The organism is Nocardia macrotermitis (genome assembly GCF_009604405.1).
Taxonomy (GTDB): Bacteria; Actinomycetota; Actinomycetes; order Mycobacteriales; family Mycobacteriaceae; genus Nocardia; species Nocardia macrotermitis.
The window spans coordinates 1-225,431 of record NZ_WEGK01000012.1 but is presented as its reverse complement, the minus strand read 5'-3'; the positions used below and the strand labels follow the sequence as shown (position 1 = coordinate 225,431).

Below are 225,431 nucleotides of genomic sequence, written 5' to 3'. Positions count from 1 at the left end.
CGAACAACAGCATGCAGCCGGTCATGCTGTTCTACAACAAGGAGCTGTTCGACCGGATCGGCGCGCAACCGCCCACGACCTGGGACGAATTGATGGCCCTGGTGCCGCGGTTCAACCAGGCCGGGATCGCCCCGCTCTCACTCGGCGGGCAGAGCAAGTGGCCGCAGCTGATGTGGGAGGAGTACCTCGTCGACCGCATCGGCGGGCCCGCGGTGTTCGATGCGATCGCCGCACAGCAGCCCGGCGCCTGGTCCGATCCTGCTGTGCTGCAGGCGAACCGGATGATCCAGCAACTCGTGAACGCGGGCGGATTCGTCAAGGGCTTCGATTCCATCGCCACCGACTCCAATGCCGACACCGCGCTGCTCTACACCGGCAAGGCCGCGATGTATCTGATGGGCTCCTGGGCCTTCCCGACGATCAAACAGGCCGATCCGGATTTCGCCGCGACCAAGCTGGGGTACACGACATTTCCGGCGGTTACCGGCGGCAAGGGCGACCCCGCCGACGTGGTCGGCAACCCGGCGAACTTCTGGTCGGTGTCGGCCACGGCGAGCAAGGCCCAGCAGCAGGCGGCCGTCAAGTATCTGCGCGACGGCGACATGAACGACGCGTATGTCCAGAACCTGCTCGCCGGTGGCTCGGTGCCCCCGGTCACGGGCATCGAGGCGAAGGTGGCCAAAGCTCAGGACCCGCGGTATCTCTCGTTCGTGTACGGCCTGGCGAGCCACGCACCCAGCTTCCAATTGTCCTGGGACCAGGCGATTTCGCCGGGACAGGCGGATGCGCTGCTCACCGCGCTGGATCAGCTGTTCGGTCGGCAGATCACGCCGGAACAGTTCTCCACGACCATGAATGCCACCATCGGCAAGTGACGGAGACGCTCATGGTCACCCCGCGCACTCGGGTACCCGCACGGACCGGCCCGCACCCGCTCATGGCCGTGCCCGCGCTGGCGTTCTTCACCGTGTTCGCGCTGCTGCCGATGGTGGGCGTGGTCGCGCTGAGCCTGCTGCGATGGGACGGCGTCGCCGCACCCGGCTGGGCGGGCCTGACGAATTGGACTACCGCACTGCATGATCCGGTCACCTACCATGCGATCTGGTTGTCGGTGCAGGTGATGGCGCTGAGCTGGCTGTTCCAGACGCCGGTCTCGCTGCTGCTCGGGGTACTGATCGCGGGCCGCGGCAGGTACCGGTCGATGCTCGGGGTGATGTATTTCGTTCCACTGCTGCTGTCCTCGGCGGCGATCGCGATCGCCTTCAAGGCGCTGCTGGACCCGAATTTCGGCATGAGCCGGGCGTTCGGTCTGGGCATGCTGTCCCAGGACTGGCTCGGCGATCCACACCTGGCGCTGTACGTGGTGATCTTCGTGATCGGCTGGCAGTTCGTACCGTTCCACACGCTGCTGTATCAGGCGGGCGTGCGGCAGATCCCGGCGCAGCTGTACGAGGCCGCGCGGCTCGACGGCGCCGGGCGGGTGCGGCAGTTCGCCCACATCACGCTGCCGCAACTGCGCTATACGATCCTGACCTCGTCCACGCTGATGCTGGTGGGCTCGCTGACCTACTTCGACCTGGTGTTCGTGCTCACCGGCGGCGGACCGGGCAACGGGACCCGGATCCTGGCGTTGGACATGTACCTGCAGGGCTTCTCCAACAACGACATGGGACGCGCGAGCACCGTGGCGGTACTGCTCGTGGTCGCGGGCCTGGCCCTGTCGCTGGGCCTGGCCCGGCTGGCCCGGTTCTCGCGCGGCAGCCAGCTGGACGGTGCGTGACCATGGCCTCGAAGACATTGCGGCACAGCAACATTCCCGGCGGCCTGGCCGGCCTCGTCTGGCTGGTGATCGTGCTGGTTCCGGTGTACTACATCGTCGTGACCAGCCTGCGCGAGCAGCGCGGATTCTATGACGCCAATCCGCTGTCCGCACCCATCCATCCGACCCTGAACAACTATGTGCTGGTGCTGCGCAACGACTTTCCGCGCTACCTCGGCAACAGCGCGCTGGTCACGCTCGGCACGGTGGTCATCACGGTCGCGGTATCGCTGATGGCGGCGTATTTCGTGGTGCGCGGCCGGACCCGGTTCGCCGCGCTCACCTATCGGGCGTTCCTGCTGGGGCTGGCAATACCGTTGCAGGCCACGATCATTCCGGTCTATTACCTGATCACCCGGATCCACCTGTACGACACGCTGCTCGCGGTGATCCTGCCGTCGGTGGCGTTCGCGATCCCGCTGACGGTGGTGATCCTGGCCAACTTCCTGCGCGACGTGCCGAACGAACTGTTCGAATCGATGCGCGTCGACGGCGCCGGACACTGGCGAATCCTGTGGAGCCTGGTCCTGCCGCTGGTCCGCCCGGCCGTGCTGACCGTGGCGGTGTACGACGGGCTGACCGTCTGGAACGGCTTCCTGTTCCCGCTGATCCTGACACAGAGCTCGGATCAGCGGGTCCTGCCCATGGCGCTGTGGGCATTCCAGGGGCAGTTCCGGGTGAACATCCCCGCGGTGCTGGCCGCCGTCGTACTGTCCACACTGCCCGTCCTGGCCCTGTACATCCTCGGCCGCCGCTATCTGGTCGCCGGGCTCACCGCCGGATTCGGCCGGTAATCGGACCCGCGCCCTATGTCACGGCTTCCGGGGGTGTGCCGGAGACCCCCGACTCGGTGGCTCAGACTGTCAGCTGAGCATTACCCGCGACGATCTCGTGCGCGGTGTCCACCCGGATGTTCACCCGTCCGGCGCCCGGATTGAAATAGATCGCCGTCGGCGCTCCGGGCCCGTCGAATCCGGACAGCGAGAACGGCTGTGACCCGGTGGCCCCGGTGTCGAGGTTCTGCCAGGTCAGCGTGCCCTGGATGAAGCACTGTGGCCCCGACCCCACGAAATAGCTGGACAGCAGCACAGCCACCGGGCCCGGCGTCTGCCCTGGATACACCGACCCCTTGCCCGCCAGGTACCCGCCGCAGGTCACCGTATCGGAGCCCATCAGCGTCCCCAGTGTCACCGTGGGGGAGAACCCCACCGAACTGGCGGCGGTATCCGCCCCCGCGACCCCCGCTCCGGCAACGACCGCCCCGATCACCGCCGCGACACCCACCAACCGACCGACAACCGTCCGCACGAGAGTCTCCTTCCGAGATTCCTTCCAGCACTACGCTTTCCGCTATTTTGTCGTGCTTCGGGCCTTCGCTGTTACGGCCCCGTCGCACTCCCAGGGATACGATCACCGATTTGGGTGGCCCGATCCCGCCCCACCCGGTGGGGGGAGCGGGTCACGCCACCGTAGCTCAGGGGACGCCGCCGCAGCACGACCATCGACGACGTGCGCGGGTCGGACGCTGTCCGGCGATTCGGACCGAGGCGACGTGCGAGCCGGTGACACACTCACCGCTGGTGCTCGAAGCACGTGCCTGGACACCCGTTCGCTGGGCGGTGCCGGCTCGCGAAACCAACTGCGGTGGGCGGCATGTCGCCAGATCCGGCGGACTTGGACCCCACGGGCCGTCACCGATAGCAGATCTGGTTTGCGACCTGAGTGGGAACACCGGTGCATATTTGCCCGGTGCCGATCGCGACGGCCTCCCATGTGTTGTTGGTGTAGTGGTAGAGAATCTTGGTGCGCTCCCGGGTGCCGCCGTGCGTTCCGTTGTGGGCCATGGCCCAGCCGCCCGCGCAACCGATCTGATCCTCGAGTTCGATCGGTTGGTAGAGGCGCGATTCGTACACGCTGTTGCGCAAGGCTTGCCCCAGCACGTTCTTCCCCACAGGACAGCCGTCCGCCGGTCCGCTGGCGGCAGATGTGTCCGCCGACGTGGTCGGCGTGGTGCTCTCTTTCTGTGCGGGCGCTGGCGGGGTCTGTGTGATGGGTGCTGACTGATCGTCCGCGCTGGTGGTCACCGCCGCCGGCGGTCCGGAGCCCGCCGTCGTGGACGGGATGCTGGTTGTCGTGGGCAGGGTGCTGGTCGTCGTCCTCGAGGACACCGGCATCGAACTACACCCCGACACCGCGACCAGCCCCACCGCGATCACACCCCAAACTCGAATACTCCCACCCTGCATGAGCGTCTCCTTTCACACCGTTCAATCGGTGTCGGGCCGGATTCGTTTCAGCACTCGACCGACTGAACCCGGTGGGCCAGTGGGAATCGGATCTGCATGCCTCTCACGGGACTCGACGAGAAGGACATACTGTCGGTATGACTCACACCGTGTTGTATGACGACGGCCTGGTTGAGCTCGATCAAGAGGGCATCACGCTGCGCCGGTACTACTTTCCCTGGGCGGGCAGCAAGCGTATCCCGTACACGGATATTCAGAAGGCCGAAGACCATGTGATGGGAGCGTGGACCGGCAAAGGCCGGCTGTGGGGCAGCGGGGACCTACGCCACTGGGCACCGCTGGACCTGCACCGCCCCAGGAAGGACACCGCCATAATTCTCGATCTCGGCAAGTTCGTACGGCCGGTCTTCTCTCCCGACGACCCCGCACGCGTACTGGCACTGCTGCGCCAGTACGCGAACCGGTGACAGTTCGGGTGCCGCCGATGACGCTCTCGGTGCCAGGAAGTGGTAGCGATCGGTACAGATCCATGCCGGCGACGGCGATCGACGCCACCCGGCGGGATCACCGAGACTTCGGGTCAGGAGGCAGTGTCCGGGTTTCTGCGCGTCAGGAATGATTTCGATTCGTCGATCGGAGTGTTCTGCGCTGCGGCGAGCCACCAGTTTCCATCGCGCTCGACCAATACATACAGTGCGACCTCGGAGAAGGCGTCGGGATCGAGGGCCTGTCTGCGGATCTGGGTGACGATCACGCCCGGGGCGGGGCTGGTCGCGACGACGACCTCGAAACGGGAGGCCGGTGCGACGAGCTTGCCCGGTCGCATCATTCGGCGGTGGATGGCGTTGAGCTGGCTGTGGCCGATGACCAGTGCGCCGAAGGGCGTGCCCCACAACACGTCCGCGGCGAAGGAGTTGTCGTAGCGGTCGGCGTCGGTGGTCTCGCCGGCCTTCTGTAATTCGGCGGCGAGACCGGCGGCCACGGCCTGCGTGGTCGCGTCGGCGGTCGGGTCGTTCAGTGTCGGTCGAGTATCCATGTGTGCCTCCGTTTTTCGGTACTGACCACAGCCTGCAATCTCAACCAACGTTGAGGTCAAGTTCGCTGCGAGCGAAGCCGCATCCGCATGACGACACCGCTCACGGATCGGGCGAAGGTCGGCGGGATCGCCGCAGTCGTCGCGATCCCGATCGCCGTCGTTCTTGTCGCCGTCGCGCAGTGCGCAACGAGTTCGAACAGTTCACTGGGGGTGGCGAGTTCGCCTATCTCAGCGGCGAATTCCGGTTCGGCACACGGTCCCACCCAAACCGGCGATCCGCTGGGGAGCCGACGCGGGCCTGGGGGAGGGGCGTTCAAACTGGTGAGTCTTCGGGGCGGGCGGTTCACCAGGGCAAGGGTGTGGGGCGAACCGGGGAAGGGTTCTCGGCGTGGCGCGTTCACGTCTTTCGGATCGCGACTGCAAGTCGCTCTGCGGCATATTGCGCAGGTCGGCGTGGACGCTCGACTGGTCGTCGAGCCGACTGTCGCATGACCTTGCTGCGGGCCGCGGGGTGGTGACCGAGTGCCTCTGCGGACGCAGGTGGTACACGTAAGGGCGGTCTCAGCGTCGGCTGGGTCCGCCCTTACGTTGTGTTCAAGGATGTGAAGCCGCTGAATGTGGTCGAAAGGCTTTGTGGCGCAAGGGAAGGCCGCCGCGTGAGCGGGGCTATGAGTGCTGTGGGGCGGGCTGGATCAGTTCGATGAGGTTTCCTTCGGGGTCCTTGACGTAGGCGAACCGGGCTCCGGGGTGGACCGCGTCGGCCGGTGGCCAGATGGCTTCGGCTCCGTTGTCGGTGAGTCGGGTGTAGGTGGTGTTCAGGTCGTCGACTTCCAGCGCCCAGTGTCCGCAGCCCTGGCCGCGGAGGGTGTCCAGCGGGTCGCCGAAAGTTGTTGTGCGCGTTGATCCGGCACGTTCGATCAGTTCGATTCGCGTGCCGTCGGCGGCTTGGAGTATCACGGTGCGGACGGGAGGTTCCGCGATCTCGAATTGCTCGATCACCTCGGTGAATCCGAGTGCGTGGGCGTACCAGTGCTGCTGCGCGGTGAGGTCGGCGACCGATCGGTCGACACCGTCGTGGCCGGAACCATCCGCACTCTGGTGCACGGGCTGTCCTGAAGGCTGCACGATGATGGACACAGCCGCGGCCATGCGCGCGGAAAGACTGCTCGTAGGGCCGGATACGAACTCGGAGATCTCATGTCATTTCGTTGGGGCATCGTCGGAACCGGCACCATCGCACGGGCATTCGCTGCCGCGCTGACCCGCGTGCCGGACGCGCGGTTGGTCGCGGTCGCCTCCCGGAGCCGCAAGAATGCCGAGGCGTTCGGTGCCGAGCACGGCGTCGCGGCCGCCCGGTGCTACCCGGCCTACGAGAAGTTGGCGGCCGATGACGACATCGACGTCGTCTACGTGGCGACGCCGCATTCCGAGCATCACCAGAACACGTTGCTGCTGTTGAACGCCGGGCGAAACGTGCTGTGCGAGAAGCCATTCGCGCTGGATGCCGCACAGGCCGCGGAGATGGTGGCCGCGGCCCGGCGGAACAATCGATTTCTGATGGAGGCGATGTGGAGTCGCTTCCTGCCCGCGTATGTCACGCTCCGCGAGTTGATCGGTGCCGGTGCCATCGGGACGGTGCTGTGCGTCGAGGCGGACTTCGGCTTCGTTGCCCCACCGGATCCCGCGCACCGGCTGTTCGATCCCACGCTGGGCGGCGGCTCCCTGCTGGACCTGGGGGTGTATCCGATCTCGCTGGCGAGCATGGTGCTCGGTGAGCCGGACCGGGTCACCGCGTCGGGCAGGATCGGCCCGGCCGGCGTGGATGAACAGGTCGCGGTCCTGAGCGGTTACGACAGTGGCGCGATCGCGATCGGCAAGTCGTCGATACGGTCGGTGCTGGCCTGTACCGGCCGCATCACCGGCTCGGACGGGCATATCGAATTGCCTGCGCCCATGTACTGTCCGGATGAACTCGTCGTGTGGTCGCGAGGTGTCACCGAACGCCTGAGTTTGCCCGCCGCCCGTGACGGCGAGGGCGACGAGGCCGCTGGTGGCGGACTGCACCATCAGGTTCTGCACGTACACGAACGGTTGCGGGCCGGGCATCTGGAAAGTGACGTCATGTCACTGGACGAATCGGTCGCGGTGATGCGCACTCTGGACGCTGCTCGCCGACAGATCGGTCTCACGTTCCCCGGCCGCTGAATCCCTGCTCCATACGATGGGCTTTCGAACCGGTCGGCCGAGCTCTTCGAAGAGGCGCATGAAAGCCGTTCGGCAACAGGAACATTCGTCTCGACGATGACGTATCGACCAACAAACCGTCCGCAGAGGCCGGGGCGGCCGCGCGGGCTCAGTCGGAACACACCTTGAAAACGGCTGCCGCCGTGGCGTTTTCGGGGCCTCTGCCGGTGCTGGTGAGGGATGGTCGGCCCCGTGGCGAAGCATGCCGTCAGTATGAACGGTCCCCCCGTTCGGGATCGGGTACGAGCGCGTAGATGCTCGCCGGTGAGCCCGAGCCGTGTTCGCTGACGAATCCGCCGACCACGACGGTGAAATCGCGTGGTGGGAGATCGCCGAGGGCAGTGAGGATTTCGAGGCTGAGGCGGTGTTCACGGTAGAGGAGTTTGGAGACCGCGAAGGTGTCGTCGGCGCCGATGTCGGGGCTGAACGTGTCGGTGCCCAGCGCGCCTCGGTGCGCGAGGACGCCGTGTTCGAGGAGCCAGTGCACCGCGTCGGTGGAGAAGCCGGGGTGGTGCATGTGGCCGTCGGGGCCGTGGTTGGCGAAATCGTCCGTGCCCCAGCGGGCGTCCCATCCGGTGTGCAGCAGGACCGCGGCTTCGGGCGGGAAGGGGCCGTGCCGGTCCTGCCAGGTGAGCAGGTCGGTGACGGTGACCGCGTAGTCGTGATCGAGTGCGGCGCGGTCGGCGATGTCGAGTGTGACTCCGGGCAGGACGAAATCCTCGGGGAGGAGTTCGTGCGCGGCCGCGGCGCCGGCGGTGAAGTGCGCGGGGGCTCCCCAATGGGTGCCGGTGTGTTCGCCGACGGTGACCGTGCGCAGGTAGTAGCCGTCCTCGGACAGGGTGCACACGGTGTCCAGGCGGGGTGGTGGATCGCCGGGGAACACCGAGATCGTCGTGGTCGACAGTGGGTGCGACAGGTTGTGCACCGAGCCCATATCGCCTGCCTTTCGGGTGCGGACACCGCGGTCGGGGATCTTTCGGCGGTCATCATCGCGTATCACCGCGCCGAACGGCTCCGGCCGATGTCGGGAAGCGTTCCGGGGTTTGCGCCGAGCGCGTCGGTTGAGGTATTTCGCCGGGTGTCGTGCCGGGGACCATCCGGCGGCCGGATCAGACGGTGTGTGCTGTGCAGAGCGTCAGCTGTGCCGGGCGAGAAAGCGTACGCCGACGTGGCCGGTGGCGCGACGGTCGAAATGGCTGGCGCAGCATGGAATTGATGAGGGCGATGTGCCGGATCTTTCGCACACCGTGTGTGAAGCCGCACCGGTTGGGAATACGTTGACGTGGTATTTGTCGCGATTACGGGTGCGGGAATCGGGCCCGACTACCCATCCGCGCGCCCATCGCATACCTTCGGACACCGTGAGTGATGTAACACCGGCCCGACCGGGCGTCCCACCGGACGCGACTGCCGCCGCCCCGCCCACCCGGGGAGGTGTGGGTGCCGCGCGCAGATATCTGTCGCTACGGCGGGTGCGTTCGCGCGATGTGCGTCAGGTGCTGGGCTCGATGGTGATGGCGTTGCTCACCGCCACGATCACCCTGGCTTTCGCGCCGGCGATGCACGCGTCGGCGTCGGTGAACAATCCGGGTTCGGAGAATCGGGCCGCGCGCGCGGCGGTGACCGATCTGATCGGCGCGCATCCGTGGGATGTGCGGTTGCCCGCGGATTTCGCGGCCGGAGCGGGGTACACGCCGGTGGTGGAGAATCATCTGCTGGTGGATCCGGGTGGGGCGTGCTCCTCGCCGATCCAGTTGCCCGCGGAGTTCAAGTCCGCGTGCCGTGCCCATGATCTGGGGTATGACGTGTTGCGTTATGCCGAGCGGCGGCATCAGCCGTTGGGGGCGTGGGGCCGCCAGGCCATCGACGCGGTGTTCCAGCAGCGTATTCACGCCGCGTGCGCGGCGCGGGCGGACAGTATGTCCGAGACGGGGTGCGAGTTGATGGCGACTGTCGCCACGACCGGGGTGGATCTGAATTCCCGGCGTCAGAATTACGCGACGCCCGAGCCGGAGTATCTGTTCGGTACCCAGTTGTCGGGTAAGAGTTTCGATCATCAGCTCTGGCGGATGGGTGGTCCGGCGGTGTCGGCGGTGATCGGTGCGCTGGTGGTGCTGGCGGGTGCGGGGATCGGATATCGGCGCTGGAGCCGGAGGGTTGCGCGATGAGGGCGTTGCCGGTGTTGCGGCGGCTGCGTCCCCGGGTGGGGACCGTGGTGGCGGTGACGATCGCCGCGGTGGTGTCGTTGCTGCCGGAGGTGTTGCCCCGGACCTCGGCGACGCAGGCGGTGCTGACCGGTGTGCTGGCTGCGGTCGCGATCGGGATCGCGGGGCTCGGGCGGATCGTGTTGCGGGGGCGCGGTATCGATGTGGAGGCCCGCTGGGGTCAGCATCGGGTGCCGGTGTGGCTGGTGTGCGGGTTCGCGGTGATCGCGGCGACGGTGAACGCGTCGCATTGGCAGAGTGGTTTGCGCGCGGATATGGGGATGGCTCCGGTCGGCCCGGAGTACTGGTTGCGCGCGGCGGTGGGTACCGCGGTGCTGGGGGCGATTCTGGTGGGGTTGTCGCGGGGGCTGCGGTGGGTCGTGCGCAAGGCCAGCGGCGGCGGTGGGCAGTTGCCCGCGCAGTTGCCGTCTCCGGCGCTGCCGGAAGCGGCTCCGGCGCGCGAGGGGGACGGTGATGACGAGCAGGCCGAGCCCGAACCCGCGGTGTCGGGGCGAGCGGTGAGGTAGTCCGGTGGGTGAGCCGAAGGTCGTGTTGGTGACCGGTGCCGGGAGCGGTCTGGGCCGGGCGGTGGGTTTCGCGGCGAGCGCGGCGGGACATCGGGTCGTGGCCGCGGGGCGCACGGCCGCGAGGTTGGCTGAAACCGTGTCCGCCGCACCGGGTCCCGGGCCGGTGGAGGCCGTGGTCGCCGATGTGACCGATGCCGAGTCGGTGCGGGCGTTGTTCGAGCACATCGAACGGCGGTGGTCGCGGCTGGACGTGCTGTTCAACAATGCCGGGGTGTTCGGGCCGGTGCTGCCGGTGGAGCAGGTCCGGGACGAGCAGTGGCGGCAGGTGATCGATACGAATCTGACCGGGTCGTTCCTGTGCGCGCAGGCGGCGTTCGCGCTGATGCGGCGGCAGGATCCCGGTGGCGGGCGGATCATCAACAACGGTTCGATCTCCGCGCATGTGCCGCGCCCGTACGCGGTGGCCTACACCGCGAGCAAGCACGCGGTCACGGGTCTGACCAAGGCGTTGGCGCTCGAGGGCCGGGCGCACGATATCGCGGTGGGTCAGATCGATATCGGTAACGCGGCCACCGAGTTGACCGCGGGGATCGCCGCGGGTGCTCTGCAGGCCGATGGCAGCGTGCGGCCCGAGCCGACGATCGACGCGGCCGAGGTGGCCCGGTTGATCGTGCAGACGATCGATCTCCCGCTGAACACCTCGGTGCCGTTCCTGACGGTGATGGCCACCGCGATGCCGTATCTCGGACGCGGCTGAGCCCTGCCCGCTCAGCCGAGGAGCGAAGCCGAGCAAGCAACGTTCAGAGCAGCCCGGCCAACGCGGACAGCGGCCCCGGCAGCCCGGCGAGGTGCGTGCGCACCCCGGTGGTGACCGGATCGGGCATGCGCTCGCGCAGCCGGTCGAGTTCGGCCTGCATGACCGCCAGGGTGTGTTCGTAGCAGCGGTCGACGGTCGCGGGGTCGGTGTGGTCGCCGGGTTCGGTGGACCAGTGCAGCGGCGGCAGGAAGCTGACCTGCACCGAGGCCGGGAGCGGCAGTTGCGGCAGGACCGGGGCCAGGCCGAAGGGGACCCCGAGGGTGTAGGGAAAGACCTTGGCGCGCAACAGTTTGTCGAGTCCGAGCAGGCGTGCGGTGCGTTCGCCGCGGCTCAGGACGAAGATCGCGTCGTGGCCGCCGTTGGCGACCGCGGGGATGACCGGGATGCCCAGTTCCAGGGCCAGGCGGATGAAGCCGCGGCGTCCGGCGAAGTCGACCCTGCCGCGTTCGGTCCACGGGCGGCACGCCTCCCAGTCCCCGCCGGGGTAGACCAGGACCGCGCCGCCGTCCTTGACCGCGGTGGTGGCCGCTTCCCGGCAGGCGGGCAGTACGCCGATGGCGCGCAGGTTGTCCCCGAGTATCGGGGTGCGCAGCAGGATGTCGTGCGCGACACCGAAACTGGGTTCGTCGCGGCGGTGGTCGAGCATGGTCAGGAAGGTGATCCACACTTCCGGGGCCCAGTAGATCGAGGAGTGGTTGCCGATGATCAGGGCCGGTCCCGAGGTGGGCAGGTGTTCGAGCCCGGTGACACTCGGGGTGAAGTACCGGGCGTATGCCCGCGCGACGGGGATCAGCGGGTGGTCGGGGTCCGGGAGTGTGGTGGGGATGTGCATGGGCCTTCCTGTCTGTCGGGTCGGCAGGACAGAACGGCCGCCGGGCATGGCTGCCCTCGGTCACATCCCCGTTGATAGTCCCTGATGGGCCGCGAAGATCCGCGGTCCGGTTCGCCGCGCGCGTGATCGTCGTCGATCCCCGCGGCCGTCCTCCTGCACCCGCGACGGTAGCAGCCAAGCACTTGCTTGGTGGCGAATGTGCGCTATCCCACTACAGCCCTGCCCACCTGCGGCTCAGCGTTCCGGGCACACCAATCGGTGCTGGTGGGCGTACACCACGGCGTGGATCCGGTCGCGCACACCGAGTTTGGCCAGCACCCGGGAGACGTGCGTTTTGACCGTCTCCTCCCCGACGTGCAGTGCCGCGGCGATCTCGCTGTTGCTGCGGGCGTCGGCCAGCAGCAACAGCACCTGTTTCTCGCGGGCGGTGAGGGTGGCGACCTCGGGTGGTTCGGTGTGAGCGGTGAGCGTTCCGGCGAACTGTCCGGCCAGCCGCCGGGTCATGGACGGGTCGATGACCGCGTCCCCGCGCGCGGCGATGCGCACCGCGGCGATCAGTTCCTCCGGTGGCAGTGTCTTGAGCAGGAATCCGCTGGCCCCGGCCCGCAACGCGCGCGCCAGGCTCGCCTCGCTGTCGTAGGTGGTCAGCACCAGTACGCGGGTGCCGCCCGCGGCGACGATGGCCTCGGTGGCGGCCAGGCCGTCGAGTTTGGGCATGCGCACGTCCAGGATCGCCACGTCGGGGCGCAGCCGGGCGACCTCGGCGACCGCGGAACGTCCGTCGCCGACGTCGGCGACGCATTCGGTCTCGGGATGCGCCTGCACGACCGCGCGCAGCCCGGAGCGGAACATCGCGTGGTCGTCGGCGATCAGGACGCGGATCGGGTCGTTCATGTGCCTCCCAGCGGTAGCGAAACCGTGATGCGCCAACGGTTCTCGCGCTCGACACCGTAATCGACGGTGCCGCCGAACAATTCGGCGCGGCGGCGGATCCCGTCCAGGCCGCGGTGCAGCGAGTGGGTGGTATCGGGTTGTGCGGCAAGGGGATTGGTTTCGGTGATCAGGACCCGGTCGTGGTGTTCGCGCACGGTGAGTTCGGCGCGGCCGTCGCCGTGGCGCAGCGCGTTGGTGAGCATCTCCTGCACGATCCGGTAGACGGTGACGTCCAGGGATTCGGGCAGCGGGGTGCCCGGGCCGGTGGTGTGCAGGGTCAGGTCCAGGCCGGTGTCGCGGACGTGGGTGGCGAGTTCCTCGATGTCGGCGAGTCCGGGTTGCCGTCGTCCGGCTTCGTCGCGGCCGTGCAGCAGATCGAGTTGGCGGCGCAGGTCGACCATGGCCGCGCGGCTGCTGGCCTCCACCGCCGCCAGGGATCTGGTCGCGGCCTCCTCGTGCGGTGGCGGGCCGGTGGTCAGGGCCATGCGGGCGGCTCCGGCGTGGATGCCGATGGCGCTGACGTGGTGGGAGATCACGTCGTGCAGGTCGCGGGCGATGGCCTCGCGTTCGTCGGACAGGGCGCGGTCCAGGGCGGCGCGTTGTTCCTGTTGCCGGAGGCGTTCGCGCTGTTCGAGTTCGGCGATGTAGGCGCCGCGCGCGGTGGTGTAGCGCCCGACCAGCCACGGCAGCACCCCGGTCGAGACCGCGGTGACCGCCAGGCGCCGCCAGTCCGAGCAGTCGGGGGCATCGGCGATCATCGCGCTGCGACACGCGCCCGAGCCCAGCAGCGGGGTGATCAGCGCGCTGCCGCACGCGCCCGCGCCCAGCAGGGGCACGATGATCAGTGAGGCGCGTCCGGACAGCCAGGCCCCGGCGCGGTATCCGGCGATGAGGAATCCGACGTCGCCCACGCGCACCGGCAGCCCGTGCCCGTGCAGGACCACCGCCCCGGCCAGGCGCAGCACCACCTGCGCGACGGCCACGATGCCGGCGGTGCGGGGTGCGGCGGCGAACGCGAGGTCCGCGGCGGCGATCGCGGCGGTGACCGCGATCGCGGGTCCCGGTGCGACGGTGAAGATTCCGGACAGCGCCAGGATGACGGTGTCCAGGATGGCGGTCGCGACGGCCACCAGCATCGATTGGCGGGCCAGCGAGCGCAGCACCCCGGCCAGGTCACCGCCCTCGGCGGAGCCGACATCGCGGGCGGAGGCGAACAGGCGCGGCAGCCGCGCGCGCTGGCGATATCCGGATCCGCTGACCACCTCAGGCACGATACCCGCAGGCCACGGCGTGATCGTCCCGCGCGAGAGGGATATCGGGTCCCCCACGGGGGCCAGGGGCGCGATTACGCGCGGGCTGCGGGCAAAGCGTGGGTGCGGGCCGGGTCGGTGGTAGGAAAGGGGGCGTGTCCGCAACTGGTGAAGATATGCGATCGGAATCGACCTCCCGCGCGGTATCGGAGGTGGTGGATCTGGTCAGTACGCTGATCCGGTTCGACACGTCCAATACCGGGGATCTGGCCACCACGCGGGGGGAGCGCGAATGCGCCGAATGGGTGGCCGAGCAGTTGCAGCAGGCCGGGTACACCACCGAGTACGTGGAGTCGGGTGCGCCGGGCCGGGGGAACGTGTTCGCGCGGTTGCCGGGCGCGGATCCGAGCCGGGGCGCGTTGATGATCCACGGGCATCTGGATGTGGTGCCCGCGCAGGCCGCGGATTGGAGTGTGCATCCGTTCTCCGGCGCGGTGCGCGACGGGTACGTGTGGGGCCGGGGCGCGATCGATATGAAGGACATGGTCGGTATGACGCTGGCGGTGGCGCGCCAGTTCAAGCTCGAGGGCACGGTGCCGCCGCGGGATCTGGTGTTCGCGTTCCTGGCCGATGAGGAGAACGGCGGCCGGTGGGGTTCGCAGTGGCTGGCGGACAATCGCCCGGATCTGTTCGCCGGGGTCACCGACGCGGTCGGTGAGGTGGGCGGGTTCTCGTTGACGGTGCCGCGCCCGGACGGGACCGAGCGGCGGCTGTATCTGGTGGAGACCGCGGAGAAGGGTCTGGGCTGGATGCGGTTGCGCGCCAAGGCGCGTGCCGGGCACGGGTCGTTCCTGCACGAGGACAACGCGGTCACGATCCTGGCCCAGGCCGTGGCGCGGCTGGGCACGCACACCTTCCCGCTGGTGCTCTCGGATTCGGTCGCGGAATTCCTGGCCGCGGTGTCGCAGGAGTCGGGGCTGGCGTTCGATCCGGACGGCCCCGATATCGAGGGGCAGCTGGCGAAGCTGGGTACGATCTCGCGGATCATCGGCGCGACCCTGCGCGATACCGCGAATCCGACGATGTTGCAGGCCGGATACAAGGCCAATGTCATTCCCCAGACCGCCGAGGCGGTGGTGGACTGCCGGTGGGTGCCGGGCCGGCGCGCGGAGTTCGAACGGGAGGTCGACGAGTTGATCGGCCCGGATGTGGAGCGGGAGTGGATCACCGAGCTGGGCTCGTACGAGACCACGTTCGACGGGCATCTGGTCGAGGCGATGAATGCCGCGATCCTCGCGCACGACCCGAACGGGCGCACGGTGCCGTATATGCTCTCCGGCGGTACCGATGCGAAGGCGTTCGCGCGCTTGGGAATTCGCTGTTTCGGTTTCGCGCCGTTGCGGTTGCCGCCCGAGCTGGACTTCTCGGCGCTGTTCCACGGCGTGGACGAGCGGGTTCCGGTGTCCGCGCTGGAGTTCGGCACCAAGGTTTTGGAACACTTCCTGTTGCACAGCTGAGGATTTCGACCGTGTGCCGGGCCGTGTGGTCCGGTGTGGATCTCGACGATGAAAGGACGGCCTCGTGCCCGACTATTCCTACAACCCGTACGCGTCGCTGCCGCAGCTGCCGGGGTTCGAGCTGACCTCGACCGAGGTGAGCGACGGTGGCGCGTTCGCGATCGCGCAGGCCAGTGGCGCGTTCGGGGTGCCCGGCGGCAAGGATGTGTCCCCGCAGCTGTCGTGGTCGGGTTTCCCGGCCGGGACCGAGAGTTTCGCGGTGACCGTGTTCGATCCCGACGCTCCGACCGCGTCGGGTTTCTGGCATTGGGCCGTGGCCGATATCCCGGCGACGGTGACCTCGCTGGAGTCCGGTGCGGGCAGTTCGGGTGGGGTGCTGCCCGCGGGTGCGGTGCAGTTGCGCAACGACGGTGGTTTCCCGGGATTCGTGGGCGCCGCGCCGCCGGCCGGGCACGGCTATCACCGGTATTTCATCACCGTGCACGCGGTGGATGTGCCGAATCTGGGGGTGGGCGCGGACGCGAGTTCGGCGTTCCTTGGGTTCAACCTGTTCTCCCACGCGATCGGGCGCGCGCAGATCGTCGCGACCTACGAGATCAAGGGCTGAGCACCGCGAGGATCGGGGGCCGATGCGGCCCCGAGGTTGTGGCCCCGGACGGGATGTCCGGGGCCACAACACATTTGAGCCTCAGGAGTGTTCGGGTGCCCAGGGCGCGTTGTCGGTGGGGATCCAGTGGCGGCGGTGGCGGCGTTTGGCGTCGAGGTAGTCGCTGGCGCGTTCGCTCAGGGCGGTGGTGCGCAGCGGCACGACGGTGACCGCGAGTCCGGTGCGGGTGACCGCGGCGGCTTTGGCCGGGTTGTTGGTCAGCAACTGGATCGCGCTGATGCCCAGGTCGGCCAGGAGTTTGTGCAGGCTTTCCGCGGCGCCGGTGTAGTCGCGGGCATCGGCGGGGTAGCCCAGGGCCTCGTAGCTGGTGAAGGTGTCGGCGCCGGATTGTTCGCTGTGCCGGTAGCCCCGCGCCTTGGCCAGCAGGCCCGCGCCGCGGCCTTCCTGTTCGAGGTAGACCACGATCCCGGCGCCGGCGTCCTGGATCAGGTCCAGGGTCTTGTCCAGTTCGGGGCCGCAGTCGCAGTCGTCCGAGCGCAGCGATTCCCCGTACAGGCAGCGGGAGTGGATGCGCACCAGGCAGTGCTCGGTGGGGTGGCCGAAGACCAGCAGGTGGCCGTGGTCGGGGGCGCCGGTGATCTCGTGCACCTGTAACGGCAGTGCGCGGCCCCCGCGGCTGAAGGTGTGCTCGGTGTCCGCGGGGGACTCGAGTGACGGGGGCAGGACTGTGGTCAACGTTCCTCCGCGGCGAGTTTCACGATGTGGTCGATCCGGTCGGCCGCGGGCATGGCGCTGGGCACGTCGTCGAGCGACTGCGTTGCCACCATCGCGGCTGTCGCCCACGTGAAGTCGCCCCGATCGGCGGGGCGCCGCGACCGTAGCAGACGATACGCCAGCGCCGCGGAGAACGCCGCGTGAGCACCGGGCGAGCCGGTCAGCAATGTGGGGAACGGCGGTATCTCGACATCGAGGTGGTCCGAGCGCACCGAGCAGCCGAAGTCCTCGAGGGTGCACACGGTGCGCACCCCGTGCATGCGCAGTTGCCAGGCCGCGGCGTCGGCTCCGGTGAGGCGGCGCAACTCCTCGCCGCTGCCGATGAGGTAGTCGACCACGCGCAGGTGCGGGTAGAGCCGTTCGGGGCGGGTGACCGGTGGCGCGGCGTGCACGATGAGGGTGGGTGGGTGTTCGAGGGCGCCGAGGGTGGCCAGGACGTGTTCCAGGATCGGGACGGGTTGTTCGAAGCTCATCAGGACCGCGTCGGCCTCGGCCAGGGCGCGGTGCGCGGCGGGACCGGCCAGATCCTCGGCGGTGAGCACCGCGGGGTCGGCCTTGCAGGCGATGATGGTCTGTTCGCCGGTGGGGGCGACGATGACGGCGGTGACCGGTGTCGGGGTGCTGGGCACGATCTTGACCAGGTCGGTGCGCACGTGTTGCTCGCGCAGGAATTCCAGGATCCGGCGGCCCGCGTCGTCGTCGCCGACCGCGGCCATCAGGTGCACCTCGAGACCGAGGCGGGCGAGCGCGACCGCGCGGGACAGGCCCTTGCCGCCGGGGTGGGCGATGAAGCTGCCGGTGACGGTGCTGTGCGCGCGGGGGATGGTCTCGACGCGGTAGAGGTGATCGATCACCGCGTCGCCCACGACGGTCACGCGGCCGTGCACCTGGTCCGTGGCCGGGTCGGTGGGGGCCGGATGGGTGGCGAGGGGGTGCGAGCCGTAGGGGGTGCCCTCCACCAGCAGGCGGGCCAGTTCGGTGAACGCGTGGTGCTCGGGGGTGCGGCGCAACTGGCTCAGGGTGGGCGCGGGCGGGACGGTGTCGGCGTGGACCGCCTCGTGCAGTGCGCGCCAGTGCAGGCACAGGTATTCGCGGCGGGCCCCGAGGTCCTCGGCGTAGAGGTGCGCGGGGGCCGGGTGGTCGGTGCCGGTGTCCTCGAGCAGGCCCAGGGCCAGTTCGGTGTCGGCGATGAGGCGGTCGGTGGGCGCCAGGCGCCGGACCATGTCGCGGATGACCGGGACCACCGCGTCCTGGCGGCGCACCCCGAGGTGGTCCGCGTGCTGGGCGATGACGCGCAGGTCCAGCAGTGCCGCGGCGTCGATCTCGGTGCTGTCCAGGCGATCCGAGCGCAGGCCGCGGCGTTTGCGCAGCCGGGACAGCACATTGCGTACGGCCTCGATCGCCGCGTCGTTTCCGGCCATGGGGCCGAGTACCTCCATCCGATCCGCGTCGTGCTCCACCGGTGCGGATCGGTGGGGGAAACCCGCGACGAACCGGCGATTGCCGGTTTATCGACGGTCGATTCCGGCAATTCCCAACCTATCGCGACATTTGCCGCCATGGAACGGCAAGTGCCATACTGTAATCGGCGATCTCGAGCGCACAGGCTCCGGGGAGGTCATCATGCCGGAAGTGATCAGGCGCAGGCGGCGCGGTCGCGCTGCCCCGGCGGCACACGAGAGGAGAACCTCGTGACCATCGAGACGACCGACTGGGCGATGAGCAGCGATCGCACCCCCGAGCACGCGTGGCGGGTGGCCGCCGCGGGGGTGGCGGTGTGGCGGCTGAGCTGGCTGCCCGATCACCGGCTCACCTTCGACCAGGCCCGCGCCGGTATGGAACTGGACGAATTGCTCAGCGATCCGGCGATCGTGCACGATCTGGCCGCGCACCGGCGGGTCTCGGAACATTCGGCCACCCTCGGGGTGCGATACGAGCACGCGGTGGTGTTGCTCGCGCGCCGGATGCTCGAGCGGCTGCGGCGGCACTCGGGCGGGCGCACCCCGCGCGAGGCCGAACCGGTGTTGTCGGGGCGGATGATCCCGAATTCGTGAACGCGCGGCCGGTGAGCGGCGCTGCTCACCCGCACCGGGTCAGGACCGCGGGGTGTGGCCCGCGCCGACCGCGTCGGCCAGGGCGGTGTAACCGTCCGCGCGCAGCCGGGCGGCCAGGCCGCGATGCAGGTGACGGGTCCACAGCGGGCCGCCGTAGATGAACCCGGTGAATCCCTGCAGCAGCGTGGCGCCGGCCAGGATGCGTTCGTAGGCTTGATCGGCGGTCTCGATCCCGCCCACGGAGACCAGCACCAGCCGGTCCCCGACCCGCGCGTACAACCGGCGCAGCACCTCGAGGGCGCGCGCGGCCACCGGCGGACCCGAGAGCCCGCCCGCGCCCATCGCCGCGACCTGGTCGGCGGGGGTGCGCAACTGTTCGCGGCCGACGGTGGTGTTGGCCGCCACGATCCCGGCCAGGCCCAGTTCCACGGCCAGATCCGCGACCGCGTCGATGTCCTCGTCGGACAGGTCCGGGGCGATCTTCACCAGCACCGGCACCCGGCGGGTGTCCCGGCCTTCGGCGAGGCAGTCCAGCACCGCGGTCAGCAGCGGGCGCAGTGATTCGACCGCTTGCAGATCACGCAGGCCCGGGGTGTTGGGGGAGCTGACGTTGACCACGACGAAATCCGCGAGCGGACCCAGCAGCCGGGCGCTGGTGACATAGTCCTCGGCGGCGTGTTCGGCGGGCACGATCTTGGTCTTGCCGATGTTGGCGCCGATCGGCACCCCGCCGGGCTTGCGGGTGCGCAGCCGGCCCGCGGCCGCGGCCGCGCCCTGATTGTTGAACCCCATCCGGTTGATCAGCGCGCGGTCCGCGGGCAACCGGAACAGCCGCGGCGCGGGATTGCCCGGCTGCGCCTGCCCGGTGACCGTGCCGACCTCGGCGAACCCGAAACCCAGTGGGCCCCAGGCATCCACGCCCTCGGCGTTCTTGTCGAACCCCGCGGCCAGACCGACCGGCGCGGGGAACCGCACCCCGAACGCGGTGGTCTCGAGGATCGGATCACCGGTGACCGCCAGGCGCGCCAGGATCGCGCGCACGGGCGCGATCCGGGTCGCCAGGCGCATCGCCACGAACGCCCAGTGGTGGATCGTCTCGGGGGGCAGCAGGAACATCAGGCGCAGCAGCAGCGAATACATCCCGCTCACATCCCCGGTTCCGGCACCGGGAGGGAGGTCTTGCGCCGCCGCAGCAGCACGCGGCGGCTGCCGTCGGTGTAGGCGCGGACCCGCGAGAGTTCCCAGCCGCCGAACTCGGCCTGGATGGACAGCCGGATCGAGGCGGTCACCCGCGTGACCTCCGGGGGTAATCGCAGCGGGACGTATTCCCATTCCCCGTCCTCGGCCATCTCCTCCCAGCTCGCCGGGATCGATCGTCTGCCGTGTGCACGGTGCGCAGAGGCACGAGCCATCACTGCCCTCTCTTCCTCTCGTCCGCGCCGATCCGTTGCAGACCGTCGCCGGTCGCGGACCCCACGAACAGGTCCCCGGTGCGGGAGTCGACCGTCACCGAATTCGGCTGGCGCACTGTCGGGTAGCGACCCACCTCCACCGGTATACCCGTCGACAGGTCGAATCCGGCGACCTGATTGCTGCCGGTGAGGGTCACCCACACGGTGTCGGACCGCTGATCATAGGCCAGCGCGTACGGCGCGGACCCCAGCGGGAACATCTGATGCATCGAGAGCGGATCGGCGGTGTACACCAGCAGCGCGCCCTGGACGGTGTCGGTGACCAGGATCCGCCCGTAGTGATCGGTGACCAGGTTGCTCGCGCCCTGCCCGGCGCGCAGGGCCAGGCCCGCGCGCGCACGGGCCAGGTCGATCTGGGTCAGGGTGGTCCGGTCGCGGTCCAGGACCACGATCGCCGAACCGGGGGCGGCGATCTGATCGCCGGGGGTCATCCCGGTGATGGTCTGCCGCACGTGCCCGTCGGCGTCCAGGATCAGCACCCGCCCGTCGGCCAGGGCGGCGGCCTCGGTGCCGTCGGGGCGCTGGGCCACCGCGCGGACCTGCGCGTCGAGCTGGATCGGGTGCACGGTGGCCGTGGCCAGGTCGATGTGCAGGATCTGGTGTGCGGCTGCGGCCAGGACCTGACCGGGCGGGCCCGGGACCAGGGCGGTGGTGCGCGCGGGCAGGGTCACGGTGCGTTCGGGGGCCGCACCGGTGGGGTCCAGGACGCGCACGGTGACACCGTCGGCGCCCAGCAGCGCCAGCAGCCCGGTGCCCGGTTCGGCCAGGACCGCGGCCAGCGGCCCGGACGCGGTGACCGTTCCGGCGGGGGTGGTGTGGGAGATCGGCGCGGTCGCGGCGGTGGCCGGTGCGCCCGCGGCAGAGGTGCCGCCGCCGCCGGAATGCCGGGCGCAGCCGCTGAGCAGCGTCGCGGCCACGACCGCCACCGCGGCCGCCGCGCACACCGACCGGTGCACTCCGTGAGCGCGCATACTCCGAACTCCTTCTCACCTGCCGGGCGGTGCGCTGTGGCCGCACCGCCGCGGGACCGTGCGCGGTGTGTTGTGGTTCCCGCTCCCGGCCCCGGCCCGCTCATGCGGGCTTTCTTATCTGACCATGATCGCGGACCGGACCGGCTCGCCGGGGTGGTTCCGGGCCGGTGGGCGCGTCGCGGACACCGTGGCAACGCGCGGACGCGAGGTGCGGCGGTGCGGGAACCGGCGTCGCGCGGCGTTACGGTGGACCCGCGCACACGGCCCGATCAGGAGATTCGGTTGAGCACAGACCCAGCGCGCGGATTTTCCGTGCAGGACATCACCGTCGGCGCGTTCGCGCACGGGTTCGGCACCACCGAGGACGGGCGCTCGTTCGCGTTCCGCACCGTGCGCGCCACCTTGATGCTCGAGATCTATCGCACAACTGCCGATACGCAGGTCCCGGGCCCGGAGGATGTGATCGCCGTCGCGCGGGCCCGGGTCACCGACATCGATGTGGACGACGAGCGCAGCGTGATCGCACTGGTGCGTGATCTGATCCCCGCCGCGGTACCCGTGCCCGCCGAGAACCGCGGCGCGCGCCGCGAATTCACCACGGTGCGGGCGCTGCTGCTGCGCCTGAGCGCGGTCATCGACGGCACATCGGCGTGACGGACTGGTGGCACAGTGAGAAGTACGGTTAACTTCGAGGCCGTGAGGATGGCGATGGCAGTGCGAGCAACGGCCCGGGGCGTACGGATCGGCGGTGCGCTGGGCGTACTGGCGGCGGTGATGGTGAGCACCGCGTGCAGCAGCGACCCGGACGAGGCGTCGGTGGCCGCGGCCCGCTCCTCGGCGTACGCGGCGCTGACCTCCTCCTCCCAGGCCGCCGCCGCGAGTTCGGCCACCCGCCCGCCGATCCCGACCGCCGCGCAACTGGACTCCCAGCTCAAACGCGCCCTGGATCCCGCGCTGCCCGACAGCGACCGCACCAACCTGATCCAGGACGGCGCGGCGTTCGAGTCCGCGATCCCGGACATGTACAAGGCGCTGCACGAACACCCGAACGCGGTCTACGGGGTGGTGGATCCGGTGTTCGACAACCACGACGGCACCCTGACCGCGACCCTGCGCCTGGACAAGGACGGCAGCGGGGAGAACGTGCGCACCACCGTCATGCACTTCGTCGATGTCGACGGCACCTGGAAGATCTCGCGCACCGACCTGTGCGGCATCCTGCGTTCGGCGGACTACCAGACCGCGGCCTGCGGCTGAACCGGGACCGGACGGGAAATCAGTTGAGCCGCACCGTGATCGAAGAACCCGATACCGATTCCGCCCCGGCCGGGCACGGCTGGTTCCGGGAGCTGTCGCTGCGGTGGGGCCGGTTCGTGCACCGCCACCGCTACCCGGTGCTGGCGGTGTTCGTGCTGCTGGTCGCCGCTTCGGGGATCTACGGCCACGATCTGGGACCGCGCCTGACCCAGGGCGGCTGGTTCGACGACCACAGCGAATCGGTGATCGCCTCCCAGCTGGCCGATGAGACATTCGGGCGCGACACCGACGCCGACGTGATCGTCCTGTACACCGCCCCACCCGGACACACCGTCGACGATCCGGGCGTGCACACCGCGATCGCGACCGCCCTGGAGAACCTGCAAACCCGCAACCGGGACCGGATCAAGAAGATCGACAGCTACTTCGACGGCCCGATGATGGGCAAGTTCGCCGACGCCGCACGCACCCACGCGTTCGCCAGCATCGGTCTGCGCGGGCAGGACACCGCGACGGTGAACAACTATCTGGCGATCGAGGACCAACTCGGCGCCGGAACGCCCGGCACCGGACCCGGCGGCACGACGGTGCAGCTGGCCGGGCTGCAACCGGTGGTCGAGGGCATCAACCTGGGGATGCAGCACGATATCCGGCGCGCGGAGCTGATCGCGTTGCCGCTGGTGGCGATCCTGCTGTTCTTCGTGTTCGGCGGGGTGGTCGGGGCGCTGCTGCCGGTGCTGATCGGCGCGATGACCGTACTGGGCACCCAGGGCATCATCCGGATGCTGACCGGCCTGATCGATGTGAACGTGTTCGCCAGCGCGGTGGTCACCCTGGTGAGCCTGGGGCTGGCGATCGACTACGGACTGTTCGCGGTCACCCGATTCCGGGAAGAACTCGCCGCGGGGTGCAGCGTGGAGGAGGCCACCGCGCGCACCGTGGCCACCGCGGGACGTACCGTGCTGTTCTCCGCGGCGATCATCGCGGTGAGTCTGGGCGCGTTGTTCATCTACCCGCACCAGGTGCTGCGATCGGTGCCCTACGGCGGGATCAGCGCGGTGCTGCTGGCCGCGGTGCTGTCGGTGACCGCGCTGCCGGCGTTGCTGAGCATCGTGGGGCCGCGGATCGACCTGTGGGGCTGGCATCGGCTGGGCAGTGTGCGCAACGCGGAGCCGGTGGCGATCTCGACCACACTGCGCGAGGAACGCGGGCAGGGGTTCTTCTCGGATCTGGCGTTGTTCGCGATGCGCCGCCCCGTGCGGGTGATCGTGCCGGTGGTGCTGGGGCTGCTGGTGTTGCTGATTCCGTTCCGGCACATCGAATTCGGCGGATTGAGCGAACGATATCTGGCCGCGGACAATCCCGCGCGCGTGGCGCAGGAGGATTTCGACCGGCTGTTCCCGGACTTCCGCACCCAGCCGCTGAAACTGGTGGTGGTGGGCGCGAATCCGGCGCAACTCTCCGACATCCGGTTCCAGGCCGATTTCGCGCCCGGACTGACCGGCCCGTTCGAACCCGCCGCGCCGACCACCGACGGCATCAACGTGCTCTCTGCCGGGCTGATCGATCAGCAGCATCCCGACGCCACGATCGACACCCTGCGCGCGATCCCGCATCCACCCGGGGTGAAGGTGATGGTCGCGGGCGTTCCGGCCCTGGAACGGGACAGTATCCGCGGGCTCATCGACGGGCTGCCGCTGCTGGCGGGGATCCTGATCCTCGCCGCGCTCGCGCTGATGTACGTGGCGTTCCGGTCGCTGATCCTGGCGGTGAAGGCGGTGGTGATGAGCGCGCTGAGCCTGGGCGCGACGTTGGGGGTGCTGACCTGGATCTTCGTCGACGGACACGGGTCCGGGCTGTTCGATTTCACGCCGGGGCCGTTGATGTTCGCGGTGCTGGTGCTGATCGTGACGGTGCTGTTCGGATTGTCCACCGACTACGAGGTGTTCCTGCAATCACGGATGACCGAGGCGCGCGCGGGGGGCGCACCGCCGCGTGAGGCGATCCGCTACGGCATCGCGCACACCGGCGGGGTGATCACCTCGGCCGCGGCGATCCTGATCGTGGTCACCGGCGCGTTCGGGTTCTCGGATCTGGTGCTGATGAAATACATCGCCTACGGGATGATCGCCGCACTGGTCCTGGATGCCACGGTGATCCGGTTGCTGCTGACTCCGGCGGTGCTGAAACTGGTGTGGCGCTGAGCATTTCAGCCGGGTGTCAGCGGCGTAGCGGCAGGACCAGTTGCGCGCCGGTGACCGGATGGTCGATGACCTCGACCGGATGCTGGTACACCTCGGTGAGCAACTCGGTGGTCAGGACCTCGCGTGGCGCTCCGGCCGCGGCGAGCTGTCCGCGTCGCAGCACCGCGACGGTGTCGGCGTAGGCCGCGGCGATCCCCAGATCGTGCAGGACCACCACCACCGCGGCTCCGGCGGCGGCGCGGTCGCGGGCCAGGTGCAGGACCGCTTCCTGATGCCCGAGATCCAGTGCGGCGGTGGGTTCGTCCAGCAGCAGGGTGGTGGTGTGCTGGGCCAGCACCCGGGCCAGGGCGACGCGGGCGCGTTCACCGCCGGACAGCGCCGGGAACGGGCGCTGGGCCAGATGGGTGACATCGGTGGCGGCCATCGCGGCCGACACGGCGGCCGGATCGTGGTCCCGGCGCGGGGTGCGGGCCCACGGTGCGCGGCCCATGGTGACCACTTCGTGCGCGGTGAACGGGAATCCGACATCGTGGGTCTGCGGCAGCACCGCGCGGCGGCGCGCCATGTCGACCACCGCCCAGTGCCCGAGGGTGCGGCCGTCGAGTTCGACTGTGCCGGTGGCGAGTTCGAGTTCCCCGGCCAGGGCCGCGAGCAGCGTGGACTTGCCCGCGCCGTTCGGCCCGACCAACGCCAGGATCCGCCCCGCGACCACCTCCAGGTCCACCCGGTCCAGGACCCGGCGACCGCCACGGTCCACGCTGACCTGCCGGGCCCGCATCGTGACCGTGCCCGGCGGCGGATCCTCGGGCAGCGCGTGCGGGCGCGCGAACGCCCGCGTCAGGGTCCGGGACATTCCGCTCATCGATGGTCCTTCCACACACTCGGCCCGGTCCTGTCGCCCCCCGCGCTCACGCCCACCCTCCCGAACGGGCGCGGGTGCGGCGCAGCAGCCAGAAGAAGAACGGGCCACCGACCAGGGAGGTGAGCATCCCCAACGGCAGATCCGCGTTGGTGACCAGATCCCGGGCCCCGATATCGGCGGCCAGCAGCACCACCGCGCCCAGGATCGCCGAGAGCGGGATCAGCACCCGATGCGCGGGACCGACCAGCATCCGCACCACGTGCGGCACGATCAGCCCGACGAACAGGATGATCCCGGTGAACGCCACCCCCGCGGTGGCCAGCACCGCCACCACCAGCACGACGTTGCGCCGCAACCGTTCCACATCCACACCCAGATGCCGGGCCGCGGCCTCCCCGAGCGCGAGCAGATCCAGCCGCGGGGCCATCAGGATCGCCGCGATCACCCCGGCCGCGGTCAGCGGCGCGACCACGGCCACCGACTGCCACGTCGCGCCGTTGAGGCTGCCCAACTGCCAGAACACGATCTGATCGCGCGCCGCGTCCGATGCGGTGAACAGCAGGAACGACATCAGGCCACCGGCGAACGCGTTGACCGCGACCCCGGTCAACACCAGCGTCACGGTCTCGGTGCGCCCACCCGAGCGCGAGAGCAGATACACCAGCAGCGTCGTGCCCAACCCGGCCACGAACGCCCCCGCCGCCACCGACCACGCCGCGGCGAACGCGCCACCGACCACGATCACCACCCCCGCACCGACCGCCGCCCCCGCCGACACCCCGATCACCCCGGGCTCGGCCAGCGGATTGGCGAACACCCCCTGCAACAACGCACCCGCTGTCGCCAACGCCGCCCCCACCAGCAACGCCAACACCACCCGCGGGAACCGCACCTGCAACAACGTCACCTGACCGGCCGGATGCCGCGGCAACGGCCCCCAATCCAGCCCGATCCGATGCAACACCGTCCCGACCACCTCCAGCGGCGACGTAGGCACCTGCCCGATCCCCGCGGACACCAACGCCAACCCCACCAGCAACGCGATCGACACCACGAACACGACCGTCACCCGCGACCGCCGCCGGGAACCACCACCCCCTACGGCGTCCGCCGACTCCCGCGTGTGCCCGGCACCAGGTGACTCTGCCGATCCGCCCGCGACGGATTCCGTTGTGGCCGTACCACTTCCGGCCACGCTGTGCTGCGGCACCGGATCCTCGCCGCGCGCCCCGGTCGAGCGCGAACCGCTACCGACCACACTGCTCGAAGCGGGTGCGGATCCTGTCGTGGCCGTATCGCTTCCGACGGTGGTCTGCTGTGGTGCCCGATCGTCCGCACATGATCGTGTCGGGCGCGACCGCCGCCTGGAACCACCATCGCCCCCTACGGCGTCCACCACGTCCGGCTCGGTGTCGGTCGCATCGGTCGGCACCGGGTCGGCCGGGCCGTGAGATGTGGGGGAATCCGGTGTGCGGGAGCGGGATTGGTTGCCCGGGGTGCTGGTGTGCGCTGGTTGCGGGTTTGCATCGACTGCCGAAGCGCGGGGGTCGGCCTCGGGGGTGGGGTCGTTCATGCGGGGGTGTTGTAGAGGGCGTGGGACAGGGCGGTCAGGATGCGGCCGGTGTTGGGGCCGAAGCTGAGCAGCACCGCGTCGGCCATGTCGATGACGCGCTGGTTCCTACCGGCGTCGGTCTGGGCGACGCCGGGGATCTTGGCCAGGCCCGCGACGCCGCCGACCGATGCCAGGCCGTCGGACATGACCAGGAACACGTCGGGATTCGCGCTGATCATCGACTCGCTGGTGATCGCGGTGAACGGTTCGGTGATGCCGGCGGCCTGCCCGGCGTCGGTGCCGCCCAGGGCGGTGATCAGCGCGTGGGAACCGAAACTCGGTCCGGCCATCATGGTGATGGCGGTGCTGCGCAGGTACAGGAACGCGATCTTGGGGGCCGGACTCTGTTTGGGCACCGCGGCGATGGCGGAGTCGATCTCGTGCTGGGTGCGCTGGGCCAGCGCGGTCCCGGCCCGCGGCACACCCAGCGCGGCGGCCACGGCCTGGATCTGCGGGCCGACACCGGCCAGGGTGCGCGCGGGATCGAAGTAGACCACGGTGATACCGAGCGCTCCGAGCTGATCGCGCAGGGTCGGTGTGGCGCTGACGGTGTCGGTGAGGAACACCGAGGGCCGTTGCGCGGCAACGGCTTCGATGTTGATGCTGCCGCTGCCGCCCGCGACGCTGGGCACATCCTTCGCGGCCGGGAACGCCGCGGAGGTGGAGCGCCCGACCAGGTTCGCGCCCAGCCCCAGCGCCCACACCGTCTGGGCCAGGGTGCCGTATTGGTCGACCGCGACGATGCGGCTGGCGTCGGTGACCGTCACCGCGGACCCGTCGAAGGAGTGCACGGTCACCGGCAGCACCGGATGCGGCGCGGACCCGATCGGCACCGGGTTCGTATCGGCCAGGGTCGCGGTGGCCGGACCGTGCTGGGTGCTGCTGGTGGTCCCGCCGGAGGATCCGCACGCGGCGACCGCCGCGACCAGGACGACGGCACAGACCGTCTGGGTGAGGCGGCGCAGCGGCCGCGCGGACGCGGTGCGCGAGGATCGGACCAGGCAGCTCATGAAGGCAAGCCTAAGTGGTGCCCGCGGGTGCTGGACGGCGGCCCGGCGGAGGCGTGCCGGGCACCACACCGCGCCGGTGCGCGGGCCGCGGTCGCGACGGCTCGCGGCCGACCGGGACGTTCGAGCCGCGGCTCAGATACTGCTGACGTCGTCCAACGCCGCGGCGATCGCGTGCGGCAGTTCCAGGGTTTCCGCGGCCAGCACACCGGTGAGCTGCCCCATATCGCGTGCCCCCACGATCAGCGAGGCCACCGCGGGCCGGTCCCGCACCCAGGCCAGCGCCACGGCCAGCGGGGAGGTGCCCAGGCCGTCGGCGGCGGTGATCAGCGCGTCGACCACGCGGTCGGAGTGCTCGTCGAGGCGGTCGCGGATCTGCCCGCCGCCGATGTCGTCCGCGCCACGCGAATCCGCGGGCACCCCGTCCCGGTATTTGCCGGTCAGGATGCCCCACGCCAGCGGTGTGGTCGCGATGAGCCCGAGGCCGTGATGTTGCGCGGCGGGCACGATGTCGTGTTCCACACCGCGCGCGAGCAGCGAATACGGGGTCTGCGCGACGGTGATCGGCGCGGCGCACGCCATGGTGGCCAGCTGCCAGGCGTCCAGTCCGCGCACGCCGCCGTAGCGGACCTTGCCCGACTGCACCGCGTCCTGCACCGTGGCGGTGATCTCGTCCAACGGGGTGTGCGGATCCCACGCGGCCACACTCCAGATGTCGAGGTGGTCGGTGTCCAGTTCGGTGAGGGTCTGGTCGAGTTGACGCAGCAGGGTGCGCCGCGAGGCGTCCACCCGCCAGCGCGGTTCGGCCGCGGGCGCCCCGTCCGGATCGGTCACCGGGACCGGAGTGATGCCGGCGCAGCCGCTGAGCACCAGATCGTGGCGGGGGACCAGTTCGCCGATCAGCTCGCCCAGGATGCGCTGGGCCGCGCCGCCCCCGTAGGCGGGGGAGGTGTCCAGCAGTGTGCCGCCCGCCTCCACGAACGCCACCAGTTGCACCGCCGCGTCGTCCGGGTCGGTTTCCCGGCCCCAGGTGTGGGTGGCCAGGCCGATTCGGGAGACCCGCAGGCCACTGCGCCCGACCACCCGCTGTTCCATCACCGTGCGCATACTTCCGTCACATCCAAGAGCCTAGGGCCACAACCCGTTCGGATACCGGCAAGGCACGGCGAACCGCCGCGGGCGCCGGGTTCGGTGCGCTTCGCAACGATGCGTTCGCACTCGATTCGCTCCCGGTGGACCGGTGCGCCGGATCGTTATCGGCGCGCGCGCACCGTGCGAGCAGCGAAATCCTCGATGCCGGAACCGGATTCGCCCTGGGCGTAATCACCGATCGGGTGCGTCGGTCGTTCGTGACGTGGCCGCGACGGCGAGATCGCCTAGGCTGGGGGCATGACGGTGATCCTGCTCCGGCACGGGGTGTCGACCTCGAACACGGCCCACACGCTGTCCGGGCGCACCCCCGGAGTGGAACTCACCGATCGTGGTCTCGAGCAGGCCCGCGCGCTGGCGGAACGCTTGGCTCCCTTGCCGATCGAGCACATCGTGATCTCCCCGCTGCTGCGGTGCGCGCGCACCGTGGCCCCGCTGGCGGACAAGCTGGCCCTCGAGCCGGTGGTCGAGGAGCGGCTGGTGGAGGTCGACTACGGCGACTGGACCGGCCGCAAACTGGCCGAGCTGGTGAAGGAACCGCTGTGGTCGGTGGTGCAGCGGCACGCCTCGGGCGCGGTGTTCCCCGGCGGTGAGGGCTTGGCCGATGTGCAGTACCGGGCGGTGGCCGCGATCCGCGCCCACGAGCGGGCGTTCAGCGAACTGCACGGGCGTGATTCGCTGTGGGTGGCGTGCACGCACGGCGATGTGATCAAATCGGTGCTCGCCGACGCCCTGGGCATCCATCTGGACGGATTCCAGCGTCTGATGGTGGAGCCGGCCTCGATCAGCGTGGTGCGGTACACCCCGGCCGGTCCGGCGGTGTGGCGCTGCAACGACACCGGCACCGATCTGTCAGCGCTGGCGACCCCGCCCGAGCAGCGCTCACGCGAACCCGCGGGCCCGGTCCCCGGTGGCGAGGTCGGTGGCAAATAGTGCAGTGTGGTTTCAGGAGGTGCAGATGAGCCGAGCAATTCACGTGTTTCGCACCCCCGATCGTTTCGTCGCCGGGACCGTCGGTGAACCGGGCGATCGCTCCTTCTATCTCCAGGCCGTGGAGCAACCGCGGGTGGTCAGCGTGCTGTTGGAGAAGCAGCAGGTCAAGGTGCTGGCCGATCGGATGGGTCTGCTGCTGGACGAGGTGGCCCGGCGTTTCGGCGCCAGCGTGCCGCCCCAGGCCGACGACGTGAACGACACCGGGCCGTTGCAGACCCCGATCGACGCGGAGTTCCGGGTGGGCACGATGGGCCTGGGCTGGGACGCGGACGCCAACGCGGTGGTGGTGGAGTTGCTGGCGATCACCGAGACCGAGGTCGACGAGTCGGTGGTGCTCGACGACACCGAGGAGGGCCCCGACGCGGTGCGGGTGTTCCTGACCCCTTCGCAGGCACGGGAATTCGCGTTGCGCTCGGCGCGGGTGATCGCCGCGGGGCGGCCGCCGTGCCCGCTGTGCGGGGAGCCGCTCTCGACGAAGGGGCATATGTGTGTGCGCACCAATGGGTACAAGCGCGGCGGGATCTTCGGTCCGGCCGATCTCGAGGACTGAGCGGTGAGCGTGTCGCGCCCGTGTGATCCGTTCTACGCCGGTGATCTGGCCGTGGTCGGGCGGGTCAGCACGGCCAGCAACCTGACCCTGGTGTGCGAGATCGCACCCGATGGCACGGTCCGCGAAACCGCGCCCGCCGCACCGGAATCGGCATCGGACGCGGGTGTGCGCGTGGTGTACAAACCGGTGCGCGGGGAACGCCCGCTGTGGGATTTCCCCGACGGCACGCTCGCGGGCCGCGAGGTCGCCTCCTATCTGGTGTGCCAGGCGTTGGGGTGGACGGTGATCCCGGAGACGATCCTGCGGGAGGGCCCGCTCGGGCCGGGCATGGTGCAACGCTGGGTCGAGTCGGTGGACAACCACACCGAGCGCGGCGACCGCCTGGACCTGGTGGATCTGGTGCCCGCCGGGACGGTGCCCGAGGGTTTCCGTGAGGTGCTGCGCGCGGTCGACGGCGCGGGCGCGGAGGTCTCGCTCGTGCACGCGGACGACCCGCGCCTGCAACGCATGGCCGTGCTGGATGTGCTGCTGAACAACGCCGACCGCAAGGGCGGACACGCGCTCGAGGGGTTGGACGGCACGGTGTACGGGGTCGACCACGGGATCTGCCTGCACACCGAACCCAAATTGCGCACGGTGCTGTGGGGGTGGGCCGGTGAACCGGTGCAGCAGGAGCTGATCACCGACATCACCGCGTTCGTGCGGGCCCTGCCGGGGCAGATCGGTGATTCGCTGGCCGAGCACATCACCGACGAGGAGATCGAGGCGCTGCTCACCCGGGGCCGGCGGTTGCGCGATGATCCGGTGATGCCGCTGCCCCGCACCTCACGCCCGATTCCCTGGCCCGCGTTCTGAGCCCGGCCCGGGGCGGCCGGGCCGATGTTCGGTCCTGCGAGATTGCAATGGTTGCGGTTCGGCGCCGGGTGTCCCGGCGCAGGTGAACACCAGTGCCCGCGGGTGCGATACCGCACCGGCAGGCGGGGGTGGCGCTCACCGGCGCCGCTGAAACCTCTACTCTCGAATCATGCAGTCCTGGTCCGATATCGCTGTCCCGACCGTCCCCGGATCCGGACCGCCGTTGCGGTTGTTCGACACCGCCGACGCGCAGGTGCGCCCGGTCACCCCCGGCCCGACGGCCACCATGTACGTGTGCGGCATCACCCCGTACGACGCGACCCACCTCGGGCACGCGGCCACCTACCTGACCTTCGATCTGGTCAACCGGGTGCTGCGCGACAGCGGGCACGAGGTGCACTACGTGCAGAACGTCACCGATGTCGACGACCCGCTGTTCGAACGCGCCGAACGCGACGGGGTCGACTGGCGGGATCTGGGTAGCCGTGAGATCGCCCTGTTCCGTGAGGACATGACCGAACTGCGGGTGCTGCCGCCGCGCGAGTACGTCGGCGCGATCGAATCGGTCGGCGAGGTGGTCGAACTGGTCGACAAACTGCTCGCCTCCGGCGCGGCGTACGTGGTCCCGGACGCCGAATTCCCCGACGTGTACTTCCGCCACGACGCCACCGAACAGTTCGGCTACGAGTCCGGCTACGACCGCGCCACGATGGACCGGCTGTTCGCTGAACGCGGCGGCGACCCCACCCGCGCGGGCAAACACGATCCGATCGACGCGCTGCTGTGGCGTGCTGCGCGCCCGGGGGAGCCGTCGTGGCCCTCCCCGTTCGGTCCGGGCCGCCCGGGCTGGCATGTCGAGTGCGCGGCAATCGCTCTGAACCGGGTCGGCCCCGAATTCGACATCCAGGGCGGCGGGAGTGACTTGATCTACCCGCATCACGAGTACTCCGCCGCGCACGCCGAGGCACTGGTGGCCGGACGACGTTTCGCCCGCCACTACGTGCACGCGGGCCTGATCGCGCTGGACGGGGAGAAGATGTCCAAATCACGCGGCAACCTGGTGTTCGTCTCCCGGCTGCGCCGCACCGGCGTGGACCCGTCCGCGATCCGGCTGGGCCTGTTCTCCGGACACTACCGCCACGACCGCGAATGGTCCGATCCGGTTCTCGCGCAAGCCCTCTCACGCCTGGACACCTGGAAACAAGCCGCCGCCCTGCACTCCGGTCCCGCCGCCACCGACACCATCGCCCGAGTTCGCCAGCACCTGGCCGACGACCTGGACACCCCCAAAGCCCTTGCCGCACTCGACAACTGGGCCCAGGAAGCACTCCGGTACGGCGGCCCGGACACCACCGCCCCGGCCGCGATCGCCACCGCGGTCGACGCGCTACTGGGCATCGGCCTCTGAACCACCCGCACCCCCGGTGATGCCCGAAGGTAACCGGGGCACGCGCGCGCGGACACCGTCGCATAGTCTCGTACTCGCTCGAGGAGATAGGACGGTGTGAGCTGTGTCCGGTGTCGATCGAATCCGTTCGGTGCGTAAACAACTGCGCGCGGGCGGAGAATTGGCCGCGGTGGTCCGCAAGAACCCACGCATCGCCCGCGACCTGGTCGCGGGAATGGTCGCCAGCAGGAAGGCAGCGGCCACCCCACCGGCCCCGCCCACCCCGCCGGACGCGACCGCATCCCCCTCCGCGGAGGAACGACGCGAACGCCTGGCCCCGGCGGGTCTGAACGAATTCGCCAAGACCGCGCACGCGGACCAGGTCGTGGACGCCCCCGTCGAGACCGTCGCGGCATACCTGCGGGATCTGAACCGGCTCGGGGACTGGTTCGTGCTGCACGGCGGCTGGCGCGGCGACCCGCCCGGCACGGTCCGCGAGGGCGCGCAGTTCACCCAGCAGGCACAGATCATGGGACTGCCGGTCGACATCGCCTGGACCGTCGTCACGGCCGGGGACCGCGGTTTCGAACTGCGCGGCCAAGCCCCGCAACAGGTGCGACTCGGCTACTGGATCACCATCTCCGGCAGCGGCCAGCACGCGGTGGTCGACTTCGACGCCGGCGCGGCCGGACCACCCGTGGAAGGCCCGCTGGGCGGATCGGTGATCCGCAGCCTCGGCGAGGCCATGCGCGAATCCCTGGACCGGCTGCCCGCCGCGATCGCCGCGGCCGGCCCACTCCAGCTCACCCCAACGCGAAAGCCCGTGCTGCACACCGCCTCCGGCATCGAACTCGACCCCACCACCCCGGTCCTGGTCGGAGTCGGCCAGGTCGTGCAACGCACCCCCGACCCGCAGTACCGCGACCCGGCCGCACTCGCGGTCCAGGCCCTGCGCCAGGCCGCGCGCGACACCGGCGCGGGCGAAGGACTGCTGCGCCAGACCGACGCGGTGTTCGCGGTGGCGTGCGCGTCCTGGCAGTACCGCGACCTGGGCGCGGTCGTGGCCGAACGCCTCGGCGCCGGCACCGTGGACACCGTGCAGTCCAGCACCTTCGGCGGCGACGGCGGACAACTGGTCATCAACGAGGCCGCCGCCGCCATCGCGGCGGGGGAGTACGACATCGTCCTGGTCACCGGCACCGAAGCCGGCGCCACCCAGGCCGCGGCCCAACGCGCCGGAATCGACCCGGGCTGGCCCGCCCAGCCCAGCTCGACCACCCCGACCCGCACCGTCGGCATCGACGAAGCCGCCAACAACGCCGCGGAAACCGCCGCCGGACTGATCGCGCCGATCAACATGTACGCGCTGATGGAATCGGCCAACCGGCACCGCCTGGGCCGCACCCCCGCCGAACACGCCGCCGCGATCGCCCGGCTGTGGTCCGGATTCTCCACGATCGGCGCGAGCAACGAATACGCCTGGCAGCAGCAGGAATTCACCGCCGACCAGATCGCCACCCCCACCGCGGACAACCGCGTCATCTCCACCCCCTACACCAAACTCGAATGCGCCAACCTGCAGGTCGACATGGCCAGCGGCATCATCCTGACCAGCGCCGCGGCCGCGGCCGAGGCCGGTATCGCCCAGGACAAATGGGTGTTCCTGCACGCGGGCGCCTCCGGCCACGACGAATGGTTCACCAGCGAACGCGCCGACCTGGCCGCCTCCCCGGCCATCCGCACCCTCGGCAACGCCGCCCTCGCACACGCCGGGATCGGCGTGGACGACCTGGCGCACGTGGACCTGTACGCGTGCTTCCCGGTCGCGGTGCAGATCGCCGCCCGCGAACTCGGCCTGCCCCTGGACGACCCGAAACGCCCCCTGTCGGTGACCGGCGGCCTCACCTTCGGCGGCGGCCCCGGCAACAACTACGGCGGCCACGCGGTCGCCTCCCTGGTCGGCGCGTTGCGCGCGGACCCGCAGTCCTACGGCCTGTCCACCTCCCTGGGCTGGTACGTCACCAAACACGCGCTGGGCATCTACTCCGCGACCCCGCCCCGCACCGCCTACCGGCACCTGAAACCGGTCATCGACAACCCGCCCGCGCGCCCGGCCCGCAGCGACCACCAGGGCCCCGCGGTGATCGAGGCCTACACGGTGCCCTTCGGCCGCGACGGCGAACCCGAAGCCGCGGTACTGAGTCTGCTGACCCCCGACGGCACGCGAATCCTGCTGCGCAGCACCCGATCCGAACTGATCGACGAACTACTGAACGATGACCTGCTCGGCCTGCCGGTAACGGTCACCGACGGGCAGATCACCGTCGAAGCCCGCGAACGCGTCGAGCTGCCCCCGCCGCCCCCGGCGCCGGTACTGGTCGAACGCAGCGGACCGGTCACCATCATCACCCTCAACCGCCCCCACGTCCGCAACGCGGTCAACCTGGCGACCGCGCTGGCCATCGAACGCGCCCTGGACGCGTTCGACGCCGACCCCGCCGCCCAGGTCGCCATCATCACCGGCGCGGGCGGATACTTCAGCGCCGGAATGGATCTCAAGGCCGCCGCCACCGGCGAGGTCCCCATGACCCAGGGCCGCGGCCCGCTGGGCATCACCGCCGAACCACCGGCCAAACCACTCATCGCCGCGGTCGAGGGACCCGCGCTGGCCGGGGGCTGCGAGCTGGCGCTGTCCGCGGATCTGGTTGTCGCGGCACAGGATTCGACCTTCGGCATCCCGGAGGTCAAACGCGGCCTGGTCGCGGTCGGCGGCGGAGTGCTGCGCCTGGCCCAGCGGCTGCCACGCGCCATCGCGATGGAACTGGCCCTGACCGGCGACCCCATCACCGCCACGCGCGCCGCGGAACTGGGCCTGGTCAACGAACTCGCCGAACCCGGCCACGCCCTGGACGCCGCACTGGCCCTGGCCGAACGCATCGCGGTCAACGCCCCACTGAGCATCCAGGCCAGCAAACGCATCATCGACGAATCCGCCGACTGGACCACCGACGAGGCATTCACCCGCCAGGGCGAACTCGCCGCCCCCGCACTGTCCTCCCGCGACGCGGGCGAAGGCGTCCTGGCCTTCGCCCAGAAACGCACCCCGGTGTGGGAAGGCCGCTGACCCCCGCTGCATGATCGCGGCCTCGAACCCGCATCGCAAGGTTCGAGGCCGCAATCGAATTCAGTTCCGGCTCAACAGGTTCGGCCGATCACATCACACCCGCGGAGGCTGTGGGCACTCACCGAGACCCGCATCCGCATCAGCTGTCCACGTGCACATGCGGACGCTGATGCGGATCCGGCACCGCGCGCCGCAGAATCTCCCGCGTCACCGGAGCCACCTCACCCTCACCGACGAACAGGAACTTCAGCAGGTTCATGATCGGATTGCCCTCGGTCCATTCGAAATACACGTGCGGGTTCAACCCCGTGCGGTCCCGGATGGCCAACAGGATCGCCGCGACCGAGTTCGGAATCGCCGCCGCCTCCACCGACAGGATCTTGTAACAGTCCAACTCCACCGCCCGCACATGCAGATCGGTGGAGAACTCCGAGGCATCACGCACGACCACCTCGAGGAACAGGATCGGCGCCTGCGCGGGAATGTGACTCTCGAGCCGCTGCTCGGCCTCCTTCTGCCGATACTCACCCGGCTCCCGATCCTCCACACCCTCCAGATCGTGGGTGACGATGCGGATCGTGCCACTCGCGGCGATCTTATCGATCAACCACGCCGCCTTGTCGTCGAAATCGACCTCGATCGCCCGCAACTCGAACGCCCGCCGCGCCCGCGAGATGAACGACACCACGATGATCGCGACGATGAACAGCGACGCCAATTGCACACCCTCGGGCTTCTCGAAGACGTTCAGAATCGTGGTGTACACGAACACCGCCGAAACCACCCCGAACCCGATCGCCTTACCGACCTCACGCTTGCGCGCCGCCGACAGCGTCACCGCGACCGCCGCGGAGGTGATCAGCATCAACACACCCGTCGCGTACGCGCCGCCCTGGGCATCGACATCGGCATCGAAATACCAGGTGATCCCGAACGCGATCACCGCGAACACCAGCACCAGCGGCCGCGTGGTCCGCGCCCACTCCGGCGCCATCCCGTAGCGCGGCAGATACCGCGGCACCAGATTCAGCAACCCGGCCATCGCCGAGGCCCCCGCGAACCACAGGATCGCGATCGTGGAGATGTCGTACACCGTGCCGAACGCATCACCCAGGTAATGGTGCGCCAGATACGCCAGCGCCCGGCCGTTGGCCGAACCACCACTGCGGAACTCCTTCTCCGGAATCAACACCACGGTGATGAAACTGGTGACCATCAGGAACGCGCTCATGATCAACGCCGCGGTGGTGAGCAGCTTGCGCGTCCCGGCGATCCGGGTGCGCGGATCATCCTGCGGCTCAGCGGGATCGCCTTTGATCTGCGGCATCACCGCGACACCGGTCTCGAAACCCGACAACCCCAACGCCAGCTTCGGGAACACCAGCAGCGACACCCCGATCATCGCGAAAACGCTGCCGTGCTGGGCAGTCAACGCGTGCGACCAGTCCACCACCAGCCCCGAGGCGGTGAACACATGCCACAACCCCACCACCGCGACCACCACGTTCAACGCCAGATACATCCCGACCAGCCCGACCGCGATACCGATCGCCTCGGCGAACCCCTTGAGGAAGATCGCCGCCAGCAACGCCAGCAACACCAGCGTGATCAGCATCGCGTGCCCGCTCAGCCAGTGCGGCACCAGCGGATTCTCCACGATGTGCGCGGCGCCGTCGGCCGCGGACAACGTCATCGTGATCACGAAATCCGTCGCCGCGAACCCCAGCAGCACCAGAATGAACACCTTGCCGGTCCAGCGCGGCAACACATCGGCGAACATCGCCAACGACCCACCGCCGTGCGGGCTCTCGCGCGCCACCCGCCGATACACCGGCAGCGCGCCCAGCAACGTCAACACCACCAGCACCAGCGTCGCCATCGGGGACAGCACCCCCGCCGCGACGGCCGCGATCCCCGGCTGATAGCCGAGCGTGGAGAAGTAGTCGACACCGGTCAGGCACATCACCTTCCACCACGACCGCTGATGGGCCTCCTCGGTCTGCTTGACCATCGGGCCGGGATGGCGCGAGTACTGATCCTCGTTCGCCCCTTCGAGCAACCAGGTCCGGAATCGAGATCGCGGCCGTTGTTCGGTCGTGGTCACGTCGTGGTCCCCCTAGGGAGCGGTTCATCCGGGAAATCCGGAAACTCGGCATCGTCGGGGTCAATCTACGCGGCGTGGCGCGGCGTGTCGTGAGTGGCCGCCGACGTGTCCGTCACCCGAGTCGGCCGCGCGCGGGGGAGTGTGACCGACTGTCCGTCAGCGACCACTCCTAGCCAATCACGCCAGAATCAGCAAGTGTGACGACCATCACAAAACTGGGTATAGTCACTGGTCGTCCCGTGTGTATCGACACCTTCTCGGAGGATCCCTCCGTTTGCCGCTGTTTCGAACCGGGTAAACGTGGCATTCGTTGCCATTCTGTAACCCGCATGGCGACATCGAAATTCCGCACTGCGACATCGCGGTGCCCTCAACACCACGGGGAGAGGAGCTCGCGCGTGACAAACCGCGACCCGCAACCACAACAACGACGATCCGTCGCCGCCGCGGCCATGGGCAACGCCACCGAGTGGTACGACTACGGCGTCTACGCCGCCACCGCCACCTACCTCACCCACGCCTTCTTCCCCGGCTCCCTCGGCACCATCGGCACCCTGCTCGGCTTCGCCATCTCCTTCGTCCTACGCCCCGTCGGCGGCATGTGGTGGGGCCCCCTCGGCGACCGCATCGGACGCAAAGCCGTCCTGGCCGTCACCATCCTGCTCATGGCCACGGTCACCGGACTCATCGGCATCATCCCCAGCCACGACAGCATCGGCATCGCCGCCCCCATCCTGCTGATCGTCCTGCGCGTCATCCAGGGCTTCTCCACCGGCGGCGAATACGGCGGCGCCGCAACCTATCTCGCCGAATCCGTCGACGACAAACGCCGCGGCTTCCTGGGCAGCTTCCTGGAATTCGGCACCCTGAGCGGCTTCATCGGCGGCTCCGCGGTCGTACTGCTCATGCAGGTCATGCTCGACGACACCCAGATGCAACAGTGGGGCTGGCGCATCCCGTTCCTCATCGCCATCCCCCTGGGCCTCGTCGGCTGGTACCTGCGCAGCAAACTCGACGAATCCCCGGTCTTCACCGAAGTCGCCGAACAGGACCACCCCAAGGGCGGCCTGCTCAAACTCCTCACCGACTACCGCCGCGAACTGCTCACCCTCGCCGGCCTGGTCATCGCCCTGAACGTCGTCAACTACACCCTGCTCGCCTACATGCCCACCTACCTGCACGGCACCATCGGCGTCAGCGACACCCAGACCACCGCCATGGTCCTGATCGGCCAACTCGTCATGGCCCTGGTCCTACCACTGGCCGGCGGACTGTCCGACCGCATCGGCCGCAAACCCATGTGGCTGATCTCCCTCATCGGACTCGGGCTGCTGTCCATACCCATGTACTGGCTCATGGGCAAGGGAATCGGCTGGGCCATCACCGGATTCATCGTCCTGGGCCTGCTGTACGTGCCACAGCTGTCCACCATCTCCGCGACCTTCCCGGCGATCTTCCCCACCCACGTGCGCTACGCCGGATTCGCCCTGTCCTACAACGTGTCCACCGCGCTGTTCGGCGGCACCGCACCCCTGATCAGCCAATGGGTCATCGACGCCACCCACTGGGACCTGTTCCCCGCCTACTTCATGGTCGGCTCGTGTGTCCTGGGCCTGATCGCGTGGGTGTTCCTGCGCGAAACCGTCGGAGCGTCCCTGCGCGGCACCAGCGTCCCGGAAAGCGGCGAGATCCCCATCGTGGAGAAACAGGACGCCGTCTGACGGCATCCACCCCGGCCGTGTTCCGTGAGCTCGCGGAACACGGCCGAACCAGGGGAGCGGGACCCGCTCGGGCCGTAATGGCATGCGGGACAGCCGAACCCTCGGCACCACGGCTCTCGCGGACCATCGCACGCGGCACAACCGGGCAGGTCCAGGACTTTCGCCGACATTGTGCTCGACCCCGGAATCCACGTGCCGCCGTTGGCAATTCTCCACGAATCGGACAATCGACACCCGAGTTGTCCAGCGCGAGCGCGGATTCCAGCACCGAACCTGAACGAACAACTGGATTGCCGAGCGATTGCTGGGGTACTCTACGGCCGGAATACATCAGTTCGGATGTCGGGAGTGTGGTGTGAATCGTTTGATGCGAATACTGGTCCTGTTGTTGATACCGGTGGTGGTCCTGGTCGGCGGGTGCAAGAGCTCGTCATCCTCCAGCGCCGCCAGCAGCGGTGCGGAACAATCCATTCCGGCGGACCCCACCGGCACCGCCGCCGACGCGCAGGCCGAGGACACCAGCTGTCCGACCTCCAACACCAAAGCCTTCGCCAAGACCCGGTTCGTCGCCCACACCGGCCTGGCATTCGGCACCTTCCACCGCTGGATGTACAAGCCGATGAAGGCGGGCACCTTCAAGAAGGGCGCCAAGGGCCGCATCACCGCCTTCGTCAAGGGCGGCTTGGCCGCACTGTTCATCAAGCGTGAGGTCCGCCTGGCACTGGAAGACGCCAAGGCGAATCCCACACTGTGCAAGACGATCTCGGCCCCGCTGGGCAAACTCGGCGACACCGTGCAATCGGCCTTCGACAAACTCAAGAGCGGCGACAGCTCCGGCGTAGACGGCCTCAACACCCTGATCAGCCAAACCGAGGACACCTCCAAGAAGGACGGCGTCACGATCACCGAAGACGAGAACGGCGACCTGACCAAGTCCCCGAGCTGACCCTCGTCTCACCAGTGCGGGCGGACCCATCCGGGCCCGCCCGCACTGGTGTCCGGACAACCCGCCGCCGAGCAACTTGATCCCATAGTTACGTCACAGTGACGAATCGAGACGAGATTCCCATGAGGGGGAGTTGGGGCCGTCCGGTCGACTCGCCGGACCGAGCCGCCCAGCCGCGATCGGAAAAATTCCGTTTCAAGATCGAATATACGAAAAATACTGTTGCACACAGGATTTCGATCACATCGGGCCGGAGCGGACGCGCCGCACACCCGCATCCAACGCCAACGCTCGAAGCCAGCAGTCCGGACGCCACAGACTCGAACATGCCGAACCCGTTGCGTAACACCATAATTCCCAGCTCGCACCACCCACATCATTGCGCCGATAATTGACATTATGTCAAGTAAGGACATCGAACCGCAGATTCCGCGAACTCGAACCCGTCAAGCACACTCCCCCCAGCTGGACCGGCTCTCGCCATGCCGAGTCGTCAAGTCCCGGTGGGTGGCGCACTGCCGAACTCCGGCCACTCGTCTCACATCAGCGAGACCGCCTCAGCCTCGACGAGACAGGACATCTACCGTGCAGCCCCTGTTCGCATCCTGGCTGCTGCGACGACAAGCTTGGGCCCGAGAGTATTTCGAACGCCCTCAGCGGTGCGGAGTCAGCGTGATGGCGCCGACGACGACCGCACCGAAATACGCCGGACCGGTGTATCCGCCATGCCCGTCGCTGTTCAGTACGACTCGATGGCCGGGAAACAGGTCCACGTAACCGCCGTCGGGTGTCGGATGGATCGGGTAACGGCCGATGAGTACCAGGTCCTGGCCCTCGACATGCGCGTCGCGCTGTAGCAGCACGACACCGGACGACAAGGTCGTGGATGTGTAGGTGCCCGGCGCGACATCGGCAGAGGCCGGCCCGGTAGCGCCGAAGAACGCGGCACCGACCGCAACACCGACCGCGGCGGTCCGGACCACGACTGAATGGGCAGGTCTGGGCATGATCAATCCTCTCGGCTCAGCCTGTTCACCATAGACCGATGGATGTTGTCCGACGATCGCTTCCACCGCTACGAGGTGACCCCCGGGCCGGACAGGACCCGGTCGGATCGAGGACGTTGCCAGGCGTCACGAATTTCGGTGAGTTGGGCGGTGGCCGCTCCCCCCGCCTGATGCTCACCGCTGAACCTCAACCCGACTCGGCCTGCGCCGTCGTGAATCCTCCGTTCGGACAGGGCGATACCTACGATCCTGAGGTGACGCCACAGTCCGCTTCGGTGGAGTGGGTGCGGAAGGCGTTGTTCGGTGGCCGCCAGTCCGGATGCTTTGTGGCGAGATCCCTTGCCGCTGGCGCGAATTCGGCTCCGCGAGGTGGACTACAGGCGGATCTGGATGGTGCCGCCGGGGCGGGTGTGTGGGTGTCGGGAGTTGTAGTGGGCGGCGCTGTTGTCGTAGACCTGGGATTCGGTCATCCAGGTGGATTGGTAGTCGCATTCGCCGCAGATTGCGCGGAATCTGTTGTTCGCCTTGTGGTTCGACTCGGATCTGTAGATGAGTAAGGCGATGACGCCTATGACTACCAGGAGGCATGCGAGTCCGCCGTCCATGGTTCCCACTCCCCTCGACTTCGCTGCTCGGGATCCGTCGTAGTCCGAAAGCTAGGTGGGTGGGTGGTGCGGGGACAGTCGGTCGGGGTCGATTCGGGTGGTTGTGCCTGGTCGGGGGTTCGGCGGCGGTTTTCCGGACCGGAATCGGGTGCGGCGATCGGTGTGGGTGGCGGTGGCTGCCGAGTATTCACCTGCGGTCCGCCGATATGCCGGACGAAGAGGTTTCCAGCCGGTAATCTCGGCGGCATTGATCTTGAGACGCGCGTCACAGGCGGGTGGGTCGGATTTCTGTGAATTTCCGCGAACCCCTCCCCTTCTAGACTTGAATGAGTCATAATTATGAACGTGTCCAGTACAGCCGAGTTCGAGCGCATGCTGCGCGGTGCCGCCCTGCGGGTGACCGCGCCGCGGATCGCGGTTCTGTCCGCGGTGCACGAGCGGCCGCATTCCGATACGGACTCGATCCTGAGCCGGGTGCGCGAGACGCTCGGGACGGTCTCCCATCAGGCCGTGTACGACGTGTTGCGCGCGCTGACGGCCGCGGGTCTGTTGCGGCGCATCCAGCCCATGGGGTCGGTGGCGCGCTACGAGACGCGGGTCGGGGACAACCATCATCACGTGGTGTGCCGCTCGTGCGGCGTCATCGCCGATGTCGATTGCGCGGTCGGCGAGGCGCCGTGCCTGACCGCGTCGGACACCAATGGTTTCGTCCTGGACGAGGCCGAGGTCGTGTATTGGGGTCTGTGCCCCGAATGCCTTGCAGCCCAGCACAGTTCACAATCTCGAATCTGAGTACAGCCCGAATCACCCCACTCCCGAAAGGAATATCGTGGCTGAGGAAAACGCCCCTGTTGGACTCCCCATCGCCGAGGCGAACACCGAACCCGCCGTGGGCGGTTGCCCGGTGGTGCACGGTCGCCTGAAGTACCCCTCCGAGGGCGGCAGCAACCGTGACTGGTGGCCGGACCAGCTGAATCTGAAGATCCTGCAGAAGAACCCGGCGGTGGCGAATCCGCTGGGTGCGGACTTCGATTACGCTGCGGCGTTCAAGACGCTGGATCTGGGCGCGGTGAAGCAGGACATCGTCGAGGTCATGCACACCTCGCAGGACTGGTGGCCCGCGGACTTCGGGCACTACGGCCCGCTGTTCATCCGGATGGCCTGGCACGCGGCGGGTACCTATCGGGTGCACGACGGTCGTGGTGGCGCGGGTGCGGGTATGCAGCGTTTCGCGCCGTTGAACAGCTGGCCGGACAACGCGAGCCTGGACAAGGCGCGCCGGCTGCTGTGGCCGGTGAAGAAGAAGTACGGCAAGAACCTGTCGTGGGCGGACCTGATCGTGTTCGCGGGCAATGTCGCGCTCGAGGACATGGGTTTCGAGACGTTCGGTTTCGGTGGCGGTCGTGAGGATCGCTGGGAGCCGGAGGAGGACGTGTACTGGGGTCCGGAGCAGATCTGGCTCGGCGACGAGCGGTACACCGGTGAGCGGAATCTGGAGAACCCGCTCGCCGCGGTGCAGATGGGTCTGATCTATGTGAATCCCGAAGGCCCGAACGGTAATCCGGATCCGCAGAAGGCCGCGATCGACATTCGTGAGACGTTCGCGCGGATGGCGATGAACGATGTGGAGACCGCGGCGTTGATCGTGGGTGGTCACACGTTCGGTAAGACGCACGGTAACGGCAACGCGGATCTGGTGGGTCCGGAGCCGGAGGCCGCTCCGCTCGAGGAGATGGGTCTGGGCTGGAAGAACGGTAACGGTACCGGTGTCGGTAAGGACGCGGTGACCTCGGGTCTGGAGGGTATCTGGACCACGACGCCGACGCAGTGGGACAACACGTTCCTGGAGATCCTGTACGGGTACGAGTGGGAGTTGGAGAAGTCTCCCGCCGGTGCGTGGCAGTGGATTCCGGTCGACGGCGGCGGTGCGGGTACGGTCGCGGACGCGCATGTCGAGGGTAAGACGCATGCGCCGACGATGTTGACCACGGATCTGGCGTTGCGGTTCGATCCGATCTACGAGCAGATCACGCGCCGGTGGCTGGAGAATCCGCAGGAGTTGGCGGATGATTTCGCGAAGGCCTGGTACAAGCTGACGCACCGTGACATGGGTCCGGTGGTGCGGTATCTGGGTGCGCAGGTGCCGAGTGAGGAGCTGCTGTGGCAGGATCCGGTGCCCGCGGTGGATCACGAGTTGGTGGACGCGGCGGATGTGGCGGCGTTGAAGGCCACGGTGCTGGCGTCGGATCTGACTGTGGCGCAGCTGGTTTCGACCGCGTGGGCGGCGGCGTCGTCGTTCCGTGGCAGTGACAAGCGTGGTGGCGCGAACGGTGGGCGGATTCGTCTGCAACCGCAGGCTGGTTGGGAGGTGAACGAGCCGGACGAGTTGGCGCAGGTGGTGCGGGTGCTGGAGGGTATCCAGGGTTCGTTCAACGCCGCGCAGTCGGGTGGGAAGAAGATCTCGTTCGCGGATCTGGTGGTGTTGGCGGGTTCGGCGGCGGTGGAGAAGGCCGCGAAGGATGCCGGGTTCGAGGTGCAGGTGCCGTTCGCGGCGGGTCGTACCGATGCCACGCAGGAGCAGACCGATGTGGAGTCGTTCGCGGCGCTGGAGCGGTCGGCGGATGGTTTCCGGAACTATCTGGGTAAGGGGAATCGTTCGGCGGCGGAGTATCTGCTGATCGACAAGGCGAATCTGCTGACGTTGAGTGCGCCGGAGTTGACGGTGCTGGTGGGTGGTCTGCGGGTGCTGGGTGCGAACTACCAGAATTCGGCGCACGGTGTGTTCACCGACAGGCCGGGTGTGTTGTCGACGGATTTCTTCGTGAATCTGACCGATATGGGCACCAAGTGGGAGCCCTCCCCCGCGGATGACGGCACGTATCTGGGTAAGGATCGTGCGACGAGCGAGTTGAAGTGGACCGGTACCCGGGTGGATCTGGTGTTCGGTTCGAATTCGCAGTTGCGGGCGTTGGCGGAGGTGTATGCCGAGGATGATTCCAAGGGCAAGTTCGTGGATGATTTCGTGGCGGCGTGGGTGAAGGTGATGAACCTGGATCGGTTCGATCTGGTCTGATCCCGGTGTGGGTGGTGCCCCCGGACCGTTGCGGTCCGGGGGCACTGTCGTGTGTGCTGCTGCTCTCCTGCGGTGTGTCGGATCATGGTGTGGCGGTGGGGTTTTCGGGGTGTTGGGGCAGGGCGCAGGTGAGGCCGTCGGCCATGCCGGTGGGGCGGACGCCCAGGGCTTTGTTGAGGCGGGCGCGTTGGTTTTCCCAGGCGATGGTGGCGGTGAGTTCGGCGTATTGGGTTTCGGTGAGGGTGGCCAGCAGGCGGGTGCGCAGGTCGGGCAGGTCCGGTGGGGTGGGGGTGCTGGTCATGGCTTCGGCGAGGTCCAGGACGAGTTTTTCCAGGTCGGTGTAGGCGTCGCTGGTGGTGTGTTTCGGCAGGTCGGTGAGTTGGCGTTCGGTGAGGCCGCTCGAGTGTGCCAGGGCCGAGCCGATGTCGAGGCAGAATTCGCAGCCGATGAGGCCGGCGGTTTTGAGTTCGGCGAGTTCTTTGAGGCGGGGGTCGAGCCGGTTGCTGAGCAGGAGTGCGGTTTCGTAGGTTCCGGTGCCGATCAGGAGCCAGGGGCGGCGGGTGAGCCAGCGCAGCAGGTCGGTGCGGTGGCGGCGGGCGTCTCGGAGGGCTCGCAGGTAGTGGCGGGTTCGGGTGATTGCTCGCATGTGGTGCTCTCCCCTGTGGTGTGCGCGTGTGATGGTTTCACCGTAGCGCGGTTCCACTACATTCTGTAGTAGGTCGTGTGGGTGGGCGCGCACACCGGGCGGGGCGATCAGGGGGTGCCGAACCAGCGGGTCAGTGCCTCGCGCAATCCGGTGACGCCCTCGGGCGCGGCCCAGGCGACGATGCCGTCGGGGCGTACCAGCATGCCCGAGAGTTCGTGCGGTGCAACGGGTTTGGCGGTGACGACCAGTATGTCGCGTTGCCAGGGTGCGGCGATCTCGCGCAGGGCGGGGGTGTCGGCCAGATCCAGCAGCACCGCCCCGCCGCGGGTGCAGTGTTCGGCCAGGCGGGTGCCGTCGGCCAGCGCGATATCGGGTGCGGACCGGCCCACCAGGCGATGAGTGTCCCCCAGGTCGTAGCGGTGCGCGATGCCGGAGATCCGCTTCACGATGCCGGTCGCGCCGTCGCGGGTGGCCAGGAGTTGTTCGGTGACCGCGCGCATGGCGCGGCTGTGCGGGTCGGTGCGCATGATGGCGACCTGCGCGCGGGACCATTCGAGCACCCACTGCCCGATCGGATGCCGTTCGGTGGTGTAGGTGTCCAGCAACTCGGCCGGGGCGCGTCCGGTGCTGACGGCGGCGAGTTTCCAGCCGAGGTTGACCGCGTCGCCGACGCCCAGGTTCAGGCCCTGCCCGCCGAATGGTGAGTGCACGTGCGCGGCGTCCCCGGCCAGCAGGACGCGGCCGGTGCGGTAGTCGGTGCTCTGGCGGGTGTTGTCGGTGAAGCGGGTGGCCGAACGGACCGCCGTGACCTGCACTCGCACACCCGACACCGCGTGCAGGGCGTCCTCGAGTTCGGTGGCGGTGACCGGGGTGGTGCGGTCGGCGGGTGGCCCGTCGAACTGGACGGTCAGGATCCGACCGGGCATCGGTCCGTGCACGTAGATGCCGGTGTCGGTGCAGTTCCAGCCGCCCCGCAGCGCTTCGCCGCCGCGCATCTCGACCATCGCCTGATGTCCGGTGATCAGGGGGTCCACGCCGGGGAAGTCGAATCCGGCGAGTCCGACCGGTCCTGCTCCGGCGACGAGGACGTCGAATGTTTCGCTCATGGATGCCACGGTGCGCGGGTGTGGTTGCGGCCCTCTCGCGTGCGGCTTGCGCGAGCCCTGGCATGCGTTCGGCGCCGGCGATATCGGTCGGTGCGCGCGCGGTGCGATGTGCGAATAGTATTGCGGGCGAACAGATTGTGGCATGTCGAGCAGACCGTCCGGCTGGTTTCCGGGGGGTCGTCGAGCCGCTGCCGGTGCCGGAAATACGTTCGGGGTCAAGGGGTTCACCGTTCCGGTGCGGTACCGCGGCGTGGGTTTCGCGGACTTCGGGGAAAGGCGGGCACGATGACCGGGCCGTACCGCTCTGGTGAGCTGGACGTTTCGCGGGGGTCCCTGGCCGATCGGTACGGCGGCGGGGAGCCGGTGCGGTGGCAGGGCCAAGAGGTGGAACCGATGTATTGCCAAGCGCTGGGCGCGGATCCGACGATGCTGGGTCTGCGGTTGCGGCGCGCGGCTCCCCCGGCCGGGGTGATCGGGGTGGGGATCGCGGTGTCGGTGTTGAGCGGGTACGTGGCGTTGGCGGGGCGGCGGTTGCGCGGGGTGGATGTGTGGACCGAGGCGATGGCCGAGGGGGTGGAGATCGAATTGTGCGGTGCGGGACCGGATTCGAGGTTCACGCTGACGCCGGTGTGGTTGACCGGATGCGGTGGGCCGGTGTCGTGGCAGGGCAACTACGGGGTGCTGGTGGACCGCTCGGAGCGCACGCCGGTGTTGCGGTGCAGTACCGGGGTGGGTGCGCCGGATTTCGAGGATCTGGTGGTGGGGATCCAGGTTCGGACCGTCGCGACCGACGAGTCGCGGCATCGGGGGGCGCTGTACGAGTTGGGGGTGGCGATGCACGTGCAGGGTGAGACCGCGCAGGCATGCACGCTGTGGACCCAGGCGGCGAAGCTGGGGCATGTGGGGGCCGCGTACGACCTGGGTGCGGTGCGTTTCGGGCACGGTGAGCTCGCCGAGGCCGAACGGTGGTGGCGGATGGCCGCGGAACACGGGGACGTGCGGGCGATGACCGGGCTGGCCGAGGTGCTCGATCGGCACGGCAGCGCGGGGGAAGCGCGACGCTGGCGCGAGTACGCCGGGCAGGGATCGCGGCCCTGACCCGGCTGGTGCTCAGGTGAACGGCCAGGGCGTCAGCAGCAGGCGGCCACCGCCGACGAGGCAGGCCAGTGACGCCGCGGCGAACACCAGCACCCAGACGACGGCCGGGATGCGGGTGAGGCGGGCGAGTTGATCGGCGTCGGATCCGTCGCCGCGCACGTGCACGCGCTGGAGTTCGGCGACCGCGCGCAGGCCGCCGAACAGCAGGAACCAGGCCACCGCGTAGCCGAACACGCCTTGCACGATCACGTCGCCGTACCAGGACACCCCGAACACCGCCGCGCCCGCGACGATCACCGCCAGCAGCCCGAACATGTTGCGGATCAACAGCAACAGGATCAGCAGGGCCGCCACCACCAGCCACAGCATCAGGGTCAACCGGCCGATGCCCAGCATCGCCGCGCACCCGAGCCCCAGCAGCGACGGGGCGGGGTATCCGGCCATGGTGGTCAGGATCATGCCGGGGCCGTAGGGTTTTCCGCGCGAGACGGTGACCCCGGAGGTGTCCGAATGCAGTCGCACACCGCGCAGGGTGCGTCCGGTCAGTACCGCGACCAGGGCGTGTCCGCCCTCGTGGGCGATGGTGACCGCGGTGCGCAGGATCCGCCACACCGGCGCGTACAGCACCAGCGCCAGCGCGACCGCGGCGGTGGCGGCGATGACCCACAGCGGTGGGTGCGCGGAGACCAGCCACAGCCGATCCGATACCGAGGACACCGATATCGGTGCGGCGATGTGCGAGCAATTCACCGCCGTAGGGTAGCGGTACGTCACCGGGCGTGCAGTGCGCGCACGCCCTAAGCTGTCGGTCGGGATCGCCGGGGTCGGCTCGGCGTGCAGCAGAGGAGAGCACGATGCGGTCGCTGCGATGGGCGTGCGCCGGTGTGAGTGTGATCGGTGTCGCCGCAACACTTCTGAGCGGATGCGGTGATGTGCAGAAGGCGTTGAACAAGGGCGGGGACACCGCGTGCAGCGATTACGTGAAGCAGGATCAGGACACCCAGCGGGTGACGATCACCAAGTTCGTCAAGCAGCAGACCGGTAGTGAGCACGAGCCCGCGGGCACCGTGGTGGACGCGACGATCGTGCAGGTGAACTTCCTGTGCGGCAATCAGCGGGACTCGTCGACACCGATCAAGAAGGCCGATGTGGCGGGCATCTTCCTCAACAAATAGCCGGTGACCCAATACCGTACGGGCGCAGCGGTTTTCAGCGCAGCAGCTCGATGACCCGGGCCATCGCGTCCATGTTCGGTTCCAGGACGGTGAAATAGTTGATCCCGTACCGTTTGTGGCGTTCACGCAGCTGATCGGCCATCTGCTCGGGGGTGCCGATCAGCAGCGCCGGGATCTCCTCGGCCCGCTCGTGCGTACCGTCGGGCAGGTTGGGGGTCAGGCGGTCGAGCAGGGCCGCGCGCTGGTGCGGGGCGGCGAATTGCTGGATCAGGATGTTGAATTCGGTGCTCTCGGCGCGCTCGCCCAGCAGCTCGCGCACCCGCGCGACCCGCTGATCCAACTCCTCGGGGGTGCCCATCAGCAGCGACCCGTCGACGGTGGTGCGCCCGGCGGTGAACGCGACCACATCGGCGTACCGCGCGGCCACCGCCAACATCCGCTCACCCCAGCCCCCGATCAGCAGCGGCGGACCACCCGCGCGCGCTGGGCGCGGACGGTACTCGGGATCGGCGAACGTGGCGCGCAGTGTGCGCGCGAACTCGGCGACCTGCTCCACCCGACGCCCCGGGCCGGGGAAATCGATGGCGGCGGTATCGAATTCGGATTTCACGTAGCCCGCGCCCAATCCCAGCTCGAGGCGGCCGTCGGTCAGCAGATCGACCGTGGCGACCTCCCGGGCCAGCAGCGTCGGGTTGTAGAACGGGACGTTGAGCACGAACGAGTTCACCAGTACCCGCTCGGTGACCTGCGCGGCCAGCAGCATCGCCGGCAGCGGGGCCAGGAAACCCAGGTGATCGGCCACCCCCAGCACGTCGAAACCCGAATCCTCTGCCCTGCGGCACTTCTCGATCCACGCCTGCTTGGAGTCGGTGAGGAACATGTTGACCCCGAACCGCAACGGTGAGCTCATGTTTTCCTGTCTACCAGCCGGGTCCGACAATTTCCCCGCGACCTGGACCGGTATGCGCAATCATGGGGTGCGAGCGCCCAGGACTTCGCCCGACGACGAGGTTGGTGACCATGCCGCAGTCGCGCACTCTCACCCAGCAGCGCGCCGCCCTGGAACAGGAGTGGGCACGCTGGGCGATCCCGCACGCCCCGGCCCCGGAACCGCTCGCGCACACCACCTCCGGGCACACCACGTTGCGCAGTGAGGTCGCCCAATCCTGGCAGCGGTCACTGACCACCGTGGATCCCGAACGTCGCGCCGCACCCGCGGACGACGACGAGATCGCCACCCGCTGGGCGCATTCCCCGCTGCGCGCGCCGGTCACCGCGCTGGCCGACGAATTGCACAGCATCACCGACGATTCCGGCTTCACCGCGTGTGTCACCGACGAACGCGGCACCATCCTGTGGGTCTCCGGCGGGCGCGTGCTGCGCCGCCGCGCCGAGAAACTGAACTTCGCCCCCGGCGGGCGCTGGGACGAACCCCACATGGGCACCAACGCGATGTCCCTGGCCCTGACCACCGGACAACCCGCCACCGTGTTCTCCGCGGAACACCTGCTCGCCGCGCTGCACAGCTGGGTCTGCTACAGCGCCCCGATCAACGCCCCCGACGGCCGCCGCCTCGGCGTGATCGACCTGTCCACCAGCTGGGAACGCTCCCACCCGCTGGCCCTGTCCACCGTGCGCGCGCTGGCCACCGCGATCCGCTCGCAACTGCCCGCGGACCTGCCCGGCGAACAGCCCGGCATCCGCCTGCAATGCCTGGGCGCAGCGACCCTGTCCCGCGCCGGATGCCCGGTGCGGTTGCGGCCGCGCCAGCTCGAGATCCTGACCCTGCTGGCCCTCGAGCCCGATGGGTTCACCCCGCAGCGGTTGCAGACCGCGATCTACGGGGACCGGCCGGTCGGGGCGGGCACCCTCAAAGCCGATGTGTCACATCTGCGCCACGCCACCGGTGGGCAGATCGCGAGCCGCCGCTACCTGCTGAACCGGCCGATCTCGTGCGACGCGGTGGACCTGCTCGGCGCGCTGGCCGCCGGGGACGTGAGCGCGGCGCTGCGGCTGTATCGCGGGCCGCTGCTGCCCGGATCGGACACCCCCGGCATCGTGCGCTGGCGCGAGAGTATCGCGGTCAGCGTGCGCACCGCGGTACTCGAGAGCCCGTGCGCGGCGCACGCGGTGCAACTGGGCATCCGCTGCCCCGAGGACGCCCAGATCCACGAGCACGCGCTGGGGTTGCTGGCGCCGGGAGACTCGCGTCGCCCCGAGGTGACCGCGCGCCTGCACGCCGCCCTCACCGACTGAACCCGCCCGCACGATCCGCGCGGTGACCGGGCCTTGTTCCCTGGTCACGCGGACGCCAACCTGTTGCCAACCCTGCCGATCCACACTGACCGCGTCCCGGATCATCCCCGTGGTACGCGCGTCGGCTCGCGCGGGCACTCGCCCGGACGAGCGGGTAACGAGGGCTCGCGTGTGCGACGGCCGACCACGAAGCGAGCATCATGATCTACGCCAAGCCCGGAACAGCGGGCAGCATCGTCGAATTCGCCGGCCGCTACGACAACTTCATCGGCGGGGACTGGAAAGCACCGGCCGAGGGACGATATTTCGACAACCCCTCACCCATCGACGGCGAAACCTTCTGCCAGGTCGCCCGCTCCACCGCCGCGGACATCGACGCCGCCCTGGACGCCGCCCACGCCGCCGCGCCCGCCTGGGGCGCCACCCCGGCCGGAGAACGCGCGAACGTGCTGAACCGGATCGCGGACCGCATCGAGGCCAACCTCGAACGCCTCGCGGTCGCCGAATCCTGGGAGAACGGCAAGGCCGTCCGCGAAACCCTCGCCGCGGACCTGCCCCTGACCGTCGATCACTTCCGCTACTTCGCCGGCGCGGTGCGCGGACAGGAAGGCGCGATCTCCGAAATCGACGCCGACACCATCGCCTACCACTTCCATGAACCGCTCGGCGTGGTCGGGCAGATCATCCCGTGGAACTTCCCCATCCTCATGGCCGCCTGGAAACTCGCCCCCGCCCTCGCGGCCGGGAACTGTGTGGTCATCAAACCCGCCGAACAGACCCCCGCCTCGCTGCTGCTGGTGATCGAGCTGATCGCGGACCTGCTGCCGCCCGGAGTCGTCAACGTGGTCAACGGATTCGGTGTCGAAGCGGGCAAACCGCTGGCCTCGAGCCCGAAGGTCGCCAAGGTCGCGTTCACCGGTGAAACCACCACCGGACGACTCATCATGCAGTACGCGAGCGAGAACATCATCCCGGTCACCCTCGAACTCGGCGGCAAGAGCCCCAACATCTTCCTGCCCGACGTCGCCGCCGCGGACGACGCGTTCCTGGACAAGGCCGTCGAGGGTTTCGTCATGTTCGCCCTCAACCAGGGCGAGGTGTGCACCTGCCCCTCGCGCGCGCTGATCCACTCCTCGATCTACGACGAGTTCATCGCCCGCTGTATCGCACGCACCCGCGCCATCACCGGCGGCAACCCGCTGGACACCGACACCATGATCGGCGCCCAGGCCAGCAACGACCAGTACGAGAAGATCCTGTCCTACCTGGACATCGGCCGCCAGGAAGGCGCGAAGGTCCTCACCGGCGGCCAGGCCCGCAAGGTCGAGGGCTACCCCGGCGGGTTCTACATCGAACCCACCATCTTCGAAGGCAGCAACGACATGCGGATCTTCCAGGAGGAGATCTTCGGTCCGGTGGTGTCGGTGGCCCGCTACGACGACATCGACGACGCCGTCGCGATCGCCAACGACACCCTCTACGGCCTCGGCGCGGGCGTGTGGACCCGCGACATGAACACCGCCTACCGCCTGGGCCGGGCGATCAAGGCCGGACGGGTGTGGACCAACTGCTACCACGCCTACCCCGCGCACGCCGCGTTCGGCGGGTACAAGAAATCCGGTATCGGCCGCGAGAACCACAAGATGATGCTCGATCACTACCAGCAGACCAAGAACCTGCTGGTCAGCTACTCGCCGAACAAGCAGGGGTTCTTCTGATGCCCGACCCGGGCCCCGAGGTGGCGCGGCGCATCGCGATCACCGACGCCGCGGCCGTGGTGCTGGACCAGTTGGTCCGGCACCACGGTCCGGTGATGTTCCACCAGTCCGGCGGCTGCTGCGACGGCAGTTCCCCGATGTGCTACCCGCGCGGGGAGTTCCGGGTCGGCGCCGCGGACGTGCTGCTCGGTGAACTGCCCGGGCAGACCCCGTTCTGGATGAGCGCGGACCAGTTCGACTACTGGCGCCACACCCACCTCACCGTCGACGTGGTCCCCGGACGCGGCAGCGGATTCTCCCTCGAAGCCCCCGAAGGGGTGCGGTTCCTGATCCGCTCCCGGCTGCTCACCGACGACGAGGTCGAACTACTCGCGGCGAACCCGCCACCCACCGGCGCACACCCGGCCGAATCCGGCACCCAGTCCTGATTCCCGTGGTTCCGGACCGGCCGTCCACTCCGAGACCGGAACCCTCGCGCGGCTGCCGCACCGCCGACCCCCGGCGGTGCGGCAGCCGCGACACACCTGTCCGGCCCCGGAATCACCCTCCCGGGGCCGGACAGGCCCCACCGATATCACTGCCGCCCACCAGGTTTCACGACATCAACGGCCCGGCAGGAACCGCAGGCTCCGTGCGATCCCCATCAACATCGGCTGCCACCGGCTCTGCGGCAACCCGAACGGCGGATCCAGATTCATCCACCGCGTGGCCACCACACTCTGCGGCTCGGTGAACTTCGACAACCCGTCCGGACCGTGCCGGCGACCCACCCCGGAAATCCCCATCCCACCCATCGGCGCCGCGGTGGTCCCCCACGCCGGGGCATACCCCTCATCGATACACACCGTGCCCGCGTTCAGACGCTCGGCGATCCGCTGCCCGTCCACGGTACTGGCCGCCCACACACTGGCATTGAGGCCGTACTCGGTGTCGTTCGCCCGCGCGATCGCCTCCTCCACACCCGAGACCGGATAGATCGACACCAGCGGCCCGAACGTCTCGTTGCGACCGCACTCCATCTCGTCGGTCACCCCTGAGAGCACCGTCGGCTCGAAGAACAGCGGCCCCAGATCCGGGCGCGCGTTCCCGCCCACCAGCACCGTGGCCCCCTTGGACACCGCGTCGGTGACATGTGCGGTGACCGTCTCGAGCTGCGCCGGGGAGATCAGACTGCCGATATCGGCCGAGAAGTCGTACGCCGCACCCAGATTCGCCGCCCGCACCGCCGCGACGAACAATTCGGTGAACTCCGCGGCCACCGTCGAATCCACATACAACCGCTCGATCGAGATACACAACTGCCCGGCATTGGAGAAACACGCCCGCACCGCCGCGCGCGCGGCCTTGGCCAGATCCGCACCGCGCGCCACGATCATCGGATTCTTCCCACCCAACTCCGCGGAGAACCCGATCAACCGATCCCCACACTCGCGCGCCAGGGTGCGGCCGGTCTCCGAGGACCCGGTGAACATCAGATAGTCACACGACCGCACGATCTGGGTCCCCACCACCGCGCCGGGCCCCGGAATCACCTGCAACACCTCGCGCGGCAAACCCGCCCGCCACAGCAACTCCACATTCGCCAACGCCGAATACGGGGTCTGGCTGTCGGGTTTGACGATCACCGCGTTCCCGGCCGCCAACGCCGGCAGCGCGTCCCCGATCGAGAGCAGCATCGGATAGTTCCACGGCGCGATCACCCCCACCACACCCTTGGGCCGCGCATGCACCGCCGCCCGGTTCAACAGCGGGAACGCGCCCCGAACCCGGTGCGGGGCAAGCAGTTTCGGAGCGACGCGGGAGAAGTAGCGGGCCGCGAACATCAGGCCCATGATCTCCTCCTGCGCGGCCCAGCGGGCCTTGCCGGACTCGGCCTGGATCACATCCATCAACCGCTCCCGCTCACCCACCACCAGCGCGCGATACCGGTCCAGCACCGCCGCGCGCTCGGCGACCGGACGCGCGGCCCACCGCGCCTGGGCGACCCGGGCCCGCTCGACCGCGGCGATCACATCCCCGGCCGCGCCCACGGGCACCTCACCGAGTTCGCGGCCGGTGAACACCTCGGTGATCGTGCGCGTCGCGTGCACCCCCGCGGAGTCGACCGCGGCGAATCCGGACAGACGGGCGAATTCGGCGGGATCCGGAACGGGCATGGAACTGGCCTCCTACTTGTGGGTAACCGCGCGATACGCACAATCTACCGCGCCCGGCGACCACACCCGGGCCCTCGCCCGCACCCCTCCCGCGAGGACCGCGAATTCAGTTGCTCTGCAACGCTATCCGCACCCCGAGCCCGACCAGCAGCGACCCCATCGCCGCATCGATCACCCGCCGCACCCGCCGCCGCGTGAACACCCCCCGCAACGTCGCGATCCCCACCGCCAGCACCACGAACCACGCCGCGGTCACCACGACCGCGGTCAACGCCACCTCCGCGGTGTCGGCGAACGTCGGGGCGGCGGGCAGGAACTGCGGCAGCAACGCCACGAAGAACACCGCCGCCTTCGGATTGAGCAGATTGTTCGCCAACCCCTGCCCGAAACCCGCCCGCACACCCACCGGATCGCTCGAAACCCCCTCCGGCACAACCTCGTACACCCCGCGCCGCGCCGCCAGCAACGCCCGCACCCCCAGATAGCACAGATACACCGCACCGGCCAGCTTCACCACCGTGAACGCCACCGCCGAGGCCGCCAGCAACCCGGCCACCCCCAACCCGCTCAACACCGCCCACACGAACACCCCCAACGCCACCCCCGCCGCCGAGGCCACCCCCGCGCGACGACCCGAGAGCATCGCGTTGCGCATCACGATCACGAAATCCGGGCCCGGGGACATCGCCCCCAGCAACATCGCCCCGCCCACACCCGACACCTGCACCACCGACATCACCACACGAGTATACGAAGCGCTGTAACACCGCAGTGCCCCAGACATATTCGACAATCGGTGTCAAGGGCGCGGCACGTGTCGGCCATTGTCCGCGCACCGGTCGCCACCACCACACGCAGCGGTAATGTTGGATCGAATCGCACGAGTCAGGAGAAAGGCCGAGGATGACCATATCCAACGCGGGGGATCTCAACTGGCTCCTGGACGACCTCGTGGACCGCCTCGCCGGGGTCCGCTACGCGGTCGTGCACTCCACCGACGGGTTGCTCCTGGGCCGATCCACCACCATGAGCCGCGAGGACGCCGAACACTTCGGCGCCATGTCCGCCACCCTGCACGGGCTGGCGCGCAGCGCCGGAAGCCGATTCGACGGCGGCGGCGTGCGCCAGGCGGTCATCGAACTCGACCGCGCGGTCCTGTTCGTCACCGCCGCCGGGGACAACGCGTGCATCGCCCTGCAAGCCACCGACGACGCCAACCTCGGCATGGTCGCCTACGAGATGAACCTGACCGTGCAACGCCTCGGCGGCTACCTGTCCACCGGCGCCCGCGGCCCCGCGCACACCCCGCAGCGCTCCTCATGACCCGCCACCACCAACCCTGGTTCGACGACGACGCCGGCCCCCTGGTGCGCCCCTACGCGGTCACCCGGGGCCGCACCGTCGGCGCCGGACACGACCTCGATATGCTCACCCTCGTCGTCACCGCCACCGCCGCACCCCGGCTGCGGCGCAGCGAACCCGAATACGCGGACATCATGCGGCTGTGCCGTGCTCCGCAATCGGTGGCCGAAGTCTCCGCACTACTGAAACTGCCCCTGGCGGTGACCAAGATCCTCGTCGGGGATCTCATCGGCGAGGGACACCTGACCTTCCGCGACCCCATCCACACCGACACCGGCTCCGCGGACCTGACCATCCTGCGAGCGGTCCTCGCCGGAATCCGAAAGCTCTGAACACGTGCCCGATACCACAACCCTGGCCGCCTCGGTCAAAATCCTCGTCGCCGGTGGGTTCGGCGTCGGCAAGACCACCATGGTCGGCTCCCTCAGCGAGGTCGCCCCGCTGCGCACCGAGGAACTGATCACCGAAATGTCCAGCGGCGTGGACGATCTGGCCGGAGTCGAGGCCAAGACCACCACCACCGTCGCCCTGGACTTCGGCCGCATCACCATCGACCGCAACCTGGTGCTCTACCTGTTCGGCACCCCCGGACAGGACCGCTTCTGGTTCCTGTGGGACGAACTCGCGCGCGGAGCCCTGGGCGCGATCGTCATCGCCGACACCCGCCGCCTGGAAAGCTCCTTCGCCGCGATCGACTACTTCGAACGCCGCGGACTCGTATTCGCCGTCGCGGTCAACTGCTTCCAGAACGCGCCGGTCTACACCCCCGACGAAGTACGCGACGCCCTGGACCTGGACCCGCAGGTCCCGGTCGTGCTGTGCGACGCGCGCGAACGCGGCTCGAGCAAAACCGTGCTGATGACCCTGGTGCAGCACCTCATCGAACGCGCCACCGCCGCGGGCGTGCACTGAGGCGTCCAGCACCCGGCGCTTGTTCACCGCATGCCGAGTGCTGCACGCGCGTCTCCCGGCTATCGTCGCGCGGCGCTGGTCGCGGCCGGGTCGATCTCGGTGAACGACCCGACCCAATGATGCGGCGGCCGTGGTGAATTCGGCTCACCGGCCCGCGTCACACCCACCACACCCCAGCCCGCGGCCACCGCGGCGTCCAGCTCGTCCGCGTGATCGGAGACGAACACGATCCCCGCCGCGGGCACCCCGATCGCCGCCGCGATCGCCTCGTACGAGCCCGGCTCGCGCTTGGGGCCCGCGTTGGCCAGATCGAACCAGCCCCCGATCAACCCCGACAGATCCCCGCCGCGGGCGAACGCGAACCAATCCTGTTGATTGCGCACCGAACCCGAGGAATACACGAACAACCGCGCACCGGTGTCGTGCCAGGCCCGCAACACCGCCGGAACCTCCGCGAAGAACTCCCCGTGCAACGCGCCCGTGCGGAAACCCTCCCCGCAGATCATCCCCTGCGCGGTCTTCAACGGGGCGGCCTTGACATCCGAATCCAGCCAGCCACACAGGATCTCGGCGACCTCACCGGTATCGGCGTCCGGGCGGCCCGACAACTCCCGCACCCCGGCCAGCACCGGCGCGGCCGCATCCTGGCGATGCTCGGCCAGCCAGCCCGGCAACCGGTCCCGGGTATAGCCGTACAGATCCTCCCGCACCGCGCGCGTCGGACTCGTGGTCCCCTCGATATCCAGGACGATCGCGATACTCACGCCGCGAGCAACTCGTCGAGACCCGGGAAACCCTCCCCGATCCGGTCACCGGTGAAATCACCCACCCAGCCGTCCTGCTCCTCGAAGAACCGGATCGCCAGGAAATCCGGGCGCACACCCATGTCGAACCAATGCCGCGTGCCCGCCGGCACCGACACCAGATCCCCCGCCTCACACACCACCGCGACCACCTCACCGTCCAGATGCAGATAGAAACAGCCCCGCCCCGCGGCGAAGAACCGCACCTCGTCCTCGGCATGGCGATGCTCGGCCAGGAACTTCCCCCGCGCCGCCGCCGCGGTCTGCGGCCACCGCGGATCCCGCTCGTCGGGCGCGATCCGCGCCACATCGATGTGCCGGAACCGGCCATCGGCGTTCAGATCGGCTATCCGCGCAGCGTATTCGGCCAGAATGTCATCGGTGGCCGCGCGCGGATCGGCCGGCAGCGGCCACCGGTCGAACACGATCCCGCGCCGCGCCAACTCCGCGCCGATCACCGCCGGATCACTCGTACGCAACACGACCCGATCGGCCGCGGTATCGGACATCACTTGCAGCACAGTCATTTCGAACCTTCCTCAGCACCGGACAGCACACCGATCTCCCGGCGGCCGGTCAACCTCACCAGCTCACACAACGCCTCGAGACACTCCGCGCGATCCCGCGCCTGGGCCAGGCTCGCACCCCACGCGGTGATGCCGTGCCCGGCGATGAACAACACCGGCGGCCCCTGCGGATCCGCGCGCAACAACGCCTCGACCTCCGCGCCGATCCGCGCCACATCGGCATGATTGGACACTACCGGCACCCCGACCGACACCGCCGCCCCCAACCCCTTGATCAGCTCGTAACCACTGAACCGCAACACATCCGGGCCCGGTCCGGCATCGGCTGACAACGCCGTGGCATACGGCGGATGCACATGCACCACCGCGGTAGCCTCGGTCGCCCGATAGATCGCGGTGTGAATGGCGGTCTCCGCCGAAGCCCGGCGCGCACCGGCCGCCGCCACCGAATCGGCCACCCGCACCCGCACCATATCGGCCGCGCGCAACTCCCCCTTGGACAAACCGCTACCGGTGATCAGCGCGTCCTCACCCAGCCGCACCGAGATATTGCCCGCCGTCCCCGGCATCCACCCCCGCGCGTACAAGCTCCGCGCGATGCCCGCGATCCGTTGTCCCGCAACCACTTCCGGACCGCACCCACCATCGCGTGCCGGGATGCCGGATGTCCCGTCCCGGGGTGCGGTATCGTCGCCGACGCCCACAGCGGTCCTGACCCCGCCGGCTGCCACCGGCCCACCCTCCGGACCGGCAGCGATGCCCGCGCTCCTCGCACCGGCCAGGCCATCGTCCAGCGTGCTGTACACGACACCGTTCTCGGTGACCACCGCGGTGATCAGATCCGGCGGGGTCACGTCGAACGCCGGATTGAACACCGCGGTGCCCTCGGGAGCGGTCGGCACACCGGCGATCTCGGTGATCTCCGCCGCGGCGCGCTGCTCCACGACGATCTGCGCGCCGGTCGCGGTGCCCGGATCGCGTGTGGACTCCGGGGCGACGACCACGAACGGGATCCGATGGCGCGCCGCGGCCAACGCCAGCGCGTAGGTGCCGATCTTGTTGGCCACCGCGCCGTCGGCGGTGATGCGATCCGCGCCCACCAGCACACAGTCCACCTGCCCGGTCGCCATCGCCCACGCCGCGGCGGCATCGATCGTCAACCGATGCGCGATACCGGCCTCGGCCAGCTCCCACGCGGTCAACCGCGCCCCCTGCAACAGCGGACGCGTCTCGTCGACCAGCACCGATTCGATCGCCTCCCGCGCGGCCAGCACCCGGATCGCCCCCAGCGCGGTCCCGAACGACGTCGTGGCGAGCCGACCGGTATTGCAATGGGTCAGCACCCGCAACGGCCGATCCGGGCACACCCGCTGCACCAGATCCGCCGCCCGCTCGGCCGCGGCCCGATTCACCCGACCGTCCTGCGCCAGCAACGCCTGCGCCTCGGCCAACACCGCCCGCGCCCCACCGGGCAGCCGCGCCAACGCCCGCGCCACCGCCCAGGACAGATTCACCGCCGTCGGCCGCACCGCCGCGATCCGCCGCGCCTCGGCCGTGACCGCCGCGTCGTCCCCCTCGTGCGCGAACGCCGCCAACGCCACCCCGAACGCACCGGTCACCCCGATCGCCGGGGCACCCCGCACCGCCAACGTCGCGATCGCCTCGATCACCTCGTCCACCGTGGAGATCCGCAACCACCGCAACTCCCCCGGCAACGCCCGCTGATCGATCACGACCACCGCGCCCCGGTCCCACGAAATCGAACTCTCACCCATCCGCGCGCACCCTCACACCGAACCCGACAACCTCGAGGAAACCGTATCGAACCCGCCCCCACCAGCTTTACGCTCACCCCGATCCCGACCACACCCCGCCGCACGCGAGCAGGCCGTGCCGATCCTCCTGCCGATCGCGCCGTCGATACGCGCCCTTCACGAGTCGAGCGCACACGACTGCCCGAGTTCGACGGGTGCCGCGCACCCGGATCCTTCACGACCCGAGACGAACACGGCGATTCCCGGGGCCGACCCTGGGGAGCGAGGACGCGTCCCGGGGTCGGCCCGCGTCCTCGCGTCCCGGGGCGCGGCGCGGCGGCCGGTACTGTGCTGGGCATGCGCGCCGAGCCGACCACACTGCTCATCGACACCGTGGCCTGGGTGCTGATCGAGCACGGGCGAATCCTGTGCGCACGCCCGCGCGGCAAGGACGTGTTCTACATTCCCGGCGGGAAACGGGAAGGGGCCGAAACCGACGCGCAGACACTGCTGCGGGAGATCGACGAGGAACTCACCGTCGCGCTCAGCGCGCACACGCTCGTGCACGTGGGCACCTACGAGGCCCGATTGCCCGGTCCCGCAACAGGTTCGGTGCGGATGGCCTGCTACACCGCCGAATACACCGGCGCCCTGGAACCCAGCAGCGAGATCGATGAGATCGCGTGGTTCAGCTACCTCGACCGCGAACGCGTCCCACCGGTCGATCAGCTGCTGTTCGACGATCTCCTGGCCCGGGGCATGCTGCCCGCACGGCCGGGACGCTGATCCGGCGCATCTTTTTCCGATATCCCCGCTGGTCGCGAGAACAGGCGAACTAGAACGAGTTGCGCACGCATTTCAGTGCACGACTGTTCCCTGAAATCATCCGGCACCCAGTCTATAGAGGCATTTGACCACCCGTAATTCGATCCCCCTCTCGATTTGTGTACTCCGAGTCGCTAGCCTGAATATGAAACGTGTTCTAGTGTTATGCGGCGAGACTTTCCAGCGCCGGAAAACCAGAGGAGTGCTTCACCCCATGCGTACCGAGATCTGCGAACGACTGGGCATCGACGTCCCCATCTTCGCCTTCACCCACTGCCGCGACGTCGCCGCCGCGGTGAGCAACGCCGGTGGAATCGGTGTGCTCGGCGCGGTCGGATTCACCGCCGAGCAACTCGAGGTCGAACTGGCCTGGCTCGACGAGCACGTCCAGGGCGTCTACGGCGTGGACCTGGTCATCCCCTCCAAATACGAGGGCAAGGGCGCGGACGGCCTGAGCCCGGACGAGCTGGAAGCCAAACTCGCCGAGATGGTCCCCCAGGGCCACCGCGACTTCGCCGAGAAGCTGCTCAACGATCACAACGTCCCGCACCTGCCCGAGGGTGAACACCACCACCAGCTGCTGGGCTGGACCGCCACCACCGCGGGCCCGCAGGTCGAGGTCATCCTGCGCCACCCCAAGGCCAAACTCGTCGCCAACGCCCTGGGCACCCCGCCCGAGGACATCATCAAGCAGGTCCAGGACTCGGGCCGGTTGATCGGCGCGCTGTGCGGTTCGGTCAAACACGCCCTCAACCACAAGCGCGCGGGCCTGGACTTCGTCGTCATGCAGGGCACCGAGGGCGGCGGGCACTGCGGCGAGATCTCCTCGCTGGTGCTGTGGCCGCAGGTCATCGACGCGATCGGCGACCTGCCCGCCCTCGCCGCCGGCGGTATCGGCAACGGCCGCCAGGTCGCCGCCGCGATGGCCATGGGCGCCGCGGGCGCGTGGACCGGATCGCTGTGGCTCACCGTCGAGGAGGCCAACGTGCCGCCCGCGCAGATGCAGTCCTACATCGAGGCCACCAGCCACGACACCGTGCGCTCGCGCTCGTGGACCGGCAAACCCGCCCGCATGCTGCGCAACGACTGGACCGAGGCGTGGGAGAAGCCCGAGAACCCGGACCCGCTGCCCATGCCCTTGCAGATGATGGTCGCCCTGGACGGGGTCAAGCGCGGACACCGCTACCCCGAAGCCGCCAAGGACGTCAACTTCAACCCCGTCGGCCAGGTCGTGGGCCTGATGAACAAGGTCGAACGCACCGCGGACCTGATGCAGCGGCTCATCGAGGAATACCTCGAATCCTGCGAACGCCTCAACAAACTCAACAACGGCTGAAAACCCCGCCGCCACCACACGAATGCGCCGCCCCCGGCATCACCGGGGGCGGCGCATTCATCGTTTCGCGAGGACCGCCTACGACTGCGGCGGGTGACCGATCATCACCACATGCGTTCCGTCCCAATGGAACTGGACCTGGGTGTAGGTGCCGTCGGGACACGCGTTGCAGCTGCCGGGAGTCTTGTAACTCAACACCACCGTGTCATCGGTGCTCGCCGCCGCGGCCAGCGCGGTGAACCCGTACGCCTTGGACGTCGCGGTCCCCAGATAACGCCCCTTGTGGAACATCAACGCCTGATCCGGCGAACTACCCGTCGCCCCCTGGATCGTCACGATCGCGGTCGACAACGTCGCACACGGATCGAAATTCCCCTGGAACGACGCCGGATTCGTATTCCACGCCCGCTGCGTGACCGGCTCCTGCGGCAGTTTCGCCAGCGCCGCCCGGATCGTCGGCGAGGACAGATCGACCCCGCACCCGGTCACCGGCGCATCCGCGGGCGAGATCCGCGCGGACGGCGACTCCGCGTCCGCCCGCGCCGAGGTGGAGTCGGAGGAGGATGTCGAATTCGCTTGCGCCTCAGCCGAACTCGATGCCCCCGACGAACTCGTGGATGCGGCAGCATGATCGGCGCCGGCGCCGCTGCCGCAACCGGACAACAAGCTCGCCGCGGCGATACTGACCAGGACGGTGACGCCGGTGGATCGGAACACTGGTGGTGACCTTCCGTCGGTTCTACATGCACGTTCTTCATACCCCGGCCGGCGCGGAGTATTCCGCACCGGCACACGCTCTATATCGCGACCACGGGCCGAAAACGCAACGCCTGCCTGGCCACCCGTCCCCCGAGATGCCGCGCGGTGGCCAGATCCGCGGCATGAACCGCTTCGGGACCCTGATCGTTCCAGGTCTGCGCGCCCGCCCCGAGATAGAACCCCAGCCGGTTGTCGTCGAATTCGCTACCGGTGGTGGTGTTCCAGCCCGGCATCAGCCCCAGACCGACCCAGTGCATACCGTGCTGAGCGGCCAGCAGCGCCAGGTACTGCAACGTGTGCAACTTGTCCCCGCTCATCGACCCGGAATTGGTGAACCCCGCGGCCAGCTTGTCCAGCCACCGCTGACTCATCCACCGCTTCGAGGTCGCCTCGGCGAAGACATGGAACGCCCCGGCCGCTGACCCCATATACGTCGGCGTGCCGAAGACGATCGCGTCGGCGTCATCGAGCAACTCCCACTGCGCGTCGGTCAGCGCCGCGACATCGACCAGCTCGGCGCGTGCCCCCGACACCGCCTCGACACCCGCGCGCACGGCCTTGGCGAGTTCGAGTGTGTGCCCGTAACCGGAGTAGTAGGCGATGGCGACGTGAACAGATGACATGTCGAATCCTTTTCCTCGTGATCGGTGAACAGTTCCGCGGGGCCGGGAGCTACGCCGGCATGTGAGTGCCGCGGGGTCGGCAGCGTCGCCGAATCACTGTTGTTGACAGTGATAACGCTAGAGCCGTGACAGTGTCATTGTCAATGTCAACATTTTCCCGTTATCATCGGTACATGCCCTCCAGTAGCCGCCCCGACGACCAGCGCGAACGCATCCTCGACGCGGCGGTCGCACTGCTGACCGAGGCCGGGCCCGCCGCACTGTCCACCCGCGCGGTGGCCACCGCGGCCGGAGTACAGACACCGACCCTGTATCGGCTGTTCGGCGACAAGGACGCCCTGCTCGACGCGATCGCCAGCTTCGGATTCGAGAGCTACCTCGCCGAGAAACGCGCCTTCGTCCCCAGCATGGACCCGATCGAGGACCTGCGGCGCGGCTGGGAGACGCACGTCGAGTTCGGCCTGGCCAACCCCGCCATCTACACGCTGATGTACGCCAACCCGCGCCCGGGCCGCCACCCCGCCGCGGTCATCGAGAACCGCGCCATCCTGCGCGGCATGCTCGACCGAGCCAACGAACACGGGCTGCTGCGAGTGCCGGTCGACGCGGCCGTGACCGCCATCGAAGCGTCCACGACCGGCGCGGTCCTGCACCTGCTGGCCCGGCCCGAACGATCCCGCGACGCCCGCTCGATCCGCCCCCTGCGAGACATCGTGCTCGACGCCCTCACCGAAGCGCCCGCACCCCGCGCCGAGCACCGTTCCCCCATCGCCGACCGCGCCCGGTCACTGCTCGGCATCATCACCCCCACCGGCGACACCGACCCCGTGACCGGCGTGGGATTCAGCGTCTCCGAAGCCGGACTGCTCCGCGAATGGCTCGCCCGGCTGGAGCATGCCCATCGTTGCGTCGAGGGCGACGAAACCTCTCACTGAACACGCGCGCGTACTACAGGGATGATCCGGGACGCGATCAGTGTGGACCGGCAGGGTCGGCGACCTCGTCCTTGCGTGATCCGTTGTGCGCGAACACTTTCGATGTCCTCGGCCGCGCCGCCTTCCGTGTGCTTGATATTGTCAAGCATAGGTGAAAGACTCAAGTCATCAGGGGATCGGAATCGAGAGGGGGCCGAGATAGCCGATATCACCGAGAGTGTGCGGCCCGCGTGGGTCGATGACGAACTGTTCCCGTTCCGCAGTCGATTCGTCGAGATCGACGGGCACACCGTGCACTACATCGACGAGGGCGCCGGCCCGGCACTGCTGTTCCTGCACGGGAATCCGACCTGGTCGTTCCTGTGGCGCGAGGTGATCACCGCGCTGCGCGGCGAGTTCCGGTGCATCGCCCCGGACTATCCGGGCTTCGGGCTCTCCACGGCCGGGCCCGGTTACCGCTACCTGCCCGAGGAACACGCCGAGGTGGTCGCCGGATTCGCCGACGCGCTCGGCCTCGAGCAGGTCACGCTGGTCGGACAGGACTGGGGCGGGCCGATCGGACTCGCGGTCGCGCAACGGCGACCGGGCATGTTCACCCGGCTCGTGCTGGCCAACACCTGGGCCTGGCCGGTCAACGGCAGCCTGTACTTCGAAGCCTTCGCGCGCCTGCTGGGCGGGCCGCCGGGCCGCGCGCTGATCCGGCGGTTCAACCTCCTGGTCAACACGTTCATCCCCACCGGACACCGCAGACGCACACCCACCGCGGCCGAGATGACCCACTACCGCCGCGCCCTGGACACCCCCGAACGACGCCGGTCCAGCGCGATACTGCCCAGCCGGGTCGTGGCCAGCCGCCAGTTCTTCACCGAGCTCGAAACCGGCCTGCCCGCCCTCGCGCACCTGCCGACGCTGATCGTGTGGGGCGCGGCCGACCTCGCATTCCGCCGCCAGGAACGCGAACGCCTGCAAGCGGCCTTCCCCGGCCACGAACTCGTCCTGGTCGACGGCGCCGGCACCTACGTGGAATCCGACGCCCCCGAGGAATTCGTCACCGCGATCCGGAATTGGACAGCCACTCAACGGCTTCGGTAATCAGGGCGACGCGGGGTGCCGGCAGTGGTCGCCGAAATGCGCAGATGCCCGTAATCCGTTGGTGGCGAACCAGTTTCGGCCCCCAGCCCACCGATGATCCCGGGCAACTGCGCATTTCGGCCCGCAGGCCTCAGACGACCGCTGCGGCCACCAGCGCGAACGCCGCCACGATGATCGCGACGCGGACGTAGTGGAAGCGGTCCCAGTGATTCATCTGCTCCTTCCAGTCCTCGGGCCGGCTCTCCACGGTCCAGGTCTTGTTCCGGTTGTTGATCGGGACCAGCAGCGCGATCGACATGATCACACTCACCATCAGCAGCACCGCGGCGATGACGACCAGGCCCGTACCGGCGTGATGCCACCCGGCGATCGCCCAGATCACCATCGCGATGAGCGAACCGATGTACCAGAACGGCATGACCGCGCCGAGCATCCGGCCCCCGTGCGCGCGACCGAGCTGGTCGGCGTCACCGGGAAGCGCGTCCAGGATCGGATTGATGACGAAGGCGACGGAGAACTCCACCCCCACCATCAGGCCGACGGCCACGATGGTGAAGACCTCGAGTGCGCTGAACATGCTGACCTCCCAGAGAGCTAGTGTTGCTAGATAATGAGTCAACACTAGACCTACTGCCGATCGATTGTCTAGCAGTGCTAGCATCGAGGTATGTCGGTACAGGAACGCAAGCAACGCGAACGGGCCGAACGCGAGCGCCTCATCGTCGCCACGGCCCGCGAACTCGCCGAACAGCAGGGCTGGGACGCGGTCACCACCCGGCGGCTCGCCGAACGCATCGAATACAGCCAACCCGTGCTCTACAGCCACTTCCGTGGCAAGCGCGAGATCATCGGCGCGGTCGCGCTCGAAGGCGCCACCGAGATGGCCACGACACTGCGGGCCGCGACCGCCGCGGTGGAGGGCCCGCGCGCCCGGGTCACCGCCCTGGCCCTGGCCTACCTCGACTTCGCCGAACGCAATCAGCCGGTCTACGACGCCATTTTCCAACTCGACGGCGGCCTGATATTCGCCAGCGAGGACACCCCCGAGCCACTCAAGGACGCCTTCGCCGCGTTGCTGGAATGCCTCGGCGAGGTCGCCGGGGACGGCGTCGAGCCGGGGCTGTTCACCGAACTGTTCTGGGCCGCGCTGCACGGGCTGGCCACCCTGACCCGCGCCGGACGGCTGCCCCGAGTGGACGCCGAACGCAGGGTGGAGTTGCTGGTGGACCGGCTCGCCGTGCTCTGAGGCGCCCCCGGCGGCGACGCCGTGTCCCGCCGACTCTGATACGGTACAGAACGTGCCGTTTCGTAATGAATCTCCCGCGGAGGTGCGCGCCGGACGTCCCCGCGATCCCGCGCGCGAAGCCCAGATCCTCGCCAGCGTCCTCGAGCTCCTGGGCGAGATCGGTTACGACGCACTGACTTTCGAAGCCGTCGCCCGCCGCGCCCGCGCCTCCAAAGCGACCCTGTACCGGCGCTGGGAAACCAAACGCGAGATGGTGGTCGCCGCGGTCAAGGCCGGCCCCGCCGCGGGCAACTCCCCCGCCCCCATCGACACCGGCGCCCTGCGCACCGACCTGCTCGCCCTGTGCGAACGCCTCGCGGCCACCATGGCCTCGGCCGATGCCACCATGAGCCTGATGCTGCTGCAAGCCGGTCTCGAGGACCCGGACCTGTGCGGCCACATCGAGGAAACCACCGGGCCGACCGGAGCCAAACTCCCCGCCGAGGTGCTGTCCGCGGCCATCGCCCGCGGCGAACTCCCCCCGGGCGCGCAGCCGTTCCCCTACGAGGAGATCACCGGATCGGTACTGCTGCTGCGCTCACTCAACGGCCTGCCGGTCAGCCCGCAATACCTCGCGCACCTGGTCGACACCATCCTGATCCCCGCCCTGCGTGCCAGCGCCCCGGCCGATCCGCCACACCGCGCCATCTTCTCCTGACCATCACCCGAGCACCGAAAGGCCAACGCCCCATGACAGATTCGAGGATCGACGGCTTCGACTACCGCCGGCTTCCCGGAGCCGACGGCATCACACTCAACGTCGCCACCGCCGGTACCGGGGACCCGATCGTGCTGCTGCACGGCTTCCCGCAGACCCACCTCATGTGGCGGCACGTCGCGCGCGAACTCGCCGAACAGCACACCGTCATCGTGCCGGACCTGCGCGGCTACGGCGCCAGCGACAAACCCGAGGAAACCTCCCCGCACACCTACTCCAAACGCACCATGGCCCACGACATCCGCACCGCGGCAAGCGAACTCGGATTCGACCGATTCGCCCTCATCGGCCACGACCGCGGCGCCCTGGTCGGGGTGCGCGCGGGGTTGGACCACCCCGACACCATCACCCACCTGGGCATCCTGGACGTGCTGCCGACCATGGACAGCTGGGACGTACTGCACGGCGCCGAGGCCGCGGTCGCCTGGCACCTCTACCTCATGGCCCAGCCGAAAGGCCTGCCCGAGCGCATGATCGAAGCCGTCGCCGCGGACTTCTTCGGCTCCTTCCTCGACGCCTGGGACCCCAGCGGCGCCACCTTCGCGCCCCCGATCCGCCGCCACTACATCGACAGCTCCACCGCCGCGATCCCCTCGATCGTCGCGGACTACCGCGCCACCGCCGGAATCGACCTGGAGATGGACCGCGCCGACCGCGAAGCCGGAGCCCAACTCGCCATGCCCGTCGCGGTCCTGTCCCAGGACTGGGGCGCGGTGCTGGGCTTCGACGCCGCGGCCCTGTGGCGGCAGTGGGCCCCCGCGGCGACCTACCAGCCCATCACCACCGGGCACTTCATGGCCGAGGAAAAGCCCGCCGCGGTAACCGAATTCGTTCGCGAACTGCTCACCCGCTGAGTCGAACCACCCGGGGTTCAGGCCAGCTGCGTCGCGCGGTCGGCGACCGCGGCGGTCATCGCGCCGAAGCCACGCCGCAACGCCGCACCCATCAGGCCCGTGACCACCGGCAACAGCCAGCCGCCGAGTTCGAAATGCGAGTCGTAGCGGCAGTGGGTCGCATCCACCGGGGTCACGGTGTGCGAGCGCAGGCTGTGCAGGGCGCCCAGGGGAATCGGTTTCATGCGGTAGCTGAACGCGGTGCCGGGATCGACCGAGCGGATCCATTCGCGCTGGGTACGCTCGCCCGACCCCAGCAACCGCACCCGCATGGTGATCGGCGCGCCGGGCTCGAGGGTCGATTCGGCCGAGACGCAGAACGGGTTCCACTCCCGGTAGCGGGGGAAGTCGGTGAGTACCTGCCAGACCACCTCGGCGGGAGCATCGATCCGCACGGTGTCCTCGATCACGAAAGCCATGCCGGAACAATACTGAAACAAGTTCTAGAACGGGTGTGGGTGCGCGGGCCGGGCGCACCCACCCCGTCTCAGACGCGCCCGACCGTCAGCGACACGTTGTGGCCGCCGAAACCGAACGAGTTGCTCAGCGCGTAGGAGATGTCCTGCTCGCGGGCCTTGCCGTGCACGATGTCCAGTTCCACACCCTCGTCGGGATTCTCGAAATTCAGTGTGGGAGGGACGATTCCGTCACGCACACTGCACACCGTCAGGATCGCCTCGAGCGCGCCGACCGCGCCGATCGAATGCCCCAGCGCCCCCTTGGGCGCGTACACACTGGCCCCGGGCGCGACGGCGGTGATGGCGTTGGCCTCGGAGGCGTCCCCGACCGGCGTCGAGGTGGCGTGCGCGTTGACGTGCTCGATATCCGCGGGCGCCAGCCCGGCGAACTCGATCGCCTTGCGCATCGCGCGCGCCGAACCCTCACCCTCGGGCTGAGTTCCGGTGATGTGATAACCGTCCGAGGTGATGCCCGCGCCCATCAACCGGGCGTGGATCCGCGCACCCCGCGCGCGGGCGAACTCCTCGGACTCGAGCACCACCAGCGCACCGGCCTCACCGAACACGAACCCATCACGATCGCGATCGAACGGGCGCGAGGCGCGGGTCGGCTCGTCGTTGCGGGTGCTCATCGCGCGCATCATCGCGAAACTCGCGATCGGGATCGCCTCGATATAGCCCTCCACGCCACCGGCGATCACCACATCGGCCTCACCGGTCGCGATCAACCGCCACGCGTGCGCGATCGCCTCCGCACCCGAGGAACACGCCGAGGTCGGCGCGTACACCCCCGCCTTGGCACCGAATTCCAGGCCCACGCGCGCCGCGGAACCGTTCGGCATCACCATCGGCACCGTCATCGGCGGGATCTTGCGGTAACCCCCGGTGTCCATCAGGCGGATGGCGGCGTTGATGGTGTCCCCGCCGCCCAGGCCCGTGCCGATCGCGACCGCGAGGCGCTCACCGTCCACCTCGGGCGTACCCGCCTCCTCCCACACCTGGCGACCCAGCACCAGCGCGAGTTGCTGCACGTAGGAGTGCCGGCGCAGTTCGATGCGCGTCAGGTGCTCACCGGGCCCCTGCTTCAGCTTGCCGCCGATGCGGACCGGCAGATCGTACTTGGTGACGAAATCGTCTGTGAGCGGGCCGATTCCGCTCTCACCGGCCAGCAGGCCCGACCAGGTGCCCGCCAGATCCGGGGCCAGGCTGGTAGTGGTGGTCATGGCGGTGACGACAACATCACGCCGCGAAAGTGAAGCAGTTGTTACACCCATGGCGTCATGAATACCTGTACCAAGCGCTACAGTCAACCGGTGCCACGCCCTCTCGACCAGGCCCGCCGGGCCGCCCTGCTCGCCGGAGTCATCGCCTACATCGGCGATCACGGACTCGTCGAACTGTCCCTGCGCCCCCTCGCGGACTACCTCGGCACCAGCTCACGCATGCTGATCCACTACTTCGGCAGCAAGGAACAGATGCTCATCGCGGCCCTGGAAACCCAGCGCCCCGACATCGCGGGCCTGTTCGCCGGCGTCATCGACATCGACATGCTGCGCCGCCGCATGATCGAATCGTTCTGCGTCAACACCACCAGCGACTGGGTCACCAGCACCGGCGTCCTGATGCAGGTCCTGGGCGTCTCCACCGTCCCGGCCAGCCCCTTCAGCGCCTACGCCAACGATGCGGTCCACATCCTGATCCACGCCCTCACCGACGTACTGCAAAGCCTGGACCCGGACCTCCCCGACCCCGAATCCACCGCCACCCTCCTGATCTCGGGCATCCGCGGCCTCCTGCAGGACCGCCTCGTCACCGGCGACACCACCCGCGTCTCCAAAGCCGCCCGCCTCCTGATCAACCAATGCCTCCCCCCGACCAACACCCGCACCCCCACCCACTGACCGATACCCACACCCCCGCCTCCGGATACCCGCCGCCCGAACCGGATACGACCCCCGGTCGCATCCGCCCGCCGTACGACGTTGTCGCACTGAACCGGGATCGGCGTCCGATCCGGCCACCATCGGCTCGGCCGACCGCCGCGTATCGATGGCCCCGGCGGCACCCGGATCGGCTTCAGGACTGTCCGGATTCGTCGCACGCGGCACGGACCAGACCACGAGCAAGCTCACCGGCGCGTCGAGCGGGCCCCTGGTGACCCAACACGGTCGCGGTGACGTAGACACCGTTCACCAGCAGCACCAGATCATCCGCGAGTTGCTCGGAATCCGCGGCCGCCAGTTCACGCATCCAGTCCCGGACCTGCTGCTCGTGGGGCCGCCACCCGGTTCGGCCGCCCCCGGGACGGGAGGCCGGGGCAGCTACCGCGTGAGTGGCCGGTGCGGACCTGGGCACAGTCGCGAACATCGGACCGTGAGCCGAGCAGAACTCAGCCCGTCTGCTGCAATGCGCAGTGTCGTAGGCTCGGACAAACGACTCACCTCGAGGAGCCGATTGTGACGGTAACGCATCCCGATGCGCATCCCCGGATCACTGCGGAAGAGTTCCTGACCGCCGAGCCCGACGCATTCGGCGACATCGAGATCATCGACGGCCTCGTAGTACAAATGAGGGCCCAGAGCGAGGCGCACAGCCGCATCGTGCGCCGACTCGCCACCGCTCTGGACGACGCTCGCGACCCCGCTGGCCCGTGCCTGCGCATCGGATCCGATGTCGCGGTCCGTTTCGCCGACGCCGAGGACCGCCGAACCGACCACCGACTCAACATCCGCTATCCGGACATCTTCGTCCGCGACTGCGAACCGTACGACGTCAACACCGTCCGCGACCACATCGCCCTGGTCGTCGAAGTCGTCTCCAAAAGCACCGTGGACACCGACACCAGCGAGAAACACCCGCTCTACGCCCGCACCGGCATCCCCGCCTACCTCATCGTCCACTTCGACAAGAGCTGGGAAACCATCGACCGCATCGAGGAATACCGCCTCGACTGGTCCGGCCTGCGGTACATGCCCCACAAAGTCCACCGCACCGCCCTGGTCCTGGACACACCGGTCACCCTCGCGATAACCTTCGACGCTCTCCATCGCCCCTGACCATCGGCCTACAGTCGGAGCCGGACATCCAGCCCGCACGTACCAGCGTCGGATAGGGCAATACGAGGACAGGGGGATTCGGTGGATGCGGACTGGGCGGGGCAGCGGGGGTGGGGTGTGCGGATGGATTGGGGGCCTGCGGGGGCGCGGGCGCTCGCGGCGGGGAGTGTGGTCGTGGTCGTGGTCGATGTGCTGTCGTTCACCACCTCGGTGTCGGTGGCCGTGGAGAACGGGACTCGGGTGCTGCCGTGTGCGTGGCACGATGAGCGGGCCGATCGGACGGCTGTCCGGCATCGGGCCGAGCGGGCCGTGGCGCGATCGAAAGCGACTGTGCGCCAACCCTGGTCGTTGTCTCCGGCGGCACTGCGGCGCGCACCCGCGCCCGCACGCCTGGTGCTGCCCTCCCCCAACGGATCGGCCATCTCCGCGGCCGTCACCGACGCCCCGGTCGCCGCGGCCTGCCTGCGCAACGTCACCGCGGTCGCGCAATGGATTCGCGCACAGGGCTGGGGCACCCTCGATCATCCGGTCTCGGTCATCGCCGCGGGCGAATCCTGGCCCGGCCAACCGATCCTGCGCCCGGCCATCGAGGACTGGCTCGGCGCGGGCGCGCTGATCTCCGCCCTGGCCCGTCACGGCGCGGGCCCCCTGTCCCCCGAAGCCACCACAGCGCGCGCCTCCCACGACGCCGTCACAGACCTGCCCGCACTCATCCGCGACTGTGCCTCCGGCCGCGAACTCACCGCCATCGGCTTCGCCGAGGATGTCGAGATAGCCGTCGAAATCGACAGCAGCACAGTGGTTCCCGTCCTACACGACGGCGCGTTCACCGACCTGGCGGCGATCAACTGACACCGGGCCCGACGCGCCGGGCAAGTGCTACACCCTGGCAGCCAGTTGCGGGATCTGTAGCTGCGACCACGGACTGACCACGAACGGTGCCCGATCGATGACCTCTACCAGGACCGCCCACTCGATCCACCGCCATTCACACACCTCCGACGGGGCAGGCCGGGGTTCGCGGTCCGTGCTGGCGGTCCAGACCGGGCAGTACTCGTTCTCCACGATTCCATCGGCCGCGACGGCGCGGTACCGGAATTCGGGGAGCGCGATCTCGAGATCCCTGATCGCCTCGAGGCCGAGTTCCTGTCGCGCGCGTCGGCGCACCGCGTCGGCCATCTCTTCGCCGGGTCCCGGATGCCCGCAGACGGAATTCGTCCACACACCGGGCCATGCCTTCTTGCTCATCGCTCTGCGGGTGAGCAGTACGCGGCCGTCAGGCCCGAAGATGTAACACGAGAACGCCAGGTGCAGCGGCGTTTGCGTGGTGTGCACGCTCGCCTTGGGGGCAGCCCCGATCGGGGAGAGTTGTTCGTCGAGCAGGACGACCCGCTCGATCTCGGGGTGGTCGTCGACCCGCAGGTTCATCGCGTTCACCGCTTCGTGCCGTCGAGACCGGCGTAGACGGTCACCACAGGGTCCGCGGGCCGCTTGTAGCTGACCCAACTGAGCCGACGCCCACCAGCGAGGTCGCTGCCGGAGGCAGCGGTGATGACGGCGCCGAACAGCTCCGGAGCGATGCCCGACATCTCCAGCAGATCCACCACCCGCACACTCGCCTCGGCATCGCTGCCGACATTCGGGTCCAGCGGGCAGTACAACGTCACCGACGCGGGCTCCGGATTGCTCGCCAGAAACGACAAACAGGTCATTGGTGCTTTCGCCCAGCCATCGACCGGGCTGTTGTCGATACAGCCGAGGATCTTCGGGAGAAGATCAGGCTCGTGGTCCGCCGCCAGAGCCGCGACTCGTTCGATCTCCTCCGGCCCGCAGCCGGCATGCCGCAGGTACAGCTTGACCCGGGCCTCGGGGAAGTTGCCCAGATCGAGTGCGAACAGCGCGATCTCATGATGCGGACCATCGAACACATCCGCACCCAGATGCTCGCACAACAGATCCCACTGGGCGCCGAGCCCCAGACGCCCCATCGCGGCACCGACGGCCTGATGCGGCCGCGACGGACCGATCGCCGGGTTCAAGTACACCTTGAACAGCGGAATGTCGCCGGTCGTCAACGCTGCCGCGCACATCATCGAGAACGAACCACTCACCGCCGGCCCCTGGAAGATGTCCGCGACGAGACGAAACTTGCTGACATCTACATTCAGAGCCTCGCTCAACCGCTCCACGAAACGGGATTCCTCCCGAGGCGGTGACGACGCACCCAGCGTGATGTCCAGCGGTTCGAACAACACCCGAGCCGCAGCTCCCGATCGGGTCATCGCGAACGAAAACTCCACCGGCGAACCATCATTCGCGACGAACGAGTGGTGGCGGTCCAACCGTTCCACCGGTTCGTCGGCCCACGCTCCTGGTAACGAACACACCATCTCGATCTGACGCGCGGCGCCCTCGTCGGCTGGCGCCATGGTCCGGCACAACATCTCCAAGTGCGCCGCGACAACGCTTCGATAAGTCAGGGGGTGATCAATGTCGACACATGCCCAGGTTCTTGCGCGGTTCGCTGCCATTCGCCTTCTCCACAGAACAACTTCGGGAAGGCGGCACCCTATGGAAGGCCGACCAACCCTACTGTCATCGTACCAACTTTTATGTACCATACCATTATCCAGCGGCACACTTGACGGCGGAGTGACCTCCGGAACCCGCAGCGGGTCAAAACGCCCGTGGCGCACAAACCGCCACCTGGGCCAACTATCGAGGATGTGCTGGGTGCCGCCGTGCGGCACCTAGGTCAGCATCTCGCCGAACTTGGGCCTGAAGCGCCGGTTGCGGCAGGCGTTGTGTCAACGCTGGTAACGCTCGGCCCGGTACGGGCTCATGTTCCCGATGTCCTCCAGAGCCGGTGCCAGATGGCGGTTGTCGAGTTCGAAGCACAGCAGGACATCGAGCAGGGCCGGGATGCGTTGCGACGCAGGGGGTATCGGGCCCCAGGGGCGGCGGGCCCGTTTCGACCGCGTCCACAATCGGTTCCAACCGTGCCTCGTACAGCGCGCGGATCAGGCCCGTGCGATCGCCGAAGGGCCGGAACTGCGTTCCTTCCGCACCCTCATTGAAGACGAAATGCCCCGGAACAGTTGACATTCCGAACAATGGGTCAGATGTCCACGGCGACGGATATGCGTCCGAAGCGTATCGGCCAAGCCCTGGGTCTCCCCTTCGGCGACCCGAAAGAAGTTGCGTTGTATACCAATGACCTCACCGGGTTCCGGCCGGTCGAGCGACGAGTGGATACTCTGCTCAAGGTCACCACCGCGGAGGACGGCGAGTTCATGCTGGCCGCGGAGGCGCAGGGCGAGAAGGACGCGGACAAGCCCGCTGCCCCGGCATACTGGGTAACGCCCGGGCCACCAAGAAATGGAGTGAACTGATGGCTGTCGATCTGTCATTCTTCCGGTCGCCGACCTCACAGCGGCTGCGGGCTGAGGGGCGAGCTGCCGGGGAGGCGGCGGGGCGCGCTGCTGGGCGGGTCGAGGATGGGGTGGAGAAGATCTTGCGGCTTCTCGGTAAGCGGGGTGTCCCGGTCTCGGCCAAGGATGAGAAGCGGATTCGGTCCTGCGGCGATATCGAGGTCCTCGATCGCTGGTTCGATCGCGCTATCACCGCCACCGACATCTCCGAGGTCTTCGCCGCGTAGACGGCTCGGCGAGCATGCGAATCATGAAGTGGCGGAACGTGATTCGCGAAGGCTGGATATCTGGTCCAGTCGGCGGTAGAAGGTCAGCAGGGTTTCGGTGAGGGATTGCGGATCTTCCAGGGCGGCCAGGTGGCGGATGTCGGGGAGGGCGGCCTCGGTGACGTCGGTGGCGACGGCGTGCATGGTGTCGTGGGTGAATCGGCTCGCGCCCGCGCCGACGGACAGGACTGGCATGGTGAGCTTCGCCGCGGCGACCATGTCCTGAATCTGCTTGCCCTCGACCAGCATTGAGCGGTAGAGGCCGCTCGCTCCGGCGAAACCGGCGGGCTGGGCGTAGACGCGGGTGAACTCGTCGAGGTCCTGGGCGGTGATCGAGTCGGGGCTCGCGCTCATGGCGGGAAAGGCGTGCTCGGTGAGGAATTCGCGTTCGCGGCCGGTCATGAGCATGTCCGCGATGCCGGGTGCGGCCAGTACCCCGATATACCAAGTGCCGCCGTGGGTTACGTCCGCGAGTACCTCCATGCCGAAGCCGGGCAGGCCGGTCTCGATCGCGGCGAAACTGCGGATCAGATCAGGGTACGTGGCGGCCAGACGGAAGGTGGTGACGCCGCTGATGTCCTGGCCGGTGAGATGAACCGGGCCGAGATCCAGGTGTTCGATCAGCCGACGCAGGCACTCCGCCGCGAAGGTGCTGCTGAATTCCGTTGCGGCATGGGCGGAATCGCCGAATCCCGGCAGATCCACGGCTATGACGCGATGCTCCGCCGCGAGGAGCGGGATCACGCCGCGGAAGGCCCACCAGCTCTCCGGGAAGCCGTGGACGAGCAGAACCGGACTTCCGGAACTACCGGCCGTGACGTAGTGCACCGGGGTGCCGACCTGCGCGATGTGATGGGTGACCTCGGGAATCGTGGCACCGGCGGGAGTGATGGGCATGGCATCTCCAAGGATTGCGACAACTTGGTTGTCGCCAAACTAGCAACCAAGTTGTCACTACGTCAACCAGGTTGCGTATGATCGCGGCATGACCAGGTCCGGCGCTGATCTCGCCCTGCTCCTCCTCGGCGGCTTCCGCGCACTCGCCGACGCCGCCAGCGTCGAACTCGCTCGGCGCGGGCACGAGCAGATCCGGCCCGTCCACGACTTCGCGATCCGCACCATCGACGCGGGCGGGGACACCATCCCCGAACTCGCGCGTCAGCTCGGCGTCTCCCGCCAGGCCGCCGCCAAAACCGTTGCCTTCCTGGAAGATCGCGGCTACATCGCCGGAGCGCCCGACCCCCGGGACAGCCGACGCCGCCGCTACCAGGTCACTCCCCTGGGCCACCAACTGCTGCGCACCGGGGAGGAGGTCTTCGATCAACTACGCGAGCAATGGGCCCGCCGGATCGGCACCGACGAGCTGAACCGCCTCGAAGACGCCCTCTCCGACTTGGGAATTCGCATCCCCAACACCTTCGACGCCCCCGGCTACTTCACCAACGCCGACTGATCCACGCCCGGACCTACTCCACCGACGGCTCGACCCGGCGACCGTTGCGCCGCGAACGGGCCCACCGGACCGCCCGGAACCCCAACCAGCCCAACCCAATCAACAACGCCACCACCACGACGAACGCGGCGATCGGCACCACCAGCGCCAACACCGTCAATGCCATGGACGAGACGTCCTCCAGGATCGACACGACCGGATTACCCACGCCCGCAGTCGTTCCCGTCACCAGCGGCCGCGAGGTCGAGCGCCCGACATGCACACCACCGGCGACGACCGCGCCCAGAACCGCCGCGACCGCCGTCGGAACGTGCGCGTTCAGGCTGGTATCGGCGGCGAACAGGATCCCGCCCGAAGTCGGCGCGATCACCGTGCCCAGGGCATGGATCGCCGAATCCACCGCCGGGATCTTGTCGCACACCAGATCCACGACCAGCAGCACGGCAATGCCCGCCAGCACGAGGGTCGAGGACAGCCAGTGATACGGCTGCCCGAGATCGATCCACCCCATCCGGTCCGCCACGCCCACCACGAACAGCGGCAACCATGCATTGAGCCCCGCCGCACCCGACAGCCCGAAAGCGCCGAGCACCGCGCCCACGGCCGATGTGATCTCCATGGGACAAGTGTGGGGCAACGGTCCGACATACGCCGACCGATGTGAGACGGCGGCAGTTCTCGAACCGGACACCGCTTCGAGGACCGCGACGGCTCGGCGAGTTCGTGCGGGCAGACGGGCGTCGATCTTCGCGCGTCTCGAACGTCGGGAGGGTGGACGGCTACACAGGTAGCCGCCGTTTGCCATTGATCGACAGGAGCCATCAGTCATGCCAGTGAACGTCGACCCGAACGCCAGACTCGTTGTGCTGTGGGGTGATCCGTCCGATCCCGACGCCTTCGAACACCACTATCGCGAAGTGCACATCGCCTTGGGCCGACAGCTGCCGGGACTGCGGCGGTACTCGCTCAGCCGCCACATGCGCGGCGTCCGGGGCGAGCAGTACTACCTGATAGCGACCCTGGAGTGGGACGACCTGACCGCCTTGCACGCCGCGTTCGAATCCGAGATCGGCCGAGCCGTCGCCGCCGACGTCTCGCATCTGACTCGCTTCGCCGCAGTCCGCAGCATGATCTTCGAACTCGACGACCTCATGCGGTAGCGGTCGTCTCGCCCCGAAGCGCATCGGCCAGGGCCTGGGCTTGGGTTCGACTGATGCCCAGAGCGATCGGGACCTGGCGCGGACTGTAGCGGGAAGTGCAGATCGGCACCGGATTGTCCTCGGCCACAATCCATGACGGCGCGACGGGACGATCATCCGCATCGGTTTCGAGCAGTTCCCGTGCGAACCGAGCGGCCACGTCGTCGATCATCCCGCACCGCACGAGCGCCTGCGCCACGACATCGACGGCGTCATCGGGGGTGGCCGCATCCCCGAGCATGGGCAGCAGAAGCAGGAGACGCTGCGCCGGGTCCAGCAGGCCCTCCGCGTCCGACACGCCCTGCGGGACAGCGGCGGCAATAGCGGTCAACTCCTGCCAGGACAAGCCCGGCCCGGCGGAACTGGGACCACACTGCCCCAGATGCCCGAGCCGACCCCAGTCCGGTTGGTGCACAACGAATTCGACGGTGCTCTCATCCTCGAAATTGACATAGATCGCCAACGCCGTGTGCCCGCCCCCGAACGGGACGCGGAACGTGAGCCACGGCAGACCGGCATCGCCGAGACGCTCCATCACCGTCTCGAACACCGACTCCGTGACGCCGTAGGCCTCCGGGTCCGCATCGAGATCACCCATCGTTATCAGCAAGTGCGCCAACCAGAAAGCCGGTCCGTCGGCGAATTCCTCCCCCGCGACCAATTCGGCGTCGAGATATTCCGGGACGTCGACTACCCTGGCGGTTTCGCTCATGCCCGGAGAATATCAGCGATCCCCGACCCTAGCGGTGTACTCCTAGGCAAAACTGTTGCAGGAGAAAGTATTACGGTCGATCAGGAAGATCAGTCCGGTCATGTGGGCACCATCGATCCTCGCTCGCGCCAGAAGGTTCGCACCGACCCAACCGGCAGCGCCTGCGTGAATGGGACTGCCTCCCTGGAACTGCCGGGCGGGGCGAGCCGTCGACGTCCGCGGCGCTGCGACATCCGAACTCTCGCGCCTGGGCGCAGCGGTGCTGGGTTCGCTACATGCCGAACATCTTGTCCCCACGAGGCACAACGCCGTCCAGCAACACATCGAGGAAGTGGATCGCCTGAGCCGGGTTGCCGGCCCGGGCCACGGCGGTGGTGAGGACCAGCAACTCGGGCACTCCGAGGTCGCAACGGATCGCGCCGACCTCCTGCGCCGCGCTGACCGAGCGCCAACCACCCGCCGCGGACCCCGCTTCCCGCTACGCCATATCCGCCCGAAATTCAGTCGATACTACGGCGACCCCTGATAGCGCGCCCCGCCGACGATGCTGTAGGCGGGATGTTGGTTACCCGAGAGCATAAGTGCGGCAAGGGTTTTCGTGGAGCGGCGATACGATGGCGTCGGCTACCTCTTGCGCCCGACTGCGGCGTATCCGGCTGCCGGTGGTTTCGTGGCGTTGGTTTGCAGACGGGGCACCTGCGGGTCCGGTTCGGGTTCGATCCCGTTGGGGTGCCAGTCCTCGATCGCGACGACGCCCGGGGCGAGCAGGTCGAGGTTGCGGAAGAATCTGGCGACGCCGTCGTACCCGCGGGCCTCCATCGCAATGCCGCTGCGGGTGTATGCCTGGACGGCGCCCTCCACCATCTGTTCATCGAAATCTTTTGTCAGATGGGTCATTACGAGATACGAACCCGACGCCAGGGGTGCGAGCAGGGTATCGATGATGTCGTAGATGCGGTCCCCGGGAACGAAATGGCACAGCGCGATCAGACTCAACGCGATCGGTTGATCGAAGTCGAGCGTCTCTCGGACACCAGCCGCCGACAGGATCCGCTCGGGCGCGGTGACATCGGCCTCCACATAGTGGGTGCGCCCCTCGGCAGTGCCGGTGAGCAACGCCCGCGCATGCGCCAGCACGATCGGATCGTTGTCGACGTACACCACTCGCGCGTCCGGCGCGCTGTCCTGAGCGACCTGATGCAGGTTCGGCTCGGTCGGGATACCGGTCCCGATATCCAGGAACTGCCGCACCCCCTCCCCCGCGGCCAGATGCCGCACCGCGCGCACCATGAACTCCCGATTACCCCGAGCAACCGCCCGCACCGAGGGAATAGCCTGCTCGATCTTCTCCGCAGCGGCACGATCCGCCGCGTAATTGTCCTTACCGCCGAGGAAGTGATCGTAGATCCGCGCACTGTGCGCAACATCCTGCCGCAGATCGACCCCACCACTGGAATCGGACACGCCTGCCTCCTTCGCCTCGACCATCGCCACTCGACGAGAAGCTAACCACCCCAACCCGCGCATACGCCGCGCAACCTCGAAACTCGGCCGGTCAGGCCAGGTTTCGAGCCGCCGCGTGCGTGAAAGCTGCCCACTCGTCGGATGTGAAGATCAACGCTGGGCCTGAGGAGTTCTTCGAATCACGAACTCCAACAAGCCCTTTGGCGAGAAAGGCAACCTCGACGCAGTTCCTCGAACCGCCGCTGCGGCTGCTCTTGAACCACTTCGCGGTCGTTAGCTCGTCCGTCACGACGCGTACTCCTTCGCAATCTGACGAAGCAAGGCTCGACTGGCTGTCGCATCCAACGCGCTTCGCCGTAGAGAATCGTATGCCCCATGGTATCGCTGAACCGCAATCGGTTTGGCGAGGTACAGCTCCCCTATGAATGATTCTGTGTAGACGACGGGTGGCTCGACCGCTTGGCCTCGACTGTCCGCGCCGAACTCCAAGATCACAAACGAACCAACAGCTTCCCCGAGAGGGAATCCGGCACTGAACGGCAACACCTGCACATTGATGTTTGACCGAGTTCCCATGTCCGCCAAGTGCTTCAGCTGGGCAGCCATGGCCTTCGAACCCCCTACAACACCCCTAAGAACCGACTCGCGCAAAACGACATCCAGTGTCGCTGGTTCGTACTTGCGCGTAATCCTGGTCTGCCGCCGCATCCGCAACTGCACTCTGCGTGCATGCTCCTCTGGACCGTCATCAGGATAAACGGACCGGATCAATGTGCTGGCATACGCCGGGGTTTGCAGCAGCCCGGGCACCAACTCCGGCTCGTAGGTTGTCAGCCGTTGCGCTGACGCCTCCAGTCCAACGAAGAAGTCGAAGTTCTCCGGCATCAGGTCGCCGAACTCGTACCACCAGCTCTGGTCATTGCCTTGCGCGGCAAGACCTTTCATAGCCGCCGTATGGTCCGCGTCGAATTCGTAGATCCGACAGAGTGCGTCGATATCGACCTCGCGTACCTTCGCGACATTCCCCTTCTCGATTCGCTGCAAGGCAGTCGCGCTGCGCTGGATCAGGTCGGCGGCGTGGTGGAGGGTGAGGCCGCGTTCCTGGCGGCCGTCTCGTAGGTATTTGCCCAGTTGGCGTCGTGCCAGGGTTGATCCGTCGTCCGACATTCCCGCCTCCCGGTGCGGCTCGTTGAATGAGGTCAGCCCATCATGTGGCTCGTGGTCGTTGGTGTGATCGGGGGCGATTTTCGTGCGATTCGCGCATCGGGCCAGGATGGAATTCGGTTTGAAACAGTCCACTTTGGACAGGTTCCATTCGGGGCGTGTTCCGTTTGGTGAATTCTGTTGCCCGCCAGTCCATATCGCGCGCGGTCGGGCCGAGCGCGGCGACCGATGTATCGGCGCGGATGTCGCCGTCACGCCGTGCGGCTGGGACGGATACCGGATGCGCGGCGTGGCGGACCGCGGACGTCGCGTCGAGGCTGGTGAGGGCGTTGTGATAGACCGGATCGCGGTCGTTTCGTATTGCTGAAAGGTTCGCTCGTGTCGCTCGAAGAATCCGCATCCCCGGTTGCCGAACTGATCGCCGCGCGGCGGGACGGTGGGAGCGTGCCGGGGCGGCGGGCGGACGGGGCGCGGCTGGCGTTGGTGATCGAGGGTGGGTCGGCGCGAGGGGCGTATTCGCACGGGATGGTGATGGGGCTCGAGGATTTGGGGGTGTTGAGCTGCTTCGATGCGGTGTACGGGTCGTCGGCGGGGGCGTTGAACGGGGCGTGGTTGCTGTGTGGGCGGGCGAATCGGTCGCGGCGGGCCTGGCATGCGGATGTGGTGCGGCGGGTGATCGATCCGGCGCGGGCGTTGCGTGGTGGGCGCGTGGTCGATACCCGGTATCTGGTGCACACCGTGTACGAGCGGATCGTGCCGATGGATTTCGCCGCCATCGTGGAGAATCCGGTGACGTTCCACCCCATCGGCACCGACACCGCCGACGGCGCGGCGGTGGATCTGCATCCGCACATCACCGACCCGGCCTCGCTGCAACGGGCGCTGCTGGCGACCACCTGTCTGCCGATTCTGGCCGGGCGTTCGGTCGAGTTCGCCGGACGGCGCTACGTCGACGCGGGGCTGTCCGAATCGGTGCCCATCCACACCGCTCTGGCCCAGGGCGCAACCCACACGCTCGTCCTGCGCACCCGCCGTGACGACGAAATGCCCAGTGCCCCTTCGTCGATCGAGACTCGCGTCGTTGCACGCTACCTGTCCCGGCACGCGCCCGGGGTGGTGCAGAACTGGCTCGCACGCGCCGAACACCATGCCCGCGACGAAGGCGTCCTCACCGGCGATCGCACCATCCTGCAGATCCGCCCGCCCCGGCACGCGCCCGCGATCGGACGGGTCGGGCGCGATTCGGCGGTGCTGATGCGCGCATTGGACCTGGGACGCGACGCGGTTCTCGCGGCGCTGCCGGGACTCACGCATGTCGCGGGGTCGGGGAACATCGATGGAGCAATCCGGCCCTAGCGGCTACTCGACGGAACCACCGACCCCAACGCGCGACCTGGGCGGCCCCGCAGTCATCATCGGCCACTCGCGCTCGGGCGGCGCGGCCACCATCGCCGCGGCCCAGGATCCCGGATCCGTCATCGCGCCTTTCTGAGCGAAAGCCGCAGTGCTGGTTCAGGACTCGTCGACAACTGCGATCCGGTGACCTTCGACGATGTGCCCATCCGCAGTGACGATGTACCTGCCCGCACTGACGATGTGCCCGTTCGCGACTGACGATGTACCTGTCCGTACCGACGATGTGCCGTTCGCGACTGACGATGTGCCCGTTCGCGGCTACGAGGAGGATGTCGCACGAAGCCCGTCGAGCACAACGGCGATCAACGGGCTCCCGGAATCACGTGAGCGAGCGCGGCGTTCGGCGGTGGCCGTGCCGATCAGCAGGTCCAGCACGTCGGCGAGATCGACATCATCTCGTATCGTCCCGTCCCGCTTCGCCTGCACCAGAAGGGTTTCGAACGATCGGATGAACTCGTCCCGGAGCCGGGCGGGCATGGCCACGGCGATGTCGTCGCTGTCGTCGAGCGCTTCGCACAGCGCCTGATTGAGGGCGATCTCGCCGACGAGATGGGCGAAGTAGTCGCAGAACACCTCGCCCGATGTGGCGGCCTCCGAGCGCAGGCGTGCGCGTTCGGTGAATTCCTCGACGCGGCCGATGACGACCGCCTCGAACAGTGCGTTGCGGGTGGGGAAGTGCCGGTACACGGTGCCGACTCCGACCCCGGCCCGGCGCGCGATCTCGTCGAAGGACACCGCCGAACCCTCTACCGAGAGCATGTCCCGCGCGACCGCGAGCACCTGATCCCGGTTGCGGCGCGCGTCCGCCCGGAGCGGTCTGGCGTCGTGCGCGGCGTTCTCACCCATCATTCGAGCATACGGCCACCCTTGCGAAACGGAGAGAGGTCTCCGTATAGTTCCGAAGCGGAGAGACTTCTCCGATTACCGCGCGGTGCGGTGACCCCGAGGAACGATCACGGAGGACAGATGAACCAGGTTGTTTTCGTCGCCGGCGCGACCGGACAGCAGGGTGGCGCGGTCGCGGACCGGCTGCTCGCGGACGGCTGGCAGGTGCGGGCGCTCACGCGCCATCCGGACAGTGTCCGGGCTCGGGCCCTGGCGGACGCGGGTGCGCAGCTGATCGCGGGCTCGCTCGAGGACTCCGCGACGATCGATCGCTGCGTCGAGGGCGTCCACGGCGTCTACAGCGTGCACCCCGGGCCGCTGGCTCCCGAGCAGGACGAGGTCGCTGCGGGCAAGGCCGTTATCGACGCGGCCGTGAAATACGGTGTGGCACATCTGGTTTACAGTTCGGGCCTGGGCGCGGACCGCGGTGGGCAGCCCACCAAATGGGAGATCGAGCAATACCTCGCCGCGTCGGGCGTCTCGGCCACGGTGCTGCGCCCGAGCTCCTTCATGGAGAACCTGATCACGCAATCCGCCACGGTCGGCATCAGGGACGGCGCGCTGCGCACCGCCGCCGCGCCCCATGTGCGCCAGCAGTTCATCGCGCTCGACGACATCGGCGCGTTCGCCGCTCTCGCGCTGCGGAATCCGCAGGTCTTCCGCGGCCGCACACTCGAACTGGTCGGCGACGCGCTGACCCCGCCCCAGGTCGCCGCTGAGGTCAGCGCGGCGCTCGGGCGGGAGGTGCCGTACATCCAGCGCCCGATCGAGGAACTGCGCCGCATCAACGAACGATTCGCGCGGGGCTACGAGATGCTCAACAGCGGCGACGGCAGCGTCCCCGATGTGGATATCGAAGGGCTGCGGGCGCTGCACCCGGGGCTGATGAGCTTCCGGGAATGGCTCGGGCACAAGGGAACCGGGCTGATCCGCCCGTTGCTCGATCCCCCGGCCTGATCGCCGCGCACGGACCCGGCCGTCCGGGAGCGCGTGGCACGAGAGCATGCCCGCGCGGAACGCACGTTCGTTTCGGACAAGCGTGCCCGGAGAACTCTGAGAAGCGCACCCGGAGAAGGGGTTTCGCGAGCGACGATCAGACGACGGGAACGACAGGTGCGTCGAGCAACGTGCGGTCCCCGTCCGCACCGTGACCCAACGCCGTCGCGACGTCCTCGTGTGGAGTTCCCAACCACACCGCGCTGACCTCGTCCAAACGCCGATAGTGCTCGTCACCGAGTTCGACCTCGAGCGACCCGAGATATTGCTCGAAATGGGCCAGCGAACGCGGACCGAGGATCGGAATCAACGTCGTCGGCGCGAGTGTGGCGCGTCGACGCAACCAGGCCAGCGACACCTGCACCGCGCTGGCGCCGATCTCCTCGGCGACTTCCAACACCGCGTCGACCACGGCACTGCGCTGCGCGGTGCCCTCGAGCGCGTCACCGCGAGCGCTCAGCCGCCCCTGCTCACCCTGCCGATACTTCCCGGTCAGCAGTCCCCCGGCCAAGGGCGAATACAACACCACACCCAATCCGTGGGCCTCGGCCATCGGCAGCAGCTCCCGCTCGGCGGACCGTTCGGCCAGGCTGTATTCGGTCTGCATGCCGACCAGCGGTGCCAGCCCGCGCAGATCCGCCCGCGCCGCCGCACCGGCGACCCGCCAGGCCGGGAAGTTGGACAACCCGCCGTGCAGGATCTTGCCCGAACGGATCAGATCCTCGAACCCGGCCAGAATCTCCTCGATCGGGGTCGTGCCGTCGGGAAAGTGCGGCATGAACACATCCACGTAGTCGGTATCGAGCCGCCGCAGGCTCGCCTCGAGCGAACGAATCATCACCCTGCGGCTGTTGCCGGTGGTGCCGGGGCGAGGATTCGGCTGCCGGGTCCCGCTGTATTTGGTGATCACCACGAACTCGTCCCGCCGCCCGCGCAGCAGCCCGCCGAGCACGGTTTCGGCCTGTCCGTTCTGGTAGATGTTCGAGGTGTCGATCGTGGTGCCGCCCGCGTCGGCGAACGCCTCGAAGATCTGCCGCGAACCCTCGGGACCGGCACCGGCCTCCGAGGTCGCGAAGTTCGCCGTGCCCAGCACGAACTCCGACACCCGCAGTCCGGTTCGTCTGCCGAAGGTCTGGTAACGCATGGTCGCTCCTGAAAGTAGTGGTCGCGCGGTAGGCTTGCGACAGTATCAAGAAAAACGAGGGGTCACTCTTTTATATGCCCAAGGTCAGCCAAACACACCTCGACGCCCGCCGTCAGCAGATCCTCGACGCCGCCCGCACCCGATTCGCGGCCAGCGGCTTCGCGCACACCTCGATGGCCGACATCGTCGCGGAATCCGGACTCTCCAACGGGGCCATCTACCGGTACTTCACCAGCAAGGAGCAGATCATCGTCGCGGTCTGCGAACAGGCGGGCGACGCACTCCCCCGCGAACTCACCGCCGCGACCGTCACCGCCTTCCTCGAACACGTCCGAACCCTGGCACGCGAGAAGGGACATGCCCGGCTGACAGCCCAGATCTACGCCGAAGCGGCCGTATCGGAAACACTGGGAGAGGTTGTGCGACAACAACTCACGGTGATGCGCGCGGCGGTCGCCGACCTGGTGCCCGAACATCGGCGCGGCGAGTCCGAGCCGATCGCCGAGGCGTTCGTGGCGCTGTGCAGCAGTTACAACATGCAACTCGCGGTGCGCGGCGATGTGGATCCCGCACCCTTCGTCGCGGCATTGATGGCGATCGTCGAGGGGTGAACGGGCCCGAGTCGGATCACACCGTCACGCGCGAAGCGTCCCGCACCACAATCCATGCTCGGTGCCGCATAGATTGCTAGCCTGTCGCTGTGACTGCGAACTCGAACGACACACGTGCGCCGTTCTGGGATCTGGAAGCCCGGCTGGCCACCGCGCTGTTGATTCTCGCCGGGTTCGTCGGCGCAGCCGCCTATACGCATTCGCAGGGGTATTTCGTCACCTTCATGACCGGTAACACCGAACGGGCGGTCATCGGCGGGTTTCTCGGTGATTTTCTGCTCGCGCGGGGTGCGTTGTTACTGATCGTGAGCTTTCTGGCCGGCGTGTTGTGCGCGTCGGTGTGCCGTCGCCGGTGGTGGCGTAACCATCCGCACGGGGCGACGGTGCTGGCGACGCTGGCGCTGGTGGTCGCCGCGGTGATCGACGGGTTCAGTTCCGCGCAGAGTGTCGGGTTGGTGCCGATTCTGTTCGTCGCATTCGCCATGGGTTCGCTGAATACCTCGTTCGTGCGTAACGGGGAGACCGCGATCCCGGTCACGTACGTCACCGGAACGCTGGTGAAGCTCGCCCAGGGCATCGAACGCCACATCGCGGGGGGCACCCATCGCGAATGGCTCGGGTATGCGGTGCAGTGGTTCTCGTTCGTCGCCGGCGCGGGGATCGGCGGCCTGGTCAGCCTGGTGGTCAACGGCGACGAGATGCTCATCGCCGCTGCCGTCGGTTCGGCCCTGGTCGCGGGGTACACCTGGCGCGCGGACATTCGCTGGGTGCGTCGCCAGGAACAAGCCGACACCGGAAGCTGACGCGCACAACGGGATTCACCCCGATACTCGGGGCTTGACACCGACGCCCATCGGGCAGAGCCTGTCCTGATAACACGCGATCGTCTTCCGGCGGAAGGGAATCGGTGGCACAAGGCGGCCTGTCCGGGCTCGTCGCGCGACCCGAGGTGCCGTGCGAGCGAGGTCTAGGGCCGCGCTGTGCGCTGGTCAGGGGCGGTGGCGACGTGCCGTCTCCCTGGAAGGATAGAACATCCGCCGAACACGTCGCTTCCCAGGAATGGCAACCGGCCGAGCCGAATTCGCCCCTTCCCCGCCCGCGAGGACCGCGATGATCCGGAGACTTCGACACCTGGCGGGATGGTTCTTTCCGCCGCTGAGACGACCACCACGCCGCCTCCGCCAGTGGCTGCCGTTCGGCGCGGCGATCGTGATCATCGCCCTGGTGGCATCCGGCGTCGTCTATGCCCGCGAGATCCGCCAGCTGTTCACCTGCGGCGGCGGTTGGCAGACCAGCACACCCACCTGGCGTGCGGCGGACCAGTGCGTCGGGCTCAGTGCGGGAGCCTACGACTTCGGTGTCCGCGAGATCGCGCCCGTCATGCGAATCATCGAGCAGCAGAACGACTCCGCAGCGGCCAACTGCCCCGAGGGCAGCCCGGTCACCATCGGGGTGCTGCTGAGCCTGACCGACACCTCGGTCGGCGGCCGCGCGCTGGACGAACTCGAGGGCATGGCCGCGGCCCAACACCGCGCCGACGAACCGGGCTGCGTGCACCCGGTGAAACTGCTGATCGGCGAACTCGGCGACGAACAACACGACCCTGAAGCGGTCGCACAGGCGATGGCTCGACGCCCGGACGTGGTGGCCGTCGCCGGAGTCGGTCTGAGCTATCAGTCCACCACCGACGTCGTGGAAACCCTTGCCGCGGCGAAGATTCCATCCATCGGCGATGTGGTGGCCGCCGAAGGTTTCGACCAGGACGGATCCCGCCACGACCAACCCGTCTTCGACAACTGCGACGCCACCGAGACCTACCGGTACGGGATCGGCAAGGACTACTTCTACCGCATCGCGTTCCGGGTCGCCGTGCAGATCGACACCCTGACCAAGATCTCCACGCACACACCGGATTTCGTGGTCGTCCCCACCGGTACCACCGACCCCTACACCTGCACCGCGCGCCCGCTGCTGCACCGCGCCCTGCCCACCGACGCCCCGGATGTGAAATTCGACGCCGACGAACCCGCCACCATCGTCCAGGCCGCCGAAAGAGTCTGCGCCGCAACCCGAGACGTCACCGCCGCCTACCTCGCACGTGGCCGCGACCTGAGCCGATTCCTGGTCAGCATCGACCAGATGTACGGCAGCGGCCGATGCGACGCCGCCTCGATCACCGTGGTCGCCACCTCCGACGCGGTGCGGCTGACCACCCCCGAACCCGATCCGATCCTCGAGGACCTGCGCGACAGAGCGCTCGAGTCGGCCAGCTTCACCAGCGGCAAGATCCGCCTGCTGTCCAGCATGATCGCCGACACCCACCGCCCCACCGACGACCAGGCATATCTGGACTACCAGAACGCCTTCACCGCCGCGCGCCTGGACCATTCCCGCCTCGGCCAGGGCTGGGCGGTCAACGGCTATGACGCGGTCACCACCATCCTCAGCGCGACAAACACTCTGCCGCAACACGATCCGATCACCCGCGCCGAAGTGGACACCGCCATCAGCGGCTACAACGCACCCGAACGAGCGATCCCGGGCGCGGGCGGCCCGATCTACTTCGACAACGCGGGCAACCGCGCCGATCCCGCCCCGGACGTGGTCCGAGTATGCCCGGTCCGACGCGGCGACCGCTCCGCACACACCGTGCGTACCGTGACAATGCCTGCGGGACAACCGATTCCGGACTGCTGACTCACACCCGCCGGTTCGGCCGCTTGTCCATCAACCGCAGGATCAACGGGGTGAAGATCAACTGCATCGCCAGATCCATCTTCCCGCCCGGCACCACGATGCAGTTCGGCCGCGACATGAACGAATCGTGCAGCATCGACAGTAGATACGGGAAATCGATCACCTTCGGATCAGCGAAGCGGATCACCACGAAACTCTCGTCCGCGGTCGGGATCGAGCGTGCGGTGAACGGATTGGACGTGTCGACCGTGGGCACGCGCTGGAAATTCACGTAGGTGCGGGAGAACTGCGGGCAGATGTAGTTCGCGTAGTCCGGCATGCGGCGCAGGATCGTATCCAGTACGGCCTCACCGGAATACCCGCGTTCGGTCTTGTCCCGGATCACCTTCTGAATCCACTCCAGATTGATGATCGGCACCACACCGACCAGCAGATCGGTATGCCGGGCCACATCCACGCTCTCGGTCACCGCCGCACCGTGCAACCCCTCGTAGAACAGCAGATCGCTCCCCGGCACCAGTTCCTGCCACGGGGTGAACGTGCCCGGCGGCTGCCCGAACGGTTCGGCCTCGATCTCGTCGTGCAGATACCGGCGCGCCAACCCCACCCCGTTCTCACCGTAATCGCGGAACAGCGCCTCGAGTTCGGCCAGCAGATTCGCCTCGGGACCGAAATGCGAGAAGTGCCGATTCGCGTTCTGCTCGGCCTCGGCCATCGCCAGCGCCATCTCCCCGCGATCGAACCGGTGGAACGAATCCCCTTCCACCACAGCGGCAGTGATCCCCTCGCGGCGGAAGATCTCCTGGAAGGTCCGGGTGACACTGGTGGTGCCCGCACCGGAGGACCCGGTGATCGCGACCACGGGATGTTTGAGCGACATCACACCTCCGATTCAGTGGCCCGCGGGCCGGAACAACGACCGCGTCCCGAACAGCGACGCGTCGAATCGCGGCCCCTCCTCGGGCTCGCGGTGATACCGCTCGATCCGCTCGACCTCCCGCCGCGAACCGAAGACCAACGGCACCCGCTGATGCAACTCGCCCGGCGGCACCTCGAGCACCCGCGCGAGCCCGGTCGTGGCCGCCCCGCCGGCCTGCTCGACCACGAACGCGATCGGATTCGCCCCGTACAGCAGCGACACCCGGCCCGGACTGCGGGTATCGAACGGATACAGGTAAACCCCACCGCGAGTGAGGATGTGGAAGGTGTCCGCGACCAGCGAGGCCACCCAGCGCATATTGAAATCCCGCCCGCGCGGCCCGTCCACCCCGGCCAGACACTCGTGCACGTAGCGGCGCACCGGACGTTCCCAGAACCGCTCGTTCGCGGCGTTGATCGCGAAACCAGAAGTGTCCTCGGGGATTCGCATCCGCGGATGCGTCAGCACGAACGCCCCGATCTCCCGATCCAGGGTGAAACCATCCACCCCGTCCCCGGTGGTCAGCACCAGCATCGTCGCCGGGCCGTACAGGGTGAACCCCGCACACACCTGCCGCACACCCGGTTGCAGGAAATCCTCCTCGCCCGGCGCGCGAGAGTCGTCCGGACACCGCAGCACGCTGAAAATCGTTCCCACAGGCAGATTCACATCGATATTCGACGACCCGTCCAACGGATCGAACGCCAGCAGATACTTCCCCCGCCGGAATTCCGTCGGCACCGGATGGAATCCGCTCATCTGCTCGGACAGCAGGCCCGCGAGCGGTCCGGTCCATTCGGATTCGGCGACCATGATGTCGTTGGCGATCGCGTCCAGCCGACGCGGCTCGGGCAGCGAGACCGAATCCGCTTGCGCCGCATCGCCATCCCCGATCCGACCGCGGGTGACCTGGTTGGCGATGATCTTCGTCGCGGTGGCCACCACGTTCAGCAACGCGGAGAACTCACCCGAGGAACCGGGATGGCGGTGCTCCTGCGCGATCGTGTAGCGGGTCAGTGTCTCGAGTCTCTCGGGCATCGCGGCTCCTCACCGATCGTCTCCGTCGTCACGAGACCGGCCGGACCCGTCGCCGCCGACGGGAACCGGGGCGGTGTCGCCGAACACGCTGCTGCCGTACACATCCGCGGCGGTCAGCGTGATCAGTTCGGTTCGGCGCAGTGGCCGGTGCAGGTCCACCAGGCGGCGGGCCTGGCGTAACCGGCAGCGCTCGAGGGCGTTGCGCAGGCTGCGCGCGTTGGCGAATAGTGGTCGGGCCATGCGCAATTCGAGATATTCACCCAATGCGGTCACCGCGTCGGGATCCAGGCGGAACTGCTCGCCCTCGGCCATCAATCCGGCGATGGTCATCAGTTCGCCGTGGGTGTAGTCCGGGAAATCGATGTGGTGCGCCACCCGCGAGGACAGGCCGGGATTGGCGGAGAAGAACGTCTCCATCCGATCGGGATATCCGGCGAAGATCACCACCAGACTGCTGCGTTCGGACTCCATCTCCTGGAGCAGGATCTCGATGACCTCCTGCCCGTAGTCGCGCTCGTTCTCCGGGCGGAACAGGTAGTACGCCTCGTCGATGAACAGCACTCCCCCGGCCGCGCGGGCGAGGGCCTCCTTCGTGCGCGGCGCGGTGTGGCCGATGAACTGGCCGACCAGATCGTCACGAGTCACGCTGTGCACCAACGGTTTACGAATGTAGCCCAGCGCGTGCAGCAGATCGGCCATGCGTAGCGCCACGGTGGTCTTTCCGGTGCCCGGACCGCCGGTGAAGCTCATGTGCATCGTGGGGCGCGCGGCGGTCAAGCCGAACCGGGCGCGGGCCCGGTCGATCAGCAGCAACGCCGCGATCTCCCGCACCCGCGCCTTGACCGCCGACAGGCCCACCAGTTCCGCGTCCAGGCGGGCCAGGGTGTGCTCGACCCGGCCGGTCGCCGGATCCAGGGACAGATCCAGTTCCGCGTCCGCGTCGAGGATCTCCGGGCTGTCCCGGCCGGGTTGCGGCTCGTACGTCCGCCGGATCGAGTCGGGGGGACTCGTATCCGCGCGGTACATCCGGAACCCGTTGTGCGCGTTCGTCATCGCCGCGTCACTCGCCATACCGCGCGCCCGGCGGCTCGGTGGTGGCGTAGGCGGCCCACCCGTAGCGCTGGCGGCGATCCTCGGATTCGGTGCGCACCAACGCGAATCCGGGCTCCGCGGCCGGGCGCTGCACCAGGAAACTCAGCGCCGTGGTCTGCCGCCCGTACCGCGCGTCATAGGCGGTGACCCGAATGTAGTGGCGCGGCAACGCATCCCGGCAGGCGCGGATCTCGGCCAGCACCCCGTCGGGTTCGTGCAGATCGAACATCGGCAGCCCCCACATCTCCCAATACACGTTGCGGGGATGCGGATCGTCGGTGTACTCGATCGACACCGGCCAGTTGTTCAGCAGTGCGTACCGCACCTGCGCGCCGATCTCGGCGTCGGACAGCTCCGGCAGATGCGAGAACGTCCCGTGACGCAAATACATGGCAGCCCTTCCTTTCTCGGCGTATTCACCGCGTCGCCGTGGGCACGGCGTCGGGAGCGTCGGTGGAGGTGTACTCGAAGGTGACATCGCCCCACACCGTCAGTGCGGCCTCGAGCGAACGGCACGAGCGGGCGGCGTCGCGCAGCACCTGCGGGCCCTCGGTGAGCAGATCGCGACCCTCGTTGCGGGCCTTGACCACCGCCTCGAGCGCCACCCGATTGGCCTCGGCGCCCGCGGCGATACCCATCGGATGACCGATCGTGCCGCCGCCGAACTGGAGGATCACATCGTCGCCGAACAACTCCAGCAGCTGATGCATCTGCCCGGCGTGGATACCGCCCGAGGCGACCGGCAGCACGCCCGGCAGGCTCGCCCAGTCCTGATCGAAGAAGATCCCGGTGCCCGCGTCGGCGCGAATGTGGTTCTCCCGCAACGTGTCGTAGAAACCCTTGACCGTATTGCGGTCGCCCTCGAGTTTGCCGATCACCGTGCCCGCGTGCAGATGATCCACCCCGATCAACCGGCACCATTTGGCCAGCACCCGGAAACTCACCCCGTGCGTCTTCTGCCGGGTGTAGGTGGAATGGCCGGCGCGATGCAGATGCAGCAGCATGCCGTTGCGTCGCGCCCACGTCGACATCGATTGCATCGCGGTGTAGCCGACGGTCAGATCCATCATGATGATCACGCTGCCGAGGGATCGGGCGAATTCCGCGCGCTCGTACATGTCCTCCATGGTGGCCGCGGTGACGTTCAGATAATGGCCTTTCAGCTCACCGGTTTCCGCGATCGCCCGATTCACCCCCTCCATGGCGAACAGATAGCGATCACGCCACCGCATGAACGGCTGGGAGTTGATGTTCTCGTCGTCCTTGGTGAAATCCAGCCCGCCCCGGCACGCCTCGTACACCACGCGCCCGTAGTTGCGCGCGGACAAACCGAGTTTCGGTTTGATCGTCGCGCCCAGCAGTGGACGACCGTATTTGTTCAGATGCTCACGCTCGGTGACGATTCCGTGCGGCGGACCGGGGAAGGTCTTGACATACGCCACCGGAATGCGCATGTCCTCGAGCCGCAGTGCGGCAAGGGGTTTGAAGCCGAATACGTTACCGATCACCGAGGAGGTCAGATTGGTGATCGACCCCTCCTCGAACAGGTCCAGATCGTATGCGACATAGGCGAAGTACTCGTTCGCCCGGCCTGGCACCTCGTCGAGCCGATAGCATTTCGCGCGATACCGGTCGTGCGCGGTGAGCCGATCGGTCCACACGACGGTCCAAGTGGCAGTGGATGATTCGCCCGCCACCGCCGCGGCGGCCTCGATCGGGTCCACGCCCGGCTGCGGGGTCACCCGGAACACCGCGAGCACATCGGTGTCCTTCGGTTCGTAGTCCAGGTCGTAATAGCCCATCGAGGCATAGGACTGCACGCCCGGATCCCAGCGGTCGCGAGTGGATTCCTCGGCCATATCTCCTCCTGTGCGAGCGAGCCTGTGCGCCTGACGAATTCAGGATGCGGGCCGGGAACGCAACGGACAATTCGATTGTTTTTCGTCACGTCCAACACGGAAGTTGAGTTTGCTACCGTCTGATGATGGGAACGGTGAGCGCGGTCCGGATGGAGACATACCTGGCCGTGGCCCGCCACAACAGCATTCGCCGCGCCGCTGTGGAACTGCACATCACCGAGGCCGCCGCGTCGGCGGCGGTGGCCTATATCGAGAAACAGCTCGGCGCGAAACTGATCGCCAAATCCGGTCGCGGGATCGTGCTCACCGACGCCGGACGCGTCTACGCCGACTACTGTCGCAGCATTCTCGGGTTGATGCGCGAAGCCCAGGCCGCGGTGCGCCGCGCGGATACCGGACGTTTGCGGATCGGCGTGGTGGCCACCGCCGGAGAATACGTACTGCTGCGCCCGCTGGCCGCATTCCGCGATCGTTATCCGGATATCGAACTGGGCCTGTCGATCCATCCGCGCGATCTGTTGTTCCTCGAATTACAGCACCACGAAACAGATCTCGTGATCGCCGGACGCCCACCGCGCGCGGCCGGACTCGTCGTGCGCGCCCGACGCCCGAGCCGCCTGGTCGTCGTCGGCTCCCCCGGCCGCTGCCCGGACCCGTTGACCGCCACCTGGTTGCTACGCGGCCACGGCTCCGGCACCCGGGCCACCACTGTGGCCCTGCTCGACCGCCTCCAGATCCGCCCGCCCACCCTTACTCTCGGCACCCACGGGGCAGTGCTGGCCGCCGCGCGAGAAGGCTTGGGTATCACCCTGATCCACAACGACGCCGTCGAATCCCATGTCGCCGCAGGCGATCTGGAGATCCTGCCGGTCGAGGGAACGCCTCTGGACCGCCCTTGGCACGCGGTCACCACCCGCACCCCCACCCCACCGGCCCGCCTGTTCATCGACCACCTGATGCAGCACGCCGCCCCCGGCACCCGCCCTTTCGATCCGGTCGCTGCCTCGACGAACAACGTGGCCGGCTCGCACTGATCCGTGCTCGACGTCTCGCCGTCCGATCCATTCCGCCCGCCGCGCCGTCGTCGGCCGATCGATGGGCAAACCCGCCGTCGTCGGAGTCCCCGAACTGACTATCGACGCCACCACGATCCGAATCGGCCGGCACGTAATCCCCGAAGGCACCCTCATCGCCATCGATGGCACCGGCGGCGAGATAACCACCGGAACCCAGTCATCGGAACCACCACCGGCCCGCACGTACACCGCTTACTCGAATGGGCCGACCAGATGACCGGCGCCGACACCGAACGCAGCGCCACCGAGCGTCTCACCGCCGCCCACGCGGCTCTGCGCTGATCAGCGGCAGGACATCCTGTACCACGCGGAGCGTATTCCCGACCGAGGTGTGACCAATTCCCTATTCACTCCATTTAGTTAGTTAGCATATTGCAACTATATTGAGTGAGGCACTATTCGTCTGCGATCCGCAGGGAGAGGGACTCTTGGCTTCCGCACACACTTCCGCCGGGCTGGACGTCGGCGACGTTCAGACCGTTCGTCGGCGGCTCCGCGTCGACCACGACCACCCGCACTACAAATGGGTGGCGTTGTCGAACACCACGCTGGGGATGCTGATGGTCACCATCAACTCCTCGATCGTGCTCATCTCGCTACCCGCGATCTTCCGCGGCGTGCACCTCAATCCGCTCGAGTCCAGCAACGTCAGCTATCTGCTGTGGCTGATGATGGGCTTCCTGCTCACCTCCGCGGTGCTGGTGGTCATGTTCGGCCGCCTCGGCGACATGTTCGGCCGCGTGAAGATCTACAACGCCGGATTCATCGTCTTCACCGTCTGCGCGATCCTGCTGTCGTTCGACCCGTTCGACCACGGCGGCGGCGCGATCTGGCTGATCGCCTGGCGCGTGGTGCAGGGCATCGGCGGCGCCATGCTGATGGCGAACTCCTCGGCCATCCTCACCGACGCCTTCCCCGCCAAACAGCGCGGCTTCGCCCTGGGCATCAATCAGGTTGCGGCCGTTGCCGGTTCGTTCCTGGGCCTGCTGCTGGGCGGCCTGCTCGCCGAGTGGGACTGGAAGGCCGTGTTCTGGATCAGCGTGCCCTTCGGCATCATCGGCACCATCTGGTCCTACCGCTCGCTGCACGACAACGGCGCGCGCACCCCCGGCTCGCTGGACATCCCCGGCACCCTGACCTTCGCGGTCGGCCTGACCGCACTGCTGGCCGGAATCACCTACGGCATCCAGCCCTACGGCAGCTCCAACACCGGCTGGGGCAACCCGTGGGTGCTGACCGGCGTCATCGGCGGCCTGGCGCTGCTGGTGATCTTCTGCGTCATCGAGGCCAAATCGAGTCAGCCCATGTTCAACATGTCGCTGTTCCGCAACCGGACCTTCGCGCTGGGCAACTTCGCCAGCCTGATGACCTCGGTCAGCCGGGGTGGCCTGCAATTCATGCTGATCATCTGGTTGCAGGGCATCTGGCTGCCCCAGCACGGCTACAGCTTCGAGGACACCCCGCTGTGGGCGGGCATCTACATGCTGCCGCTGACCATCGGCTTCCTGGTCTCGGGACCGCTGTCGGGGTACCTCAGCGACCGCTTCGGCGGGCGGATCTTCGCCGCGGGCGGGCTGCTGCTGGCCGCGATCACCTTCGTGCTGCTGATCGTCATCCCGGTCAACTTCAACTACTGGCTGTTCGCGCTGATCATCCTGCTCAACGGCCTGGGCATGGGCATCTTCACCTCGCCCAACACCGCCGAGGTGATGTCCTCGGTGCCGGCCAACCAGCGCGGTGTGGCCTCGGGCATGCGCGCGACGCTGATGAACGGCGGCATGGCGCTGTCGATCGGCATCTTCTTCTCGCTGATGATCGCGGGCCTGTCCGGCACCCTGCCCAACGCCATGAACTCCGGACTGCGCGAGCAGGGCATCCCGGCGAACGTCGCCGATCAGCTCTCCAACACCCCGCCGGTCGGCAGCCTGTTCGCGACGTTCCTGGGCTACAACCCGTTCAAGGAGATGATCTCCCCCGACGTGCTGAACCAGCCCGGCGTGAACGGCAGCACCATCACCGGCGAGCAGTTCTTCCCGCACCTGATCTCCGGACCGTTCCACTCCGGTCTGATCGCGGTGTTCCTCGCCGCCGCGGTGATGCTGCTGCTCGGCTCGATCGCCTCCTGGTTCGCCAAGGGTGACTACGCCGTGGACGAGGCCGCCGAACTGGCCGAGGCCACCCGCGAGGGCATCATCGACGTCGATGCCACCGAGCAGCTCCCGGTCGTGGGCGTCAACGACGCGGCCACCAACGGCCACACCGTGACCAGCACGCTCACCGCGCCCGCGACGTTCCGGACGCCGTCGAGCGAACCACTCGTCGCGGACGGCCGCGCGATCAGCGGACGCGTCGTGCGCTCGGACGGGTACATCGTCCCGGCGGTCGCGCTGACGCTGATCGACCAGCGCGGACACCAGGTTTCGCGTGCGACCGGCAATCAGCACGGTGAGTACGTCATCGAGCCGCCCACCGCAGGCAGCTACGTGCTGATCGTCTCGGCGAGCGGGCATCAGCCCGCCGCGGTGAACGTCACCGTCGACGGCCGCCCGCAACGCCTGGACGTGCCGCTGCAAGGTTCGGGCGAGGTGTCCGGCACGGTGCGTTCGACCGCGGACCTGCGTCCGGTCGCCGGGGCCACGATCACCCTGACCGATATGCGCGGCGAGGTCGTCGGGGCCGCGGTCACCGGCGCCCGCGGTGACTATGCCTGCCAGGGCGTGGTATCCGGGGTGTACACACTGGTCGCGGTCGTCGAACACATGCGGCCCACCGCGATCACCCTGACCGTGCCCGACAGCGGCGTACTCGCCCAGGACGTCGAACTCGGCGCGATGTCGGTGCTCAACGGTTCGGTGTGGGCCGACGGGCGCGCGGTGCCCGACGCCCAGGTCATCGTGCAGGACGCGACCGGCGGCATCCTCGGTTCGGTGCACACCGACCAGGACGGCAACTACTCGGTCACCGACCTGACCGAAGGCCAGTACACCGTGGTCGCGCGCGGCTACCCGCCGGTGTCCAGCCGGGTCCGCGTCACCGGCTCGCAGGTCAACCACGATCTGCAACTGGGCTACGACCAGCCCGCCGACACCGTGAACGGCCACAGCAACGGCCGCCACGCCGCGGGCGTCACGGCCGACACCGAATAAGTGATCCGACGGGTGGTGCGCGGCGGCACGATTGCGCCGCGCACCACCGGTCCCGGCATTCCCCGCGACGGGCATACTTGCTGACACACCCCATGCAGCGCGGGTATCGAGCCGGGTAGGAGCGAGGATCGGATGATTCAGCAGCACAACGCCGAACGTCTCGCCGAGGCGGCCGACGCGTACCTGGCCGTCGGCCGGATCACCCGGCTGCTGCGCCGCGCCGGGGACACCGGCGCACTGAGTCCGGGCTCCGCCGCGGCCCTGGGCACACTCGTGCGCTGCGGGCCGATGCGCCTGGGCGATCTGGCCGCCGCCGAACGCGTCACCGCGCCGACCATGTCCCGCATCGTGACCCAGCTCGAGAAGGGCGGCTACATCCAGCGCGCCCCCGACCCCATCGACGGCCGCGCCCACGTGCTCTCGGCCACCGCACCCGCGCAGGACATGGTCAACGGCCTGACCTCCGCGCGCATCCAGCGTTTCGCCGACGCCCTGGACCACCTGCCCGAGGACGAACGCCGCATCCTGGCGACCACTCTCACCAAGGTCGTGGATCTGCTCGACGAGTGAGCGCCGGGGCATCGACTTGACCTGGAGTGCGCTCCAGCACCTAGCGTCGTGGACGTGAGCATCACTCACGAACCGCAATCCCGGTGTCACCCAGGAGGATCCATGATCGGAACCCGCACACTCGGCGAACTCACCGTCGGCGCGCAAGGGCTGGGCTGTATGGGCATGAGCCAGGCCTACGGCGTGCGCGACGACGACGCCGAATCCATCGCCACCATCCACCGCGCCCTGGAACTGGGCGTCACACTGCTGGACACCGCGAACGTCTACGGCAACGGAACCAACGAGGAACTCGTCGGCCGCGCCCTGACCGGACATCGCGACCAGGCCGTACTGGCCACCAAATTCGGCATCGTGTGGACCGAGAACGGCATGGGCGCGCGCGGCGACGCCGCCTACGTCGAGCAGTGCTGCGAGGAGTCCCTGACCCGTCTCGGCGTCGACCACATCGACCTGTACTACCAGCACCGCGTCGACCCGAACGTCCCGATCGAGGAGACCTGGGGCGCACTGGCCGAACTCGCCGCCGCGGGCAAGATCCGCTACGCCGGGATCTCCGAGGCCGCCCCGGACACGATCCGCCGCGCGCACGCGGTGTTCCCGGTGACCGCGTTGCAGAGCGAATGGTCGCTGTGGTCGCGCGATATCGAGGCCGAGGCGGTCGCGGTGTGCCGCGAACTGGGCATCGGCATCGTGCCGTTCTCCCCGCTGGGCCGCGGCCTGCTCACCGGCGCGATCACCTCCGCCGCGCAGCTGCCCGCGGACGACATGCGCCGGGGCCTGCCGCGTTTCGCCGAGGACAACCTGGACCGCAACCTGGCGATCGTCGCCGAGCTGCGCGCCCTGGCCGAGGAGAAGGACTGCACCGCAGGGCAATTGGCGTTGGCCTGGGTGCAGAGCCGGGGCGCGGACGTGGTCCCGATCCCGGGCACCAAGCGCCGCACCTACCTCGAGCAGAACCTCGCGGCGACCGAGATCACCCTCACCCCAGCCGAACTCGCGCGGATCGAGGAACTCAGCGCGAACGTCGCCGGGGCCCGCTACCCCGAAGCCTTCGCTCGCGTCGTGGGTAAGTAACGCCGCCGGAGGTCACCGCGGCGCGGCTCACTTCTGCTGCGCCGCGGTGACTTTCAGCGTGATCGGGGTCTTGGCGGTCACCGACGTGCCCGCCGCCGGGGTCTGCGAGGCCACCGTCCACGGCTTGGTCATCCCCGCCGCGTCGTGCATGACATCGGTGCCGTCCGGCCCGGTGATCGCGGTGATGTTGAAGCACAGCGCCGAGTTGACGACCAGGTCACCCAGCACTTTCCCTTTGAAGTCGGGCATCTTCTGCGGCCAGGTCTGAGTGTCGCACTGCTGCGCGGCGGTCTGCGCGGAACTCGGCGCGGCCGCCGACGAACTCGCCGCCGCGGACGTCGATGCCGCGCCCTCGCCGCCCGAGGAACCACACGCGCCGCACGCGAGGGCGGCAGCCAGGGTCAGCACGGTGATCGCGGTGCGGCGCATAGAGTTTCCTTCATGACCAGGGCCGGTGCACCGGCCGTCGGAACGGTGTGTCAGAGACCCTAATACGCGTCGCGGCGGCCGCATCGCGCGGTCCGCCCCCACTCGCGGGCGGCGAATGTCCCGGGCCGCAACCCTATTCGTCCCCGGGCTCCCGGAATTCGATCATCGTGAAGGATGCAGACCGGTCGGGTCGTCACGAATTGTCTTTTCCGGCTGGAACTTTCCGGACGCGAGATCGACAGGAGCGAACCCGCCCGCGCATTGTCGCGCGGGCACGGATTCGGGTGGTGAGGTCCGAGGGTTTCGGCGCATCCCGGACCCCACCCGATCAGCGGTGCAAGGACCGCGAGCTTGGTTTCGGCGAATCGCCAGAACAAAATTCTGCACCGAATTCCACACCCGCGTGGTCATTTCGCTGTTACGAACCGGTGAAATTCCGTACCGCGATATTTCCGGCGACCAGCACCGGCGAATCGGCATGCCGTACCGCATTCGGATCGCGGAGTTCGCGGCGATCGGGCCGAGCGTCGAATTCCGCTGTCATGTCACCGGTCCCACATGCGCCACCCGTCCGGCGCGGGCACCCACAGGTCGGACCGGTGCAACGGCCCGGCTGTGAGTCGACCGACCTTGCCGCGCACTCGCACCACACCTACCGTCGAGTCGACAGTGCATTTCGACGAACGGAATCGGTACCCATGCCCCTGCTCGACTTCGGCTCCGCCGCGCTCGATCTGGCCAACACGGTCACCTCGATCCTGGCCAACGTGACCTACCTGCTGCACGCCTGGGGTATGTGACACCGGCATCGGAGGCTCGCGCGGGACCGTCCGCGCGGGTTCCCGATCATGCTGCGGCACAGCATGTCCCGCGTGAGATCAGCCTTGCAGATACTGTTCGAGATGTTCGCGCTCGGTCTCCAGTTCGGAGATCGCGTTCTTGACCACGTCGCCGATGCTCACGATCCCGACCATCCGCCCGTGTGCGACCACCGGCAGATGCCGGATCCGATGTTCGGTCATCGTCGAACGCAGACTCTCCACCCGGTCCTCGGGCGAGCAGGTGTGCACGATCATCGTCATGATGTCCGCGACCGGCCGCCCGAGCAGTTCCGCGCCCATCCGGTGCAACTGCCGCACCACATCGCGCTCGGAGACGATGCCGTCCAGGCTCAGCCCGTCGCCGGAGACCACCACCGCCCCGACATTGTGCTCGGCCAGCACCGCCAGCAGCTCACGAACCGTGACCTCCGGCCCGATCGTGACCACCTCGGAGCCCTTCTTGCGCAGCACCTCGGAAATTCGCATCGCGTCCACCGCCTCGTCGTGCGTCCCCGGTTCTCAGGATCTCGCGTTCGGCCCGCGATGACCAGCACGAATTCATACCGTGACGCACCGACTGCGCCGAACCTGCCCCGCCGGGGTATCGCGCGGACGTACCATGCCGAACGTGGCCGAAGCGAAGCGTCCCGCGGTGCTGCGGGTTCTGGTGTACAGCAGCGATTCCGACACTCGCCGCCAGGTGATGCTGGCCCTGGGGCGGAACCCGCACCCCGAGTTGCCGCCCCTGGAATACCTCGAGGTGGCCACCGCGCCGGTGGTGGTGGACCGGCTCGATCGCGGCGGTATCGATCTGGTCGTCCTGGACGGCGAGGCCGCGCCCACCGGCGGACTGGGTCTGGCCAAACAGCTCAAGGACGAAGTCGAGCCGTGCCCGCCGATCCTGGTGCTCACCGGTCGGCCCGATGACGCCTGGCTGGCGAACTGGTCCCGCGCCGAGGCGGCCGTGTCGCACCCGATCGACCCGTTCGCGCTCACCGAGGCCGTGGTCGGCCTGCTGCGCGACTCCGAGGCCGCCTGAAACCTCCCGCACAGCACCCGGTTCTCCCCGAACGCCCGCACTCCACACCGAAGGCGGGCGTTCGGCGCGTCCGGGGTGTGTTCCCGCCCGTGGGAAACGGGTCATTACGCCGTTTCGGTCATAAGTGACAGTTCTGAATTCGATCAAACACGGCTGCCAATCCACCGGTATTGAGAAGGAACAGTTGTAGGCTGTGCTGTAGCTCACACGAGAGCGGGCGTTGGTATCAGTACCCGCCCCGTCAGGTCCCCTACACGTCCGCGCTCATGGCCGAGCGCGCCCCGGGGGTCGAGACCGGCCCGGCAGACGACGATGTCAGCCCCGCCTCGGCTGCTGCCGTCCGAGGATACGGAGAAGGGGTTGTGCAGTTGTGAATAACGAAGTTCCCACACTCGTTCTCGGCGCGATCGCTGCGGCGTTCGCGGTGGGATCGCTGTTCCTGGCCGCCCTGATCGGGCCCAAACGCCGCAACCGCGCCAAACTCGAAGCCTACGAGTGCGGTATCGAACCCACCCCCCACGCCGTGGCCGGAGGCCCGGGAAACGCTGGTGGACAGCGCTTTCCGATCAAGTACTACCTGACCGCGATGTTGTTCATCATCTTCGACATCGAGATCGTGTTCCTGTATCCGTGGGCGGTCCACTTCGACGCGCTGGGCCTGTTCGGCCTCGCGGCGATGGCGCTGTTCATCGTCAACGTCTCCATCGCCTACGCCTACGAATGGCGTCGCGGCGGCCTGAGCTGGGACTGAACCCCCGCGACGGCACACACCAACCAAGCACACGGAACGGCAAACCCACCCTCCGGACCGCCGGAGCGAGGGTTTCGAGGACGGAAGCGAGTCGGTCCGAGATGGGTCTGGAAGAGAAACTGCCCAGCGGATTCCTGCTGAGCACGGTCGAACAGTTCGCCGGATATCTGCGCAAGGGCTCGCTGTGGCCCGCGACGTTCGGGCTGGCCTGCTGCGCGATCGAGATGATGGCCACGGGCGCGGGCCGATTCGACAGCGCCCGCTTCGGGATGGAGGTCTTCCGGGCCTCCCCGCGCCAGGCCGATCTGATGATCGTGGCCGGGCGCGTCAGCCAGAAGATGGCCCCGGTGCTACGCCAGGTGTACGACCAGATGACCGAACCCAAATGGGTGCTCGCCATGGGCGTGTGCGCGTCCTCGGGCGGGATGTTCAACAACTACGCCGTGGTGCAGGGCGTGGATCACGTTGTGCCCGTGGACATCTACCTGCCCGGCTGCCCGCCGCGCCCGGAGATGCTGCTGCACGCGATCCTGACCCTGCACGAGAAGATCCAGCACATGCCGCTCGGGGTGAACCGCGAGGAGGCCGTGCGCGCCGCCGAGGCCGCGGCGCTGGCGGTCACCCCGACCATCCAACTCAAGGGGTTGCTGCGATGACCTTCGACTCCCCCGGCGCCAGCGAGAGCCCACCGGAGGCCACGGTGAACGACAACCCTTCCAGCACAGCGCGATCCGACACTTCCGCGAGCGAACCCGAACCCGCGGCCGAGGAGGTGATCGGCGTGCGCAAGGGCATGTTCGGGGTTGCCGGCAGTGGCGACACCTCCGGCTACGGCCGCCTGACGCGCACCCTGAGCCTGCCCGGCAGCACACCCCCGCCCTACGGCGGCTACTTCGACGAACTGGTCGACGAGCTACGGAAGGTGTTGTCCGACAAGGGGTTCACCGCCGCGATCGAGAAGATCGTGGTGTTCCGCGACGAGCTCACCCTGCACGTGCGACGCGAACAACTCCCCGTGGTCGCCCGCGCCCTGCGCGACGCGCAGCCGCTGCGTTTCGAACTGTGCCTGGGCGTGAGCGGAGCGCACTACCCCGACGACGCCGACCGCGAACTGCACGCGGTCTACCACCTGATGTCCATCACCCACAACCGCCGGGTGCGTGTGGAAGCCTGCGCACCCGACGCCGATCCGCACATCCCCTCGCTGTATTCGGTGTATCCCACCACCGACTGGCACGAGCGGGAAACCTACGACTTCTTCGGCATCCTGTTCGACGGTCACCCGTCGCTGACCCGCATCGAGATGCCCGACGACTGGCGCGGACACCCCCAGCGCAAGGACTACCCGCTCGGCGGGATCCCGGTCGAGTACAAGGGCGCGCGCATACCACCTCCCGACGAGCGCAGGACGTACAGCTGATGAGCGAGACCGACATCCGGCACGAGAAGCAGCCGGGCGAAACCACCGTCACCGTCGTCGGCCAGGACTGGGACGATGTGCGCCAGGCCCTGGACGGCGCGGCCGAGGAACGCATCGTGGTCAACATGGGCCCGCAGCACCCCTCCACGCACGGGGTGCTGCGGCTGATCCTGGAGATCGAGGGCGAGACCGTCACCGAGGCCCGGTGCGGTATCGGCTATCTGCACACCGGGATCGAGAAGAGTCTCGAATACCGCAGCTGGGTCCAGGGCGTCACGTTCGTGACCCGGATGGACTACCTCTCGCCGTTCTTCAACGAGACCGTCTACTGCCTGGCGGTGGAGAAACTGCTCGGCATCACCGAGGCGATTCCCGAGCGCGTCAACGTGATTCGCGTGCTGCTCATGGAACTGAACCGCATCTCCTCGCACCTGGTGGCGCTGGCCACCGGCGGCATGGAACTGGGCGCGCTGACCCCGATGCTGTTCGGCTTCCGCGAACGCGAACTCATCCTGGACATCTTCGAGACCGTCACCGGCCTGCGCATGAACCACGCCTACATCCGCCCCGGCGGCCTGGCCCAGGATCTGCCCGAGGACGGAGTGAGCAAGATCCGGGATCTGTTGGCGCTCATGCCCAAACGGCTGCGCGACATGGAACTGCTGCTCAACCAGAACCCCATCTGGAAGGCCCGCACCCGCGACGTCGGCTTCCTCGATCTGGCCGGATGTATGGCGCTGGGGATCACCGGACCGGTGCTGCGGGCCACGGGACTGCCGCACGATCTGCGAAAAACCCAGCCGTACTGCGGATACGAGAACTACGAGTTCGATGTCATGACCGACACCGGCAGCGACTGTTACGGGCGCTACCTCATCCGCGTCAACGAGATGCGCGAGTCGTTGAAGATCGTCGAACAGTGCCTGGACAAGTTACGTCCCGGCCCGGTCATGGTGGAGGACAAGAAGATTGCCTGGCCCGCGGATCTGGCACTGGGCCCGGACGGGCTGGGCAACTCCCCCGAACACATCGGCACCATCATGGGCACCTCGATGGAATCGCTGATCCACCACTTCAAACTCGTCACCGAGGGGATGCGGGTGCCGCCCGGACAGGTGTACTGCGCGGTCGAATCCCCGCGCGGCGAACTCGGGGTGCACATGGTCAGCGACGGCGGCACCCGGCCGTACCGGGTGCACTTCCGCGATCCGTCGTTCACGAATCTGCAGGCCGTGGCCGCGATGTGCGAGGGCGGCATGGTCGCCGACGTCATCGCGTCCGTGGCGAGTATCGACCCGGTGATGGGTGGTGTGGACCGATGACTCAGATCTTGTTGAAACTGACCACCAAGCCGATTCCGTATCCGGCCGAGGTGCACGATCGTCTCGCCGCGGACGCGAAGACGATCCTGGACTGCTATCCGCAGTCCCGCTCGGCGCTGCTGCCGCTGCTGCATCTGGTGCAGAGCGTCGAGGGGTATGTCTCGGGCACCGGAATCGGTTTCTGCGCAGAGCAATTGGGGCTCACCGATGCCGAGGTCACCGCGGTGGCCACCTTCTACTCGATGTATCGCGGCACCCCGACCGGGGACTATCACCTCGGGGTGTGTACCAACACGCTGTGCGCGGTCCTGGGCGGGGACGAGATCCTCGCGGCGCTGAAAGCGCATCTGGGCGTCGGGCACGGGGAGACCACCCCGGACGGCAGCATCACTCTCGAACACATCGAATGCAATGCCGCCTGCGACTACGCGCCGGTGCTGATGGTCAACTGGGAGTTCTTCGACAACCAGACGCCTGAATCCGCACGCGAACTGGTGGATTCGCTGCGCGCGGGGCAACCGGTCACCGGGACGCGCAGCGGATTGCCGGTGTGCACGTTCCGCGAGACCGCACGGGTACTGGCCGGATTCCCGGACGAACGTCCCGGGGCCACCGACGGCGCACCCGGCGCACCCACCCTCGCCGGGCTTCAGGTCGTGAACAATCCACTGCCCCAAGATGATTCGCCCGCGGCCGACGGGAGCGACCGGTGAGTCTGACACCTGTCCTGACTAGTTACTGGGACGAGCCGCAATCCTGGACGATGGACACCTACCGCCGCCACGACGGCTACCGCGCGCTGTCCAAGGCGTTGCGCCTGCAACCGGACGAGGTCATCGCCACGGTCAAGGACTCCGGGCTGCGCGGTCGCGGCGGCGCGGGGTTCCCCACCGGCATGAAATGGGGATTCATCCCGCAGGGGCCCGGCCCGGACGGCACCACCAAACCGCATTACCTGGTCGTCAACGCCGACGAATCCGAGCCCGGCACCTGCAAGGACATGCCGCTCATGCTGGCCACCCCGCACGCGCTGGTCGAAGGGGTGATCATCGCCGCCTACGCCATTCGCGCGGCACAGGCGTTCATCTACGTGCGCGGCGAGGTACTGCCGGTGCTGCGGCGATTGCAGGTCGCGGTCGCCGAAGCCTATGCCGCGGGGTATCTCGGGCACGACATCCTGGGTTCGGGCTACGACCTGGACCTGATCGTGCACGCCGGGGCGGGCGCGTACATCTGCGGTGAGGAGACCGCGCTGCTGGACTCGCTCGAAGGTCGGCGCGGACAACCCCGGTTGCGGCCGCCGTTCCCGGCCGTCGCGGGCCTGTACGCGTGCCCGACGGTGGTCAACAATGTCGAATCCATCGCGAGCGTGCCCGCGATCGTGCTCAACGGGGTGGACTGGTTCCGCACGATGGGTTCGGAGCGTTCGCCCGGATTCACGCTGTACTCGCTGTCCGGGCACGTCACCCGGCCCGGACAGTACGAAGCGCCGCTCGGGGTCACGCTGCGCGAGCTGCTCGGACACGCCGGCGGTGTGCGCGCCGGGCACACGTTGAAGTTCTGGACGCCCGGCGGGTCCTCGACCCCGCTGTTCACCGGCGAGCATCTCGATGTGCCGCTGGACTACGAGAACGTCGCCGCGGCCGGATCCATGTTGGGCACCAAGGCATTACAGATCTTCGACGACACCACGTGCGTGGTGCGCGCGGTGCTGCGCTGGACCGAGTTCTACGCGCACGAATCCTGCGGTAAGTGCACCCCATGTCGGGAGGGCACGTACTGGCTGGTGCAACTGCTCGAACGCATCGAATCCGGCCAGGGCACCGGCGCGGATCTGGACACGCTGCTCGATGTCGCGGACAACATCAACGGCAAGTCGTTCTGCGCCCTCGGCGACGGCGCGGCCAGCCCGATCTTCTCCTCCCTCAAATATTTCCGCGAGGAATACGAACAGCATCTGCGCGGCGGTTGCCCGTTCGATCCGGCCCGCAGCACCGCCTGGGCCACTGCCGACACCGCCATCGCTGAACGAGGAGGCGCGCGATGACCGCCACGGTCCCCACCGACACCAGCGGCGTCACCCCCGCGGATCTGGTGAGTCTGACCATCGACGACACCACCGTCAGCGTGCCCGCCGGGACGCTGCTGATCCGCGCGGCCGAACTGGTCGGGATCCAGATTCCGCGCTTCTGCGATCATCCGCTGCTGGATCCGGTCGGCGCGTGCCGCCAATGCCTGGTCGAGGTCGAAGGACAACGAAAGCCGGTGGCGTCCTGCACGATTCCGGTCGCCGAGGGCATGATCGTGCGCACCCAGCTCAGCTCCCCGGTGGCCCGCAAGTCGCAGGAGGGGGTGATGGAACTGCTGCTGATCAACCATCCGCTGGACTGTCCGGTGTGCGACAAGGGCGGGGAATGCCCGTTGCAGAACCAGGCCATGTCCAGCGGACGGACCGAATCCCGCTTCGAGGGCGTCAAACGGACGTATCCCAAACCGATTCCGCTGTCCAGCGCGGTGCTGCTGGATCGCGAACGGTGTGTGCTGTGCGCGCGGTGCACCCGATTCTCGCAGCAGGTCGCCGGGGATCCGTTCATCGATCTGATGGATCGCGGTGCGCTGCAACAAGTCGGCATCGCCGACGGGGAACCGCTGGACTCCTATTTCTCCGGTAACACCGTGCAGATCTGCCCGGTCGGCGCGCTCACCGGGACGACGTACCGGTTCCGCGCCCGGCCCTTCGATCTGGTGTCCAGTCCGGCGGTGTGTGAGCACTGCGCGTCCGGATGCGCGCAGCGGACCGATCATCGCCGCGGGACCGTGCTGCGGCGGTTGGCCGGTGACGATCCGCAGGTCAACGAGGAATGGAACTGTGACAAGGGGCGGTGGGCGTTCACCTATGCCGGCCAGCCCGACCGGCTGACCACGCCGTTGGTGCGCGGGTGGGACGGCACCCTCGCGGCCGCGTCGTGGTCCGAGGCGCTGGCGCGCGCGGCGGAAGGACTGGCGGCCGCGAACGGTAATGCCGGGGTGCTCGTCGGCGGACGCGCCACCCTCGAGGATGCCTACGCGTATTCGAAGTTCGCGCGAATCGCGTTGGGCACCAACGATATCGACTTCCGGGCCCGTGCCCACTCGGCCGAGGAGGCGCAATTCCTGGCCGCCCGCGTCGCCGGGCAGGGGGTGCGCGTGGATTACGCCGCGCTCGAGACCGCGCCGGTGGTGCTGCTGGCCGGATTCGAGCCCGAAGAGGAATCGCCGATGGTCTACGTGCGGCTGCGCAAGGCCGCCCGCAAACACGGTCTGCCGGTGTACTCGCTGGCCGCGTATGCCTCGCGCGGACTCGAGCGGATGGCGGGCACGCTGATTCCCACGGTGCCCGGTGACGAGTCGTATGCGCTCGAGGCATTGCGTGTCGGCGGCGGGCCGGCCGAACTCGACGCCGCTCGCGATCTGCTTCGCGCACCCGGCGCGGTGATCCTGGCCGGGGAACGGCTCGCCACCGTCCCGGGCGCGCTCAACGCGCTCACGCGGCTGGCCGACGACACCGGCGCCGCGCTGGCGTGGGTGCCCCGGCGGGCGGGCGAGCGCGGCGCACTCGAGGCCGGGGCGTTGCCGGGGCTGCTGCCCGGCGGACGGCCGATCGCCGATTCCCGTGCGCGCCAACAGATCAAGACCGGATGGGATATCGACGAACTGCCCGCCGCACCCGGGCGCGACACCGCGTCCATCCTCGCCGACGCCGCGAGCCTCGGGGCGTTGGTCGTGGGCGGGATCGAGGTCGCGGACCTGCCCGACCCGCGCGCGGCGCTCGCGGCCATCGACGCCGCCCGCTTCGTCGTCGCGCTGGAACTGCGCAGCAGCAACATCACCGAACGCGCCGACGTCGTGTTCCCCGTCGCCACCGCCATGGAGAAAGCGGGCACCTTCCTGACCTGGGAGGGCCGCACCCGCGAATTCGACGCCGCCCTGGCCGATCCCACCGTCCGCCGCCAACCCGCGCAGCTGGCCGATCACCGCGTCCTGCACGCCATCGCCGACGAAATGGGCATCCGCCTCGGCCTGCCCGATATCGCCTCGGCCCGTAGGGAATTGGCGAACCTCGGCACCTGGGACGGCCCCCCGGCCACCCCACCGGACGCCCTGCCCGAACCGATCCCCCGACCCGCCCCCGGCACGGCCGTCCTGGCCGGTTGGCGCATGCTGCTGGACCGCGGCCGCATGCAGGACGGCGAAGCCAACCTCGCCGGCACCGCCCGCCCGCCGGTGCTGCGCCTGTCCCACGACACCGCCGCCGAAATCGGCGCCAGCACAGACGATCCGGTCCGCGTCAGCACCGACCACGGCCACCTCACCCTCCCCCTGGTGGTCACCGACATGCCCGACCGCGTCGTATGGCTCCCCCTGAACTCCCCCGGCTCGGCGGTCTACGAACACCTCGCCGTCACCCCTGGCCACCTGGTCCGCATCCGCCGGGAGGACCACCGTGACTGAGTTCGCGACACCACGCCGCACACTCGCGCAAGAATCGGTGACCATCCGGCACCAACACGAATCCTGTTCGTACACTGAGGCTTTCATTACTCGCCACCCTGGTGTCGGCCCGGACGGCAACGACACGGTGCGGCCCGATAGCGGACAACGCCCCGACCGGGCCGGGCTCGGACCGGACAGCGAGGGCAGGGCAGTGTCCGCGATCGAATACCCGGGCGGCGCGAGGACCCGGCTGTCTCGTCGGAGTGTTGAGGAGGTTCGGTCGTGAGCGATCTGGGTGCCTTCGGGCATGATCCGTGGTGGCTGGTGGTCGTGAAATGCGTCGCGATCTTCATCTTCCTGCTGCTGATTCCGATGCTGGGCGTGTATGCCGAGCGCAAGATCGTGGCGTTCATGCAGATGCGGGTGGGGCCGAATCGGGTGGGGCCGGGCGGGACGTTGCAGTCCATCGCGGACGGGGTGAAGATGCTCCTCAAGGAGGATATCGTCCCGGCGATCGTGGACAAGCCGATATTCGTTCTCGCACCGGTCATTTCGCTGATTCCGGCGGTGATGGCGTTCGCGGTGATCCCGTTCGGGCCCGAAGTATCGTTCTTCGGCACGCGCACTCCGTTGCAGCTGACCGATATGCCCGTCGGGGTGCTGTACATCCTGGCCATGGCCTCGATCGGGGTGTACGGGATCGTGCTGGCCGGGTGGGCGTCGGGGTCGACGTATCCGCTGCTGGGCGGGCTGCGGTCGACCGCGCAGGTGATCTCCTACGAGATCGCCATGGCCGCCTGTTTCGCGGCGGTGTTCCTGCTGACCGGCACCATGTCCACTTCCGGCATCGTCGCGCACCAGTTCGGCACCTGGAACGTCTTCCTGCTGCTGCCCTCGTTCGTGATCTACGCGGTCTCGATGGTCGGTGAGACCAACCGCGCGCCGTTCGACCTGCCCGAGGCCGAGGGCGAACTCGTCGGCGGCTTCCACACCGAGTACTCCTCGCTGAAATTCGCGATGTTCATGATGGCCGAGTACATCAACATGGGCACCGTGTCGGCGCTGGCCACCACACTGTTCTTCGGCGGCTGGCACGCGCCGTTCCCGCTGAACCTCTGGGCGGGCGCGAATTCGGGCTGGTGGCCGCTGCTGTGGTTCACCGCGAAGGTGTGGGTGTTCCTGTTCGTGTTCATCTGGCTGCGCGGCACCCTGCCCCGGCTGCGCTATGACCAGTTCATGAATCTGGGCTGGAAGCTGCTGATTCCGGCCTCGCTGCTGTGGGTGATGGTCGTAGCTACATTGAAGGTGTTGCAGGACAACGGATATCACGTGCAGACCGCTGGTCTGGTGATCGGCGGCATCGTGCTCACCCTGCTGCTGCTCGCCGCGGTGGTACGTGCCGGACTCCGCGGCAACGACCGGCCCACTCCCGCCGAATCCGCCGCCACAACCGAATACGCCGGATTCCCGGTCCCGCCGATGCCCACCGCCCCTGCCGCGACCGGCCCGAAACCCGGCCTGCTCGAACCGTTCGGCGGCTTCGCGGTCACCTTCCTGACCATGTTCAAGAAGCCCAACACCGAGTTCTACCCGGAGGTCAAGGAACCCACCGCACCCCGCTACCACGGCCGCCACCAGCTCAACCGCCACCCGGACGGGCTGGAGAAGTGCATCGGCTGCGAACTGTGCGCGTGGGCGTGCCCGGCGGACGCGATCTACGTCGAGGGCGCGGACAATACCGAGACCGAACGCTTCTCCCCCGGTGAACGCTACGGCCGCGTGTACCAGATCAACTACCTGCGCTGCATCGGCTGCGGCCTGTGCATCGAGGCCTGCCCCACCCGCGCACTCACCATGACCAACGAATACGAACTCGCCGACGACAACCGCGCCGACCTGATCTACGAGAAGGACCGGCTGCTGGCCCCGCTCGAGCCCGGCATGACCCTCCCGCCGCACGCGATGATCCCCGACACCACCGAACAGGACTACTACCTCGGCACCATCGACGTCCTGGGAACCCTTGCCGCGGGCCGGGATCCGAACCAGGAATCCGAACCGCATCCGGAAGGGGCGTTGCGATGAACCCCGCACGATGCCGCGGCGGTCTCGACGCAAGCCGCCTCGAGACCAAGGCCGAGCCGCTCGCCTCCGCCGCTTCGACGAACTGCGTATCGCGCCCGGATCGACCCGTTGCACTCGTCGTCCGGACCGGATCCCGCGCTCCGGAAGCCGTCGCCCGATCGCACCGCGAGCATCGTGACGCCCCGGTCGCGAGGCAGATCGGTACCGAAGGAGGCCGAAAATGACATTCGTCGCGACACAAGTGGTCTCGGCCGCGCAGCAGATGCCGCTGGCCGAGACCGCGACGCGCACCTCGACCGGTGAGGCGGTGCTGTTCTGGGTGCTGGCCGTGGTCGCTGTCGTCGGCGCGATCGGGATGGTGTGTGCCCGCAAGGCCGTGCACGCGGCAATGTGCCTGGCGGGCACCATGATCACGCTGTCGGTGTTCTACATCGCCGAGAACGCGCTGTTCCTGGGCGTGGTGCAGATCGTGGTCTACACCGGCGCGGTGATGATGCTGTTCCTGTTCGTGCTGATGCTCGTCGGCGTCGACTCCTCCGAATCGTTGCGCGAAACCCTGCGCGGACACCGGATCGCGGTGCTGATCGTCGGCGTCGGCTTCGGGCTGATCCTCATCGCCGCCATCGCCCGTGGCATGCACCAGCATTCGGTCGCGCACACCGGACCGGGCTTCGGACAGGACACCATCAACCAACTCGCCGAACTGATCTTCATACGGTACGTGTGGGCGTTCGAACTCACCGGCGCCCTGCTGATCACCGCCACCATCGGCGCGATGGTCCTGGCCCATCGCGAACACTTCGGGCCGCGCACCGATCAGCGCGAGATGTCGCAACGCCGTGTGCGCCAAGGGGATCGGGTCACCCCGCTGCCCACCCCGGGCGTCTACGCCCGGCACAACGCGGTCGACATCCCGGCCCGCCTGCCCGACGGCTCGTTCGCCGAACTGTCGGTCAGCACCGTGCTGCGGCACCGCCGCCACCGCGCGCACACCGAGGCCGCGGTCATCGGCGTCGGCACGAGCACCCCGAACTCCCCGGATGACAACGCCCCCAACGGAACCCGCGACGGCTCGGGTACCGACGACCCCACGCACGGCTGAAGCAGAAAGGCTCTGCGGTGAATCCCGACAACTATCTGTACCTCTCGGCCCTGCTGTTCACCATCGGCGCGGCCGGAGTGCTGGTGCGGCGCAACGCGATCGTGGTGTTCATGTGCATCGAGCTGATGCTCAACGCGGTGAACCTCGCCTTCGTCACCTTCGCCCGCATCCACGCCGACCTCGACGGGCACGTGTTCGCGTTCTTCACGATGGTGGTGGCCGCGGCCGAGGTCGTCATCGGCCTGGCCATCATCATGACCATCTTCCGCGCCCGCCGCTCGACCTCGGTCGACGACGCCAACCTGCTGAAGTACTGATATGGATACCACGCAGATGCTGTGGCTGCTGCCCGCGCTTCCCCTGGCCGGCGCGGTGATCCTGCTGCTGGCGGGCCGGATATCCGACGCCTGGGGACACTGGCTGGGCCTGCTCGCCGCGCTCGGCTCGTTCGCGATCGCGGTGTGGGCCTTCGCCGATATGCTCGGCCGCTCGGACGCCACCCGCGCGATCCACCACGACTTCTTCACCTGGGCCCCCGCGGCCGCGCTCCAGGTGCAGTTCACCCTGCAACTCGATCAGCTCTCGATCTGCTTCGCGCTGCTGATCACCGGCGTCGGCTCGCTGATCCACCTGTACTCGGTCGGCTACATGGCGCACGATCCGGGGCGGCGGCGGTTCTTCGCCTACCTGAATCTGTTCCTGGCCGCGATGCTGGTGCTGGTCATGGCGGGCAACTACCTGGTGCTGTATCTCGGCTGGGAGGGCGTCGGTCTGGCGTCGTACCTGCTGATCGGGTTCTGGTATCACAAACCCTCGGCGGCGACCGCGGCCAAGAAGGCGTTCGTGGTCAACCGGGTCGGCGACATGGGTCTGGCGATCGCGTTGTTCGTCATGTTCGCCACCTTCGGGTCGCTGGATTTCGGGCAGGTGTTCGCCGGGGCGCCGCATGCCGGGCAGGGCACGCTCACCGCGATCGGGCTGCTCCTGCTGCTGGGCGCGTGCGGTAAATCCGCGCAGGTGCCGTTGCAGTCCTGGCTCGGCGACGCGATGGAGGGCCCGACACCGGTGTCGGCGCTGATCCACGCCGCGACCATGGTCACCGCCGGCGTCTATCTGATCGCGCGTTCGCACGCGATCTTCGACCTGGCACCCGGCGCTCGCGCGGGCGTGCTGATCGTCGGCGCGGTCACCCTGCTGTTCGGCGCGATCATCGGCTGCGCCAAGGACGACATCAAGAAGGCCCTGGCCGCCTCCACCATGAGCCAGATCGGCTACATGATCCTGGCCGCGGGACTGGGCCCGGCCGGATACGCGGTGGCGATCATGCATCTGCTCACCCACGGCTTCTTCAAGGCCGGGCTGTTCCTCGGCGCCGGATCGGTCATGCACGCGATGAACGAGGAAACCGATATGCGCCGCTACGGCGGGCTGCGGGTGCTCATGCCGATCACGTTCGTCACCTTCGGCCTGGGCTATCTGGCCATCATCGGGGTGCCGCCGTTCGCGGGATTCTTCTCCAAGGACCACATCATCGAGGCCGCGTTCGGATACGGCGGCGCGAGCGGGGTCACCCTCGGCGTCGCGGCACTGCTGGGCGCGGGGATCACCGCGTTCTACATGACCCGGGTGATGCTGCTGACGTTCTTCGGGGAACGTCGCTGGCGGCCCGACACCCACCCGCACGAATCCCCCGCCTCGATGACCGGCCCGATGATCGTGCTCGCGCTGGGCTCGGTGTTCTCCGGCGGCGTGTTCGTGTTCGGGTCCTCGCTCCAGAACTGGCTCGAACCCGTTGTCGGACACAAACATTCCGAGGGCGGCATGCCGTCCTGGGTGATCACGGTGCTCGCGCTGCTCGTCGTCGCGGCCGGTGTGGCGGTCGCCTACCGCCAGTACGGGCAACGTCCCGTCCCCGAGACCGCGCCCGCGGAGGTCACCGCGCTCACCGTCGCCGCGCGTCGCGACCTGTACGGCGACGCACTCAACGAGGCCGCGTTCATGCGCCCCGGCGCACGCCTGACCCGCTCACTGGTATTCCTCGACACCCGCGGCATCGACGGCCTGGTCAACTCCACCGCCACCGTCATCGACGCCGTCTCCACTCGAATCCGCCGCGTACAAACAGGTTTCGTCCGCTCGTATGCCCTGTCCATGTTCGCCGGAGCAGCGCTGGTCGTCGTGGCACTCTTGGCGGTGAGCTTCATATGAGCGCTCGTGTAGCTGCCGACGCAACGTGCGTAGACCGTACTTCGATCGGGACCCGTTGGGCACTGTCGGCATTCACCGGTACGTATGCCACCGGCGACCGCTGGTGCGGGCCTGGTGGGTGTCCACATATTCGCGGCGATGGCGAGATGAGCGTTCCGGAACTGTCGGTGCACGGCCATCCCGGTGACCGATCGGCCGGAATCGCCTGGGCACGAGACGGTTTCGTGGGCGCCCGGGTGCGACCGTGCAGCGCCTGTCCCGTCGCCACCGATGCCGTGGAGACGCGCTGGACAGGACTGGACAGACCGCGTCATCGCGGCATCGCAGAAGGGCAAGTGATGGGAACTGTCATCCTCGGCGTCCCCGATGCCGATCCAGCGAGGAGAAGGCGGCGGGTGCGATGAACGGCTTTCCCTGGCTGACCACCCTGTGGGTGCTGCCGTTGGTCGGTGCGGTGGTCGTGGTGGCGGTGCCGCGCGCCTGGCGGACCGCCGCGCGGGCGACCGGGTTGGTGGTGGCGGTGGCGACGCTGGTGGTCGCGATCGTCATCGCGGCGCGGTTCACGCCGGGTGGGGCGCAGTATCAGATGGTCGAATCGCACCGGTGGATACCGGCTTTCGGGGCGGGGTACACCCTCGGGCTCGACGGGATCGCGCTGGCGCTGGTGTTGCTGACCGCGGGGCTGGTGCCGCTGCTGATCCTGGCGGGGTGGCGCGATGAGGACGAGGTCGGCGGCGGGCGGCGGGTGGCGCACATCTATGTGGCGCTGACGCTGGTGGTCGAGTCGATGGTGCTGGTCTCGTTCGTCTCGCTGGACATCCTGCTGTTCTACGTGTTCTTCGAGGTCATGCTGATCCCGATGTACTTCCTCATCGGCGGATTCGGGCCGCACGCCAACCCCGAACTGCGCCGGACCCGCTCGCGCGCGGCGGTGAAATTCCTGCTGTACAACCTGTTCGGCGGATTGATCATGCTCGCCGCGGTGATCGGACTGTACGTGCTGACCGCCCGGCAGCATCTGGGCGGGGCCGGAGGCACTTTCGATCTGCGTGCGGTCGTGCAAGCCGCGGCGACCGGACATCTCGGCGCGGGGCCCGCCGTGCTCAACGCGCTGTTCCTCGGGTTCATGTTCGCCTTCGCGGTCAAGGCTCCGCTGTGGCCGCTGCACACCTGGCTGCCCGGGGCGGCGGTCTCGGCGACGCCGTCGAGCGCGGTGCTGATGATGGCGGTGGTCGACAAGGTCGGCACCTTCGGCATGCTGCGGTACTGCCTGCTGCTGTTCCCGCACGCCGCGAAAACCTATGCGCCGCTGATCAGCGTGCTCGCGGTGGTCGGGATCGTCTACGGCGCGATCGTGGCGATCGGACAGCGCGACGTGATGCGCCTGATCGCCTACACCTCGATCTCGCACTTCGGCTTCATCATCCTGGGCATCTTCGCCATGACCAACCAGAGTGGTTCGGGCGCAACGCTCTACATGGTCAACCACGGCATCTCCACCGCCGCACTGTTCCTGATCGCCGGATTCCTGGTCTCGCGCAGGGGAACTCGCCTCATCGCCGAATTCGGTGGAGTGCAGAAGGTCGCGCCGATCCTGGCCGGGACGTTCCTGATCGCGGGACTGGCCACGCTGTCACTGCCGGGTCTCGCGCCGTTCGTCAGCGAATTCCTGGTCCTGGTGGGCACATTCACCCGCTACCCGGTCGCGGCGATCTGCGCCACCAGCGCGCTGGTGCTCGCCGCGCTGTACGTGCTGTGGATGTACCAGCGGATGATGACCGGCCCGGTGAAGGAGGGCAACGAAGGCGTGCACGATCTGCGAGCGCGTGAACTCGTGGTCGTGGCGCCGCTGATCGCCGCGCTGCTGTTCCTGGGCGCGTATCCGAAACCGCTGCTGGACCGGATCGATCCGGCCGTCGCGGGCACCCTCAGCACGATCGGCGCACACGATCCCGCGCCCGCGGTACCGCAGGTCAACGCCGAGCACAGGCCAGTTGCCGGAGGTTCCGAACCGTCCGGCACCGTACACGCCGTCACCGGTCCGGGCGCAGCCAACGGAGGTACACACCCGTGAATTCCCTTCTCGCCGCATCGATTCCGGCCCCCTCGATCGAATACCGGGAGCTGTCACCGATGCTGATCGTCTTCGGCGCCGCCCTCGTCGCGGTGCTGGTGGACGCGTTCGCGCCGCGCGCCTGGCGCTACGGGCTGCAACTGCTGCTGGGTGCGGCCGGGATCGTGGTCGCACTGGTCATGGTGATCTCACTCGCGGGCACGCACAGCACCGCGGTGGTCGGAGCGGTCGCCATCGACAACGTCACCCTCGTCCTGCAGGGCACGATCTTGGTGACCGCGTTGTTCGGGATGGCGCTCATGGCCGAACGCGGTATCGAACCGCGTCTGGGGCGCACGCGGCGCGAAGGTCCGGGCACCTGGAGTCGCAGTGCGGCACTGGCCGCCGGGGCACGTGTGCCGGTGGACGCGTTCACCCCGCAGGCCTCCGCGACGCCGGGCAGTTCCGACGAAATCGCCGCCGCGCGTGCGGGAATCACCACCACCGAGGTGTTCCCGCTGGCGCTGTTCGCCGTCGGCGGGCTCATGCTGTTCCCGGCCTCGAACGATCTGCTGACCGCGTTCGTGGCACTCGAGGTGCTCTCGCTGCCGCTGTATCTGCTGTGCGGGCTGGCGCGGCGACGCAGGCTGCTCTCGCAGGAGGCGGCGCTGAAGTACTTCCTGCTGGGCGCGTTCTCCTCCGCGTTCTTCCTGTACGGGATGGCGCTGCTGTACGGCTACGCCGGGACCGTGCGTTTCGCGGGCATCGCCGACGCACTGAGCCGCGATACCGGCTCGAAAACCCTTGCGGTACTGGGACTCGCGATGCTCGCGGTCGGGCTGCTGTTCAAGATCGGCGCGGTGCCGTTCCAGTCCTGGGTGCCCGATGTGTACCAGGGCGCGCCGACCTCGGTGACCGCGTTCATGGCCGCGGGCACCAAGATCGCCGCGGTCGGCGCGCTGCTGCGGGTCCTGATGGTCGCGGTGCCGGGCCTGGGCGAGACGTGGCGGCCGATCCTGGCCGCGGTCGCGGTGGCGACCATGGCGGTCGGCGCGGTCATGGCGATCACCCAGAGCGATGTGAAACGCATGCTCGCCTACTCCTCGGTCGCGCACGCCGGATTCATCCTGGTCGCGCTCGTCGCAGCGAATCGTGAAGGTGTGTCCTCGGTGCTGTTCTATCTCATCGCCTACGGTCTGAGCACGACCGGCGCGTTCGCGGTGGTGACGCTGGTGCGTGACCGGGTCGGTGAGGAGGCCACCGCGATGTCGGCGTGGGCCGGGCTGGGCCGCCGATCCCCGTGGCTCGCCTCGATTTTCGCGCTGTTCCTGCTCTCGTTCGCCGGTATTCCGCTGACCAGCGGATTCGTCAGCAAGTTCGCGGTGTTCCAGGCCGCGGCGACCGGTGGCTATTCGTGGCTGGTGATCGTGGGCGTGGTGTGCAGCGCGATCGCGGCCTACTTCTACATCCGCGTCATCGTGCTGATGTTCTTCACCGATCCGCCCGAGGACGCGCCGCAGATCGTGACCCCGCCGATCACCAGCACGGTGGTCGCGCTCACCGCCGCCGCGACGCTCGTATTCGGCGTGCTGCCGCAGTCCGTACTCGATATCGCCGACCGCGCAACACAATTCGTGCGTTGAGGAGTCGACATATGATCAACGGAGCACACACCATCGTCTACGCGGCCGATCCCGATGCCGCGCGCGACTTCTTCCGCGACGTCCTGGGCCTGGCACACGTGGACGCCGGGAACGGCTGGCTGATCTTCCGCTCACCCCCGGCCGAACTGGCGGTGCATCCGGCCGAGGGGCCCGAGAGCGGGCGGTGCGAGCTGTATCTGATGTGTGACGACCTCGCCGCTACCGTCGAGGAGTTGCGGGCGAAGGGCGTGGAGTTCACCTCGGATGTCACCCGGGAGCGTTGGGGGTTGCGCATCACGCTGGTCGTTCCGGGGGCCGGGGAGATGGGGTTGTATCAGCCGACGCACGAGGTCGCGCACGGTCCGGAGTGAGCCCGCCGGCGCGACCGTCCGCGATGGGATTCGCGGACTCGACACTGCGCGACAGATGCTGCGGCGCAGGACTATTCGTCGGACCGGGTGCGATCGGACCGCTGCGTGCCCCAGTTCGCGAGGTAGATTCCGACGGCCGCCATGATCACGTAGCAGACCAGTCGCACGCCGAATCCGCCCGGGAGCCAGCCCAGCATCCCCGCGTTGGAGTGGTCGATCACCAGCCGAATCCCACCCTGTGCACCCAAGGCCAGTAGGGCGACGCCCACGACGAGCACGATCACGTTCCGCATGAGTACTTCCTCCCTCGCACTTTTATGGTTCAATCGAACCATAACATGTTTTGTTACGATCGCACCACAATGCGGGGGCGAGGCGATGGAGTACGCGGATGCCGCGACAGGTGAATCACGACGAACGACGTCGCCAGATCGCCGAGGCCGTCTGGCGGCTGGCGATGCGTGGCGGGTTGGAACAGGTCACGTTGCGTCAGGTCGCCGCCGAGGCGGGCGTGTCGGCGCGACTGTTGCAGTACTACTTCGGCACCCGGGATCAGGTGTTGCTCGGGGCGCTGGAGATCCTGAACGCCGAGGCCGAACGGCAGGCCCGCGAGCGGATGGCGTGTCTGGGTGACGCGCCGAGTCTGCGTGCGATCGTGCGCGGGGTGCTGCTGGAAATGCTGCCGCTCGATGAGCAACGTCGTGACCGGCACGTGGTGTACGCGGCCTATTTCGTCCGCTTCCTCACCGAACCGACCCTCGCCGCGGTGGCCCGTGCCGCGACGCCCGAACTCGCGAACCTGGTGTCCGACTTGATCATTCGCGCGCAGGAAAGCGGCGAAGTTCCGGCCGGTATCGACGCCGCTGCCGAAGGCGCTTTCCTGACCGCTGGGGCCGAAGGGTTGCAGACCCGGGTGCTGCTGGGCCAGTCGTCACCGGAATGCGCGATCGAGGTGATCGACCGGCAGCTCGATCGCGTCTTCGGTCGACAGGAGTCACCGGACGCCACGTGACCGACCCGCGCGCACGGCAATTCGGTTGATCCTAATCATATTAGGAAATAACCTAATTCTATGAGACCAGACATCTTCGCGGTGCCCGGCGCGACCATCTATCACGAGATTCGAGGTGCGGGTCCGGTGCTGCTCGTTCTACCGGGCGGTGGGGGCGACGCCAACGGTTCGGATGAACTGGCCGAGTTGCTCGCGCCGTACGCCACCGTGGTCACGATGGACGCGCGGGGATATTCGCGCAGCGTGCTCGACAGCGGGCAGCCCGAACAACAGCACGTGCGGGTGCAGAGCGAGGACGCGTACCTGCTGCTGCGACACCTCACCGACGAGCCCGCCCATGTCGTCGGCATGAGTGCGGGCGGGATCGTCGGGCTGGATCTGCTGGCCCGGCACCCGGATTCGGTGCGCGCACTCGTCGCGCACGATCCGCCGTGTTTCGCGGTCCTGCCCGACGCCGCCGAACAGCGGGCCTTCGTGACGGAGGTCTCCCACCTGGCGCGCACCGAGGGAATCCCCGCTGCGGCCCAACGGTTCCTGGACGGCATCGGCGGGGCGATGGCCCCGACTCCCGCCCCGGACGCCCGCACTCCCCAGGAGGCCGCGATGTGGGCTCGGCTGGCCGCCAACGCCCCGATCATGATGGAATACGAACTGTGCGAATTCACCTCGTACATCCCCGATTTCGCGGCGCTGGCGACCGCGGTCGATCGGCTGACCCTCGGCGTGAGCGCCGACTCGCGCCAACTGCTGCCCTCGCGACCGGCCGCGCGGATCGCCGCACGACTCGGGCTCGAGGTCGTCGAATTTCCGGGGATGCACAACGGCGCGCGCACCCATACGCGGGAATTCGCCACGCGAGTGATCGAGGTCCTGGGGATACAGCGATGTGCCGGAGGCCGCAGCATCCAATAGGCTACCGAGTGTTCGCGTAGCTACATAGGGAGTTTCACCGATGGACAACCCGCACCCGACCGGTAATCGGCCCATGTCGGTGGCGCCGGACCCCGGTCGGGTCCGGACGCCGGAGCCGACCGCACCCCGGGGACGGCGGCATTCGCTGGCGGATGTGCTGGCGGCAGTGATGTTGTTGCTGGCCACCCTGGCGTATCTGGGCAGGTTGGTGTGGGGGCTGTCGCAGCCCGGCTACGAGATCCAGGCCCGCGATTTCGGGTCGCTGCTGGCCGCGATCATCGCGATTCCCGCCGGTGTGCTGCTGGTGACCGGGATGAAACCGGCCGTCGGCAGGCTCACCGGGGCACTGGGCGCGGGGGCGATGCTGCTGTTCAACGCGGTGAATCTGGCCGGCGGCTCGGTCGACGACGTGATCGGCAAATACGGTACGTGGGCGGCGATTCCGATCGTGGTGGCCACCACGATCGCGATCATCGCGCTGTATCGGGCGTCGTGGTCGCCCGAGGAGCAGGTGGTTGCGGACGACCGGCGGGAGGTCGGTGAGGACAGGTCGCGGCAGTACGAGGACGAGTTCGATTCGCCGCGTTATCAGGATGATTACGCTGGTCGGGCGCGTCGGGAGGAGCCTGCTCCGGCGTCTCGCTCCGGGCTCGCGGGTGAGCAGGCCGCTGGTGTGATCGGCGGGTTCGAGGCCGAGGAGCCGGAGGCTGCCGCCGCGCCGGTGTTGCGGTCGCCGTTCAGTGCGCCGCCGCAGGTCGAGCCGTTGTTCGGGGAGTCGTCGCCGGGCGCGCCTGAGCTTTCGAATGATGAAGTGCCGCAGGAGTTCTCGCGGTCCGAGGAGCGGGCGGCGGATGATTTCTCGTCGTTGGCACTGCCGGGGATGTCCCTGCCGGGTTCGAGCGCGCGGCCCGGCCCGGTCGAGGAGTTCGCGCCGGAACCGCCGCCGGCGCAGGATGGCGATGTCGATTTCGCCGTATCCGGACCGGGCGGTTCGGCCGCGTGGCCGCAGCCCGTGCCGGGTGGTGCGCCGCAGCCGTCCGCGCCGGAACCGTATGTGCCCGAACGTCTTACCGCTCGGCCTCCCGAATCTCTCGCACCGCAACCCGTCGAGCCCGAGCCCGCCGTGAGCGACGCTGTGCCGCAGCAGGTTCCGTTCGCGGTGCAGACGCCGCCGACCGAACCGTTCGCGCAACAGGATCCGGCGCTGTTCCATGCGGCCACCGATGGCATTCCCACGGTGTCGCCGGCCGATCCGCCGACGACGGTACTGCCGCGTCCGGACTTCACGGCGAATTCACAGCAAGCTGTTCCGCCGATGGTCGAACCGCCGGTTCCGGGTGCGGTCATCGGCGCGCCCACGAACGTCGAGCCCGAGCGGCACAACGGGTTCGGGACACCGCCGCCGTTCCTGCCGGCCGGGAACGAGCCGGGGCATCCCGGGAACGTCATCGCGCCCGGCAATGTCGTGCTGCCGAATATGCATGCGCCCGAGACCGCGCCGTTGAACATGGGACGTCCCGGCGGGCCGCAACCGCTTGCGCCGCAACCCGGTCCGGTCGGGCCGCCGCGTGGCGAGATGCCGCCGGTACCGCAGCGTCCCGACGTTCCGGCAGGGCCGCCGCGCAACGGAGTCCCCGATGGAGTTCCGCCGCAACCGAACAATCCGCCGCAGCCGAACATCCCGCCGCCCGGTATCCCGCAGCACCTCCCCCAACCGGGCAATCCGCAGCCGGGTAACCCGCAGCCGATGAGTCCCCCGCCGGGCAACGGGCCGGTCCACCAGCCGTTCGGGCCGCCGCAGAACACCCCGTACCCGGCGGATACCGCGCAGCAGAATTCACTGCGACTACCGGGTGCCGAGCCGTTCCCGCCGCAGGGCGGGCCGCGTCAGCCGGTGTTGCGTCAGCCCGGTGGCTTCCTGGCTCCGCCGCCGGTCGAACCGGAACCCGGGTGGCAGCAGCCCGGTTCGGGACTGCCGCGTCCCGACGACGGACGTCCGGAGTTGCACGATGTCTCGGCCGCCGACCGTCCCGGTCCGCGTGATCCGCAGCCGCGCCCCGAGGACGAGCCGCAACCACCGGCCTACCTCGATCACCGGCAGGCACCGCCGAAGCGGCTCGAGCCGCCGACGTGGGCGCAGGAGCAGTAGCCGAACGTCGTTGCGCCCGTTCGTCACTCGTCGGATGCGCACGGACGCGTCCGACGCTCGGTACGAACGAACGGGCCCTTACGCACGAATTGATGCTGCCGGACGTGCGCGAACCCTTTAGGCTGATCGACGTTCCGATCGAGCATTTGTGCACGACAGCAAGGAGTTTCCGCGATGGCCAACCCGTACCAACCCGGCCCGGGACAGATGCCGTCGCCACCGCCGCAGGGATACGGCTGGCCCGCGCAACCGGGTGTGCCTGCGGGGCAACCGGGTCTCCCGGGGACCCAGCCCGGTGTCCCTCCCGCGCAGCACAATATGCCTCCGGGACAACCTGCTGTACCTCCATCGCAGCCGGGTATGCCTGTGGGACAATCCAATCCGCCGTTCCCGGCCGCGCTGTCCGCGACGCCCAAGCGCCCGCCGCACGATCTGATCGCCGCGGGGCTGGTGATACTGGCTCTGCTGCTGGATCTGGGCCGTCGGACGTGGAACCAGGGCGTGGGGTGGTTTGCCAGCTGGTACGTGGTGTCGTCCGTGGTTCTCATCGGCGTATCCGTCGCGGCGCTGGTGCTCGTATTGATGGATCGCAATCGCACCATCGCTCGCAACACCGTAGTGCTGGCATCCGGGATGATCTTCGTCAATCAGCTCGGTAGTTTGGTCAGCTCGCTTGCCACCGATTACTACAGTCTCAACCTGTCCTACGAAGGGAACTGGCTCGCGATTCCGGCCGGGCTGGCGACCTTGGCCGCGATCATCCTGGTGTACCTCGTGCGCGACTCCGATACCCCGCGCCCCGCGCGCCCGGCCGGTCTCGCGCAACCGATTCAGCCCGGTTGGCCGCAGCCCGGCCCCGCGCAGGCACCGCAGTGGCCGCAGCCCGCGGCGCAGAATCCGCAGCAGCCCACCGGTTTTCCCGCACCGCAGCCTCCGGCCGGATACGCCCCCCAGCCCGGGTACCAGCCTGCCGGATACCCGCAGCCCGGTTTCGCCCCCCAACAGCAGCACCCCCCGGTAGCCCAGCCGCCCGCCTACCCGCAGCCCGCGCAGCAGCCCGGCTTCGGCGTCCCCGCGGCGGCCGACCCGACAATCCTGCGCCAGCCCCCGGCCGAGAGTCCGATTCCGCAGCCGCCCAACGCATTCGGCCAACCGCAGGATTCCGGTGCCGAGCCCACCGTCCTGCACCAACCGGGTGGTTTCGGCGCTCCCCCGAGTTCCGAATTCCCGGCGCCCACCCCGCCGCAGCCTGCCACCGCGGCACAGCCGAGCAGCACCCCGGACACGCCATCGACGAGCCAGCCACCGGTCCAGGCAGGCCCCGCACAACCAGGCGCCGCGCCGACGCCGGACGCGACCTCATCCGGCCCGCAACAGCGACCGCCTTCCGCGCAGCAGTAATCCTCCATGAATCGGCTGCCGATCCCCTTGCCGCACAGGCAGATCGGCAGCCGATTCATCTTTCTTCAGGCTTCTGTTCCGAGCCCTGATCCAATGCCGCACCCCACCCGCTGAAGGGTGTTCATCCGCGAGCACCTCGGCTGAGGCCGCACTCACCCCATCTGCGGGTCGGCGCTGATGCCGTCGAGGAAGATCGAAGTCATGACGGCGCTGGCCTGTTCGCCGCCGACCGCCGCGGCCATGGCGATGCCCGCCTCCAGAAGCGGGCGGGACACCGCGAGCATCGTCTCGACCGTCAGATCGGACCGCAGCACTCCGGACTCGATGCCGCGTTCCAGCACTTCGCGCATCGGGGTGGTCAATCGGCGTTCGACTTCGTCCGCGCGACGGCATGCGGCGAGTTCGTCGTGCACCAGTGTCGCGTACCTGCCGTTGGCGATGAACGCGCGAGCGAGCCGGGCAATCGCTTCTCGGACGGGGACCCGATCCAGCCCCGCCTCCTCCACGCGCGCGAACAGATCGTCGAGCGCGGCGTCGAACATGGCGGCGTACAGCGCCTCGCGATTCGGGAAGTACCGGTACAGCGTCGTGCGGCCGACACCGGCCGCGTCGGCGAACTCGGCCATGCTCACCGCATCACCGCGCGCGGCCCGCACCGCCGCGGCACGTTCGACGATCATGGTCGCCACCTGGTCACGTAACGCGGGCCGCCTGGTCATGGCGCGAGTCTATCCGGAACCGTAACGGGATGTTAGTGTCCGTTGATGGAACACTACTGTTCCATCAACGGATATGGAGATGCCATGAGTGAAGCCGTACTCATCACGGGTTGTTCATCGGGTATCGGTCGGGCGACCGCACTCGCGCTGGTCCGGGCCGGCCTACCGACCTGGGCTTCGGCTCGCCGGGTCGAGACCCTCGGCGAACTCGCGGCCGCGGGATGCCGGACCGTCCAACTCGATGTCACCGACGAGGAATCCCGGATCCGGGCCGTGCGCGCGGTCGAGGCCGAGCACGGCGCGGTCGGCGCGCTGGTCAACAACGCCGGATATGCGCAGATGGGCCCGGTGGAGGAGGTATCCATCGATGACCTGCGGCGACAGTTCGAGACCAACGTCTTCGGTCTGGTTCACCTGTGCCAGCTGGTATTGCCCGAGATGCGTGCGCAGCGGCACGGGACGATCGTGAACATCGGTTCCTCGGCCGGACTGATCGCCTCGCCGCTGTCCGGCGCGTACTGCATGACGAAGTACGCCCTGGAAGCGTTGTCGGACAGTCTTCGGCTCGAGGTCGGCCGGTTCGGCGTGCGGGTCGTGCTGGTCGAACCCGGGCCGGTGCGAAGCGAATTCGCCGTGACCGGCATGCGGACGATGCCCGAGACCGACGGCCCGTACGGCGCCCACAAAGCCAATCTGACGAAGTTCATGGAACACACCACGCAGTCCGGCTCTCGGGGTATTCCGGAGGCGGCGACGGTGGCGGGCGTTGTGGCGCAGGCGATTACCGGTCGGCGTCCGAAGGCTCGCTACCCGATCGGAGCCGAAACCCGGCTGATGCCTGGATTGCGGCGGATTCTCGGTGACCGGATTTGGGACGCCGCCACCGCCAAAGCCATTCCGCCGCAATAGGTTCCAGGAGTTCGGAGGACAACTTCAGTATCGTCATAAGCGGGTGTCGCGGACACGCAGCGGTGGGGGGCGAGTTCGACATCGATGTCAACCTCGGCACGCCCCGGCTGTTCGACCGCGCGACGAGCGTTCCGCCGCATCCGCTATTGTCGGATCAACCACACGGAACAACCTCTGAGGTGCGGATATGCCCCTGTCCGACGCAATCACCGCACTGGGCGCCAAGGCCCTGCGCACCCGATGGGTAGTACGCGCTCCGATCCACCTCTACCGCAACGGTTTCGGTTTCCTGTTCGGTTCCCGCATGCTCATGATCGAGCACATCGGGCGTCGCACCGGGCAACCCCGGTACGTGGTACTCGAGGTGGTCGACCATCCGGTGCCCGACCAGTACGTCATCGTGTCCGGTTTCGGACGGGAAGCCCAGTGGTACCGCAACATCGAGGCCCACCCGAACGTACGCGTCTGGATCGGCACCCACCGCGCCCTGTCGGCCACCGCGACTCCGATGACCGACGAGGACTCCGCCGCCGCCCTCGACCACTACATCCGCGAACACCCCGCCGCCTGGAAAAACCTGCGCGCCACCATCGAACGTGCCACCGGCGCGCCCGTCGACACCCTCCCGATGGTTCGACTCGACGTTCCTGCCCACTGACCTCCGCACCGCATCGTCATCGCGCCAACCTGGTCACCGGCACCCCACCACGGCGAAAGGCCGATGACATCCCCGGGCATTCGGAGTTGACATCGGTCCCGGCCGTTGAGCTACGATTCGCAGCGATGACTACCGGGACGGCGTTACGCCACACACGGATTGGTTACCCGGCGCTGCTCTGAGCGCCGCGCGGGCCCCACCGTCGTCGTGTTGATCGCAGGACATCAACCACGACGGAAGGAGTTCCCACATGCCACATCCAGAGGTGGATGTGCGTTTCGATCACACGATCATCGCAGCACACGACAAATACGAGTCGGCCCGATTCTTCACCGAGATCTTCGGACTTCCCGCACCGCAAGAAGCAGGTTTCTTCGTCGCGGTCCACCTGACCGACGGTCGAGTCCTGGACTTCGCCGACCCACCCGTCGACTTCCCCGGCCAGCACTACGCCTTCCTGGTCAACGACGACACATTCGACCAGATCATGGAACGCATCCGAGCCCGCGGCATCCCCTACTGGGCCGACCCCCAGATGCGCAGACCAGGCGAAATCAACACCAACCACGGCGGCCGCGGCGTGTACTTCGACGACCCCGCCGGACACCATCTCGAAGCACTCACCGCCCGCTACGCCGGCTACCCCAGCCTCACCTGAGTGCCGTGGGCCGCATCGGGGCATACCGCGTGCGGCCCACGGCTTTCCGGTGACAGGTTCGCAAGCTTGCCGCCGGATCGTTGTCGACGATGGAGGTAGCCGGTTCCTGGTCCCGTCGGTGGTGCCGCTAGTGACACAAGGGCTTTCAAGGCTCGGACCGATCCGCCCGTCACTTCGTGCGCGGCGATGTGGTGCTGCGGAGGATCACGGTGACTTCTTCTCGTAGCGAGGCTGGTGTCTTCGGCTGCACTTGCTGTTGCACGACGGTGCCCAGCAGCCAGGACAGGACCGTGTGAGCGGTCGCGGCGGCATCCGCTACGGGGAGCTCGGCGAGGACCTCGTGCAGCAGCACGTGCATATCGCCGAGGGTTGCGCCGACGGCTTCGGACGAGTTTCGGCGACCGGTGTCGATCCAGTACTCGAACCACAGGAAGGCCGCATTCGGCTGTTCGGCGAACATCCTCAAATAGGCGTCGACCACTGCCCAGACCTTCTCGGCCGGATCGGTTTCGGCGCCGGCGGCTCCGCGCAGCGCCATCGCCATCGCGGCGACATGTTCACGCATGGCGAGATCGATGAGCTCGTGGATGTCGTCGAAGTAGTAATGCACCGCACTCTTGGTGAGCGGGCTCGCCTCCGCGACCGAACGCGCTGTGCACGCGGCCAAACCATCGCGTGCCAGAACCTGTTTCGCGGCGTCGATGATCTGCTCACGCTTACCGCGCCGGTTGGCCGCGATCACCGGTCTCGTCGTTGTCACAGCCCCAATGTACCCACCCATTGCCAAACTTGGGACATTCGACCTAAAGTTAGGACGCATGTCCCACCTTTTTGTTTTTCACGATGTCCGGACCACCGACCTCGACGCGTCGCGCCGCTTCTATTCCGAGCTGCTCGGCTGGCAGATCACCGATTCCCCCGCAGGCCCGATGTTCGGCGCGGGCGACGACCTCTGGGGTGGATTCACCCCGCTCGCGGCCGACGATTCGCGGCGCGCGCAATGGATTCCGTACGTGCCGGTGCCCGATGTGGATGCCGCTGCCCAGCAGGCGGTCGCGCTCGGCGCACGAATCGTCAGGCCCCGCATCGACCTGCCACCGGGGTCGGTGGTCGTGATCGACGAGCCCGGCGGCGCGACTCTGGCGCTATGGCAGGCCGCGTCGAAATAGCAGCCGCACGCTGGAGTCGCGAAGCGGGTCGGGAACGGTGGTTGCCGGCCCGAACTCGTTCCAGCACAACATATTCGCGAGCGAGAATCCCGAGTCGGGTCGGAGACCGTCGATCGGACGCGAACTCGTCCCAGCGTAAACCCGTCGTGAACCGTAGCGTGCTGGAGTCCTGAACCGGGTTGGAAGTGTCGCTCCGGCACAACATATTCGCGAAATCGGAGGTCGCCGCACTGCCGAATCGGGTTGGGAACGGGCGCTCGGACCCGAACTCGTTTCGGCGCAGCGCATTCGCGAAATCGTGGTTCGACGGAGTACCGAATTGTGTCGCAACCCGCACTCCCTGTTCGCCTCCGGCCCGACCCTCCCTCCCGTCCGATTGTGCTACCGGCCTGGCTGTTCCACTGGCCCGACTGTCCCCGGCCTGGCTGTTCCACTGGTCTGGCTGTCGCACTGGTCTGGGCTGTCGCATCGGGACGGAGTTGCGGGAACCCTCATCCCCGGGGATGAGGTGTGTGGGCGGATGTGGTCCTTCGGTCGCGGTGAGAGTGCACGTGGCGGGTGATGTGTTCGGTGCTCGGTCGGCGCAGGATCAGGTTGGGCAGGTTGCTGTTGAGGACGACCAGCGGTGTAGGTCGCGGCGCGAGCCGAAGGGCCGGTGGGTGTTCACCGCGCGGTGGTGGGAATGGTGCCGGTCGCGGCGTGGTGTGTGCGGCTGGTGGATCGGAGTACGGCGAGTTTCGGTCAGGGAGGTTCAGCAGTGCAGCTCACGATGCGGTCCGAGACGACTCGTGACCCGGCGGTGCCCGCGTTCGCCGGATGGGTGGTGGGGGCGATTGCGGGGGTGGTGGGGGTGGTTCATCTGGTGTGCGGTGTCGGTGGGGGGTATTGGTTCGACGAGGCGTACATGGTGGCGATCGGGCGGCATCATCTGGCGTGGGGGTCGGCCGATCAGCCGCCGTTGGTTCCGGCGGTGGCGGGGGTGCTGGATTGGTTGGGTCCGGGATCGTTTGTGCTGCTGCGGATTCCGGCGGTGCTGGCGACCGCGGGGGCGGTTGTGGTGGCGGCGTTGATCGCGCGGGAGTTGGGCGGGGATCGGCGGGCGCAGGTGCTCACCGCCGGTGCGCAGGCGACCGCGCTGTGGGCGAATCTGGTCGGGCACTGGCTCACGCCGTACACGCTCGAGCCCGTGCAGTGGCTGACGGTGATCTGGTTGCTGATGCGGTGGGTTCGGGTGCGCCGGGATCGGTTGCTGCTCGCGATCGGGGTGGTCGCGGGGATCGCGGCGGAGACGAAGTTCCAGGTGTTGCTGTTGTGCGCGGTGCTGTTGGTCGCGGCGGGAGTGTTCGGGCCGCGTGAGTTGTCGCGGCGGCCGCTGTTGTGGGTCGGGGTGGGCGTCGGAGCGTTGATCTTCGCGCCGACCCTGCTGTGGCAGGCGTTCAATGGCTGGCCGCAGTTGCGGATGGGTGCGGTGGTCGCCTCGGAGGCCGAGGCTCTCTACGGCGGACGTCTCGGCGTGACATTGTCGCTGCTCACCGTCGGCGGTATCGCGGCAACGGTGTTGTCGCTGTACGGGGTGTGGCGGTTGCTGCGGGACCCGGTGTTGCGTGCGTACCGGTTCGTGGGGGTGAGTGCGATCGTGCTGTTCGTATTCTTCGTGGTCACGGTCGGGCGGCCATACTATCTGGACGGCATCTACGGTCCGCTGTGCGCGGCGGGCGCGGTGGGATTGCAGCAGCGCCGTACGGCCGGTGGCCGCTGGAGTTGGGTAGCGTGGCCCGCGTACGCGCTGAGTGCGGCCGCGGCCGTGGGGATCGTGGTGGTCTCCACTTCCGCGGCCGATGCCGGTGCGGCACAGACGATTTCGCAGCGAGCCAGCACCTCCTACCGTGAGCTGCCGGAGCGGGATCGGCGCGAGACGATCATCATGGGCGAGTCGTACATCGTCGCCGCGTACATCGACGTCTACTCCCCCGCTGGAACTCCCCCCGCCTACAGCAGTAACCGCGCGTACGGATATTTCCCCGCCCCGCCGGAGTCCGCGCGCAGCGTGCTGTACGTCGGTTCGGAGATCGATGAACTGCGTGGGCATTTCGACCGGTGCCGCACGGTGATCGGGGACGATTCGAGTCAGAAGGTGTGGTGGTGCACGGGCCGTCACGAATCGTGGGCGCGGTTGTGGCCGCGGCTGCGGCACCTGGGCGTCAGCTGATCCCGCCCAGAGCCTCGGCTACCAGGATGTCCGCTAGTGCGTCGGGCTTCTGCCCGGCGGTGAAGGCGGGCGCGGGAGGGCCGCCGAGGCCCGAGCGTGCTCTAGACCGGATGTTCCTGTTGTTCGATGTACTGCTGGAGTGTCGAGATCGGTGCTCCGCCGACCGATCCGGCGAAGTATGATCCAGACCACAGGCGTTGTGCGCGCCAGTAATGTTTGACGAGGTCGGGGAACTCTTGGCGCAGGCGCCGCGACGAGACGCCCTTGAGGGAGTTCACTAGTTTGGACAGGGCGACTTTCGGGGGGAAGTTCACCAGCAGGTGCACGTGGTTGGTGTCGCCGTGGAACTCGATCAGTTCGCATTCGAAGTCGGCGCACACGTCTCGCATGATCTGTTCCATCCGGGTCAGGTGCTGGTCGCTGAACACCCGATGCCGATACTTGGTGACAAAAACCAAGTGAGCATGCAACACGAAAACACAACGCCTGCCAGTACGTATCGACTCATTATCGACCATAAACCAATGGTAGTATGGGAGTATGCAACTCCGGTACAACTTCCGCGTCTACCCGACGCCGGGCCAGCAGGTTTCGCTGGCGCGGGCGTTCGGGTGCGCGCGGGTGGTGTACAACGACGCGCTCGCCGCGCGGCGGGAAGCGCATCGGAACCGGTCGTCGTACTTGCCGGATTCGGAACTGTCCACACGCCTGACCGAGGCGAAGAAGTCCCCGGGGCGGGCGTGGTTGGCGGAGGTGTCCAGCGTTGTTCTGCAACAGGCTTTGGCGGATCTGAACACCGCCTACCGCAACTTCTTCTCGTCGATCACCGGGAAACGTAAGGGTGCGAAGGTCGCGGCGCCGCGTTTGCGTTCTCGCAAGGACAACCGGCAGGCGATCCGGTTCACCAAGAACGCGCGGTTCGCGGTGACCTCCGGCGGGAAGCTGCGGTTGCCGAAGATCGGGGATATCCCGGTGCGCTGGTCTCGGGAGTTGCCGTCAGAACCGTCGTCGGTGACGATCGTCAAGGACGCGGCAGGCCGGTATTTCGCGTCGTTCGTGGTGCGGACCGAGGACGACCCGTTGCCGCCCTCGGATTGCGAGGTGGGTATCGACCTGGGGCTCACGACGTTCGCGGTCCTGTCGAACGGTAAGACGATCGCCTCACCGAGGTTCCTGCGGCAGGCTGAACGCAAGCTCCGCAAGGCGCAGAAAGCGTTGTCCCGCAAGGAGAAAGGCTCCAAGAATCGGGCCAGGGCTCGGCTCGGGGTCGCCAGGGCACACGCGAAGGTGGCCGATGCCCGCAAGGACTGGGCGCACAAGCATTCCACGGCGATAGTTCGCGAGAATCAAGCGATCTACGTCGAGGACTTGAGCGTGAAAGGTCTCGCGCGCACGAGATTGGCGAAGTCGGTGCGCGATGCGGGCTGGGGTATGTTCACCCACATGCTGGAGGACAAAGCGCGGCGGTACGGCCGCACCTTCGGCAAGGTCGACCGGTTCTTTCCGTCAACGCGGATGTGCTCGGCATGCGGGGCGATCGGGGACAAGAAACCGTTGCACGTCCGGGAATGGACGTGCACGTGCGGTGCCACCCACGACCGCGATCTGAACGCGGCGATCAACATTCTGGCCGCCGGACGGGCGGACAGGTCAAACGACTGTGGAGCCGAGGTAGGCCCGGAACTCGTTCCGGCACTTGGCTGAGAAGCAGTAACCCACCGAGAGCGCCGAAAGGCGCTGGTAGGAGTCGCCGTCCTTCAGGGCGGCGAGGACGTCAAACCCCCGTGCACGCGCAGGCGAGGCGTTGCGTGCGTTCCTGGCGCTGCGGCGCGGTCACGGGCATCAGCGTGCGAGCGAGATCATGTGCGCGATCAACGAGGGCCGCACCGACGCCGCGTATCGGCTCATCGATGCCGCCCATGTCGCAATGATCGAGGAGCGCACGACCCGCAGCCAGGTCGCCTCGGCCCTGCAAGCTCTGTCCGGCACGAAATCACCTGTGCCACAAGGTCAGCCGCTGACCGTCGGCGAATCGAGCGAGGAGGTCGGATATCCGGCCGCCGGGCACACTCCCAGGGCGTCCAGATCGTCCGGGCGACGCATCTGCCCGAAGCCTTGACCCTCACACTGTGACAAGGACTCCAATGGTCGGCGAAGGAGGTGGTTGTCGTGAACATGACGATCCACGGCGAGCCCGATGCTCGCCTCGTCGCCGCCCTCGCCCACGCCGAATCCTCGGTGCGGCTGCGTGCGGCGTTGTCGGCGGGAACGCTGGGTGATTCGCGGCTGGTGGAGATCCTGATCGAGCGGTGTGCCGCGGAACCGGATTTCTTCGTCCGGGACATGCTGACCTGGGCGTTGTGCCGGTTGCCCGCCGGGGTGACGGTGCCGAGGCTGATCGCCGAGCTCGCATCGGAAACCGCTCAGGCGCGCAGTCAGGCCCTGCACACCCTGTCCAAGATCGGGGATCGCGACGCCTGGCCCGCGGTGTCGGACCTGCTGCACGATGTACACGACGACGTCGCGCTCAGTGCGTGGCGGGCCGCGGTGGTCCTCGTGCCGGCCGGTGCCGAAAGCGCGCTGGCCGCGGACCTGACGGCGGCGCTGGGCCGGGGCGATCAGCCGGTGCGGTTGGGTCTGAGTCGTGCGCTGGCCGCGCTGGGTGAGGCCGCGACACCGGCGCTGGACGCGGCGGCGAACCACCCCGATCCACGGGTCCGCGCGCACGCGCAGACCACCGAGCGGTTGCGCGGCGACCCCGACAGCGGTTTCGAGGCCGACCTCGAGCTGGCCCAGCGGGTTTCGGTAACCGGTTCGGGCACATAGGTTTTCGGCACACGAGAGGAGGCGATGGGATGTTGATCGGTGAGGTGTCGCGACGTTCGGGCGTCAGCACCCGGATGCTGCGGCACTACGACACGCTGGGTCTGGTGAGCCCGACCGGTCGCACTGTCGGCGGTTACCGCGAATACGCCGCGCAGGACATCCGTCGCCTCTTCCACGTCGAATGCCTCAGAACGCTGGGCCTGTCGCTGCACGATGCCAAACGCGCGCTGGACGATCCTGATTTCGCCCCGACCGCCCTGGTCGGGGAGCTGATCGAGCACACCCGGGCCCGGATCGCCGCCGAACAGGAGTTGCTGCGCAATCTCGAACGTATCGATGCCGCGGCCCCGACGCAGTGGGGTGAGGTGACGAAGATCGTCGCGCTGCTGCGCGGGTTGGAATCGGAGTCCGGGGATCGTCGTCAGCAGGCGGTGCTGTCCCAGCATCCGGCCGCGACACTGCCGGTGGCCGCGGTCGCGGAAGCGGCGCTGTCGGAGGAGGATCCGAATGTCGCGGGGGCGTTGCGTTGGTCGCTGGCCCGTGCCGCGGGAGGCGGATTGACCGAGTTGGCTTCGGGACTCGATGCGCCGCAGTCACTTTCACGTCGACGCGCGGTGCTGGCGATCGCCGCCGTCCCCACCGCCGAGGCGACCGATCTGCTGCGCCGCGCCCTCACCGACATCGACCCGACGGTCCGCGAACCCGCCGCCTTGGCCTTGGGCTCCCGGCGGGTGAGCGAGGCTGCTCCGGTCCTGCTGGAGATGATCATCGCGGGCCATTCCGACATCGAGGCCGCCGAGATCCTCGGGGTGCTGGCCGACACCACGGCCACCACCGACGCTCTCGTGGAACAGATGCGACACGCACTCGATCACACCGCCGACCCCGCGACGCGTCTGCGAATCACGCAGGCGCTGGCCGAAATTCCCGGCACTGCGGCCCGCGCGACCCTGTACGAGCTGACCGACGATCGCGATCGCACCGTCGCCGGTACCGCAGCCTCCGTCATCCGCACGCGCCGACGACGTGAGGCACACTGAAACCCCTTGCGTACCAGTGGAAGGCGTGAGCTTGCGGCTCTCCGGGCGCGAGTATCGTTGCGCGCCATGGCTCATTTTCCCGTTCTGGTCGTCGGCAACGTCGAAGATCAGCTCGATTCCTTCGCCCCGAATCCTTTGCTCGATCTGCCCGACGAACCGGATCGCTGGCCGCTGAAATCCTGGCGCACCGAGTACGAACGCGCCCTCGCCGATCTCGAGCAGACCCCCTCGGACGAGGTCGACGATCCCGACGACGTGGCCGAGGTGCTCACCTACTGGCTCGGGTCGGACGTCGAGCAGGTCGGGCCCGAGGAGTACATCATCGAGCAGGAGACCAATCCCGACGCCCGGTTCGACTACTACACCGAGGGCGGCCGTTTCGCCGACGCGCTGCTGCGCCACGACGGCAAGTGGGTGAACTGCGCACCCAAACGCGATATCGATTTCGACGGGATGCGGCGGAACGCCCGGGAACAGGCCGAGACGGTCTTCGCCGAATTCACCACGGCGGTAAGCGGATTGGAGCGGCCCCTGCCCTGGTCCGAATGGCTGACCCAGCGCACGGGCAACCCGAGCTGGAATGCCGCATTGCGCGAGGACTACACCGCCATCCCCTGGGTGGCCGCGGCCGCGCCGTTCGACGTCGCGATGCTCGATGTCCAGAAGGTGTTCTGCCTGGACGCTCCCGACCCGAGGGCCGCGTACGTCGAGCAACGGGTCCGCTCGGCCGGGGTGTGTGAAGTTCTGGTGCTGGACGAGACCTGGCACTCCCGCGACGACCACGGCGACGACGTGTGGGCCCGATCTCGCCGCGCTGGGCGGCCGCTTTCTGGGAGTTGCTCGACCGTGTCCCCGGCGAGGAGGAGCTGACCATGATCGACTGTCACTCGTAACCAGTACCCACCGCCCCTGGAGGCAGCGTTGACCGACATCTCGCCGAATTCGACCGTCCTGCTCATCGGCGCCTCGCGGGGGTTGGGCCTCGCGATCGCGGCGCAGTACCTCGCCCGGGGGTCGCGCGTGGTGGCGACCGTGCGCGGCCCGGATCGCACACCGTTGCACGAACTGCTGGACGGCGCGGATGGGCGGCTCGAGATCGAGGAACTGGACATCACGGTTCCCGAACAGGTCGAAGCGTTGCGAAAACGGTTGAGGCAGCGCGACTTCGATCTGCTGTTCGTCAACGCGGGCGTCACCAACGGACCCGAGGAGACCACCGCGGATGTTACGACCGAGGAGTTCACCCGCCTGATGGTGACCAACGCGCTGAGCCCGATGCGCGTGCTGGAAACCCTCGGCGACCTGGTGCCGTCGGACGGCACCCTGGCGATCATGTCCTCGGGTCAGGGCAGTGTCGCGAACAACGAACGTGGCGGTTTCGAAATCTACCGAGCCAGCAAATCCGCCCTGAACCAGCTGATGCGCAGCTTCGCCGCCCGCCACCGCGACGACCCGCGCACGCTGCTGCTGATGGCCCCGGGCTGGGTGCAGACCGAACTCGGCGGCCCCGGCGCCCGCCTGACCATCGACGAGAGCATCCCGAATCTGGTCACCACCCTCGACGCCCAGCGCGGCCACGGCGGACTGCAATTCCTGGACTATCTCGGGCACACCGTGGCGTGGTGAGCCGGGGCCGAGGCGGCGCTGGTCGGCCGCCTGCACTGGCGTCGACTCGACGCAGGATCGTCTGAAGGTGTTGTCGTGCAAGTGATTCAGTCATCATGACGCCGACTGTTCGTGCCCACTCAGAAACGTGGGGATGTCTTTCGCCCTCGGATAGTCGCACAGCGGTGCGGGCTCGTTGCCGAGGAACGCCGTGATGACGCTCGCCGCACGATCGTTGTTGTCGTCCAGGCCGTTCCAGATACGGTGACCGACACCGCTCAGGTATTGAGTGCGCGTGATGGCAGGGTCGGCGGCGAGAACGGCTGTGGCCCACTGCCTCAGCTGATGCGAGCACTCGGCGATCACGAGCATGGCCGGGACCCGCGAGCGGGCCAGTTGCCGCGCGATCGAGGGCGAGCGCGCGATCGAGTTCTGAAATTGGAGGCTGGCCGCGGGATTGAAGGAGAAGTTCGCGGCGCTGTCCTCGACGGGGATGCGGTGTGCGTCTTTCGCGCAGTAGCTGGTCGCGGTGTCGCTGCCGAGATCTGCGGGTTCGAACGCGTTGACCGCTTCGGCCTGGCCGACCAGGTGGGCCCGAGGCGAGAGCAGGCCGAGTCGGAGCAGTCCGAAGGCGACACCCGAACGCCTTATCGATACCGCGCTGCTTCTGATGCGGGACCGCCCGTGCGATCGCCTGTCCGTGCGGGAAATCGCGACCGGAGCCGAGGCTTCGACGACCTCGATCTACACACTCTTCGGCAGTCGAGAGAACTTGATCGCCGCGGTCCGGACCCGGGCCTGCGTGGAACTCGGCGAGGTGCTGGGTGCGGTGCCCGCCACCCGCGATCCCGTCGAAGACCTACTGGCAATCGCCGCGGAGTACCGACGCTGGGCGTTGGCCAATCGGCACCGGTACGCATCCATCTTCGGTGGCGGCGTCTCCTACGTGCCGCACGGCGCTCCGCGCGATGGCGACCCGGCGGCCGCGCTGGTCGATGTCGTCAACCGCGCGCACGGGCCTGAGTATCGGATCGAGGATGCCAACCGGACCGCGGTCGCGATATGGGCTGCGCTGCACGGGTTCATCACCTTCGAGACCGACGGCACCCTGCACGGTTCCTACATCGACACCGTTGTCCCGCACGCCATCCGGTCGCTGTTGGCCGGTTGAGGGGTCGGCCGATCCCCCGCTGTGCGCGGGTGGGTGCGGGGCGAGGTGGGCGTGCCACGGCCGGAGGTGGGCCGGTAGCGTCGCTGAACATGACTTCGACGGGGACGGTCGCCGGTGCGCAGACTCGAGTGTGGGGTGTGCCGATCTTCGTGCTCGGCGGGTTGCAGTTGCTGGTGGTGTTGGACGGGACCGTGGTCGCGTTGGCGTTGCCTCGGGTGCGGGATGTGTCTGCGTGAATATCGTGGCCCGCGTTCGGCTTTGGATGTACCGGGTGCGGTGCTGGCCACCCTCGGGATCACCGCGGCGGTGTTCGCGGTGAACGAGGGCACCGGCGGCTGGGGACGCCCGCTGGTGGTGGTTCCCGCGCTCGCCGCGGTGGTGCTGCTGATCGGGTTCGTGATCGTGGAATATCGTGCGGCGAACCCGATTCTGCCGTTCAGCGTGTTCGCCGATACCCGGCGGGTCACGGCGCTGGTCGCGATCGTGTTGGCCGGTGCGATCGTGATGTGCCTGGCCGTGTTCATATCCCTGTATCTGCAAGGGGTGCTGGGGTATTCGCCGCTGCACAGCGGGTTGGCGGTGGCGCCGTTCGCGGTCGGGCTCGGCCTCGCCGCGGCGATCGCCGCGAAACTCGCCCTGCACATCGCGCCACGATGGTTGGTCATCGCCGGCGGATCGGTCATTCTCGTGGGCTGTCTCTACGCGTCCGCCATCGCGACGCGGCGGCCCGGTTATTTTCCCGGTGTGGCGGGCGCGGTGGTCCTGGTCGGATTCGGTGTCGGGTTCGCGGTCATTCCTCTGACGCTGTCGGTGATCGCGGGCGCGGCCGCCATGGAGATCGGTCCGCTCAGCGCCCTTGCCCAGGTGGCCCAGAACCTCGGTGGCGCAGTGGGATTGGTTGCGGTCGGGGCGGTGGCGAGTTCGCGCAGCCTGTCGCTGGGTGGACCGACCACCGCGGTGCCGAACATGTCCGAACCACAGATCCATGCCCTCGCCAGTGGATACGGGCTGGCCTTCGCCTGCTGCGCCGCCATCGCGGTCGTCGCGGGCGCGGTCGTGCTGATGATGCGGTTCACACCGCACGATGTCGCGGAAGGCCAAGCCGCGCAAGATGCTTCACACTCGCGGGAGCCCGTCGAGGTTCCGGGCGGATAGCGGATCTCCGGAATTCGGGCGATGCCGGGTTCATCGGTGCGCGCACAGCACTGCGGTGAGGCCCGCTCGCAGATCCTCGACGAAGTATTCGGGAACCTCCAGCGACGGGAAATGCCCGCCGGTCTGCGGCGTGTTCCAGCGGACGATTCGCCGGAACCGCCGTTGCGCCCACGGACGCGGATATTTCTCGATGTCGCGGGGATAGGTGGTGATTGCCGCGGAGACATCGACGCGGAGATCGGGGTCGAGTGAGTTGTGGCTTTCGTAGTAGATGCGAGCGGCCGACGCACCGGTTCGGGTCAGCCAGTAGAGGGTGACGTCGTCGAGAATTCTGTCTCTGGATATCGTTTCGAACGGACTGTTCTCGGTGTCGCTCCATTCGGCGAATTTGTCGAGAATCCAGGCCAGGAGGCCGACCGGGGAATCCACGAGTGCGTAGCCGATGGTCTGTGGGCGGGTCGCCTGCTGTTTGGCGTAGGCGGCGCGGTGGTGCCAGAAGTCGTGGGTTTCCTCGGTCCAGGCGCGTTCGGCGACGGTCAGTGCGGCGGTGGTCGATCCGGGCGGTGCCTGCGCGGTGGTCGTGTGGATGCCCAGGACGTGTTCCGGGAATCTGCCGCCGAGGATCGTGGTGATCACCCCTCCCCAGTCGCCGCCGTGGGCCAGGAATTTCCCGTGGCCGAGCCTGCTCATCAGTTGTACCCATGCGGCTGCGATCTTTTCGGTTCCCCAGCCGGTGGTGGCGGGTTTGTCGCTGTAGCCGAAGCCGGGCAGGGACGGAATCACGATGTGGAACGCTTGTGCGCCTTCGTCTTTCGGATCTGCCAGTTCGTCGACCACATCGATGAATTCGGCGATGCTGCCGGGCCAGCCGTGCGTCATTATCAGCGGGGTGGCGTCCGCACGTGATGATCTACGGTGCAGGAAGTGGATGGCCAGATCGTCTATCCGCGTACGGAACTGGCCGATTCGGGCAAGGCGGTCTTCGAAGGATCGCCAGTCGTATTCGGTGCGCCAGTAGTCCACGACATCGATGAGGTCCGCGAGTGGAACGCCCTGTTCCCACTGGCCACCAGCTTCACCGCGACGCTGACCGAACGTCGGGGCGAGCCCGTCGAGCGCATCCCCACACCGCGGCGGCTTGTCGACTGGTTGACGGTGAGCGGCCTGGCCGTGGACTCCTGCACCGCCGCTCAGCTCGAACTCGCGCGCGAGCTGCGCGAAGCGATCCACGCCGCCGCGACCGCGACCGCGATGCACGCCGCTCTCCCCGAATCCGCTGTGCGAATCATCAACGACCGCAGCGTGGACGGTCGGGCCGCCGCGGTCCTGACACCCGAGGGTGCTCGGCACTGGCGGCTCAGTTCGGCCGCACGGGTGGAGGATGCCCTGGGGGTGATCGCCGCCGACGCGATCAGCATCGTATCCGGTGAGCGCGACGGGAAGATGGCTCTGTGCGCGTCGCCGACCTGCCGCGCCGCCTTCTTCGACACCAGCCAGAGCCGCACCCGGAAATGGTGTGAGATGAACACGTGCGGGAATCGCGAGAAGAAGGCGCGTTTCCTCGCCAACCAGCGCAAGAACGCAACTGCCGCACCGACGGTTTGATCCGGCTCGTTCGGGAGGGCGGCCCGGTCAGGTGCAGGTCCCGCCTGGGCGCGACTGTCCACTATCGCTGTATTCGAGCAGGCGTTGCGCGAGGTCCCGGATGACGTCGGTGAGCTCGGCGGGTCGTTCGACGACGAACGGGCGGTCTATCGCCGCCAGGCGTTGCGCCACCCATTCGAGGCGTTCGGCGCGGACGAAGACCCGCACCCAGCCCGCGTCGCGGTCGGTGTCGGCTACCGGTTCGACCGCCGCGAGCAGCTCCGGGATGAAGTGACGGACGTGCTCGGCGTCCGATTCGACGAGCACGGACACCTCGTGGCGTGACGGGTCGGGTGGCAGTGGACCCATGACCTGTTCGAGTGCGGTGTGCGCTTCGGGTGCCGCGAACGTGCCGTCGGTCGGTCGGAGCTGCCGGATGCGGTCGAGGCGAAAGGTTCGCGGCGCGTTCTTGCCGACATCGTGGCCGGCGAGGTAAAGCCGTCCCCGGTGTGCGACGACGCCGTGCGGAAAGACCTCGCGGCGCGATTCGCGACCATGCCTGGGGGTGTAGTCGAACACCACCGGCCGCAGGTCACGGGCCGCTTCGGCGAGGTCGAGCAGCACCTTGGCCGCTCCGTCGTGCGCAGGCGCGGTGCCGATCCTGTTGCCCGCGAAATCGACCGCCTGCATCACGGCGTCCATGCGGCGACCGAGCGCGGCAGGCAGGACGCGTCGCACCTTGGTCGTCGCGTTCCGCACGGCTGTCGGCGACACCGGGCCGGCCCCGGACCATCCGGTTGCGAGCAGCGCCCAGATGACCGCGAGGGCTTCCTCGTCGGTCAGCATCAGCGGCGGCATGCGGTAATGCCGAGCCAGCCGGTAACCCCCGTACCGGCCGCGCACGGAGTCCACCGGCACGTCCAACGCGCGCAGGTGCTCCACGTAACGACGCACGGTTCGCCTGTCGACGCCCAGGCGCTCCGCGAACTCCGCAATCGTGTGCACACCGCCGGACTGCAGAATCTCGAGCAACGCCAGCACGCGAGCTGTCGACTGAACCACACCCGTGATTCTGCCTCGAATAGTGGACAAGTTCTGCCCCCTATCGTGGCTAGCGTTGCGGCCATGACCGAAACCAACACAGTTCAACTCGCGTCCATCAGACTCATCACCGACGACCTGCCACACCTCGTCCACTTCTACGAAGTCCTGACCGGGGTGACCGCGCAGTACCTCACGGACGATTTCGTCGAAGTGGTCACCCCGTCGGCGACATTCGCGCTCAGCACCCCCGAGCGAGTCGCGTTCATCACCGAGAACACCCCCCGCGCCAAGTCGAACAACACGGCCTTCTTCGAGTTCCTGGTCCAGGACGTCGAGGCGCTGTTCGCCCGGTTGCGGGCCGAATACGGCGACGAGCTCGACGTCGTGCAGGGGCCCACGACCATGCCGTGGGGCAACCGGTCGGTCATCATCCGCGACCCGGAAGGCTCGCCGATCAACCTGTACACACCGGTCACGCCGGACGGCGTGAAACTGCAGCAGAACCGAACGCCCAGAATGCTGCCGACCGGCGAATGAATGGGCGAATCCGAGGTCCGGGCCGTTTACGAGAGCTGCTTGAACGCCTTTGCCGAACCCTCGACCGGCGAACAGGAATGGTCCCACTAGTACTCGCGCGGAAAACAACATAGTGAGCACCACGTGGCGGTCGGTGACGGCCGCCGCGGCCACTCGTTCAGGTGCAAACCTCAGCGTTGGGCATATTTTGGGCAGCGATTTCCCGCAGTGCGGCCAAGTGGGACGCCCGTCGGCTGCGACCGGCCTCGGCCGGTGAGAGCCAGGTCCGCGGCCGTCGACCAACGTGCCCTTTACGGATCGTTGTTTTCCGCGCAAGTACTACCCGGCCGCTACCGACGGTTCGCCGCACGAAACGCGTTGCGGTCTAGCTCAAGTGCCGGGGTGATCGATCTGCGCCGGTGCGTGCCGGGCGAGATATTCGTGCAGGCGCGCCACAGCCGGGGTGGGCCGATGGTTTCCGGTGACCAGGCCGATCGTGCGGCGTGGCGCGTCGCGCAGGGTGATGCGGTGCAGGTCGGGGTGCGGGGTTTCGGGTTCGGGAAGCAGTGCGATACCCAGACCGTGGGCGACCAGCGCGCGCATGGCTTCGAATTCGGCGATCTCGAATACCACGTGTGGGGTGAATCCGGCTGCGGCGCACCAGGAGTCGAATAGTCCGCGCAGGTGGAACGCGGGCGGGTTGGCGATGAAGTGTTCCCCGGACAACTCCGACGGGTCGATGTCGTCGCGTCCGGCGAGGCGATGATCACGCGCGACGTAGAGGTGAATACGCTGATGCCCCAACATGATTGCGGACAGATCGGTGGGCGCGGGAATCATCACGGCAAGATCGAGCAGGCCGGTGTGGATCTGTTCGACGAGCGCCTCGCCGTGGGCCTGAACAAGATGCAGGCGGATTCGTGGTGCGGCGGTGTGGAATTCGGCCAGGAGGGCGGGAATGCTGATCGGCCCCAACGTGAGTGGGAATCCGAATCGCACCAGGCCGCTGTCGGGGTCGGCGTTGCTGCGCACCACGCTCAGGGCGTCGTCGAGGGAGCGGACGAGGTGGTGGGTGCGGTCGAACAGTTCCCGGCCGGCGGCGGTGAGGGCGATACCGCGTCCGACCGGCTGGAACAACTGCACACCCAGGGTTTTCTCGACCGTTTTCAACCGGCGGCTAAGTGAGGATTGCGGAACGTCCAGCAACTGCGCGGCGCGGGTGATGTGCCCCTGGCTTGCCGTGACGTCGAACGCCGCCAGCAGCGGCACCAGCACCTCGATCTCCCGCGAGAGCAACTCATCCATATCTGAAGGATAATCCCGCACATTTTGGCCGTAGACGGATGGATATGGTCGGCGGGACGATGGCATCGACACCGCGCAGAGAGGTTCCGAGATGCCAGCCACGCAGTCCGATGAGATGAAATCCCTTGACGCCGAACAGGTTCTGGATGCGGTGCTGATCGGTGGCGGCATCATGTCCGCGACCCTGGGCGCGTTGCTGGCCAAGGTGCAACCGGAGTGGTCGGTGACGCTGTTCGAACGTCTCGGGCAACTCGCGGCGGAGAGTTCGAACGCGTGGAACAACGCCGGGACCGGGCATTCGGGACTGTGCGAGCTGAACTACATGCCCGATCCGGACGATCCGGCCAAGGCCGAGTCGATCGCCGGGCAGTTCGGGGTCTCGCGGCAGTTCTGGGCATCGCTGGTGAGCAGCGGTGATCTCCCCGAGGCGGCGACGTTCCTCACCCCGACCCCGCACATGGACGTCGTCTTCGGCGAGCGCGATGTGACGTATCTGCGGCGTCGATTCGAAACACTGCGATCCTCGCCGCCGTTCGCCGCGATGCGGTACACCGAGGATCGCGCGGTGATCGCCGAGTGGGCACCGCTGCTGATGGCCGGGCGCACGGACTCCGAACCGATCGCCGCGACCCGCTACGAGGCCGGTACCGATATCGACTTCGGCGCTCTGACAACGGGATTGGTCGAGGTGATGACCCGTAACGGCGGGCAGGTGCGCTTGGAACACGAGGTACGCGGGCTGCGTCGCGACGCCGACGGACTGTGGAGGATCCGTGGCCGCGCACACGGGCGGCGTTTCACCGTCCGCGCGCGCTTCGTCTTCGTCGGCGCGGGCGGATACGCGCTGAAGTTGTTGCAGCGGGCCGGAATTCCCGAGGTGCGCGGCTGTGCGGTCTTCCCCTTCGGCGCGCAGTTCCTGCGGACCGACAATCCCGAGGTGGTGCGGCGGCACGATGCGAAGGTCTACAGTCAGGCGTCGCTGGGCGCACCGCCGATGTCGGTGCCGCACATGGACAAACGAGTCGTGCGGGGTCGTGAATCGGTGCTGTTCGGCCCCTATGCCACCTTCAGCACCCGGCTGCTGCGGCACGGCCGCCTCGTCGACCTGTTCACCACCTTGCGGTGGCGTAATATCGCGGTCCTGCTCGCAGCGGGAGCGCAGAATCTGGCGCTGGTGCGCTACCTGATCGGCCAGCTGCTGGCCACCCGTACCCGCAAATTCGCTGAGCTACAACGCTTCTACCCCGAGGCCGACCCCGCCGACTGGTCCCTGATCACCGCCGGACAACGCGCCCAGCTGATCAAACCCGACGCCCATCGGATCGGCGTGCTCACCTTCGGCACCGAACTGATCACCGGCGCGGACGGCACGATCGCGGGCCTGCTGGGCGCATCGCCCGGCGCCTCCACCGCGCCCGCGATCATGATCGACCTACTCGCGCGATGCTTTCCGCGGCAGAGGGATTCATGGGAGCCGATCCTGCACACGATGATGCCCGCGGACCAGCACTACGACGAGGATGCGGTGTGAGGATTCATCGGGCCAGGATGCGGGTCAGCATCCGGTCCAGCAGACGAACCGGGGCGGGTGGGGTGGTCGGGATGCGGGCGGCGATGATGTGATCGGGGCGGACCAGCAGCGCACCATCGGGTTCGATGCCGACGCTGCTCGCCCAGGCGTGGAATTCGTTGCGGGGCAATGGAATGATGTGCGAGTCCACGCGGATGCCCAGCCGGTCGGCGGCTTCGGAGGCCGCGGCGATCCAGCGGTGGGTACCGGCCAGCACGGTGCAGTGCGTGCCGATCAGGTCCACAGTGGATGCGCCGCCGGGAAGTCGGTGGTGTGGCAGGCGTGAGCCGGGGGTGCCGTCCAGGTCGGCGAGCACATCCTCGGTGGAGGGCAGGTCCGGGTTCGGGTCGATCACGGCGGTGGAGTCGTAGCGGTAGCCCAGGTGCACCACGGGCGCGTGCAGCGCGCCGGCGGCCGCGCGACGTTCGGTAGCGTTCGCGTCCCAGTGCAGGGTCGGGTCGGCGAGCCGGATCATGGCCTGCGCCAACGTCATCGCCGCGACGGGACGGCGTTCGGCGTCGTAGGTGTCCAGCAGACCGGGCCCGGCGTCACCGCGCAGGACCGCGGCGAGTTTCCAGGCCAGATTGTGCGCGTCGGCCATCCCGGTGTTCAGGCCGAACGCGCCGATCGGCGGGACGGTGTGCGCGGCATCGCCGACCAGGAACGCCCGCGACTGCCCGAATCGCTCGGCGAATTGTCCGCGCGGCCGCCACGGCAGCACACTGACGACCTCCACCGGCACGCCCGGATCCCCGACCGCCACGCGAATATGCTCGCGGCAGCGTTCCTCGGTGAAATGCGTTGCCACACCGGTCATGTCGTCGGCGCGGGTGTGGAAGATCCACTCCTTCTCCCCGTCGATGGTCACCAGCAGTCCGGGTGCGTCGGGGTTGGTGATGGTGCAGTTCACGAAGTGACGGCCAGCGGTGTAGCGGGTCAGGTCGGCGCGGAACAGGATGCTCACGGTCGGCTCACCCAGCGCACCGGGCCCGCCGACGTCGATGCCGAGTTGTTCGCGCACCGTGCTGCGTACCCCGTCTGCGGCGATCAGATACTCCGCGTCGAAGCTCTCGCCGTTGTCGAGAGTGACTGCCACTCCCCCGGATTCGATCGCGCACGCGTTCACCCGTGCCGAGAACCGCACGCGCGCACCTCCATCGCGGGCTGCGGGCAGCAGCACCGAATCCAGGCGATGTTGCGGGCAGACCCCACGCAACCGCGCCGGACTGGGATCGCTTCGGCCCCAGACATTTCCGACGACTGCCGAGGGCGCGGCCGTGGACAGATCCGCCGAGGCGAGGGTGTGCATCGACATCTTCACCGCCCCACCGGCGGACATGTCGACCGCGACCTCGTTCACCGCCTGCTCGAGTCCGGCCTGCCGCAGGAATTCCATGGTGCGGGGTCCGAGGCCGGTCGCGCGCGGATGCACCGAGATCCCCGGCTGACGTTCGAGCACCAGCGGGGTCACGCCGTGCCGGGTCAGGAATACCGCGGCGGCCAGCCCGACGCTGCCGCCGCCCACGATGATGACTCGTTGATCGGACATGTCCACCCCTTATGGCTACGATGTTCGCATATGGATACACTGTAGCCATAAAAAGGGCGGCAGTGCCACCACGAGCAGGAGGTCGAATGCCCGAGGACGAACCGATCCTGGTGTGGATGCGCGAACCGCGTTCCCCGCGACGGCAAGGCCCGGACATCGATCGGATCGTCACCACGGCCATCTCGATCGCCGACGCCGACGGGCTCGAGGCGGTATCGATGCGTCGCGTCGCGGCGGACCTGGGTTCGGGCACCGCGACGCTGTATCGCGCGTTGACCGGCCGCGACGATCTGATCGACCTGATGATCGATCGCGTGCGCGGCGAACGAGCCTTACCGGCACGAACCGGGAACTGGCGCGCGGACCTGACCGCCCTGGCGCATCATCTGCGCGCGACCCTGCTACGACATCCGTGGCTGGGCCCACAGATCGCCGGACGCCCCGCGCTGGGCCCGAATTCGTTGCGCGAGCAGGAATTCGCCCTGGCCGCCGCGGCCGAGCTCACCCCCGACATCGCCCACGCCACCTACATCGTGGATGCCGTGGGCGCGTACATCTTCGGCGCGACCACCCGCCAACTCGCCGAACAGCGCGCACACCGCACCACGGGCCTGACCGAGGACCAGTGGCGGCACGCCGTCGGTCCCTATATCCGCACGATCCTGGCCCAGGGCGAACACCCGAACCTGTCCCGCCGAATCCACCAGGACACCGACGCCACCCCGGAGGACACGTTCGCCTTCGGTCTCACCGCTCTACTCGACGGCATCGCCCACACTGCGCACCCTTAGCGTGCGCACACGGCTCGATGGTCAGCGTCGCCGACCTCCAGCAGGCATACGTACACCTGAGCCCCGGCCGGATGGTCGATCCCGCGCTCGACACCGCTACGGCTCCGCGAGAACCCGTACCGCGACATCGTCACAGATTCACTCGGTGATCGGATGTACTTGCAGCTCACAGCCATTGATGCCGACCTCGACGGTCCGGGTGACGGTGGTGTTGGGCGGGGTGACCAGCAGGGTGGAGTACATCGTGCACTCGGTCCCGTTGGGTCCCATAGCGGTGGCTTCCACGATCGCGTGCGCGGGCTTGTCCGATCGCACGGTCACCACGCTGCCCGCGCCCGGCCCGCCCATATATCCGGTCGGGGTGCGCGCGGCGTGCACGACCGGCCCGCCCGCGCCGGTATCCACGCCCGGATAGCCCTGCAACGTGCACGGCGCGGCCCCCGAAGCCAGCGCGAAGGTCAGTTGCACACCGCGATGCATCATCGCCGCACCCATCGACTGCCCGCTGACCACCAGTTGCCCACCGGCACAGGATGTGATCGCAGCGGGTACGGTCGAATTCCCCACCGCCGCACCGGGTTCGGAGACCGGAGACGAACTCGCGGCCGAAGTGGTCGGATCAGCGCTCGCCGAGGATGCCGCCGCGCTGGTACTCACGCCACTGTCCGAGCCGCTGGTCGCCGCGGCCCCGGTCGAGGTCGACGAACAACCCGCCACCGCTCCCAGCACCCCGCAGGCCATGACCGTCACGAGAATCGTTGTCCTGCTCACCATCTGCTACTTCCTCCCGTCCACGGTGACCGCCTCGAGCAACACGCCGCGCCGCACGAGCCCTTCCGGTGTGCGCCACGGACCGCTGACCGACCCGCGGCGGTCGCCCGGATCGCCGTCTCCGGGAACCCGGACCACGCGAAGGGCCATCGCCGTATCGGCAGCGGCACGTGTGACATCGATATCGGGGTCCGGTGTGTTATCGCGCCCCTGATCCTGGGCCCGGGCGCGTCCGGTCAGCAGCGCGAGCGCCTGGGCGACGAACACCGGATCCCCCGGCCCGTCGTACACCCAACGCCGCCCCAGCACACCGTGTTCGAGCGTGCCGATCAGCGCCGCGCCCGCGTCGGGCAGCGGCGCGCCACGATAGGTCATGGGTACGTGATAGCTGCGCCCGGTGCTGGTGTCGGTCGCCAGATAGCATTCGATGCCCACCTCTCCAGCGGGATCATCCAGCCGGAATCCGCCGGAGGCGACCAGTTCGGGCGCGGTCGTGCCATCGAACCAGTCCTGCCTGGGTAGCCAGGTCCGCAGCAGTTCGAGTTTGGTCGGGACGAGGGTGGTGTGGTGGATGACGGCCATACCCCGACGGTACGGCGTGCGCCGCGATCAGGACTGCGAGCGCAGCAACCCCTGCACGCCGACGTGTTCGGGTGTGGCGTCGGGCCGGGCGATGCGGGTGGCGATGCGAATCTCGCTGACGCCCAACAGGATCAGGAACACTCCCGCCAGCACCGCCAACGCGTCGAGGGTGTCGATGGGCCAGATGACGACCGCGATCCCGGCCAGCAGGGTGAGCAGTCCGGCGACCTCCTGGCGGCCGGTCCCGGGTAGCTGATCGGACCAGACCGCGACCGTGGCCTGCACGATGCCGCGGATCACCCAGCCCAGCCCGACCCACAGCGCGACCAGCGACACCCAGTCCCCGCTGCGCATGCACCACAGCGCCAGCAGTATCGCGATCAGCGCGGTCACGAATTCCACGACCTTGAGTCCGGTGCGGATGCGGCCGCGGAAGGCCAGCACCAGTTGCCAGGCCGCGGTGAGCAGCAGGGCGATGCCGAAGAGTAGTTCGGACATCTGGACCGATCTGCCCGGCCACACCATCATCACCACCCCGAGCGCCACCGAGGTACAGCCGATCGCCATCGCCGCCTGCCAGGACTCGCCGAGGTACACATCGGTGCGTCCGGCCACTCTGAAGGTGGGCATAGCGACAGGATATGAGCAATCCGGCCGTGTTGCCTAATATTTGCGTGATGATCGTCCGAGTTGTCGGAATAGGGGTTTATATCAGGACAATCACGATGATATTCCAGTCGCCACACGATTGCTCCCGGCGGTAGCCGAGCCCGGGCGACGGTTCGGCCCGGTCCACGGCGTGGCGGCGGCGACTCGGGACGTACCGTGGTAATCGATGCGTACCGGTCGTCCGTCCACATGGCGGCCCGGAGGAAGGCACGAGCTGGTGAGCACTCCCTGTCCCCCCGGCCCGCGATTGCCGCGGCTGGTGCAGACCCTGCTGTACGCGACCGCGCGCCCGCGGCTGCTGACCGCGATGTCCGCGCGCTACGGCGAGGTGTTCACCCTGCGTCTGCTGCCGCCGTACGCCGAACAGCTGGTGGTGTTCTCCCGGCCCGAGCACATCCGCGAGGTGTTCGCCGGTGATCCGGCCGATATGCATGCCGGAGAAGGTAATCGGGTGCTGGGCGCGGTCATGGGTGAGCATTCGGTACTGCTCACCGACGAGGCCGAACACGCCCGCGCCCGCCGGTTGCTGATGCCCGCCTTCGCCGCGTCGGCGTTGCGCGGTTATCGCGGTCTGGTCGAGCAGATCGCCGCCGAGCACGTGGATTCCTGGACGCCCGGCGCCACGCTGCACACCCTGGACCGGATGAACGAGCTCACCCTCGAGGTCATCATGCGGGTGGTGTTCGGGGTGCGTGATCCGGGTCGGCGGGAGCTGTTCGCGCCACGGTTGCGTCGCATCGTGAACATCAACCCGATCATGTTGTTCGGCATGATCTGGCCGCGCCTGCAAGAGCTGGGCCCGTGGCGGCGGATGCGCGCCAACCAGGATGCGTTGAGCGAGTTGCTGTACGGCGAGATCACCCGTCGCCGCGCGGACCCGGATCCCGAAGGCGCGGATGTGCTCTCGCGGCTGCTGGCCGTGGGCGCGGGTCAGGACGCGACCGATGTTCCGCTCTCGGATGCGGAGTTGCGCGATCAGCTGGTGACGTTGCTGCTGGCCGGGCACGAGACGACCGCCTCGGCGCTGTCGTGGGCGTTTCACGAACTCGCCGCCGACCCGGTGATCCAGGATCGCGCCCGCCGCGCGGCCCTGGACGGTGACGACAAATATCTCGAGGCGGTGCTGAAGGAGTCGATGCGGCGGCGCACGGTGATCGGCGGCGCGGGCCGGAAACTGACCCGCGAGATGACGATCGGCGACTGGACGCTGCCGGGCGGGACGGTGGTGTCGACCTCGATCCTGCTGGCGCACCGCAATGCCGAGCGGCACCCCGATCCCGAACGGTTCTCCCCCGAACGTTTCCTGGACGGCAGTGTCGCGCCGAATACCTGGCTCCCGTTCGGCGGCGGTGTGCGCCGGTGCATCGGCGCGGGTTTCTCGCTGATGGAGGGCACCGTCGTGCTGCGCGAGGTGCTCTCGCGGTACACGTTGTCGCTGCCGCCGGGTGTCGGCGAGGAGAAGGTTCGCATCCGCAACATCACCCATGTTCCGGCGGGCGGTGCGCAGGTGGTGCTGACCGCCCGTCCCCGCGACGACGCGTCGGCGGGCCCGGTCCGTGAGGTCTCCCCGACACATACCTGACCGGCGATCGCACTCTGCGCATGAGTGCGCCGAGTGCGGCTCGGCATTCCTTCCCCGTCAGAAATCCGTGCGGCACAGCAGGATTCCGCGACAGGGACTGGCGTGTCGAGTCTGCCACGTCCTCACCAGCGCCCCAATCGGCGTGTCGCCCAACAACTTCCACCACCGGGCACGAAACCCATTGCCTACCCTGCTGAGATCACCTCACTGGGGGTGTCAGATGGCGGTCTCCCTCGGGCAGAAGGGCCAGCAGTTGCCGAGTGTGGTTGGGGATTTCGATGTCGGCCAGGCCCCCGAACAGTCCACGCAGCGGCACGACCGCGTCGGTGAGCAGGGCGCCCGCGGAGAGTCCGAGAAGTGGGACGGGGCTGTCGAGTTCGGGATCGGACAGGGCGGTCCCGCCGAAGCCGCAGAGGATCTCGGCCTGACGGCGCAGCCGGTCACGCAGGCCGGAGAACCCGCCCGCCTGTTCGGCCACACGGTCGATGGTCCAAGTGTCCAGAGCGTGGCGATTGTCGTAGGTGGTGTGTTCGCCTGCCGCGACCGCCGCCACTGCGGCGATGGTGCCCGCGGTGACGAGACAGACGTGGGCCAGGATCCGATCGGCATTCCATTCACCCGGCGGGGGCGTCCGGGGGTGGGCCGAATCTGCCACGGTGACAGCGGCTTCCAGGAGCAAGTCGTAGGCCTCGCGCAAGGCTGTGGTGTCCAACATCAGGCGTGCGCCGCCGAGTCCATTTCCCACGGGGCCTGTGGGAGGACCTTGCCGGTTTCCAGCAGGGACTTGAGGTTGGCGATCACCGACGGCCAGCCGCGCGAAATGCCTTGCAGCATTTCCTCGTTCGGCAGATTTTCGTGGGTGACGGTGAGCCGGACGATGTCCCGGTGGGACTCGACCAGGAAGGTCACCACGGACGGCGAGCGGTCCTCCTCGGGGGAATCTTCGAAGGTGAGGACCAGCTTCGTCGGCGGTTCGGATTCGAGCACCTTGCCGACGACATCGATCGTGCCGGAGCCGTCGGCGCGGCGATGCTCCCAGGGCGAACCGGGCTCCCAGTCGGACACATTCTCGTGGAACCAGTACTGGGCGGTCAGGTCGGCGTCGGTCAGCGCCTTCCACACGTGTTCGGCGCTGGCGTGAATATAGGTGACGTAGACGTAGCTCGGCACGGTGGTGGTCATGGCGTACTCCTCTGCCTGGTTCTTGATAGCGCGCAGGACATCCAGCCGGGGGCGGTCGAAGACTGAGATCCAGCGCTGTTCGATGTCGTGAATCGGTGTCGGATTGATGTAGTGCACCCGCTCGCGCCCGCGCCGCAGCACGGTCACCAGCCCGGCTCGCTCGAGAATGTCGAGATGCTGGGTCAACGACTGCCGGGCCATATCGACCCGCTCGCACAGCTCCCGCAGTGTCTGGCCGTTGTGCTCCCGCAGCCGGTCCAGCAGCAGCCGGCGCGTACCGTCGGCCAGTGCCTTGAAAACCGCGTCGATGTCGGGTTCGGATTGCACGCTCCAAATTATGCAGGTATTTACCTGCATAAGTCAACGGGTAGTCCACTCTCGGCTGCGGCTACGCGTTCGCCGAATGGACCCGAACGTCCGTCGAGTGCTCGGCACGATAGCGGCAACGCAGACTCCGGGCCGGTCGCGCGGATCCGATCCGATCCCGACCGCCCCCATCACCGAAATCGTTGTCCATCGACGACTCCGGATAACTCACCGGCTACTCAGCCCCGGCGAGCAGCGTGAGAAGGCTTTCGGAGTGTCCTTCTCGAAGCGGCGCTGGAAGCCTCGGGCGGCTTCATCTCCCGACCGGATGTCATCACCGAAATCGTTGTCCACCAACGACTCCGGATGACTCATCGACTATTCGGCTCCTGTGAGCAGTGCGAGCAGGCTTTCGGGAGTGCTTGCCCCGAAGCAACGTTCGAAGTCTCGGGCGGCTTCGTCGGCCTCCTCGGCGCTGCGGGCGAACAGGATCTGTTCGTATTCGGTGAGTGCGGCTTCGGGGTTGTCGGGGTGTCGGACGAGGGCGTGGGCGAGGTCGGCGGCGTCGAGCAGGGCCAGGTTGGCGCCTTCACCGTTGGGCGGGGACAGGTGGGCGGCGTCGCCGAGCAGGGTGACGCGGGGGACGCGGGCCCAGCGGTGGCCGATCGGCAGCGCGAACAAGGGGCGCAGGACCGGGGCGGTGTCGGTATCGGTGATCAGGGCGGTGAGTTCCGGTGCCCAGCCGTGGAATTCGCGGGCGATGCGGGCGGTGGCCGCCGCGGTGTCGGTGAGATCGATGCCGTCGAACCAGTCCTGGGCCACCGACAGCGATACGTAGGTGTGCAGGGTGTCGCCGCTCTCGCGGTGCGCTTGGATGCCCTTTCCCGGCACGGGTGCCATGAGGGCGCCGTCGCCGACTGCCTTCGTCGCGGCCGGGTGGCGGGTGTCGGCGTCGAACAGGTAGGTCTCCACGAAGGTGGTGCCGACGTAGTCGGGCGTCGACTCGGACACCAGTGGCCGCACCCGCGACCACGCGCCGTCCGCGCCGACGAGCAGGTCGGTCACGATACTCGAGCCGTCGGCGAAACTCACCTCGTGCCGCCCCTGCCCGACCGCGCGCACGCCGGTGACCTTGTGACCCCACCGCACAGTGCCCTCGGGTAGCGAATCGAGCAGTAGCCGACGCAGGTCCGCGCGCTGGATTTCGGGGCGGGTGCCGGTGCCGTCGTCGGGTTCATCCAGCAGGACGGTGCCGTCCGGGGCCAGGACCCGCAGCGCCTCGCGGCCTTGCAGGACGAGGTCGCGGAACTGTTCGAGCAGTCCGGCGGCGGCCAGCGCGGGCTGGCCGTTGTGTTCGTGGACGTCGAGCAGGCCGCCCTGGGTGCGGGCGGTGGGCGAGGCTTCAGCCTCGTAGACGGTGGCGGCGATGCCGTTGACGTGCAGGATGCGCGCGAGGGTCAGCCCGCCGAGTCCGGCGCCGATGATCGTGATGCTCATGGCTCCTCCTTCCGGGTGCGGCCGTCCGGGTTTTCCGGTCGACCTGCTGGTACGTCATTCCATTGGAACGCCATTCCATATTGGAACGACGTACCAGATATGTCAAGATAGGGTATGGCTGCGCGCACTTCTCGTTCCCCGCGACGTTCCGAGGCGTTGTCCCGCGAACGCATCATCGAAGCCGCGATCGATCTGCTCGACACCACCGGCGAGACCGGACTGACGTTCCGGGCCCTGACCGAACGCCTGGCGACCGGTCCCGGCGCGATCTACTGGCATGTGGCGAACAAGGACGAACTGCTGGCCGCGGCCACCGACGCGATCGTGACCGCCGCACTGTCCCGCGAACCTGCCGATCCCTCGGCCACACCGCGAGCGCGAATCCACGCGGTGGCCCTCGGCCTGTTCGACGCGATCGACGAACATGTTTGGCTGGCAACACAATTGGCCGTCCAGATGTCCCGCGATCCGAGCGGTGCGCTCGCGCCGCGCCTGTTCGAGGCACTGGGTCGGCAGATCAGCGCCCTGGGCGTCCCCGAGGCCGCCTGGTTCACCGCGACCTCCGCGCTGATGAACTACATCCTCGGCGCGGCGGGCCAGAACGCGACCAACGGCCGCAGCGCCGTCCATCCGAGCCGCCCGGATTTCCTGGACTCCGTCGCGACCGCCTGGGAGAACCTCGACCCCGAGGACTATCCGTTCACTCGTGCGGTCGCCGACCAGCTACGCGGACACGATGACCGCGAGCAGTTCCTCGACGGTCTGGAGCTGGTCCTGTCGGGCATCGTCGCCGTACATCCCGCGGGGTGATCGCCGGATGCGTCGATCATGTTGCCGCCGTACCCCTTTCACTCCCGCAACAGATCGATCACCTTGGTTTCGGCGAGATCGCCGTGACCCGCGGCGACCAGGCGGGTGAAGATGTCCAGTGCGGTATGGCCGAGAGCCGCAGGGGTGCCCAGCGTGTCGGCGGCCTCGACGCCCAGGCGGGTGTCCTTGAGCCGCAGGGCGGCGGTGAAGTCGATATCGTGGTCGTGGGCATCGGCGAGGATCAGCCGAGCCACCCGGACCACGGTCGGGCTGGCCGCGCCCCCTTGCGAGAGCGTGTCGACGACGATCGGCAGGTCCAGCCCGGCCAGTTCCGCGGTGCGCAGGGCCTCGGCGGTGGCGGCAATCTGAATCGAGCCGAGCAGGTTCTGCATCAGTTTGTAGGAGGTGCCCGCGCCGACGTCGCCGAAGTGAACGATGTTGGCGCACAACGGTTCCAATAGTGGACGGGCCGCGTCGAGATGCGCCGGGTCCGCGCCGACGAACAGGGTCAGAGCACCGGCGGCCGCGGCGGCGGGCAGTCCGGTGACCGGGGCATCGAGATATCGGAGCCCGCGTTCGGCGGCTTGCCGGGCCAGGTCCAAGACGTGCGGTCGGGAGATCGTGGAGCATTCCACCGCGAACGCGCCGGGTGCGGGAGTTCCGGCCAGCGCACCGTCCGGCCCGAGCCACACCGCACGCGAGGCCGGGTCGTCGGCGACCATGGCGACGATCATCGCCGCGTCCTGGACCGCTTCACGCGGGGTGGCTGCGAGGATCGCCCCGCGCGCTACGAGCGGCTCGGCGCGTCCGGGAGTCCGGTTGCACACCCGCACCTCATGACCGGCGTCGACCATCCGGCCCGCCATCCCCGACCCCATTCGCCCCAACCCGAGCCACGCAATCCTCGCCACTCCCCGACCCTACTCAGGATCGTGACGAAACCGCTGCCACGCTGGCTCCCAAGGCGTCTCAGCGTGCGGCTTTGCGCCCGAGGAGGTGGAAGACCCGGTAAGCAGTTGGTAACTACTAAGCTGCTGGTGTGGGACAGCGTATGAGTGGATCGCAGCGGCGCGAGCAGGTGCTGGGGATCGCCGCGGCCGAGTTCGCCGATCACGGATTGCACGGCGCGTCGATCGAGGCCGTCGCGCGCGAGGCCGGTATCACGCAGGCTTATGTGTTCCGCATGTTCGGCACGAAGAAGGCCCTGTTCCTGGAGTTGGTCGGGACCGCGTTCGACGGATTCACCGACGCGATGACCCGGGCCGCCACCGGCTCCGGCGGGCTGGCCGCACTGAGCCTGATGGGCGCGCAGTACCACGCGATGCTCGATCAGCGCACCACGCTGCTGCTGCAATTGCAGGGTTTCGCCGCCTGCGGAGACCCCGAGGTCCGCGAGGTCGTGCGCGCCCGCATGGCCCACATGTGGAACACCGTCGCGGACAGCACGGGGCTGGATCCGGTCGCGGTCAAGTCGTTCCTGGCCTTCGGCATGTTGCTGAACAACGCTGCGGCACTGGACATCACCGAGATAGACGAGCCGTGGGCCGCCGGAGTCCGCACCCGCATCGAGCCCGGGTTGTTCGAACACATCACCAGCGAGACCAACCGCTGAAGCTCACCGGGATGTCCACGGCCGCAGTTTCTCCGGATTGCGGATCGCCCAGATGCGGGTGATGCGGTCCTCGGTGATGTCGAAGGCGTAGACCCCGACGATGTCGTCCTCGAGCTGCGCGACCAGGCCGGGCTGACCGTTGACGGTGCGTTCGTGCAGGGTGATCGCGGTGTTGCGGGCGGCGATGTCCATCCAGAGATGCGCGATCCGCTCGCCGCCGGTGACCGGTTCCAGGAACGCCGGCGCCAGCCCGCCGCCGTCGGCCGTCGCGGTCGCGGCCGGGTCGAGCAGACCGATCAACGCCTCGATATCCCTTGTCTCCCATGCTCTTTTGAAGTCCCGGACCACTTCGGCGCGTCGGGTCCCGGTCGGTCCCGGTGTGGTGCGCAGGCGGCGGCGCGCGGAGGAGGCGAGTTGGCGGCAGGCCGCGGGGGTACGTCCGACGACATCGGCGACCTCGGCGAAGGAGTACCGGAACACGTCGTGCAGGACGAACGCCACCCGCTCGGCCGGTGTCATGGAATCCAGCACGACCAGGAAGGCCATGCTGATCGACTCGTCGAGGGTGACGCGTTCGGCCGGGTCGGCCGGGACCGGACCGCCGAACCAGTCCGCGTGCCCGGGGACCGGTTCGGGAATCCACGCGCCCACATAGCGTTCGCGGCGGGCCCGCGCGGAGCCGAGCAGATCCAGGCAGATCCGCCCGGCGACGGTGGTCAGCCACGCGCCCGGTGTCTGCACCTGCCTGCGTTGCGGTTCGCTCAACGCGTACCAGCGCACATAGGTTTCCTGTACCACGTCCTCGGCCTCGGCGAGCGACCCCAGCAGCCGGTAGGCGAGATTGAGCAACCGGCGGCGTTCGCCGATCACCGTGGGCAGGTTCGGGTCGGTCATGGTCGGCTCCTCGGATGGTCGTGTCCTCACCCACTACGACGATTCAGCAACCCGATTCGTGAGGCGGCCTGACATTCCCGGTGGCTGTGTCGTCGGAAGATCATGACGTTATCTCCCAGTGCAGCAGACCGGCCGACGATCCGAATCGGCATCATCCTCGGTAGTACCCGACCCAATCGCAACGGCCCGCAGATCGCGCGGTGGGTCCTGGACACCGCCTCGCGGCGCGCGGACGCCGAATTCGACCTGATCGATCTGCGCGACCACCCGCTACCGCATCTGGACGAATCCGTGCCGCCGATGTTCGGCCCGTCGCCGCACCCGCACACCCGCGCGTGGGCCGAACGGATCGCCCCGTTCGACGGCTTCGTGTTCGTGACCCCGGAATACAACGGCGGCATGCCCGGCGTGTTGAAGAACGCCATCGATCATCTGTTCGCGGAGTGGACGGACAAGGCGGTCGGCTTCGTCTCGTACGGCGCCGGTGGCGGTGCGCGGGCGGTGGTGCAGTTGCGGACGGTGTGCGGCACGTTGGGCATGGCCGATGTCGGGTATCAGGTCGCGATCTCGCTGCTCACCGATTTCGAGAACCACACCACCTTCACACCGCGCGAACAGCACGAGGTCACCCTGCACAAGACGCTCGATCAGGTGATCGCCTGGAGCACCGCGCTGTCCTCGTTGCGCCACCCGTCCCCCGTCACCGCCTGAGGAGCCGATCATGATGACACAGAACGACTTTCGCTCACACGCCGACGACGCCGAGTCCGAGGAGACCCGCATCCGCCGTCGCCTGGACCAGATCGGCGAGGCCCTGCGCGCGAAGGATCTCGACGCCCTCGCCCGCGCCTACACCACCGACGTGGTCTCCTTCGACGTCGAGGCGCCCCTGCAGCACGTCGGGGTGGCGGCGAAGCTGGCGAACTGGGTGAGGGTGTTCGAGGTCTTCGAACACGTCACCTACGAACTGCGCGACCTGCGGTTCACGGTGAGTGGGGAGGTGGCGTTCGGGCACGGCTTCGCGCGCCTGCACGGCACGTTGAAGGATGGAACGGAAACGAACGGGATGTGGGTTCGCGCCACCTACGGCATGCGCAGGATCGAGGGCACGTGGGCGATCGCGCATGATCAGGTGTCGGTTCCGTTGGACGTTCTCACCGGCCGAGGCGTCGTCGATCTCGAACCGTGACCGGTTGATTCGCGGCGGGGCGGGTCCGGCGAGCCGGTGGAACTCGTCGGACCGGACCCGGCCTGGTCGCGGGCTTCTCGCCGATTCGTCGTGCGTTCGGTGAGGTGCGCGTGCCAGCCTCGGACCGCCCGCTGCCGTCAGCGACGAGGACGCTTCCATCTATTATGTAATTCATATAATCTCTTCTTCATACTATTCGATATGTAACTCATGTCTTACGGCTTCAGCGCGGCTGCGTCGGTGACCTGCCGAAGACAGGGAAGAAGAGGTGCGTGATGTACGTCGTCATCGGGGCTACCGGGATCGTGGGCCGGAACGTTGTCGAGCAGTTGCGGGCCGCCGGGGCCGAGGTCACCGCGATCACCCGAGCCCCGGATGCGGCGGTGCTGCCGCCGGGCACCACCGTCGTGCGGGGCGACCCGTCCGGACCCGACATTCCCGATCACGCATGGGACGGGGTCGAGGCCGTCTTGCTCAGCTCGCGCGCCGCTCTCGTATCGGCATCGGAACTGCTGTCCCACGCCGCTCGTTACGGGGCCCGGCGGGTCGTGGTGGTATCGGCGGCGACAGTCCAGTACCCCGCCGGTGAGCCGCGGTTCATCGCGGGATTCCGGGCACTCGAGGACGCCGCCGAATCCTCCGGCCTGGCGTGGACCTGCCTGCGCTGCAGCGATTTCGACGCCAACGCGCTGGCCTGGGTACCGCAACTGCGCGGCGGCGATGTCGTGCGCGGCGCATACGGCGACGCCGCCACCTCACCGATCCACGAACGCGACATCGCGGCCGTCGCGATTCGCGCACTCACCGAGGACGACCACGCCGGCCGCCACTACGTACTCACCGGCCCCGCATCACTCACCCAACACGACAAGGTCCGAATTCTCGGCACCGCTACCCGTCGCGACCTGTCATTCGCCGAACTCGCCCCCGAACAGATACGCGCCGCCATGACCGCACAAGGTCTGCCCGCCGACGTCCCGGACCGCCTACTCGGCTCCCTCGCCGACTACGCACACACTCCCGGCCCCACCACCGACACCGTCGCCGAACTACTAGCCCGCCCCGCACTCGACTTCGCCACCTGGGCCGCGGACCACGCCTCCGCGTTCACTCGCTGAAAGAGAACAGCACGGGTCGCCGCGATGGAACTCCTCGTTCGAACCCACACGGCAGGCTGAAAGATGGAGCGGAAACGAACGGGATGTGGCGTCGCCAATCTCGTACCGGGACCGGCTGATTCGCGGCCGCGAGCCGGCATCCGGCCCGACCTGGCCGGATGCCGGTGACGGTGGTTCGACCCCGATCAGGTCGACAGATCGCAGTTCGAGCGTCGGCCCGAAACTTCTGCCTCGTACCAGCATGTAGTCGATGCGCCGCCCGGCGGCGGAAAACATGTCACCGCGGGCGACGAGCGGGTTGTCCGGGGTGAAGGTATGTCCTGGATCGCTGGGGCGCAGCACTTCCCATGCGAATGGGGTGGATCAGGTTGTGGGGCCGGGGGTTTCGGGGTGGGGTGGGGTGCGGCGGGATTGGGCGAGGAGGTCGTCGGCCAGGCGTTCGGCGCGTTCGGCTCGGGCGAGGGTTTGGGTGCGGGCGTCTTCGACGGCGGCCAGGCGGTCGGCGGCGTCGCGGTGGGCGGCGGCCAGGGCCGCGGTGTGGGCGGTGCGCTGGGCGGCGGCATCCTCGGCTGTGGTGCGGCGGAGATCGGCTAGTTCGGCTCGGGTGGTGGTGATTTCGTTTCGGGCGGCGGTGAGGTCGGTGCGGGTTCGGGCGAGTTCGGTCCGGGTGTCGGCGAGGGCTTCGGCGCGTTCGGCGGTGGCGGCTTCGGCGCGTTCGATGGCGCGTTCGGCGTCGGCCGCGCGTTGGATGGCCAGGTCGCGTTCGGCCGCGGCGGCGGTGATCTGCTGTGTCGCTTCGCGTTTGGCGCGTTCGATGTCCGCGGCGCAGGCGGTGCGGGCGCGGGTGATCTGCTCGTCGGCCTGTTCGCGGGCTCGCTCCAGGTCCTCGGTGGTTTCGCGGCGGATGGCGCGGACCTGGGCCTCGGCCTCGGTGTGGGCGGTGAACACGTCCTCGGCGGCCTGCGTGGTGATGGTGTGCACCTCGGCGAGGGCGTCGTCGCGGGCGGTGAGCGCTTCGGCGATGCGGGCTTCGGCCTCCTCGGCGGCCGCGACGGCGTCCTGCGCGGCGGATTCGGCGGCGACCCTGGCCTGTTCGGCCTCGCGACGGGCCTGTTCGGCGGCGACCGCGGACATCTCGGCCTCCGCGATGCGTCGCGCCGCCTCGGCCTGCACGGCCTGGACCTGCGCCTCGGCGATCGACGGGTCGGCCAGGGTGGACAGTTCCGCGACCGCGGAATGCAGTGTGCCGCCGAGCTGTTCGGCCAGCGTGCGGAACTGGATGAGCAGCTCATCGGCCCGCACCCGCGCCGCGGTCACCGGACCTTGTTGCGTCACAGTGACGTTCGAGGCGGGTACGTTTTCCTGCTCCTGCTGCACCCGTTGACGTTCACGCCAGGCCCGCCACCGGGTGTGTTCGGGGTGATCGCAGTATTCCGAGGGGCGTCCGGGCGCACCGCTCTTGGTGATGGTTCGCGAACATCCCGGGTAGTTACACATCGTCGCCACCGGAATATCGTAGCGTTGATTACGTCATATCCAACGTAATAACACGAAATGAATCGCGGTATTCTGACCACCGATAAGTGAACGTTATCGGTGGTCAGACCTCTTGGATGGATCCCGCCGAACGCTTGCGATCCGCAGTCCTCAACGTGCGTTGAAAACTGGGGTCGTTAGTACGCTGGTACCACAAACGTCATCTGCACCAATGTCCGGCCGAGAGTGGGGCCCGATTCACGCTCGAAGGTGTTGCGACCGGCGCACCCGGCCATCCCCTGTCCGGTGTCCTATCGCAGCAGAATTGATCCAATCTCATGCGCGAGGTGCACCAATCCTTGGAGAGTTCGCGTGTGAACCGCTCTGTCCGCGCAACGGGTCTCACCAGGTCTGCTCTCTTCGAGCCGACACCGTTACGGCTGGTCCGATGTCTCATTCGAACTGCTCCTGAGGGTCGGTAGCAGAAGGCGGCCTGCGGTCAATGACGCCTGTCATCGAAATGTCAGCACCGCAAGCGGTTACTCCAGCGCTCTCCACGTCCGCTGGTCCGGGCGCTCGATGCTCGGTCCGGGCATAGGGTGATGCCACCGAGGAGGTACTTCGGAGACGTCCTCGAAGAATTTTCCGGCGGTGTGTCCCCTCGAACCGTTCCCGTACGTCTCTATGGCGACAGATGATCCACACCAGGAGGCAATCATGAAGTACGCACTGCTCATCTACCCCGAGCCCGGCAGCCACGAGGCGCTGAGCCCGGAAGAGTACGCGCCGGTGAACGCGGCGTATCTGGCGTTGCGGAATGACCCGCGCTGTCTGGCGGGCGCGCATCTGCAACCGGGCCAGACCGCCACCACGGTGCGGGACGGGATGATCACCGATGGTCCGTTCGCCGACACCAAGGAGGTGCTGGCGGGCTATTACGTGGTCGAGGCCACCGACTTGGATGATGCGATCGAGTTCACCCGGAAGATTCCGGCGATCGGGCTCGGTGGCGCGGTCGAGGTGCGGCCGTTGGTCCATGTGCCGGTCGAGGACTCGTTCTGATCGAGGACGTCTTCCGGCGCGAGTGGGGTCGCGTGCTGGCATCGCTGGTCGGCTTCCTCGGCGATTTCGATCTCGCGGAGGAAGCCGCGCAGGATGCCTTCACGGCCGCGGCCGAGCGATGGCCACGGGACGGGATGCCGCGGCATCCGATCGCGTGGCTGGTGACGACCGGGCGGAACCGGGCCATCGACCGGCTGCGCCGGGAGCGGACGCTGGCGGACAAACATCGGCTGCTGTTGCGCGATCGGATGGTCACCGAGATGGACGAAATCGACTTCGACGACAGCACGATCGCCGACGAACGCCTGAAACTCATCTTCACCTGCTGCCATCCGGCACTCGCCGTGGAGGCGCAGGTGGCGCTCACCTTGCGGGCGCTGGGCGGGTTGAGCACGGGTGAGATCGCGCGCGCGTTCGTGGTGTCGGAGGAGACGATGAAACGCCGTCTCTCCCGGGCGAAGTCGAAGATCAAGGCGACGGCGATCCCGTTCGCGGTGCCCGCCGATCCGATGCTGCCCGAGCGGCTGGCCGCGGTGCTGGCGGTGATCTATCTGATCTTCAACGAGGGCTACACCGGCCGCGAAGACCTTGCGGCCGAAGCGATCCGGCTCGGGCGGCTGCTGGTCTCGCTGATGCCGGACGAGCCGGAGGCGTACGCACTGCTCGCACTCATGCTGCTGCACGAGTCGCGGCGGCGGGCTCGGGTGGTGGACGATGCGGTGGTTCCGCTCGCCGAACAGGATCGCGCACTGCACGATTCGGCAATGATCACCGAGGGCCGTGCGGTGCTGGACCGGGCGTTGGCCATGCGGCCCACCGGTGGCCGCTACGCCGTTCAGGCCGCCATCGCCTCCCTGCAGACCGAGGAGCCGATCGACTGGGCCCAGGTCGAGTTGCTGTACGAATCGCTCGAAAAGCTCACCGGCTCACCGGTTGTCGCGCTGAACCGGGCAGTGGCGATCACCGAGGGCGGTGCCCCCGGACGTGCCCTCGAGCTTGTCGATTCCCTCGATCTCGACGGTTACCGCTACCTGCACTCCACCCGCGCGGAGTTGCTCCGCCGACTGGGCCGCATCGACGAGGCCCGCGAAGCATTCACGCGCGCACTGCAATTGGCCGCAACCGAACCCGAGCGCCGATTCCTCATCCGCCGACTAGCCGAACTCGGCTGATTGTTCGATGAACCCTGCTGGGGCGTCGAGGAATTCGATGGTGGGGCGGCTCGCACCTGCGCGCGAGCAGTTCGATCGCTGGCACAATCGTGCGATGACGTCCACCAGAAATGCTCGATACCAACGCCTTTCGACCTTCCTGGCGTCCCGCGACGATGACGCGCTGGCCGATCTGGTAGCCGTCGGTCGAGTCGTCAACGTCGGTGTCGGTGGGAGCGCGTCGCTCGTGGAGATCGATGGCGTGCCGGTGTTCACCAAGCGGATCCCGTTGACCAACCGAGAGGTCGCCGATCCGGACTCCACGGCGAATCTGTTCGAGGTGCCGCTGTTCGGCCAGTACGGCATCGGCGGCGGCCCGGGTTTCAGCGTTCGGCGAGAGTTGGAAGCCAACCTCATCCTCACCGACGCGGTGCTGGCCGGACAGACACAGGCGTTCCCGATCCTCTATCACTGGCGGGTGCTGCCCGGCCGGTCGCCGATCCCGGACGAACACGCCGACATCGATGCCGCGGTCTCGGGCCGGGGCGGCAGCCCCGCCGTGCGGGCGCGCCTGGAAGCGCTGATCGCCGCGGATCGCAGCCTGGTGCTGTTCTGCGAATACATCCCGCATCCGATCACGGACTGGCTGGCGGAGGACCCGGTCGGTAGGGCCGCCGCGTTCGAGCAGCAACTGTCGGAGATCACGGCGTTCCTGCGGGACCGGCAGTTACTGCACATGGACGCGCACCTGGGCAATATGCGCGCCGATAAGGACCGCTGGTGGTTTCATGGGCGGCTGTGCGTGATGAGGGTGTGGTGCCGGGGTACGGCCGATTCGGGGTGCTGGCGCGGGCCGAGCTGGAGCGGTTCTTCCATCTCGACGAGCAGGACCGGGAGCTGATTGCCGAGCGCCGCCGTGACAGCAATCGACTGGGGTTCGCCGTCCAACTGGTGACGGTCCGCTACTTGGGGATGTTCCTGCCGGATCCGCTGGAGGTGCCTGCGAATGTGGTGGACTACCTGGCCGAGCAGCTGAGCATCGAGGACCCATCCTGCGTGAAGTCGTACCTGGACCGCAGGCAGACCCGGTACGACCATCAGGACGAGATCGCGCGCCGGTACGGGCTGATCGAGTTCGCCGATATCGAGAATGAGCTGGCGGCGTGGATCGCTGATCAGTCGTGGACGACCGGCGACGGCCCGAAAGTTCTCACCGCGGGGGCAGTGCGGTGGCTGCGGGACAAGGGCGCGCTGCTGCCCGGCATCACCACGCTGGAGCGGCTGGTCGCCGAGACCAAACAGGCCGCTGACCAGCGGTTGTGGCGCATCTGGCCGGACAGCTCACCGCCGGGCAACCGGGGATGTTGCTCGGGCTGCTGGATACCCGGGAAGAGAACCGCCGCAAGTTTGTGGAGCTGGAGCGGCTGCGCAAGGGCGCGTTCGCGCCGTCGTCGACGGGCATGAAGAATGCGCTGGCGCGAGTGCGGGACCTGAACGCGGTGGTTCCGGTGTCGGTCGATGTTTCCCGGGTGTCTTCGCGCCGGCTGATCGCGTTGGCGTCGCACGGTTTGACCGGTAAGACCGCGCACCTGCGGCGGATGCGATCGCAGCGGGAACGGCTGCTGGCGTTGCTGGTCGCGACGGTGTTCACGTTGCGCGCCAAGGCGATCGACGATGTGCTCGAGTTGTTCGACCTGCTGATGGTGACCAATTTGATGTCCCGGGCGGAGCGGCAGTCCAAGGAGGAGAAGCTGCGCCGGTACCCGCGGATGAGTAAGAACGCAGGGAAGCTGGCGCGGGCGGTGCGGGTGCTGCTGGAGATGACCGAGACCGAACCGGAGCTGTCGCTACAGCTGGTGTGGGATCTGATCGAGAACACCGTGACCCGCGCCGAGCTACAGGCCGCGCTCGCGGCGATCGATGAGCTGGTGCCGCAAGCGGACCCGGAGTTCGATTCCCAGCGGCTAGAGGAGCTGGCGGGCCGGTTCGCGACGGTGCGGGTGTTCCTGCCGGCGATGATGCGGCACATCGAGTTCGGCGCGGTCGGTGACGGTGTGCCGGTGCTCAAAGCGATGCGGGAGTTGGCGGATCTGCTCGCGCCGCAGCGTGGCCGCGGGCTGCCCGCGCGGTGGCTGGACGCGCGGCGCACCGATCACGACCTGGTGGGCGGGGGCTGGTCGCGGCTGGTGTATCCGGGTGAGCGGCCCGAGGGCACGGTGAATCGGGCCGCCTACACGCTGTGTCTGCTCGAGCAGTTCCATCGGCATCTGAAGTACCGCAACATCTTCGCCGAGCACTCCTCGAAGTGGCGCGACCCGCGGGCACATCTGCTGTCGGGAATGGACTGGGAGCAGGCCCGCGACGGCGGCATGAACGCGCTCGGGCTGCCGGACCATCCACGCCGGCTGCTGGCCGATCTCGCAGACGATCTGGACGCCGTCTACCGGGAGCTTGCCGGTCGCCTGGGCGAGGACACCCCGGCCTCGGTGGACGAGGACGGGAAGCTGCACGTCGCGGCCTTGGCTGCGTTGCCGGATCCGCCGAGTCTGATCGACCTGCGGCGCCGGGGCGCGGCGATGATGCCGCGGGTGGATCTGCCGGAGATGGTGCTCGAGGTGATGAGCTGGTGCCCGGAGTTCGCCGAATCGTTCACCCACGTCGCCGGTACCGGAGCCCGCGCGGCGAACCTCGGTGTGTCGGTCGCGGCGGTGCTGTGCTCGCAGGCGATGAATGTCGGCCTGGCCCCGGTGGTTTCACCAGGCGCGGACGCGTTGACCCGTGACCGGCTCCGGCACGTCGACCAGCATTACCTGCGCGCGGAGACCCTGTCGGCGGCGAATACGGTGCTGGTCAACGCCCAGGCCGCGGTGCCGTTGGCGCAGCTGTGGGGCGGCGGGTGCGTGGCGAGCGTGGACGGGATGCGGTTCGTGGTGCCGGTCCGGTCGATCCATGCCCGCTCGAATCCGAAGTATTTCGGCCGGAAGAAGGGCGCGACCTGGTTGAACATGCTCAACGACCAGGCTGCCGGGTTGAACGCGGTCGTGGTGGCCGGCACCCCGAAGGACTCGCTGAACTTCATGGACGTGCTGCTGCGCCAGCCCGAGGGCAGCAAGGTGCCCGAGGACATCATCACCGACTCGGGGTCTTATTCCGACATCGTGTTCGGCCTGTCGCACCTGCTCGGATACAAGTACCGGCCGCAGCTGGCGAACCTGCCCGACCATCGGCTGTGGCGCATCGACCCGTCCGCCGACTACGGGCCCCTGGATCGGGCCGCGCGCGGCCCGATCGACGTGGACAAGATCTGCTCCCACTGGGAGGACATGTGCCGGGTTGCGGTGTCGATGCACCGCGGCGAGGTGTCCGGTCACGAGGTGACCCGGATGATCTCCCGCGACGGCAACCCGACCAGCCTCGGGCAGGCGATCGCCCACTACGGGCGGATCTTCAAGACCCTGCACATCCTGCGCCTGGCCGACGATGAACCCTACCGGCGTGAAGCCAAAGCCCAGTCCAACCTCCAGGAAGGCCGCCACGACCTGGGCCGCGCCATCTTTCACGGCCGCAAGGGCGAGATCACCCGCGGCTACCTCGACGGGATGGAGAACCAGCTCTCGGCACTGGGCCTGATCCTCAACATCGTGGTGCTATGGAATTCGGTGTACAGCGATCGGGCTCTGGCCGCGCTGCGGGAGCAGGACTACCCGGTGCGCGACGAGGACGCCGCCCGCCTGTCGGCGTTCGGGCGAAAACACATCCGGCTGGAAGGTCATTACAGCTTCCACCTGCCCGAACTCGGCGGCCACCGGCCGCTGCGCGATCCGGACACCCCCGAGGACGACGACTGAGCCGGGCCCCGGTCCGGCGGTGACGAATTCGGCACTGGCACCGGCGGATTCAGCGGCGGCGCCGCGCGGCCGGGTCGGTGTTCGCCTGCCAGGCCAGCAGCGCGTCCTTGCCCGGTCGCGCGTATTTCGCCAGCGACCGCACCGAGGTGTGCCCGGACAGCGTCATCAGCATCGGTGTGGACGCGCCGTCCTCGGCGGCGTGGGTGAGCCGGGAGTGCCGGAGCTGGTGCAGCGTGAACGGGCCACCGGTGAACCCGGCGGTATTGTCCTCGAACAGTTCCGCGGCCCGCCGGTACGACAACCGGCCCCGCCCGCTACCCGGGTCGGTATCGGCCACCGCCACATGCGGTTTCGCTTTCCGGTCGGTCACGAACACCGGGCCGGTGCGGCGGCCGGCGAGCATGCGGGGCAGCAGCCGGGCGGTGCCGGTCTGCCACGCCACCACGTCCACGGTGCCGCCCTTACGGGTCACCCGGGCGCACCGGTTCGCGGTGTCCAGATCCGGAACGTCGAGTTCCAGCAGTTCCTCTGCGCGAGCGGCGGTTTCGTACAGCATCGTCCACAGCACCCGTTCCCGCAGCGGCACGTCCAGGCCGAGGATCGCGGTCACCTCCGCCCGGGTGACCGCCCGGGACCGGTCCGCCGGCACCGGCCGGGGCCGCAACCGCTGCAACGGATCCCCGACCAGCCAGCACCGCTCGGCCCAATAGGTACACGCGGCCCGCAACGACGCGAGCCGGACGTTGAACGTCTGCGCCGACGCCCCACCCCACCGGAACCGGAACCAGCCATCGACCCGGTCGGGATCCAGCAGTCCCACATCCGAATCGGCGCCGAACGCCTCGACCAGCGCGGCCAGCGCGATCCCGTAGCCGCGGCGGGTGTTCGGCGAGACGATCGTGCCCAGGTAGATGTCCCGCGCGTCACCCAGGCGCACGCTGTGGCGGATCGATCGGACCCGGCCCGGCTCAGCCATTGCGATCCTCGAAGTCCAGGATCGTCGAAAGGTACAGCCGCTGACGGGGATTCAGGCCCGCCCACGCGGCGGTGGCCTTGCTCGTCTCAGACATCGGGGTGGTACCCGGTGACCGTCACCTGCACCTTGCTGGGGAGCACACCGGTATACCGGATGTAGCCGGAAGGGGGAAGCAGCGCGAGCTGCTCGAGCGACAACGCCTCGGCCCACATCCGCAGATCCGCGCGCATCCGCTCGACGTCGATCTCCGTGGAGACCCCGACCGCCGATGAGTCCTCGGTGATCCCGTGGTTCCACCGCCACATCAGCCCCGGCAGCTCGACCCCGCTCACCTGCCGGGCGTACCCATTGATCGCGTCCGACACAGCATGGTGGACCACCACTTCGAGGTCCGGTCGATCTTCTGCCATCACGCCCACCCTTCTACCGCAGATAAATTACGGAGTCGTCCGCCGCTCGGCGAACCATCGCGGCACGTCGGATCCGACCCGCACCCAGTTTACCGCAGATAATACGCTCTTATCTGCGGTAAATCCTTAGCGCGACTTTTCGCGGATCTGGACTGAGACCATGAAACCCGCACCTCACAGGCGATTCCCTGATGTGCTTCTACGCGGCCGACGACGTTCATCGGGCTTCCGGACTGGCAGCGGGGTTCGCAGTTGCGCGCCGAGCCTGGCTTGAGCATCGAATTCGCAAGCCAAGCGAACTTCGTTTGTTTTCCGCGAAAGCTACTGGGACCCCGCGAGTCAGTTACCTTTCGGTGCCGTGGTCAGTCCGAGTGAGCGGATGAGGTCGTGTATCTCGGCGAGGTACAGGGCCGCTGGGTCGCGGGTCAAGGGTGTCAGATGTCCCCAGATCTCCAGTGCGACGAGCCCGTGCATGCGGCCCCATAGCCGCAGCGCCAGCGCCAGTCCTTCGGGGGGAAGGTCGGGGAACGCTGCTCGGGTGCGGTCGACGAGGATGTCATCGAAATCGGCCCACCGCGCGGTCCCGGTCGCCTGCAGCGGCGCGGCGTGTGGCCAGGCGGCAGCTGCCAGTCCGGCGAAGCCCGCACCGACCCGGCAGGCGGCTTCCTCGGCGGGGCTGTGACCCGCCGGTGGGGTGTATCCGGGTATTGCGTCGCCGTAGAGCAGCCGGAACTGATGCGGGTTCGCCACCGCCCAGTGACGGAAAGTGGATGCCCAGGCCAGTATCTGGCCGGCCGCGTCCGTGGCCGGCATCGCGTCACACGCGGCCTCGAGTTCTTGGAGCAGGCTCTGGTACACGGTGGCGATCAGCGAGGCGACCAGTTCGTCGCGGCTGTCGTAGTACCCGTACAAGGCACTCGGGGTCATCCCCAATTCGCGCGCGATGGCGTGCAAGGTGATCGCGGCGGGGCCGCCCTCGACCAGCAGCCGCAACGCGATCATCTCGATCTCACGCACCGTCTGCACCCGGACTCGGTCCCGCCGCTGCATCGCCACACCTCCTTCGCGGGTTGACAGTCCTACCCGCCGCGCTACGATCGATTCGCACTAAACGGCATTCATTTAATGAATACCGTTTAGCGTACCTGCCGGTTCGTACGGCTGCATTGTTCGATGCTGAGGCATCACACGATTGGGGGACAGCGGCATATGGTCGCGTGGAAGGTGTTCTCACGCTGGCGAACCTCCACGACACCGGCGGACCCGCTCACAACGCGCGCCGGTCGGCAGCTGATCACCGAGCTCGGCCGGCTCAAGCAGAATTCCGGGCTGAGCTTCACCCAGCTGTCCGACGAGATCCCCTACGCCAGAGCGACAGTGGCGCGGTACGTCAGGGGCGATGGTGCGTTCCCCCCGCGTCAGGCCGTCCACGACATCGCGCAGGCGTGTGGAGCGGATCCGGCACCGTTGCTCGAGTTGTGGGACACGGCCACCACTGCCACCCCGCCGCACCGCAGGTACCTGCTGGCCGGTGGGGGTGCTGTAGCGGCGTTCGCGGTGGCGCTGCTGGTGGTGGCATTCACCTTCGGTGACACATCGAAAACCCCCTCGCCGACCAGCGGCTGTCGACCCTACAAGGCCACGCTCCAGGTGTACACAGTCGGGACGATGTGCTGGACGGACAACAAAAACGTTCATGTCAAAGGTGAACTCATCGCCCAGGCCGATGCGAGGCAAGCCACTGCTCAACTGTGTGTGGCCTGGCGAGATCGCCCGAACCCAGGGTGTACTCGGGTCGTCGATCTCGCCCAAGCCCAGCCGGGTCACACGCAGCCCTACGACCTCACCGTGGATCTGCCGCCCGGCCACGGTGCATGGGTTCATGCCTGTATGGACTACATCTATTGCAGCTCGTGGTCGTAGCAGCCGCGCCGGGATCGCGGTGTTCACCGAGGCCCGCCCCGAGGCGACCGGTGTTCCGCTCGCTGCGGTGACACTCATCTGGGCCTGACACTTTCGCTGTTTGTAGGACATCGGCAGGAGTGGATGGCTTTCCGTGCAACCAACCACGACCCGGGGCTTCCGGTTCATTTGTCGTGGCCGCGGTCGCACGATCCACCACGGGCAGCGGCCGAGCGGCGCTGCGGTGATGGTTACCGGCGGTGGCCGTAATGGCCCCACAGTTCGATACCGACCTCGGCGATGATGCCGAAGACTCCGAGAGCGATGTCGGCACCGGCGCACAGGCCGACCGGCACCGCGACAACACCGGCGAACAAGACGATCAGGAGCGGAGCCAGCGGCTTGCGCGGCGGCGTGGGTGTACCGGTGGGCTCTTCGAAAGGGTCGAGTACGGTGGTCATCTCACGTTCCTGTCCAGAGATGGGCTTCGCTCCGAGAGTGCGCGGACACCAGCACGCGACCCGACGGAGCCACTTCGACGGCCATGAGCGGCGCCTTCGACGGGCGAAAAGAGCGCCGATGCGGAACCTCCCGCCCAGTCCGGCGCGGGTTTCAGCGCCTCGATGCGCGGATCGAGCGGAATCGCGGTGTACGTGGAGGCCTGTCATGCTGGATGCGGCCACCAGGTGGTTGCAGTGCCTTCTTTGCAGGTGGCTACCGCACCCCCTCGATCACCGTATACGGGAGTGTTCTCGGAGTTGTACTGGTAATTCTTGCCGTTCTTCGTGCACTGCACGGTCACCCCGTAGCGCTCAGGTCCGCTGCCCGCGCACCACATATTCACGCTTTGCTGGTCCTTGTGGACCCAGTTCAGGTAGCAGGAGCCGTCTCCTCCCATACGGGCCGGACCCGTCACCGAATCGGCGGGCACAGAATTCACCGGCACCGCGGCCGCCGTGTTATCGCCGACAAGAGCCAGGCCCGCACCGGCAGCGAGAACCGCGAAACCGGCGGCGAGACTCGTGCATAGATTCATGATCGATATTCCTTTCCTGAGCAAAAACCCGAGCGTTGACTTATCGTTGGGACGACATCCAGGATGAAACTCCCGAACCTCAGAACACATCGCGATTCATGCAAATCTTCTCGTTCTCAGTAATGCAGCCCGGCACCACACATACTGCCGCAGCAGACGGGCACCGGGAACCGGTTCAACGTCTCGGAGACGTACTGAGACGCAGGCAGATACCGCCTTGAGCAGGACGAACCGTCTCGCGACATCTCAGCACGTCCATGAGACGTCAAACCCATTCCCACTCCTCGAACAGGGCGACAGACTGTGTCGGGCCCGAACATTCTCGGGCACAACGGGAAACCAACCGAAAGGCGCGGCAGACCCTGCGCCGCGCGCCTCTCAATGAACAGGACGCAAGAAGGAGAATCGCTGTGAATGCGCTGAGCTCGAGGGTTACACGGAAGGTGTTTCCGGCCGTACTTACGGTAGGAATTGCTGGCACTGGAATGATCGTTATGGCCGCCCCGGCGGAGGCTGGAACCAACGGTCAGCAGATATCGTTTTGCTCCCAGCTCCCCGACGTGAGCGGGATGCGTGGGGGCTACGCAATCGCGACCGGGACCAACCAGAATGGCAAAGAGGTGACCACGGGAAAGATCGGGTTACGGGGGGGTGGGAACTGCGAGAACTTGCCGAACTGGTGGTTCAAGGGCATGGTCACCATCAAGTGGCAAGACCACACGGGTAAGGTGCGCGAGACTACGCGGTGTGCGGTGCCGACGGTGAAGAACAGCGACTGGATCGACTGTGACGACGTTCCGATTCATGACCAACTTGTTGGCTGGTTGCACCAGGAGATCAGCAAGAACGTGCAGAGTGAGGTATTCAAGGACATCGAGCGCCTGTACCGAAACGGCGGGCCGGATCGGATGCAGGCCATAGCTGACTGGTTTCGGCAGGTGAAGCCCGGCGGTCCGTGGGACCACAAGGCTTACCTCGCAGCGACGTTCGGTGGCCGAGCCTATGATCTGGACCGCAGCCGCGGCACCTACTACTTCCAGTGGAACGGCACGAAATACCTCCTCTCCTACGACTTGTGGTCCAACTTCCACTACGGATACGTGGGACGCAGCGCGGGTATCGATGCCGAGACTTTGCGTAAGGCGCACCAGGCGCCGGGAACGGGCGCTACGGACCCAGGCGATGTACTTACCGTAGACCTGGGGATTGACTTCTACACGAAGTACGGGCCAGGTGAGACCCCTAGCGCGATCGCCGACTATCTGATCGAGCACCAAGCTCAGCTGGTCAAGGCTGGGGTGGCCAAGCCCATCCCCAACTAACGAACCTCGCCAGGCTTTGAAGGCGTGCCCGCCGCTCGACGGGCAGCAGCACTGATCTAGTACGCCGGGTGGCCCGGAGGTGAAACCCTCCGGGCCACCCGGCGGGTTAATCCGCTAGCGCGACTTTTCGCGCTAGCGGACCCCGTATGCCGTAATCGGCTGGCAGGCCGAGACTTTCGAGATTCCGGCGGAGTTGTCGGTCGTCGTCCGCCCCCACTCGGCCGGGTTCGAGCTCGAGGCTGCCTGCCGATGAGTCGGGTGCGAGGATGGATTTCCAGGGCTTTCAGCAGGGTCCGGGCGGCTGTCGCGTAGACGGTCGGATCCGCGATGGAACGGGTGAGGGTGTCGTGCGAGCACGTCGAGGCCGGGGAGTTGGGCGGCGATCGATTCGCTTTCGAAGATGTCGAGATCCGCTCGTTCGACCTGGAACCGCCGACAATCTGATGCGGCGGGTCGTCATCCTCGGCCGTGGTGGCGCGGGTAAGTCCGCACTCGCACGGCGATTGGCCGCAGCGACCGGATTGCCGCTCACCGAGTTGGACGAGTTGTTCTGGTCGGCGGATGCGACCCCGCTCCCCCGCGATCGGTGGGCGGCGATCCAGGACGAACTCGTGGCGGCCGAAACCTGGATTCTCGACGGCGATCTGGGGCCCTTCGATGTTCTCGAACCACGCCTGCGCGCCGCCGACACGATCATCGTGCTGGATTTCCCGCTCGGTGTCTGCCTCTGGCGCGCCTTACGCCGCTCCCGCGAGAGCCTCGTGTTCTGGCGTTGGGTGATCTGCTACCGCCGCCGCAGTCTGCCCGGAATCCTCGCGGGGATCTCTCGGTGCGCATCCGCTGACCAGTACCTGTTACGTCATCCTCGCGAAGTCGAGCGGTTTCTCGACGAGCAGCGATGAAAACCGTTGTCGACCAACGTCGTCGGTTCTCGCCGAGTCGATTCCCGGATACATGTGGCTGGCGGTTCGTACCGCTAGCGCGCTCCGGATTTGGTCGCCACGACCAGCACGTTCTTACCGAAGAACTTGCTGGTCAGAAGCTGTAGCGCGCGGCTGACGGGAAACAGCGCGCGGTCGTAGAGTTTGAGGGAGCGCGGGTTGAGGGTGCCGTCGTCGGGGCCGAGGGCCTTGTAGGCGAGGGTGGCGAAGAAGCCGAGCGGGTCGCAGTAGCGGGATTCGACGATGTCCAGGCCCGCGTTGCGCAGGATGCGGTTCAACTGGGTGCGCCGGTAGCGGCGATAGTGCCCGACCTTGGTGTCCATGGCGGTGAACAGCATTTCCAGTGCGGGCACGTACACCACCAGGGTCCCGCCGGGGCGCAGCAGCGCGGCCAGTTGTTCGGAAGCGGCCTGGTCGTTCTTGATGTGTTCGAGGACGTTGAAGGTGTAGATCAGGCCGTATCGCTCGCCGTCGCGATCGGGGTCCACGACGCGATATCCCTTGGCGCGCAGGATCTCTCGCAGATCTTCATCGGGTTCGAGGCATTCGGGGGTGATCCGGCGTTCGGCGAGCAGATCGGCGTAGGTGCCCGAGCCCGCCCCGAAGTCCAGCACCCGCACCTCGGAGGCGTCGGGGTCCAAGTGTCGGTCGACGGTGTCGACCAGGAAGGTGTTGTAGTTGACCGCTTCGGCCATCGCTTCCAGATTGTCGCACCCGGTGTACGCGAAATCGCTGGTGGTCAAGGGGTTTCCCCTTCGTGGGTCGCCGGTGTCGTGCCCGTCCGGCGGCAGCGTGACTGCCGCGCCTGCCTCGCCGACGATGCCGCGTATCCGCGATCGCCGCGGCCCGCGCCTCGAATGCGCGGGCGGTGTGTCGGGTCCCGACGGTAGTGGACACCCACGGGGGCATGTCAACGACGACGGTCAGCGTGTCCGGTCTCAACCGGGAAGAAACGAACCGGCTCCGGATCGCGCGAGGGGTGCGTATGTTCGCGCGATCCGGGGTGCGGGCTCATGCCTGCGGGGCGGGGTCGCCGTCGGTGTGCGGGACCTTCTCCGCGGGGATGACGCCGAAACGTCCGGCCTGGTAGTCCTCGAACGCCTGCATGAGTTCGGCGCGGGTGTTCATCACGAACGGTCCGTAGTGCGCGACCGGTTCGCGGATCGGCGCGCCGCCCAGCAGCAGCACTTCCAGGTTCGGTTCGGCGGACGGGGTGGAGGTGCCCGCGGTGAGGGTGAGCGCGTCGCCGGGGCCGAAGACGGCCAGCTGGCCCTTGCGGATCGGCTGCTGATCCTCACCGACGGCCCCGACACCGGCCATGACGTAGGCCAGCGCGTTGAACTCGCGGTTCCACGGCAGGTTCAGCCGGGCGCCGGGGCTGACGGTGGCGTGCACGAGGCTGATGGGGGTGAAGGTGTTGCCCGGGCCGGTGTGTCCGTCCAGGTCACCGGCGATCACCCGGAGCAGCGCGCCGCCGTCGTCGGAGGACAGCAGGGTGGCCTGGCCGCCGCGGATGTCCTGGTAGCGGGGTGCGTTGAACTTGTTCGCCCGCGGCAGGTTCACCCACAGCTGGATGCCGTGGAACAGTCCGCCCGACACCACCAGCGCCTCGGGCGGCTTCTCGATGTGCAGGATGCCGCTGCCCGCGGTCATCCACTGGGTGTCCCCGTTGCTGATGGTGCCGCCGCCACCGTATGAGTCCTGGTGTTCGAAGACGCCGTCCATGATGTAGGTGACTGTTTCGAAGCCGCGGTGCGGATGCCACGGGGTGCCCTTGGGTTCGCCCGGCGCGTATTCGACCTCGCCCATCTGGTCCATGTGGATGAACGGGTCCAGATCCGCGAGCGCCACTCCGGCGAACGCGCGGCGCACCGGGAATCCCTCGCCCTCGAATCCGGTCGGCGCCGTCGTCACCGAGCGGACGCGACGCTGCTGCATCGCGGCCGGGTCCGGTGCGGGCACTCGGGGCAGCGTCAGGGTGTCCGCTGTCACAGCTGGCATGACGACCTCCAATGTAGTTAAAATTTTGTCTACCCTGACAACCATAGGCCCACCACGAACATTCCCGGTAGCCCCGAGGACGTTTTTCCGGCATCGATTCGCCGAAGGACCGGCCGTGAGGAGTGGGTCGGCTCGTATGATCAAGATTTGAACCAGTGAGGAGTGCGATGGCCGAGTCGAGCGAACTGCGGGCGGATCAAGTGCAGGCGTGGCGCGCCTATCTCGAGGGCAGCGTACGGCTCGAGACCTGCGTGGACGCGGCGTTGCGCGCCTCGAGCGGGTTGAGCCTGATCGACTACCACCTGCTGTTGCTACTGCGGGAGGCACCGCAGCAGCGGCTGCGGATGAGCGAGCTCGCAGACCGAATGGTGTTCTCCCGCAGCCGCATCACCTACCAGGTCAACTCGATGATCAAACGCGGCCTGCTCACCCGCGAACCGGCCCCCGGCGACGGGCGCGGGTATCGCGCGGTACTGACCGCGACCGGACTCGAGACGTTCCTGGCCGCCGCGCCCGGTCACGCCCGCACCGTGCGCGAGTTGTTCCTGGACGAGCTCACCGAGGACGAATTGGCTTGTCTGGGAAAGATTTTCACCCGCACGCGCGCCCGTCTCGAACGTGCGGAGAATGCCGCGGCCGCCGAGCGGGGATGACCCGCTGCTACAGTGGCCGCCGGGATTACGAACCTGGTGAGGAGACCAGATATGGCGGGTGAACTCGACATCTCCGGATAGATCCGGAGTCCCGGCCACCAGCGCACGCGGTGCGGCTGTCGTGGCCATGTCGTCGTTCCCCCACCCCTCTCATCCTGGGAGTCTCCCCATGTCCGATGCTCGCATCGTTTGTTCGAATCTGTCGTTCACCTGGCCCGATGACACCGCGGTGTTCCGGGATCTGTCGTTCACCGTGCCCGGCGGGCGCACCGGTCTGGTCGCACCCAACGGCGCGGGCAAGAGCACACTGCTGCGCCTGATCGCCGGGGACCTGCGGGCATCGCGCGGCAGTGTCACCGTCTCGGGTGTCCTGGGTTATCTGCCGCAGAATCTGCCCTTGACCAGCACCTCGAACGTCGCTCAGGTACTGGGGATCGCCCCGGTGCTCGCGGCGCTGGCCGCCGTGGAATCCGGTGACGCGGCCGAGGAACACTTCACCGTCATCGGTTCGGATTGGGATATCGAGGAACGCACCCGCGCCCAACTCGAACGCCTCGGCCTCGGCGATCTCGCGCTGACCCGCGAGCTGGGCACCCTCAGCGGCGGGCAGATCCTCACGCTCGGGCTGGCCGCGCAACTGCTGCGTCGCCCGGACGTGCTGCTGCTGGACGAGCCGACCAACAACCTCGACATCGACGCGCGCCACCGCCTCTACGAGGTGCTCGAGGAGTGGAGCGGATGCCTGCTGGTGGTCGCGCACGACCGGCCGCTGCTGGACCGGATGGACCGCATCGCCGAACTCGACCGCGCCGAAATCCGTTTCCACAGCGGCAATTTCACCGCCTACGAGGCGTCGGTGCAGGCCGCGCGGGAGGTGGCCGAGAAAAATGTGCGCACCGCCGAACAACAGGTCAAGCGGGAGAAGCGCGATCTGCAACTGGCGCGGGAACGCGCGGCGCGACGGGCGGGCAATGCCGCGCGCACCGTGGGCGATGCCGGATTGCCGAAGATCTTCGCCGGCACCATGAAACGCAACGCCCAGGAGTCCGCGGCGCGGGCGGGTCAGACACACAACGCGCGCGTCGATCAAGCCCGTGACCGGCTCGATCAGGCGCAACGCGCGGTACGTGAGGAGCAGCGCATCGTGTTGGATCTACCCGGCACCGAGGTGCCCGCCGGGCGCACGGTGTTCCACGGGGAAGGGCTGCGGCTGCGCCTGGGCGGCCGCGAGATCTTCACCGAGGACGGCGTCGACCTGACCATCCGCGGACCCGAGCGGATCGCGCTGACCGGTCCGAACGGCGCGGGCAAATCCACGCTGCTGCGCATCCTGGCCGGTGCGCTGACTCCCGAACACGGCGAGTTGCGGCGGGCCGAGGGCCGGGTGGCGTATCTGTCGCAACGGCTGGATCTGCTCGACCCCGACCTGACCGTCGCGGAGAACCTCGCGGCCAGCGCACCCCGGATGCCCGCGGCCGGGCGGATGAACGCGTTGGCGCGCTTGCTGTTTCGCGGACCGGCCGCGCATCGCACGGTGCGGGACCTCTCGGGCGGAGAACTGTTGCGGGCGAGTCTGGCGTGCGCGCTGTTCGCCGAACCCGCACCACACCTGTTGCTGCTGGACGAGCCGACGAACAATCTGGACCTGATCGGCGTCGGGCAACTCGAGAGTGCGCTCGAGGGCTATCAGGGCGCGTTCGTCGTGGTCAGCCACGACGAACGTTTTCTGCGCGAGGTTCGGGTGCAGCGCTGGCTGCGGTTCGACCGAGGCCGGTTGAGCCAGATCGCCGCACCCGATCCGGTCTAGACCCTGGCCGCGACCGGTTCGGCGATGACCGCGACGCCGGTGCGGCCGCCGTCGACGTCCAGGACGGTGCCGTGCACGAATTCGGCGTCGTCGGAGGCCAGATACACCGCGGCCGCGGCGATGGCCTCGGGTGTGCCCAAGCGTCCCGCGGGGGTGCCGTGCATCATGGTGTCGCCCGGGGTGCGGGTGCCCGGGGCCTGATCGCCGGATCGGATCACGCCCGGGGAGATGGCGTTCACGCGGACTCCGCGGGGGCCGAATTCCGCGGACCAGGCGCGGGTGAGGGTTTCCATCGCGCCCTTGGTGGAGGCGTACAGCGCGCCGACCGGGACCGACAGGCGCGCGACCCACGAGCCGAGGTTGATGATGACGCCGCCGCCGGCGTCGATCATCGCGGGCGCGATGGTCTGGGTGAGGAAGAACGGGGCCTTGACGTTCACCGCGTAGACGCGATCGAACGTGTCCTCCTCGACGGTGAGAGTCGTTCCGGGCGGGAAGATTCCGGCGTTGTTGACCAGGATGTCGATCCGCCCGCCGAGTATCGCGGTGGCCTCCCGGGCCAGGGCGCGACTGGCCTCGGGGGTGCCGTCCAGCTCGGCGCGCACGTAGTCCGCGCGGCCGCCCGCGGCGCGGATGCGTTCGACCACCTCGTGGGCGCGGGCGTCGTCGCGGCCGGACACCACGACGTGCGCGCCCTGCGCGGCGTACGCCTCGGCGATGGCGCGGCCGATATTGCTGGTGGATCCGGTGATGAGGGCTGTTTTTCCTGCGAGTCGTGACATAGGGCCGACGGTACGAGCGAATTTTTGGACCAGCAAGTCCAAAGCGTGGTGGGTCGGGTCACCCGTTGCGCAGGTGGTCGATCAGGGTGTTCATCGCGGTTTCCAGGTAGGTGATGCTGCCGGTGGTGCGCAGTACCTGGACTCCACCTTGGATCGCGGCGACGAATGTCATCGCGACCGCGTCGGGATCGATCCGGTCGCTCACGAGTCCGGCGGTCTGCATCGCGACGATGCCGCGCCGGATGTGTTCGCACCACTGCGTGAGCAGGATGCCGACCACTTCGGCGGCTCCGGCGGTGGTTCCGACCTGCGACATCAGCGAACCCAGCGGGCAGTGTCGCCCCTGGGCTCGATACCTGGCCAGGACCGCCTCGCGCCACCGTTCCCAGGCCGCCCACGAGGTCAGCGCGCCCAGATGCGGTTGTTGATCCTCGAGTACCCGATCGGCTTCGTAATGTGCGACCGCGACCAGCAGTTCCTCCTTGCCGCCGGGGAAATAGTGGAAGATCTGCCCCTTGCTGGTCCCGGTGATCGCCCGGATGTCGTCGAGTGTCACCGTGCCGGGATCCTCGCTGCGCAGATGCACCGCCGCGCCCTCGATGATCCGCTGGCGGGTGGCGCGGCCCTTCGCGGTGATCGTCATGGTGCGAGGATACCGAATTTTGGACTCAGGGGTCCATTGTGAGCGGATCCGGGTGGTCGTCGGGGCTGCGACGAGCCAGACGACACTTTCCCGCTAGCTTGCTAGCATGCTAGCGTCGAGGTGTGGGCGACGAGGTGAAGCAGTTCAACGTGTATCTGCCGGTGGATTTGATCAAGCAGGTCAAATTCCGGGCCATCGAGTCGGGGCAGTCGTTGTCGGCGTTGGTGGCCGAGGCGTTGCGCGCGTATCTGGCCGAATCCCCCACCGAGCAACCACCCGAGTGAAAGGAGTACCGATCGTGAGCACCACCGGTATCGCGGCGGTCTATCTGACGACACGCAACTGGGGCAAAGCCGCCCGGTTCATGCAATCCCTGGGCTACGACACCGATTTCACCACCGACCACAACTCCGGACTGTTCCGCAACGGCGCGGGTCCGGCGGTGTTCATCGCGGAGGTGCCGCACGAGGAGCCCGACACCCGGCTGGTGCTGGCGGTGCCCGACACCGAGGCGGTGCGGTTCGACGGTGACGCCGAGGTGGTCAGCGACTTCGCCGAGACGCACTTCGGGACCAGGGAGATGGTCGTGCGGGATCCGGACGGACGGTTGTGGACCCTGCAGGCGACCCCGGCGGATCCGGCGTGACCGGCGATCAGGCGATCGAGCCCGAACACACCGCGGAGCGGGTGGCGTTGTGGCGGGCACTGCATCTCGAGGCCGACGCGCCCCCGCACGTGCTGCGGGACGAGATCGGGTTGCGGCTGGTCGATCCGGCGCGGGACTGGCGGGAGCGCCCGGATATGGATCCCGACTCGACTCGTCCGATGCGGGCGGGCATCGTGGCGCGGGCGCGGTTCATCGAGGATCTGATCACCGAGCAGGCCGACGCGGGCGTCGGGCAGTATGTGCTGCTGGGCGCGGGTCTGGACACGCTGGCGCAGCGGCGTCCCGAGATCGCTTCGGCCGTCACGATTTTCGAGGTCGATCAGCCCGGTCCGCAGGAGTGGAAACGTCGGCGGCTGGACGAGGTCGGCCTGGGTGTGCCGCCCGGATTACGTTTGGTGCCGGTGGATTTCGAGGCCGAGTCGTGGTGGGAGCGGCTGACCGCGGCCGGGTTCGATCCGCTGCGTCCGGCGGTGGTGGCCTCGACCGGGGTGTCGATGTATCTGACGGACGCGGCCAATACCGCGACCCTGCAACGCATCTCGACGCTCGCGCCGGGGTCGACACTGGTGATGACCTACATGTTGCCGATCGATCGTGTCGATGCGGACGAGCGGATATTGCGCGAATTCGCCGAGCGTGGTGCGCGGTCGTCGGGCACCCCGTTCATCAGTTTCTACGATCCGGAGCAGATCCGTGCGCTGGCGCTCGAATCGGGATTCACTGCCGCGCGGACGATTTCGGCGGGCGACCTGACCGGCCGCTACTTTCGCGACCGCTCCGACGGGATGCGTCCGGCGGCGTCGGAGGAGTTGCTCGTCGCGCGCACGTAGCGCGTTCACGCGGTGCCGTCGAGAGTCCGATCAGCGACGATGGCTCTCGGCGAGCGACTTGAGGTTCAGCAGCTGTCGGCGGGCCATGATCAGATCGCCGACGGACAGACCGGGTGCCAGCAACCGGTTGGTGCGGATGACGACCTTGAGCAGCAGGCGCGTGGTGTCGGCGTCGCGGGGCACCAGGACGTAGGACATGAAAGCGCCGATGATGGTGGCCGTCAACTGTTCCCCGGGCGTCACCGAGACGATCCGCCCGAGCGGACGCCCACCGGTGGCGGTGAATCTCTCGCCCACGTGCGGCTCGGGAAGATCGGCCGGTTCGCGGGGTGAGCGACGGCCGAGGTTGTCGATCCAGTCGTAGGAGTAGGGCGCGAGCCTGATCTGCCCGACCCAGGGCCACACCACTTCCGACGACGCCCGGACTGTCACTCCTCGCCAGGCCGACAATGTGGGCGAGGGCACGAAGTCGTCGCACGGGTACGGACGCAGGGTTTCGTCGTCATCGACGCCCCATCGGTCACCGATCATGCCCCCATCCTCCACCGATTTCGAGAATGCGGCAGTGGCGGTCGTCACCGATCACCCCTGGTGAAGATCATGTGCGCGCTAACGTGGGCACGCGGTGTGATGGAGAGGAAACAAGCATGGTGCACACGAATTGGGCGGGCAACATCACGTTCGGGGCGCGCGAGGTGCATCGGCCCGGTGCGGTGGACGAGGTGCGGGCGCTGGTGGCCGGGGCCGGGCGGGTGCGGGCGCTGGGCAGTGGGCACTCGTTCAATCGGATCGCCGATACCGACGGTGAGTTGATCTCGCTGGCTGGGTTGCCGCCCCGGGTGGAGATCGACGCGGCGGCATCGCGTGTCACGGTGGCGGGCGGGTTGCGGTACGGGGATTTCGCCGACCGGCTGTACGCGGCGGGGTTCGCGTTGCCGAATCTCGGTTCGCTGCCGCATATTTCGGTGGCCGGGGCGGTGGCGACCGCGACACATGGTTCGGGGGTGCGGAATACGAGTCTGGCCTCGTCGGTGTCGGGTCTGGAATTGGTCACCGCGGAGGGCGAGTTGGTCGAGATCCGGCGTGGGCATCCGGATTTCGCGGGGATGGTGGTCGGGCTCGGCGGGTTCGGGGTGGTTACGGCGTTGACGTTGGATCTGGTGCCCGGCTTCGAGATCGCGCAGTACGTGTACGACCGGTTGCCCGCCGAGGAGTTCGCCGGGCACGCGCAGGAGATCCTCGGCGCGGGGTACAGCGTGAGCGTGTTCACCACGTGGCGGACCGATCAGCTGGATCAGGTGTGGGTGAAAGGTCCACGCACACAGGATGTTCCGGGTCCGCGATGGTTCGGTGCGACTCGCGCGGACGGTCCGCGTCATCCGGTTCCGGGGATGGATACGCGGCACTGCACGACCCAGCTGGGTGAGCCGGGTCCCTGGCAGCATCGGCTGCCGCATTTCCGGATGGATTTCACCCCGAGCACGGGCCGTGAGCTCCAGTCGGAGTTCTTCGTGCCGCGCGCGAATGTCGTGGCGGCGTACCGTGCGCTCGATACGATCCGGGATCGGATGTCCCCGCTGGTCCAGACCTGCGAGATCCGCACGATCGCGGCGGAGGGGCTGTGGCTGTCCCCCGCCGCCGAACGGGATTCGGCCGCATTCCATTTCACCTGGATCGATGACACCCCCGCGGTCACCGCGCTGCTACCGGTGATCGAGGAGTTGTTGAGCCCGTTCGCGGTTCGCCCGCACTGGGGCAAACTCTTCACCTGCGACGCGGCGACTCTGCGTACCCGGTACGACCACTACGCGGACTTCGAACGTCTTCTCGCACACTATGATCCGGGGGGCAAGTTCGGCAACGACTTCCTCGATCGCCACTTCACCCGTGCCTGATCCGCCTCAGACCTCGCTCGCCTGCCCGCTCAACGCCCGCGTACCGAGCGCGACCTCGATCGCCTCGTCCAGCTCGAGACGGAATTCCCGGTCCGGATCGACGGCGGGCCCGTCGTGATGGGTGATGACATCGCCGTCGATGACGTAGTGGAACACCGCCTCACCGATGTGCACGGTAACCCTGCCGTGGGCCACCTGCCGGGCCACCACCCGCCCCAGCGGTAAAGCGAACCAGTGCGCGCGCACCGCGTCGGTACTGCGACGAGCACCCAGATGCGGTGTGCCCCAATCCGATAGCGCCTCCAGTACCGGACGCAGCGCGGCACCGGAGTCGGTGAGTTCGTAAACCGCCGTGGCCGCGCGGGGCCCGACGCGGCGGCGGGTCAGGATGCCGTCCTGTTCCAGCTCGCGCAGCCGGGTGGCGAGCATATCGGTGCTGATGCCGGGCAGGTCGGCGAACAGATCGCTGTATCGCCTGGGGCCCGAGGACAATTCGCGCACCACCAGCAGGCTCCAGCGATCCCCTACGACGTCCAGGGCGCGACTGACCGAGCAGAAGTGGTCGTAGTTTCGGCGGGACACCTCACCCACTGTAGCGGAGCAGTTGGAAATTCCAAGTGCAAACTTGGAATTTCCAAGTACAGTGTGCGGAGGCCATCACGAGGAGGGACTTCCATGCAGCTGACCCAGTCCAGCAAACTCGCGGGCGTGTCGTACGAGATCCGCGGCCCGGTCGCCGAACAGGCCGCGCGCCTGGAGGCCGAGGGGCATCACGTCATCAAGCTGAACACCGGCAATCCGCTGCTGTTCGGATTCGAGGCGCCCGCGGAGATCCTGCAGGACATGGTGCGCGCGTTACCCGCTTCGAGCGGTTACAGCTCCTCCAAGGGCCTGCTCCCGGCGCGACGCGCGGTGGTCCAGTACTACCAGACCCTCGGGGTGCACGGGGTCGACGTGGAGGAGGTGTTCCTGGGCAACGGCGTGTCCGAGTTGATCATGATGGCATTGACCGCGCTGTTGGAGACCGGCGACGAAGTCCTCGTTCCCGCACCGGATTTCCCGCTCTGGACCGCCGCGACCACGCTCAACGGCGGGCGCGCGGTGCACTACCTGTGCGACGAGGGCGCGGACTGGTGTCCGGATCCGGTCGATATCGAGGCCCGGATCACCGACCGCACCCGCGCTATCGTCCTGATCAACCCGAACAATCCGACCGGCGCGGTGTACCCGCCCGAGGTGCTGCGCCCGATCCTGGACATCGCGCGCCGCCACAACCTGGTGGTGTTCTCCGACGAGATCTACGACAAGATCCTCTACGACGGCCTCACTCACACCGCGACGGCCTCGCTGGCCCCGGATCTGCTGTGCCTGACCTTCTCCGGGCTGTCCAAGGGCTACCGCTGCGCGGGCTTCCGTTCGGGCTGGCTGGTGGTCTCGGGCCCCACCCAGCATGCGGCCAGCTATCTCGAGGGCCTGACCATGCTCGCGGGGCTGCGCCTGTGCGCGAACGTTCCTGCGCAGCAAGCGATCCAGGCCGCCCTGGGCGGATATCAGAGCATCCACGACCTCACCCTGCCCGGTGGCCGCCTGCGCGAACAACGCGACCGCGCCGTGGAAGCCCTGACCTCGATTCCGGGCGTGTCGTGTGTGAAACCCAGGGGCGCGCTGTACGCGTTCCCCCGCATCGATCCGGCCGTCTACCCGATCCACGACGACGAACAGTTCGTCCTGGACCTGCTGCTCCAGGAAAAGGTGCACATCGTGCAGGGCACCGGCTTCAACTGGCCCCACCCCGACCATTTCCGCATCCTGACCCTGCCGCACGCCGACGACCTCGAGGCGGTCATCGAACGCATCGGCCGCTTCCTGTCGACCTATCGGCAGTGAGCCGCAGCAGGTATCGCCCGGATCATCCACGTCGATCGGCACGCTAGGTTGGTGATCATGCAGCACGACGGCCCCAGCGGCACCGCACTCGTGACCGCGTACGCCCGCGCGTACCACCAGCTCGCGGACCGCCCGATCATCCTGACCGACCCGCTCGCACTGCCCCTGCTCGGCATCACCGAGGCCGAACTCATCGAAAAGGTCGATCCTGCAAGCGGACACATCGTCAGCGCGGTCAGCGACAAGTCCCGGCGCCAGTTCTTCGCCACCCGCACCCGCTTCGCCGAGGACCGCGTGGCAGCCGCCTACACCACCGGAACCCGCCAGGTGGTCATCCTCGGCGCGGGCCTGGACACCTTCGCCTACCGCAACCCGCATCCGGACCTGCACGTCTACGAGGTCGACCACCCCGCGACCCAAGCATGGAAGCGCGAACGGCTCACCGCCGCCGGAATCGACCACCCCGGCACTCTCACGTTCGTCCCGGTCGACTTCGAAACCCAAACCCTCGCAACACAACTCGAGTCCGCAGGCTTCGACCGCACCGCCCCGGCCGTCTTCGTCTGGCTCGGCGTCGTCTACTACCTCACCCCCGAGGCCGCCCGCGCGACCCTGCAATACACAGCCACCCAGGCCCCACCCACCGAGGTCGTCTTCGACTACCTCCAACCCGCCGGAACCGACGAGGAAAAAGCCCACCTCCGCGCCCGCGCCGCCAGCCTGGCCGCCGCGGGCGAACCCTGGCTCACCTCGTTCACCCCCGAAGAAATAGCCACCCACCTGCACACCCTCGGTCTCACCGACATCGACGACCGTCCCGCGATCACCGCGGTCGCCAGCTACCTCGACAACGCCACCGACATCGAATCCGAATCTCCCCGCCCCCTACGCGCCATCCGCCTGCTGCGTGCCGCCCACCCATCCCGCGACATCTAGCCCCGGCAGCCGGCACGCGAGCCCGGTCCGCTATCCGCCGCGCATCACGTGCGAGTCGCCGATCCGCGCACCGATGCCAGGCGCTTCCGGAGCGATCTCGAAAAATGTGGGTGTTCAGCCACATTCGGGTTGCGATCCGATGTGCGGGGCCGGGTCGGTGTGGGTGCGCGGGTACGGTTGCGGGTGATGAGCACAGCTGCCGAATCCGCCGATCCGGGCTCGCCGGGGCAGGTCGTGGTGCCCGAGCCGGTGCGGGCCCAGGTGCGGCGCGGGGTGCGCAGTGTGCTGGTGGACGCGGCCGCGTTGCGGGAGGTGCGGGCCCGGTTCGATCAGGAGCAGGCCGCGGCGCTGGGGCGGTATCTGGAAGCCTCGCAGTCGCCGAATACGGTGCGCGCGTATCGATCCGATTGGATCGCGTGGTCGGGGTGGTGTGCTTCGGAGGGGCGTTGTGCGCTGCCGGCCGACCCGCTGGATGTGGCGGTCTACCTCGCCGCGGCCGCCGACACGCGCAAGCCGGACCGCGCGTGGGCATTCAGCGCCGCCACGCTCGAACGCAAGAGTGCCGCGATCGCCGCAGTGCACGCCGCCAACGGGCTGACCTCCCCGACCCGCACCGATGTGGTGCGCCTGACCCTGCGCGGTATCCGGCGCACCCGTCGCACGCAGCCGCGCCGCAAACGCCCCGTGCTGCTGCACACTCTCGAACAACTGCTGGCGGGTCTGCCCGAGCCGGGCTGGCCCACCGTACCCGCGCGCCGCCGCGACGCGCTGATCCTGCTGGTCGGATTCGCCGGGGCGTTGCGGCGCAGCGAGATCGCGGGCCTGCGCATCGGCGATATCCGGGTCGACACCGACCACGCCAACGGCGAGCCGATCCTGCTGATCCAGTTGCCCGCCACCAAGACCGACCCCACCGGCGTCGCCGCCCAGCGCGTGGCCCTCCCCCGCGGCCGCCACCCGCACACCTGCCCGGTCTGCGCCTACGCGGACTGGATTCGCCTGCGCGAGAACCACTTGCACCACGGTCGGCGTACTCTGCGCACCGCGCTGGAATCCGTCCCGGCCCCCGATCCGGCGATCCACCGCTGCCACGGTTTCACCGGAACCACCATCACCGACCCGAACCTGCCTCTGTTCCCCGCGGTATCCCGGCACGGCGGCATCGGCGCGACCCCCATGTCCGGCCGCGCGGTCGCCGAGTTGGTCAAACGCTACGCCGCCCGCGCGGGCCTGGACCCCACCCTGTTCTCCGGCCACTCCCTACGCGCCGGATTCGCCACCCAGGCCGCCCTCGGCGGCGCCAGCGACCGCGAGATCATGCGGCAGGGCCGCTGGTCCAACCCCCGCACCGTGCACGGCTACATCCGCACCGCCAACCCCCTCGAGGACAACGCCGTCACCCGCCTGGGCTTGTGAGGATCAGCGCGCGGTCACGAATTCCGTTATCGCGGTGGTCAATTCGGGTGCGAAGAACGCGCTGCCGTGATCGCCGGGCACCCGTACGAACCGCGCGTTCGGCAGCAATTCCGCGAGCCGATCGGCATCGGCGCGTTCGTCTCGATCGCCGATGGCGACCAGTACCGGGACGGTGATGCGGCGCAGGTCGTCCTCGGGTGTCGGCATGAGCGACTCCAGCACGTGCAGCAGTGCCCGCGGGTTCGCGCCGCCGTGCAGGATCGCGCGCGCGGCGCGTTCGTCGGCCGAATCCGGTTCGAACGCAACACCATCGACGAGTGCGGTGAGTACGCGACGATTCGCCCCGCCGCCCTGGGGACCGCTCACCTTCGCCAAACCCTGTCCCGCCACGATCGCCCGGCCGGGCGCCGCGCCCCGCGCGAGCATCCGGACCGCGATCCGCGCGCCGAGCGAATACCCGCCGAGGTCGTACTCCTGGTCGCCGAGCCCGAGGTGGTCGACGAGCGCGAGCCCGTCGGTGGCGAGCGCGTCGGCGGGATACCCGCGCGGATCATCGGCCCCGCCGCTGTCCCCGCAGCCGCGGAAGTCCGGGACGACCACGCGATGCCCCCGCTCGGCGAGCGTACGAACCAGTTCGGTGTCGAGCATGCGCGCGCCCGCGCCGCCGAAGCCCGGCAGCAGAATCAACGTCCGCCCGGCCCCGGTCTCGTGCCATGCCAGTTCCACACCATCGGAGCCGGTGAACAGATGTGCGCCCATGGGTACCAGAGCGTAGTTCGCATCGATTCACCGCGGCCGCGAGCAGCCGCACGATCCGGGGCAACACCTTGTCGCGCAACTCCTCCACCCCGCAATCTTGCGCGACAACAACTTTCGTCGAACCATCCCTGGATCGTCCGGTATCCCCGGACGCGTGGTATCGCATCGGGTCGGATCTCCGCAGATCCGTGCGAGGCGTTCAGTCGGGTGGGGCGAGGCGCTGGTCGTAGACGCTCGCGAGGTCGTTCAAGGCGGTGGCGCAGTCGCCGGTGAAGCTGGAGCCGTGCATGATCGCCAGGGTGGTCGGGTGTAGTTCGGCCAGGCGGCGCAGGGTGGTGGGGACCGCGGGGCCCAGGGAGGTCTGGTGGAAGACGTCCTCGGCGAGGGTGGCCGGTTCCACCAGGTCGGTGTCGGTGATCGCGGGGCCGTCGCCGAGTTGGGTCATCAGGTCGCCGCAGAACAGGACGCCGGTGGTCTGCTCGTACAGCACGCGGGACTCCCAGTTGTGCGGGGCGTGTGGGGTGTCCAGGTGTTGAATTCGCTTGTCGCCCAGGTCGATGACCTCACCGTCGTCCAGTCGGCGGGGTAGCCGGTCGGCCATGTCGTCCAGGGACACCACACAGCCCAGGACTCCGTGGGCGACCTGGGCGCGCGGGGCGGCGGCGAGGAAGGAGTTCATCGCCCCGGACTCGTCGGCCTCCACGTGCCCGAAGGTGATCCAGCGCAACTGTTCCACCGGCCGGATCCGCCCGATCGCGGCGGACACCTGCGGGAACAGCGCGCGCATACCGGTGTGGAACAGCAGTGGTTCCGCGGCGTCGACGAAGAACTGGTTGAAGGTGAACCCAGTGGGCCCGACCTCCGGGACGAAAGTCGAGAAACGGTAGATACCGTCAGCGATCTCATCGGTTCTGGTCTGCACGACCCAACACCTCCTGATGCCGAACCGGCAACCCCGGGTATGTGCGCAGCCTACTCGCCGGACTCCCCCTCCGGAACCGTCCCGGCACCGCATTCCGGCCATCCCCCGGCATACGATTCGAATCACCGACCACTCGACCAGGCAGGAGCGCCATGAGCACCGCCGACCACCTCGACTACGCCGATATCGAGGACGCCGCCCGGCGCATCGACGGGCACATCCGCCCGATCACCCTCGCCCCGGCCGACACCACCCCCGATGCGGCCGGATCACTGTGGCTGGCACTGGAATTCATGCAGCACACCGGCACGTTCAAGGCGCGCGGCGCGGCGAACTTCCTGGCCGCGCACCTCGAGGACCACACCCTGTCCGAGGTCGGCGTCACCATCGCCTCCGGCGGCAACGCCGGACTCGCGTGTGCCTGGGCCGCGCGCCGACACGACATCACCGCGACGGTATTCGTCCCCGCCAACGCCCCCGCCGTGAAGGTCGCCCGGCTGCTGGCCTACGGCGCGCGCGTCGAACAGATCGGTGACAGCTACGCCGACGCCGCCGAAGCCTGCGCGAAATTCGCCGCCGACACCGGCGCACTGCAATCCCACGCTTACGACAATCCCCTCATCGCGGCCGGAGCCGGAACGCTCATGCGCGAAATCCACGCCCAACTGCCCAGCGTGGACACCGTGCTGGTCGCGGTCGGCGGTGGCGGCCTGTACGCCGGAATCGCCACTGCCGCAGCACATCACGGAGTCCGGGTGATCGCGGTCGAACCCGAGAACTGCCGCGCCCTGCACGCCGCCCTCGAGGCCGGACAACCCGTCGCGGTCCCAGTCGACTCGATCGCCGCGGACTCCCTGGGCGCACGCATCGTCACCCCACTGGCGCTGACCGCCGCCGCGGCCTCGGACACCCGCTCCCTGCTCGTCTCCGACGCGGACATCATCGACGCCCGCGCCCGACTGTGGGACCACCGCCGCCTCGCGGTCGAACACGGCGGTGCCACCGCCCTGGCCGCTCTCACCAGCGGCGCGTACGTGCCCGCTCCCGATGAAACCGCGTGCGTTGTCCTGTGCGGAGCGAACACCTCCCTCGCCGACCTCGACACATCGAGCCGCTGAGTCCCGCTCACCGTGGGTTCCAGCAGCAGTTGCCGAAACAACGAATATGCGTAAACCGTTGGTATCGAACAGTTTCGCGCTCCGGGTGCGCGTTTCGTCTGGTAGTCCGGGACTCGGTGCGAGGATCAGGCACCACATTTGTTCGGACTGGCCCTCGAGATGCCGGGACATGCCCTCGTGGACGTAGAGCAGGTCACGTTCGAGGGCGTGGACCGACTCGCCCCCGTGCAGCCGACGGGCGATGTCATCGGCCGATGAGACCGGCCGGGGCTTGTGGCGACGCGGGTATTCGCAAACCAGGAGACATTCTCGGGTAGCCGCCGTGGATCAACGGACCGGCCTCGAAGAATCCCGCGAAGTCGGTTCACCGAACCACTGATGCAAGGCGTTCGACAGGGTCGACATGTTCGGGTTCTCGTCGGCGGCCCAAGCGACGTACCCGTCGGGCCGGATCAGCAGCGCGGACCACCCCGTCTGCTGTGCGGGTGCGATCGACACCACCTGTACCCGAGCGGCCCAGCCATCGACCGCGTCCCGCACTGTCGGGTTGCCGGCCAGATCCAGCAGCAGTGCACGTCCGTCGGCGCAATGGTCGCCGAGGTGTGTGCCGTCGGCCAGCTCGATATCCGGGGCGGGTGCTCCGACCATGTCGTGCGCCCCGGGCTCGTACCGGTGCAGGATGCCGGAAAGCTTGGCCAGTACGTAGGTCGCGCCGTCGGGTGTGGCGATGAGGTCGCTGAGCACGGTGCGCAGCGCCGAACTGCGTGCATCGGTGCGCAGTCCGGCGACTTGTGCGCGCGTCCACTCCAGCACCCACTCGCCGACGGGATGCCGCTCGGTGGTGTAGGTGTCGAGCAGATCCTTTGGCGCCCAGCCCTTTACGACGGCGGCGAGTTTCCAGCCCAGGTTCACCGCGTCACCGATGCCGAGGTTCTGTCCTTGCCCGCCCAGTGGTGAATGCACGTGTGCCGCGTCGCCGGCCAGCAGCACCCGGCCGAGTCGATACGTGGTCGCCTGTCGGGTGTGGTCGGTGAAGCGGGTGGCCGAGTGGATCGCGGTCACTTCGACGTCGACACCCGCCACCTTCCGCAGCGTCGCCTCCAGCTCCGCGGGCGTGATGGATGCGTCACGATCGTCCGGTGGGCCGTCGAGCTCCACGGTGACTATCCGCCCCGGGTACGGCCCGTGCAGATAGACGCCGCCGTCGGTGCGATTCCACCCGACTCGCAGTTTCTCGTGACCGATCATGTCGACGACGAACTGGCGCGCGGTGATCTCCGGGTCCACACCGGGGAAGTCGAATCCGGCGAGTTTGCGCACGACACTGCGCCCGCCGTCGGCGCCGACCAGCCATTCGCCGCGAACCGTGCGTCCGTCGCCCAATTCGACTGTGACACCGTCACTCTCGGCGGTGAATCCGGCAACCTCGGTGCCGCGCAGTACCGTGACGCCGAGCTCGGCCGCACGCTCGTTCAGCAGCGCCTCGATCTCCTGCTGCGACACCAGGACCACTCCGGCCGCAGGTCCGGCATGCGTGAACATCGGACGTGTGAAGTCGACCAGACCGATGTCGAGCACAATGCCCGAGAAGTGGGCTCCGACCGGACCGCCGCCGGCAGCGTTGTCGATGCCCTTGGACGCCAGGAACTTTCGTGTCCGCTCGACCGCGGCGTCGTGGAGTTCCTGTAGTTGCGGCAACATGCCGCGCCGTTGAAAGGCCCGGACCGTCGCCAAGTTCACATACCCGGCTTTCATCGTCGGGTCGATACTCGTGAGCCGTTCGATCACCAGCACGTCCACCCCGGCCAACCCCAGCTCGCACGCCAGCATCAGGCCGACCGGGCCACCTCCGGCGATCACCACGGAGTAGTCGGCTGCCCGGCCCGAGCGACTGTCTACGGCCTCGTGCGATGGAGCCAATGGATTCCCCTCGATCGTCGACGCTGGACCGGGCGGACGCGGAGAGCGTTCAACCCTGGCACACTAAAGCAGTCTTCGACTGCGTTAGGAACTATAAAGCCGCCGCCCACACAAACGCAAGCACTGACTGCGTTAAGGTGCGAGGGGTGAACGAGCGACAGCCAGTCCGACGGCCCGGCGGGCGCGCCGCCCGCGTCGGCGCGGCGGTCCACCGGGCGGTCACCGACCTGATCTGCGAACGCGGCTACGGCAACTTCACCGTCGGCGAGATCGCGGCCCGCGCGGGCGTCGCAGACAGCAGCATCTACCGCCGCTGGGGCAATCTGGAATGCCTGCTCGCCGAGGTGGCGCTCACCCGCCTCGACGCGGTCTCACCGATGCCCGACACCGGGAGCCTGGAGGGCGACCTGCGCACGTACGCGGCCCAGGTGGCCCGCGAAATCACCGGCCCCGACGGCCCCGCGGTCCTGCACCTGGCCATCGCCCTGTCGAGCAACGGTCAGCAGGGCCTGCGAGCCGCCGACAACCTGCGCACCGAACGCATGCGCCAACTACAGTCCATGCTCGACCGCTCCCACGACCGCGGCGAGCACGCCCCCGACGCACTCGACGTACTCGACCACATCCTGGCCCCCATGTACATCCGAGTGCTGTTCGACATGGGCCCGCTCACCTCGGACTACATCGACAGGCTCGTCGACCGATTGCTGTGATCCCGGCTCCCGAGAAGCAGCGCACTACCGATTCAGTCGATGCCCGAACGACTCGGACACCGTAACAACGTGCGCCGGAACAGGATTCACAAAGTCCCCGCGCGCGCATCCCGCCACAGATCCACCGCACCGTCCTCATCGAGGAGCGCGTCGATCTCGACCAGTTCCGCCGGGCTCAACGACGAATTACCCAGCGCCGCGACGTTCTGTTCCAGCTGCTCGACCGAGGACGCGCCGATCACCAGCGAGGTCACCCGCGGATCCCGCAACGCCCACACCAGCGCCAACTGCGCGAGCCGCTGACCGCGCCGCGCGGCGATCGCGTTCAGCGCACGCAGCCGCGCGATCATCGACTCGGTCAGCAACTCGCTCTGGAACGACTTACCTTGCGTCGCACGCGATCCCGCCGGAATACCGTCCAGGTACCGGGCAGTCAGCAGGCCCTGCGCCAGCGCGGTGAACCCGATGATCCCGAAACCCTCCGCGGCCGCGGTGTCGAGCAGCCCCTCGGTCTCGATCCAGCGATTGAGCATCGAATACGAGGGCTGATGGATCAGCAGCGGGGTGCCCGACTCCCGCAGCAGCCCCGCCATCCGCGCCGAATGCGCCGCGTCATAGGAGGAGATCCCGATGTACAGCGCCTTACCTTGGCGCACCGCGGTATCCAGCGCGGCCGCGGTCTCCTCGAGCGGCGTGGTCGGATCGAACCGGTGCGAATAGAAGATGTCGACATAGTCCAGCCCCAACCGGGACAGCGACTGATCCAGCGAGGCCAGCACGTATTTGCGCGACCCGCCGCCCTGCCCGTACGGCCCCGGCCACATATCCCACCCGGCCTTGGTCGACACGACCAACTCGTCGCGATAGGCCGCGAGATCCTCCCGCAGCAACCGCCCCGCATTGATCTCCGCGGACCCGTACGGCGGACCGTAGTTGTTCGCCAGATCGAAGTGCGTGATCCCCAGATCGAATGCGCGCAAAGCGATCTCACGCTGCACCGCGAACGGCCGATCATCCCCGAAGTTGTGCCAGAACCCGAGCGAGAGCACCGGCAGATCCAAACCCGAACGGCCGGTACGCCGATACTGCATCACCCCGTCGTAGCGGGCAGGGTCGGCACGGTAGGTCATCGGACTCCTCTCACGGTCGATCCGGTGATTCAAACACGGCGGCCGCACCCCGGCAGCGCGGACCGCACTCGCACGGCAACTCGGACCGTGGGCGGCGGACCACCGACCGCCAACTCCGGCAACGCCGCAACTGGACATACGACCATGTTCGGCGAACAATGACCACCGCTCCGGAGCGTCCGATCCGTACCCACCCGCGCTCCGGCTACCGTGCAGCTCGACCAGCCACTCGACGCCGAGGAGTCCGATGCGCCCGCTCACCCGACGCCACGCCCTGGCGGCCCTGGCCGCAGGCACCGCCGCCGCCCTCGCCGGACCGGCCGCCACCGCGGCCGCCCGCTCCGCGGCCCCGGCGACCGTGCCGCCCCTGGGCCGCGACTTCCTCTGGGGAGTCGCCAGCGCCGGATTCCAATGCGAAGGCCATGCCCGCGACAGCAACTGGACCCGCTACGTCGCGAAGAACTCCGGCTACGACCCCTACCGCGAGGCCGTCGACTTCTACACCCGCCACCCCTCCGACATCGCCCTGGCCGCACAACTCGGCGTCAACGTCTACCGCATCAGCGTCGAATGGTCCCGCATCCAGCCCACCCCCGGCCACTGGGACGAGGCCGGACTCGCCTTCTACGACCGCGTCCTGGACACCATCGCCGCCCACGGCATGCGCCCGATGATCACCCTCGACCACTGGGTCTACCCCGGCTGGGTCGCCGACCGCGGCGGCTGGGCCAACCCCGGCATCGTCGAACTGTGGCTCGCCAACGCCCGAAAAGTGGTGGACCGCTACGCATCCCGCACACCACTCTGGGTCACCTTCAACGAACCCGCCTTCTACCTGGTCAACGAACTCACCAACAACGGCGTCGCCGCGGACCAGGTACCCGCGATGCAACAGCGACTCGCCCAGGCGCACAACACCATCTACGACCACATCCACCGGCGGCAGCCCGGCGCGCGCGTCACCAGCAACGTCGCCTACACCCTCGGCACCGCCGAACCCGTCGTCAACGGCCCCATGGTCGACGCCATCGCCGCCAAACTCGACTACCTCGGCATCGACTACTACTACGGCTACAGCCCCCAATCGGTGCTGACCACCTCCCCCGCCGACTTCAAGAAACTCTGGAACCAGCCGCTGCAACCCGAGGGCATCTACTACGCGCTCGAATACTATGCGCGCCGCTTCCCCGGCAAACCCCTCTACATCGTCGAGAACGGCATGCCCACCTACAACGGACAGCCGCGCGCCGACCACTACACCCGCGCCGACGACCTGCGCGACACCGTCTACTGGCTGCAACGCGCCAAGGCCGACGGCATCCCGCTGATCGGCTACAACTACTGGAGCATCACCGACAACTACGAATGGGGCAGTTACGCACCGCGTTTCGGCCTCTACACCGTCGACGTGCTGACCGACCCCACCCTCACCCGCCACCCCACGGACGCGGTACCCGCCTACTCCGCGATCACCCGCGCCGGCGGCGTCCCCGCCGGATACCGCCCCACCCGCGCGCCGGCCGCCTGCGCCCTGGGCGACGCGCCGACCAGCTGCGCCGATCCGGTCACCGTGCCGCGCTGAGGAATTCACGCCGGACCTGCCCGTATGGTGAGTTCATGACAATCGAACCCGAGCTCGATCCGGCCCGAGTCGAGATAGGGCGGTTCTACCCCCAGTCACCCGAAATCGTCTGGCGGGCACTGACCGAACCCGCCCTGCTCGAACGCTGGCTGATGCCCTCGACCGGTTTCGATCCCGCGGTCGGCACCCATTTCCTGCTGTCGATGCCGGACAGCAGCACCGCCGAGATCGCCTGCGAGGTGCTCGCCACCACTCCCGGCGAGGCGATGACCTGGAGCTGGATGGACCTGCGCGCCCCGCAACCCGCCCGCTGGATCGTGGACTGGGAGGTGCACGCGCAGGGACACGGCACCCGCCTGCTGCTCACCCAGACCGGATTCGACATCGCGGACAAACGTCAGAAGATGGCCCGCAACGCCATCGAACGCGGCTGGCGGCAGGTACTGGCGACCACCCTCGCCGAGGTCCTCGACCAGCTCTGAGGCTCAGGCCGAACGCGACTCCGCGGTCGTGCGCGCCGCCGCCGGACTCTTCCCGAACGCCAGCACACCGTCCTCGATCCTGCCCTTGCGCAGCAGTTTGCGATCCCGGAAATAGTTGTTGATCACCTGCCACGGACCGTTCGTCCCCTGCCGCGGCATCACCGCGTCGCCGCGCTGGATGTAGCCGGAGGTCAACGCGCCGCCCATCATCGAATCCTCGGAGCGATCCCCCTCGCGCGGCACCGGGACCACCGTCGAATACCCGTGTGCGCGCATATGATTCAGCAATCGGCAGAAGTACTCCGCGGCCAGATCCGCCTTCAGCGTCCACGAGGCGTTCGTGTAACCGAGCACGATCATCGCATTGGGCACCCCGCCCAGCAGCGCGCCCTTGTAGGCGACCAGATCCCGCGTCCGGGTGGGGTTACCGTCGATCACCAGTTCCGCGCCACCGAGTATCTGCACCGTCAGGCCGGTCGCGCTGATGACGATGTCCGCCTCGAGCTCCTCGCCCGACTCCAAGCGGATCCCGGTCTCGGTGAAGGTCTCGATCCGATCGGTCACGATCGAGGCCCGGCCTTCGCGCAGCACCTTGAACAGATCCCCGTTCGGGACCACGCACAGCCGCTGATCCCACGGGTCGTAGCTCGGGCTGAAGTGCCGCATATCGATCCCGGACCCGACCTGCAACCGCACCGCGCTCAACAGCAGTTTGCGCGAGAGCGCCGGATTGGTCCGCGACAGCTGGAAACTGGCCCGCTGCAACGCGATATTGCGCGCGCGGCCGATCCGGTAGGCGATCGCCTCGGGCACCTTCGCCAGCTTGAACCCGACCGCGACCGGATCCTCCGCCGGGAGCGCGGTGATGTAGGTGGGCGAGCGCTGCAGCATCGTCACGTGCGCGGCGTCCCGGCTCATCGCGGGAATCAGCGTGATCGCGGTCGCGCCGCTGCCGATCACCACCACGCGCTTACCGCGATAGTCCAGATCCTCCGGCCAGTGCTGCGGGTGCACGATCGGCCCGCGGAAGCTCTCCTCGCCGGGGAAATGCGGCCGATAACCCTGGTCGTAGTCGTAGTAACCGGTGCAGCCGACCAGGAAATCGCTGGTGTAGGTCTCGGTCTCACCGGTCTGCTCGTCGATCGCGGTGACCGTCCAGATTCCCGCCTCGCTCGACCAGCTCGCCTCTGTCATCCGCCGCCCGAACCGGATGTGGTCGGTCACGCCGAACTCCGCGGCGGTATCGGCCACGTACTGCCGGATGTGCGGCCCGTCGGCCAGCACCTTGGTCCCGTTCCACGGTCGGAACCCGTACCCGAAGGTGTACATATCCGAATCGGACCGAATTCCCGGATACCGGAACAGGTCCCACGTCCCGCCGATGGCCGTGCGCCGCTCCAGGATGGCGTAACTGCGCCCGGTCCCCTCCCGGGTCAGATGGCAGGCCATCCCGATGCCCGACAGACCCGCGCCGATGATCAGTACGTCGACATGCCGCGTCATTGAGGTATCCGTTCCGTGTGATCCCACCCGGACGACCGTGACCGGGCACACCCCGAAGGTTACCTGTTATTGGTGGTTACGTCTATATGATCACCGCTCTCCCGTCGCACCAGCCCCCGGAAACGGCGAAGAACTCTCAACCAGAGGCTCCCACCCCGGACGATACGAGCCCAGACCGACGCACCCTTTCCTCGCCTGAGCCGTTTTAGACCGGTTTCGGCCAATGTTGGCCGAGTCCAGTCTGGATAGTTTTAATGTATGGATGCGCATATGTCGATACACCAATTGGAGGTATCCAGAACATCGCAGCTGCTCACCGATCCAGTTCCAGCCGCACTCAGCCGGATCGAGATGCGTTCATCTTCACCGGCACTATCCGGCCCAGCGCCTCTCCTCGCCTTATCGAGGGGCCGAATCTGCTTGTTGTCCTTGCTATTTCGGCGAACACGTCCCTCCCCCGGATCGGATTGACACGTTGCCGGAGTGGACATGTTTCAGTACGCATATCTTTGTATGAGTGTCTTCCAGAACGGTGATGCTGTTTTGGAGAACTCCACCGCGAGCCCGGCTCCGAGCACACGCACGGACGGCTCGGGGCCGGAAACCACACGCCTCGGTATCCCCCGTGCAACGACTTCGCGCCGATCCCGATCGGTCGCCGGAAACCGTTCGCGGGCACATGTTTTCGCAGTAACCTTGAGGGACGAGGTGATGAGGGTGGACGTCGTTGTCTTCGCCGGATGCGCGATGGCCGTACTGGTTGCCTGGTGTGTCGTCGCGTTGCGGATCACCGGGCGGATGCCGGGTGTGCGGCGGCGACCGGCCCCGCCCACTCCCCCGGCACCCCAGGATCAGCCCGCGCCGGTGATCGACCTGCGGCTGAGCGTCGAATGGGCGTCGCCGCGACAGGTCTGGCCCGCGCTCACGGCCGAGAACACGCTGCTCGCAGCCCGGCTCGCCGGACGTCTCACACCGGGGGAATACCGCGCCCGCATGCTCGAGCTGGCCCGCCGCTGCGAACCGCGTCCGACCGCCGGAAGCGAGTGAGGCGGGGACCTTCGTCCCTCGGCCGCCCGCGCACCGACCCGATCCCCGAACACCGCGATCCGATCCGGCCCGCATTCACAGCGGCCGGTCTGATGTTCGTCGTGGCGGCGATCTGTGTGCCCTGGCTACCGGATTGGGCCACCGACTACGGCGCCATATTGGTTTACTGGGCAGCGGCCCTGTACCTGGCGATCGCGATAGGCTTGGTGCGATGGGCAGTACGGGCCCGACGAGCGAACCATCGTGGCCGCAGGCGCCGCAGGGAGAACGGATACCGCCGATGATCGAGGTTTTCCTGGTCGATGATCACGAGATCGTGCGTCGCGGCCTGGTCGACCTACTCGGGGAGGACCCCGAGCTCACCGTCGTCGGCGAGGCCGGCGACGTCGCGCAGGCGATGGCGCGCATCCCCTCCTTGCGCCCTGACGTGGCCGTCCTGGATGTGCGCCTGCCCGACGGCAACGGCATCGAACTGTGCCGCGAACTGCTGTCCCGGCTCGACGGCCTGCGCTGCCTGATCCTGACCTCCTACACCGACGAGCAGGCCATGATGGATGCGATCCTCGCCGGGGCCAGCGGTTATGTCGTCAAGGACATCAAGGGGATGGAACTGGCCCGCGCGATCAAGGAGGTCGGTTCGGGCAGGTCCCTGCTGGACAACCGCGCCGCGGCGGCCCTGATGACGCGGCTGCGCGAGGGCACCGACGGCCCGCTGGCGTCGCTGACCGACCAGGAGCGCAAACTGCTGGACCTGCTCGGTGAGGGGTTGACCAACCGGCAGATCGCCGAGCGGATGTTCCTGGCGGAGAAGACGATCAAGAACTACGTCTCCCGGCTGCTGGCCAAACTCGGCTTCGAGCGCCGCACCCAGGCCGCGGTGTACGCGTCCAAACTCCGCACCGGACAACAGAATTCGTTCTGAGTTCCGCACGCCCGGTCAGTATCCGCCGCGCAGCGCGATCCCGCTGACGATCGTCGGCTCGATCGCGACGACCACGTCCCCGGCCCGATCCAGCCCCGACCGCAGCATCGGCTCGTAGCGCGCGATCAGATCCGGATCGGTGATCGGATGCGCGGGACCGGTGACCACCACCGCCCATCCGCTGCGCCCGTGCGGATCCAGGTCGTCGGCCTCGTACGCGACCACCACCCGGTCTCGCGCGCAGACCACGTCGGTGGTGCGGGAGATCAGCCGCACCAGCACGATGATCCGGTCGTCCCGCACGATGTGCCGCACCGGCCGGATCGCCGGCAGCGCGTCGCGGGTGAATACCACCCGCCCGCACGCCGCCTGGGCCAGCAGTCGCATGGCCTCGGCGCGATCGAGGTCGACCACGGAACCACGGTGGCCCGTCGGCCTGCTCTCGCCGCTCACGGGCTCCGGTTCGGTATCGGTCGGGTTGGGCTCGATCCACACGTCGCGACCGTCTCCTTCCGCACCACCTGCCGCCCCGTTACCGTCTCGTCATCCATCCGACCACCACACCCCGCCCGTCCGACAGAGAACAAGGTCCCGAGCCGCCGAGCCCCCGGCACCTGCGTGCCACACACTCCGGGCCGGGAGTATGCTTTCCGGGCCCGAGCGTGACTCCGCCGACTCTCAGGATTGCCGATATGGCCGATCTGCCGGACCCACCGCCGCGGTCCGCGCAGCCGTCCGCCGCCGAACCGTATTCGGTGCGTGATGCCCTGTCCCAGTTGCGATTACGGGAACTGCTCACCGAGGTCCGGGATCGCGTCGAGGAGGTCATCGACGTCCGGGACCGGATGGACGAGCTGGTCGAGGCGATCCTCGCGATCACCTCCGGCCTCGATCTGGACAACACCCTGCACACCATCGTGCGCACCGCGGTCAGCCTGGTGGACGCCGGGTACGGCGCGCTCGGGGTGTACGGACCGAATCGCCGCCTGGACAAGTTCGTGCACCAGGGCGTGGACACCGCCACCCGCGAGCGGATCGGGGTCCTGCCCCAGGGCCGCGGGGTGCTCGGCCTGATGTGCGATCCCCCGCACACGGTGCGGCTCAACGATGTGGCTGCGCATCCCGCCGCGGTCGGCTTCCCGCCGAATCATCCGCGAATGGGATCATTTCTCGGTGTGCCCGTTCGCATTCGGGACGACGTCCTGGGCGGGCTGTACCTGACCGAGAAGTCCGGTGGGCAGCCGTTCACCGAGGACGACGAGGTGATCGTCGAGGCGCTGGCCGCGGCGGCCGGGATCGCGATCGACAACGCCCGTCTCTACGAGTCGGTCCGCGCCCGCGAGGACTGGACCGCGGCCACCCGCGATATCACCACCGAATTCCTGGCCGGCGCCCCGACGACCGAGGTGCTGGCGCATCTGACCGACCGGGCTCGCGGCCTGACCCGTTCGCGGTGGGCGTATCTGGCGCTCACCCCGGATCCGGACGACCCGGATGCGGCGTCGGGCGAGCTGGAGATCTCCGAATGGTCCGGTCCCGCCACGCGATTCGGCCCCGGACACGCGCTGACCACCGTCGACACCGCGATCGGCGCGGTGCTGCGCAAATGCGAGACCGCGACGTTCGAGGACGCCGAGACCTGCGATCTGGCCGAGATCGTCCCCGACGCCGGCCCGGTCCTGATCGCCCCGCTGCACACTCCCGACGCCCGGATCGGGGTCCTGGTGTTGTCGCGCGACAGTGGATCCGGACCCTATTCGGCCGAAATCGCGGATCTGGTCACCGGTTTCACCGATCAGACCGCGATGGCGATGCAGTTGGCCCGCGCGCAGCGCCGGATGCAGGTGATCGACATCCTCACCGATCGCGACCGGATCGCCCAGGATCTGCACGATCACGTCATCCAGCAGCTGTTCGCCATCGGCCTGACCCTCCAGGGAACCATTCCGCGCGCGCAATCGCCGCAGGTGCGCGAGCGGCTCAGCGATGTGGTCAACGATCTGCAGGACGTGGTGCAGGAGATCCGCACCTCCATCTTCGAACTGCACGGTGGCGACCGGCGCGGTACCCAACTGCGCGAACGTATCGCGTGGGTGGTGCGGCAGCAGTGCGCGCACCGGCAGGTCCGCTCGGCGCTGCGGGTCGACGGGCCGCTGTCGGTGATCGGGCCGGAGCTGGCCGAGCACGCGGAAACCGTGGTGCGCGAAGCGGTTGCCGAGGCGCTGCGGCGTTCGGACACGACGAGCGTGGAGATCGCGATCGGGATCGCGGACGATCTCACGGTGCTGGTGATCGATGACGGCGTACCGGATCCGGGCGATCCGCAGTCCGACGCCGGGCTCGCGGATCTGCGCCGCCGCGCCGAACGTTCCGGCGGCCGGTTCACCGTGGGGTCGGCGGCTCCGGCGTCGAGCGGCACCCGCCTGTTCTGGTCCGCTCCCCTGCACTGATCGGCGACGTCGGTCGTTCCGGATGAAATCTCGTCCCCGATAAACATAGGTAGCCTATATAGGTATGTGATACACACGACATATGGGCACACCACATCCCGATGAGGACCTGGGCGAGATGGCCTCGACCCTGATCGAGGTGTCGGCAATGCTGGTGCGGCAGTTGCCGAGTCGTCAGCAGATCAGTCTCACCACGATCTCCACCCTCGGCAGGCTCGATCGGGAAGGTCCGCAGCGGCTCACCGCGCTGGCCACCGCCGAGGGCGTGGCGCAGCCGTCGATGACCCAGCTGGTGCACAAACTCGAGGCGGGCGGACTCGTCGAGCGACGACCCGATCCGCAGGACGGGCGCGGCTGCCTGATCGAGGTCACCACCGCCGGACGCCGGATCCTGGCCGAACGCCGTCGCGAGCGCCGGGACTGGCTGGCCGAACGCCTCGCCGCCCTCCCTGACCGGGAGCGCGCGGAACTCGGCGCGGCGATCCGGGCTGCACTGCCCATCGTGCGCCGGGCAGTGCAGCCCGGCGACGTGCTCGACAAGTAAGCGCGACAGGGGTTTTCACGATTCCTGCCGGAGTTCGACGGACGGAACGGATCGATGGCTATCGAAGAACTGACCCGCGCCGGGGGCGAGGGGCCCGGGGGCCGCAGCACCTGGATCGGGGTCGACCATCCCCGCTACAAGTGGGTGGCGCTGACCAATACCACCCTCGGCATGCTGATCGCGACCGTCAACGCCTCGATCGTGCTGATCTCGCTACCGGGCATCTTCAACGGCATCCGGCTCGATCCGCTACAGCCCGGCAATGTCAGCTATCTGCTGTGGGTGCTGATGGGATACATGCTGGTCACCGCCGTGCTGGTGGTCGCGCTGGGTCGGCTGGGCGACATGTGGGGCCGGGTGCGGATCTACAACGCCGGATTCGGCATCTTCACCCTCACCTCGGTGGCGTTGTCGCTGGATCCGCTGCACGGGGCGGGAGGGGCGCTGTGGTTGATCGGCTGGCGACTGGTGCAGGCCATCGGCGGCGCGATGCTGATGGCCAATTCCGCGGCCATCCTGACCGACGCGTTTCCGGCTCGGCAGCGCGGAATGGCGTTGGGCGTCAACATGGTTGCCGGTATCGCCGGATCGTTCATCGGTTTGATCCTGGGCGGCGCGCTGGTGGCGTGGGACTGGCGGTCGGTGTTCTGGGTGAACGTGCCGATCGGGCTCATCGGCACGGTATGGGCGTATCGCTCACTGCACGAGACGGGGGTGCGCACGCCCGGCCGGATGGACTGGTGGGGCAATCTGACCTTCGCGGTCGGGCTCACCGCGCTGCTGGCCGGAATCACCTACGGCATCCAGCCCTACGGCGGGCACACCATGGGCTGGACGAATCCGTGGGTGCTGGCCGGGCTGATCGGCGGGGTGCTGATGCTGGTGGTGTTCTGCATCGTGGAGGTCGAGGTCGCCGAGCCGATGTTCCCGCTGCGGCTGTTCCGCAACGCCGAATTCGCCGGGGGCAACGCGGCCACGCTGCTGGGCGCGATCGCCCGGGGCGGGTTGCAGTTCATGCTGATCATCTGGTTGCAGGGCATCTGGCTGCCGCTGCACGGGTACGACTACGCGGATACGCCGCTGTGGGCCGGGATCTATCTGCTGCCGCTGACGTGCGGATTCCTGGTCGCGGGACCGATCGCCGGATATCTGTCGGACCGGTTCGGGGCCCGGCAGTTCGCGGCGGCCGGGTTCGTGGTGATGGCGTTGTCCTTCGGCGGGATGCTCGCGCTGCCGACGAACTTCGCGTACTGGGTGTTCGCGCTGCTGGTTTTCGTCAACGGGCTGGGTAGTGGGTTGTTCGCCGCGCCGAATACCGCGATCATCATGTCCAGCGTTCCGGCCGCGGCCCGGGGTGCGGCGTCGGGGATGCGCGCGACGTTCCAGAACGCGGGCATGGTGTTGTCGATGGGCGTGTTCTTCTCACTCATGATCGCGGGGCTGGCCGGGTCGATGCCCAACACGTTGTTCAGCGGGCTCACCGCGCAGGGCGTGCCCGCGGCGGCGGCTCGCTCGATCTCGACGTTGCCGCCGGTGGGTGTGCTGTTCGCGGCGTTCCTGGGCTACAACCCGATCGAACATCTGCTGGGGCCGGACATTCTGCATCAGTTGCCCGCCTCGAATGCCGCGACGTTGACCGGGCGGCAGTTCTTCCCGAATCTGGTGTCGCAGCCGTTCCACGACGGGCTGGTCGTGGTGTTCTCGATGGCGATCGCGATGTCGGTGGTGGCGGCGGTTGCCTCGCTGGTGCGTAGTCGTCGGCCGGTTACGATGGGTGGGGAGTCCCTCGAAACCGCAACGGGCGCAACGGGTAACGAGCCTGCTGTGGCTGCGCTCGTCGATGCGGTCGAACGCGAGGACCTCATCGACTACCCCGTCGGCAATGTCTCCGGTATCGGCGGGCGGGTCACCGATGGGGGCGGTCGCGCGGTGGCCGGGGCGGCGCTCACGCTGATCGATCAGCGCGGGCGTCAGCACGGGCGGGCCCGCTCGCGTGACGATGGCGGATACGCGCTGTTGCTGCCGCCGCCCGGGCAGTACGTGCTGATCACCGCGGCCGATACGCGCAGGCCGCACGCGACGACGTTGTCCGTGGGGACGCGGCCGGTTACGCACAATGTGGTGTTGCCCGGCGGGGCGCGGCTGTCCGGCAGGGTGCTGGCACCGGGAGACAGCGCGGTATCGCAGGCCACCATCGTGGTCATCGATGTGCGCGGTGAGGTCGTCGGGACGGCCGTCACCGATGCCGACGGAAACTACGTGGTGCCCGGACTGTTCCCCGGGACGTTCACGCTCACCGCACACACTCCCGGATACCGGCCGACCGCGGCGGCGGTCGCGGTGGACACCGAGGACACCGTGCGCTGCGATCTCGCGCTCACTCACGCCGCCGCGATCTCCGGTACGGTCCGCCACGACTCCGGATCGCCCGTTCCCGATGCCCGCATCACGCTGCTGGCCGGTGACGGCACTGTGGTCGCCACGGCCGTCTCCGACGAGTCGGGCGGCTACACGCTCACGGATCTGATTCCCGGCGATTACACCCTGTGCGCGAGTGGGTATGCGCCCGTGTCGGGCGTCGTGCTGCTCAACGGGGCCGGGGATCCGAGGCTCGACCTGCATTTCGACACGCCGTCACGCTGAGCGGCGGCCGACCGGAGCAGCGAATGACGTTCTGGCAGTGCTGGATTGCATCGAATGCAGTTCCGCATCGATGGCGAGGCGGCGTCATGTGCCACATACCGTATGGCGCCGCCTCGATCTCGAAAAGTTCCCCGGTGACGAACCGCGCGCCCCTCCCTTCGCGCTTGACATGCATCGTCCATTTACGAGACTATGCAGCTCAGCCGATGATACGGAGGTGTTCCGATGGAGTGGACAGGCGCGAAGTACGCCGACGGCCCGACCGTCGAGGCGGAGACCTGGATCGACGCCGCACCGCAGCGGGTCTGGGAGATCGTCTCCGACATCACCCTGATGCCGCAGTTCAGCGATGAGCTCCAGGCGGCGAACTGGCTGGGCGAGGCGACGGGTCCGGCGGTCGGCAACGCCTTCGTCGGCAGCAACAAGCATCAGGCGCTGGGCGAGTGGCAGACCACCTCGCACGTCGTGCAGTGCGAGGCGCCGAAGACCTTCGCGTGGGCGGTGAGCGATCCCGAGAACCCCACCGCCACCTGGCGTTTCACTCTCGAGCCGCGCGACGGGGGCACCGCGTTGCGGGAGTGGATGCGGATGGGCCCGGCGCGGTCGGGGCTGTCGCTGGCCATCGATCAGATGCCGGACAAGGAGGAGAAGATCGTCTTCGTCCGCATGCGGGAGTTCGAAACGGCGATGACCGGTACCCTCGCGGCGATCAAGGACCGGGCGGAACAGCCGCGATGAGGACCGCGACGACCGTCGAGATCTCCGACAACGCCCGCGAGACGATGGATTTCGTGCTCGAAGCGGAGCGGCTCGGCCTCGACGTGTGCTGGGTGGCCGAGGCGTGGGGCTCGGACGCGCCCTCGGTGCTGGGTTATCTGGCGGCCCGGACGGATCGAATCCTGTTGGGCTCGGGCATCATTCAGCTCGGCACCCGTACCCCGGTGGCCATCGGGCAGGCCGCATTGACGCTGGCCGACCTGTCCGGGGGACGTTTCCTGCTCGGGTTGGGCGCGTCGGGACCGCAGGTCATCGAGGGGCTGCACGGTGTGCGGTTCGATCACCCACTCACGCGGATGCGCGAGACCGTGCAGATCCTGCGGCAGGTGTTCGCGGGCGAGAAGATTTCCTTCTCCGGCAAGCATTTCCGGATTCCGCTGCCCGGTGAATCACGTCCGATGCGGCTGTCCAAGGCCGGAAATCCGGACATCCCGATCCACCTGGCCACCCTCTCCCCCAGGATGCTCGAACTGACCGGCGAGATCGCGGACGGCTGGCTCGGCACCAGCTTCGTTCCCGAGGGCGCACACGCCTATTTCGACCATCTCGACACCGGCCTGGCCCGCGCCGGACGCACCCGCGCCGATCTGGACATCTGCCAGGGCGCGGAGATCGCCCTGTTCGACGACCGCGACCGCCTCCGCTCCCACATCGCCGGCCGCAAACTCGAACTCGCGTTCAGCATCGGCGGCATGGGCAGCGCGGGCACCAATTTCTACAACGCCGCCTACGGCCGCCAGGGCTGGTCCCAGGTCACCGACGAAATCCGCGACCGCTGGCAGTCCGGGGACCGCGAGGGCGCAGCCGCGCTGGTCACGGACGAAATGGTCTTGGCCACAACACTTATCGGCACCGAGGACATGGTCCGTGACCGCCTCCGCGTCTGGCGCGACGCAGGTGTGGACACCGTGCGCCTCTACCCGGCCCGGGACACCGTCCGGGACAAACTCGACACCCTGGCCCGGGCGCTCGAACTGGTCGCCGAGGTCGGCTGACCGTACCCGGAACTGCCCGTGGTCGATTATCGGATCGCGGCCGAACGCGTATTTCTCGCCAATTGCATCGATCGACTGAGCGCGGCGAAAAATTCGGGCGGATACATGTCGCGATTGGTCTTGATGAATATCGTTTCGTACGGATGCAGGGTGCGTCCGAAGAATTGATCCGCATAGCAGGGATCGCCCTCCCGAGAGGTGGGGTTGATCTCGGTGTGCGGTAGCCGGTAATCGATCGTATTGTATTCCGGCAGCAACGACCGGATATTGAGTCCACTACCGATCACCAGTTGCGACATCCGGATTTCGTAGTCGACCACGTTCTCCATGTGGGACAGCGAGCCCTGGTTCGGGTCGAACATTCCCGCGGCGAGCAACTGGACGAGCACCGCGCGCGGCATCGCGTAAATCATCGATTGGACATGCGTGAACGGCGGGGTGCCGCCGTGCCGGAGCTGAAATACCTTCGAGTGCGGCGAGTCGGGACTCAGGATGTTGATGGTCGCGCCGACCAGACCGACCTCCTCGTCGAGCAGGCCGAGAAACGCTTCGTACCAAGGCTTGTCGCTGTAGGCGGGCAGGTAGGGTCCGCGCACCGAGGAATTGACGAAGATGAAGTGCGTGTACTGCTCGATCGTCACCGCGCGGTGCAGCGCGACCGAATGCCCGCCGTAGTCGCGGTTGTGATTCGGTGCGGTGACATAGCGGATGTTCGGCAGTTCGGGCAGCCGCAGCGAGCACGAGCCCGAGAGCACCACCACGTAATCGACTTCGGGCACTATCCCGAACGTCAGGAAATGAGACAGATTCTCCCGGTATTCCCGATCCGCCTCGAAATAATGGTAGATCACACAAATACGGTTGTGCCGCCCGTCCGTATTCGGCGACCGGACGTCGTCGGCGACGAGATTCCCAGCGCTTCGATCCGTCACACCTTTTCCTTCCCTCTCACCTCGAAGACCACCGCTGACAGGTATTCGAGGCCGCGCGCAACCTTACCAACGGCGGTCGGTATCGCACTGGACGACCGCATAGTCGCCGCTGGTGCGCCAGGACGGATCGGTCGCGTCGAGTTCGGCGGCGCGGCCGTCGGGCAAGCCGGTGACCACATCGCATTTGAGGGTGCGCAGGGCGGTGACCGGGGAGGGGAAATAGGCGGTCAGAGTGGTGAAGGGGGTGGTCGGGGGCCAGTAGTTGTCGCCGACGAGGCGGCGGTAGTTCAGGTCGCCCTTGAGGATCGTCATGGTGGCGGTGGCGATTTCGGCCGTCAGGTCGTCGGGTAGGTCGTGGTATGTCAGTGGGGCGCAGAAGAATTCGTGTGTGCGTGGGATGAGGCGGTCCTCGGCGATCGCCTGCCACAGGCGCTGCCCGATGCGTTGGGGCTCCGGATCGGCGGAGGTGCGCAGCAGCCGAAGGACGGCCCGTAGATCGTGCGGGGTGGCGTCGGAGACGTAGTACGGCTGTGGTTTGAGGTAGAGCGTGATGCGCGCGGCCAGGCCCGTGGTGAGCAGGTGATCGGCCAGGACCAGGTCGGGCAGGAGTTCGCGGCCGGCGTTGTCGGCGATCAGGCAGACCGTCTGTTCGCGCGAATCATCCAGTGCGGCCCACAGTTTCGCGCTGTCGTCGACCAGCAGGCCGGTGCGGGCGCCCGGACCGGCGGTGAGGCGGAAGCCCAGATCGGCCTGATTGCCCCACAGTGCCGAGACGAGCAGCGCGTCGCGGGCGGTGTCGCCGGGTGCGGCCGAGAGATCGGCGAGGGCGGCGAGTTCGGCGGCGACCTGTGGGGTGTCGAGTTCGGCGTATTTCTTGGGCGCGAACGGATCGACCCCGGTCCACGGGCCGGGACCGAAGTATCCGACCGCCTCGAGCAGGCGGCGATAGAAATAGCTCTCGGCCCACAGGAACGACGCCGCGCGCCAGGGCCGCCCCCACAGCCCCCGGCCCCACGCGAGCCACTGCGGCAGGTCCGGTGCGGCGGTGTTCAGCTCGGTGATCAGGCCGTCGCGGCTCTCGTCGAGCAGGCGATGCAGGGCGTCGCGCTGGGCGGGTCCGTACGGGTGCGCGGCGATGACCTGATCGATGAGAACGGGGTGCCGGTCGTGGAATACGCTGTGCGCGAAGGTACCCGGGACTCCGGCGAGAATCGGCGGCGCGACGGTCATACCGTCGATCCTGTCGCATCGGTGCGCGCGGCGTGGAGGCGGCCCTCCCGCAGCCCTATTACGGCGATGAATCAATGGCTACTGATCAGCACACTCGATGTGACAGCTGGTCACATTCACTGGTCAGGGACACTCGGGCAGCGGCCGGAAATCGCCACGCACACCATAGATCACGTCGATGTACATCGAAATCCATTGTGCAGAACCCGGATTGGAATCCACCAGAACCGAGATCCCTACCAGTACTGACGACCGGCAAGGAAACGGGCCGCGGGGGCAATCGCGGCCCGTCCTGTCGAACCGTCCCGTTCAATCGAGACATCCGCGAGCTTAGCGAGCATTCAGCTATTTCGTGGCGTTTCGCCGGTTCCCGTCCGGCCGACCCGGGCGAGCGAGCGATCCAGCACGGTCACCACGAGCAGCACACCCGATACGACCAGCACGAACAATCCGAGATCGTGCAGTCCGGCGGTATTCGCGGTGACGGGGAAGAACGCGCCGTTGGCGCTGGAGGCGATGAGCGCGCCGAGGTACGTGAACGTCCGCAGCAACCCCGCGGAGGAACCCATCCGCGTCGGATCGGCCTGGTGATACACCGCGTTCTGATTGGCCAGATTGAGCAGACCCTGCGGTACGCCGACCACCAGCGCGAACCCGAGCAGCAGCCAGATCGCCGTGGCACCGTGCGTCAGCAGCAGTAGCGCACCGCTGATCAGCTGGACCAGCGCGCCGACCACGAGCTTGCCGCGAATCCGCGGGCCACGGCCGGTCGTGGTGGAAACCAGAATCGCGGTCACGAACGTCGGCAGCAGCACCAGCCCGGCCACCGACGCGCTCAACCCTCGCCCCTCCTCCAGCCACTGGGTGAATCCGTACAGGTAGCAGTAGGTGACCGTGGCCGCGAGCACGGTCCGCGCATAGGTGGCGACCAGCGGTAGATTACCGCCGAGCACGCGCAGATCGATGAACGGTTCGGCGGCGCGCAACTCCCGTATCACCAACGCGACCGCGCACACCGCACTGATCGCGAGCAGATACAGATTCGACACCCGCGGGGTCATCACGAACAGCAGCAGCGCGACCAGCATCCCGGCGAACGCCACGATCCCCGCGAAGTCGATCCGGGACAGCGAGCGCGAATCGCCTTGCCGCACATCCGCATTCGGGAACCGCAACCAGCCGAGCACGAATCCGGCGACGGCCAGTGGCAGGTTCACCGCGAACGTGGTGCGCCAGCCACCCAGACCGATCAGCACCCCGCCCAGCGACGGGCCGATCACCGAGATCGTCTGATTCGCCACCGCCAACAGCGTCAGGATGCCGCCGGGGCTGTCCTTACCACTGCGTTCGGACTCGCTGCGCAGCAGATACATCGCCGAGGGATATCCCGCGCAGGTGCCGAATCCGAGGATCACCCGCGCGAGGATGAGCACCCCCAGGTTCGGCGCGAAAGTGCCCAGCACACCGGCGATTCCGGTCAACGCGGTGCCCGCGAGGAACAGTCGGCGGGGACCGTACAGATCCACCAGCCGCCCGACGACCGGTTGTCCGACGGCCGTGGCCAGGTACAGCGCCGAGATCAGCCAGGCCGTCTGCGCGGGCGGCGCACCGAACGCGCGTCCGATCGGCACCAGCGATACCGCGATGATCGAGGAGTTGATCGGATTCAGGATCGACCCGAGCACCATCGGGGCGATGAGTTTGCGGTCGAATCCGTTGTCGTCGCGGTGGATGCGCCGCAACGGCGCGGCGACGCGTTCCAGTACTGCGGTCAAGAGCTCACCTCGTCACGAATCGAGCTGGATCAGCCGTTCCATCAGGGCCGCGGCCTCGAGGATCGTGGTCCGCTCGGCTTCGGTGAAGTTGTCCTCCAGTTGCCTGGCCAGCCACTCCTGCCCGCTCCGGGATCGATCCTCGAAGATCGCACGGCCGGCGGGACTCAACGACACCAGCTGTTTGCGGCCGTCCCGCGGATCGGGGCGGCGGTGGATCAGACCCCGTTCGTCGAGGACGGCGAGGGTGGCGGCCATGGATTGCGGGCGCACCCGCTCGGCCGCGGCCAGTTCGCTGGCCGACGCGTCACCCTGTTTGCCGAGTCGGCTCAGCACCGCGGTCTGCGTCGGGGTGAGCTCGCGGTTGTCGGCGAGTTCGTTCAGACGGCGACGGAGGCGGCCGACCGCGGTCCGCAGTTCGCGCGAGGCGCGCACGGCGGATTCGGAGACATCTCCAGGGGTCTGGTCCATGCTTTTACGTTAAGCTAATCAGTTTGAACTGTCCAGTTTGGACTGAATACCTTGTCGAATGTCACGCGCGCCCGCGCAGTCACACAGACGCGAAGGATCTTCCGATATGTCCGGATGGGCCGAAGGATCTTCTCTATCGTCGACAGTATGCGCAAGACCGATCAGCCCTCCGCAGCACGTCCGGCACGCACGCCCGCCGCACTCGACGACGTCGACCACATCCTGCTCGACGAACTGTCCCGCGACGGCCGGATCACCAACCACGCGCTGGCCGCCGCGGCCGGTATCGCGCCCTCGACCTGTCTGGGCCGGGTCCGCTCACTGGTCGAACGCGGCGTCATCCGGGGTTTTCACGCCGACATCGATCCGGTGGCGCTGGGCCGCAGCCTGCAAGCCATGATCGCGGTGCGGGTGCAGGCCGGTGCCCGCCCGCACCTGGCCGAATTCGGCGAGCAACTCGCCGCGCTCGACGAGGTGATGAACGTGTATTTCATCGCCGGGGCCGACGATTACCTCGTGCATGTGGCCACCGCCGATACCGAGGGGTTGCGCCGGTTCGTGCTGCAACACCTCAGTGCCCGTCCGGAGGTGGCGAGTACCGAGACGATCCTGATCTTCGAACACGTTCGGCCGCGTACCCGCACGTCCAGATAGCTCACCGAGCCACCGCCGACGGATAGCGTGGAAAATCCGACGCCCGGCAAGCAAGGCTCGCACGACTTAGACTGTCCCGGACACGAAATTGGTTGTGGCGGGGGATGTCGCGGAAAGGCTGAGGCGCGATGGCAAGGCGGACGGTGGTCGCCGATGTCGCCGACGAACTGGCGCGCCGGGTCGCATCGGGCCGGTACGCACCCGGCGATCTGATGCCCTCGGTACGCGGGGTCGCCGAGGAATTCGGAATGAATCGCGCTACGGCACAACTGATTCTGGGCCGCCTCGAATCGTACGGCTTCGCGCACGCGCGCCGCGGCAAGGGGTTCACCATCCGCGATGTGCGCGAGGAGGGCGGCGTCGAGGTGTACCGCAGGCTGTTCCGCCTGTCCATGCCCACCCCCGACCTGGCGATCGAGATGTTCGGCGACATCGTCACGATGGAGCGGCAGATCCTGTTCGATGCCCTGCTCTCCTACACCGCCGCTCGCCAACGCATCGATCACCCCACCCTCGAACACGATATCGACACACTGGAATCGCTTGCGCGCGAAGCAGATCCGGACCCGTCGCGCATGCTCGCCGCCGAGGTCGCACTGGTCCGCCGATTGCTCGGCGCGCTCGGCCACACCATGCAACGTGCGGTCCTGAACAGCATCGGCGAGATGATCGCCGAGGTCCCCGAAGCCGTCGCGGCGTACTACGCCGTCGGCCCCCAGTTGCACGTCCGGGTATGGCGCGCCCTCGCCGCGGTATGGGAGGCCGGTTCCTCCCCCTCGCCCGCCCAGATCGAACAATTCGAGCACCTGTTCACCACCTTCCACGAACGAGTGGTCCACCGATTCGCCGAACTCGTCACCACCCCACCCGAATCGGTGAGTGGCGCAGCCTGATCGGGTTCAGCAACGTCTCGCCAATCGGCGAGCGGCATCGTCCGTTCGGGTCCTGCAACGCCTCATCAACCGGCGAGCGGCATCGTCCATTCGGGTCCCGCAACGCCTCGCCAACCGGCGAGCGGCATCGTCCATTCGGGTCCCGCAACGCCTCGCCAACCGGCGAGCCGCATCGTCCATTCGGGTCCCGCAACTCCTCGCCAACCGGCGAACGACATCGCCTGATCGGATGCAGCAACGCCTCATCAACCGGCGAGCGGTAACGTCCGTACCGAGAGCGCTCGACGACCCGCATCGCTCGAACCAGCCGAGAGGTTGAAGCAGCGAGCAACACGGTGCCAGACCGGGAACAGCAGGTGGCGGTTGGTGGTTGCGAGCGTGGTCGTAGGTTGGGACGGTGACTGAGACGACCGGGACCCAGGACAGTTATTTCGTGCGCGTCGGCGAGGGCCGGTTCGTGCCCACTTCGCATGCGGGTGGGGCTTGGGCGGACGACGAGCAACATTTCAGTCCGCTGGGTGGTCTGATCGTGCACGAGATCGAGCGGTTCCAGGCGCGTGAGCAGCGGTCGGGCCTGGTGATGAGCCGGATCGGGTTCGACATTCTGGGCAAGATCGGGGTGCAGGAGTTCGATATCGATGTGCGGACCATTCGGCCCGGACGCACCATCGAACTCATGCAGGCGACGGTCACCATCGGCGGTCGCGAGACGGTGACCGCGCGGGCCTGGTACATGCAGAGTCAGGACACCGCCGCGGTAGCGGGCGGCGAACCGGATCGGCTTCCCGCACCGGAATCGCTGGATTCGTGGCCGCTGACCTCGGTGTGGCCGGGCGGCTACATCGCCTCGCTGGATACCCGGCCCGTCGCACCGCCGCGTCCGGGGCGGACCACCGCGTGGGTCGGCACGCAACTTCCGCTGGTGGCGGGCGAATCCGCCGGGGCGCTGGCCTCTTTCGTCGCGCTGGTCGACACCGCCAACGGGATCGCCGTGCGGCAGGAGCCGACGAAGTGGATGTTCCCGAACCTCGATCTGACCATCCACTTCTACCGGCAGCCCGAGGGGTCGTGGACGGGTCTGGACACGACGGTCGTTTTCGGTGATGCCGGGCAAGGCTTGACCGGTACGGTGCTGCACGACGTCCGCGGCCCGGTCGGGCAGGCTCAGCAGACACTCACCGTCCGGCCGCTGCCGCCCGCGCAGTCGTAATCCACTGTCCAGCAAGGGAATTCACGCGACCATCGAACCTCCGAACAGCGCTGTGCCGATCGCGAGCCGGGAGCGCTTCAACGAGGGCTTTGCGAGTTTCCGCGGGAGGACGCCGCCCCGCCAATAATTGCGATGCCCTGATGCATGATCGCGGCTAGAGTCGCCGGAATGCGCTTCCAGCAGATCTACAGCTGACAGGGTCGGGGCAGCGGCCCCGGCTTCCTTTCCCCATCTCGCACCCACCTGCGCCTCCTAGAAGAGCGTCGCGCGCGGGATTGTCGTGTTCGCCGTAGACCTGAAATGAGTGAGATCCCCATGCCTTCCGTATCCCGCCGCCGCACCCACATCGCGATGGTCGGCATCCCCGCCGTCAGCCACGTCCTGCCCAGTCTCGAGATCATCCGCGAGTTGGTGGCCCGCGGGCACCGCGTGACCTACGCCAACGACCCGGCGGTGGCCGAGCTCATCGCGGGCACCGGCGCCGAACTCGTCCCGAACAAGTCGGAACTGCCTGTCGCCGACAATGATTGGCCCGACGACCCGATCGCCGCGATGGGCCTGTTCCTCGACGACGCCATCCGGACCCTTCCCCGGTTGCGCGCCACCTACGACCACGATCCGGCGGACCTGTACCTCTACGACATCGGCGCCTACGCCGCACGCGCTCTCGCCGAATCGCAGCAGCGGCCCGTCCTGCAACTGTCCCCGGCATTCGTGGCGTGGGAGGGCTACGACGGGGAGGTCGCGGCGAACCTGTGGCAGCTGCCGGGCGCCGACGCCTACCGGGCGAAGTTCGCGCGGTGGCTGGCCGACTGTGGCGCGGTCACCAGCGACGTCGACACCTTCTCCGGCCGTCCCGCGAACACCCTGGCGCTGATCACCCGGGCGATGCAGCCGCACGCCGACCGGGTCGACACCGACACGGTCACCTTCGTCGGACCGTGCTTCGATCTGCGTGCGAGCGCGGCGAACTGGACTCGTCCGGCGACTGCGGAGCACGTGCTGCTGATCTCCCTGGGGTCGGCGTACACCCGGCAACCGGAGTTCTACCGCCAGTGCCTGCGAGCGTACGGCGACCTGCCCGGCTGGCACGTGGTCCTGCAGATCGGCAAGTACACCGATCCGCGGGAACTCGGCGACATCCCGCCGAATGTCGAGGTGCACTCCTGGGTTCCGCAACGCGAGATTCTCGAACAAGCGGACGCGTTCGTCACGCACGCAGGGATGGGCGGCTGCGGCGAAGGACTGCTGGCGGGTGTCCCGATGATCGCGGTGCCCCAGGCCGCAGAACAGTTCATGAATGCCGACCGGCTCGTGGAACTGGGCGTCGCCCGTCGCATCGACACCCCGCAGGCCACCGCCGAGACGCTGCGGGCGGCCCTGCACGATCTGGTCGGCGACGCGGCGGTGGCGCGTCGCTCGGCACGGCTGCGCGCCGACGCACTGGCCGAGGGCGGCACCGCACGCGCTGTCGACCTCATCGAAAACATGCTGTCCGACAAGACAATTCGACCGACATAGGTGCCCTTCGGACAGGCCGCGAGCCCGGCGAGCGAGAATCGAGGCATGCCGCTGGGTTCGCACGAGATCGACGTATTCGAGGATGCCCGCGCCCGCCTCGAGGCCATCGCCTACCGGCTGCTGGGTTCGGCGAGCGACGCCGAGGACGCGGTGCAGGACACGTTCCTGCGCTGGCAGGCCGCCGACCACGAACAGATCCGCACTCCCGAAGCGTGGCTGACGACGGTGCTGACCAACCTGTGCCTCAACCAGCTGACCTCCGCGCGAGCTCGACGCGAAACCTATGTCGGGCAGTGGCTGCCCGAACCGCTGCTCACCGACGACGCGATGCTGGGCCCGGCCGACACCGTCGAACAGCGCGAGTCGGTGTCCCTGGCCGTGCTCACGCTCATGGAACGTCTCGCACCCCGCGAGCGCGCGGTCTACGTGCTGCGCGAGGCGTTCGGTTACCCGCACGCCGAGATCGCGCGGATCGTGAACCTGACCGAACCGAACTGTCAGCAGCTCTACCGTCGCGCGAAACAGCATCTCGGCGCCGGAGTTTCGCGCACCGAGGTCGATCGGGACGCCGCGCGCCGGATCGCCGCGGAATTCCTGGCCGCCACCGCGGGCGGCGCGATCGAACCGTTGATCGGGCTGCTCACCGGCGAGGTGACCGGTGTCGCGGACGGCGGCGGGGTGCTTCCGGCTCGTCGCACACCGATCGGTGGTGCGCTGGCGGTGGCCCGGTATCTGCGCGGGCTGTTCCGCCCGACCGACCAGAAGCGGGGTTGGGTGGGTGGCGCACCGGCCCTGTACGCCGACGTCGTGAACGGGGATCCGGCGATTCTGGCGCAGGTCGGCGACCGTATCGCGGCGGCGATCGTGTTGGAGTCGACCCCGGGCGGGATCACGGCCGTGCGCATCCACGCCAACCCGGCCAAGCTCGATCGCCTCACCCGGGCATGGGCGGCGACCACGCACGAGGAACCGCTGGTGGCCGCATGGTGACCGGCTTCACAGCCGAGAGCTGTCAGTAAACGACCCGCTGTCCGGTTCAAGAGGCGAAGCCCGAGACAGGAGTCAGAGATGAAGCACCGCATCGTCGTCCTCGGAGCCGGATACGCCGGAGCCAATGCCGCCAGCCGTCTCGCGCATCGCCTGCATCCCGACGACGTCGAGATCACCGTGGTCAATGCCGATCCCGATTTCGCCGAACGCGTCCGCATGCATCAGCTGGCCGTAGGGCAGCGGCTCACGCGTCGGCCGCTCGCCGAGCTCTTCGCGGGCACGGGCATCGTGCTGCGCATCGCCAGGGTGGGTTCGGTGGATGTGGACCGCCAGCTCGTGCACGTTCACGAACATGGTAGCGAGATCGAAATCGGTTACGACACACTGGTTTACGCGCTCGGCAGCACCGCCGGGAGTAACGGTGTGCCGGGTGTCGCCGAGTACGCCCACACCGTGACCGACCCGCGAACCGCGCTGCGGCTGCGCGACCGTCTGAGCGAACTCGATTCCGGCGCAACGGTACTGGTCGTCGGCGGCGGGCTCACCGGCATCGAGGCGGCCACCGAGATCGCCGAGTCCCGACCGGATCTCGCGGTGACGCTCGCCGTCCGCACGAGCCTCGGCGATCGACTCAGCGAGCGGGCCCGTCGGCATCTCGACGCGGTCTTCGAGCGACTCGGCATCACCGTCCGCACCCACACCGGCATCGCCCGGATCGACGCGGCCGGCGCGACCACCACCGAGGACCAGGTCGTGCCGGCCGATGTGACCGTGTGGACAGCGGGCTTCGCGGTCCACCCCATCGCCGCCGCCACTCCCCTGACCGTCGCCCCGTCCGGCCGAATCATGGTCGACCGCACCATGCGTTCGATCTCCCACCCCGACGTCTACGCCGTCGGCGATGCCGCCCTGGCCGACGGCCCCGGCATCGAACCGTTCCGCATGTCCTGCGCCTCGGGCATCCCGATGGCCTGGCAAGCCGCCGACGCCATCGCCGCCCGCCTCACCACCCGCCGCGTCCCCCGCGTCCCGATCTTCTACGTCACCCAGTGCATCAGCCTCGGCCGCCACGACGCCCTCCTCCAGTTCGTCACGCCCGACGACCGCCCCAGAAACGTCGTCCTGAAGGGCCGCCGAGCCGCCCGCTACAAGGAAACCATCTGCAAGGGCGCAGCCCTGATCGCCGCCCACCCCGCCGCCGCGGCACCCCTGAGCCGCCACCGTCACCTCACCACGACCCCCGAAATACAGGGCACGCAATCGGCGGCGGAGTCTTCGATCTCCTTCGATACGATCCGCTGACCACATCCGAAGTCCCGCATCGCGACGACACAACGCGAATCACGCGCTCCCACTGCGTTGTTCACGTTCCGACGACTGTCGGCACCGTGCAACACAACGGGCAGACATCGAACCGGGAAACTCGGTGCCCATCCGAGGGTCCGGACCGTTAGCCTGTGCCGGTGGAGCGCATCGACAATGCCTCGGGGACCGCCAAGCGGCCGGGGATTGCACTGGCAGCGGTGACTGCCGTCCTGTTCGTCACCTTCCTGGACACCACCGTCGTGAGCGTCGCCCTGGGCGATATCCGGCACGATTTCGGCACCGGCGTGGTGCTGTTGCAGTGGGTGGTCAATGCCTACACGCTGGTTTTCGCGGGGCTCATGCTGGCCGGCGGGTCACTGGGTGATCGGTGGGGGCGCAAGCGGGTCATGATCGTCGGGCTGGTGATCTTCTGCGCGGGGTCGGTCGTGGCCGCGATGGCCGCGAGCGTGCACGCGCTGATCGCCGGACGCGCGATCATGGGCCTGGGCGCGGCGGCGTCGGAGCCGGGCACCCTGTCGCTGCTGCGGCACATCTATCCGGACGAACGTAAACGCGCCCGCGCGATCGGCGTCTGGGCGGCGGTGTCGGGGCTGGCGCTGGCGGCCGGGCCGGTATTGGGCGGCGCGCTGGTGAACGCCTACGGATGGCAGTCGATCTTCTGGTTCAACCTGATCATCGGCGCGGCGGCGCTGGTGGTGGCGCTGTGGTCGGTGCCCGAGAGCGCCGATCCGCATCCCGGACCGATCGACTGGGCCGGAATCGTGTTGGGCGCGCTGTTCCTCGGTGCGGTGATCTACGCGGCCACCTCCGGTGAGAACGTCGGTTACGGCGCGCCCTCGGTGATCGCGCTGTTCGTACTCGGTGCGGTGGCGTTCGCGGGATTCGTCGTCGTGGAGACCCGGGCACGCGCGCCCATGCTCGATTTCCGCTATCTGCGCCTGCCCGCGGTGCGTGGCTCGCTGGTCGTCGCCTTCGCGGTCTACTTCGGCATATTCTCGATCTTCTTCTTCACCGCGCTGTATCTGCAAGTGACACAGTCGTATTCGGGCTCGCGCACGGCCACGGTGTTCGCGCCGATGGCGATCGCGATCGTGGTCGGATCGCTGGCCACCGGGTTCTGGGTGGCGCGATTCGGCTCCCGCGTCCCGATGATCGTGGGCTGCGTGATCGGCGCGGCCGGCATCCTGCTGACGCGGTACATGCTCGGGACCATCCCGCCGGATGATGTGTCGCTGTCCTCGGCGATGGCGGTGGCCGGACTCGGCTTCGGCGTCGCGGTGGTGCCGCTGACCTCGGCGGTGCTGTCCGGCGTCCCGGCCGCACATTCGGGAATGGCCGCCGCGGTGACCAATACGATGCGCCAGGTCGGTTCGGCGATCGGCGTCGCCGTGCTGGGAGCCCTGGTGAACGCGCTGCTCACCAGCGACATGCAGGAGAAGATGACCGCAGCGGGCCTACCCGCGAACCTGCAACCCGCGGCCATCGACGCCGCCGAACGCGGCCGTTTCCCCTACGACCTCAAGCCGTACGCCAACTATCTGTCGAAGCTCCACGAGTTGATCGACACCGCCAAGACGGCCTTCCATCACGGCCTGGACATCGCGCTGCTCGTCTCGGCGATCCTGATCCTGGTCGCGGCCGCGTTCAGCGCGGTCGACGGCGTCCTGAGCCGCAAGCGCGACGCGTGATCGCGGACTCGCCGAATAAGCTTCGACACACCGAGCCCCTTGGGTTGATTTTCCGATGATACAGATCGTTTACGGAGCAAATACAGAATTAACTTCGGCAATATAGCCAGCATCACGCAGAATCTTCATACTCGACGATAGGAGCGCTGTTCAGCGCTCCAGTCGGCCGAGAGCGAGGAGCGTAGATGAAGATCGGCATCCCCCGTGAGGTGAAGAACCACGAGTACCGGGTCGCGTGCACCCCGGCGGGGGTCCGCGAGTTGGTAGCCCACGGGCACGAGGTGTACGTGGAGGCGGGCGCGGGAGTCGGATCGGCCTTCGAGGACGACGCGTACCTGCTCGCCGGTGCGCGCGTGCTGGAGTCCGCGGACGCGGTGTGGGCGACCGCCGAAATGATCCTCAAGGTGAAAGAACCTGTGGCCCAGGAATATTCGCGCTTACGCGCGGATCAGGTGCTGTTCACCTACCTGCATCTGGCCGCCTCGGTGGAATGCACCGACGCGCTGCTGGCCGCCGGAACCACCGCCATCGCCTACGAAACCGTCACCGGCCGCAACGGTTCGCTGCCGCTGCTCGCGCCGATGAGCGAGGTCGCCGGACGCCTCGCTCCCCAGGCGGGCGCGTACCACCTGATGCGCAGCGGCGGCGGTCGCGGCGTACTCATGGGCGGGGTCCCGGGCACCCCACCGGCGAAGGTCACCGTCATCGGCGCGGGTGTCGCCGGACGCAACGCCACCGAGATCGCCGTCGGCATGCGCGCCGAGGTCACCGTGCTGGATGTGAACATCGCCCCGCTGCGCGAACTCGACGCGCACTACCGCGGCCGGGTGCGCACCGTCGTCTCCAACGCCCACGAGGTCGAACACGCTGTGCGCGAAGCGGATCTGGTGATCGGCGCGGTCCTGGTCCCCGGCGCGAAGGCCCCGACCCTGGTTTCCAACGAGCTCGTCTCGCAGATGAAATCCGGTGCGGTACTGGTGGATATCGCGATCGATCAGGGCGGCTGCTTCGCCGATTCCCGCCCGACCACCCACGACGCCCCCACCTACCGCGTCCACGACACGGTCTTCTACTGCGTGGCGAACATGCCCGGCGCGGTACCGTCGACCTCCACCGTCGCGCTCACCAATGCCACACTGCCGTACGTGATTTCGCTCGCCGACCACGGCTGGCGCGACGCGCTCGCCGCCGATCCCGGCCTGGCCGCCGGGCTCAGCACGCATGCCGGTGAACTGTTGTCCGAGTCGGTCGCCGCCGCGCACGGATACACCGCGCACACGATGGCGCTCGCGTAGATCGCCGGTGGGCGGTCGGCCGATGTCGGCCGCCCATTGCCGCTCGTCCGCGTAACCCGTCGAATACCCAGGCGCACTGACGATTTCACGGGGCTTCACACAGTCTCTGCGACTTCGCATCGGTGACCACACGTCGTGCGCGGAACAAGCCCCACACCTGCGGCAGCTCTCTCTCGCAGCGGCTACCACCAGCTCGGAGACCACACATTGCCACCAAATGCTGGGCTCTGGTCCACATTCGGTGGTCACGCCGATCCGGTGGTCCGCGCGGGTGGCACATCACGATCGCTGCGCGAAATACCCATTACGACAAGATCATTCATGCCGCATCCGAGCCTGCGGAATCGGCGGCCGTGCAGAGACCACCGAATGTGCCCAGAGCCAAATGCCGCATGCTCCCGGGCCGTGCAGCATCCACCGGCCCTACAGCGTCGATCCGGTTGCCGCTCACGCTATTTCGGAAGCACCGGCACCAGGATGGTGGCGATACGTATCGCCTCACGTGCGGGAGTGGCCGGGGCTCGGGTGGATTGGCGGATCACCTGGATGCTGCACGATCCGTAGGACGTGGGGAAGATGATCGTGCGATGGTCGCCGGTGGTGTCGCCTGCCGGTGTGTAGTGGTAGGCAGGGGGACCCGCGATGGGGACCATCGTGAAGGGGGTGCGCTCTTTGCGACGAAAATCTTCGACCGTGTAGAGCTGCGACCAGACGGTGACCGAGTACATCCACGTCGTCAATTGCCCGCCGTACAAGGCGAATTCGCGTGGAGGTGCGATGCCACCGATCGTAGTGGTCGCGGTATCGAGGTCGAGGCCGATTTCCTGCCAGACCTCCCGCGGGGCCTGCGTGGCGGGATCCCAGCAAGCGACAGGGTCGCCGATTGCCGAGGTTGTCCAGTCGTCGGGCGAGCCAGCGTAGTCGCCGGTCATACGCACCGCCGATCCGAGGCGGCCGCTGGGAGATGGGGCATGACTTCCTTCGGTTCGGATGGCTATCGGTCGAGCCATCGTTCGATTTCATCGAGGGTTTCGGCCGCATGGATGAGGCTGTGGTCCAGAGCATCGGACAGTTGCCATAGGTACGGCGTCGGGGAGTCACGAGTGAGCCGGTAGCCCGATCTCGCGGCGCGCAGGACGACGTGCAGGATCCGGGCGGGCGTGGGTTGCGGCCCTCGATCAGGCACGGGTCGGCGGTCGGCCACCGGGTCCCAGGGATTCGGTCCAGAACTCGTGGCGGATCGCGTCCCACAACCGAGACAAGCGCGGATATTGCTCACGCATCTGGGCGAGATCCGGCGCGGTGGTCGGCGACTCGGTCCGGAACAAATCCGTCGATTCGGACATGTTGTGCACGAGCACAATTCGGATCCTGCTCTGGTCGAACATCCAGATCGCCTGCCACTGCCCTGCTTCGGTGCGGTGCTCGCTGTATCCGACGCGTCCATCGCTGCCGCTCCGAGCGAGCGATTCCGTGGTGGACTGATTTCCCTCGCCTGTGGTCGATGCGCCCGATGTGGCGTTGTTCGATGTTCGCTCAGCGACTTCGTTCATACGTCCCCCTGGATGAGGTGCGATTGGGCAAGCCCTCTTGGGTCCCGCCGCGCATACCGGGCATCGGCGTGACGAGTTCATCGAGCCTGTCCAGGACCTCGCGGAGCGTGCTGGAGGTCGGGCCGCCGACCGGGGACGGTTCGTGATCCAGTGCGGGGAAGGCGATTCCGCGCATCGCGGCACGCATACGTGGCGAAAGCGACTGCGGCACTACGCGACCGGCCTGCACGAGCGTCTGGAAAGCGGCTGCCTTCCAGGCACATCGATGCGTTCGACAGGCCCGATGGATGCGCATCTGCTCGTGCGCCAGTGCGATATCGGCGTCGACGCAGACGTGCGGTTCCGCAGCCACAATGATGCGGGCACCCATGCCTCGAGCCCGTTCGGTGTCGGCGCACAGTCCGAGGTTTTTCGCCTCCACGCAATTCCGAATCGAATTATCGATCGTGTCGAACGGCGTGTCGCGCGCAGCGAGTCCGGCGGCTTCACCCGGAATCGCCGAGCGCTCCGGATTTCGTGCTATATCTGGTTCTGGTACTTGCTCATTCGTCATCGCGTCGAACCTTCGGTCAGTGGTCGACCCGATGGCCGAGGCTGCTGAGAGCCACCACATCAATCGCGTCCCGTGCGAAACGTGTGGTGTCCCGGATATGCCTACGCCGCGAAAAGTTCTGCGCGGCCCATAGATCCGAACTTCCCGGCCATCGGGGTGACTACCAGTAGACACGAGAAAGACGAAAATGACCGCCCGACAAGGGATTCTCCCGCTATTGAACTCGGGGCCCAGTAAGGGGTGGTTCCACGTAGAACGGTCCGTGGTGGACCGTAAGAGAAAGCTTGGCTGAACACATGTCAGGCGGATCGACCCTCCCACGGCGAGCCCTCGGCCGTCGCCTGCGCGAGCTGCGACTCAAGGCCGGGAAGAGCCTCCTGTCTGCGGCTATCCAAATGGATGTTTCCAAACAGACAGTAGGCCGAATGGAAGAAGGCCAATACGTACGAATCAGTACGTTGCAGTACCAGGGTCTGTTGGATCTGTACGACGCGGACGGGGAGGCCAGTGGTGAAGTAATGGGTTTGGTCGAAGAAGCGAAAGCATCGAAAGGCCACTCACACAAAGGCTGGTGGCGAGCCTACAGCGATGTAGTGAATCAACACTTCGACCACTTCATGAGCCTCGAGCAAGCATGCATACGAATGACAAGTTTTCAGCTGACGTTGCTGCCCGGCCTGTTGCAGACATCCGCCTACAGGCGGTGCATCATGCAGATGTTGTCAATGGCCATATGGAAGTCGCCGTTGGTGGCCAAGTGAGGTATCCACTGGTGGCCAGGGAAAGTCCCCACCCTCTTGCGGGTGGGGGTCGTTATTTCAGGGGCGGTCACCTCGCTTGGTCCGGT

The 225,431-nt window shown here is 67.9% G+C and carries 226 protein-coding genes and 5 pseudogenes (1 of these 231 running past the window's edge); 136 read left to right on the top strand and 95 right to left on the bottom strand.

Annotation, left to right across the window (positions count from 1 at the left end; translation table 11 throughout):
* The 3 genes in view from NRB20_RS26265 to NRB20_RS26255 are tightly spaced (at most 2 nt apart) and all read left to right on the top strand, a layout consistent with a single transcriptional unit that may run on beyond the window.
* A protein-coding gene (locus tag NRB20_RS26265) for an extracellular solute-binding protein (RefSeq protein WP_153413560.1) crosses the window boundary here: on the top strand, positions 1–875 show its 3' portion. The gene continues 409 nt to the left of window position 1, outside the view; 875 of the gene's 1,284 nt are visible here — the last part of the coding sequence; its start codon lies beyond the left edge, outside the window; the stop codon is at positions 873–875.
* The gene (locus NRB20_RS26260) at positions 872–1,780 is read left to right on the top strand and encodes a carbohydrate ABC transporter permease (protein WP_319945414.1); all 909 of its coding nucleotides are present in this window, start codon (positions 872–874) and stop codon (positions 1,778–1,780) included. Before NRB20_RS26265 ends, NRB20_RS26260 begins: the two co-directional genes overlap by 4 nt.
* A gap of 2 nt (positions 1,781–1,782) precedes the next feature.
* Complete coding sequence (locus NRB20_RS26255) at positions 1,783–2,613, top strand: carbohydrate ABC transporter permease (protein ID WP_153413558.1); 831 nt, start codon at positions 1,783–1,785, stop codon at positions 2,611–2,613.
* Between the two features lie 61 nt (positions 2,614–2,674).
* Here NRB20_RS26255 and NRB20_RS26250 read toward each other — a convergent pair whose 3' ends face one another.
* Positions 2,675–3,127: a hypothetical protein gene (locus NRB20_RS26250; RefSeq protein WP_319945413.1), complete on the bottom strand. Its 453-nt coding sequence runs from the start codon at positions 3,125–3,127 to the stop codon at positions 2,675–2,677.
* A 383-nt stretch (positions 3,128–3,510) separates the two neighbouring features.
* Complete coding sequence (locus NRB20_RS26245; protein WP_153413556.1) at positions 3,511–3,903, bottom strand: hypothetical protein; 393 nt, start codon at positions 3,901–3,903, stop codon at positions 3,511–3,513.
* Between the two features lie 299 nt (positions 3,904–4,202).
* Here NRB20_RS26245 and NRB20_RS26240 point away from each other — a divergent pair, with 299 nt between their 5' ends.
* Complete coding sequence (locus NRB20_RS26240) at positions 4,203–4,532, top strand: hypothetical protein (RefSeq protein WP_153413554.1); 330 nt, start codon at positions 4,203–4,205, stop codon at positions 4,530–4,532.
* A 113-nt stretch (positions 4,533–4,645) separates the two neighbouring features.
* Here the strand turns inward: NRB20_RS26240 and NRB20_RS26235 are convergent, their stop codons facing one another.
* Together NRB20_RS26235 and NRB20_RS26230 are read right to left on the bottom strand one after the other, a co-directional pair.
* Positions 4,646–5,101: a DUF4440 domain-containing protein gene (locus NRB20_RS26235; protein ID WP_153413552.1), complete on the bottom strand. Its 456-nt coding sequence runs from the start codon at positions 5,099–5,101 to the stop codon at positions 4,646–4,648.
* Positions 5,102–5,767: 666 nt separating this feature from the next.
* Entirely contained in the window at positions 5,768–6,205 is a 438-nt protein-coding gene (locus NRB20_RS26230) for a VOC family protein (protein ID WP_319945412.1), read from the bottom strand.
* A 93-nt stretch (positions 6,206–6,298) separates the two neighbouring features.
* Here NRB20_RS26230 and NRB20_RS26225 point away from each other — a divergent pair, with 93 nt between their 5' ends.
* Complete coding sequence (locus NRB20_RS26225) at positions 6,299–7,306, top strand: Gfo/Idh/MocA family protein (protein WP_153413549.1); 1,008 nt, start codon at positions 6,299–6,301, stop codon at positions 7,304–7,306.
* Positions 7,307–7,553: 247 nt separating this feature from the next.
* Here NRB20_RS26225 and NRB20_RS26220 read toward each other — a convergent pair whose 3' ends face one another.
* Positions 7,554–8,279, bottom strand: coding sequence for a cyclase family protein (locus tag NRB20_RS26220; RefSeq protein ID WP_153413547.1), 726 nt, complete (start codon positions 8,277–8,279; stop codon positions 7,554–7,556).
* A 427-nt stretch (positions 8,280–8,706) separates the two neighbouring features.
* Between NRB20_RS26220 and NRB20_RS26215 the strand changes: the two genes are divergently transcribed.
* The 3 genes from NRB20_RS26215 to NRB20_RS26205 are packed head-to-tail and all read left to right on the top strand — an operon-like array spanning position 8,707 to position 10,833.
* The gene (locus tag NRB20_RS26215; protein ID WP_153413545.1) at positions 8,707–9,513 is read left to right on the top strand and encodes a hypothetical protein; all 807 of its coding nucleotides are present in this window, start codon (positions 8,707–8,709) and stop codon (positions 9,511–9,513) included.
* Positions 9,510–10,076, top strand: a complete 567-nt coding sequence (locus NRB20_RS26210) for an alpha/beta-hydrolase N-terminal domain-containing protein (protein WP_153413543.1) — start codon at positions 9,510–9,512, stop codon at positions 10,074–10,076. The genes NRB20_RS26215 and NRB20_RS26210 overlap by 4 nt, the downstream gene beginning before the upstream one ends.
* A gap of 4 nt (positions 10,077–10,080) precedes the next feature.
* Positions 10,081–10,833, top strand: coding sequence for an SDR family oxidoreductase (locus NRB20_RS26205; protein WP_319945411.1), 753 nt, complete (start codon positions 10,081–10,083; stop codon positions 10,831–10,833).
* Positions 10,834–10,876: 43 nt separating this feature from the next.
* Here the strand turns inward: NRB20_RS26205 and NRB20_RS26200 are convergent, their stop codons facing one another.
* The 3 genes from NRB20_RS26200 to NRB20_RS26190 all read right to left on the bottom strand — a co-directional run bounded on the left by NRB20_RS26200 (position 10,877) and on the right by NRB20_RS26190 (position 13,920).
* A complete protein-coding gene (locus NRB20_RS26200) occupies positions 10,877–11,725 on the bottom strand; it encodes a lysophospholipid acyltransferase family protein (protein ID WP_194290011.1) in 849 nt (282 codons plus the stop codon).
* Positions 11,726–11,959: 234 nt separating this feature from the next.
* Entirely contained in the window at positions 11,960–12,619 is a 660-nt protein-coding gene (locus tag NRB20_RS26195; protein ID WP_153413539.1) for a response regulator, read from the bottom strand.
* Positions 12,616–13,920 carry a sensor histidine kinase gene (locus NRB20_RS26190; RefSeq protein ID WP_319945410.1) on the bottom strand — a complete coding sequence of 435 codons (1,305 nt, stop codon included), beginning with the start codon at positions 13,918–13,920 and terminating at the stop codon, positions 12,616–12,618. Before NRB20_RS26190 ends, NRB20_RS26195 begins: the two co-directional genes overlap by 4 nt.
* A 164-nt stretch (positions 13,921–14,084) precedes the next feature.
* On the opposite strand from NRB20_RS26190, the gene NRB20_RS26185 reads away from it, so the two are divergent.
* Positions 14,085–15,425, top strand: a complete 1,341-nt coding sequence (locus tag NRB20_RS26185; protein ID WP_153413537.1) for a M20/M25/M40 family metallo-hydrolase — start codon at positions 14,085–14,087, stop codon at positions 15,423–15,425.
* A gap of 64 nt (positions 15,426–15,489) precedes the next feature.
* Entirely contained in the window at positions 15,490–16,032 is a 543-nt protein-coding gene (locus NRB20_RS26180; protein WP_319945409.1) for a YbhB/YbcL family Raf kinase inhibitor-like protein, read from the top strand.
* A gap of 81 nt (positions 16,033–16,113) precedes the next feature.
* On the opposite strand, the gene NRB20_RS26175 is transcribed toward NRB20_RS26180, so the two are convergent.
* Together NRB20_RS26175 and NRB20_RS26170 are read right to left on the bottom strand one after the other, a co-directional pair.
* A complete protein-coding gene (locus tag NRB20_RS26175) occupies positions 16,114–16,767 on the bottom strand; it encodes a GTP cyclohydrolase II (protein ID WP_227833868.1) in 654 nt (217 codons plus the stop codon).
* On the bottom strand, positions 16,764–18,227 hold the full coding sequence (locus tag NRB20_RS26170; protein WP_153413535.1) for a PfkB family carbohydrate kinase: 1,464 nt from the start codon (positions 18,225–18,227) through the stop codon (positions 16,764–16,766). The genes NRB20_RS26175 and NRB20_RS26170 overlap by 4 nt, the downstream gene beginning before the upstream one ends.
* Before the next feature lie 270 nt (positions 18,228–18,497).
* Between NRB20_RS26170 and NRB20_RS26165 the strand changes: the two genes are divergently transcribed.
* A complete protein-coding gene (locus tag NRB20_RS26165; protein ID WP_194290010.1) occupies positions 18,498–18,860 on the top strand; it encodes a hypothetical protein in 363 nt (120 codons plus the stop codon).
* A 39-nt stretch (positions 18,861–18,899) separates the two neighbouring features.
* Here the strand turns inward: NRB20_RS26165 and NRB20_RS26160 are convergent, their stop codons facing one another.
* Genes NRB20_RS26160 through NRB20_RS26150 form a run of 3 tightly spaced genes read right to left on the bottom strand, consistent with a single transcriptional unit; the run spans position 18,900 to position 21,303 of the window.
* Positions 18,900–20,000 carry a quinone-dependent dihydroorotate dehydrogenase gene (locus NRB20_RS26160; RefSeq protein ID WP_153413767.1) on the bottom strand — a complete coding sequence of 367 codons (1,101 nt, stop codon included), beginning with the start codon at positions 19,998–20,000 and terminating at the stop codon, positions 18,900–18,902.
* Between the two features lie 5 nt (positions 20,001–20,005).
* Positions 20,006–20,272 carry a DUF5703 family protein gene (locus NRB20_RS26155; protein ID WP_153413533.1) on the bottom strand — a complete coding sequence of 89 codons (267 nt, stop codon included), beginning with the start codon at positions 20,270–20,272 and terminating at the stop codon, positions 20,006–20,008.
* Positions 20,272–21,303: an SMP-30/gluconolactonase/LRE family protein gene (locus tag NRB20_RS26150; protein WP_194290009.1), complete on the bottom strand. Its 1,032-nt coding sequence runs from the start codon at positions 21,301–21,303 to the stop codon at positions 20,272–20,274. Before NRB20_RS26150 ends, NRB20_RS26155 begins: the two co-directional genes overlap by 1 nt.
* A gap of 282 nt (positions 21,304–21,585) precedes the next feature.
* Here NRB20_RS26150 and NRB20_RS26145 point away from each other — a divergent pair, with 282 nt between their 5' ends.
* The 3 genes from NRB20_RS26145 to NRB20_RS26135 are packed head-to-tail and all read left to right on the top strand — an operon-like array spanning position 21,586 to position 24,764.
* A complete protein-coding gene (locus tag NRB20_RS26145; RefSeq protein WP_153413531.1) occupies positions 21,586–21,957 on the top strand; it encodes a hypothetical protein in 372 nt (123 codons plus the stop codon).
* A gap of 54 nt (positions 21,958–22,011) precedes the next feature.
* Entirely contained in the window at positions 22,012–22,560 is a 549-nt protein-coding gene (locus NRB20_RS26140; protein ID WP_153413529.1) for a hypothetical protein, read from the top strand.
* Positions 22,561–22,583: 23 nt separating this feature from the next.
* Positions 22,584–24,764 (top strand): MMPL family transporter, encoded by a 2,181-nt coding sequence (locus NRB20_RS26135; RefSeq protein WP_227833867.1) that lies wholly within the window; start codon positions 22,584–22,586, stop codon positions 24,762–24,764.
* A 16-nt stretch (positions 24,765–24,780) separates the two neighbouring features.
* On the opposite strand, the gene NRB20_RS26130 is transcribed toward NRB20_RS26135, so the two are convergent.
* The 4 genes from NRB20_RS26130 to NRB20_RS26115 form a co-directional block, all read right to left on the bottom strand.
* Positions 24,781–25,617 carry a heme ABC transporter ATP-binding protein gene (locus tag NRB20_RS26130; RefSeq protein ID WP_227833898.1) on the bottom strand — a complete coding sequence of 279 codons (837 nt, stop codon included), beginning with the start codon at positions 25,615–25,617 and terminating at the stop codon, positions 24,781–24,783.
* Positions 25,618–25,672: 55 nt separating this feature from the next.
* Complete coding sequence (locus tag NRB20_RS26125) at positions 25,673–26,695, bottom strand: FecCD family ABC transporter permease (protein WP_319945434.1); 1,023 nt, start codon at positions 26,693–26,695, stop codon at positions 25,673–25,675.
* 500 nt (positions 26,696–27,195) lie between these two features.
* The gene (locus NRB20_RS26120) at positions 27,196–28,248 is read right to left on the bottom strand and encodes a heme/hemin ABC transporter substrate-binding protein (protein ID WP_153413525.1); all 1,053 of its coding nucleotides are present in this window, start codon (positions 28,246–28,248) and stop codon (positions 27,196–27,198) included.
* A gap of 132 nt (positions 28,249–28,380) precedes the next feature.
* Positions 28,381–29,340: an aldo/keto reductase gene (locus tag NRB20_RS26115; protein WP_153413759.1), complete on the bottom strand. Its 960-nt coding sequence runs from the start codon at positions 29,338–29,340 to the stop codon at positions 28,381–28,383.
* Positions 29,341–29,634: 294 nt separating this feature from the next.
* Between NRB20_RS26115 and NRB20_RS26110 the strand changes: the two genes are divergently transcribed.
* The 5 genes from NRB20_RS26110 to NRB20_RS26090 all read left to right on the top strand — a co-directional run bounded on the left by NRB20_RS26110 (position 29,635) and on the right by NRB20_RS26090 (position 36,303).
* Entirely contained in the window at positions 29,635–30,327 is a 693-nt protein-coding gene (locus tag NRB20_RS26110) for a histidine phosphatase family protein (RefSeq protein ID WP_153413523.1), read from the top strand.
* A 25-nt stretch (positions 30,328–30,352) separates the two neighbouring features.
* Entirely contained in the window at positions 30,353–30,937 is a 585-nt protein-coding gene (locus NRB20_RS26105) for a DUF3090 domain-containing protein (protein WP_153413521.1), read from the top strand.
* A gap of 9 nt (positions 30,938–30,946) precedes the next feature.
* Positions 30,947–31,792 carry an SCO1664 family protein gene (locus NRB20_RS26100; protein WP_319945433.1) on the top strand — a complete coding sequence of 282 codons (846 nt, stop codon included), beginning with the start codon at positions 30,947–30,949 and terminating at the stop codon, positions 31,790–31,792.
* 169 nt (positions 31,793–31,961) lie between these two features.
* Complete coding sequence (gene mshC, locus NRB20_RS26095; RefSeq protein ID WP_153413519.1) at positions 31,962–33,200, top strand: cysteine--1-D-myo-inosityl 2-amino-2-deoxy-alpha-D-glucopyranoside ligase; 1,239 nt, start codon at positions 31,962–31,964, stop codon at positions 33,198–33,200.
* Positions 33,201–33,303: 103 nt separating this feature from the next.
* Entirely contained in the window at positions 33,304–36,303 is a 3,000-nt protein-coding gene (locus NRB20_RS26090) for a crotonase/enoyl-CoA hydratase family protein (protein ID WP_319945408.1), read from the top strand.
* Between the two features lie 139 nt (positions 36,304–36,442).
* On the opposite strand, the gene NRB20_RS26085 is transcribed toward NRB20_RS26090, so the two are convergent.
* Positions 36,443–38,407 (bottom strand): APC family permease, encoded by a 1,965-nt coding sequence (locus NRB20_RS26085; protein WP_406603877.1) that lies wholly within the window; start codon positions 38,405–38,407, stop codon positions 36,443–36,445.
* A 452-nt stretch (positions 38,408–38,859) separates the two neighbouring features.
* Between NRB20_RS26085 and NRB20_RS26080 the strand changes: the two genes are divergently transcribed.
* Both NRB20_RS26080 and NRB20_RS26075 read left to right on the top strand, forming a co-directional pair.
* Positions 38,860–40,128, top strand: a complete 1,269-nt coding sequence (locus tag NRB20_RS26080) for an MFS transporter (protein ID WP_153413752.1) — start codon at positions 38,860–38,862, stop codon at positions 40,126–40,128.
* Between the two features lie 355 nt (positions 40,129–40,483).
* A complete protein-coding gene (locus NRB20_RS26075; protein ID WP_319945407.1) occupies positions 40,484–41,074 on the top strand; it encodes a hypothetical protein in 591 nt (196 codons plus the stop codon).
* A gap of 653 nt (positions 41,075–41,727) precedes the next feature.
* Here the strand turns inward: NRB20_RS26075 and NRB20_RS26070 are convergent.
* On the bottom strand, positions 41,728–42,081 hold the full coding sequence (locus tag NRB20_RS26070) for a hypothetical protein (RefSeq protein WP_153413517.1): 354 nt from the start codon (positions 42,079–42,081) through the stop codon (positions 41,728–41,730).
* 950 nt (positions 42,082–43,031) lie between these two features.
* On the opposite strand from NRB20_RS26070, the gene NRB20_RS26065 reads away from it, so the two are divergent.
* The gene (locus NRB20_RS26065) at positions 43,032–43,478 is read left to right on the top strand and encodes a Fur family transcriptional regulator (protein WP_319945406.1); all 447 of its coding nucleotides are present in this window, start codon (positions 43,032–43,034) and stop codon (positions 43,476–43,478) included.
* A gap of 37 nt (positions 43,479–43,515) precedes the next feature.
* Entirely contained in the window at positions 43,516–45,759 is a 2,244-nt protein-coding gene (gene katG, locus NRB20_RS26060; RefSeq protein ID WP_406603876.1) for a catalase/peroxidase HPI, read from the top strand.
* 82 nt (positions 45,760–45,841) lie between these two features.
* Here the strand turns inward: katG and NRB20_RS26055 are convergent, their stop codons facing one another.
* Both NRB20_RS26055 and NRB20_RS26050 read right to left on the bottom strand, forming a co-directional pair.
* Positions 45,842–46,405 carry a carboxymuconolactone decarboxylase family protein gene (locus NRB20_RS26055; RefSeq protein WP_153413511.1) on the bottom strand — a complete coding sequence of 188 codons (564 nt, stop codon included), beginning with the start codon at positions 46,403–46,405 and terminating at the stop codon, positions 45,842–45,844.
* Between the two features lie 107 nt (positions 46,406–46,512).
* On the bottom strand, positions 46,513–47,511 hold the full coding sequence (locus NRB20_RS26050) for an FAD-dependent monooxygenase (protein ID WP_227833866.1): 999 nt from the start codon (positions 47,509–47,511) through the stop codon (positions 46,513–46,515).
* 285 nt (positions 47,512–47,796) lie between these two features.
* Between NRB20_RS26050 and NRB20_RS26045 the strand changes: the two genes are divergently transcribed.
* A complete protein-coding gene (locus tag NRB20_RS26045) occupies positions 47,797–48,609 on the top strand; it encodes an SEL1-like repeat protein (RefSeq protein WP_153413507.1) in 813 nt (270 codons plus the stop codon).
* Between the two features lie 12 nt (positions 48,610–48,621).
* Here the strand turns inward: NRB20_RS26045 and NRB20_RS26040 are convergent, their stop codons facing one another.
* Positions 48,622–49,359, bottom strand: a complete 738-nt coding sequence (locus NRB20_RS26040; protein WP_319945405.1) for a M50 family metallopeptidase — start codon at positions 49,357–49,359, stop codon at positions 48,622–48,624.
* Between the two features lie 104 nt (positions 49,360–49,463).
* Between NRB20_RS26040 and NRB20_RS26035 the strand changes: the two genes are divergently transcribed.
* Positions 49,464–49,784 carry a hypothetical protein gene (locus NRB20_RS26035; RefSeq protein WP_153413505.1) on the top strand — a complete coding sequence of 107 codons (321 nt, stop codon included), beginning with the start codon at positions 49,464–49,466 and terminating at the stop codon, positions 49,782–49,784.
* A gap of 34 nt (positions 49,785–49,818) precedes the next feature.
* Here the strand turns inward: NRB20_RS26035 and NRB20_RS26030 are convergent, their stop codons facing one another.
* On the bottom strand, positions 49,819–50,694 hold the full coding sequence (locus NRB20_RS26030) for a TIGR03621 family F420-dependent LLM class oxidoreductase (RefSeq protein WP_153413503.1): 876 nt from the start codon (positions 50,692–50,694) through the stop codon (positions 49,819–49,821).
* A 110-nt stretch (positions 50,695–50,804) separates the two neighbouring features.
* Between NRB20_RS26030 and NRB20_RS26025 the strand changes: the two genes are divergently transcribed.
* The 3 genes from NRB20_RS26025 (at position 50,805) to NRB20_RS26015 (ending at position 54,186) form a co-directional block, all read left to right on the top strand.
* Complete coding sequence (locus tag NRB20_RS26025) at positions 50,805–52,040, top strand: sigma-54-dependent transcriptional regulator family protein (protein ID WP_194290008.1); 1,236 nt, start codon at positions 50,805–50,807, stop codon at positions 52,038–52,040.
* Positions 52,041–52,237: 197 nt separating this feature from the next.
* Complete coding sequence (gene exaC / locus NRB20_RS26020) at positions 52,238–53,758, top strand: acetaldehyde dehydrogenase ExaC (protein WP_319945431.1); 1,521 nt, start codon at positions 52,238–52,240, stop codon at positions 53,756–53,758.
* The gene (locus NRB20_RS26015; RefSeq protein WP_153413499.1) at positions 53,758–54,186 is read left to right on the top strand and encodes a DUF779 domain-containing protein; all 429 of its coding nucleotides are present in this window, start codon (positions 53,758–53,760) and stop codon (positions 54,184–54,186) included. Before exaC ends, NRB20_RS26015 begins: the two co-directional genes overlap by 1 nt.
* Before the next feature lie 174 nt (positions 54,187–54,360).
* On the opposite strand, the gene NRB20_RS26010 is transcribed toward NRB20_RS26015, so the two are convergent.
* Positions 54,361–55,914, bottom strand: a complete 1,554-nt coding sequence (locus tag NRB20_RS26010; RefSeq protein ID WP_153413497.1) for a succinic semialdehyde dehydrogenase — start codon at positions 55,912–55,914, stop codon at positions 54,361–54,363.
* A 106-nt stretch (positions 55,915–56,020) separates the two neighbouring features.
* The gene (locus NRB20_RS26005; protein WP_153413744.1) at positions 56,021–56,650 is read right to left on the bottom strand and encodes a LysE family translocator; all 630 of its coding nucleotides are present in this window, start codon (positions 56,648–56,650) and stop codon (positions 56,021–56,023) included.
* A gap of 167 nt (positions 56,651–56,817) precedes the next feature.
* Here NRB20_RS26005 and NRB20_RS26000 point away from each other — a divergent pair, with 167 nt between their 5' ends.
* The 3 genes from NRB20_RS26000 to NRB20_RS25990 are packed head-to-tail and all read left to right on the top strand — an operon-like array spanning position 56,818 to position 58,188.
* A complete protein-coding gene (locus NRB20_RS26000) occupies positions 56,818–57,237 on the top strand; it encodes a roadblock/LC7 domain-containing protein (RefSeq protein ID WP_153413495.1) in 420 nt (139 codons plus the stop codon).
* Entirely contained in the window at positions 57,234–57,608 is a 375-nt protein-coding gene (locus tag NRB20_RS25995; protein ID WP_153413493.1) for a DUF742 domain-containing protein, read from the top strand. Before NRB20_RS26000 ends, NRB20_RS25995 begins: the two co-directional genes overlap by 4 nt.
* Positions 57,609–57,612: 4 nt before the next feature.
* Positions 57,613–58,188 (top strand): GTP-binding protein, encoded by a 576-nt coding sequence (locus NRB20_RS25990; protein ID WP_319945404.1) that lies wholly within the window; start codon positions 57,613–57,615, stop codon positions 58,186–58,188.
* A gap of 59 nt (positions 58,189–58,247) precedes the next feature.
* Here the strand turns inward: NRB20_RS25990 and mtnC are convergent, their stop codons facing one another.
* The 3 genes from mtnC to mtnA are packed head-to-tail and all read right to left on the bottom strand — an operon-like array spanning position 58,248 to position 61,293.
* Positions 58,248–58,952: an acireductone synthase gene (gene mtnC / locus NRB20_RS25985; protein ID WP_319945403.1), complete on the bottom strand. Its 705-nt coding sequence runs from the start codon at positions 58,950–58,952 to the stop codon at positions 58,248–58,250.
* Positions 58,949–59,518, bottom strand: coding sequence for a 1,2-dihydroxy-3-keto-5-methylthiopentene dioxygenase (locus tag NRB20_RS25980; protein WP_153413491.1), 570 nt, complete (start codon positions 59,516–59,518; stop codon positions 58,949–58,951). Before NRB20_RS25980 ends, mtnC begins: the two co-directional genes overlap by 4 nt.
* Positions 59,515–61,293 carry an S-methyl-5-thioribose-1-phosphate isomerase gene (gene mtnA, locus NRB20_RS25975; RefSeq protein ID WP_153413489.1) on the bottom strand — a complete coding sequence of 593 codons (1,779 nt, stop codon included), beginning with the start codon at positions 61,291–61,293 and terminating at the stop codon, positions 59,515–59,517. Before mtnA ends, NRB20_RS25980 begins: the two co-directional genes overlap by 4 nt.
* A 336-nt stretch (positions 61,294–61,629) precedes the next feature.
* Here mtnA and NRB20_RS25970 point away from each other — a divergent pair, with 336 nt between their 5' ends.
* Entirely contained in the window at positions 61,630–62,058 is a 429-nt protein-coding gene (locus tag NRB20_RS25970; protein ID WP_153413487.1) for an NUDIX hydrolase, read from the top strand.
* A gap of 253 nt (positions 62,059–62,311) precedes the next feature.
* Complete coding sequence (locus tag NRB20_RS25965; RefSeq protein WP_153413485.1) at positions 62,312–63,433, top strand: NAD(P)H-dependent flavin oxidoreductase; 1,122 nt, start codon at positions 62,312–62,314, stop codon at positions 63,431–63,433.
* 78 nt (positions 63,434–63,511) lie between these two features.
* On the opposite strand, the gene NRB20_RS25960 is transcribed toward NRB20_RS25965, so the two are convergent.
* Entirely contained in the window at positions 63,512–64,150 is a 639-nt protein-coding gene (locus NRB20_RS25960) for an LppP/LprE family lipoprotein (protein WP_194290007.1), read from the bottom strand.
* Positions 64,151–64,230: 80 nt separating this feature from the next.
* The gene (locus NRB20_RS25955) at positions 64,231–64,815 is read right to left on the bottom strand and encodes a flavodoxin family protein (RefSeq protein ID WP_153413481.1); all 585 of its coding nucleotides are present in this window, start codon (positions 64,813–64,815) and stop codon (positions 64,231–64,233) included.
* 173 nt (positions 64,816–64,988) lie between these two features.
* Between NRB20_RS25955 and NRB20_RS25950 the strand changes: the two genes are divergently transcribed.
* Together NRB20_RS25950 and NRB20_RS25945 are read left to right on the top strand one after the other, a co-directional pair.
* Positions 64,989–65,750 (top strand): TetR/AcrR family transcriptional regulator, encoded by a 762-nt coding sequence (locus NRB20_RS25950; RefSeq protein ID WP_227833865.1) that lies wholly within the window; start codon positions 64,989–64,991, stop codon positions 65,748–65,750.
* A gap of 219 nt (positions 65,751–65,969) precedes the next feature.
* Positions 65,970–66,842, top strand: a complete 873-nt coding sequence (locus NRB20_RS25945; RefSeq protein WP_319945402.1) for an alpha/beta fold hydrolase — start codon at positions 65,970–65,972, stop codon at positions 66,840–66,842.
* Positions 66,843–66,972: 130 nt separating this feature from the next.
* Here the strand turns inward: NRB20_RS25945 and NRB20_RS25940 are convergent, their stop codons facing one another.
* Complete coding sequence (locus NRB20_RS25940; RefSeq protein ID WP_153413474.1) at positions 66,973–67,419, bottom strand: DUF1772 domain-containing protein; 447 nt, start codon at positions 67,417–67,419, stop codon at positions 66,973–66,975.
* A gap of 90 nt (positions 67,420–67,509) precedes the next feature.
* On the opposite strand from NRB20_RS25940, the gene NRB20_RS25935 reads away from it, so the two are divergent.
* Genes NRB20_RS25935 through NRB20_RS25925 form a run of 3 tightly spaced genes read left to right on the top strand, consistent with a single transcriptional unit; the run spans position 67,510 to position 69,699 of the window.
* Positions 67,510–68,088 (top strand): TetR/AcrR family transcriptional regulator, encoded by a 579-nt coding sequence (locus tag NRB20_RS25935; protein ID WP_153413473.1) that lies wholly within the window; start codon positions 67,510–67,512, stop codon positions 68,086–68,088.
* Positions 68,089–68,140: 52 nt separating this feature from the next.
* On the top strand, positions 68,141–68,785 hold the full coding sequence (locus tag NRB20_RS25930) for a TetR/AcrR family transcriptional regulator (protein ID WP_319945401.1): 645 nt from the start codon (positions 68,141–68,143) through the stop codon (positions 68,783–68,785).
* A gap of 32 nt (positions 68,786–68,817) precedes the next feature.
* Positions 68,818–69,699, top strand: coding sequence for an alpha/beta fold hydrolase (locus NRB20_RS25925; protein WP_153413471.1), 882 nt, complete (start codon positions 68,818–68,820; stop codon positions 69,697–69,699).
* A 17-nt stretch (positions 69,700–69,716) separates the two neighbouring features.
* On the opposite strand, the gene NRB20_RS25920 is transcribed toward NRB20_RS25925, so the two are convergent.
* A complete protein-coding gene (locus tag NRB20_RS25920; RefSeq protein WP_153413469.1) occupies positions 69,717–70,157 on the bottom strand; it encodes an SRPBCC domain-containing protein in 441 nt (146 codons plus the stop codon).
* Between the two features lie 68 nt (positions 70,158–70,225).
* On the bottom strand, positions 70,226–71,470 hold the full coding sequence (locus NRB20_RS25915; protein WP_153413467.1) for a KasA/KasB family beta-ketoacyl-ACP synthase: 1,245 nt from the start codon (positions 71,468–71,470) through the stop codon (positions 70,226–70,228).
* Between the two features lie 39 nt (positions 71,471–71,509).
* Between NRB20_RS25915 and NRB20_RS25910 the strand changes: the two genes are divergently transcribed.
* Positions 71,510–72,097 (top strand): TetR/AcrR family transcriptional regulator, encoded by a 588-nt coding sequence (locus tag NRB20_RS25910; RefSeq protein ID WP_319945400.1) that lies wholly within the window; start codon positions 71,510–71,512, stop codon positions 72,095–72,097.
* A 175-nt stretch (positions 72,098–72,272) separates the two neighbouring features.
* Here the strand turns inward: NRB20_RS25910 and NRB20_RS25905 are convergent, their stop codons facing one another.
* Entirely contained in the window at positions 72,273–72,446 is a 174-nt protein-coding gene (locus NRB20_RS25905; protein ID WP_194290006.1) for a hypothetical protein, read from the bottom strand.
* A gap of 206 nt (positions 72,447–72,652) precedes the next feature.
* Here NRB20_RS25905 and NRB20_RS25900 point away from each other — a divergent pair, with 206 nt between their 5' ends.
* Positions 72,653–73,252, top strand: coding sequence for a Uma2 family endonuclease (locus NRB20_RS25900; protein ID WP_319945399.1), 600 nt, complete (start codon positions 72,653–72,655; stop codon positions 73,250–73,252).
* A gap of 81 nt (positions 73,253–73,333) precedes the next feature.
* Entirely contained in the window at positions 73,334–74,104 is a 771-nt protein-coding gene (locus NRB20_RS25895; RefSeq protein ID WP_406603875.1) for a 2-phosphosulfolactate phosphatase, read from the top strand.
* Positions 74,105–74,131: 27 nt separating this feature from the next.
* Here the strand turns inward: NRB20_RS25895 and idi are convergent, their stop codons facing one another.
* Positions 74,132–74,680, bottom strand: coding sequence for an isopentenyl-diphosphate Delta-isomerase (gene idi / locus NRB20_RS25890; RefSeq protein ID WP_153413463.1), 549 nt, complete (start codon positions 74,678–74,680; stop codon positions 74,132–74,134).
* A 5-nt stretch (positions 74,681–74,685) separates the two neighbouring features.
* Positions 74,686–75,873 carry a tryptophan dimethylallyltransferase family protein gene (locus NRB20_RS25885; RefSeq protein ID WP_153413461.1) on the bottom strand — a complete coding sequence of 396 codons (1,188 nt, stop codon included), beginning with the start codon at positions 75,871–75,873 and terminating at the stop codon, positions 74,686–74,688.
* A 501-nt stretch (positions 75,874–76,374) separates the two neighbouring features.
* Here NRB20_RS25885 and NRB20_RS38440 point away from each other — a divergent pair.
* Both NRB20_RS38440 and NRB20_RS38435 read left to right on the top strand, forming a co-directional pair.
* A complete protein-coding gene (locus tag NRB20_RS38440; protein WP_227833864.1) occupies positions 76,375–76,644 on the top strand; it encodes a hypothetical protein in 270 nt (89 codons plus the stop codon).
* Entirely contained in the window at positions 76,644–76,910 is a 267-nt protein-coding gene (locus NRB20_RS38435; protein ID WP_227833863.1) for a hypothetical protein, read from the top strand. The genes NRB20_RS38440 and NRB20_RS38435 overlap by 1 nt, the downstream gene beginning before the upstream one ends.
* A 21-nt stretch (positions 76,911–76,931) precedes the next feature.
* Here the strand turns inward: NRB20_RS38435 and NRB20_RS25875 are convergent, their stop codons facing one another.
* Positions 76,932–77,846: an alpha/beta fold hydrolase gene (locus NRB20_RS25875; RefSeq protein ID WP_153413459.1), complete on the bottom strand. Its 915-nt coding sequence runs from the start codon at positions 77,844–77,846 to the stop codon at positions 76,932–76,934.
* An 88-nt stretch (positions 77,847–77,934) separates the two neighbouring features.
* On the opposite strand from NRB20_RS25875, the gene NRB20_RS25870 reads away from it, so the two are divergent.
* A complete protein-coding gene (locus NRB20_RS25870; protein ID WP_153413457.1) occupies positions 77,935–78,402 on the top strand; it encodes a MarR family winged helix-turn-helix transcriptional regulator in 468 nt (155 codons plus the stop codon).
* Between the two features lie 13 nt (positions 78,403–78,415).
* On the opposite strand, the gene NRB20_RS25865 is transcribed toward NRB20_RS25870, so the two are convergent.
* Positions 78,416–79,021 (bottom strand): DUF4126 domain-containing protein, encoded by a 606-nt coding sequence (locus tag NRB20_RS25865; protein ID WP_153413455.1) that lies wholly within the window; start codon positions 79,019–79,021, stop codon positions 78,416–78,418.
* A gap of 208 nt (positions 79,022–79,229) precedes the next feature.
* Between NRB20_RS25865 and NRB20_RS25860 the strand changes: the two genes are divergently transcribed.
* Positions 79,230–79,562, top strand: coding sequence for an EthD family reductase (locus NRB20_RS25860; protein ID WP_194290005.1), 333 nt, complete (start codon positions 79,230–79,232; stop codon positions 79,560–79,562).
* On the opposite strand, the gene NRB20_RS25855 is transcribed toward NRB20_RS25860, so the two are convergent.
* The 5 genes and pseudogenes from NRB20_RS25855 to NRB20_RS25840 form a co-directional block, all read right to left on the bottom strand.
* Positions 79,552–80,313: a hypothetical protein gene (locus NRB20_RS25855; protein ID WP_153413453.1), complete on the bottom strand. Its 762-nt coding sequence runs from the start codon at positions 80,311–80,313 to the stop codon at positions 79,552–79,554. The genes NRB20_RS25860 and NRB20_RS25855 overlap by 11 nt on opposite strands.
* Positions 80,314–80,584: 271 nt before the next feature.
* A pseudogene (locus tag NRB20_RS39045) lies at positions 80,585–80,743 on the bottom strand (hypothetical protein); the annotation flags it as partial.
* A gap of 194 nt (positions 80,744–80,937) precedes the next feature.
* Positions 80,938–81,777 (bottom strand): SAM-dependent methyltransferase, encoded by an 840-nt coding sequence (locus tag NRB20_RS25850; RefSeq protein ID WP_319945398.1) that lies wholly within the window; start codon positions 81,775–81,777, stop codon positions 80,938–80,940.
* Positions 81,778–81,868: 91 nt separating this feature from the next.
* The gene (locus NRB20_RS25845) at positions 81,869–82,066 is read right to left on the bottom strand and encodes a DUF397 domain-containing protein (RefSeq protein WP_319945397.1); all 198 of its coding nucleotides are present in this window, start codon (positions 82,064–82,066) and stop codon (positions 81,869–81,871) included.
* The gene (locus NRB20_RS25840; protein ID WP_319945396.1) at positions 82,063–83,076 is read right to left on the bottom strand and encodes a helix-turn-helix domain-containing protein; all 1,014 of its coding nucleotides are present in this window, start codon (positions 83,074–83,076) and stop codon (positions 82,063–82,065) included. The genes NRB20_RS25845 and NRB20_RS25840 overlap by 4 nt, the downstream gene beginning before the upstream one ends.
* 243 nt (positions 83,077–83,319) lie before the next feature.
* Between NRB20_RS25840 and NRB20_RS25835 the strand changes: the two genes are divergently transcribed.
* Positions 83,320–84,297: a patatin-like phospholipase family protein gene (locus tag NRB20_RS25835; RefSeq protein ID WP_319945395.1), complete on the top strand. Its 978-nt coding sequence runs from the start codon at positions 83,320–83,322 to the stop codon at positions 84,295–84,297.
* 318 nt (positions 84,298–84,615) lie between these two features.
* On the opposite strand, the gene NRB20_RS25825 is transcribed toward NRB20_RS25835, so the two are convergent.
* Positions 84,616–85,203 carry a TetR/AcrR family transcriptional regulator gene (locus NRB20_RS25825; protein WP_194290004.1) on the bottom strand — a complete coding sequence of 196 codons (588 nt, stop codon included), beginning with the start codon at positions 85,201–85,203 and terminating at the stop codon, positions 84,616–84,618.
* Positions 85,204–85,323: 120 nt separating this feature from the next.
* On the opposite strand from NRB20_RS25825, the gene NRB20_RS25820 reads away from it, so the two are divergent.
* Positions 85,324–86,199, top strand: a complete 876-nt coding sequence (locus NRB20_RS25820) for an NmrA/HSCARG family protein (protein WP_153413447.1) — start codon at positions 85,324–85,326, stop codon at positions 86,197–86,199.
* Positions 86,200–86,335: 136 nt separating this feature from the next.
* Here the strand turns inward: NRB20_RS25820 and NRB20_RS25815 are convergent, their stop codons facing one another.
* Positions 86,336–87,382 carry an aldo/keto reductase gene (locus tag NRB20_RS25815; protein ID WP_153413445.1) on the bottom strand — a complete coding sequence of 349 codons (1,047 nt, stop codon included), beginning with the start codon at positions 87,380–87,382 and terminating at the stop codon, positions 86,336–86,338.
* A gap of 74 nt (positions 87,383–87,456) precedes the next feature.
* Here NRB20_RS25815 and NRB20_RS25810 point away from each other — a divergent pair, with 74 nt between their 5' ends.
* The 3 genes from NRB20_RS25810 (at position 87,457) to NRB20_RS25800 (ending at position 90,690) form a co-directional block, all read left to right on the top strand.
* Complete coding sequence (locus tag NRB20_RS25810; protein ID WP_153413443.1) at positions 87,457–87,993, top strand: TetR/AcrR family transcriptional regulator; 537 nt, start codon at positions 87,457–87,459, stop codon at positions 87,991–87,993.
* An 89-nt stretch (positions 87,994–88,082) separates the two neighbouring features.
* Positions 88,083–88,796, top strand: a complete 714-nt coding sequence (locus NRB20_RS25805) for a YoaK family protein (RefSeq protein WP_319945394.1) — start codon at positions 88,083–88,085, stop codon at positions 88,794–88,796.
* 307 nt (positions 88,797–89,103) lie between these two features.
* A complete protein-coding gene (locus NRB20_RS25800) occupies positions 89,104–90,690 on the top strand; it encodes a type 1 periplasmic-binding domain-containing protein (RefSeq protein ID WP_153413441.1) in 1,587 nt (528 codons plus the stop codon).
* A 1-nt stretch (position 90,691) separates the two neighbouring features.
* Here NRB20_RS25800 and NRB20_RS25795 read toward each other — a convergent pair whose 3' ends face one another.
* From NRB20_RS25795 to NRB20_RS25775, 5 genes are read right to left on the bottom strand one after another with little or no spacing between them, the layout of a single operon-like run.
* Positions 90,692–91,570, bottom strand: coding sequence for a phosphoribulokinase (locus NRB20_RS25795; RefSeq protein WP_153413440.1), 879 nt, complete (start codon positions 91,568–91,570; stop codon positions 90,692–90,694).
* 12 nt (positions 91,571–91,582) lie between these two features.
* The gene (locus NRB20_RS25790) at positions 91,583–92,647 is read right to left on the bottom strand and encodes a class 1 fructose-bisphosphatase (RefSeq protein WP_153413438.1); all 1,065 of its coding nucleotides are present in this window, start codon (positions 92,645–92,647) and stop codon (positions 91,583–91,585) included.
* A gap of 9 nt (positions 92,648–92,656) precedes the next feature.
* Positions 92,657–93,718 carry an AAA family ATPase gene (locus tag NRB20_RS25785; RefSeq protein ID WP_153413436.1) on the bottom strand — a complete coding sequence of 354 codons (1,062 nt, stop codon included), beginning with the start codon at positions 93,716–93,718 and terminating at the stop codon, positions 92,657–92,659.
* Positions 93,708–94,130, bottom strand: coding sequence for a ribulose bisphosphate carboxylase small subunit (locus NRB20_RS25780; RefSeq protein WP_153413434.1), 423 nt, complete (start codon positions 94,128–94,130; stop codon positions 93,708–93,710). Before NRB20_RS25780 ends, NRB20_RS25785 begins: the two co-directional genes overlap by 11 nt.
* A gap of 25 nt (positions 94,131–94,155) precedes the next feature.
* Positions 94,156–95,598 (bottom strand): form I ribulose bisphosphate carboxylase large subunit, encoded by a 1,443-nt coding sequence (locus tag NRB20_RS25775; protein ID WP_153413432.1) that lies wholly within the window; start codon positions 95,596–95,598, stop codon positions 94,156–94,158.
* Between the two features lie 125 nt (positions 95,599–95,723).
* Here NRB20_RS25775 and NRB20_RS25770 point away from each other — a divergent pair, with 125 nt between their 5' ends.
* From NRB20_RS25770 to NRB20_RS25750, 6 genes and pseudogenes are all read left to right on the top strand, one after another.
* Positions 95,724–96,632 (top strand): LysR family transcriptional regulator, encoded by a 909-nt coding sequence (locus NRB20_RS25770; RefSeq protein ID WP_227833862.1) that lies wholly within the window; start codon positions 95,724–95,726, stop codon positions 96,630–96,632.
* Positions 96,589–96,891, top strand: coding sequence for a PEP-utilizing enzyme (locus tag NRB20_RS25765; RefSeq protein WP_319945430.1), 303 nt, complete (start codon positions 96,589–96,591; stop codon positions 96,889–96,891). The genes NRB20_RS25770 and NRB20_RS25765 overlap by 44 nt, the downstream gene beginning before the upstream one ends.
* A gap of 211 nt (positions 96,892–97,102) precedes the next feature.
* A pseudogene (locus tag NRB20_RS38430) lies at positions 97,103–98,821 on the top strand (MFS transporter); the annotation flags it as partial.
* Complete coding sequence (locus NRB20_RS38425) at positions 98,822–99,820, top strand: MSCRAMM family protein (protein WP_319945429.1); 999 nt, start codon at positions 98,822–98,824, stop codon at positions 99,818–99,820.
* A 132-nt stretch (positions 99,821–99,952) separates the two neighbouring features.
* On the top strand, positions 99,953–100,390 hold the full coding sequence (locus NRB20_RS25755) for a MarR family winged helix-turn-helix transcriptional regulator (protein WP_153413428.1): 438 nt from the start codon (positions 99,953–99,955) through the stop codon (positions 100,388–100,390).
* Between the two features lie 102 nt (positions 100,391–100,492).
* Positions 100,493–101,467 (top strand): aldo/keto reductase, encoded by a 975-nt coding sequence (locus NRB20_RS25750; RefSeq protein WP_153413427.1) that lies wholly within the window; start codon positions 100,493–100,495, stop codon positions 101,465–101,467.
* Positions 101,468–101,494: 27 nt separating this feature from the next.
* On the opposite strand, the gene NRB20_RS25745 is transcribed toward NRB20_RS25750, so the two are convergent.
* The 3 genes from NRB20_RS25745 to NRB20_RS25740 all read right to left on the bottom strand — a co-directional run bounded on the left by NRB20_RS25745 (position 101,495) and on the right by NRB20_RS25740 (position 103,203).
* Entirely contained in the window at positions 101,495–101,896 is a 402-nt protein-coding gene (locus tag NRB20_RS25745) for a hypothetical protein (RefSeq protein ID WP_153413425.1), read from the bottom strand.
* A 418-nt stretch (positions 101,897–102,314) separates the two neighbouring features.
* Positions 102,315–102,440 carry a hypothetical protein gene (locus tag NRB20_RS39040; protein ID WP_264766377.1) on the bottom strand — a complete coding sequence of 42 codons (126 nt, stop codon included), beginning with the start codon at positions 102,438–102,440 and terminating at the stop codon, positions 102,315–102,317.
* A 334-nt stretch (positions 102,441–102,774) separates the two neighbouring features.
* Entirely contained in the window at positions 102,775–103,203 is a 429-nt protein-coding gene (locus tag NRB20_RS25740; RefSeq protein WP_153413423.1) for a CBS domain-containing protein, read from the bottom strand.
* A 133-nt stretch (positions 103,204–103,336) separates the two neighbouring features.
* Here NRB20_RS25740 and NRB20_RS25735 point away from each other — a divergent pair, with 133 nt between their 5' ends.
* From NRB20_RS25735 to NRB20_RS25665, 15 genes are all read left to right on the top strand, one after another.
* The gene (locus NRB20_RS25735; RefSeq protein WP_153413421.1) at positions 103,337–103,756 is read left to right on the top strand and encodes an Rv3143 family two-component system response regulator; all 420 of its coding nucleotides are present in this window, start codon (positions 103,337–103,339) and stop codon (positions 103,754–103,756) included.
* A 370-nt stretch (positions 103,757–104,126) separates the two neighbouring features.
* Positions 104,127–104,507 carry an NADH-quinone oxidoreductase subunit A gene (locus NRB20_RS25730; protein WP_319945393.1) on the top strand — a complete coding sequence of 127 codons (381 nt, stop codon included), beginning with the start codon at positions 104,127–104,129 and terminating at the stop codon, positions 104,505–104,507.
* Positions 104,508–104,608: 101 nt separating this feature from the next.
* Positions 104,609–105,163 carry a NuoB/complex I 20 kDa subunit family protein gene (locus NRB20_RS25725; RefSeq protein ID WP_067674818.1) on the top strand — a complete coding sequence of 185 codons (555 nt, stop codon included), beginning with the start codon at positions 104,609–104,611 and terminating at the stop codon, positions 105,161–105,163.
* Positions 105,160–105,927 carry an NADH-quinone oxidoreductase subunit C gene (locus tag NRB20_RS25720; RefSeq protein WP_153413417.1) on the top strand — a complete coding sequence of 256 codons (768 nt, stop codon included), beginning with the start codon at positions 105,160–105,162 and terminating at the stop codon, positions 105,925–105,927. The genes NRB20_RS25725 and NRB20_RS25720 overlap by 4 nt, the downstream gene beginning before the upstream one ends.
* Positions 105,927–107,249: an NADH dehydrogenase (quinone) subunit D gene (gene nuoD / locus NRB20_RS25715; protein ID WP_153413415.1), complete on the top strand. Its 1,323-nt coding sequence runs from the start codon at positions 105,927–105,929 to the stop codon at positions 107,247–107,249. The genes NRB20_RS25720 and nuoD overlap by 1 nt, the downstream gene beginning before the upstream one ends.
* Entirely contained in the window at positions 107,246–107,962 is a 717-nt protein-coding gene (gene nuoE, locus NRB20_RS25710) for an NADH-quinone oxidoreductase subunit NuoE (RefSeq protein WP_153413412.1), read from the top strand. Before nuoD ends, nuoE begins: the two co-directional genes overlap by 4 nt.
* Positions 107,959–109,296 (top strand): NADH-quinone oxidoreductase subunit NuoF, encoded by a 1,338-nt coding sequence (gene nuoF / locus NRB20_RS25705; protein ID WP_319945392.1) that lies wholly within the window; start codon positions 107,959–107,961, stop codon positions 109,294–109,296. Before nuoE ends, nuoF begins: the two co-directional genes overlap by 4 nt.
* Positions 109,293–111,740: an NADH-quinone oxidoreductase subunit G gene (locus NRB20_RS25700; RefSeq protein ID WP_153413410.1), complete on the top strand. Its 2,448-nt coding sequence runs from the start codon at positions 109,293–109,295 to the stop codon at positions 111,738–111,740. Before nuoF ends, NRB20_RS25700 begins: the two co-directional genes overlap by 4 nt.
* Before the next feature lie 264 nt (positions 111,741–112,004).
* A complete protein-coding gene (nuoH, locus tag NRB20_RS25695; RefSeq protein WP_319945391.1) occupies positions 112,005–113,807 on the top strand; it encodes an NADH-quinone oxidoreductase subunit NuoH in 1,803 nt (600 codons plus the stop codon).
* A gap of 220 nt (positions 113,808–114,027) precedes the next feature.
* Positions 114,028–114,909, top strand: coding sequence for an NADH-quinone oxidoreductase subunit J (locus tag NRB20_RS25690; RefSeq protein ID WP_227833861.1), 882 nt, complete (start codon positions 114,028–114,030; stop codon positions 114,907–114,909).
* 17 nt (positions 114,910–114,926) lie between these two features.
* Positions 114,927–115,226 carry an NADH-quinone oxidoreductase subunit NuoK gene (nuoK, locus tag NRB20_RS25685; protein WP_319945390.1) on the top strand — a complete coding sequence of 100 codons (300 nt, stop codon included), beginning with the start codon at positions 114,927–114,929 and terminating at the stop codon, positions 115,224–115,226.
* Between the two features lies 1 nt (position 115,227).
* The gene (gene nuoL / locus NRB20_RS25680) at positions 115,228–117,117 is read left to right on the top strand and encodes an NADH-quinone oxidoreductase subunit L (RefSeq protein ID WP_153413406.1); all 1,890 of its coding nucleotides are present in this window, start codon (positions 115,228–115,230) and stop codon (positions 117,115–117,117) included.
* A 400-nt stretch (positions 117,118–117,517) separates the two neighbouring features.
* Positions 117,518–119,191, top strand: a complete 1,674-nt coding sequence (locus tag NRB20_RS25675; protein WP_153413404.1) for an NADH-quinone oxidoreductase subunit M — start codon at positions 117,518–117,520, stop codon at positions 119,189–119,191.
* Positions 119,188–120,813 carry an NADH-quinone oxidoreductase subunit NuoN gene (nuoN, locus tag NRB20_RS25670; protein ID WP_319945389.1) on the top strand — a complete coding sequence of 542 codons (1,626 nt, stop codon included), beginning with the start codon at positions 119,188–119,190 and terminating at the stop codon, positions 120,811–120,813. Before NRB20_RS25675 ends, nuoN begins: the two co-directional genes overlap by 4 nt.
* Before the next feature lie 11 nt (positions 120,814–120,824).
* Positions 120,825–121,184, top strand: coding sequence for a VOC family protein (locus tag NRB20_RS25665; RefSeq protein ID WP_153413402.1), 360 nt, complete (start codon positions 120,825–120,827; stop codon positions 121,182–121,184).
* Positions 121,185–121,255: 71 nt separating this feature from the next.
* On the opposite strand, the gene NRB20_RS25660 is transcribed toward NRB20_RS25665, so the two are convergent.
* The gene (locus tag NRB20_RS25660) at positions 121,256–121,477 is read right to left on the bottom strand and encodes a hypothetical protein (RefSeq protein WP_153413400.1); all 222 of its coding nucleotides are present in this window, start codon (positions 121,475–121,477) and stop codon (positions 121,256–121,258) included.
* Positions 121,478–121,575: 98 nt separating this feature from the next.
* On the opposite strand from NRB20_RS25660, the gene NRB20_RS25655 reads away from it, so the two are divergent.
* From NRB20_RS25655 to NRB20_RS25640, 4 genes are all read left to right on the top strand, one after another.
* Positions 121,576–122,196, top strand: coding sequence for a TetR/AcrR family transcriptional regulator (locus tag NRB20_RS25655; RefSeq protein WP_153413398.1), 621 nt, complete (start codon positions 121,576–121,578; stop codon positions 122,194–122,196).
* 60 nt (positions 122,197–122,256) lie between these two features.
* Positions 122,257–123,108: an alpha/beta fold hydrolase gene (locus tag NRB20_RS25650; protein ID WP_153413396.1), complete on the top strand. Its 852-nt coding sequence runs from the start codon at positions 122,257–122,259 to the stop codon at positions 123,106–123,108.
* A 40-nt stretch (positions 123,109–123,148) separates the two neighbouring features.
* On the top strand, positions 123,149–125,257 hold the full coding sequence (locus tag NRB20_RS25645) for a hypothetical protein (protein WP_153413394.1): 2,109 nt from the start codon (positions 123,149–123,151) through the stop codon (positions 125,255–125,257).
* Positions 125,258–125,617: 360 nt separating this feature from the next.
* A complete protein-coding gene (locus NRB20_RS25640) occupies positions 125,618–126,658 on the top strand; it encodes a hypothetical protein (RefSeq protein ID WP_153413392.1) in 1,041 nt (346 codons plus the stop codon).
* 152 nt (positions 126,659–126,810) lie between these two features.
* Here the strand turns inward: NRB20_RS25640 and NRB20_RS25635 are convergent, their stop codons facing one another.
* The gene (locus tag NRB20_RS25635; RefSeq protein WP_153413390.1) at positions 126,811–127,377 is read right to left on the bottom strand and encodes a TetR/AcrR family transcriptional regulator; all 567 of its coding nucleotides are present in this window, start codon (positions 127,375–127,377) and stop codon (positions 126,811–126,813) included.
* A gap of 84 nt (positions 127,378–127,461) precedes the next feature.
* On the opposite strand from NRB20_RS25635, the gene NRB20_RS25630 reads away from it, so the two are divergent.
* The 3 genes from NRB20_RS25630 to NRB20_RS25620 all read left to right on the top strand — a co-directional run bounded on the left by NRB20_RS25630 (position 127,462) and on the right by NRB20_RS25620 (position 129,602).
* Positions 127,462–128,286 carry an SDR family NAD(P)-dependent oxidoreductase gene (locus tag NRB20_RS25630; RefSeq protein ID WP_153413388.1) on the top strand — a complete coding sequence of 275 codons (825 nt, stop codon included), beginning with the start codon at positions 127,462–127,464 and terminating at the stop codon, positions 128,284–128,286.
* 187 nt (positions 128,287–128,473) lie between these two features.
* Entirely contained in the window at positions 128,474–128,944 is a 471-nt protein-coding gene (locus tag NRB20_RS25625) for a nitroreductase family deazaflavin-dependent oxidoreductase (protein ID WP_153413386.1), read from the top strand.
* Positions 128,945–129,194: 250 nt separating this feature from the next.
* Positions 129,195–129,602, top strand: coding sequence for a VOC family protein (locus NRB20_RS25620; protein WP_153413384.1), 408 nt, complete (start codon positions 129,195–129,197; stop codon positions 129,600–129,602).
* A 169-nt stretch (positions 129,603–129,771) separates the two neighbouring features.
* On the opposite strand, the gene NRB20_RS25615 is transcribed toward NRB20_RS25620, so the two are convergent.
* Complete coding sequence (locus tag NRB20_RS25615; RefSeq protein ID WP_319945388.1) at positions 129,772–130,362, bottom strand: TetR/AcrR family transcriptional regulator; 591 nt, start codon at positions 130,360–130,362, stop codon at positions 129,772–129,774.
* A gap of 58 nt (positions 130,363–130,420) precedes the next feature.
* Here NRB20_RS25615 and NRB20_RS25610 point away from each other — a divergent pair, with 58 nt between their 5' ends.
* Positions 130,421–130,771, top strand: coding sequence for a VOC family protein (locus NRB20_RS25610; RefSeq protein ID WP_153413380.1), 351 nt, complete (start codon positions 130,421–130,423; stop codon positions 130,769–130,771).
* 757 nt (positions 130,772–131,528) lie between these two features.
* Entirely contained in the window at positions 131,529–132,980 is a 1,452-nt protein-coding gene (locus tag NRB20_RS25605) for a glycosyltransferase family 39 protein (protein ID WP_319945387.1), read from the top strand.
* Between the two features lie 101 nt (positions 132,981–133,081).
* On the opposite strand, the gene tnpA is transcribed toward NRB20_RS25605, so the two are convergent.
* Positions 133,082–133,498 (bottom strand): IS200/IS605 family transposase, encoded by a 417-nt coding sequence (gene tnpA, locus NRB20_RS25600; protein ID WP_153413378.1) that lies wholly within the window; start codon positions 133,496–133,498, stop codon positions 133,082–133,084.
* A 22-nt stretch (positions 133,499–133,520) separates the two neighbouring features.
* Between tnpA and NRB20_RS25595 the strand changes: the two genes are divergently transcribed.
* The 6 genes from NRB20_RS25595 to NRB20_RS25570 all read left to right on the top strand — a co-directional run bounded on the left by NRB20_RS25595 (position 133,521) and on the right by NRB20_RS25570 (position 138,472).
* The gene (locus NRB20_RS25595) at positions 133,521–134,684 is read left to right on the top strand and encodes an RNA-guided endonuclease InsQ/TnpB family protein (RefSeq protein WP_153413376.1); all 1,164 of its coding nucleotides are present in this window, start codon (positions 133,521–133,523) and stop codon (positions 134,682–134,684) included.
* Between the two features lie 100 nt (positions 134,685–134,784).
* Positions 134,785–135,099, top strand: coding sequence for a MerR family transcriptional regulator (locus tag NRB20_RS25590; protein ID WP_153413374.1), 315 nt, complete (start codon positions 134,785–134,787; stop codon positions 135,097–135,099).
* 56 nt (positions 135,100–135,155) lie between these two features.
* Positions 135,156–135,806 (top strand): HEAT repeat domain-containing protein, encoded by a 651-nt coding sequence (locus NRB20_RS25585; RefSeq protein ID WP_153413708.1) that lies wholly within the window; start codon positions 135,156–135,158, stop codon positions 135,804–135,806.
* A gap of 29 nt (positions 135,807–135,835) precedes the next feature.
* A complete protein-coding gene (locus NRB20_RS25580) occupies positions 135,836–136,846 on the top strand; it encodes a MerR family transcriptional regulator (protein WP_153413372.1) in 1,011 nt (336 codons plus the stop codon).
* Positions 136,847–136,912: 66 nt separating this feature from the next.
* Positions 136,913–137,716 (top strand): hypothetical protein, encoded by an 804-nt coding sequence (locus NRB20_RS25575; protein ID WP_153413370.1) that lies wholly within the window; start codon positions 136,913–136,915, stop codon positions 137,714–137,716.
* A gap of 51 nt (positions 137,717–137,767) precedes the next feature.
* On the top strand, positions 137,768–138,472 hold the full coding sequence (locus NRB20_RS25570) for an SDR family NAD(P)-dependent oxidoreductase (RefSeq protein ID WP_153413369.1): 705 nt from the start codon (positions 137,768–137,770) through the stop codon (positions 138,470–138,472).
* A 93-nt stretch (positions 138,473–138,565) separates the two neighbouring features.
* Here NRB20_RS25570 and NRB20_RS37685 read toward each other — a convergent pair whose 3' ends face one another.
* Positions 138,566–138,823, bottom strand: a complete 258-nt coding sequence (locus tag NRB20_RS37685; RefSeq protein ID WP_194290003.1) for a hypothetical protein — start codon at positions 138,821–138,823, stop codon at positions 138,566–138,568.
* A 157-nt stretch (positions 138,824–138,980) separates the two neighbouring features.
* On the opposite strand from NRB20_RS37685, the gene NRB20_RS25560 reads away from it, so the two are divergent.
* Both NRB20_RS25560 and NRB20_RS25550 read left to right on the top strand, forming a co-directional pair.
* Complete coding sequence (locus tag NRB20_RS25560; protein WP_319945386.1) at positions 138,981–139,622, top strand: TetR/AcrR family transcriptional regulator; 642 nt, start codon at positions 138,981–138,983, stop codon at positions 139,620–139,622.
* An 89-nt stretch (positions 139,623–139,711) separates the two neighbouring features.
* Positions 139,712–140,777: pseudogene (locus NRB20_RS25550) on the top strand (MFS transporter); the annotation flags it as partial.
* A gap of 30 nt (positions 140,778–140,807) precedes the next feature.
* Here the strand turns inward: NRB20_RS25550 and NRB20_RS25545 are convergent.
* Positions 140,808–141,842: pseudogene (locus NRB20_RS25545) on the bottom strand (epoxide hydrolase); the annotation flags it as partial.
* Here NRB20_RS25545 and NRB20_RS38420 point away from each other — a divergent pair.
* On the top strand, positions 141,804–142,382 hold the full coding sequence (locus tag NRB20_RS38420) for a CGNR zinc finger domain-containing protein (protein ID WP_319945427.1): 579 nt from the start codon (positions 141,804–141,806) through the stop codon (positions 142,380–142,382). The pseudogene NRB20_RS25545 and the gene NRB20_RS38420 sit on opposite strands and share 39 nt — an antisense overlap.
* A 27-nt stretch (positions 142,383–142,409) precedes the next feature.
* On the opposite strand, the gene NRB20_RS25535 is transcribed toward NRB20_RS38420, so the two are convergent.
* Complete coding sequence (locus tag NRB20_RS25535; RefSeq protein ID WP_319945426.1) at positions 142,410–143,402, bottom strand: helix-turn-helix transcriptional regulator; 993 nt, start codon at positions 143,400–143,402, stop codon at positions 142,410–142,412.
* 84 nt (positions 143,403–143,486) lie between these two features.
* Here NRB20_RS25535 and NRB20_RS25530 point away from each other — a divergent pair, with 84 nt between their 5' ends.
* Positions 143,487–143,942: a VOC family protein gene (locus NRB20_RS25530; protein WP_153413358.1), complete on the top strand. Its 456-nt coding sequence runs from the start codon at positions 143,487–143,489 to the stop codon at positions 143,940–143,942.
* Between the two features lie 369 nt (positions 143,943–144,311).
* On the opposite strand, the gene NRB20_RS25525 is transcribed toward NRB20_RS25530, so the two are convergent.
* Complete coding sequence (locus NRB20_RS25525; protein WP_153413356.1) at positions 144,312–145,226, bottom strand: LysR family transcriptional regulator; 915 nt, start codon at positions 145,224–145,226, stop codon at positions 144,312–144,314.
* A 91-nt stretch (positions 145,227–145,317) separates the two neighbouring features.
* On the opposite strand from NRB20_RS25525, the gene mqo reads away from it, so the two are divergent.
* Complete coding sequence (gene mqo / locus NRB20_RS25520; protein ID WP_227833859.1) at positions 145,318–146,757, top strand: malate dehydrogenase (quinone); 1,440 nt, start codon at positions 145,318–145,320, stop codon at positions 146,755–146,757.
* 4 nt (positions 146,758–146,761) lie between these two features.
* Here the strand turns inward: mqo and NRB20_RS25515 are convergent, their stop codons facing one another.
* Entirely contained in the window at positions 146,762–148,345 is a 1,584-nt protein-coding gene (locus tag NRB20_RS25515; protein ID WP_153413354.1) for an FAD-dependent monooxygenase, read from the bottom strand.
* An 86-nt stretch (positions 148,346–148,431) separates the two neighbouring features.
* On the opposite strand from NRB20_RS25515, the gene NRB20_RS25510 reads away from it, so the two are divergent.
* Entirely contained in the window at positions 148,432–149,136 is a 705-nt protein-coding gene (locus tag NRB20_RS25510; protein WP_153413352.1) for a TetR/AcrR family transcriptional regulator, read from the top strand.
* Positions 149,137–149,274: 138 nt separating this feature from the next.
* Here NRB20_RS25510 and NRB20_RS25505 read toward each other — a convergent pair whose 3' ends face one another.
* From NRB20_RS25505 to NRB20_RS25495, 3 genes are read right to left on the bottom strand one after another with little or no spacing between them, the layout of a single operon-like run.
* On the bottom strand, positions 149,275–149,910 hold the full coding sequence (locus NRB20_RS25505) for a DUF4232 domain-containing protein (protein WP_227833858.1): 636 nt from the start codon (positions 149,908–149,910) through the stop codon (positions 149,275–149,277).
* Positions 149,911–149,913: 3 nt separating this feature from the next.
* The gene (locus NRB20_RS25500; RefSeq protein WP_153413350.1) at positions 149,914–150,489 is read right to left on the bottom strand and encodes a maltokinase N-terminal cap-like domain-containing protein; all 576 of its coding nucleotides are present in this window, start codon (positions 150,487–150,489) and stop codon (positions 149,914–149,916) included.
* 27 nt (positions 150,490–150,516) lie between these two features.
* A complete protein-coding gene (locus tag NRB20_RS25495; RefSeq protein ID WP_153413348.1) occupies positions 150,517–151,119 on the bottom strand; it encodes an HdeD family acid-resistance protein in 603 nt (200 codons plus the stop codon).
* Positions 151,120–151,375: 256 nt separating this feature from the next.
* Between NRB20_RS25495 and NRB20_RS25490 the strand changes: the two genes are divergently transcribed.
* Positions 151,376–152,740, top strand: coding sequence for a cytochrome P450 (locus NRB20_RS25490; RefSeq protein WP_406603874.1), 1,365 nt, complete (start codon positions 151,376–151,378; stop codon positions 152,738–152,740).
* 199 nt (positions 152,741–152,939) lie between these two features.
* On the opposite strand, the gene NRB20_RS25485 is transcribed toward NRB20_RS25490, so the two are convergent.
* The 3 genes from NRB20_RS25485 to NRB20_RS25475 form a co-directional block, all read right to left on the bottom strand.
* Positions 152,940–153,455 (bottom strand): hypothetical protein, encoded by a 516-nt coding sequence (locus tag NRB20_RS25485; protein WP_153413343.1) that lies wholly within the window; start codon positions 153,453–153,455, stop codon positions 152,940–152,942.
* Positions 153,455–154,249 carry an ArsR/SmtB family transcription factor gene (locus NRB20_RS25480; protein ID WP_319945385.1) on the bottom strand — a complete coding sequence of 265 codons (795 nt, stop codon included), beginning with the start codon at positions 154,247–154,249 and terminating at the stop codon, positions 153,455–153,457. The genes NRB20_RS25485 and NRB20_RS25480 overlap by 1 nt, the downstream gene beginning before the upstream one ends.
* 357 nt (positions 154,250–154,606) lie before the next feature.
* Positions 154,607–155,725 carry an FAD-dependent oxidoreductase gene (locus NRB20_RS25475; protein ID WP_153413339.1) on the bottom strand — a complete coding sequence of 373 codons (1,119 nt, stop codon included), beginning with the start codon at positions 155,723–155,725 and terminating at the stop codon, positions 154,607–154,609.
* A 114-nt stretch (positions 155,726–155,839) separates the two neighbouring features.
* Here NRB20_RS25475 and NRB20_RS25470 point away from each other — a divergent pair, with 114 nt between their 5' ends.
* The gene (locus NRB20_RS25470) at positions 155,840–156,535 is read left to right on the top strand and encodes a TetR/AcrR family transcriptional regulator (RefSeq protein ID WP_153413337.1); all 696 of its coding nucleotides are present in this window, start codon (positions 155,840–155,842) and stop codon (positions 156,533–156,535) included.
* Between the two features lie 38 nt (positions 156,536–156,573).
* Here NRB20_RS25470 and NRB20_RS39370 read toward each other — a convergent pair whose 3' ends face one another.
* Complete coding sequence (locus tag NRB20_RS39370; RefSeq protein WP_319945384.1) at positions 156,574–157,446, bottom strand: NAD(P)-dependent oxidoreductase; 873 nt, start codon at positions 157,444–157,446, stop codon at positions 156,574–156,576.
* A 140-nt stretch (positions 157,447–157,586) separates the two neighbouring features.
* Here NRB20_RS39370 and NRB20_RS25460 point away from each other — a divergent pair, with 140 nt between their 5' ends.
* Complete coding sequence (locus NRB20_RS25460; RefSeq protein WP_153413335.1) at positions 157,587–158,147, top strand: TetR/AcrR family transcriptional regulator; 561 nt, start codon at positions 157,587–157,589, stop codon at positions 158,145–158,147.
* 3 nt (positions 158,148–158,150) lie between these two features.
* Here the strand turns inward: NRB20_RS25460 and sigJ are convergent, their stop codons facing one another.
* Positions 158,151–159,041, bottom strand: a complete 891-nt coding sequence (gene sigJ / locus NRB20_RS25455) for an RNA polymerase sigma factor SigJ (protein ID WP_153413333.1) — start codon at positions 159,039–159,041, stop codon at positions 158,151–158,153.
* A 102-nt stretch (positions 159,042–159,143) separates the two neighbouring features.
* Between sigJ and NRB20_RS25450 the strand changes: the two genes are divergently transcribed.
* From NRB20_RS25450 to NRB20_RS25440, 3 genes are all read left to right on the top strand, one after another.
* Positions 159,144–159,752 carry an NADPH-dependent FMN reductase gene (locus tag NRB20_RS25450; protein ID WP_153413331.1) on the top strand — a complete coding sequence of 203 codons (609 nt, stop codon included), beginning with the start codon at positions 159,144–159,146 and terminating at the stop codon, positions 159,750–159,752.
* Between the two features lie 10 nt (positions 159,753–159,762).
* Complete coding sequence (locus NRB20_RS25445) at positions 159,763–160,230, top strand: YybH family protein (RefSeq protein ID WP_153413329.1); 468 nt, start codon at positions 159,763–159,765, stop codon at positions 160,228–160,230.
* A gap of 275 nt (positions 160,231–160,505) precedes the next feature.
* Positions 160,506–161,348: an NAD(P)H-binding protein gene (locus NRB20_RS25440; RefSeq protein ID WP_153413327.1), complete on the top strand. Its 843-nt coding sequence runs from the start codon at positions 160,506–160,508 to the stop codon at positions 161,346–161,348.
* A gap of 363 nt (positions 161,349–161,711) precedes the next feature.
* Here the strand turns inward: NRB20_RS25440 and NRB20_RS25435 are convergent, their stop codons facing one another.
* A complete protein-coding gene (locus NRB20_RS25435; RefSeq protein ID WP_227833881.1) occupies positions 161,712–162,845 on the bottom strand; it encodes a coiled-coil domain-containing protein in 1,134 nt (377 codons plus the stop codon).
* Positions 162,846–163,541: 696 nt separating this feature from the next.
* On the opposite strand from NRB20_RS25435, the gene NRB20_RS25430 reads away from it, so the two are divergent.
* The 5 genes from NRB20_RS25430 (at position 163,542) to NRB20_RS25420 (ending at position 168,885) form a co-directional block, all read left to right on the top strand.
* Positions 163,542–163,886, top strand: a complete 345-nt coding sequence (locus NRB20_RS25430) for a YciI family protein (protein WP_153413325.1) — start codon at positions 163,542–163,544, stop codon at positions 163,884–163,886.
* Positions 163,887–163,918: 32 nt separating this feature from the next.
* Entirely contained in the window at positions 163,919–165,058 is a 1,140-nt protein-coding gene (locus NRB20_RS25425) for a sigma-70 family RNA polymerase sigma factor (RefSeq protein ID WP_319945383.1), read from the top strand.
* Positions 165,059–165,152: 94 nt separating this feature from the next.
* Entirely contained in the window at positions 165,153–165,938 is a 786-nt protein-coding gene (locus NRB20_RS38415) for a hypothetical protein (protein ID WP_227833857.1), read from the top strand.
* On the top strand, positions 165,878–166,501 hold the full coding sequence (locus tag NRB20_RS38410; protein ID WP_319945382.1) for a DUF4158 domain-containing protein: 624 nt from the start codon (positions 165,878–165,880) through the stop codon (positions 166,499–166,501). Before NRB20_RS38415 ends, NRB20_RS38410 begins: the two co-directional genes overlap by 61 nt.
* Entirely contained in the window at positions 166,399–168,885 is a 2,487-nt protein-coding gene (locus NRB20_RS25420) for a Tn3 family transposase (protein ID WP_227833878.1), read from the top strand. Before NRB20_RS38410 ends, NRB20_RS25420 begins: the two co-directional genes overlap by 103 nt.
* A 49-nt stretch (positions 168,886–168,934) precedes the next feature.
* Here NRB20_RS25420 and NRB20_RS25415 read toward each other — a convergent pair whose 3' ends face one another.
* The 3 genes from NRB20_RS25415 to NRB20_RS25405 all read right to left on the bottom strand — a co-directional run bounded on the left by NRB20_RS25415 (position 168,935) and on the right by NRB20_RS25405 (position 171,321).
* Positions 168,935–169,861, bottom strand: coding sequence for a tyrosine-type recombinase/integrase (locus NRB20_RS25415; RefSeq protein WP_194290002.1), 927 nt, complete (start codon positions 169,859–169,861; stop codon positions 168,935–168,937).
* Positions 169,862–169,947: 86 nt separating this feature from the next.
* Positions 169,948–170,271 (bottom strand): hypothetical protein, encoded by a 324-nt coding sequence (locus tag NRB20_RS25410; RefSeq protein ID WP_153413321.1) that lies wholly within the window; start codon positions 170,269–170,271, stop codon positions 169,948–169,950.
* A gap of 339 nt (positions 170,272–170,610) precedes the next feature.
* Positions 170,611–171,321, bottom strand: a complete 711-nt coding sequence (locus NRB20_RS25405) for a TetR/AcrR family transcriptional regulator (protein ID WP_153413319.1) — start codon at positions 171,319–171,321, stop codon at positions 170,611–170,613.
* A gap of 159 nt (positions 171,322–171,480) precedes the next feature.
* Between NRB20_RS25405 and NRB20_RS25400 the strand changes: the two genes are divergently transcribed.
* Positions 171,481–172,194, top strand: coding sequence for a helix-turn-helix domain-containing protein (locus NRB20_RS25400; RefSeq protein WP_194290001.1), 714 nt, complete (start codon positions 171,481–171,483; stop codon positions 172,192–172,194).
* A 230-nt stretch (positions 172,195–172,424) separates the two neighbouring features.
* On the opposite strand, the gene NRB20_RS25395 is transcribed toward NRB20_RS25400, so the two are convergent.
* Together NRB20_RS25395 and NRB20_RS25390 are read right to left on the bottom strand one after the other, a co-directional pair.
* The gene (locus tag NRB20_RS25395) at positions 172,425–172,634 is read right to left on the bottom strand and encodes a hypothetical protein (protein WP_153413315.1); all 210 of its coding nucleotides are present in this window, start codon (positions 172,632–172,634) and stop codon (positions 172,425–172,427) included.
* A 203-nt stretch (positions 172,635–172,837) separates the two neighbouring features.
* Positions 172,838–173,209 (bottom strand): hypothetical protein, encoded by a 372-nt coding sequence (locus NRB20_RS25390; RefSeq protein ID WP_153413313.1) that lies wholly within the window; start codon positions 173,207–173,209, stop codon positions 172,838–172,840.
* Between the two features lie 410 nt (positions 173,210–173,619).
* Here NRB20_RS25390 and NRB20_RS25385 point away from each other — a divergent pair, with 410 nt between their 5' ends.
* A complete protein-coding gene (locus NRB20_RS25385; protein ID WP_319945381.1) occupies positions 173,620–174,531 on the top strand; it encodes a polymorphic toxin type 44 domain-containing protein in 912 nt (303 codons plus the stop codon).
* Between the two features lie 443 nt (positions 174,532–174,974).
* Positions 174,975–175,433 carry a P-loop NTPase family protein gene (locus NRB20_RS25380; RefSeq protein WP_153413311.1) on the top strand — a complete coding sequence of 153 codons (459 nt, stop codon included), beginning with the start codon at positions 174,975–174,977 and terminating at the stop codon, positions 175,431–175,433.
* 74 nt (positions 175,434–175,507) lie between these two features.
* Here the strand turns inward: NRB20_RS25380 and NRB20_RS25375 are convergent, their stop codons facing one another.
* Entirely contained in the window at positions 175,508–176,215 is a 708-nt protein-coding gene (locus NRB20_RS25375; protein ID WP_153413310.1) for a class I SAM-dependent methyltransferase, read from the bottom strand.
* A gap of 268 nt (positions 176,216–176,483) precedes the next feature.
* On the bottom strand, positions 176,484–177,473 hold the full coding sequence (locus tag NRB20_RS25370) for a pirin family protein (RefSeq protein WP_153413308.1): 990 nt from the start codon (positions 177,471–177,473) through the stop codon (positions 176,484–176,486).
* A gap of 167 nt (positions 177,474–177,640) precedes the next feature.
* Here NRB20_RS25370 and NRB20_RS25365 point away from each other — a divergent pair, with 167 nt between their 5' ends.
* Complete coding sequence (locus NRB20_RS25365) at positions 177,641–178,126, top strand: MarR family winged helix-turn-helix transcriptional regulator (RefSeq protein WP_153413306.1); 486 nt, start codon at positions 177,641–177,643, stop codon at positions 178,124–178,126.
* Positions 178,127–178,295: 169 nt separating this feature from the next.
* Complete coding sequence (locus tag NRB20_RS25360) at positions 178,296–179,933, top strand: ABC-F family ATP-binding cassette domain-containing protein (protein ID WP_153413304.1); 1,638 nt, start codon at positions 178,296–178,298, stop codon at positions 179,931–179,933.
* Here the strand turns inward: NRB20_RS25360 and NRB20_RS25355 are convergent.
* Both NRB20_RS25355 and NRB20_RS25350 read right to left on the bottom strand, forming a co-directional pair.
* The gene (locus NRB20_RS25355) at positions 179,930–180,715 is read right to left on the bottom strand and encodes an SDR family NAD(P)-dependent oxidoreductase (RefSeq protein WP_153413302.1); all 786 of its coding nucleotides are present in this window, start codon (positions 180,713–180,715) and stop codon (positions 179,930–179,932) included. The genes NRB20_RS25360 and NRB20_RS25355 overlap by 4 nt on opposite strands.
* Before the next feature lie 58 nt (positions 180,716–180,773).
* On the bottom strand, positions 180,774–181,358 hold the full coding sequence (locus NRB20_RS25350; RefSeq protein ID WP_153413300.1) for a TetR/AcrR family transcriptional regulator: 585 nt from the start codon (positions 181,356–181,358) through the stop codon (positions 180,774–180,776).
* Between the two features lie 122 nt (positions 181,359–181,480).
* On the opposite strand from NRB20_RS25350, the gene NRB20_RS25345 reads away from it, so the two are divergent.
* From NRB20_RS25345 to NRB20_RS25335, 3 genes are read left to right on the top strand one after another with little or no spacing between them, the layout of a single operon-like run.
* Entirely contained in the window at positions 181,481–181,642 is a 162-nt protein-coding gene (locus NRB20_RS25345) for a ribbon-helix-helix domain-containing protein (RefSeq protein ID WP_319945380.1), read from the top strand.
* 14 nt (positions 181,643–181,656) lie between these two features.
* On the top strand, positions 181,657–182,004 hold the full coding sequence (locus tag NRB20_RS25340) for a VOC family protein (RefSeq protein WP_319945379.1): 348 nt from the start codon (positions 181,657–181,659) through the stop codon (positions 182,002–182,004).
* Complete coding sequence (locus NRB20_RS25335) at positions 182,001–182,855, top strand: class I SAM-dependent methyltransferase (protein ID WP_319945378.1); 855 nt, start codon at positions 182,001–182,003, stop codon at positions 182,853–182,855. The genes NRB20_RS25340 and NRB20_RS25335 overlap by 4 nt, the downstream gene beginning before the upstream one ends.
* A gap of 30 nt (positions 182,856–182,885) precedes the next feature.
* Here the strand turns inward: NRB20_RS25335 and NRB20_RS25330 are convergent, their stop codons facing one another.
* Complete coding sequence (locus NRB20_RS25330) at positions 182,886–183,386, bottom strand: polyketide cyclase (RefSeq protein WP_153413298.1); 501 nt, start codon at positions 183,384–183,386, stop codon at positions 182,886–182,888.
* A gap of 116 nt (positions 183,387–183,502) precedes the next feature.
* Here NRB20_RS25330 and NRB20_RS25325 point away from each other — a divergent pair, with 116 nt between their 5' ends.
* Positions 183,503–184,750 (top strand): FAD-binding protein, encoded by a 1,248-nt coding sequence (locus tag NRB20_RS25325; RefSeq protein WP_153413296.1) that lies wholly within the window; start codon positions 183,503–183,505, stop codon positions 184,748–184,750.
* Positions 184,751–184,756: 6 nt separating this feature from the next.
* Here NRB20_RS25325 and NRB20_RS25320 read toward each other — a convergent pair whose 3' ends face one another.
* Positions 184,757–185,332, bottom strand: coding sequence for a winged helix-turn-helix transcriptional regulator (locus tag NRB20_RS25320; RefSeq protein WP_319945377.1), 576 nt, complete (start codon positions 185,330–185,332; stop codon positions 184,757–184,759).
* 93 nt (positions 185,333–185,425) lie between these two features.
* On the opposite strand from NRB20_RS25320, the gene NRB20_RS25315 reads away from it, so the two are divergent.
* The 3 genes from NRB20_RS25315 (at position 185,426) to NRB20_RS25305 (ending at position 188,989) form a co-directional block, all read left to right on the top strand.
* The gene (locus tag NRB20_RS25315) at positions 185,426–186,637 is read left to right on the top strand and encodes a pyridoxal phosphate-dependent aminotransferase (protein ID WP_153413294.1); all 1,212 of its coding nucleotides are present in this window, start codon (positions 185,426–185,428) and stop codon (positions 186,635–186,637) included.
* Positions 186,638–186,694: 57 nt separating this feature from the next.
* On the top strand, positions 186,695–187,573 hold the full coding sequence (locus tag NRB20_RS25310) for a class I SAM-dependent methyltransferase (RefSeq protein WP_153413292.1): 879 nt from the start codon (positions 186,695–186,697) through the stop codon (positions 187,571–187,573).
* A gap of 186 nt (positions 187,574–187,759) precedes the next feature.
* On the top strand, positions 187,760–188,989 hold the full coding sequence (locus NRB20_RS25305) for a site-specific integrase (protein ID WP_153413290.1): 1,230 nt from the start codon (positions 187,760–187,762) through the stop codon (positions 188,987–188,989).
* A gap of 3 nt (positions 188,990–188,992) precedes the next feature.
* Here NRB20_RS25305 and NRB20_RS25300 read toward each other — a convergent pair whose 3' ends face one another.
* Both NRB20_RS25300 and NRB20_RS25295 read right to left on the bottom strand, forming a co-directional pair.
* Positions 188,993–189,748, bottom strand: coding sequence for an alpha/beta fold hydrolase (locus NRB20_RS25300; protein WP_153413288.1), 756 nt, complete (start codon positions 189,746–189,748; stop codon positions 188,993–188,995).
* Positions 189,749–189,947: 199 nt separating this feature from the next.
* Complete coding sequence (locus NRB20_RS25295; RefSeq protein ID WP_319945376.1) at positions 189,948–190,670, bottom strand: oxygen-binding di-iron domain-containing protein; 723 nt, start codon at positions 190,668–190,670, stop codon at positions 189,948–189,950.
* Between the two features lie 152 nt (positions 190,671–190,822).
* On the opposite strand from NRB20_RS25295, the gene NRB20_RS25290 reads away from it, so the two are divergent.
* Positions 190,823–191,788: a threonine/serine dehydratase gene (locus NRB20_RS25290; RefSeq protein WP_153413286.1), complete on the top strand. Its 966-nt coding sequence runs from the start codon at positions 190,823–190,825 to the stop codon at positions 191,786–191,788.
* 327 nt (positions 191,789–192,115) lie between these two features.
* Here NRB20_RS25290 and NRB20_RS25285 read toward each other — a convergent pair whose 3' ends face one another.
* The gene (locus NRB20_RS25285; protein ID WP_227833856.1) at positions 192,116–193,708 is read right to left on the bottom strand and encodes an FAD-dependent monooxygenase; all 1,593 of its coding nucleotides are present in this window, start codon (positions 193,706–193,708) and stop codon (positions 192,116–192,118) included.
* 146 nt (positions 193,709–193,854) lie between these two features.
* Between NRB20_RS25285 and NRB20_RS25280 the strand changes: the two genes are divergently transcribed.
* Complete coding sequence (locus NRB20_RS25280; protein WP_319945375.1) at positions 193,855–194,421, top strand: TetR/AcrR family transcriptional regulator; 567 nt, start codon at positions 193,855–193,857, stop codon at positions 194,419–194,421.
* Positions 194,422–194,507: 86 nt separating this feature from the next.
* On the opposite strand, the gene mgrA is transcribed toward NRB20_RS25280, so the two are convergent.
* Positions 194,508–195,551: an L-glyceraldehyde 3-phosphate reductase gene (mgrA, locus tag NRB20_RS25275; protein WP_153413282.1), complete on the bottom strand. Its 1,044-nt coding sequence runs from the start codon at positions 195,549–195,551 to the stop codon at positions 194,508–194,510.
* 247 nt (positions 195,552–195,798) lie between these two features.
* On the opposite strand from mgrA, the gene NRB20_RS25270 reads away from it, so the two are divergent.
* The gene (locus NRB20_RS25270) at positions 195,799–197,133 is read left to right on the top strand and encodes a glycoside hydrolase family 1 protein (RefSeq protein ID WP_153413280.1); all 1,335 of its coding nucleotides are present in this window, start codon (positions 195,799–195,801) and stop codon (positions 197,131–197,133) included.
* A gap of 35 nt (positions 197,134–197,168) precedes the next feature.
* Positions 197,169–197,615 carry an SRPBCC family protein gene (locus NRB20_RS25265; RefSeq protein ID WP_153413279.1) on the top strand — a complete coding sequence of 149 codons (447 nt, stop codon included), beginning with the start codon at positions 197,169–197,171 and terminating at the stop codon, positions 197,613–197,615.
* A gap of 3 nt (positions 197,616–197,618) precedes the next feature.
* On the opposite strand, the gene NRB20_RS25260 is transcribed toward NRB20_RS25265, so the two are convergent.
* Positions 197,619–199,118 (bottom strand): flavin-containing monooxygenase, encoded by a 1,500-nt coding sequence (locus NRB20_RS25260; protein ID WP_153413276.1) that lies wholly within the window; start codon positions 199,116–199,118, stop codon positions 197,619–197,621.
* Between the two features lie 717 nt (positions 199,119–199,835).
* On the opposite strand from NRB20_RS25260, the gene NRB20_RS25255 reads away from it, so the two are divergent.
* Together NRB20_RS25255 and NRB20_RS25250 are read left to right on the top strand one after the other, a co-directional pair.
* Positions 199,836–200,165, top strand: a complete 330-nt coding sequence (locus NRB20_RS25255; RefSeq protein ID WP_153413274.1) for a hypothetical protein — start codon at positions 199,836–199,838, stop codon at positions 200,163–200,165.
* Between the two features lie 280 nt (positions 200,166–200,445).
* Entirely contained in the window at positions 200,446–201,087 is a 642-nt protein-coding gene (locus tag NRB20_RS25250) for a response regulator (RefSeq protein ID WP_153413272.1), read from the top strand.
* Positions 201,088–201,102: 15 nt separating this feature from the next.
* On the opposite strand, the gene NRB20_RS25245 is transcribed toward NRB20_RS25250, so the two are convergent.
* Complete coding sequence (locus tag NRB20_RS25245) at positions 201,103–201,501, bottom strand: pyridoxamine 5'-phosphate oxidase family protein (protein WP_319945374.1); 399 nt, start codon at positions 201,499–201,501, stop codon at positions 201,103–201,105.
* 278 nt (positions 201,502–201,779) lie between these two features.
* On the opposite strand from NRB20_RS25245, the gene NRB20_RS25240 reads away from it, so the two are divergent.
* From NRB20_RS25240 to NRB20_RS25220, 6 genes and pseudogenes are all read left to right on the top strand, one after another.
* Positions 201,780–203,537 (top strand): GAF domain-containing sensor histidine kinase, encoded by a 1,758-nt coding sequence (locus tag NRB20_RS25240; RefSeq protein WP_153413270.1) that lies wholly within the window; start codon positions 201,780–201,782, stop codon positions 203,535–203,537.
* An 82-nt stretch (positions 203,538–203,619) separates the two neighbouring features.
* Complete coding sequence (locus tag NRB20_RS25235; protein WP_153413268.1) at positions 203,620–204,081, top strand: MarR family winged helix-turn-helix transcriptional regulator; 462 nt, start codon at positions 203,620–203,622, stop codon at positions 204,079–204,081.
* A 171-nt stretch (positions 204,082–204,252) separates the two neighbouring features.
* Positions 204,253–205,827, top strand: a pseudogene (locus NRB20_RS38405) (MFS transporter); the annotation flags it as partial.
* Between the two features lie 24 nt (positions 205,828–205,851).
* A complete protein-coding gene (locus tag NRB20_RS38400) occupies positions 205,852–206,724 on the top strand; it encodes an MSCRAMM family protein (protein WP_227833876.1) in 873 nt (290 codons plus the stop codon).
* A 225-nt stretch (positions 206,725–206,949) separates the two neighbouring features.
* Positions 206,950–207,462 (top strand): SRPBCC family protein, encoded by a 513-nt coding sequence (locus tag NRB20_RS25225; RefSeq protein ID WP_153413266.1) that lies wholly within the window; start codon positions 206,950–206,952, stop codon positions 207,460–207,462.
* The gene (locus NRB20_RS25220; protein ID WP_153413264.1) at positions 207,459–208,496 is read left to right on the top strand and encodes an LLM class flavin-dependent oxidoreductase; all 1,038 of its coding nucleotides are present in this window, start codon (positions 207,459–207,461) and stop codon (positions 208,494–208,496) included. Before NRB20_RS25225 ends, NRB20_RS25220 begins: the two co-directional genes overlap by 4 nt.
* A gap of 26 nt (positions 208,497–208,522) precedes the next feature.
* On the opposite strand, the gene NRB20_RS25215 is transcribed toward NRB20_RS25220, so the two are convergent.
* The 4 genes from NRB20_RS25215 to NRB20_RS25200 form a co-directional block, all read right to left on the bottom strand.
* Positions 208,523–209,428, bottom strand: a complete 906-nt coding sequence (locus NRB20_RS25215; protein ID WP_153413261.1) for a hypothetical protein — start codon at positions 209,426–209,428, stop codon at positions 208,523–208,525.
* A 63-nt stretch (positions 209,429–209,491) separates the two neighbouring features.
* A complete protein-coding gene (locus NRB20_RS25210; protein ID WP_153413259.1) occupies positions 209,492–210,658 on the bottom strand; it encodes a damage-control phosphatase ARMT1 family protein in 1,167 nt (388 codons plus the stop codon).
* Positions 210,659–210,999: 341 nt separating this feature from the next.
* Positions 211,000–212,433, bottom strand: coding sequence for an MFS transporter (locus tag NRB20_RS25205; RefSeq protein WP_227833855.1), 1,434 nt, complete (start codon positions 212,431–212,433; stop codon positions 211,000–211,002).
* A 12-nt stretch (positions 212,434–212,445) separates the two neighbouring features.
* Positions 212,446–212,901, bottom strand: a complete 456-nt coding sequence (locus NRB20_RS25200) for a MarR family winged helix-turn-helix transcriptional regulator (protein ID WP_153413257.1) — start codon at positions 212,899–212,901, stop codon at positions 212,446–212,448.
* Between the two features lie 147 nt (positions 212,902–213,048).
* Between NRB20_RS25200 and NRB20_RS25195 the strand changes: the two genes are divergently transcribed.
* The 8 genes from NRB20_RS25195 to ald all read left to right on the top strand — a co-directional run bounded on the left by NRB20_RS25195 (position 213,049) and on the right by ald (position 222,478).
* Positions 213,049–213,555, top strand: a complete 507-nt coding sequence (locus NRB20_RS25195; protein ID WP_153413255.1) for an Lrp/AsnC family transcriptional regulator — start codon at positions 213,049–213,051, stop codon at positions 213,553–213,555.
* A 128-nt stretch (positions 213,556–213,683) separates the two neighbouring features.
* The gene (locus tag NRB20_RS25190) at positions 213,684–214,448 is read left to right on the top strand and encodes a FadR/GntR family transcriptional regulator (protein WP_153413253.1); all 765 of its coding nucleotides are present in this window, start codon (positions 213,684–213,686) and stop codon (positions 214,446–214,448) included.
* Between the two features lie 397 nt (positions 214,449–214,845).
* Positions 214,846–215,658, top strand: a complete 813-nt coding sequence (locus NRB20_RS25185) for a thioesterase family protein (RefSeq protein ID WP_319945373.1) — start codon at positions 214,846–214,848, stop codon at positions 215,656–215,658.
* A gap of 300 nt (positions 215,659–215,958) precedes the next feature.
* Positions 215,959–217,179, top strand: coding sequence for a macrolide family glycosyltransferase (locus NRB20_RS25180; RefSeq protein WP_406603873.1), 1,221 nt, complete (start codon positions 215,959–215,961; stop codon positions 217,177–217,179).
* 45 nt (positions 217,180–217,224) lie between these two features.
* Positions 217,225–218,169, top strand: coding sequence for a sigma-70 family RNA polymerase sigma factor (locus NRB20_RS25175; protein WP_153413251.1), 945 nt, complete (start codon positions 217,225–217,227; stop codon positions 218,167–218,169).
* Between the two features lie 78 nt (positions 218,170–218,247).
* The gene (locus NRB20_RS25170) at positions 218,248–219,471 is read left to right on the top strand and encodes an NAD(P)/FAD-dependent oxidoreductase (RefSeq protein ID WP_153413249.1); all 1,224 of its coding nucleotides are present in this window, start codon (positions 218,248–218,250) and stop codon (positions 219,469–219,471) included.
* A 161-nt stretch (positions 219,472–219,632) separates the two neighbouring features.
* Positions 219,633–221,183: an MFS transporter gene (locus NRB20_RS25165; protein ID WP_319945372.1), complete on the top strand. Its 1,551-nt coding sequence runs from the start codon at positions 219,633–219,635 to the stop codon at positions 221,181–221,183.
* A 185-nt stretch (positions 221,184–221,368) separates the two neighbouring features.
* Positions 221,369–222,478, top strand: a complete 1,110-nt coding sequence (gene ald, locus NRB20_RS25160; RefSeq protein ID WP_153413247.1) for an alanine dehydrogenase — start codon at positions 221,369–221,371, stop codon at positions 222,476–222,478.
* A 452-nt stretch (positions 222,479–222,930) separates the two neighbouring features.
* Here the strand turns inward: ald and NRB20_RS25155 are convergent, their stop codons facing one another.
* The 3 genes from NRB20_RS25155 to NRB20_RS25145 all read right to left on the bottom strand — a co-directional run bounded on the left by NRB20_RS25155 (position 222,931) and on the right by NRB20_RS25145 (position 224,644).
* Positions 222,931–223,410 (bottom strand): hypothetical protein, encoded by a 480-nt coding sequence (locus NRB20_RS25155; protein ID WP_153413246.1) that lies wholly within the window; start codon positions 223,408–223,410, stop codon positions 222,931–222,933.
* A 62-nt stretch (positions 223,411–223,472) separates the two neighbouring features.
* Positions 223,473–223,664, bottom strand: coding sequence for a hypothetical protein (locus NRB20_RS25150; RefSeq protein WP_153413244.1), 192 nt, complete (start codon positions 223,662–223,664; stop codon positions 223,473–223,475).
* Positions 223,665–224,014: 350 nt separating this feature from the next.
* Complete coding sequence (locus tag NRB20_RS25145) at positions 224,015–224,644, bottom strand: hypothetical protein (protein WP_153413242.1); 630 nt, start codon at positions 224,642–224,644, stop codon at positions 224,015–224,017.
* Between the two features lie 236 nt (positions 224,645–224,880).
* Here NRB20_RS25145 and NRB20_RS25140 point away from each other — a divergent pair, with 236 nt between their 5' ends.
* The gene (locus NRB20_RS25140) at positions 224,881–225,345 is read left to right on the top strand and encodes a Scr1 family TA system antitoxin-like transcriptional regulator (protein WP_227833875.1); all 465 of its coding nucleotides are present in this window, start codon (positions 224,881–224,883) and stop codon (positions 225,343–225,345) included.
* The last annotated feature ends 86 nt before the right edge of the window (positions 225,346–225,431 follow it).

What these genes read in the sequence shown, in the direction of transcription:
- NRB20_RS26255 (WP_153413558.1), top strand. Translation starts at nt 1,783, where the DNA reads ATGGCCTCGAAGACATTGCGGCACAGCAACATTCCCGGCGGCCTGGCC.
- NRB20_RS26240 (WP_153413554.1), top strand. Translation starts at nt 4,203, where the DNA reads ATGACTCACACCGTGTTGTATGACGACGGCCTGGTTGAGCTCGATCAA.
- NRB20_RS26235 (WP_153413552.1), bottom strand. Translation starts at nt 5,101, where the DNA reads ATGGATACTCGACCGACACTGAACGACCCGACCGCCGACGCGACCACG.
- NRB20_RS26225 (WP_153413549.1), top strand. Translation starts at nt 6,299, where the DNA reads ATGTCATTTCGTTGGGGCATCGTCGGAACCGGCACCATCGCACGGGCA.
- NRB20_RS26220 (WP_153413547.1), bottom strand. Translation starts at nt 8,279, where the DNA reads ATGGGCTCGGTGCACAACCTGTCGCACCCACTGTCGACCACGACGATC.
- NRB20_RS26210 (WP_153413543.1), top strand. Translation starts at nt 9,510, where the DNA reads ATGAGGGCGTTGCCGGTGTTGCGGCGGCTGCGTCCCCGGGTGGGGACC.
- NRB20_RS26200 (WP_194290011.1), bottom strand. Translation starts at nt 11,725, where the DNA reads ATGCACATCCCCACCACACTCCCGGACCCCGACCACCCGCTGATCCCC.
- NRB20_RS26195 (WP_153413539.1), bottom strand. Translation starts at nt 12,619, where the DNA reads ATGAACGACCCGATCCGCGTCCTGATCGCCGACGACCACGCGATGTTC.
- NRB20_RS26185 (WP_153413537.1), top strand. Translation starts at nt 14,085, where the DNA reads ATGCGATCGGAATCGACCTCCCGCGCGGTATCGGAGGTGGTGGATCTG.
- NRB20_RS26170 (WP_153413535.1), bottom strand. Translation starts at nt 18,227, where the DNA reads ATGGCCGGAAACGACGCGGCGATCGAGGCCGTACGCAATGTGCTGTCC.
- NRB20_RS26160 (WP_153413767.1), bottom strand. Translation starts at nt 20,000, where the DNA reads ATGTATTCGCTGCTGCTGCGCCTGATGTTCCTGCTGCCCCCCGAGACG.
- NRB20_RS26155 (WP_153413533.1), bottom strand. Translation starts at nt 20,272, where the DNA reads ATGGCTCGTGCCTCTGCGCACCGTGCACACGGCAGACGATCGATCCCG.
- NRB20_RS26150 (WP_194290009.1), bottom strand. Translation starts at nt 21,303, where the DNA reads ATGCGCGCTCACGGAGTGCACCGGTCGGTGTGCGCGGCGGCCGCGGTG.
- NRB20_RS26140 (WP_153413529.1), top strand. Translation starts at nt 22,012, where the DNA reads ATGGCAGTGCGAGCAACGGCCCGGGGCGTACGGATCGGCGGTGCGCTG.
- NRB20_RS26130 (WP_227833898.1), bottom strand. Translation starts at nt 25,617, where the DNA reads ATGTCCCGGACCCTGACGCGGGCGTTCGCGCGCCCGCACGCGCTGCCC.
- NRB20_RS26120 (WP_153413525.1), bottom strand. Translation starts at nt 28,248, where the DNA reads ATGAGCTGCCTGGTCCGATCCTCGCGCACCGCGTCCGCGCGGCCGCTG.
- NRB20_RS26115 (WP_153413759.1), bottom strand. Translation starts at nt 29,340, where the DNA reads ATGGAACAGCGGGTGGTCGGGCGCAGTGGCCTGCGGGTCTCCCGAATC.
- NRB20_RS26110 (WP_153413523.1), top strand. Translation starts at nt 29,635, where the DNA reads ATGACGGTGATCCTGCTCCGGCACGGGGTGTCGACCTCGAACACGGCC.
- NRB20_RS26105 (WP_153413521.1), top strand. Translation starts at nt 30,353, where the DNA reads ATGAGCCGAGCAATTCACGTGTTTCGCACCCCCGATCGTTTCGTCGCC.
- mshC (WP_153413519.1), top strand. Translation starts at nt 31,962, where the DNA reads ATGCAGTCCTGGTCCGATATCGCTGTCCCGACCGTCCCCGGATCCGGA.
- NRB20_RS26080 (WP_153413752.1), top strand. Translation starts at nt 38,860, where the DNA reads ATGGGCAACGCCACCGAGTGGTACGACTACGGCGTCTACGCCGCCACC.
- NRB20_RS26070 (WP_153413517.1), bottom strand. Translation starts at nt 42,081, where the DNA reads ATGCCCAGACCTGCCCATTCAGTCGTGGTCCGGACCGCCGCGGTCGGT.
- NRB20_RS26055 (WP_153413511.1), bottom strand. Translation starts at nt 46,405, where the DNA reads ATGCGAGCAATCACCCGAACCCGCCACTACCTGCGAGCCCTCCGAGAC.
- NRB20_RS26050 (WP_227833866.1), bottom strand. Translation starts at nt 47,511, where the DNA reads ATGAGCGAAACATTCGACGTCCTCGTCGCCGGAGCAGGACCGGTCGGA.
- NRB20_RS26045 (WP_153413507.1), top strand. Translation starts at nt 47,797, where the DNA reads ATGACCGGGCCGTACCGCTCTGGTGAGCTGGACGTTTCGCGGGGGTCC.
- NRB20_RS26035 (WP_153413505.1), top strand. Translation starts at nt 49,464, where the DNA reads ATGCGGTCGCTGCGATGGGCGTGCGCCGGTGTGAGTGTGATCGGTGTC.
- NRB20_RS26030 (WP_153413503.1), bottom strand. Translation starts at nt 50,694, where the DNA reads ATGAGCTCACCGTTGCGGTTCGGGGTCAACATGTTCCTCACCGACTCC.
- NRB20_RS26025 (WP_194290008.1), top strand. Translation starts at nt 50,805, where the DNA reads ATGCCGCAGTCGCGCACTCTCACCCAGCAGCGCGCCGCCCTGGAACAG.
- NRB20_RS26015 (WP_153413499.1), top strand. Translation starts at nt 53,758, where the DNA reads ATGCCCGACCCGGGCCCCGAGGTGGCGCGGCGCATCGCGATCACCGAC.
- NRB20_RS26010 (WP_153413497.1), bottom strand. Translation starts at nt 55,914, where the DNA reads ATGCCCGTTCCGGATCCCGCCGAATTCGCCCGTCTGTCCGGATTCGCC.
- NRB20_RS26005 (WP_153413744.1), bottom strand. Translation starts at nt 56,650, where the DNA reads ATGTCGGTGGTGCAGGTGTCGGGTGTGGGCGGGGCGATGTTGCTGGGG.
- NRB20_RS26000 (WP_153413495.1), top strand. Translation starts at nt 56,818, where the DNA reads ATGACCATATCCAACGCGGGGGATCTCAACTGGCTCCTGGACGACCTC.
- NRB20_RS25995 (WP_153413493.1), top strand. Translation starts at nt 57,234, where the DNA reads ATGACCCGCCACCACCAACCCTGGTTCGACGACGACGCCGGCCCCCTG.
- NRB20_RS25980 (WP_153413491.1), bottom strand. Translation starts at nt 59,518, where the DNA reads ATGACTGTGCTGCAAGTGATGTCCGATACCGCGGCCGATCGGGTCGTG.
- mtnA (WP_153413489.1), bottom strand. Translation starts at nt 61,293, where the DNA reads ATGGGTGAGAGTTCGATTTCGTGGGACCGGGGCGCGGTGGTCGTGATC.
- NRB20_RS25970 (WP_153413487.1), top strand. Translation starts at nt 61,630, where the DNA reads ATGCGCGCCGAGCCGACCACACTGCTCATCGACACCGTGGCCTGGGTG.
- NRB20_RS25965 (WP_153413485.1), top strand. Translation starts at nt 62,312, where the DNA reads ATGCGTACCGAGATCTGCGAACGACTGGGCATCGACGTCCCCATCTTC.
- NRB20_RS25955 (WP_153413481.1), bottom strand. Translation starts at nt 64,815, where the DNA reads ATGTCATCTGTTCACGTCGCCATCGCCTACTACTCCGGTTACGGGCAC.
- NRB20_RS25950 (WP_227833865.1), top strand. Translation starts at nt 64,989, where the DNA reads ATGCCCTCCAGTAGCCGCCCCGACGACCAGCGCGAACGCATCCTCGAC.
- NRB20_RS25940 (WP_153413474.1), bottom strand. Translation starts at nt 67,419, where the DNA reads ATGTTCAGCGCACTCGAGGTCTTCACCATCGTGGCCGTCGGCCTGATG.
- NRB20_RS25935 (WP_153413473.1), top strand. Translation starts at nt 67,510, where the DNA reads ATGTCGGTACAGGAACGCAAGCAACGCGAACGGGCCGAACGCGAGCGC.
- NRB20_RS25925 (WP_153413471.1), top strand. Translation starts at nt 68,818, where the DNA reads ATGACAGATTCGAGGATCGACGGCTTCGACTACCGCCGGCTTCCCGGA.
- NRB20_RS25920 (WP_153413469.1), bottom strand. Translation starts at nt 70,157, where the DNA reads ATGGCTTTCGTGATCGAGGACACCGTGCGGATCGATGCTCCCGCCGAG.
- NRB20_RS25915 (WP_153413467.1), bottom strand. Translation starts at nt 71,470, where the DNA reads ATGGGTGTAACAACTGCTTCACTTTCGCGGCGTGATGTTGTCGTCACC.
- NRB20_RS25905 (WP_194290006.1), bottom strand. Translation starts at nt 72,446, where the DNA reads ATGCGTGAACTGGCGGCCGCGGATTCCGAGCAACTCGCGGATGATCTG.
- idi (WP_153413463.1), bottom strand. Translation starts at nt 74,680, where the DNA reads ATGAACCTGCGGGTCGACGACCACCCCGAGATCGAGCGGGTCGTCCTG.
- NRB20_RS25885 (WP_153413461.1), bottom strand. Translation starts at nt 75,873, where the DNA reads ATGGTACATAAAAGTTGGTACGATGACAGTAGGGTTGGTCGGCCTTCC.
- NRB20_RS38440 (WP_227833864.1), top strand. Translation starts at nt 76,375, where the DNA reads ATGTCCACGGCGACGGATATGCGTCCGAAGCGTATCGGCCAAGCCCTG.
- NRB20_RS38435 (WP_227833863.1), top strand. Translation starts at nt 76,644, where the DNA reads ATGGCTGTCGATCTGTCATTCTTCCGGTCGCCGACCTCACAGCGGCTG.
- NRB20_RS25875 (WP_153413459.1), bottom strand. Translation starts at nt 77,846, where the DNA reads ATGCCCATCACTCCCGCCGGTGCCACGATTCCCGAGGTCACCCATCAC.
- NRB20_RS25870 (WP_153413457.1), top strand. Translation starts at nt 77,935, where the DNA reads ATGACCAGGTCCGGCGCTGATCTCGCCCTGCTCCTCCTCGGCGGCTTC.
- NRB20_RS25865 (WP_153413455.1), bottom strand. Translation starts at nt 79,021, where the DNA reads ATGGAGATCACATCGGCCGTGGGCGCGGTGCTCGGCGCTTTCGGGCTG.
- NRB20_RS25860 (WP_194290005.1), top strand. Translation starts at nt 79,230, where the DNA reads ATGCCAGTGAACGTCGACCCGAACGCCAGACTCGTTGTGCTGTGGGGT.
- NRB20_RS25855 (WP_153413453.1), bottom strand. Translation starts at nt 80,313, where the DNA reads ATGAGCGAAACCGCCAGGGTAGTCGACGTCCCGGAATATCTCGACGCC.
- NRB20_RS25825 (WP_194290004.1), bottom strand. Translation starts at nt 85,203, where the DNA reads ATGGGTGAGAACGCCGCGCACGACGCCAGACCGCTCCGGGCGGACGCG.
- NRB20_RS25820 (WP_153413447.1), top strand. Translation starts at nt 85,324, where the DNA reads ATGAACCAGGTTGTTTTCGTCGCCGGCGCGACCGGACAGCAGGGTGGC.
- NRB20_RS25815 (WP_153413445.1), bottom strand. Translation starts at nt 87,382, where the DNA reads ATGCGTTACCAGACCTTCGGCAGACGAACCGGACTGCGGGTGTCGGAG.
- NRB20_RS25810 (WP_153413443.1), top strand. Translation starts at nt 87,457, where the DNA reads ATGCCCAAGGTCAGCCAAACACACCTCGACGCCCGCCGTCAGCAGATC.
- NRB20_RS25800 (WP_153413441.1), top strand. Translation starts at nt 89,104, where the DNA reads ATGATCCGGAGACTTCGACACCTGGCGGGATGGTTCTTTCCGCCGCTG.
- NRB20_RS25795 (WP_153413440.1), bottom strand. Translation starts at nt 91,570, where the DNA reads ATGTCGCTCAAACATCCCGTGGTCGCGATCACCGGGTCCTCCGGTGCG.
- NRB20_RS25790 (WP_153413438.1), bottom strand. Translation starts at nt 92,647, where the DNA reads ATGCCCGAGAGACTCGAGACACTGACCCGCTACACGATCGCGCAGGAG.
- NRB20_RS25785 (WP_153413436.1), bottom strand. Translation starts at nt 93,718, where the DNA reads ATGGCGAGTGACGCGGCGATGACGAACGCGCACAACGGGTTCCGGATG.
- NRB20_RS25780 (WP_153413434.1), bottom strand. Translation starts at nt 94,130, where the DNA reads ATGTATTTGCGTCACGGGACGTTCTCGCATCTGCCGGAGCTGTCCGAC.
- NRB20_RS25775 (WP_153413432.1), bottom strand. Translation starts at nt 95,598, where the DNA reads ATGGCCGAGGAATCCACTCGCGACCGCTGGGATCCGGGCGTGCAGTCC.
- NRB20_RS25770 (WP_227833862.1), top strand. Translation starts at nt 95,724, where the DNA reads ATGGGAACGGTGAGCGCGGTCCGGATGGAGACATACCTGGCCGTGGCC.
- NRB20_RS25755 (WP_153413428.1), top strand. Translation starts at nt 99,953, where the DNA reads ATGATTCAGCAGCACAACGCCGAACGTCTCGCCGAGGCGGCCGACGCG.
- NRB20_RS25750 (WP_153413427.1), top strand. Translation starts at nt 100,493, where the DNA reads ATGATCGGAACCCGCACACTCGGCGAACTCACCGTCGGCGCGCAAGGG.
- NRB20_RS25745 (WP_153413425.1), bottom strand. Translation starts at nt 101,896, where the DNA reads ATGCGCCGCACCGCGATCACCGTGCTGACCCTGGCTGCCGCCCTCGCG.
- NRB20_RS39040 (WP_264766377.1), bottom strand. Translation starts at nt 102,440, where the DNA reads ATGACAGCGGAATTCGACGCTCGGCCCGATCGCCGCGAACTCCGCGAT.
- NRB20_RS25740 (WP_153413423.1), bottom strand. Translation starts at nt 103,203, where the DNA reads ATGCGAATTTCCGAGGTGCTGCGCAAGAAGGGCTCCGAGGTGGTCACG.
- NRB20_RS25735 (WP_153413421.1), top strand. Translation starts at nt 103,337, where the DNA reads ATGCCGAACGTGGCCGAAGCGAAGCGTCCCGCGGTGCTGCGGGTTCTG.
- NRB20_RS25725 (WP_067674818.1), top strand. Translation starts at nt 104,609, where the DNA reads ATGGGTCTGGAAGAGAAACTGCCCAGCGGATTCCTGCTGAGCACGGTC.
- NRB20_RS25720 (WP_153413417.1), top strand. Translation starts at nt 105,160, where the DNA reads ATGACCTTCGACTCCCCCGGCGCCAGCGAGAGCCCACCGGAGGCCACG.
- nuoD (WP_153413415.1), top strand. Translation starts at nt 105,927, where the DNA reads ATGAGCGAGACCGACATCCGGCACGAGAAGCAGCCGGGCGAAACCACC.
- nuoE (WP_153413412.1), top strand. Translation starts at nt 107,246, where the DNA reads ATGACTCAGATCTTGTTGAAACTGACCACCAAGCCGATTCCGTATCCG.
- NRB20_RS25700 (WP_153413410.1), top strand. Translation starts at nt 109,293, where the DNA reads ATGACCGCCACGGTCCCCACCGACACCAGCGGCGTCACCCCCGCGGAT.
- NRB20_RS25690 (WP_227833861.1), top strand. Translation starts at nt 114,028, where the DNA reads ATGACATTCGTCGCGACACAAGTGGTCTCGGCCGCGCAGCAGATGCCG.
- nuoL (WP_153413406.1), top strand. Translation starts at nt 115,228, where the DNA reads ATGGATACCACGCAGATGCTGTGGCTGCTGCCCGCGCTTCCCCTGGCC.
- NRB20_RS25675 (WP_153413404.1), top strand. Translation starts at nt 117,518, where the DNA reads ATGAACGGCTTTCCCTGGCTGACCACCCTGTGGGTGCTGCCGTTGGTC.
- NRB20_RS25665 (WP_153413402.1), top strand. Translation starts at nt 120,825, where the DNA reads ATGATCAACGGAGCACACACCATCGTCTACGCGGCCGATCCCGATGCC.
- NRB20_RS25660 (WP_153413400.1), bottom strand. Translation starts at nt 121,477, where the DNA reads ATGCGGAACGTGATCGTGCTCGTCGTGGGCGTCGCCCTACTGGCCTTG.
- NRB20_RS25655 (WP_153413398.1), top strand. Translation starts at nt 121,576, where the DNA reads ATGCCGCGACAGGTGAATCACGACGAACGACGTCGCCAGATCGCCGAG.
- NRB20_RS25650 (WP_153413396.1), top strand. Translation starts at nt 122,257, where the DNA reads ATGAGACCAGACATCTTCGCGGTGCCCGGCGCGACCATCTATCACGAG.
- NRB20_RS25645 (WP_153413394.1), top strand. Translation starts at nt 123,149, where the DNA reads ATGGACAACCCGCACCCGACCGGTAATCGGCCCATGTCGGTGGCGCCG.
- NRB20_RS25640 (WP_153413392.1), top strand. Translation starts at nt 125,618, where the DNA reads ATGCCTGTGGGACAATCCAATCCGCCGTTCCCGGCCGCGCTGTCCGCG.
- NRB20_RS25635 (WP_153413390.1), bottom strand. Translation starts at nt 127,377, where the DNA reads ATGACCAGGCGGCCCGCGTTACGTGACCAGGTGGCGACCATGATCGTC.
- NRB20_RS25630 (WP_153413388.1), top strand. Translation starts at nt 127,462, where the DNA reads ATGAGTGAAGCCGTACTCATCACGGGTTGTTCATCGGGTATCGGTCGG.
- NRB20_RS25625 (WP_153413386.1), top strand. Translation starts at nt 128,474, where the DNA reads ATGCCCCTGTCCGACGCAATCACCGCACTGGGCGCCAAGGCCCTGCGC.
- NRB20_RS25620 (WP_153413384.1), top strand. Translation starts at nt 129,195, where the DNA reads ATGCCACATCCAGAGGTGGATGTGCGTTTCGATCACACGATCATCGCA.
- NRB20_RS25610 (WP_153413380.1), top strand. Translation starts at nt 130,421, where the DNA reads ATGTCCCACCTTTTTGTTTTTCACGATGTCCGGACCACCGACCTCGAC.
- tnpA (WP_153413378.1), bottom strand. Translation starts at nt 133,498, where the DNA reads ATGGTCGATAATGAGTCGATACGTACTGGCAGGCGTTGTGTTTTCGTG.
- NRB20_RS25595 (WP_153413376.1), top strand. Translation starts at nt 133,521, where the DNA reads ATGCAACTCCGGTACAACTTCCGCGTCTACCCGACGCCGGGCCAGCAG.
- NRB20_RS25585 (WP_153413708.1), top strand. Translation starts at nt 135,156, where the DNA reads ATGACGATCCACGGCGAGCCCGATGCTCGCCTCGTCGCCGCCCTCGCC.
- NRB20_RS25580 (WP_153413372.1), top strand. Translation starts at nt 135,836, where the DNA reads ATGTTGATCGGTGAGGTGTCGCGACGTTCGGGCGTCAGCACCCGGATG.
- NRB20_RS25575 (WP_153413370.1), top strand. Translation starts at nt 136,913, where the DNA reads ATGGCTCATTTTCCCGTTCTGGTCGTCGGCAACGTCGAAGATCAGCTC.
- NRB20_RS37685 (WP_194290003.1), bottom strand. Translation starts at nt 138,823, where the DNA reads ATGCTCGTGATCGCCGAGTGCTCGCATCAGCTGAGGCAGTGGGCCACA.
- NRB20_RS25530 (WP_153413358.1), top strand. Translation starts at nt 143,487, where the DNA reads ATGACCGAAACCAACACAGTTCAACTCGCGTCCATCAGACTCATCACC.
- NRB20_RS25525 (WP_153413356.1), bottom strand. Translation starts at nt 145,226, where the DNA reads ATGGATGAGTTGCTCTCGCGGGAGATCGAGGTGCTGGTGCCGCTGCTG.
- mqo (WP_227833859.1), top strand. Translation starts at nt 145,318, where the DNA reads ATGCCAGCCACGCAGTCCGATGAGATGAAATCCCTTGACGCCGAACAG.
- NRB20_RS25515 (WP_153413354.1), bottom strand. Translation starts at nt 148,345, where the DNA reads ATGTCCGATCAACGAGTCATCATCGTGGGCGGCGGCAGCGTCGGGCTG.
- NRB20_RS25510 (WP_153413352.1), top strand. Translation starts at nt 148,432, where the DNA reads ATGCCCGAGGACGAACCGATCCTGGTGTGGATGCGCGAACCGCGTTCC.
- NRB20_RS25505 (WP_227833858.1), bottom strand. Translation starts at nt 149,910, where the DNA reads ATGGTGAGCAGGACAACGATTCTCGTGACGGTCATGGCCTGCGGGGTG.
- NRB20_RS25500 (WP_153413350.1), bottom strand. Translation starts at nt 150,489, where the DNA reads ATGGCCGTCATCCACCACACCACCCTCGTCCCGACCAAACTCGAACTG.
- NRB20_RS25495 (WP_153413348.1), bottom strand. Translation starts at nt 151,119, where the DNA reads ATGCCCACCTTCAGAGTGGCCGGACGCACCGATGTGTACCTCGGCGAG.
- NRB20_RS25485 (WP_153413343.1), bottom strand. Translation starts at nt 153,455, where the DNA reads ATGTTGGACACCACAGCCTTGCGCGAGGCCTACGACTTGCTCCTGGAA.
- NRB20_RS25475 (WP_153413339.1), bottom strand. Translation starts at nt 155,725, where the DNA reads ATGAGCATCACGATCATCGGCGCCGGACTCGGCGGGCTGACCCTCGCG.
- NRB20_RS25470 (WP_153413337.1), top strand. Translation starts at nt 155,840, where the DNA reads ATGGCTGCGCGCACTTCTCGTTCCCCGCGACGTTCCGAGGCGTTGTCC.
- NRB20_RS25460 (WP_153413335.1), top strand. Translation starts at nt 157,587, where the DNA reads ATGAGTGGATCGCAGCGGCGCGAGCAGGTGCTGGGGATCGCCGCGGCC.
- sigJ (WP_153413333.1), bottom strand. Translation starts at nt 159,041, where the DNA reads ATGACCGACCCGAACCTGCCCACGGTGATCGGCGAACGCCGCCGGTTG.
- NRB20_RS25450 (WP_153413331.1), top strand. Translation starts at nt 159,144, where the DNA reads ATGACGTTATCTCCCAGTGCAGCAGACCGGCCGACGATCCGAATCGGC.
- NRB20_RS25445 (WP_153413329.1), top strand. Translation starts at nt 159,763, where the DNA reads ATGATGACACAGAACGACTTTCGCTCACACGCCGACGACGCCGAGTCC.
- NRB20_RS25440 (WP_153413327.1), top strand. Translation starts at nt 160,506, where the DNA reads ATGTACGTCGTCATCGGGGCTACCGGGATCGTGGGCCGGAACGTTGTC.
- NRB20_RS25435 (WP_227833881.1), bottom strand. Translation starts at nt 162,845, where the DNA reads ATGTGTAACTACCCGGGATGTTCGCGAACCATCACCAAGAGCGGTGCG.
- NRB20_RS25430 (WP_153413325.1), top strand. Translation starts at nt 163,542, where the DNA reads ATGAAGTACGCACTGCTCATCTACCCCGAGCCCGGCAGCCACGAGGCG.
- NRB20_RS38415 (WP_227833857.1), top strand. Translation starts at nt 165,153, where the DNA reads ATGACGTCCACCAGAAATGCTCGATACCAACGCCTTTCGACCTTCCTG.
- NRB20_RS25420 (WP_227833878.1), top strand. Translation starts at nt 166,399, where the DNA reads ATGTTGCTCGGGCTGCTGGATACCCGGGAAGAGAACCGCCGCAAGTTT.
- NRB20_RS25415 (WP_194290002.1), bottom strand. Translation starts at nt 169,861, where the DNA reads ATGGCTGAGCCGGGCCGGGTCCGATCGATCCGCCACAGCGTGCGCCTG.
- NRB20_RS25410 (WP_153413321.1), bottom strand. Translation starts at nt 170,271, where the DNA reads ATGGCAGAAGATCGACCGGACCTCGAAGTGGTGGTCCACCATGCTGTG.
- NRB20_RS25405 (WP_153413319.1), bottom strand. Translation starts at nt 171,321, where the DNA reads ATGCAGCGGCGGGACCGAGTCCGGGTGCAGACGGTGCGTGAGATCGAG.
- NRB20_RS25400 (WP_194290001.1), top strand. Translation starts at nt 171,481, where the DNA reads ATGGTCGCGTGGAAGGTGTTCTCACGCTGGCGAACCTCCACGACACCG.
- NRB20_RS25395 (WP_153413315.1), bottom strand. Translation starts at nt 172,634, where the DNA reads ATGACCACCGTACTCGACCCTTTCGAAGAGCCCACCGGTACACCCACG.
- NRB20_RS25390 (WP_153413313.1), bottom strand. Translation starts at nt 173,209, where the DNA reads ATGAATCTATGCACGAGTCTCGCCGCCGGTTTCGCGGTTCTCGCTGCC.
- NRB20_RS25380 (WP_153413311.1), top strand. Translation starts at nt 174,975, where the DNA reads ATGCGGCGGGTCGTCATCCTCGGCCGTGGTGGCGCGGGTAAGTCCGCA.
- NRB20_RS25370 (WP_153413308.1), bottom strand. Translation starts at nt 177,473, where the DNA reads ATGCCAGCTGTGACAGCGGACACCCTGACGCTGCCCCGAGTGCCCGCA.
- NRB20_RS25365 (WP_153413306.1), top strand. Translation starts at nt 177,641, where the DNA reads ATGGCCGAGTCGAGCGAACTGCGGGCGGATCAAGTGCAGGCGTGGCGC.
- NRB20_RS25360 (WP_153413304.1), top strand. Translation starts at nt 178,296, where the DNA reads ATGTCCGATGCTCGCATCGTTTGTTCGAATCTGTCGTTCACCTGGCCC.
- NRB20_RS25355 (WP_153413302.1), bottom strand. Translation starts at nt 180,715, where the DNA reads ATGTCACGACTCGCAGGAAAAACAGCCCTCATCACCGGATCCACCAGC.
- NRB20_RS25350 (WP_153413300.1), bottom strand. Translation starts at nt 181,358, where the DNA reads ATGACGATCACCGCGAAGGGCCGCGCCACCCGCCAGCGGATCATCGAG.
- NRB20_RS25330 (WP_153413298.1), bottom strand. Translation starts at nt 183,386, where the DNA reads ATGATCGGTGACCGATGGGGCGTCGATGACGACGAAACCCTGCGTCCG.
- NRB20_RS25325 (WP_153413296.1), top strand. Translation starts at nt 183,503, where the DNA reads ATGGTGCACACGAATTGGGCGGGCAACATCACGTTCGGGGCGCGCGAG.
- NRB20_RS25315 (WP_153413294.1), top strand. Translation starts at nt 185,426, where the DNA reads ATGCAGCTGACCCAGTCCAGCAAACTCGCGGGCGTGTCGTACGAGATC.
- NRB20_RS25310 (WP_153413292.1), top strand. Translation starts at nt 186,695, where the DNA reads ATGCAGCACGACGGCCCCAGCGGCACCGCACTCGTGACCGCGTACGCC.
- NRB20_RS25305 (WP_153413290.1), top strand. Translation starts at nt 187,760, where the DNA reads ATGAGCACAGCTGCCGAATCCGCCGATCCGGGCTCGCCGGGGCAGGTC.
- NRB20_RS25300 (WP_153413288.1), bottom strand. Translation starts at nt 189,748, where the DNA reads ATGGGCGCACATCTGTTCACCGGCTCCGATGGTGTGGAACTGGCATGG.
- NRB20_RS25290 (WP_153413286.1), top strand. Translation starts at nt 190,823, where the DNA reads ATGAGCACCGCCGACCACCTCGACTACGCCGATATCGAGGACGCCGCC.
- mgrA (WP_153413282.1), bottom strand. Translation starts at nt 195,551, where the DNA reads ATGACCTACCGTGCCGACCCTGCCCGCTACGACGGGGTGATGCAGTAT.
- NRB20_RS25270 (WP_153413280.1), top strand. Translation starts at nt 195,799, where the DNA reads ATGCGCCCGCTCACCCGACGCCACGCCCTGGCGGCCCTGGCCGCAGGC.
- NRB20_RS25265 (WP_153413279.1), top strand. Translation starts at nt 197,169, where the DNA reads ATGACAATCGAACCCGAGCTCGATCCGGCCCGAGTCGAGATAGGGCGG.
- NRB20_RS25260 (WP_153413276.1), bottom strand. Translation starts at nt 199,118, where the DNA reads ATGACGCGGCATGTCGACGTACTGATCATCGGCGCGGGTCTGTCGGGC.
- NRB20_RS25250 (WP_153413272.1), top strand. Translation starts at nt 200,446, where the DNA reads ATGATCGAGGTTTTCCTGGTCGATGATCACGAGATCGTGCGTCGCGGC.
- NRB20_RS25240 (WP_153413270.1), top strand. Translation starts at nt 201,780, where the DNA reads ATGGCCGATCTGCCGGACCCACCGCCGCGGTCCGCGCAGCCGTCCGCC.
- NRB20_RS25235 (WP_153413268.1), top strand. Translation starts at nt 203,620, where the DNA reads ATGGGCACACCACATCCCGATGAGGACCTGGGCGAGATGGCCTCGACC.
- NRB20_RS38400 (WP_227833876.1), top strand. Translation starts at nt 205,852, where the DNA reads ATGGGTGGGGAGTCCCTCGAAACCGCAACGGGCGCAACGGGTAACGAG.
- NRB20_RS25225 (WP_153413266.1), top strand. Translation starts at nt 206,950, where the DNA reads ATGGAGTGGACAGGCGCGAAGTACGCCGACGGCCCGACCGTCGAGGCG.
- NRB20_RS25220 (WP_153413264.1), top strand. Translation starts at nt 207,459, where the DNA reads ATGAGGACCGCGACGACCGTCGAGATCTCCGACAACGCCCGCGAGACG.
- NRB20_RS25210 (WP_153413259.1), bottom strand. Translation starts at nt 210,658, where the DNA reads ATGACCGTCGCGCCGCCGATTCTCGCCGGAGTCCCGGGTACCTTCGCG.
- NRB20_RS25200 (WP_153413257.1), bottom strand. Translation starts at nt 212,901, where the DNA reads ATGGACCAGACCCCTGGAGATGTCTCCGAATCCGCCGTGCGCGCCTCG.
- NRB20_RS25195 (WP_153413255.1), top strand. Translation starts at nt 213,049, where the DNA reads ATGCGCAAGACCGATCAGCCCTCCGCAGCACGTCCGGCACGCACGCCC.
- NRB20_RS25190 (WP_153413253.1), top strand. Translation starts at nt 213,684, where the DNA reads ATGGCAAGGCGGACGGTGGTCGCCGATGTCGCCGACGAACTGGCGCGC.
- NRB20_RS25180 (WP_406603873.1), top strand. Translation starts at nt 215,959, where the DNA reads ATGAGTGAGATCCCCATGCCTTCCGTATCCCGCCGCCGCACCCACATC.
- NRB20_RS25175 (WP_153413251.1), top strand. Translation starts at nt 217,225, where the DNA reads ATGCCGCTGGGTTCGCACGAGATCGACGTATTCGAGGATGCCCGCGCC.
- NRB20_RS25170 (WP_153413249.1), top strand. Translation starts at nt 218,248, where the DNA reads ATGAAGCACCGCATCGTCGTCCTCGGAGCCGGATACGCCGGAGCCAAT.
- ald (WP_153413247.1), top strand. Translation starts at nt 221,369, where the DNA reads ATGAAGATCGGCATCCCCCGTGAGGTGAAGAACCACGAGTACCGGGTC.
- NRB20_RS25155 (WP_153413246.1), bottom strand. Translation starts at nt 223,410, where the DNA reads ATGACCGGCGACTACGCTGGCTCGCCCGACGACTGGACAACCTCGGCA.
- NRB20_RS25145 (WP_153413242.1), bottom strand. Translation starts at nt 224,644, where the DNA reads ATGTGGTGGCTCTCAGCAGCCTCGGCCATCGGGTCGACCACTGACCGA.
- NRB20_RS25140 (WP_227833875.1), top strand. Translation starts at nt 224,881, where the DNA reads ATGTCAGGCGGATCGACCCTCCCACGGCGAGCCCTCGGCCGTCGCCTG.